The sequence below is a fragment of the Duffyella sp. Ts4 genome (assembly GCF_051851875.1).
GTDB lineage: Bacteria > Pseudomonadota > Gammaproteobacteria > Enterobacterales > Enterobacteriaceae > Duffyella > Duffyella gerundensis.
In genome coordinates this window covers 1-227,290 of sequence record NZ_JBLYPN010000004.1, presented here as the reverse complement: position 1 = coordinate 227,290, position 227,290 = coordinate 1, and the positions used below count along the sequence as shown (strand labels likewise).

The following is a 227,290-nucleotide window of genomic DNA, read 5'->3' as shown; positions in this document are numbered from 1 at the left end:
CGGGAGATGAGGACTTCGGCTGTTTCGGCGTCTACGGGGTCATGAACGAACCAGGATAGCTTCATGGTTCCTCCTTGCGCCAGCTATCATGTTGTTGAACTCGACCAGTGCTGAAGTGGAGCGGCATTGTTCAACGACACCATCCTTTCGCAATGCCACCTCTTCCTCATAGCTCTCACCAAATTTCGGATCAACAGCGGCCAGCTGATACTGATAGCCATTGTTTCCCGGTGCCTTTCTGCGCCGAATCACGCCTGAGCGATATGCTCTGGAAAGCGCCTGCTGCGCTGCTTTCTCTGTCATCCGCTTTCTCGTAAAGCACTTGTGAACCTCACGGGAGGTCATGGAGGGCTGCTTTCTTAAAGCGCGCATCAGTATTTCATCAGAATGCATGGTTAACTCCTGTTCTGTTCGCCCCACCGCTGAGCCCATTCGAGCTCAAGCCGGGACTCATCGCTAAATTTCACGTTTTGTTCTGTACCGAACCAGTAGATTGCCTCGATAACCTCAACCATCTCGCTTACGCGCATCTTGCTTGTCCGTGACCCGAACATGACTACCCCGCCGCCTATTGCCGGTGCGGTGCGCTGTTCCTGCTTTTTGGTTTTTGCTACCAGGGCGGTTATCAAATCCTTCCAGTCTTCCGGGCTGTACTTCTGACCGAACCATTCCACCTGGCGGGAAAGGTCGTGAAGCAAAGGCCAGAGCTTTCGGTTCTGATCGCCTGATCGCTTGCGTTCCTGGATGATTATTTCGAGAGGGCGTTTCGGGTCTGGCTGGAGGGTTTTGATGGCTTCGATACAGTTCTGCTGAATGTTCCTGCTATGCAACAGGTACGTTTGTTTCTCCACTGGCTACCTCCCGGTGGCTGTCTCCGCGATTTTTTCAAGGTGATATTCAGCCTTGGCGATCACTTCGCTGATAACCAGGTGACTGTGGCCGCCCAATGTCAGAACCCGCAACAGCACAAGTGCGTCATGTACCTGCCTGTGGTGATCGGGGCGTTTTAATGGGATTACGTTGTTCATGAATTATCCTGATTGCTGTTTAAAGTTTGATTGGCTAGCTCGTCCATGGTGGCGATCGCTTCCACGGCCAGCATTTGAATAGCGCTCAGACTTTCTGCTGATGCTTCACGCTTTCGGGCAATGTCGATGATTGCCAGCGTCAGATTGCGCGCCTGACGCATTGCGGGCTGCTCAATGACCATCTGAATAACCTGTGTCATACCGCCCCCGATTCCAGACCTGACTGCCAGAAGAAAAACGCGCGGTTCACGACCTCAGAGGCATAACCCAGGTAGGTGCGGGTCATGTCGTGCCGGTCGCCGTACATGCTGCGGTAGAGCCGTTCAAACCGGCTGCGCTGAGCGTCACTCATGATGCCCTCCGTTTCAGGCCGAACCGGCTGCGAATCTCCGCGATTTTATCCAGCCCCTTGTCATTGCTGAGCGGGAGGTGCAGGTGTGGAATCTGCCTGCGCGGAGGAGGAATGACCTCACCTGACTCAATACGGCGCGCCATCTTGCGCAGCTCGTCAGCCAGTCGCTTACGGCATTCGCCATCGGACAGGTTGAACGATCGCATCTGGTTGAATACCGCCGTTACGATGTGAAAACAGGCCGGGCTTTCCCACGGAAATTCCTCGCTGCTGTCGTAGATGCCACGGTCACGGCAGAAAAGCCGGAACATGTCATACAGCGCTTCCTCATCCGGCAAGCCTGCGGCATGGTAATCGCCCTGCCTGCACCACTCGATGAACTGGCCGGGTGATGGCAGAAACGGTGAGCCGTTAGCGCGGGCCTGCTTCATACCGGCTGACAGCTGCTGCTTGTTGCTGATGCCGTTCTCGGCGAAGGCGGCGATCCACTGACGTTTTGCTGCGGCCTCGTCGGCGGGGTTTCGCCATGCGGTGCTGACCGACGCGGGAAATACCTGCTTAAGGTTGGCGAACAGCGCATCAACCAGACGTTCAACGCCCTCATGCACGCCGCGCTCGACAGGCTGCGGGCCTTCGCCTGCGATGCGGGACAGTGCGCCAGCGTCGCGGCTCTGAATTGCTGCTACAAGGTTTCTCATATGAAATCGTTCTCCCATGCTGTGCGGCTGTTCCAGTGCTCAGCGGGCTGCTGAAGCGCTGGCGTTCTGTTGCGGCCCGGCTGGCTCATCTGCGCCTTCAGCGTCTGCCACTTGGCGCGCAGCTTTGCAGGACTGAGGATGTTGGTCTGCCAGAAGTGATCGACATTGGCCCACCTGAAGGTTTCGCAGATTTCCTGATGCGTCACCTCCAGTGAACCTCTCATCAGCCGGATGTCATTTGCCCAGGCGGGCCAGTTAGGTTGCTGAGCTGTTGGAGCGATGCCCTGCACCTTTCCGAAAATCCACTCTGCGGCTTTCAGGTCATCAGCGGTTCCCCACTTGTCGCCTTTCGGTGAGTGGACAGCAGCTTCAGGACGAACAGCAGGAAGTGTCTTCAGGGGTGTGTCGGAGGATTCGCCAGAATTCTCTGACGTAGTGTTTTTATTACTGTTCTTGTTCTTGTATTGGGTGGCTACCGTTTCCGGTAAGAGTTTTTCCGTTTTCGGTAACCTTTTTACCGTTTTCGGTAATTTTCTTACCGTTTCCGGTTTGTCTAAAATCCATGCAGAAAGCTCAGTATTTACGCCGACTAATTTCATCCCACCCTGCTTCTGGCTGAAGATAATTTTTCGTTCGGCGAGAGCTTTAAGGGAGTTGGAAACGTGCGTGTCGTCCAGGCCCGTAAGCTCGGCGATCACCGTATTCGTCACCCTGTCCTGTTTTTTATTCCATCCGTAGGTAAGCCATATCACCGCTTCAAAACACTGCCACTCACGCCCGGATAATCTCAGGCGTGGCTTAAGCTTCTGAATCTCGTTGGCGACCTTGGTGTACCCGTTGGACAGGTCGGCCATGTGACCTCCTGTTTGCTCGGTTTTTTTAGGGAAGCTGATAACGGTGGCGAGACTCATGACTCCTCCACTTCAGCAGATATTCCGGCGCGGTAATCGGCCAGAATGCGGTTGATTTCTGAATCGGTCCCCTCAGTCAGTCGAAGCGTCCCGAAGCCATCCTCATGCAGGTAATCAGCGCCAACCAACAGCTCTGCCAGGCGACGTGCCTTGGCCGCGCTGAACTGCGGTATTGCAGCAGAGCGCGTCAACTTCGTTTTGCCAGCGGCTTTGGCCTTCTCCATCTGAACCTGCGCCACGGCTTCCGCTTTCGGGCCATGCTCACGTGAGAGCGCCACCGCCGTTGTCGGTGCCACCTCTCCAGATTTGACCATTGCGAGCAGGCCGTCGCCGCACTCCAGCAGCTGAAGGTGCTGATCGACATCCGCGGTTGAGCGCTTCACCTTTTTGGCAATCTCAGCGGGCGTCCAGCCCTGATTCAGAAGGCGCTGATAGGCAGCTGCACGCTCCAGAGGAGACAGCGCCTTACCCTGTGAACTGGTGACCATGTAGGCGATGCGATCCGCCTCTGAACCGGCGAAGTCCTTGCACTCAAGGCGGGCGATTTCATGCCCCGCCTCAGATGCCATTTTCGCGCCGTAATAGCGGTGGTGGCCGTCGATAATCTTGATGCCCTGCTCAGTAACCTGAACCGCCAGCGGCGGCACAAACTCACCGGCAATGAACGCATCGCGGAATTCAGCAACGTGCTCCTGGTCGATTTCACGGACGTTGTAGCCCGGCTCGACATACATCTCGGCAAGCGGCACCAGAAAGGTTTTCTTAACCGTTGTTTCCGTGCCGTTTTTCTCTTTAGCCTTGTAAAGCGATAATAAAGAACTCATAATTACTCCTGTGATTTGATCCAGTCATTTCGCATCAGGCCTCGAAGCTGTTGACGCAGCTCGGGGCTTTTTCTTTGATAAGCAGTTGCTCAATGCGCAACAAACTCTTTGCCACCTCTGACTCCGGCGACACCACTTCCAGATATGCCATTGCCAGACTCATCATCTGGAAGAAGCTGTACTTCTGCATTCCTGACGGTCGCTTCATGCGACTCACTGCTGCCTCGTTAAGTCCAAGCACTTCCGCCAGTTGTCCCTGTCCACGTTCAGCCAGTTTGTTCAGTAACTGACTTTCAATCTCTCTCGCTTTTTTGCGATAGCTTGCAATTTCCATGATTTAAAATTCCTGTCGTTGAATAAGTTGCGTGACATTGCGGTGAGCAAGTCACTTGGGTTTTGCCCCGGCATTTCGGCTGGAGCGGCGCATGTTTTTAAAGAGCGGTGTTACTTAAGCAGCTTTATCTTTAGATGGCGGAAACACTTCGTCTAAAGAACATTTGCAGCCCAGTTTCTTTAAACCTTCAATGATGGAGCGGCAGTCATTGAGGCTTGGAGTACGGATGTTCAGCTCATAGTTGGCAATGCGTGATTGACCCCAACCGATAGCTGAAGCAAGAACAGCCTGCGAAACTCCGATTTTCTTTCGCTGCTGAGCAATGTTGTTCATTGCATTCTCCATAGCGTTAAACACAACACCATTACACACAAAATGTGATTAACAGTCAACCTCAATTCGTGTACGGAGTGCAATCACGAACCGTGGTAAATTTGATGGATGAAAACAATGCATGAATTAATAGGGGAAAGGATTAAATCCCTACGTGAAGCAAAAGGACTTAGCCAAGTACAGTTAGCCAAACTTTGTGGTTGGGCGGCTCCATCTCGTCTAGGGAATTATGAGTTAGGAACGCGTAAGGTAAGCGCTGATGACGCGGTAATTCTAGGCGCGGCTTTGGGTGTATCACCATCCAAAATTATGTTTGGTGATGAGTCCGATTCTGTCTTTAAACAATATGATTACCCTCTTTTCGCTCATGTTCAGGCAGGGCCTTTTTCAGAGGTTGGAAGCTATACAGCTACGGATGCTAAGGCATGGATTGCAACTACTAAAAAAGCCAGCGATAAAGCTTTTTGGCTTGAAGTCAAAGGTCACTCAATGACTGCCCCACAAGGTGTGCGCCCGAGCTTTCCGGAGGGGATGCTAATCCTGATTGACCCGGCTGAACCTGTAGAAACTGGAGATTTTTGTGTTGCATCAGCTAATGGCGACACAGAAGCTACATTCAAAAAGTACGAGCTTGATGGTGGAGTTAGCTATCTGGTCCCGCTAAACCCCGCATACAGGATTCTGGATTGCGATCACAGTTGTCGCATCATTGGGAAGGTAGTTAAAGCTCAGTGGCCGGAAGAGACTTTTCTTTAATACCCCACAGGAGTAGCTATGGACGACGCAGATCTTGCTCAGGAACGTGAAGAAGCCGCCATTTCAGAAGCTTTGTCAGCACGTCAGCCAGGACTAAAGAGTCCAAATGGCATGTGCATCTGGTGTAAGGAGGAGCCAGTGGTTCCCGATACGGCATTCTGTTCTGCTGATTGCGGTGAGGACTACTTCAAGCATAAGCGCGAGATGAAGCAGCGCATCAATAGTGAGTAGTGGCCGGAAGAGACTTTTGAGTGATTTGAGTTAGTTAAAGTTTTATCGACAGTTGCCGATGATTTACACACAGCGCCAGCCAAGCTATAGACTTGGTAGCATCCAATTTTATTCAGGGAATAAAGAAGCTAAGGCCTCTGACTAAGGAAAATCAAATGGAAGGTGATAAATCTTTAACGTACAATATCAGTGAGAATCAAGGCAAAGGATCAGATAAATTGGCAAGTCTAATTTCACTTTTTAACCACAAGGGCGGTGTTAGTAAAACAACAACCGTTTTCCATTTAGGTTGGAAAATGGCCAATCTTGGTAAGCGTGTACTTGTGGTTGACGCTGATCCTCAATGTAATCTTACAGGGCTAACATTAGGTTTGGACGACTACGATTCGCTTGTTCGATTCTATGATAGCAAGCAAAATACGGATATATTTAACAGCTTAGCTCCCGAGTTTTCATTAGAAGGCGCAGCTCACTCTCCATTAAGTGCAACTTCAATAACTCCTACTAAAAATGATAACCTTTTTATACTGGCAGGTAATATTCGATTTTCCGAGCTTGATACTCAAATAGCTACAGCTATGACTAGTAGCAATACACTGCCTGTTTTGAGAAAGTTTGTTGGGGCTTTTAATACCCTCATTCGCAAGATGGCCTCAGAACACGATATCGATATTGTACTCATTGATATGAGCCCAAGTGTTTCATCAACAAATCAATGTATTTTGATGAGCTCTGATTATTTTTTAGTTCCAGTATCTCCAGATTTTTATTGCTATCAAGCCATTGATTCCCTTAGTAATGTTTTACCCAAATGGGCGCAAGAGATTACTCCGTTTAAAAAAGGCGGTAATTCTCCCCTACCGTCCTTAAACCCGAAAATGCTTGGGTTTATAACTCAGAACTATAGAATTTACACTACAATAAATCAGAACGCTGTAGAAGAAAAAGATCAACCTAAACAAATGTCAAGAGCATATAGCGATTGGCTGGACAGGATTAAAGAAGTTGCCAATAGAAGGCTAGTTCCTGCGTTAGAGGCATCTTCAATGATGATTAAGAAAGAATACTTTACGGAATCAGTAACCCATGATGCACCTTACCATCTCGGTGGCGTACAAAACTTTAGTGGCCTGATACCTGTATCGCAAAAATTATCCAAACCAATTTTTGCACTTAATAAAGAAGATGGTAATTGGTCGGGTGCTAGATGGATGTGGGAAAAAGATGGTAAAGAAAATGGTATCAAAGTTAATATTGAAGAAGCTGACAGAGTTTATCAAGGGTTAGCCAAGTCAGTGTTGAACATGATTGAGTTGGATAAAAAATAAACTTACCCTTCAACCTAGTCACCGCGCCGGGTTATTGATGTCTATCATACTAATAGCCCGCCTCCGAGCGGGCTTTTTTGTGCCTGCGGGGTACACAGGTAAGCTGGGGTCACTCTAAAGTAAATGCATACGTTGCCGATAGTATTTTATGCCTAGGGAGCATGGGGAACTTAAAAACTGCATAATTGCTCTAATTGATGTTTAGCCTGCGTTAGCAGGCTTTTTTTTGCCTGTAATTCATCGCCTACGCTTGTTGTCTGCGCTACAGCCACTAACTTTAGATGCTACCGGCATGCAAGGTGCTCCTACCATTGAGCTTGCCAGTAGATAGCTAACACCACGCTTTGCCCGCTACCCTCCCCGGATGGCGGGCTTTTTTGTGCCCGCAAATCACTGCAAAAAATAAATCCACATTTAAATCATACACGTATCGTGTGATAGTAATTTTATACACAAAACGTGATTGACCATCAAATCACAATATGTGAATATCATATCCATCAGCAGGACGCACTGACCGGCAGGAAGCCGATGCTCTTTAACATTGATGGGATATGCCTTCGCAGAGATGCGGGGGGCCAAAGTGCAGTTGGCTTTGGGAAATGGTGACCGAGCCTAAAAGTAACGCGGATTGCTTCTCAGAGCATGAGCGAATCGGGATGGCAGTCGGCGCAGCTGAGACCAGAGCCACAATGTCACGTTCATCATTTCACCTAAGCCAATTAACGGAGGTACTTATGAATAAGCAGCAATTCAAAGCGATGCGTAGTGAGTATCGCCAGCGTGCAGGTCTTTATGTTCGCAACGGCCGGCGCGCCCTTTTCGGCGATCTTTTGGAAGAAATGCCCCTGATGGTTAGGTGCCTACCGAGTGACCGGCCTGTATCAGTTGGTGTCTGGCTAAAGCTGCACGACATGCGTCGCGCCAAAGAAGGAGTAGCAGCATGACAATCGTAATGACCATTCTGGCCTCTGATAACGCCAGAAATCGCCGCAGAGCAAAACGTGCAGCAGAACGTGAGCAGGCCGCTGAAGATGTGCGACTGGCTCGCAAGATTGCCACAGCAGCTGCTGGTTGCAGCTTAAACGTAGCCAGAGCAACCAGCGCTCCCTCTCTGCGGGATAAGCATGAGAGCACATCAGTGTGTTTGCCTAAGATTGCATTATTCAACGCGGGTTACCGCAAATCAGAAACAGTTACAGCGAGGTAGTCATGAACAGAAACGCCTATTACGCCAGTGAATGCCGCGCAGCGGTCCTTGAGTACCGCCGGTCAGCGGTTCGTCATCGCGACAGTGAAATCCTGCGTCCTTGCTATTTACAGCTTGCCTGGAAGAACCGGCGACAGGCTCGCGAGTACGCACTGAAGGCTGCCTGATGGCAGCCTTATTAATTGTCAGTGATAAGCCATTGGGTGACACCGCAAGCCGTATTCGCTGAGTGGGGCTGACGGTGCATTCCGCACCAAACTCGCTTTTGCTGTAAGGCAGAAGAGAAACAACGAATGTGAATTGAACCAGTTGCCACCCATTGCGGTGGCTTTTTTTTGACTCAAATAAACCGAATTAAGGATACCCACGATGAACTATGCCATCGCGGGCGGGGCCATCGTGGATTCCGCCCAGTTTGACGAATCACTTCTCGACGTTATCACCCGCCGCCTCCGCACTGGCTGGCGCACCCTTCTCAACTTACTGGAGAGCCAGCCATGAAGATTAGCTATTTCAAACGGGCGCAGCAGCTTTGTCGTGAAGCGCAGCTGTACAGCGATAAAGCGAAGTGGGCCATGGCGATGCAACTGTTGCGGAGGGCATGCCAGTGATGACCTGCAACCCAGCAGATGCTTACCAGCGCCAGCAGCAGGAAGCAGAACGCCAGCGCCGGGAGAAGGAAGAGCGCGATCGCCTGGCGGATAACGATTTCATTCGGGCGCTGTTCGAGATGATTAACGTGGGAGTGAAGAAATGAAACTCAGCATCAGGGACAACAAAGAGATTGAGGCCATCATCGCCAGCCTCTCCGAGGGTGATAAAGAAATCATCGCTGAAGAGGTTGAGCGCCTGGCTGAAATGAAGTGCGCCAATCCGGTTATGGCTGCTGTTAGTGGCTACCAGCCGTCGGAGTTCACTGCACTGGCCTGCGAGTGGCTGGATGAATCAGACGTTGATTATCAGGTGAAGGTGAGCGAGGTGTTGTGGGATTTGCTTACCTTTCGGGTCACGCGTGAATACGCACTCAATATTTTCCGCAGCCGTCACAGCTTTGACGAGGTGGCCTGATGGAACCCGGCGTCTATTTCGATATCAGCAATGAGGCTTATCACTCTGGGCCCGGCATCAGCAAATCACAGCTGGATGATATCGCCATCAACCCGGCCATCTTCCAGTGGCGAAAGCTGGCACCCGAGGACGACGAGAAGAAGGCTGCGCTGGATATGGGAAGCGCCCTGCACTGCGTTCTGCTGGAGCCGCATGAGTTTGATAAGCGGTTCATTGTTGCTCCTGAATTCAACCGGCGCACCACACAAGGAAAGGTGGATGAGAAAGCTTTCATGGACGACTGCGCCGGGTGCGGCATGACGGTGATGGATGCCGAACAGGGACGCAAGCTGAAGCTGATGCGCGCCAGCGCCCTCGCCCACCCCGCCGCACGCTGGCTACTTGAGGCTGAAGGCCACTGCGAAGCCTCAATATTCTGGAACGACGATGAGACGGGCGAGCTGTGCCGCATCCGGCCAGACAAATTCCTCAGCTCTCAGCCTGTAGTTGTGGACGTGAAAAAGGTAGCGGATATGTCCCGCTTTGCCCGCCACGTTGAGGAGTTCCGCTATCACGTGCAGGACGCCTACTACCGCGAGGGATTCAGCCGGCAGTACGGGGAGTATCCCCTTTTCGTTTTTATCGCCGTCAGCGAGTCGATCGACTGCGGCCGCTACCCGGTACGTGTCTTCCAGCTTGGCGAAGATGATGTGCAGGTTGGTTATGACCTGTTCCGGCGCGACCTCAACACCTATCACGAATGTCTGGCTTCGGGTAACTGGGGCGGGATTGAAGAAATTACGCGCCCTGACTGGGCCAAAAGAAAGGACTACTCATGAGCAACGAAATTATGCACCCGCCGGTCAACGAGGCCGATACCAAAGCCGCCATCTTCAGCCCTACCGGCCTGCAGAAGCTTCAGGCGTTTGCCGAGGTTATGGCGCAGGGCAAAGCAACCGTGCCCGCTCACCTTGCCGGTAAGCCTGCCGACTGCCTGGCTATCGCATTGCAGGCCGCGCAGTGGGGAATGAATCCTTACGCCGTGGCGCAGAAAACGCATCTGGTAAACGGTGTGCTGGGCTATGAGGCGCAGCTGGTCAACGCGGTTATTACCAGTTCCACCGCCGTGCAGGGCCGGTTCAAATACGACTACGGCGGCGACTGGGGCAAGTTCAAGCCGGGCGTGGCAAATGCCGCCAATGAAAAAGGCCTGTTTGTTCGCGTCGGGGCCGTGCTGCGCGGTGAAACGGAAATCACCTGGGGCGAACCGCTGTATATGGAGTTCGTCACCACCCGCAACTCGCCGCTGTGGAAAACCGCACCGAAGCAGCAGCTGGCGTATCTGGCCGTTAAATACTGGGCGCGCCTCTACTGCCCGGACGTAATCCTCGGTGTTTACTCACCGGACGAATTTGAGCAGCAGGAGCGCGCAGAACGCGACGTTACTCCGGCCCGCTCCCGACATGACCTGAACAACCTGATCAACAGCAAGCCTGAGCAGAAGGCAGCAGAGCGTGAGCTGAACACCGTGCAGGAAGAGAAGCCACAGCGTACTCCTGATGAGTTACTGACTGACTTTACTGAAGCTGCAGGCAAGGCTGCTGGTCTGGCGGAGTTGGACAGGTTCTATAAGTATGCCGCGCAGAAGCTGGCAAGTGACGGTGACTGTCTTGACCGGGCGACGGATGTTTATCAGATCCGCAAAGTTGAGATCGAAGAAGCAGCGCAGGGCTAACCATCATATGCGGTGTTAATCGCCGCAGATTATCAGACATAAACTACGGCGGTTAAGGAAAGGGATATGAACCACAGCGATATCGAACACATGGCACAGGGATTCCCGCCATCACATATTGGCAAAGATGCAGAGGAAGTTATTACCCATCTGGCAACCGAGTTGCTCAAGTTCCAGGAGCAGCGTGACGCGCTGGCGGCTGAGAATGCAGGCATGGATCGGTTCGTTGATTCATTGCTTTCAATTGCATGGCAGGGTGGATCAGCAGATGGGTCTGACATTCAAGAGTTGGCGTTAAAGCATGGCCTGATTCGCCAAGAATCCTACTGTGCCGATAGTCACGAAAATCTTGTGGAAGATGCGGGAAACTTTGAGGAGGGAGATGAGGTTTATTTCCGTGTTGAAACCCCAGCCACCACCGCCTACCTAAACTCTGTGCGGGCTGATGCAGTACAGGAACTTGCAGATGCGTGGTATGCCATCGCGAATGAAACATCCGATGGTGTGAGTATCGGCGATTCAACACGCCTGAAATATGGCCAGCGAGCAGACGATGCCGCTGACTTCGCCGCCCAACTTCGCGCAGGAGAGTTGGCATGAATAATGTGACAGATCTTTGGAAAGTTGAAGAGAAAGAATGCATGCATAACGCATACCTTATATGTCGTGAGAGCCATGATTTCCTAAAAGTTTCAGAGATAGCCGAAAGAAAAGGGTTCAGGATTGCCGATGGCTTCGATCGCATGAATCTTTCACCAGCTGACCTCTATATTTTTGCTGGCACAGTTTGGGTCAAAATAGATAATAAGGAAATCGCCGAACATCTCCGCGCCTGTAAGGATGGTACCTAATGCTAACCGGCTTTGTGCTGCTTATCACCTCCGCCTTCCCTGTTATCCAGCCAGTTAACGAACGAATTTACCCGACACTCGAAGCCTGTCAGCAGATGAAGGCTCAGATATTAGAGCGCAGGCCATTTGCTGAGCTTGAGTGTGCTGAGGTAAGGAGGTAAAACTAAAGCATCACATGGAGGAGTTCGGCATGACTAAAGAACAAAAGATATTTGCAGCAATCAAAGAGGCGCGAAGCAAAGCACTTGATGGGGAAAAAACAGCGGAGCTTCATCTCCAACTTATAAAATATGCTGACGATTTAAAGCATCTAGATCGGAAGGCTATTTGCGAAGAGCTTGGAATTGAAAAATCTTACGCAGCAGAAATCGGTAAAATGCGTAACATTATTGATCGCCTGAAATCCGCTGGTTTGGACACAGCTAAAATCTGAGTTGCTTATGTCACATAATCTAGCAGCACGCAGCAGAGAAGAACGCGACAAGGTTAACGTGGATTTAGCTGCGTCTGGCGTCGCTTACAAGGAGCGCATGAACCAGCCGGTTATCCCTATGGAAGTGGAGATGCAGCAGCCGGAAGCGCTGAAGGAGTATTTCAGGGAGCGGTTGCAGCACTATCGGCAGTTAAGTCAGCAGTATCCGAAAGGCAATGACCCGGTTTATTTTAAGGAGGAAGGCAAGTGACTAAGTTCATGCAAATTGACCGGGGCATAACTGTTAATGGTAAGCACTACGTAGTTCGTGCTCAGGAGTATCCCGGTAACAAGTGGAGGGTTTTTGATTTAGGGCATGAAATCCATATCTCCGATGTTGATAAAGAGACAGCCTTCGAAAAATGGAAAGAGAAAGCTGAACAAAATTTGAAGTGAAGCAACCAAATCCAATCAACCTCGCCACGGCGGGGTTTTTTATTGTCAAAAACCGGAGTAACCACCATGCATGCAGACGATATTGATAATGCCGCTGAGCTGGAGATGCTCAATATTGCAATAGCACTGGCTAACAGGCCGCGACCAACGATGAAATTTACCGGCATCTGCCAGAACGGAGATTGCGGTGAGAGGCTGGAGAAAGGATTCTTCTGCTGTCCTGAGTGCAAGAATGACTATGAGCGCATTGAACGCGCCAGGGTGATGCGGAGGGTTGCATGAGCACCTTCACTGCCTACATGGAAGAGCTAATCGACAACGGATATGGCGGCACAGACAAAAGGAAAAATGTCTGGTCAATTCCACGGGCAAAGCAGGCGGAGCAAGTCTGGAATGACTGCCTCCAGCGGAACGGAGTGACGGAGAATGCAGCCTCAGATTGAAAACGCAGTCCGTTCGGTGGCGCGCAAATGTCGCGAAGCAATCATCACCGCCATCACAGACAAGCCCCGAGCTGAGCACGACCCCATCATCACCGAAATCCTCAACTTCCACGCCAAACAAATACAGTGCCTGCCGCCCAACACGTTCACGCCTAAATTATGGCTGACTTACTATGTGCGGCTGGTCGATAAGGAGATGCGCAATGACGCAGGATGAAATCAGCCAGTTGCCGAAAGACCGGCTTATCGCCCTGGCTAAGCTCGCAGCTGAATCGGCCGGCGGTGGCGACTATCACGACCGCATTATCCTCGAAGCCTGCGGTGAACCCGGTGACTTCAATCCGCTTAGCAACTGCGCTCACGCGATGATTGTGGCCGCCCGGCTGGAAATGACCATCAGCTTCGGCGATTCAGTGGTTCTGGTTACGGAGCCTGACGGTCTGGAATCACGCACCATCGAATACACCGCTACCGGCCGCATCGCTGCCATGCGCAAAGCTATCACCCTGCTCGCTGCCGACTCCGCACAGTACATCTAACAAAACCCATCAACTTTAACTATCGCGCCCTGCGTGAGGAATAACTATGTTCAGTGAAGTTCAAAGGCTGAAGCTTTTAGATGCTGTGGATGCGGAAAATTGCGTGATTTGGAATCCAGGCCGCAATAGCTACTCCGATCCAAATGAATACCTTTTCTTGCGTAGGTCAATTCGACTTGCCTTCATCATTTTCTATGGGGAGGCTAAAGAAGGCATGGTAATCCGGCAAAGGTGCAAAGAAAAAAAATGTATTAACCCCCACCATTTATATGAAATGGACCCAACTGATCCTAAACAGCGCTTAGACGAGCACAGTGTGCAAGCAGATAACGGTTGCATCAACTGGACGGGAAACAGAACCGCTTTTGGTTATGGCTCTATCCGGATGAACAACCGCACAGTAAGAACTCACAGACTCTCTTATGAGTTAGCAAAAGGCCCAATACCTGAAGGTCTTATCATAAGGCACAAGTGTGATAACCCATCTTGTATTAACCCCGATCACCTTGAAGTGGGTACAACAAAAGACAATGCCAGAGACCGCTGTGAACGTGGGCGCAGCGTAATCGTCAAAGGCGAGGCTACCGGGAGTTGCAAGCTAAAAGAGTGCCAGGTTAGGGACATACTCCTTTCTAAAGCTTCGCATGCTGAGTTAGGTAGAAAGTATGGCGTAGTCCCCGCAACGATTCATGCAATAAGGACTCGACGAACCTGGCGTCACATCCACATTAATACTGACGAGAAAGTCGACTAATACCTCTATTAGTTCATCCTTTTTAAAATCAAATCCCCCATTTTGGTTATCACTGTATTCAGCGGCGGCAGACCGCCCGAGGAGTAGCTATGCGCGAGTTACGCGACGACTCACTTATTGACATGAAGTTTATGGTGGAGGATGCTGGCTTCACTCCGAAGTTCTTCTATTCCCAAATCAAGGCTGGCAAGCTCAAGCCACCAAAAAAGTTCGGCCGTGCTTCCCGCTGGGAGTATTGCGAATACAAGTCATGGAAACAGTCCTACACCCAATCAAACGAACCCACAAATTGAAACTTTGCGGGCATAAGTGCGGGCACAATATTTTCCATCCTGAAAAATACCTTTCTTATTCAGTCTCCTGCTGCACTTTGTCGGTGTTTGCAGGGGACACCATTCCAGAGTTGGCTATCTTCCGTAATTGTTCGCAAAACCCCTTCAGATATAAGCCCACAACCCATTATCCATTCGTAACAGCCCGCAATGATTCGTTAACAGCCGCACTCTTCGGCGAGTAAAAAATGGGTCACTAATTTTACCTATCGGAATTTTATCCATGCTCACTATGAAGCAGGTCGATGCAATCAGGCCGAAAGATAAACCGTACCGCCTGCTTGATAGCAATGGCCTGTACCTCTGGCAGGTGTCAGGCAAAAAAGCCTGGCAGTCAGGATACAAAATGGATGGTAAGGAGAAGGTTTTTTCACAGTGCCGCGAATACCGGCTTCAATCCGATCCGCATGAAGTTGCACTTGCCTGGCAGGCCATGCAGTTCAGCGCCCAGCACAATACAATCCCCTTCCCGGCCTACGCCTCTATTTCAGGAGCACCTGAAATCAGTCAGCAACCGTTTATAAGATTGAGATGAAGTCATCCGCTGAGCTAAAGGGGGAGGGCTTCAGATTAGGCTAAAATTCTATAAACAAGCGTCAGCAAACCCCACTCAGGTAACGACGCGGTTTAACAGAAAGAGGACGGAAAATGAAAATTACTGTGGTTTTTGAGGATACTGGCGTTGAAGAGGAGCATGAGTTTGAATCCAAACCTCGCGCCGGAGATTTCATCACCTTAACACGTGATGGAAAAGGTGAAGATTATATCGTGATCATTGAGCCTGACCCTGACCACACCCATGACAATGGTCGTGATGGCTACCCCAAAAAGGCCAGGGTCCGACCGGCATAATGAACGGTGTAACCGCCTGCAAAGGGCGGTTTCACCGTGCGCACACGTTCAGTCAAATACGCCATTAATCACCGCGGTGACGACAGCGGTGCTCAGTGCAATCAGCACCAGATTATCGCCCACGATTTTCCATTCATGGCCGGGATAGTAAGGCAGTTCATTGAGCATCGACGGCGGTAAGCTGCGTTTAGCGATACCTGGCGGAAGCGGCTTACCGCGCGCGAGGTTTTTGGCGATGCCTGGCGGCAGGGATTTGTAGCCGGTAATGCCATATTCTTCGGCTAAGCCACGGGCAAAAGAATAGCCGATATCACGTTCAGCATCACGCGGGTTACCGCCCTTTTTATGTCCGCCTTTGCTGGCGTTACCCTGCCCTTTCCCTGCATGCGCGCTGTTGCCATGGGCATTACCTTTGCCATTACCGTTGCCGTTGCCATGCCCATTACCGGGATCGGCAAGGACAGTAAAACTGGAAAAGACTATGCATAGCGCCAGCACAGCAGAATGTGATTTAACGTTCTTATTCATGTTTTTATTCCCGCGAGGATAATCAACATCAATCTATCGCTGGTCCTGATAAACCGCAATCAGCAAAAAGATAATCTGCGATATGTCTCCTGCACCCGCGGTTAAAAGCCGAGTTGCAGGCTGAGTACCACAATACCTGGCAATATAAATCCTGACCGGAAACTCACATAGCGGTTAATCTCATATTTCACGCCATGATAAATATAGGGAGCAAAGCCGATGCCGGAGAGTTTTTTCATTTCGCGGTAAGCACCCGCATCGCCGCACTGTGAAAACGACTTGATAAAAAACTCTCCGGCATAAACATATATACCTTCAATCACCAGATTGTGATATTTCCCCCAGCGCTTCTCCATGCCCAGTAGCGCACAGCGGTTGCCTTCACTATTGATCAACGTACCGCCATACAGACTGTAATCGGACGTTTCGTCTATCTGCTTCTCCAGCGCAACCAGTTCATTTTTAAAGTATTGGGTATAATCTTTCGTTGGTGCGTAAGCGTGCCAGACAAAGGAAGCCGTGTGTAAAGAATAAAGGTCTAATTCATTAGCCGCAACATCCGATAATCCTGCACTCGCGATAAGCACAGCGCAGACCCTGCGTTTTACGTTAATGCCCACGTCTATTTCCTGAAAGCGAATCTGCATTCTGGCTGAATAAATACTGATTGCGATAATACTGTGATTATATTCAGCCACCCGGCACTTACGCTTCGCTTAATAATAGCCAAGGCGGATGCCGTAATTAACATAGATCAAGCTCAATTCAGGGACAAATAAATTTTTTTCTTGCACGGGTTATGTGAGCAGAAAGGATAAAGGCAAATTCAGGCGCGCTGCATGTTGACGATTATCAGCAGATACAGATTAGGGTTCGCCTGATTCATCAACTTAGCAGTTTACTGACAATGCGTGCGATCCAGAGATCGCACGCATTGTCAGCGTCATCAAAAACAGGACCAGTGACAGCAAAAATCACGCCTGCTGAGATTGCTCTTTATGCTGCTCTCTTCCACTTTCCTCGGGAAGATCGTCTTCATAAGCGGGAATTTCAGCATCGTCCGGGAGAGGTTCAACATAATCGGGTTGCGAAGACATAAAGAAGATCCTGACTGGAAAAGGTGATCTAAGCGTAGTCGATAGCGACGTTGAGGCTAACAGGAATTGGCTATCCCACGGATCCTGACGATCCTTGACAGATGAAGCCGTGGATAAAAAGTGCTATTGCCGATTGCAATGAAACACAAGCTAACTTGCCTGAAGCTCTTACACTGCCACGGCTGTTATTCAAATACAGAACAGTCTGACGCGCCTCCGATGATAAATTCAGCGGTTTAACGGCGTTATCCTGACCTAATCCTGCAAAATGTTGTAAAAATCCGCAAAAGAAGCATTTTATATACACCTCCGATCAGCCTCTTTAGCCAAATCATAATTGTACAAATCATCGTGTTTTGTATAAGTTTGCCGGGTGATGATTCATCACACATAACGAATGATGCTTTGCATCGCCTCTGGAGGTGTTCGTGGATTTCCACCTGCAGAGGCAATTTTTTCGCCTGCCCTATCCCGCGCAATAAAACACCGCTTCAGCAGTCAACTTTACCCAGAGTAAAACGCATTTTCCCAATCAGATAAACGGCGCGCCGCCGGTTACCGCAATCGTTGCGCCTGAAATATAGCTGGCGTCATCGCTGGCCAACATGACGTAAGAAGAAGCGAGTTCCGCAGGCTGACCGGCACGTTTCATCGGTACCGATTCACCATCATGCTTCACATCTTCTGCGGTCATCGTGGCCGGAATCAGCGGCGTCCAGATCGGACCCGGCGCAACCACGTTGGATCGAATGCCTTTTTCTGCCAGCAGCGCGGCAAAACTGCCGGAAAAGTTAATGATCGCCGCTTTGGTTGCGGAATAGGCAAGTAGCGTCGGCACCGGACGATCGGCATTCACCGAAGCAGTATTGATGATCACGCTGCCTTTTGGCATATGTGTCACCGCAGCCTTGGTGATCCAGAACAGGCTATAGAGATTGGTTTTCATGGTGCGATCGAACTCATCGTCGCTGATCTCTTCCAGCGACTGACGCGTCTGCTGAAAAGCAGCGTTGTTGACCAAAATATCGATTTTGCCAAAAGCATCCACCGCCTGTGATACCAGATGCCGGCAGTGTTCCGCCGAGGTGATATCGCCCGGCACCAGCACGGCTTTTTGACCCGCCTCTTCAATCAAACGCGCGGTGTCCTGCGCATCTTCATGTTCGTTGTAGTAGCTGATCAGCACATCCGCGCCTTCACGCGCATAGGCGATGGCCACCGCACGGCCAATACCAGAATCACCGCCGGTAATCAGCGCCTTTTTGCCCTGCAAACGTCCGCTGCCCTGATAACTCGTTTCGCCATGATCCGGCGTCGGCTGCATATCAGCCGTGGTGCCCGGCCACTCTTGTTGCTGCTCGGGTTGCGGTGGAAAGGGGCGATGGGAAGTCGTCATCATGTTCTCCTCTTAGGCCAACGCGAGGTTGGCAATCAATGGCGCCTGTTCCGCAGAGAGCGGATGCAGCACGACCACGTTTTCGCGAATGGGAGGTAAGCATAGTTCAGGAAAACTACAGTGACGGGATTCTGCCGGAGAGTAAGTGCATTGAAGAAGTTTACAGCGGAAAAGCGGAAACATGCGGCATTACGGGCGGACAGATGCTGTCCGCCCCTTCCTCTATTGGGCCTGTTGCGCCCAGCGGGAAACACCAATGTTGAGCTTATAGGGTTGCGTAATCGCCTTGCGGGCTATCCAGTAGAGTAAAACCCGGTCGTCGTCACGGTCGCGGTCAGCCATCGACAATAGCTTTAAAGAGAGCGTCGATTTGTTAACCGGCTGATGTTCATCGCTAAGCTCAATCACAGCCTGACCGATTAAACAGCAGACCTCGTCCTCACTGGAAGTGGATTCATATGCCCGGTCTTTCATATTTCCTCCTCGTTGGATGAATATAAAGCCTGGCACAGCATTTTTGACCGTGCAAAAACGGCGTACCAGTAGAAACATTATGTAACCCTGATTCCGCTGCCGCGTAATTCACTATAAAAAACTTATCCAGCGCATTGCTAGCAAAAACGCCGTGATATTAACCACTTATCGCTAGCAATCTTTACTGCTCTCCATGAAGCATAGCCATTTTAAGAATTTACTGAAAAAAGCCGTTCATGCCGAAATTACGGCAGTTCATTCCCTGCTGAGGGCGATTCATGGCGTCATTTCTGCCATGCGCGTGCGTGACGGGTAGGCTGAGGGCAATTTAATGATTCCCGCATGGGGGAGATGCAATGAGCACATCAACAGCACCCTTTACGAGCCGCACCCGTTGGCTGACCTTAGCCGGCACGGTGGTCATGCAGTTTGCCCTTGGCTCGGTTTACACCTGGAGCCTGTTCAACGGCAAGCTTTCGGCCAAGCTCGACGAACCGATCAGTCAGGTGGCCTTTTCGTTTGGTCTGCTTAGCCTCGGGCTGGCGATCGCCTCCTCGGTGGCGGGAAAGCTGCAGGAGCGTTTTGGCGTGCGTAACGTCGCCATTGGCGCCGGTATCCTGATGGCGATTGGCTTTTACCTCACCGCGCACGCCAGCAATATCTATCTGTTATGGCTCAGCGCCGGTGTGCTGGTCGGCCTGGCGGATGGCGCCGGTTATCTGATGAGCCTGTCGAACTGCGTGAAATGGTTTCCGGAGCGCAAAGGGGTCATTTCCGCCTGCGCCATTGGCGCCTACGGCCTGGGAAGCCTCGGCTTCAAGTTTATCTGCGGCTATCTGCTCAGCGTTACCAGCCTGGAGAATACCTTTATTATCTGGGGCGCGATGGCAATGACGATGATCATTATTGGCGCGCTGATGATGACCGATGCGCCGGCACAGCAGCCGACGCAAAACGCGCTGGGCACGACGCGCGACTATACGCTGGCCGAATCGATGCGCCTGCCGCAGTACTGGATGCTGGCGTTGATGTTTCTTACCGCCTGCATGAGCGGCCTGTACATTATTGGTGTGGCCAAGGATATCGGCGAAAGCCTGGTGCACTTAACCAGCCAGACGGCGGCCAATGCGGTAACGGTGATTGCTATTGCCAACCTCAGCGGACGTCTGGTGCTGGGCGTGCTCTCGGATAAAATGGCGCGCATTCGCGTGATTTCACTGGCGCAGATTGTTTCACTGGCGGGCATGAGCCTGCTGCTGTTTACCCAGATGAATGAAACCAGCTTCTATCTGTCAGTCGCCTGCGTGGCCTTCAGCTTTGGCGGCACCATCACCGTTTATCCTTCGCTGGTCAGCGACTTTTTCGGCCTGAATAACCTGACCAAAAACTATGGCGTTATCTATCTGGGCTTTGGTATTGGCAGCGTGCTCGGCTCGCTGATCGCCTCGCTGTTCGGTGGCTTTACCGTGATCTTCAGTTTGATCGCCACGTTGCTTACCCTGTCGCTGGCGATGTCGCTGCTGATACGTCAGCCGGCTCGCGAACGTCATGCCCAACCCCTATTGCAGCGCGGATAAAAAAAGGGCGCCGCGGCGCCCTCTTCTCTTCTCGTCGCCTGACGGCGGCGTTATTTTTTCAGCGAGATAAAGCACGGCTCGGCCACACCGGCCACATCAACCCTGACGGCAAACAGATCGCCGGAGAGCGGATAGGTTGCCAGCTCTTCTTCGGTGCGATTTTCACGCGAACTGGTGATATAAAGCGTTTTCAGATCGGGTCCGCCAAACGCCACCATGGTCGGCCAGCGCACCGGCAGCGTGATTTCATCGACGATTTCAGCCGTAGCCGGATCGACCCGCACCACACGCCCACCATCAAATTGCGCCGACCAGTAAAATCCTTCGCTATCGACCGCTGCGCCATCAGGCTGACCGCCCTGTGCATCAAAATGCCGGAACACTTCACGTGGGCCGTGCTCGCCGGTGTCGGGGTCGAGTGGATAACGATAGAGCACGCCATGTGGCGTATCGCTGTGGTACATCCAGCGGCGATCCGGGGAAAATGCCAGCCCGTTGGAGATTTTTACCTCGTCGATGACATGCAATTGGTAATCGCTGTCGACGCGGCAGAGTTTGCCACCGTCGCGATCCTGCGGTTCCCACAGGCTGCCACACCAGAAGCGGCCAAAATGATCGACGCGGCCATCGTTGAAGCGACTTTTGCTCGCCTCGCCGGGATTATCGGCAACCTTACGCAGTGGCCGACACTGCTCATCCAGCAACCAGACGCCGCTGCGCAGTGCCGCAATCAGTCCACCCTCTTCCCGCAGGCCGATGCAGCCTACCTCTTCCGGCAGGGCAAAACTCTCCAGCTCGCCGCTGGCCGGATCGTAGCGATGAATGGCAGGCGCCAGAATATCGACCAGCCAGAGTTTCTGCTCTTTCACCGACCACAGCGGACATTCTCCCAGCTCGGCCTGCAAGGCCAACTCGTGCTCAACCTTATATTCCATGTTTACTCCTCAATATTGGCGTAGCCATTAAATATAGTGCTAAATCAGATGCGAATGATAATCTCTTTTTACTTGCTTTTCGGATTAATCGCTTTATGCTGACAATATATTAAGTGCATTCCTATTCACCTTGCCCTCTTAATAACTCCCCCCTTTATTTTGACATATTTCCACATATCTTATTCGCTATATCTACATTACATACATCTTTTCTCCACTTTTATTGCGTAACGTTACCGGCAGAAGCAAGCAAGAGGACGATGAGATGAACAGAATAGTAAAAATGCTATTTGTCGTTGCGACGGTTAGCACATTAAGCGGATGTATTGTCGATCGGGGTTGGGACCATCATCATGGTGGACATCACCACGGCGGCCATCATCGCGGCTGGTAACGGATAAAACAATAAGGGCTAAAAACCCACGGGCAAAGAGTACACACAGCAATATAAAAATAAAAACATTAAGGCGGGAATTTTTCCCGCCTCTTTTTTTAGCTTTTAATCGCGTAATTACATTGATACCAGGTCTTCTTCAGTCCGGGAATATGGCTGTCCTGCGACGGTAAAGAATCCACTTTATCAAATCCCCGCTCGCTGCAATATTGTGACAAATCTACCTGCATCGCATCATTATTCACCCGCGCTGGATCAAAGCGGTATTGCACCGTATGCGCAGTGGTGTCTTCGTCTATACGTTCAAAAGCGCCTGGCTTGTTGGCGGTACATCCCGCCAGTAATAAAAGCGCAACTGCGCTAATAACTGATTTTTTCATTATTTTATCCTCATTGAATGCGAGGGAGTGTAAATGCGCCACAGGGTGGAAAACATCGGCGTTGTCCGGTTTTTTCCAAGCTTACACCGATTGAATCAATCATTTTAAACGGCTGGTGCTATTGATGAGATCTTGCGAAGATAGCGCCAAGAAGCAAAGAAGAGAGCGCCACACCAGGAATTACCAATAAAAATAAAGCTATACTGACCTTGATGCCCGCGCTGAGCGGGCTTTTTTTATGGCACAGCTTTTTTGTTTACATCAGGCGCGCACATCCACCAGCACCGGGCAGTGCGCCCGCTCAATCACCGCCGCGCTGACTGACCCTTTCAGCAGACGATTGAATGGCGACAGGTGGCGGCGTCCCATAATAATCATGCTGGCCTGATATTTATTGGCCTGGCTGACGATGGTTTCCGCCGCATCTCCGGCAATCACGACGCCGCGCGCCTTAACGCCGTCGCGAAACAGCGCCGCCAGTGCGTGGCGCACCACCATCTCTGCGGTGTTTTGCTCATCCAGCGCCGCGCCAAAGTCACCGGGATCTTCACCGGCATCAATTTCAAACGGCTCATTGCAGGAAGAATAGGTGGGATCGACACAGCACAACACCAGCACGCTGGCCTGCTGCGCCAGCGCCTGTTCGCCTGCCAGACCGGTCACTTTTTTCGCCACCGGACTGTTATCGACGGCCAATATCAGGGTTTTCATCGTCGCAACCTCACTGTTCGCTGATGGTAATTTTGCCAATTTCGCGCATAAGCGCCTCTTTGCAGCGCAATATTTCAACCTGGTAAAGCGCTTCGTTTTTCTGAAAACGCGCGGAAGGCACCAGCAACGAAATGGAAAAACGCCCAAACAGCGTATCCAGCGCCACTGCCATGGTTGAAATGCCTTCCAGCGTTTCACCGCGATCGTAAGAGATGCCGCTTTTACGCACCTCCCCAATCAGGTTTAGCAGCTCAGGCAGGGTTTTTACGGTTTTTTCGGTGAGTTCAGCATAGGCTTCACCCACCATGGTGCGCACATCTTCATCGCGCTCCAGCGCCAGCAGCGCACGGCCACCAGAAGTGCTGTAAAGCGGCAGATTCAGCCCCATGCGCGGTACCACTCGCAGTTCACGCGACGCGACGACATGATGAACGATAGCCAGCTGCGTGCCACTGGGTCGCGCCAGCGACACCGTTTCATTGGTGGCGTGGCAGAGCGCATCCAGCGCCGGGCGGGAGATCTCAATCATGTCGCTGTGCACGTTATTGATCAGGCGCAGCAGCGCCGGGCCGAGACGCACGGCGCCCGCGCCGTAGCTGCGTATCAGCTGTGCCGACTCCAGCGCGGCAACGATTCGCTGCACGGTGGATCGTGGCAGATCAACCGCCTGGGCAATTTCGCCGAGGCTCATGCCGCCAGGCCGATCGCCTACCGCATTCAATATTTTTGCAGCGCGCGCGATCACCTGAATGCCGCCGCCTCTCTCATCATCTCGGGTGGAACCAGTATCCTTCATCGTGTCGTTTCCTTACTTATGAGGCGGCATCACTGTAGCGTTTTTTTTCAGCGTAAGCAGCATGTATCACATTGCAATACACCAGACCACACTGTAAACTCCGGCTGTATCACATAGCAATACACTGCATCAATAAATGACAACATCCCCTGCTGCGCCCACACCGCCTGCGCCGCATCCTTTTACCTTTCGTCTGGCGATGGGCTTGCTTGGTGTGCTGATTGCCGCCCTTACTTCCGGCCTTAACGATCGCGTTAGCGATATGGCGCTGGCGGATCTGCGCGCCGCGACCGGCATCGATTACGCCACCGGCAGCTGGCTGGTCTCCGCCTATCAGGCGGCGGAAGTCGCAGCGATGATGCTGGCACCCTGGTTCGCCGTCACCTTCTCGCTGCGTCGCTTTACGCTCACCGTTTCGCTGGGCTTTGCGCTGATCGGCGCGCTGCTGCCGTTCGCGCCCAACGGCACGCTGCTGATCGCTCTGCGCGCGCTGCAGGGGCTGTTTGGCGGTGCGCTGCCGCCGATGTTGATGACCGTGGCACTGCGCTTTTTGCCGCCGCCGATCAAGCTGTTTGGCCTCAGTGCCTACGCGCTGACCGCCACCTTTGGCCCAAATATGGCCGCCTCGCTGGCGGCGCTGTGGACCGACAGCGTCGGCTGGCAGTTTGTGTTCTGGCAGGTGATCCCGCCGATGCTGATCGCCTGCTTGCTGACCGGCTGGGGCATTCCGCAGGATCCGACGCGCTATGAGCGTTTTCGCCAGATGGATCTGTTTGGCATGGTCACCGGCAGCGCCGGCATCGCTATGCTGATTCTGGCGCTGACGCAGGGCGAGCGGCTCGACTGGTTCGACTCACCGCTCTACAGCGGCCTGTTGCTGGCCTCGCTGGCCTGCCTGACGGTGTTTGCCATCAATGAATGGTTTCACCCGCTGCCGCTGTTTAAGCTGCAGATGTTGTCACGCCGCAATCTCAGCTTCGGCCTGATCGGATTATCGGCGGTGCTGGTGCTGACACTCTCCGGTTCAGCGTTGCCGTCGGGCTACCTGGCGCAGGTCTCTGGTTTTCGCACCGTGCAATTTGCGCCGCTGGCGCTGACTATCGGCCTGCCGCAGCTGCTCGTGGCGCCACTGCTGGCTGCCTTGTTGAATATCCGCTGGATCGACTGCCGCTGGATGCTGATCGCTGGTGCCACGCTGATTGCCGGTTCCTGCCTGCTCGGCACGCAGATCACCAGCGACTGGGCGCGCACCAATTTCTGGCTGATTCAGGCGATGCAGGCGCTGGGCCAGCCGATGATTATTCTGCCGATTCTGATGACCGCGACCAGCGTGGTGGCACCGCCAGAAGGGCCTTTCGCCTCGGCGATGTTTAATACCGTACGGGGTTTCTCCAGCATTGCCGCAGGCACGCTGGTGGAGTGGTTTCTGAGCCATCGTGAGCAGTTTCACTCCAATGTGTTGCTGAACGCGGCGGCGCAAAAGCCCTGGCTGCTCAGCGCTGAAAGCGGCGCCAGCGCCAGCGGTTCGCAGCCTTTTCTGGCCGATGGCAGCGTAAGTTCCGGCGAAAATCTCAGCCAGTTTGCCAGCATGGTGAAACATCAGGCGCTGGTGTTGGGCATTAGCGACAGCTACCTGATGCTGATCGGTTTTGCGGCGCTGCTGATCCTGCTCACCGCCCTGCTGCCGCGCCGCGTCTGGCCGCCACAAACTTTACTTAATTCTTCTACCACGAAAACGAGAATCTGATTATGTCTGCGATGACGACAACACGGCGCAGCGCGCTGCTGCTGGGCCTGCTGATAATTCTGCTGCTGATCGGCTGGGCGATCTGGCACGCCATCAATCAACACGATCGCCGCACCGATGACGCCTGGGTTACCGCGGATTACACACTGGTTGCGCCGAAAGTCTCAGGCTATGTCGCCACGGTAAACGTGCGCGATAACCAGCAGGTCAAGGCGGGCGATATTCTCGCCACGCTGGACGATCGCGATTATCGCGTGGCGCTGGAAACCGCGAGGGCAAATTTACAGGTCAGCGAGGCGCGGCATATTAGCGCACTGGCGCAGCTGGAGCAGCAGCAGGCAAACATCGACGAGGCAAAGGCCGCCCTGCTCGCCAGCCAGGCGACCGCGCAGTACGCCGGGCAGAATGCCGCACGCTATCGCCGACTGTTGCAAAGCGGCACCGCGACCGCGGACGAACAGGAAAAAGCGAGCTCAACCATGCGTTCATCTGCTGCCAGCGTGCAGCAGGCGCAGGCGGCGCTGAGCGCGGCGCAAAAGCAGGTTGGCGTGTTGCAGGCTGCGGTGCGTCAGGCGGAGGCGGACAGCGCGGCCGCCCAGGCGAATGTTGATCAGGCGACGCTGAACCTTTCCTATACGCGCATCGTTGCGCCAATCGATGGCATGGTTGGCCAGCGCGCAGTGCGTCAGGGAGCCTATGTCAGCGCGGGCACACGTCTGTTGGCGGTGGTGCCGCTGCAGGAGACGTGGATCATGGCGAACTATCTGGAAACGCAGCTGCGTGATGTACATCCGGGCCAGCCGGTATCGATTCGCGTGGATGCGCTGCCGGGCAAAACCTTCCACGGCCACGTCGACAGCATTGCGCCCGCCACCGGCGCCACCTTTTCCGCGCTCTCGCCAGACAATGCGACCGGAAACTATACGAAGGTAGTACAACGCCTGCCGGTGAAAATTGTGCTGGATGCTCATCAGCCCGATACGGCGCAGCTGCGGGTGGGCATGTCGGTTGTTCCGTCGATTGACGCGCCCTGATTGCGCTATTTATTTTTCTGACGTCGACGGGTAAATTAGCTGCCGCTCCCGCCCTGAGCAAAACGGGCACATGCGGTTCAGACGAGACTGAGCACGTTAGCGTTTTTTCCGGGAGGTACGTTCGTTTTGGCCGCCATCATTAAGAGGAGTGTGTGATGAAATATGCGCTGATGGGACTCTCTTTCTTCCTGTTGCTGTGGCTCGGCACGTTTCTGCTGATGCTGTGATCATCTGTGATAAAAAAGGCGACCCACGGGTCGCCTTTTTTTGGCTATTCCGCCGCGTCCGTTTTGCCCGGCAAAATACCCTCTGCCCGAAACATCGCCTTGATGCCGCGTACCGCCTGACGAATTCGGTCACTGTTTTCAATCAGCGCAAAGCGAACGTGCGTATCGCCGTAATCGCCGAAGCCGACGCCCGGCGACACGCAAACCTTCGCCTCCTGCAGCAGCAGTTTGGCAAACTCCAGCGAGCCGAGATGCGCATAGTGATCAGGAATTTTTGCCCAGACGTACATTGATGCTTTGGGCATATCTACCATCCAGCCCGCTTCGTGCAGTCCTTTCACCAGTACGTCGCGCCGCCGCTTGTACTGTTCGGCGATATCGCGCACACACTGCTGATCGCCTTCCAGCGCGGCAATCGCTGCCACCTGTAGCGGCGTGAAGGTGCCGTAATCGTGATAGCTTTTGATGCGGGCCAGCGCCGCCACCAGCTCAGGATTACCGACCATAAAGCCGATACGCCAGCCCGCCATATTGTAGCTTTTTGATAGCGTAAAGAACTCTACCGCCACGTCCCGGGCGCCGGGAACCTGCATGATCGACGGCGCTTTCCAGCCGTCGTAAACGATATCGGCATAGGCGAGATCGTGGATCACCAGCACGTTGTACTGTTTCGCCAGCGCTATCACGCGTTCAAAGAAATCGAGCTCGACACACTGCGCGGTAGGATTCGACGGGAAGCCGAGGATCATCATTTTCGGTTTTGGATAGCTTTCCCGGATCGCGCGCTCCAGCTCGTTAAAGAAATCGACGCCTGCCACCAGCGGCACCGAACGGACCTGCGCACCGGCAATTACCGCGCCGTAAATATGAATGGGGTAGCTGGGATTGGGCACCAGCACGGTATCACCGTGATCCAGCGTCGCCAGCATCAGGTGCGCCAGCCCCTCTTTCGAGCCGATAGTGACAATCGCTTCCGTTTCCGGGTCGATCTCCACGTCGTAGCGCTCGCCATACCATTTTGCGATGGCGCGACGCAGACGAGGAATGCCGCGTGAAGTGGAATAGCCGTGGGTATCGTCACGCTGGGCAACCTGACACAGCTTCTCAACGATGTGCGGCGGCGTTGGGCCATCAGGATTGCCCATGGAAAAATCGATGATGTCTTCGCCGCGCCGACGCGCAGCCATTTTCAGTTCAGCGGTAATGTTGAATACGTAAGGGGGCAAGCGTTCAATGCGGGAAAAACGACGAGACGAACTGTTATCAGCCATGATGTCCTCTGGATTACGTTAGCGCCCGGACCGTCCGAGCGACGTGGATCGCCTGAGCGATCGTCAAAACCATAACGTAGTCGCAACAAAATTGTCGAGAGACCGTCACGCTTTTTTTTAAGCCCGTGCGTTGAGTCGCCCAAAAACCCAGTCGTTGACCCATTCGCCACGCAGCAGGTAATTATCGCGCAGCGTGCCCTCCAGCAGAAAACCGTTTTTCTCCAGAATACGCCGCGATGCCCAGTTGCCTTCCACCACTGACGCTTTCAGCTTGTGAAACTCACACTCATTCAGCAGGAAATCGCATACCGCTGCCAGCGCTTCGCTGCCATAGCCCTGTCCGCAGACGTGCGGCAGCAAGGTGTAACCAATTTCCGCCTGAGCATAGGGCTTCCATTCGGCGTTGACGCCCATCATGCCTATCGCTTCGCCGGTGGCTTTCACCGTCAGCACCACGCAGAGCATATGAAAACTGGTTTTGAGCCACGGTGCCAGCCGGCTGGTAAAGCGCTGCTGTAGATCGTCGTCATCAGGCACGTCACCGATCCACTCCATGGTGCGCGGATCCTGATGTAACCGTTGAAACAGCGGCCAGTCGGTATTGTGCAGGCGGTTTATTTTTAGCCGCTTGGTAGTTAAGTACATAGTCTCATCCTGAAAACCGGAAAACAGCGATAGCGTAACCAGCAAGCGTGCCGGATTAACGCACCAGAATTGTCATTACTCTCCAACGCACGCTGGCAGCACCACTGGCGTAAGGTCGGCTAAACAGCGTAGCCCTTTTGTCAGCCGGTTACCGTGATCGCCGCAGTAACTCATCATGCTGATGCTGTGTGGACTGAATGACCGATGCCGATGCCGATGCCGATGCCGATGCTATATTTATGTATGTTGTAATCAAAACAAGTTATTCCACTTAATCCCCTTTTTCTCGCCAGGATTTCCTCTTATTGAAGAGATGAAACCGCCTTCGGATTGATATGGCGCGTGGAAACTGCATTCGCTGCCATTGTGCGCTGGCGCCCGGCGCGTGCATTTTTTATCATGGCCCTTACGCTTCTCTATGCCGGAATCTTTGTGCAAACCCACTTTGAAATGTTATTGGCGGTATTAGACCGCGCCGCGCTGATGCTGATCTGCCTGTTTTTTATGACGCGCACGCGCCAGTTTCGTCAGCTGCTGCAAAAAGAGGGGCATTCGCGCCAGGAAAAAATGGCGGTCACCGCCATTTTCTCGTTGTTTGCGCTGTTCAGCACCTGGTCCGGCATTAACGTTGATGGCTCGCTGCTCAATGTTCGCGTTATCGCCGTCATGTCCGGCGGCATCCTGTTTGGCCCATGGGTCGGCATCACCACCGGCGTCATCGCCGGGCTGCATCGCTATCTGATCGATATCGATGGCGTCACGTCGATTCCCTGCCTGATTACCAGCATTATTGCTGGCCTGGTTTCAGGCTGGATCCACCTTAAAATCCCTAAAAATCAGCGCTGGAGCGTGGGCATTGTCGGCGGCATGCTGTGTGAATCGCTGACCATGCTGCTGATTGTGCTGTGGGCAAAACCACGGTCGCTGGGGCTGGAGATCGTCTCAGACATTGCGCTGCCGATGATCCTTGGCGCTTCCAGTATTGGCCTGATCGTGCTGCTGGTGCAGAGCGTTGAGGGCGAAAAAGAAGCGATTGCCGCCCGTCAGGCCAAGCTGGCGCTGGAGATCGCCAATAAAACGCTGCCGTTGTTTCGGCAGATCAACAGCGAATCGCTGCGTAAAGTGTGTGACATTATTCGTCACGACATCAACGCCGATGCGGTGGCGATCACCAACACGCACCAGATTCTGGCTTACGTCGGCTATGGCGAACAAAACTATCACGATGGCGACGAAGGCATCAGCCCGACCACCGCGCAGGCGATCGGCAGCGGAAAAATCATTATCAAAAACAACGATGAGGCGCACCGCACGCCGGACATTCATTCAATGATTGTGATTCCGCTGTGGGAAAAAGGGGAAGTCACCGGCACGCTGAAAATTTATTATCGTCACGCGCATCGCATTACCTGGACGCTAAAAGAGATGGCGGTAGGGCTGTCGCAGCTGATTTCCACCCAGCTTGAAGTGTCGCGCGCGGAGCAGCTGCGTGAGATGGCGAACAAGGCCGAACTGCGGGCGTTACAGAGCAAAATCAATCCACACTTTCTGTTTAACGCGCTGAATGCGATTTCCGTGTCGGTGCGACTGAATCCCGATACCGCGCGCCAGCTGATCATCAACTTATCGCGTTACCTGCGCTATAACCTTGAATTAAATGATGATGAAAGCATCGATATCAAAAAAGAGCTGTGGCAAATCAAGGATTATATCGCCATTGAGCAGGCGCGATTTGGTGACAAACTCAGCGTGATTTATGACATAGATGAAGAGGTCAGCTGCACCATTCCCAGCCTGTTGATTCAGCCGCTGGTGGAAAATGCCATTGTGCACGGCATTCAGCCCTGCCGCGGCAAAGGCGTGGTGACCATCATGGTGCACGATCTGGGCAATCGCGTGCGCGTTGCGGTGCGTGATACGGGCAACGGCATCAGCGATGATGTGATCGCCCGCGTGGCAAACAATGAGATGCCGGGCAACAAGATTGGCCTGCTCAACGTACATCATCGCGTCAAGCTGCTGTATGGTGCAGGGCTGGAGATCAGTCGTCTGAATCCCGGCACGGAGATCGCCTTTACGCTGTCGAAAAATGGCCAGCTGCTGCCGGAACATAACTTTTTTCTGAATAACTGAAACGGAACCGACGACGTTGAAAGCCATTATTGTTGAAGATGAATTTCTGGCCCAGCAGGAACTAAGCTGGCTGATTGAGCAGCACAGCAATATCGACGTGGTTGCGCGTTTTGACGATGGCATGGAGGTGTTGCGCTATCTGCACCATCATCGCGTGGATGTGATTTTTCTCGATATCAATATTCCGTCGATGGATGGCGTGCTGCTGGCGCAAAGCGTCAACCAGTTTGCGCACAAGCCGTTGATTGTGTTTATCACCGCGTGGAAAGAGCATGCGGTCGAGGCGTTTGAACTGGAGGCGTTTGACTACATCCTGAAGCCTTATCATGAGGCGCGGATTGTCACGATGCTGCATAAACTGGAAGCGAGCTGGCAACAGCAGCAGTCGGGCAGCAACAGCGGAGCGCCTTCGGTGCCGCAAACGGTGAATTTAGCGAAAGATGAGCGGATTATCGTCACCGATATCGACGATATTTACTATATCGAAGCGCACGAGAAGCTGACGTTCGTTTATACCCGCAAAGAGGAATATGTGATGTCGATGAACATCACGGCGTTCTGCAGTAAGCTGCCGGAAAACCATTTTTTCCGCTGCCACCGCTCCTACTGCGTTAATTTAACCAAGATTCGCGAGATCGAACCCTGGTTTAACAATACCTACATTCTGAAGCTGCACGACCTGCCGTTTCAGGTGCCGGTCAGCCGCGGCAAAGTCAAAGCGTTTCGCCAGCTGATGCGGCTGTAGCGCGGGGCGTCGCCGCCCCGCCGTCGATCAGAGAATGCGACCCAGCGTCTGACGCAGATGCGCACCGGCGCCGAGCAGGCCCGGCTGATCGTGGGTGATCATATAAACCGGAATATTGGTTACATAATCCTTGAAGCGCCCTTTGTCTTCAAACGCCGCACGGAAGCCCGACGCTTTGAAGAACTCCAGGAAGCGCGGCACGATGCCACCCGCGATATAGACGCCGCCGAAGGTGCCCAGCGTCAGCGCCAGGTTGCCGCCAAAACGGCCCATGATCACGCAAAACAGCGACAGCGCGCGACGGCAGTCGATGCAGCTGTCATCCAGCGCCCGCGTTGAAACATCTTTCGGCTTCAGATTTTCCGGCTCGCGCTTGTCCGCTTTAACCACTGCGCGATACAGATTAACCAGACCCGCACCGGAGAGCACGCGCTCGGCCGACACATGGCCCATCTCACCGCGCAAAATACGCAGGATCTGATCTTCTTCTTCGCTGTTTGGTGCGAAATCGACATGGCCGCCTTCGCCTGGCAAGCTGACCCAGCGCTTATCTACGTGAACCAGATGGGCCACGCCTAAACCGGTACCGGCACCGTAAACGGCGATAGGTTTGTCCGCAACCGCCGCGTTACCACCAAACTGAATCACATCGCTGTCGGCCAGCATCGGAATCGCCATCGATACGGCGGTGAAATCATTGATGATTTCCAGATGCTCGAAGCCAAGGTTGGCTTTCATTTTGCTGGTAGAAAACGCCCAGTCATGGTTGGTCATCTCAACCCAATCTTCAGTGATTGGGCAGGCAATGGCGATACAGCCATCGATCACATCCTGCTTCTGGCTTTCCAGATAGTAGCGAATGACCGCTTCGAGGCTGGCATAGTCTGATGTTGAAAATGTCTCAATATGGGAAATCGTGCCAGTTTCCACCTCGCACAGGGCAAGGCGCGCATTGGTTCCACCCACATCGCCGACCAGGGCAAATTTTGTCATTCTTCTACTGCTCCGCTTGCGTCAATTCGGTTGAGGGACACTATAAATTTCCCTCCTTAAAACAACAACGCTCACCGGTACGAAAGGTGAGCGCGTCGGATAAAAAAAGCAGCCTACCCTGCCCGGCCTCTGCTCGCCAGCGGCAACTTTCCGAAACTGCACTCAGAATGGCTTCAGAGCAGACTTTTCTTGCGCGAAAACGCGCTTTGCTGTTCGGGTATGGCCGATCAGCCAGGGCGCTATAGCAAGTCTGGCACAGAACCTTAATTTTGGAAGTTGCGATCCGTGCCGAAAAGTGGAGTAGTGTAAACGTATACACTACGCTGTTTTTTTCATTACTGTGCCACTGACGGGAAGCTGCCATGCCTTATCATCCTCATGAATCACGCTATGAAACAATGGAATATCGCCGCTGTGGTCGCAGCGGTCTGAAGCTACCGGCGATCTCGCTCGGCCTGTGGCATAACTTCGGCGACAGCACGCGCGTCGACAACAGCCGGGCGCTGCTGCGTCACGCTTTTGATCGCGGTATCACCCATTTCGATCTGGCCAATAATTACGGCCCACCGCCGGGCTCAGCGGAAGAGAATTTTGGCCGCATCATGCGGGAAGATTTTCACGCCTGGCGCGATGAATTAGTGATCTCAACTAAAGCTGGCTACACCATGTGGGACGGCCCTTATGGCGACTGGGGATCACGTAAATATTTGATTTCCAGTCTCGATCAGAGCCTGAAGCGGATGGGCCTCGAGTACGTGGATATTTTTTATCACCATCGCCCCGATCCGGAAACGCCGCTGGAAGAGACCATGCGCGCACTGGATCACGTGGTGCGCCAGGGCAAAGCGCTCTATGCCGCGATCTCCAACTATCCTGCGGATCGCGCGGCTGAAGCGATCGCTATCCTGCGTGATTTAGGCACGCCGTGCCTGATCCACCAGCCGCGCTATTCACTGTTTGAACGCACGCCGGAACAGGGGCTGCTCAATGTGCTGGGCGAACAGGGTGTGGGCACTATCGCCTTTTCCCCGCTGGCGGGCGGTGTGCTTACCGATCGCTATTTGCAGGGTGTGCCGGATGATTCCCGTGCCGCCAGCGGCAGCCGCTTTTTGAACAGCGATCAGCTCACCGCAGAGAAGATGGCGAAGGTAGAGCGTTTGCAGGCGATTGCCGTCGAGCGTGGGCAAAAGCTGGCGCAAATGGCGCTGGCTTGGGTACTGCGTCATCCGCAGGTGACCTCGGTACTGATTGGCGCCAGCAAGACCGCACAAATTGATGATGCGGTTGATATGCTGACCAATCAGCACTTTAGCGAGGAGGAGCTGCAGCGTATTGAGGAAGCGCTGAAATAAGCGCAGGCTGACGCTATCAGCGGGCAATCGGTCGTGCCAGAATTATCTCAATTCGGACGTTTCAACGCTGTTTCAGACAGACAGCGCTGTGCAAAAACGGATTTCACCATAAAGTGACTTCACGGCGGAGCAATCAGCTGCCGACAAGGAGATAATATGAAACGAGCATTACTTTTTGCCGCTTTGCTGGCAGCGTTATCGCCTTTGGCTATTCACACAGCAGAAGCCAACAGTGCAACCATCGATCTGGCGCCGGGCGTCAGCCTGCGCCTCGGCGACCGTGATAACCGCGGTCATTATTGGGATGGCGGTCGCTGGCGCGACGGTCGGTGGTGGAATGACCGTTATCGTTACGATAACCATCGCTGGTGGCGCCAGGATGAATGGCGTCGTCAACAGGCGTGGGAGCGGGAACATCGCCGACGTGCCTGGGAACGGGATCGTTATGATTTCCGCGGACCGCCGCCGCCAGGCTGGCATCACCGGGGCCGCGATCGCGATCGTGATGGCTGGCGTGACGATGGTCATCGCGGCCGCGATAACTGGCGCGATGATCGCCATCACGATCGCCGTGGGCCATCAGACTGGGATCGCCATCGTTAATTAACCTCACGCCCTGTTTGTCTCTTGTACGTGGCAGACAGGGCACTGCAATAGCCGTTAATACGCCTCTGTTGTTGCTTTTCGTGATTATTCTCTGTCGGCTGCGTTTAAGCGTCATCGCTTTGTCACCGTGTTGCCATAAGGAATACTTATTCTCCCTGCCAGCTGACTTAGCTCAGACATATTATTAAATGTCATACACCAGGAAGTTTCCGACTTTACCTGATAACAGCGGCATTATAAAAAATATCAATACGCCTTATCCGCTAAGGATAATTCCTAAAACTAATATAACAACACGCTCAAAAACCCTGCAGAAAATAGAAATACACCTTTAAAATCAAAAAAATAAACAAATCCACTCTGATGACAAATCCCGCGAATTGATGCAATGAAGCATAAGACATTTTGAATAAGGAGCAGGCTATTTAGCTGCATGTTATATTCCTGCCACGCATATTATTAATATTTTCACAGGAGTTACCGTGGACATTAAATATCGTTCCGATATTGACGGCCTGCGCGCGCTAGCTATCGTGCCCGTTTTGCTTTTTCATGCCGGCTTCACCACCTTTTCCGGTGGTTATGTCGGCGTTGATGTCTTTTTCGTCATCAGTGGTTTTTTGATTACCTCTATTTTGCTGAAAGATATCCGTAACAATACCTACAGCATTCTCGATTTCTACGAACGACGCATTCGCCGAATATTTCCTGCCCTGTTTGCGGTGATTCTGTTTGTGTTGGTGGTGTCGCCGTTTGCCCTGCTACCGGATGATTATAGCTTCCTGCCTAAAGAGATCGCCGGTGCGCTGCTGTTTGTGTCCAATATTGTCAGCTGGCGCAAATCAGGCTATTTCTCCAGCGATGCCGAAGAGCGCCCGTTACTGCATACGTGGTCGCTTGGCGTGGAAGAGCAGTTCTATATTTTCGCGCCTATCCTGCTGTTCTTTATCATCAGTACGCTGAAGAAAAAGCCCGACCTGTTTTTGCTGGCCATTTTTGCCGCTTCTTTTTTGTTAAGTATTTTTCTTACCGAGCCAAAACCGTCAGCGGCTTTTTACCTGTTGCCTTCGCGCACCTGGGAATTAATGGCAGGTTCCCTGCTGGCGCTGAATCGCGTACCTAAAGCGAAAAGCGCTTTGCTGAATGAAGGTATTGCGCTGGCGGGTCTGCTCGCCATCGTTAGCAGCGTGTTTCTGTTCGATGCCAGCACTATTTTTCCAGGCTATGCCGCCGCGCTGCCGGTACTGGGTAGCGTACTGATCATCTACGCCGCGGAGAAAACGCTGGTTGGCAAATTGCTGTCGCTGAAACCCGTGGTCTTTATCGGCCTGATCTCCTATTCGCTTTATCTCTGGCACTGGCCGCTGATCGTCTTCTTCCGCAACTGGAATCTGCTACTTGATGACGGCGGACGTTGGTTAGTGGTTGCCGTATCGCTGGTGATCGCCACGCTGTCATGGCGCTTTATCGAGCGCCCTTTCCGCCATCGTGCCGCGTTCCCGGCGAAACGCCTGTACAAGTTCAGCGCCTGTGGTCTGGCTATCCTGATCGCTGCCAGCGCTGCAACCTGGAGTAAAGGCAGCTGGCCGGAGCGCTTTGATGCGCAAACGCTGAGCTTCATTTCTGCCCATCAGGACATCAGCCCCGCGCGTAGCAGCTGCCATTTTGGTGAAGGCGTGCCGGATACCGCAAAATATTGTCATTTTGGTGCGGCAAAGCCTACCGTCGCCGTCTGGGGTGACAGTCATGGCGTAGAGATCTCACGTGCACTGGGCAACAATAACGTCTCGCTGTATGAGATTACCTATTCTGCCTGCCCACCGGCGTTGGGCTTTCAGCTCGATGTTCGCCCGGATTGTATTGCCCATAATCAGCGTGCGCTCGACTTCCTGAAGGCGGATAAAGCGATCAATGTGGTTGTACTGGCCGCGCGCTATGAAGCCTATCCCACCACGTTTTACGATAATCTCAACCGCACTGCCGAAGCGTTAATTGCCAGCGGCAAGAAGGTGATTATTATGGGGCCGGTGCCAACGCCGGGGGTCGATGTGCCGAGTACGCTGGCGCGGGGTCGCGATCCTGAATTCTCATTCAGTAATCCGGCCTTCGCCAACATCGATAAGTACATTGACGATAACGTGGTGCGCTTTATGCCCTCTTCTGTGCTGTGCAAAGAGGACAAGTGCAGCATGTTAGTGAACGGTAAACCGTTGTTATTTGATAACAACCATCTGAGTATGCAGTCGGCTAACTATGTGGCAGGCTATCTGTCGCAGACCATTGCCAAACAGCAAGGTGTGGCGATCAGCCAGCCGCAGCAGGCGATGGCGCAGAATCGCTCCTCGCTGTAATAAAAAAAGCGGAAGAGCCAGGCTCTTCCGCTTTATTGTCTTACGCAGTGCATCGTCAGAACCCCAACGCTTGCCCCACCAGCAGATAAAGATTCAATGCAATCACCAACACGACAATCAGCCTGCCCGCATTTTGCATCAGCCGGGTATTGGTTAAATCCCCCATCAGCTCACGATTACCGGTAAAAGTCAGCAGCGGGATCAGCGCCAGCGCGATACCAAAACTCAACAGCACCTGGCTCATCACCAGAATGCGCGTCGGATCCCATCCGGCCATAATCACGATGAAAGAAGGCAGCATGGTGACCAGCCTTCTGACCCACAGCGGGATGTGAAAGCGGATAAACCCCTGCATCACCACCTGCCCTGCCAGCGTTCCCACCACCGTCGACGAAAGGCCCGCGGCCACCAGGCTGAGCCCAAACACCGTAGCGGCCATATGACCCAGCAACGGTTCCAGCGTCAAATAAGCCTGATCGAGGTCGGCAATGCCGGTGTGGCCGCTGAAGTGAAAAGCTGCCGCGGCGGTCGCCATCATCGCCAGGTTAACAAAGCCGGCAATGGTCATGGCAATGGCCACATCCAGCTTGGTCGATGAATAACGATCGCTGCGCGAGCCGCCGCGATTCACCTGCGTCAGGGCGGAGTGCAGGTAAATGACGTGCGGCATGATGGTGGCTCCCAGCACGCCCGCCGCGAGGAATACCGCATTGGTACCTGACAGCGTGGGTATCGCCATGCCGATCACCAACTCTTTCATTTTAGGCTGGGAGAAAAACAGCTCGACGATATAGGCGGCGGCAACAAACAGCAGCAGGCCACCGATGACCAGCTCCAGCGGCTTCTGCCCTCGGCTCTGCAACATCAAAATCAGGAAGGTGGCAATACCGGTCAGCACCGCGCCCTGCAACAGCGAAATGCCCAACAGCAGCTTGAAGCCGATGGCGGCGCCGATAAACTCTGCCAGATCGGTGGCCATGGCGATAATTTCCGCCTGCACCCAATAGAACCAGACCGCCGGACGCGGAAAGCGATCGCGAATGTGCTCCGCCAGGTTTTTACCGGTGGCGATGCCGAGCTTGGCCGACATCAGCTGAATCAGCATCGCCATGACGTTAGCCCACACCACGACCCACAGCAGTTGATAGCCATAGGAAGCGCCTGCCTGGATATTGGTAGCGAAATTACCGGGATCGATATAACCGATCGCGGCAATAAAGGCCGGTCCAAGCAGCGCAAGTTTGATTTTTCTGGCCCCACGCGCGGCTCGCTGCGCAGTACGACTTTCCAGCATAGTATTCTGCCCTGTCTTCTTGTGCCCGCATTCAGAATGGGGCGTCGCCATTAAAAGGTCTAAACGGTGGTGCTAATTATTGTGATAGTCATTGCTATGAAGTATAGCCTTGGCTATACCACAGGCCACATTACTGGATCGATTATGGCTGAGCAACCCCCTAAGGGTAGGATATGCTCAAAAAATTAACAATCTTTGTGCGGTTTTTTTGTGCAGACATTCTGTGACCGCTGCGCCTGTTCCGGAAAACAGCAAGATAGGTAATTATTATAATGCGGAGTAGATCTCGTTTTTATGAACGCCGTTACATAGAATACGCAACGAAATATAGCCTGCCTCATATTTGGAGCACATATGTCCCACGTTTTACAATTCCTGTTAGCGCTGGTGGTCGTGACCGTGCTCGCCCTGTTGGTGAGCCACGATCGGAAGAGCATCCGCGTGCGTTACATTATTCAGCTGTTGGTGATTGAAATCTTACTGGCCTGGTTCTTCCTTAACTCGGAAGCGGGTCTTGGCTTTGTGAAAGGCTTTGCCGGGTTGTTTGATCATCTGCTCAAATATGCTGCGCAGGGCACTAACTTTGTGTTTGGCAACATGAGCGATAAAGGCCTCGCATTCTTCTTCCTGAATGTACTCTGCCCTATCGTCTTTATCTCTGCGCTGATCGGCATTCTGCAGCATTTCCGCATCCTGCCCATTGTTATTCGGGCGATCGGTACCGTGCTGTCGAAAGTTAACGGTATGGGCAAGCTGGAGTCGTTTAACGCGGTCAGTTCGCTGATTCTGGGACAGTCAGAAAACTTTATCGCCTATAAAGATATCCTCGGCAAAATGTCGCAGCGTCGTATGTACACCATGGCGGCCACGGCGATGTCGACCGTCTCCATGTCCATCGTTGGCGCCTATATGACCATGCTGCAGCCAAAATATGTCGTGGCCGCGCTGGTGCTGAACATGTTCAGTACCTTTATTGTGCTGTCGCTGATTAACCCTTACCGCATTGAAAATGAAGAAGACCTGCAGCTGAACGATCTGCATAAAGGTCAGAGCTTCTTTGAGATGCTGGGCGAATATATTCTGGCAGGCTTTAAGGTGGCGATCATCGTTGCCGCCATGTTGATCGGCTTTATCGCGCTGATTTCAGCGGTTAACGCGCTGTTTGATACCATTTTTGGTATCAGCTTCCAGGGCGTGCTGGGCTACGTTTTCTACCCGTTTGCCTGGGTGATGGGCGTACCGGCTAACGAAGCGTTGCAGGTTGGCAGTATTATGGCGACCAAACTGGTGTCGAATGAGTTTGTGGCGATGATGGATCTGCAGAAAATTGCGGGTCAGCTGTCGCCGCGCGGTGAAGGTATCCTGTCGGTGTTCCTGGTCTCTTTTGCTAACTTCTCTTCCATCGGTATTGTTGCCGGTGCGATTAAAGGCCTGCATGAAGAACAGGGCAACGTGGTGTCACGCTTTGGCCTGAAACTGCTCTACGGCTCAACGCTGGTGAGCGTGCTCTCTGCGGCCATTGCTGGCCTGGTGCTGGCGTTCTGATTAACACGGGCGAGCTGGTCTCGCCCGTTATTCCTCTGCCCTGCTCTCTTCTGCATTTCCTCACCGTCTCGACTTTCCTCCAGCCAGCACACTGACGCCGCCTCAGCCGTTCTGCGCGCAATAACCGGCAAAACACCATAGCGTAAAGCCGCCGACGCAGGTTAAGCCGCGTAGCGAGAAGCAGTGAACATTTTGGATATCACAAAAGAAAGGTAATCAGAGATGATTGGTGGAGATAAGCGGGATCGAACCGCTGACCTCTTGCATGCCATGCAAGCGCTCTCCCAGCTGAGCTATACCCCCACATCTGGAACCCTTTTTTCAAGCCAAACTTTTGGGAAGAAGTTTGGTGGAGCTAAGCGGGATCGAACCGCTGACCTCCTGCATGCCATGCAGGCGCTCTCCCAGCTGAGCTATAGCCCCGTTTGAAAAACGGTGTCGTATCGACGGACGGCATAATATGAAACGGGCCCCGGAGTGTCAACGCCAAATTCTGTTTCTGCGTTTGATCGCTGAAAAAGGCGGCAATCTGTTGCATAACGATGGTAAACCCGCAGCATCTGGACAGAATTTTCTGCTGAGGCGCCGGGCGAAATAGTGAGAGTGTGTGGATAATTTTATCCAGCGGCCTGTTTCCTTTTTTATCCGTCCCGCTGACGCCCTTTTTATGTTAATTATGGGTTAATAGCGTTATAAGAATTCTCTTGTTTTTGTTAACCTCGCGTGTAAAACTTCGCACGCTAACTATTAGCCCAAGCCGCACCAACGCTGGGCACGCGGGCATTTTGTTCGCGATTTATTTCCTTAAACAACTCCAGAGATATTATGTCCTTGCATACACCAAAAGAGATCGCTGCCCTGGCTATTCAGGCCGGCGTGGCGAAAAGCCGTCTGCCGATTTCCACCCTGCTGATTTTAGGCTTTTTAGCGGGCGCTTTTATTGCTACCGGCTTCCTGCTCGACCTGCACGTCATCAATCAGTTACCGGCTGACTGGGGCTCGTTTGGCGGTTTCCTGGGCGCTGCGGTATTCCCGGTGGGCCTGATCCTGACCGTGCTGGCCGGCGGCGAATTGCTGACCGGTAATATGATGACCATGCCAGTGGCCTGGTTCGCTCGTCAGATCAGCGCGTTCAGCCTGCTGCGCAACTGGTTTTGGGTAACCCTTGCCAACTTCCTCGGCAGTATTGCGATCGCCTGGTTCTTTGGTCATATGTTGGGCATGACCGAAGGGGATTACCTGAAGAAAACCGTGGCCATCGCCAACGCCAAAATTCACGCTGATTTCCTGCACGCCTTTATCTCCGGCATCGGCTGTAACTGGCTGGTCTGTCTGGCGGTCTGGCTGGCGTTCGCCAGTAAAGATGTGGTTGGCAAAATTTTTGGCATGTGGTTCCCGGTCATGGCCTTTGTTGCTATCGGTTTCCAGCACGTGGTGGCCAACATGTTTATCATTCCGGCGGCTATTTTTGCCGGTCAGCTTACCTGGGCTGATTACGTACCGAACTTTATTGCCGTGTTCCTCGGCAATGGCGTTGGCGGTGCGGTATTTGTCGGTCTCGCCTACTTCCTCGCCTATCGTCCGGCGGTGGAAAGCGCCTCGGCTACCCGATAATTGTTAAGTTTGCCTTCTGCATTAGTTGCGGAGGGCAATTAACTGTTCCTGTTACTTTCACCTGTGACAAATTATTGTAATATGGTCTCCTAACAGACCGTGGCAGGGAAAGCAGCATGAAAAAGGATTGGTTAACACCGGAAGAACTTGCGAAAGCAACAGGTTACAGCCGCCAGACCATCAATAAGTGGATCAAGCGCGAAAACTGGACCACCGCACCCAAGCCTGGCGTACAAGGCGGTAAGGCGCGCGTCATATTGATTAACGATCAAGTTAAATCCTTTCTGCGCTCGACTCGCCACGCGGCGGAAACGCCCGGCTCTTATCAGATTACTCAGCACAGCCTGCCAACCCTGTTATTAAATTCGATTCAGCAGATGAGTAATAATGAACAGGCGCAGCTCACGGCGCTGTTGTTACGCGAAGGGGTAAAAGGTGTGTTAGGGCGACTGGGGATTAACGATAGCGAATAATGCGCCCCGGAAGCGACGATGCATTCCGGAGCGCGCGAGCCTTATGCCTGTGCTTCACGCTCGGCGATAAATGCCAGCGCTTTCTCAATACGCGCGATAGCACGCGACTGTCCAATGGCATGAACCGTCACATCCAGCCCCGGCGACTGACCGGCACCTGTTACCGCCACGCGTAACGGCATACCGACTTTACCCATGCCCACTTCCAGCTCATCGGCGGTTGCCTGAATCGCCTGATGCACATTTTCCGCCGTCCAGTCGCTGATGGCCTGCAGCTTATCGCGTACCACTTCCAGCGGCTGGCGCGCTACCGGACGCAGGTGTTTCTTCGCCGCGTCGGCATCGAACTGCTCAAACTCTTCATAGAAGTAGCGGCATGACGCAGCCATCTCTTTCAGCGTTTTACAACGCTCGCCAAGCAGCTGCACCAGCTGAGAAAGCTGCGGACCGGTGCGGGTATCAATATTTTCCTGCTCGATGTGCCATTGCAGATGCGTAGCGACATATTCCGGCGGTAGCGTGGTGATGTAATGGTGGTTAAGCCATTGCAGCTTCTCGGTGTTAAAGGCGCTGGCTGATTTGCTCACCGCCGCGAGGTCAAACAGCTCGGTCATCTCGGCCACGCTGAAGATCTCCTGATCGCCATGAGCCCAGCCCAGACGCACCAGATAGTTGAGCAGCGCTTCCGGCAGATAGCCATCATCGCGATACTGCATTACGCCAACCGCACCATGACGCTTGGAGAGTTTCTTGCCGTCATCGCCTAAAATCATCGACACGTGGGCGTAAACCGGCACCTCGGCGCCAATCGCTTTCAGAATGTTGATCTGACGTGGCGTATTGTTGATGTGATCTTCACCGCGAATCACGTGGGTAATGCCCATATCCCAGTCGTCAACCACTACGCAAAAGTTGTAGGTTGGCGCGCCGTCGGTACGGCGAATGATCAGATCGTCCAGCTCCTGATTGCTGAATTCAATCGGGCCGCGGATTTGGTCATCAAATATCACCGAGCCTTCCTGCGGGTTACGGAAGCGTACAACGCAAGGCTCATCATCGGCATGATGCTCATGGCTGTCGCGGCAGCGCCCGTCGTAGCGCGGCTTTTCATTATTGGCCATTTGCGTTTCACGCAGCGCCTCAAGACGTTCTTTCGAGCAGTAGCATTTATAGGCCGTACCCGCTTCCAGCATCTCATCAATGACGGCGTTGTAACGGTCAAAACGTTTGGTCTGGAAATAGGGACCTTCGTCCCAGTCAAGATTCAGCCAGTTCATGCCATCCATGATGGCGTCGATAGCTGGCTGCGTGGAGCGCTCAAGATCGGTATCTTCAATACGCAGCACAAACTCACCGCCAAGATGACGGGCATAAAGCCAGGAGTAAAGCGCGGTGCGCGCGCCGCCGACATGCAGATAACCGGTCGGGCTGGGTGCGAAACGGGTTTTGATTTTCATTGAGCGTTGCCTTATTGCGCACGGTTTTTGCTTTAAGCAGAAAACAGGGACATGCTGAAAAAAAGAGTGGCGACATTCTATCATCTGTCGTTGATTCCTCAATCGTTCCCCCGAGGATAAGCGTATCGACAGGTCATATTCCGGCTTCACAACAGCAATTTTGACTAAATCAGCAACGGCCTGGCTAATTTTAAGACGAACGAACATTTTCGTTTTAAAAACCGTTGACTCACTTTGAACTATCCCTATAATGCGACTCCACACAGCGGGGGTGATTAGCTCAGTTGGTAGAGCATCTCCTTTACACGGAGGGGGTCGGCGGTTCGAGCCCGTCATCACCCACCATCCTAAAGATGGCCTGCAGTGGATAAAAGAATGAGATTGGGTGATTAGCTCAGTTGGTAGAGCATCTCCTTTACACGGAGGGGGTCGGCGGTTCGAGCCCGTCATCACCCACCATTTCGGGTCGTTAGCTCAGTTGGTAGAGCAGTTGACTTTTAATCAATTGGTCGCAGGTTCGAATCCTGCACGACCCACCAATGTAGAAAGGCGCCCTAAAGGCGCCTTTTTGCTTTTCTGCACGTGCAGGGTTTGAACCTGCAGCAGGTTCGACAACAGGGCCGGGAGCCATGTTGGCTGATGCGTCAGCATCACCCGCAGGGCGAGGCGCACGATGCGCCGAGGCACATCCTGCACGACCCACCAATGTAGAAAGGCGCCCTAAAGGCGCCTTTTTGCTTTTCTGCACGTGCAGGGTTTGAACCTGCAGCAGGTTCGACAACAGGGCCGGGAGCCATGTTGGCTGATGCGTCAGCATCACCCGCAGGGCGAGGCGCACGATGCGCCGAGGCACATCCTGCACGACCCACCAATGTAGAAAGGCGCCCTAAAGGCGCCTTTTTGCTTTTCTGCTCTGCCCTTCCGTTACCACCTCAATCCTGCGCTTCACTGGCCGCCTTGCTGATCGCTCAGGCATCGCTTGCCCATCGGTTTAACCTGAAAACAGTTTATCTGCGCAATATTAACGCCTGTCTGATTAAAGTCATGCGCCCGCAGGCCGATAACCTTTACGCACTTTTGCATGCAAGGAGGATTCTATGTCTGGTATTACATCTGTCAGCAGCATGATCGGCAGCGACACCGGCAACGGCGGCAGCGATGTTACATCGCAAATCAATAGCCTTAACAAACAGATTCAGAAAATTACCCAGCAGCTTAAAGATTTGTCGGGCAATGACGAGCTGAATACACAGCAGAAAGCGGAGCAGCAGCAGCTTCTGGAAGCGCAGGTGCAACTGCTGATGGCCCAAATTCAACAGCTGCAACAGCAGCAGGAGGAAAAGCAGCAGGTCATGCAGGAGAGTTCACCGCTGGCCGAACGTCCGGCGGACGGTATCAATCGTCCAAACGACACTAACTCGCTGGATGTGTATATTTAAAAGGCAGGCGCCAGCATCCTTTGTTGCGAAAGCAGAGTAGCCTGCTGGCGCACTTCCTGCCATATCGCTTCGGCGGCGGGAGACAGCGATCGGTTTTTTCGTCGAATCAGCATCAGCTTGCGGTTAACCTCAGGTGTGATGCGTCTGACCATTAACGGCCGCCCTTCCGGCAACGGCAGCGCCAGCGCGGGCAGAATGCTGATGCCAATACCGGCATCGACCATCGGGTAGAGCGTGACCGGATGGCCAATCTCCTGCACCACGTTGACTGCAATCTGCTGCTGCTGCAGCGCCTCATCAATCAGCACCCGACTGCCGGAGGTGTAATCCTGTAGCACCATGGTACGGCCATGCAACATTGACCAGTTCACCTGCTCTGCCGCCGCCAGCGGATCGTCTTTGCGACACAGCAGCAAAAAAGGCTCTTCCAGAATCGCCTGCTGTTCAAGATCGACCGAACGCAGCGGACCGATCACAATCCCAAAATCGACCTCCGCATTGCGCACGCCTTGCAGAACCCACTGCTGTGGTCGATCGTGCAGCATGATTTTTATATCCGGAAAATGCAGCTGCGCCGCAGCCAGACACTGCGGCATCAGGTGCGCCGAGATGGTTTGACTGGCAGCCACCCGCACGGTGCCACTGCGTTGTTGACCGTAGCTGCGCACTTCCAGCAGCGTGGTGGTTAACTCTTCCAGTAAGCGATCCAGACGGCTGGCGAGCTGCTGGCCTGCATCGGTCAAAATCACTTCGCGAGTAGTGCGATCGAGCAAACGAACGCCCATTTCCGCCTCAAGCTCCTTAATACTGTGACTCACCGCCGACTGACTAAGACCAATGTGCTGCCCCGCCTGGCTAAAACTTCCCTGCTGCGCCACCATCACAAAGACACGCAGTTGCCGTAAGGTATAATTCATCTGTTTTATTCATATATGGATTCAATAAATCAATTTTATTTCTAAACCTGCGCGACGCACAATAGCACCCAACATTTCTTTACAAGGCGTTAACAATGCGAATCTTTCGACTCGATCCCATGATGATCAAACTGATCATCACGGTTTTGCTGGCAACTTTCCTGCCGGCGAAAGGCGGTTTTGTGCCGTTTTTTGAATGGCTGACCACCGCGGCCATCGCCCTGCTCTTTTTCATGCACGGTGCAAAATTGTCACGAGAGAAGATTATCGCTGGCAGCAGCCACTGGCGTTTACACCTGTGGATTCTGTTCAGCACCTTTGTGCTGTTTCCCATTCTTGGCCTGCTGCTGGTTTGGTGGCATCCGGTTAATGTCAGCGCAGAAATCTACACCGGCTTTCTCTACCTGTGCATTCTGCCTGCTACCGTGCAGTCCGCTATCGCCTTTACCTCGATGGCAGGCGGTAACGTCGCGGCGGCGGTGTGCAGCGCCTCGGCGTCGAGCCTGTTAGGCGTCTTTATTTCTCCGCTGCTGGTTAATCTGGTGATGAATATTCACAGCGCTGCCGGTAACAGCGGGCTGGAACAGATCGGCAAAATTATGCTGCAGCTGCTGGTGCCGTTCGTGCTCGGCCATCTGGCGCGGCGCTGGATCGGCGGCTGGGTGGAACGCCACAAGAGCCTGATTGGCAAAACCGATCAAACCTCTATTTTGCTGGTGGTGTACACCGCGTTTAGTGCTGCGGTAGTGAACGGTATCTGGACGCGGGTTGGCGTCGATACGCTGTTGTGGATCGTGGCTGGCAGCCTGCTGCTGCTGTTTGTGGTGCTACTGGTTAACCTGGCAGCGGCGCGCCTGTTTGGCTTTAGTCGCCCGGATGAGATTACCATTCTGTTTTGCGGCTCGAAGAAGAGCCTGGCGAACGGTGTACCGATGGCCAATATTCTGTTTCCCGTCGCAGCAGTCGGTATTATCGTGTTGCCGCTGATGATTTTTCATCAGGTTCAGCTGATGGTCTGCTCGTTCATCGCGCAGCGCTACAAAAAGAAAAATGAGGCCGCTGCTGCAGCGGCTATCAGTAAGCCGGTGAAGTCGACCAAAGCCGCCGGTTAAGCGTAGTGAATAAATAAGAGGCCCGCATTGCGGGCCTTTTTTTTATTTTATTCAAGACAGGTCTTGCCGCTCTTTTTCTCTCCATCGCTATAATCGCCGCAGAAGCCATGGGGAATACGTCAGTGAATATCTCTGAAACAATAAAAAATAAGCAGTTTATCAATTCACTGTGGATGATGTCGGAAAAAATCATTGCCATATTTGGCATGTTATTTGTGACCTCTTACGTCGCCAGATATATCGGCGTTGAGGCATTTGGTCAACTTGCTCTGGCTATTGCGCTTTTTCAGATTGTGCAGGTTATTGCGCAAATGGGCAGCGATAACATTATCTTTAAGCGTTTTACGCAGAATCCCCGCTCCGGCATGCGATTAATTAGCGCAACGCTTATGCAGCGGGTCGTGATCTATCTATTATTATCGCTGCCGATATTGCTGTGGCAGATTTATACCTTCAGGCCGCTAAGCTTCACTTTTTTTACGGCTATCTTTTTCGCCAGCTTATTTAGCACGCTGGATGTCTACAGCATCTATTTTAATGCAACGCTACAATCACGCGTTAATATGCTGGCAAACAGCATTGGATTACTGGCAGGGTTCATTTCACGTTATCTAATTGTCTGGCTGACGCTGTCACCCTACTGGCTGAGCCTCTCCATTATGCTCACCAGCGCGGTTCCTTTGCTGCTCAGACTTTATCGCACGCGTACGCAGCGTGCAGCAGTGCGCATACCGGCCAGGCACCAGAAGCGATATCGCCGCTATCTGTTCAGCACCGGCTTTTCGCTGGTTATCTCCTCGGTTTCCGTAGCCATTTACGGGCGCATTTCTCAGCTGATGTTAGCCATGATGGCAGGCAGCAAAGCTGTCGGCCTGTTCGCTGTCGCCAGCAGCCTGGCGACCAGCTGGACTTTTGTGACCGCCGCGCTGATTACCTCTTCTTTTACCACTATTTTTCAAAGCAAGAGCGAAGCAGCAGCATTACTGGCAACAGCGCGATTACAGCGCATCATTTTTGCCGTCTCGCTGTTTTTTATTCTGCTGCTCAGCCTGTTAAGTTATCCCTTATTAACCCTGCTATATGGTGAAGATTATCTGGATGGCTGGCCAATTATTATTCTTTTGGCGGTAGCCAGCTTTTTCTCGGCGTCTGGTCCAATAGCCTATCGCTATATTATTCGTCTGTCCGGCTACGGTTTTCTTACGCGGAAATCATCTCTTCTGCTGTGCATCAGCATACCGGCATCCGCCATTGCCATCTATTTTTGGGGAATTTATGGCGCGGCCATCAGCACTATTATTATCGAACTTGTCGGGTTAACCCTTTTAAATTACACATTTTCACACGGCATCATCTGGACGATGCATAAAAAATCAATAATCTACAGGAATTCATCAGGTGAAAAAATTCATTAAATCATGCTTATCGTTATTACCCTGGTCAGTGCGCGACCAGATAACCTATTTCAAAACTTTTCGCCGTCGGGCAAATATGCGAAGCCCTGTTTATTTCACTGAAAAAGTATTATGCCGTAAACATTACGACTGTCCTGATAATGCATTCTTCTCGCTGTTGGCAGATAAGTATCGCGTGCGAGAGTATGTAGAGGAAAAAATCGGCAACGATTATCTGATTCCCTTGCAGCACACCGTGGAGAATGTGGGCGACCTGCGTGCGCTGCGCCTGTCGCTGGACGACGTGGTGGTTAAGCCGACCCATGGCGCGGGCATGGTACATTTCTTTGAAACAGTACCGTCGGAAACAGCGCTGGATGAGGCGATGATCAAATTTAGCCGGTGGCTGGCCGCAGATTTTGGTGCGCGATCTTACGAACCGCATTATCAGGCAATTCCACCACGACTGGTAATTGAAAAACGCCTGCACGGCGAAGAGCCTTCGCTACGTGATTATAAAATTCATCTGTTCCGTCAAACTGACGGTTCGCACTGGTTTGTACTGCAAACCATCGATAATCGCTTCCACGGTGACGTGCATCACCGCTTTTATATCAACAGCATGGAGCATGCCGACCTGGTCAGCATCCGAACGCTACTGGAGAAAGCTGTCGAACTGAGCATCAGGCTTGCCGATCGGCTGGATTATGCACGTTATGACTGGTACGTGGCGGCAGGCAAACTGTGGTTTGGCGAGATTACCCTGACGCCAGCGGCAGGGTTTACCGTGTCGCTGGGCGAAGAGCTTGATAAACTGATGGGTAGCCGCTGGCATTATCAAAAACAGCGAATAACGCCAAAGCCGACCGCAGCGCGGCCAGCCTGATTCAGGTCCCTTTTTTCAGGGGCTTCACCAGCCCCTCCAGCCCTTCGATTTTGATCGCCAGCGTCATTTCCATCAGTTCACCCAGATGCCCTGATGGAAATTCGGCTTTGCGCGCAAACCACAACAGGTAAGGTTCGGGCAGATCGATCAGCGTCAACCCTTTGTACTTACCAAACGGCATGGTGGTGTTGGCAATTTCTACCAGAAAGGCTTTATCCATTCTGCTCACCCAGCAGGCGAATCATTTCCGCCTCATCAATGATCTCGATACCGAGCTCTTCCGCTTTGGCGCGTTTAGAGCCAGCGGCTTCACCGGCGATCACCAGATCGGTTTTCTTCGATACGCTGCCGCTGACTTTAGCGCCCAGCGCCGCCAGGCGTGCTTTGGCATCATCACGTGACATGATGGTAAGCGAACCGGTGAGCACCACCGTTTTGCCTGCAAATGGCGAATCGATCTCTTCTGCTTTGACCACAACCACTTCCGGCCAGTGAATACCGATGTCGTTGACCAGCTGATGAATAATCTCGCGGTTGCTCTCTTCATCCATGAAATTACGCAGGTGGCTGGCGACGATTTTGCCGACATCCGGTACGGCAATCAGCTCATCCAGCGTTGCCGCCATCAGCTTCTCCAGCGTGCCAAAATGCGCGGCCAGATTCACCGCTGTCGCCTCACCCACCTCACGAATACCCAACGCATAGAGGAAGCGCGGCAAGGTGGTTGCCTTGGCCGCGTTTAGCGCGTTGACCACATTTTGCGCCGACTTTGGCCCCATGCGATCCAGTCCGGTGAGCACGCCAGCGCTGAGGCGAAACAGGTCGGCAGGCGTTTTGACGTACTCTTTTTCCACCAGCTGGTCGATAATTTTATCGCCCATGCCATCGACATCCATAGCGCGCCGTGACACGAAGTGTTTAAGCGCCTCTTTGCGCTGTGCGCCGCAAATCAGGCCGCCGGTGCAGCGCGTGACCGCTTCGCCCTCGACCCGCTCGACATCTGAACCGCAGACCGGACAGTGGCTGGGAAACACGATTTCACGCGTCTCTTCCGGCCGCTCGCTTTCTACCACGTTGACCACCTGCGGAATGACATCGCCCGCGCGACGAATCACCACGCGATCGCCGATGCGCAGACCGAGGCGGGCAATCTCATCGGCGTTATGCAGCGTCGCGTTGCTTACCAGCACGCCCGCCACCTGCACCGGCTCCAGACGGGCAACTGGCGTGATCGCCCCGGTGCGACCCACCTGGAACTCCACCTCACGCACCACCGTCAGTTGCTCCTGTGCCGGAAACTTAAAGGCGATAGCCCAGCGCGGCGCGCGCGCAACAAAACCGAGCTGCTCCTGCAAATCCTGTGAATCGACTTTGATCACCACGCCGTCGATGTCGAAACCCAGCGCCGGTCGATCCTGCTCAACCTGATGATAAAAGGCGAGGACATCTTCAGCACTGTGACAGAGACGAATGCGATCGCTTACCGGTAAGCCCCAGGCTTTTAGCTGCTGCAGGCGCTGCCAGTGACTGCGCGGCAGTTCGCCGCCTTCCAGCAGGCCAAAGCCGTAACAGAAAAAGGTCAGCGGGCGCTTAGCGGTAATGCGTGGATCGAGCTGGCGCAGCGAACCGGCCGCGGCGTTACGTGGATTAGCAAAGATTTTGCCGCCGTTGCGGCGCGCATCGTCATTGAGCTTCTCGAAGCCTTTTTGCTTCATAAACACTTCACCGCGCACTTCAAGCCGCGCCGGAATGTTGTCGCCTTTCAAACGCAGAGGAATCGCGCCGATGGTGCGCACGTTGGCGGTAATGTTTTCACCGGTAGTGCCGTCTCCGCGCGTGGCGGCGCGGACCAGCAGGCCATCTTCATACAGCAGGCTGACGGCCAGACCGTCCAGCTTCAGTTCGCAGCAAAAGGTAATCTCATCGCTGCTTTTCAGCCGATCCTGCACGCGCTTATTGAACGCGAGATAGGTCGCCTCGTCAAAAGCGTTATCCAGCGACAGCATCGGCACTTCGTGGCGAACCTGCTCAAATGCGCTCAGCGGCGCAGCGCCCACGCGCTGGGTTGGCGAGTCCGGCGTAATCAAATCGGGATGCTGCGCTTCAAGTTCACGAAGTTCGCGCATCAGACGATCATATTCAGCATCCGGCACTTCCGGCGCATCCATCACATGATAGAGATATTCATGATGCCGAAGCGTGGTTCTTAACTCGGTTATTGTGTCCTGTACGGATTTCATAGCGCACCATCAAAGTGAAAAACCCCCGATTAACGGGGGTTTGCGGGCCTAACGAAGAAGAGATAAAGCTTAGCTGTTCGCGTCAATCACATCACGAATGCGGGCTTTATAGGTCTCAAGCTTTTGCGGCGTCATCATGCGGCGTTCATCATCCAGCACCACGCCGCCTACATCATCGGCAATGCGTTGTGCGGATTGCAGCATCAGCTTGAAGTTCTGATGCGCATCGCCGTAGGACGGCACCATCATAAACATGGAAATGCCTGGCGTGGAAAAGTCAGACATTTCGTCAGGATTAAAAGAGCCTGGTTTTACCATGTTCGCAAGGCTGAACAGTACCGGGCCGCTGCCCGCCGGGCTGAGGTGACGATGGAATATATTCATTTCGCCAAACTGGAAGCCCGCCTGCAACACACCCTGCAGTAGCGCTTCGCCGTTCAATACGCCGTTAGCGTGAGCGGCAACGTGCAGCACCAGCACGGTCTCTTTCACTTTTTCAGCAGGCTTAGCAACTGGCGCTGACTGAACCGGCTGCGGCGTAGGCTCAGGTTCCGGCTGGTGTTCAGGCTCCATCTGCAGCAGCGGTTCCTGCTCAATCTGCTCCAGCAACGGATCAAGAAGCTGATCGGCCTGAGCAAGCTGTGGCGGCATCTGTGTCGGTACAACCGACTGCGGACGCGGCGCCGGTGCGGCTTTTGGTTGCGGATGCGCAACGGGATCGGTCTCAAACAGCGGATCGCGTGCCGCATTCTCTTCCCGGCGCGGTGCCGATCGGGCAGGTTCAGGTTGTTTACGCGGCGCGGATTGCACGTTGTCGGTATCGTCCAGCGTGTTAAAAGGCGGTTCTTCGTGCTCGGTATGAGAACGACGCACGCGCACTTCGCCCAGCGCATCATCCTCGACGTCGTCACTATCATCTTCGTTTTGCTGTTTTAAACGCTTGTGCGGGCGATCGCGAAAAACGGATGAGCGCTCTTTACGGCTGGTCCACAAACCGTGAAGAAGAAGCGCTATTATGGCGATCGCGCCAACAACGATTAATATCAGACGCAAATCCTGCATCATTGTATTCTCTGTTGTTCCAATACCTTGCCACCGCGGCAAACTTTATCCTCTAACTGTATTTGCCCTGCTACACAAGTGCAAGTCTGTGCACTATTTTCTAACAAATAAGATAGCCTGGACACGGTTTTTCGCTGTTTTTTCAGCCAATTCGCCGCTGGCCTGCAATAAAAGCTGCGTTATGATGGCGCTGTCTGATGGACAAAGGAGAAAATGCCCATGGCAAATGAGAATCGCGTCGCTGCTTATAACGGCGTGCACTACTTTTCGGCGGGCTGGAAACTGATCCGCCTCCCCGGTATTCGACGTTTCGTTATCATCCCACTGTTAATCAATATTTTGCTATTGGGCGGTGCTTTTGTCTGGCTTTTTCACGAACTGGGAAACTGGATCCCGACAATGATGTCGTGGGTGCCCGGCTGGTTACAGTGGCTGAGCTACATTCTTTGGCCACTGACGGTAATTTCGATCATTTTGGTGTTCAGCTATTTCTTCTCGACGCTGGCCAACTGGGTTGCCGCGCCGTTCTGCGGCATTCTGGCCGAGCAGCTCGAAGGGCGTCTCACCGGTCAGCCATTGCCGGACAGCGGTTGGGCGGCGCTGGTAAAAGACTTCCCGCGCATCATGAAGCGTGAATGGCAGAAGCTGGCCTATTATCTGCCGCGGGCGATTGGCCTGCTGCTGCTCTATTTCATTCCTGGCTTTGGGCAAACCGTCGCGCCGGTGCTGTGGTTTCTGTTCAGCGCCTGGATGCTGGCGATTCAGTATTGCGATTATCCCTTCGACAATCACAAGGTCAGCTTTCAGCGGATGCGCCAGGCGCTGCGTCAGCACCGCTCCGCCAATTTGCAGTTTGGTGCGCTGGTGAGCCTGTTTACGATGATTCCGCTGCTGAATCTGATGATTATGCCGGTGGCGGTATGCGGTGCCACTGCCATGTGGGTTGATCGTTATCGCGCGCAGTCAGGCAGTGGACACCCGCATTAATCTGAGAATCGAGGCGGCTCATGCCGCCTTATGCTTTTATCGCAGGGCTTATTTCAGCTAATAATATACATATACGATTTCCTTCCTTCCTTGCTCAATCGTAAGGGGTATTCTTCTGGGGTTTATAATATTTCACACAGTAAAGGACGGGCTATGAGTAAGATCTATGAAGACAACTCTTTGACCATCGGGCATACGCCGCTGGTTCGGCTGAACCGCATGGGCAATGGCCGCATTCTGGCAAAGGTTGAATCCCGTAACCCAAGCTTCAGCATTAAGTGCCGTATTGGCGCCAGCATGATTTGGGATGCGGAAAAACGCGGTATCCTCAAGCCCGGCATTGAACTGGTTGAACCTACCAGCGGTAACACCGGTATTGCGCTGGCCTATGTTGCCGCCGCCCGCGGTTACAAACTGACGCTGACCATGCCAGAAACCATGTCCACAGAGCGCCGCAAGCTGCTGAAGGCGTTGGGTGCCAATCTGGTGTTGACTGAAGGCGCAAAAGGCATGAAGGGCGCGATTTCCAAAGCTGAAGAGATCGTCGCCAGCAATCCCGATAAGTTTGTGCTGCTGCAGCAGTTCAGTAACCCGGCTAACCCGGCGATTCATGAAAAAACCACCGGCCCGGAGATTTGGGAAGATACCGACGGCGAGATTGATGTGTTTATCGCGGGCGTTGGCACCGGCGGCACCATCACCGGCGTGACCCGTTATCTGAAGAACACCAAAGGCAAAACCGATCTGATCAGCGTCGCGGTTGAGCCGACCGACTCGCCAGTGATCGCCCAGGCGCTGGCAGGCGAAGAGATCAAGCCCGGCCCGCATAAGATTCAGGGCATCGGCGCTGGCTTCATTCCAGGCAACCTCGATTTAAGCTTGGTTGATCGCGTCGTCGCCATCACTAATGACGAATCTATCGCCACCGCACGGCGTTTAATGCAGGAAGAAGGTATTCTGGCCGGGATCTCGTCCGGCGCGGCCGTCGCAGCAGCGCTGAAGCTGCAGGAAGAAGAAGAGTTTGCCAATAAGACCATCGTGGTGATTCTGCCCTCTTCCGGCGAGCGCTATCTGAGTACTGCGCTGTTTGCCGATCTGTTCACGGAAAAAGAGCTACAGCAGTAATCAAACATTTCCTAAAGTTGTGTAAAAGGCACCCAAATGGGTGCTTTTTTGTGGAGCAGATCTCACTTTCGCAACCACACTGATTGATCTCTGCTGCGCGGCTCTGGTATTTAAGCAACCAATTATTTCGATCCGCGAAATTAATCGTAGCTTGCGCCAAATCACGCTGAATCGATTTACTGATTTGGTCACAAGGCAATTCGCGGCATAATGGTTAGGTTGAAAAGAGAGCATCGGCCAGATTTCCGCCGGCTGCCTCCAACCTCGTACCGGCGCATCTTTGCCAGGCATAATCCTGAAGCGCGCACCAATACAGGCTAAAGTCCTGCCGCCAGGCTAAACTTTAGATTCATAACACCAAACCAGATAAAGTTGGGGAAATAGCATGTTCCAGCAAGAAGTTACCATTACCGCACCAAACGGTCTGCACACTCGCCCTGCCGCTCAGTTCGTTAAAGAAGCTAAAGCTTTCCAGTCAGAGATCACCGTGACCTCTAACGGCAAATCTGCCAGTGCCAAGAGCCTGTTCAAACTGCAAACGCTGGGTCTGACTCAGGGTACCGTTGTGACGCTGTCTGCTGAAGGTGAAGATGAGCAGCAGGCGGTAGAACATCTGGTCAAACTGATGGCTGAACTTGAGTAATCTGTCGGTTAGTAAGTAGTTTCTCTCCGGCTTAAGAAGTGCCACTTAATTGATCGCGGACATTACGTCCGCGTTATTGCATCCGTAAAGTACGCTTTCGCATGACACTGGCGCACTTAAGTCATGAGCCATCGAGATAAAAAGGTAGGGTTATGATTTCAGGCATTTTAGCATCACCGGGTATCGCTTTTGGCAAAGCACTTCTGCTGAAAGAAGATGAAATCGTCATCAACCGGAAAAAGATCGCTGCAGAGCAGGTGGATCAGGAAGTGCAGCGTTTCCTCGACGGACGCAGCAAGGCCGCCACGCAGCTCGAAGCCATCAGAATTAAAGCCGGTGAAACGCTTGGTGAAGAGAAAGCAGCGATCTTCGAAGGTCACATCATGCTGCTGGAAGATGAAGAACTGGAACAGGAAATCATCTCTCTGATCAAAGACGACCATGCCTCTGCAGACGCCGCTGCCTTTGCAGTCATCGATGGCCAGGCGAAAGCGCTGGAAGAGCTGGATGATGAATACCTGAAAGAACGTGCGGCTGACGTACGTGACATCGGTAAACGCCTGCTGCAAAACATTCTGGGCCTGCATATTGTTGATTTGAGCGCGATCACTGAAGAAGTGATTCTGGTGGCCAAGGATTTGACGCCGTCAGAAACCGCACAGCTCAACCTGAAAAAAGTGCTGGGCTTTATTACCGATCTGGGTGGCCGCACATCGCACACCTCGATCATGGCGCGTTCGCTGGAAATTCCTGCCATTGTCGGCACCGGCAACGTGACCGCCACCGTGAAAAACGGTGATTACCTGATCATTGATGGCGTTAACAACGCTATCCACGTCAACCCTGAAACCTCGGTTGTCGATGAGCTGAAAGGCGTTCAGGAACAGTATCATTCAGAAAAGAATGAGCTGGCAAAACTAAAAGATCTGCCTGCTATTACGCTGGATGGGCATCAGGTTGAAGTCTGCGCCAACATTGGTACCGTGCGCGACGTCGCCGGTGCCGAGCGCAACGGCGCGGAAGGCGTTGGCCTGTACCGCACTGAATTCCTGTTCATGGACCGTGACTCGTTGCCAAGCGAAGAAGAGCAGTTCCAGGCGTATAAAGCCGTGGCTGAAGCGGTAGGCGCGCAGGCGGTTATCGTTCGCACCATGGACATCGGCGGTGATAAAGATCTGCCGTACATGAACCTGCCAAAAGAAGAGAACCCGTTCCTTGGCTGGCGTGCGATTCGTATTGCCATGGATCGCAAAGAAATTCTGCATGCTCAGCTGCGCGCTATCCTGCGTGCGTCGTCATTCGGCAAGCTGCGCATCATGTTCCCGATGATCATTTCCGTGGAAGAAGTGCGTTTCCTGAAGGCGGAACTGGAGATGCTGAAAGCGCAGCTGCGTGAAGAAGGCAAATCCTTTGATGAGAGCATCGAAGTCGGCATCATGGTCGAAACCCCGGCATCTGCGGTCATCGCGCGTCACCTGGCGAAAGAAGTCGACTTCTTTAGTATTGGGACAAACGACCTGACGCAGTATACTCTGGCGGTCGATCGTGGTAACGATTTGATTTCACATCTCTACAACCCAATGACGCCGTCTGTACTGGGCCTGATCAAGCAAGTCATTGATGCTTCACACGCCGAGGGCAAATGGACCGGCATGTGTGGTGAGCTGGCTGGTGATGAACGTGCTACACTACTTTTATTGGGAATGGGGCTGGACGAATTCAGCATGAGTGCCATTTCTATTCCACGCATCAAGAAAATCATTCGTAACACGAATTTCGAAGATGTGAAGGCATTGGCAGAGCAGGCTCTGACTCAGCCCACCGCGGATGAGTTAATGAACCTGGTCAACAAGTTCATTAAAGAAAAAACACTCTGCTGATCCGCAAGACGCTGGCCCAAAATTACTGCTTAGGAGAAGATCATGGGTTTGTTTTCTAAACTTTTTGGCGACAAAACAGATCACGCATCAGGAACGATTGATATTGTTGCGCCGCTGTCAGGCGAAATAGTGAACATCGAAGATGTACCAGATGTCGTGTTTGCGGAAAAAATTGTTGGCGATGGCATCGCAATCAAGCCAGCGGGCAACAAGATGGTGGCACCGGTTGACGGGACCATCGGCAAAATTTTCGAAACTAACCATGCGTTTTCGATCGAATCAGATACCGGTATCGAGCTGTTTGTACACTTCGGCATTGATACCGTTGAACTGAAAGGCGAAGGTTTTAAACGTATTGCGGAAGAAGGCCAGAAGGTCAAAAAAGGTGATCTGATCATCGAGTTTGATCTGGCACTGCTGGAAGAGAAAGCGAAGTCTACGCTGACGCCAGTTGTGATTTCCAATATGGATGAAATCAAAGAGCTGACCAAACTTACCGGTCAGGTTGTCGTCGGCGAAACGCCTGTGATTCGTATTAAAAAGTAATCTCTGCAGGTCTGAGAAAACGGCACCCTTCGGGGTGCCGTTTTTGTTGCTGCACGAAGCGCGTTCTTCAGCTCAGCTGCCAGTGCGGTAATCGCAGCGTCAGCGTCAGGCCGCCCTGCTCGCCGTTGACCGCCTGCACTTCGCCATGATGCGCCAGCATCACCTTGCGCACAATCGCCAGCCCTAATCCGTAGCCTTTGCCCATCAGCGGTGAATTGACCCGAACAAAGGGGTCAAAGATGCTCGACAGCTTCTCTTCATCCACGCCGGGCCCCTGATCGCTGATGCGTATCGATAACCACTGTGCCTCACGCCACAGCGTCACCTGCACGCGTTGTCCGGCATGTGAAAAGCGCAGCGCGTTACGCAGCACGTTTTCCAGCCCACGCCGGATCAGCTCGGCGTTACCGCGCACGGTATAATCCTGCTGACGATCGATATCCAGCCCAATTTCCACGCCCGGTATTTGTGCCTCGTAGCGCACGTCAGTGACCACCGCCTCGATCAGGCCGGTGAGATCGAAATATTGCTCATCGGGCATCGCGTCGTGCTCGGCGCGAGAGAGCGTCAGCAGTTCGCCGATCATCTTATCCAGGCGCTGCGCTTCCGCATCGATTCGATCCAGCGACGCGCTGACGTTTTCGGGCATCTGCCGGGCCAGGCCGGTAGCCAGCTGCAACCGCGCCAGCGGCGAGCGTAACTCATGTGAAATATCATGCAGCAGCTCTTCCCGCGCCCGCACCAGCACCGACAGCCGCTCCACCATTTCATCAAAGTTTTTTGCCACCTCGGAAAGCTCATCATGACGACGTCGCATGTTGGGAAACAGTCTTACGGAGAGATCGCCGCTGGAGACCCTGGCAAAGCCCAGGCTCAGCTGGCGCATTGGCCGCGTCAGGTTCCACGCCAGCAACAGGCTAAACAGCAGCCCGGCAGCGCCGGCCAGAATAACCATCGGCTCGGGAATGTTGAGGAATTTACGCTGTGAGCCGAGGCGGCTGTCTGCACGCAACGCCTTAACGTCATAACGCAGCGCATACCAGCGATCGTCCGCACCTTTTACCCGCCGCACCATGACATCAGGAAATGGCCCATCAACGGGCTGTGCCGCCAGGTTATCAGGCGCGTCCTGCGGGGTGACGGTAAAGAATTGGCGATCGGCTGACGGCCAGCCCGCCATCATCTCAGCCAGTGCCGCCGGGCCGCCGCTGGACAATACCGAGGCCGCCGAGGCGATTTGCAGTTCGGCGATGCGGCGTACCGCGCGCATTTCAGGCGGTTCATGGCGCTCACCGGAGATCACAAAGCCCAGCCATAGCAGCTGGCTGATCACGATAAACACCAGCCAGAATCCGATCAGGATTTTCCAGAACATCCTGCCGCGATAATGGCGAATCATCGAATACGGTAGCCAATGCTGCGCACGGTTTCGATGGTCACGTGGTCAGCGGTTAACGCAGAGAGTTTTTGCCGGATGTTGCTGATATGCACGTCGACGCTGCGATCGTAGGCTTCACGCGGGCGGCCAAGGCCTTTTTCTGACAGCTCATCTTTGGACACCACGCGATCAGGCGCACGCAGCAGCAGATCGAGCAAGTTAAATTCGGAGGCGGTTAAATCAAAGGGTTTTTGCTGCCATTCGGTCATGCGCGTGGCGGGGTTCAGCGTCAGCTCGCCCCAGCGAATCACCTCTTTGCGATCGGGCACCGGCGCCTGCTCTTCAATGCGTCGCAGCACGGCTCGCAGACGCGCCACCAGCTCACGCGGATAGCAGGGCTTCGGCATGTAATCATCCGCGCCCATTTCCAGGCCAATCACGCGGTCAATATTGTCGCCTTTTGCCGTTAGCATAATCACCGGCAGTCGGCTTTTTTGCCGCACCTGACGCAGCACGTCGATGCCGCTCATATCAGGCAGCATAATATCCAGGATCATGGCGGTGTAATGGCCGGATAACGCGCCAGCCACGCCCGCGCTGCCGGTCAGTACCAGCGTCGCGTCAAAACCTTCGCCGATCAGGTATTCGCTGAGCAGAGTGCCCAGTTCCAGATCGTCATCAACCAACAGAATTTTCATTGTTACGCTCTCACAACAGACTGGCGCTATTTTGACCTGACTGTAAGAAATCCGCAGCCGCTTTTACGTTATTATTACAGTTGCGGGATTCAGCGGAGCACGATGAAAAGATTAGCTACCGTAAACGCCAGTAGAGAGATAACGATCGCCGCGATCGCAGATAATCGCCACCACCACGCTGCCCGGCTGCGCGGCGGCCAGGCGAATCGCGCCCGCGACGGAGCCGCCGGAGCTGACGCCGCAAAAGATACCTTCGCGTTGCGCCAGCGCGCACATGGTCTGTTCCGCGGTGAGCTGATCCATATCGATAATCTGATCGACCAGCGAGGCGTCATAAATGCCCGGCAAATAGTCGGCTGACCAGCGACGAATGCCGGGAATGCTGCTGCCCTCGCAGGGCTGCAGGCCAACAATCTTCACCGCTGAAGATTGCTCTTTAAGATAGCGCCCCACGCCGGTAATGGTGCCGGTGGTGCCCATGCTGGAGACAAAGTGCGTCAGGCGGCCTGCACTCTGCTGCCAGATTTCCGGGCCGGTGGTGCGATAGTGCGCCAGCGGATTATCGGCGTTGTTGAACTGGTCGAGCACCTTGCCTTCGCCCTGCGCTTCCATCTCCAGCGCACAGTCGCGCGCGCCTTCCATGCCCAGCTCACGGCTGACCAGAATCAGTTCGGCGCCATAGGCGCGCATCGCCGCCTGCCGCTCCTGGCTCATGTTCTCAGGCATCAACAGCCGCAGGCGATAGCCTTTCATGGCGGCAATCATCGCCAGCGCGATGCCGGTATTGCCGCTGGTCGCCTCAATCAGCCGATCGCCCGGCTGGATCTCACCGCGCAGTTCAGCCTGATGGATCATGGAATAAGCCGCGCGATCTTTCACCGAGCCCGCCGGATTATTGCCTTCCATCTTCAGCCAGATTTCACTGCCGGCCGGTGCCAGGCGTTGTAATTTGATCAGCGGCGTATTGCCAATAGTCTGTTCTAACGTTGTCACGCGCGATTTCCTGGGTAAGCGCAATCCGCTCTGAGACGCGCTAAAAGGGGCTGTTAACTGCATAAAAAAGGGCGGAAAGAATTCCGCCCCGGAGATAGCATAAAACTATCAGGCACTCTGGGCAAAGGCAACCGGACGCAGCGGCGTATTGCCCTGATACAGCCGCGCCTGTTGCAAGCCGACAAACAGGCGCTCGCCCCGCAGTGGCGCAGTCTGATCGCCATCGAAGACCACGGTAAAGGTTTCTGCCTGCCAGCCCACCGGTGCCACCACCAGCTGCCAGAAGTGTCCACGTGGACTGACTTCCAGCACGTTGACCGGCAGCGGCGTTTCAATGCTGCTCTGCCGCGCAACGTCCACTTCCCACGGACGCAGGAAGAGCTCAACCGCGCCCTGATGAACAGGGGTGTAACCCAGCGGCCAGTGATGTGCATCGACGTGGAACTGCGAGCCGTTAACCTGGCTGTCAAAGCGGTTTACTTCGCCGAGGAATTCCAGCACAAAGCGCGTGGCAGGCTCGCGCCACACGTCATCCGGCGTGCCGACCTGCTCAATGTTACCCTGGCTCATTACTACCACGCGATCGGCAACTTCCATCGCCTCTTCCTGATCGTGCGTAACAAACACGCTGGTGAATTTCAGCTCTTCATGCAGCTGGCGCAACCAGCGACGCAACTCTTTACGGACCTGCGCATCCAGAGCGCCAAACGGCTCATCCAGCAGCAAAATTTGCGGTTCCACCGCCAGCGCACGCGCCAGGGCCACACGCTGTTTCTGTCCACCCGACAACTGTGCCGGATAACGATTTGCCAGGTGACCCAGCTGCACCATCTCCAGCAGCTGCGTCACTTTCTGTTTGATCGCCGCCGTGGAAGGACGATCGCGGCGCGGCAGCACGGTCAGGCCAAAGGCGATGTTGTCAAACACCGTCATATGGCGAAACAGCGCATAGTGCTGAAAGACAAAGCCGACCTGGCGATCGCGGGCATGCGTCTGGCTGACATCTTTACCGTGGAAACGAATCTGCCCGCTGTTGTGATGCTCCAGACCGGCAATAATGCGCAACAGCGTGGTTTTCCCTGAACCGGACGGGCCCAGCAGCGCCACCATCTGTCCGGAAGGAATATCCAGCGAGATGTCATTCAATACCTGGGTGCGGCTAAAGGATTTGTTGATGTGACTGATCTCAATGCTCATGATTTTCCTCCCGTTGCAAACGCTGATGCTGGCGTTCTAACCGCCACTGCACCGCGCTTTTCAAAAACAGCGTAACGATCGCCATCAGGGTCAACAGCGCGGCAGCGGTAAAGGCGCCAACGGTGTTGTAATCCTGATGCAGTAATTCAACCTGCAGCGGTAACGTGTAGGTTTCGCCGCGAATCGATCCCGATACCACCGAGACCGCACCAAATTCGCCAATGGCGCGCGCGTTGGTCAGCACGATGCCGTACAGCAGCGCCCAGCGGATGTTGGGCAAGGTCACGCGACGGAACATCTGCCAGCCCGATGCGCCGAGCAGAATGGCCGCCTCATCTTCATGGCTGCCCTGGCTCAGCATCACCGGCACCAGTTCACGCACCACAAATGGACAGGTCACAAAAATGGTCACCAGCGCCATGCCCGGCCAGGAGAACATCACCTGCAGATGATGCGCATCAAGCCAGCCGCCCGCAGAGCCATTCACTCCCCAGAACAGCAGATACATTAGCCCTGCCACCACCGGCGACACGGCAAACGGAATATCAAACAGGGTGAGCAGGAGCTGCCGTCCCGGAAAGGTAAAACGCGTCACCAGCCAGGCGAGCAAGGTGCCAAACACCAGGTTCACCGGCACGGTAATCAACGCCACCAGCACCGTCAGCCAGATCGCATGCAGCATGTCCGGATCGGCGAGATTTTGCAGAGAAGCGATCAGTCCTTTGCCCAGCGCCTCGTAAAAGATCGAGATCAGCGGCACCACCAGCAGCAGAAAGGTGATCAGCGCGCCGACACCGATCAGCAGCCATTTCGCCCAGTTTACCGGCTGGCGCTCGGCATCATTGCTGTGAGTCATATCAGTCATCAGTGACCTCCCAGACGGCGGCCAAAGCGGCTTTGCAGAGTGTTAATGGCAAACAGCAGCAGCAACGAAGCGGCAAGGATTACCGAGGCGATGGCGCTGGCCGCCGGATAATCAAACTCCTGCAACCGAACAAAAATCAGCAGCGAGGTCACTTCGGTTTTCCAGGCGATGTTACCGGCGATAAAAATCACCGCGCCAAACTCGCCAAGGCTGCGGGTAAACGACAGCGCAGTACCGGCCAGCAGCGCTGGCGCGACCTCGGGCAGCACCACACGACGGAAGCTCTGCCACGGCGTGGCACCCAGCGTCTCTGCCGCCTCTTCATATTCCGGACCTAACTCTTCCAGTACCGGCTGCACCGTGCGCACCACGAAAGGAATGCTGGTGAACGCCATCGCCACCGCGATGCCGATCCAGGTATAAGACACCTTAATATCGAACTGCGCCAGCCACTGACCGTACCAGCCGTTTACCGAGAACAGCCCAGCCAGCGTCAGGCCCGCCACCGCCGTTGGCAGCGCGAACGGCAGATCCATCAGGCCGTCGAGAATGGCGCGGCCTGGAAAGCGATAGCGCGTCAGGATCCACGCCATCAGCATGCCGAAAACCGCATTAAACAGTGAGGCGACGCCCGCTGACAGCAGCGTGACTTTGTAGGCGGCGATCAGCTGAGGATTGGTGATCACATCCCAGTACTGCGCCAGCGTCATCTGCGACAGCTGCATAATCAGCGCGCTCATCGGCAGCAGCAGAATCAGGCAGGTAAACAGCAGGCTGCTGCCTAAGCTGAGCCCAAAGCCGGGCAATACACGTTTATGACTTGCCGCAAACATCAACCACGCCCCGCCGCTAACAATTTATCCAGCTCGCCGCCGCTGGCGAAATGGGTTTTCATCACCTTATCCCAGCTGCCGAACCGATCTTCCACGCGGAACAGCTCGGTGGCAGGAAACTTCGCTTTTTGCGCATCCATTACCGCCGCGTTATTCACGCGATAATAGTATTGGGTAATAATTTGCTGAGCCGCTGGCGTCCAGAGGTAGTTCAGATAGGCTTTTGCGGCCGCTTCGGTGTTGTTCTGCGCCACGTTTTTGTCCACCCAGGCCACCGGAAACTCCGCCAGAATGTTGGTTTTCGGCACAATCACTTCGTAATCATCTTTGCCATACTGGTTGCGGATGTTATTCACTTCCGACTCAAAGCTGATCAACACATCGCCCAGTCCGCGCTCAACAAAGGTGGTGGTTGCCCCGCGACCGCCGGTATCAAACACCTCAACGTTTTGCAAAAATTTGGTCATGAACTGACGCGTTTTCGCCGCATCCTGACCGTCCGCTTTGTCAGCGGCACCCCAGGCGGCGAGATAGGTGTAACGCGCATTGCCAGAGGTTTTAGGATTAGGGAAAATCAGCTTCACGTCATCGCGGGTCAAATCCTGCCACGACTGAATGTGTTTGGGATTGCCCTTGCGTACCAAAAACGCCATGGTCGAATAGAACGGGGAGCTGTTGTTGGGCAGCCGCTGCTGCCAGTCGGCAGGAATCAGCGCGCCTTTATCATGCAAAACCTGTACGTCGGTGACCTGGTTGTAGGTCACCACGTCGGCACGCAAACCCTGCAGAATAGCTAACGCCTGTTTGGACGAACCGGCGTGCGATTGTTTGATGGTCAGTTTGTCACCGGGATGGCTGGCATCCCACTGTTTTTCAAAAGGGGTATTCAGCGCCGCAAATAGCTCGCGCGAGACATCATAAGAACTGTTCAGCAGTTCGGTGGCCTGCGCTGCGCTCGCCAGCAAGAGCGAGACAGCGGCGCCGCTGACGACTTTTTTTATCATTGGAATGGTCATTTCGCACCCTGAGCAGAAAACCGGCGCAACTCCGCCGTGCAATCAGTGTATTTATAACCCTGTGAAAACCAGTAACGGTTTTATATATCGTTTGATGATTTCAAAGTCGAAAACGCTATAAGCTGCGGGGAAAGGATATGCGGAAAAAAGCTTATCGCCAGCAGGGATGCGGGCGGGCCCGGCTGATTATCAGAACAACCTCACCGGGCCAGAAGTGGCGCGCGATGAGGCCGTTTCGCTGGCCGGTTACTTCTGCCAGACGATTTTGCTCAGCGTCCAGCTTTTTAGCGTGTCGTCAGAAGGAATCAACCCTTCCGGACCGTGCCAGTTGCCGTGGTAAACGTAGGCAATGTGCTGGCTTCCCGGCGCCTGACATTCGATATCGCTGCTGTCGATACCGGGCGCTTTCTGGCAGTGACCAAAGGCTTTATCGTAATGCTGACTGAAGGCGTCGCCGATTTTACTGCCGTCGGCGCTGGTAATGTCCTTATCCATCACTTCCACCCGCGTGACGCGACTGTCGCCGTAGATCACCAGTTTGACCTGCTCGCCATCCAGCGCCTGCCAGAAACGGCTGACCGCGCCGCCATCGCCACGCATGCCGGAACGCAGACGGTAATCGCCGCCCAACGCCGCTTCCAGCGCGCTTTGCGTCATCGGTGTGGCACCATTAATAGCGCCTACGCCCTGCTCGCTGACGCTCAGCGAATCGCCAAACCAGTGCGTGGGTGACAGGCTTGACCAGGACCAGGAGAGTGGATTCCACCAGCTGCTGTCGCCAGCGGCAGAAGCAGAAGAAGAGGAAGAACCTGAGCTGGCGCAGCCGGCCAGCATAAGTGCGGCAACTATCGCTACCGGGCGAATCGCTTTCATATCAACTCCTGTGAATCGTGCGCATCGCAAAACTGTGCTGGTTGGAGTGCGCAACAGGCAAAAAGTTTACTCGACGTGGCGATCGGGCCGAAAGCAGTCGGCAAGACGGCGATGGCACAGCAGCCAGCCAGCGGCGAACAGATCGACTAACGCCAGCAGCGACGCGGCCAGCGCCTGATCGTCCTGCCAGGCGAGCCAGCCCTGCTGCACCACGCTGGCCAGCAGGCTAACGATCAATACCCAGCGCCAGCTCTGCCACAGCCGCGGCAGCCGCTGACGATAGCCGGTGAGTAGCAGGCCAAGCGCCGCCGGAATGCCTGATGCAATGCCAATCCAGAACGCCTGTCTGTCGGGGTAAAACAGGGCCAGAAGATCGCTGCCCTGCTGCCGGGACGCGCCCGCCATAATAAACAGCAGCCAGGTGCGCGCCTGCAACAGCAGGATCAGCCAAAAAGCCAGCGGCAAACGCAGCTGGCCTTTGTTGTCATACTCATCGGGCAAATAGTGAGAGGGCATCACGGCGGCAATTAATATTCGCGATCTTCAATCAGGCGCTTGCCCACGCAAATGGCATCCTGCACTTCATAATCGAGCTTTTCATAAAAGCCGAGCACCAGATCGTTCTCTTCCCGCACCATCAGATTAATTTTGGGACAGCCGCGCGCGATCAGCTTTTTCTCCAGACGGTTAAGCAGCGCATTGGCGAAGCCGCGTCCGCGGTAATCAGGATGCACCGCCAGATAATAGACCGAGCCACGATGACCATCGTAGCCACCCATCAGCGAGCCGACAATTTCGCCGCCCACAACCGCCACCAGAAACAGCTCAGGATCGTGATTAAGCTTACGTTCAATATCCATTTCGGGATCGTTCCACGGGCGCAGCAGATCGCAGCGTTCCCACAGGGTAATCACCTCTTCAAAATCTTCCTGGCGAAAAACTCGGATTTCCATCATCTCAGCCCCGATAGCAGCACAATTTGCTGATTATCACGCTTTCTTTTACCGGCGCAACCCTGCACGTCACCATCGGGGCAAAAAAGCGCCGTTTAGCCATCAGGTACGGTGAAATAGTAAGTAAAATGCTGACACACTCGCGTGCTCGAAGTCGCCAGGCCGTTAGGCTATAACACGGGGCTGTTATCTCTTTGCGGAACGCCCATGAAAAAGATCACTGTTCTTAAGCCGTTAACCACGCGTCGCCAGCTGCTGCTTTCCGGCCTGGCGCTGGCGCTGCTGACGCAAAAAAAAACGCAGGCAAAGCAGCCCGCGTCCCCTGCCCTCGCGCGTCCCGCAGCCCGCGCCAGTGCAAAGCGCATTGTCATGATCGATCCCGGTCACGGCGGCATCGATTCAGGTGCCGTGGGTGAAGAGGGCTCTGAAGAGAAGCATGTGGTGCTGGAGATTGCCAATAACATTCGTCGCCTGCTCAGCGAGCATGCGCATATTGAGGTGCGCCTGACGCGCGAAAGTGACCACTTTATTCCGCTGGGCCAGCGTGTTGAAATCGCCCATCAGCACGGCGCCAGCCTGTTTATGTCGATTCATGCCGATGGTTTTACCAGTCCGACCGCAAACGGCGCCTCGGTGTTTGCGCTGTCAAACCGCGGCGCCAGCAGCGCTATGGCGCGCTACCTGTCGAAAAAAGAGAACGCGGCTGATGACGTCGGCGGCGTGCAGGCAAAAGACAAGGATCACTATCTGCAGCAGATCCTGTTTGACCTGGTACAAACCGACACCATTAAAAACAGTCTCAACCTCGGCAAACACGTGCTGAACCAGATCCGTCCGGTGCATCATCTGCACAGCGAGCATACTGAGCAGGCGGCTTTTGCGGTATTGAAATCCCCTTCCATTCCCTCGGTGCTGGTGGAAACTTCCTTTATTACCAATCCTGAAGAGGAGAAGCTGCTGGGCAGTACCGCGTTCCGCCAGAAGATCGCCAGCGCTATTGCTACCGGCATCACCCACTATTTTGATGAATACGATCGCCATTCAGGTCGGGTATGATTGGCACACGCTTTTTAAGGTGAGAAACTTATGAACCATCCTGATATTGACCGTGTGAAGCACTTCCTGCTCGATCTGCAGGACCGAATTTGCCAGCAGCTGTCGCTGGCGGACGGCGGTACGCCCTTTGCCGAAGATGAATGGACGCGCCCCGGCGGCGGCGGCGGACGCACACGCGTGCTGCGTAATGGCGGGCTGTTTGAGCAGGCGGGCGTTAACTTTTCCCACGTTTATGGCGATCAGATGCCCGCGTCCGCCACGGCGCATCGCCCGGAACTGGCAGGACGCAGCTTTCAGGCAATGGGCGTCTCACTGGTGGTGCATCCGGAAAATCCGTACGTGCCGACCAGCCATGCTAACGTCCGCTTTTTTATCGCTGAAAAGCCGGATGCCGATCCGGTATGGTGGTTTGGCGGCGGTTTCGACCTCACGCCCTATTACGGCTTTACGGAAGATGCGGTGCACTGGCATCAGACCGCCGCACACATCTGCCAGCCGTTCGGCGATGATGTCTATCCACGCTATAAAAAATGGTGCGATGACTACTTCTATCTTAAACACCGCGATGAGCAGCGCGGCATCGGCGGGCTGTTCTTTGACGATCTGAATACGCCCGATTTCAACCGCTGCTTCGACTTTATGCAGGCGGTGGGTAACGGCTACCTTGATGCCTACCTGCCGATCGTGGCGCGTCGCCGTGCGCATCCATGGGGCGAACGCGAACGCCAGTTCCAGCTCTATCGTCGCGGGCGCTACGTGGAATTTAATCTGGTCTGGGACCGCGGCACGCTGTTCGGCCTGCAAACCGGTGGCCGTACCGAATCGATCCTGATGTCGATGCCGCCGCTGGTGCGCTGGGAATATGACGCGCAGCCGGAACCGGGCTCGCCGGAAGCGGCGCTTTACAGTGATTTCTTACCGGTAAAAGCCTGGATCTAAGCCCGTCGTAGCAGGGCAATAACGGTTGCCCTGCTGTTCACCTGCCGCGTTTTACGCGCACTTTCTTCTCTCTCTGCTAAGCTTGAAGGTGTGATTTTTCCCGGATGCCGGTTCCAGCACCAGCTGAATCGAGCCGACAGACAACGCTTTTGCAGGTGACTCATCAACCCGAACCATTGCAACAATCAGAGAAAACGCATTTTCATATGTAAACGCCTGATGCAATGTGGTTCACCTACTACGCGCGCCGTGACGCCTGCAAGCGCTATCCTGAACAAACAGAGCGACGTTTCCCCCGTCTGTTCTGCTGCGCTCATGCCAGTCAGCACGGCCAACGGAACGTTGCGTTATAACGAAAGTTATCATCCGATTGCTTATCAAGGAGTTTTGAGATGAACCAGCTAGAAGCATTAAAAAAGTTCACTACCGTTGTGGCAGACAGTGGCGATATTGAATCCATTCGTAACTACAACCCTGAAGATGCCACCACGAATCCCTCTCTGATCCTGAAAGCCTCCGGCCTTGAATCTTATAAGCACCTGATGGATGACGCCGTTGCCTATGCGAAAAAACAGGGCGGCAGCAAAGAGACGCAGATCATCAACGCCAGCGATAAAGTGGCCGTTAACCTTGGTATGGAAATCCTGAAAAGCATACCGGGCCGCGTCTCGACAGAAGTAGACGCTCGCCTCTCTTTCGATCGCGGTATGTGCGTCACCAAAGCCGAAAAGCTGGTGCGCATGTATGAAGATCACGGCATTGACCGTTCGCGCATTCTGATCAAGCTGGCCTCAACCTGGGAAGGCATCCGCGCAGCAGAAGAGCTGGAGAAAAACGGCATCCACTGTAACCTGACGCTGCTGTTCTCCTTTGCCCAGGCGCGCGCCTGTGCTGAAGCGGGCGTGTTCCTGATTTCACCGTTTGTTGGCCGTATTTATGACTGGTACAACAGCCGTGAAAAACTGGAACCGTACGTGGCTGACGAAGATCCAGGCGTGAAATCGGTGAAAGCGATTTACGACTACTACAAACAGCATCGCTATAACACCATCATCATGGGTGCCAGCTTCCGTAAGGTTGAGCAAATTCTGGCACTGGCGGGCTGCGATCGTCTGACCCTGTCGCCAAATCTGCTGGAAGAGCTGCAATCAAGCGATGCGCCGGTTGAACGCAAGCTGACGCCGTCAACTGAAGCGTTCCATCAGCCTGCGCCGCTTTCTGAATCTGAGTTCCGCTGGGAGCACAACAAAGATGCCATGGCAGTAGAAAAACTGTCTGACGGTATCCGCCAGTTCGCGGCTGACCAGGAAAAACTGGAAGCCGTACTCGCCGCACAGCTGTAACCGTAACGCCTCTCAGGCGGGCCGTTGCCCGCCTCGCCATTTCCTCACCTCATAAAGGGAGAAGAACATGTCTTCACATAGAGAACTGGCCAATGCCATTCGTGCATTGAGCATGGACGCCGTACAAAAAGCGAAATCGGGTCATCCGGGCGCACCCATGGGCATGGCCGATATCGCCGAAGTGCTGTGGCGCGACTTTTTGAAACACAATCCGACCAATCCGGCCTGGGCCGATCGCGACCGCTTTATTCTTTCCAACGGCCACGGCTCCATGCTGCTGTATAGCCTGCTGCACCTCAGCGGTTACGACCTGCCGATTGAAGAGCTGAAAAACTTCCGCCAGCTGCATTCGAAAACGCCGGGCCACCCGGAAATCGGTTACACGCCGGGCGTTGAAACCACCACCGGCCCACTGGGCCAGGGCCTGGCGAACGCCGTGGGTCTGGCGATCGCTGAACGCACGCTGGGCGCGCAGTTCAACCGTCCTGACCATGAGATTGTCGACCACTTCACCTACACATTTATGGGTGATGGCTGCCTGATGGAAGGCATTTCCCATGAAGTCTGCTCGCTGGCTGGTACGCTGGGCCTCGGCAAACTGATTGGTTTCTACGATCACAACGGCATCTCGATCGACGGTGAGACCGAAGGCTGGTTTACCGACGACACCGCCAAACGCTTCGAAGCCTATAACTGGCACGTGGTGCACGAAATTGACGGCCATGATGCTGAAGCGGTGGCTAACGCCATCAAAGAAGCACAGAGCGTAACCGATAAGCCATCGCTGATTATCTGCCGCACCGTGATCGGTTTTGGTTCGCCAAATAAAGCGGGCAAAGAAGAGTCGCACGGTGCCGCGCTGGGCGAAGAAGAAGTGGCGCTGACCCGCAAACAGCTGGGCTGGAACTATCCGCCGTTTGAAATTCCACAGGACATTTATAGCCAGTGGGACGCAAAAAGCGCCGGCCAGCAGAAAGAGCAGGCGTGGAACGAGAAGTTTGCTGCCTATAAAGCGGCGTATCCGGAGCTGGCGGCAGAGTACAGCCGTCGTATGGATGGCGGCATGCCCGCTAACTGGGAAGCCGAAACGCAGAAATTTATCGCTGATCTGCAGGCTAACCCGCAGAAAATTGCCAGCCGTAAAGCGTCACAAAACACGCTGGAAGCCTACGGTAAGATGCTGCCAGAATTCCTGGGTGGATCCGCTGACCTTGCGCCAAGCAACCTGACTATCTGGTCTGGCTCTAAGTCGATTAAAGAAGATCAGGCGGGTAACTATATCCACTACGGTGTGCGTGAATTCGGTATGACCGCCATCGCCAACGGTATCGCCCATCACGGCGGCTTTGTGCCCTATACCGCAACTTTCCTGATGTTTGTGGAATATGCGCGTAATGCGGTACGTATGGCGGCGCTGATGAAGGCGCGTCAGATCATGGTTTATACCCACGACTCTATCGGTCTGGGTGAAGATGGCCCGACGCACCAGCCGGTTGAGCAACTTGCCAGCCTGCGCCTGACGCCGAATATGGCGGTCTGGCGTCCGTGCGATCAGGTGGAAACTGCCGTGGCCTGGAAACTGGCGATTGAGCGTCACAATGGCCCAACCGCGCTGATCCTGTCACGCCAGAATCTTCTGCAGCCGGAACGCTCTGCTGCACAGCTGGATAACATCGCGCGCGGTGGTTATGTGCTACAGGATTGCGACGGCACGCCAGAAGTGATCCTGATCGCCACCGGTTCTGAAGTGGAAATCACCCTGGGTGCCGCTGAGAAACTGACCCGCAGCGGTCACAAGGTGCGCGTGGTTTCATTGCCTTCAACGGATATGTTTGATAAGCAGGATGTCGCCTACCGCGAATCCGTTCTGCCTTCAACCGTTACCGCGCGTGTGGCGGTGGAAGCAGGCATCGCCGATTACTGGTACAAATATGTCGGTTTGAACGGTTCAATCGTCGGTATGACCACCTTTGGTGAGTCAGCGCCTGCCGATAAGCTGTTCAACGAGTTTGGCTTTACCGTGGAAAATATCGTCAGCCACGCTGAAGCATTGCTGCAACCGCATTAATCCTCTGGCCCTCTCATCATGAGAGGGCCATTTTTTTCTGCGCCAATCGTAAAAAAACCTCATCTGGCTACTTCCCGTTGCACAGAATCTGATTACTATGTGTTTTTCCCTCCGCAATCAGATTTGGATGTTATTTCGTTGAAAACTTCCGCTCGTGTTTTACTGGCGCTGCTTTCTGTCGCGCTGCCGTTGAAAGGCATGGCGCAAATCGCGCCGGATCCGCTGCTCGCCTCGCAGATTGTCGACCGTTACGCCGAACATATTTTTTATGGCAGCGGCGCAACCGGTATGGCGCTGGTCGCGATTGATGGCAATCAGCAGGTTTTTACCAGCCTCGGTGAAACGCGTCCGGGTAACAACATTCGGCCGCAAAAAGATTCGGTAATCCGCATCGCCTCTCTGAGCAAGCTGATGACCAGCCAGATGATGGTGAAACTGGCAGAGCGCGGCACCCTGCGCCTTGACGACCCGCTCAGCAAATATGCCCCGCCAGGCGCCAGCGTGCCGAACTACAACGGCCAGCCAATTCGGCTGATCAATCTCTCCACCCATACCGCTGGCCTGCCGCGTGAGCAACCGGGCGGCAAGGCGGTGCGACCGGTGTTTGTCTGGCCAACCCGCGCCGATCGCTGGAACTGGCTGACGCGTGCGCCGCTGAAGGTGGCACCAGGCAGCCGCGCCGCCTATTCAAATATCGGTTATGACCTGCTGGCCGATGCGCTGGCGCGGGCGGCCGGTACGCCTTATCCGGCGCTGTTTTCTCAGTTGTTAACCCGCCCACTGGGCATGAAAGACACCACCTTCACGCCTTCGCCCGATCAGTGCGCCCGTTTGATGGTGGCCGAAAAAGGCGCCAGCCCGTGCGTTAATACGCTGGCGGCGATTGGCAGCGGCGGCGTTTACTCAACGCCAGAGGATATGGGCCGCTGGATGCAGCAGTTTTTGAACTCCGATATTCATCGTCGCACCAGCCAGAGCGATCGCCTGCAAACGGTAATTTATCGTCGCGATCAGCTGGTTAAAGTCGACGGCATGGATGTGCCCGGACGGGCAGACGGCATCGGTATGGGCTGGGTCTATATGGCGCCGCGTGACGGGCATCCCGGCATCATCGAGAAAACCGGTGGCGGCGGCGGCTTTATCACTTATATGGCGATGGTGCCGCAGCATAACGTGGGCGTTTTTGTGGTAGTCACGCGCTCGCCGCTGACGCGTTTTACCGCGATGAGCGACGGCGTTAACAACCTGTTGGCCGAGCTGGTCGGCAATCAGAACGGATCGCCAATGCGGATTGACGCCATTAACTAACCTTAAGGCTGGCTGACCCACAGGGTTGGCCAGTCATCGCTGCTGTGCCAGAGATCGCAGCTTGATTCTTCCGCATACTCCGCCAGCACAAACTCTTCCCCGTTGAAGCGCCAGCGGGACGCGATGCCGCAATCTCCCAGTCCACGTCCTTTCGCCCAGGTGTAAAGTTCGCCCTTCGCGGCGTCAAACTGCGCGTTCACCAGCTCCATCGGCTTTTCGCTTTTTCCCGGCGGGGCAAACGGCAGCGTTAGCATCAGGCCACGGGCGGTCCAGGGCTGTCTGCGCGTGACCTCAAAGGCCAAATCGATGACGTTATACGCGCCCATTTCACAGCTGACCAACAGCAACGCTTTGTCATCGGTCAGTGGCGACACGCTAACCTCACGGCGCATCGGATCCAGCGAACAGGATTCGGTGTTAATGCGCCAGGTCGCGTAGTCGATCAGATCGCGGGTTTCATCGGCGGTCAGCGCTGCGGGCGTCGGCGGCGGCGCTAACGTTGGCGCGGCGGGCTCCGGCGGCACTTGCAGGCGTTCGCCGCGTTTCACCCACGCACTTTGGCTGTTTACTCTGCCCTGCACATCATCAATCAGCAGCAGGGCAGCTTTGAGTCCATGCAGGGAAAGCGTGGCCTGCGGCTGGAAGGTCAACTGCAAATTATCTGCGTCCAGCACCTGCGCCAGAAACTCATCGACAGAGATAGTATGCGAAGTGGCAATATGATGTGCTTCCACCGCCCAGTGTTTGAGATCGGGATTAAGGCGGCGCTGGTCGATCAGCAGGTTTTCTTTTAACGAACCACCCGGCAGCGCACCGCTGTAGCGACTGCCGTAATCGATGCGCAGCAGCGGGCGGTCATTTTCGCCAGCGTGGCGAGACAGCGTCATTACCAGGCCATTTTCGCCGGTCATGCTGCGCGCCACGCAAAAATTCAGGTTATTACAGGTGACCTGCCAGTCCGAAAAGGTTTTTTGCAATGGATCTGCATGCGCACTGGCGACAAAAAGAAAAGGCAGTAACAGCAGCGATTTTGTCGAATAAGACATGAAAAAGACAGATCCCGGTTAAGTGAATGATCATAGCGTAGCGCAATCGATTCAATCTGCCTTATCCATAAGCCAGCCTGAAACGCACGGCAAAATGAACGGACATGCTGAACAGAGAGATGATTAATACCACAAAAAGCATCCTCTGCCGCTACGCGGTGCTCAATCAGATTGTTCGGACTGTGCACGAACTGGCGCTTCAGGGCTGAAGCCAACCCGCCAGTTGCGCATGCTGCAACAGCATGATGGTTTTGCCATCGCGAATATCGCCACTTTTTATCATCGCTAACGCCTGCGGAAAAGCGATTTCAAGCACCTCAATATCTTCATCTTCCACGCCGCCGCCCGCGTTGTTTCGCTGGCTGTCATCATATTCCGCAGCAAAAAAATGGACGATTTCCGTTACGCCGCCCGGCGACATATAGGCAGAAAACAGCGTTTCAACCTCGCCCACTGCATAGCCGGTCTCTTCCACCGCCTCTTTACGGATGCAATCTTCCGGCGAATCGTTGTCCAGTAAACCGGCGCACGCCTCAATCAGCATGCCGTTGTGATTACCGTTCACCCAGGTAGCGATGCGGAACTGACGAATGAGCACTACGCTGTTTTTCTTGCGGTTGTAGAGCAATATGGTGGCGCCGTTACCGCGGTCATAAACCTCGCGCTTATGGCGTAACGGCTCACCCTGCTGGCGAACCAGCTCGTAGGTGTAATTACGCAGGGTAAACCAGTTATCTGAAAGCAGTTTATCTTTAATGACGTTGATTTTAATGCTCATTTCTTTTCCTGCCTGACGCCTTTCTGGCCGATCATCTTAAAACGCTCGGCGGCTTAACGCCATCCGAAAACCGGCAAAAAAAAGGCGGAATGCCATGAGCATTCCGCCTGTTAAGCCTTAACGCAATTAGCGCGGCGTGGTATCCGCCGATTGATTGGGTTCCGTGGCCGCAACGGCTTTTACCCGCTTACGTACGCCAAACCATCCCAACACCAGGATCACCGCAATCAGCGGCACTGATGCGATGGTGTAGGTGCCGTTTGGATAGTCAAAGGCCATCAGCACCAGTACGCTGGCCAGGAACAGCAGGGTCAACCAGGAAGTGAATGGCGCGCCAGGTAGCTTGAAGCTGATGTCGTCCGCCTTGCCCTCTTTGATCGCCTTACGCAGGCGCAGCTGGCAGACCACGATAAAGCCCCAGGAAGAGATAATGCCCAGCGAAGCGATGTTGAGTACGATCTCAAACACCTGCGACGGCACGTAATAGTTGAGCACCACGCCAAACACATAGACCACGCAGGTCACGAGAATACCGGCATAGGGCACCTGATGGCTGTTCATCTTCGACATGAACTTCGGCGCGGAGCCGCCCATCGACATTGAGCGCAGAATACGGCCGGTTGAGTAGAGGCCGGAGTTAAGGCTGGAGAGCGCCGCACTCAGCACCACGATGTTCATGATGCTACCAATGTAAGGCACGCCCAGTTTGGAGAAAAAGGTCACAAACGGGCTTTGGCCCGCCTGATAGGCGTTCCACGGCAGCAGCATCACCAGCAGCACCACCGAGCCAACGTAAAACAAGCCGATACGCCAGATGACGCTGTTGATCGCTTTCGGCAGCATGGTCTGCGGATCTTTACACTCGCCTGCCGCCGTGCCCACCAGCTCAATCGAGGCAAAGGCAAACACCACGCCCTGTACCAGCACTAAGGCAGGCAACAGGCCGTGCGGGAACATGCCGCCATTATCGGTAATCAAATGGAAACCGGTAGCATTGCCGTCCAGCGGTTTGCCGCTGCCCAGAAACACCACGCCCACAATCAGGAAGATAGCGATAGCCAGCACTTTAATCAGTGCGAACCAGAACTCCATTTCGGCGAACCATTTCACGCCGATCATGTTCATGGTACCGACAATCGCCAACGCGCCCAGCGCAAACACCCATTGCGGCACATCGCCGAAAGCACCCCAGTAATGCATATAGAGCGCCACGGCGGTGATATCGACAATGCCGGTCATCGCCCAGTTGACGAAATACATCCAGCCTGCGACATAAGAGGCTTTTTCACCTAAAAACTCACGGGCATAAGAGACGAAACTGCCGCTGGAAGGCCGGTGTAACACCAGTTCGCCCAGCGCGCGCAGAATGAAAAACGAGAAAATACCGCAAACCAGATAGATTAACGCCAGCGCCGGGCCAGCAGCCTGCAATCGGGCGCCTGCGCCAAGAAACAAGCCGGTACCGATGGCGCCACCGATAGCAATCATCTGCACATGACGATTGCCCATCGCTTTGTGATAACCGCTGTCGTGGGAGTTTAGCCAGCGGCGTTTTGCAGCGCGTTGTTCCGCTGCGTTTTTTGTAGATGCTTTCATACCTGTCCTGTTTATCCTGTCCAACCTGACTCACGCCAGATTAAGCAACCAAACGATTGCGCTGGTTGGGCTAAAGTGACGCGATTAACGCCACCACTCGCTAGTTATAATGTTGTGGTATAGGCAAAATTACGGCGATGAATCCTAACCGTTCTCTTGAACTGAAGCAAAATATCCAGGGCGGGAATAACTATACAAATTGTAATTTTGTGGTGCAGATGTGAGAAAACCGATCAACGGGGTTGACCGGTTGTAATATCAGGGGTTCAGGAAAGAAAGCGGGCTGTCTTAGCGATAGATTTCTGCGGTACCGCTCCAGCGGCTGGAGTCGCCAGGGCTGTCCAGGCCGATGATACGATAGTGATCGGCGCCCTGTGCTTTCGCTTTATTCGCCAGCTGGCGCGCGGCATCATCCAGCGAGCCACCTACTGATGAAACGGATACGGTGCCCATCGCCTGCAGGCCCTGCGCCTCATCAGCATCCACCGCTGACGCAGCGAGTGCAGAGAATGAACTGGTAGCCAGCAAAGCGACCGCAGCAATAGCAGCAAGTTGTTTTTTCATCGTATATTCCTTCATTATTCGTGGGCGGCGATTCAGAGCCGCAATCAATTATTTCGATGCTAATTATCTTCCATGCAATGAAAAGCAATCTCACAGGCCGGTAAAATCTCGCAAGGTTTGCGTCGCTTATGCGGATAAAGTTAGAGAAATGTCAATTAAGTAGGGCAAGCGGTATGAAAAGGTTATAAATGAACGTGGTCTGTTTTCACCTTATCGCGGTTGCCGCCTTTATCAGGATGTAACCTGCATTCTTTTTATACGCAGCGACAATATTGCCGGCTCTTTTTTACATTTTCTCCTTAATTCCTCCACGGTTCTGGCCGTTTTGGCGCGTAGAGTAACGGAGTTACGGAAAAGCTAGAGATTCCTAACCCACTGACAGGAAAGTAAAAATCCTTAGTGATGTTCAACGGGCATTTCAACTGAGATAAGGAGTGTGGTGTCGATGGCGAACTTTTTCATCGATCGTCCAATTTTCGCCTGGGTACTGGCGATATTGATGTGTCTGATCGGTGCGCTGGCGATCGTCTCCCTGCCCGTTGAACAGTACCCCGATCTTGCACCGCCTAACGTGCGTATTACCGCTAACTATCCTGGCGCTTCAGCGCAAACCCTGGAAAACACCGTTACCCAGGTTATCGAACAGAACATGACCGGCATCGATAACCTGATGTATATGTCTTCGCAAAGCAGCAATACCGGTCAGGCGACCATTACCCTCACCTTTACCGCCGGCACCAATCCCGACGAAGCGCGCCAGCAGGTACAAAATCAGCTGCAGTCGGCGCTGCGTAAGCTGCCGCAGGCGGTGCAGTCGCAGGGCGTAACGGTGAATAAAACCGGCGACAGCAATATCCTGATGGTGGCGTTTGTGTCTACTGATGGCAGCATGGACAAGCAGGATATTGCCGATTATGTGGCCAGCAATCTGCAGGATCCGCTCAGCCGCGTCACCGGCGTTGGTCAGGTTGACGCCTACGGTACGCAGTACGCCATGCGCATCTGGCTCGATCCCACCAAACTGATCGACTATGCGCTGACCACCTCTGACGTGGTTAGCGCCATCGCGTCACAAAACAGCCAGGTGGCCGTAGGCCAGGTAGGCGGCCTGCCGTCGGTGGATAAGCAGGCATTGAACGCCACGGTAAATGCGCAATCGATGCTGCAAACGCCGGAACAATTCAAAGCGATCACGCTGAAAACACAGCAAAACGGTGCCGTCGTCACGCTGGGCGATGTTGCCACGGTTGCGCTCGGCGCGGAAAAATATGACTACATCAGTCGCTATAACGGCCAGCCCGCTTCCGGTCTCGGCATCAAGCTCGCTTCGGGTGCCAATGAAATGGAGACCGATCGGCTGGTTCGTGCGCGTATTGATGAACTGGCGCACTATTTTCCGCACGGGCTGGAGGCGAAAGTCGCCTACGAAACCACGCCTTTTGTGAAGGCATCGATTGAAGATGTGGTTAAGACGCTGCTGGAAGCGATCGTGCTGGTGTTCCTGGTGATGTATCTGTTTATGCAGAACATCCGCGCCACGTTGATTCCTACGCTGGCGGTTCCGGTGGTGCTGCTCGGCACCTTCGCCGTGCTCTATGCCTGCGGCTTCAGCATCAATACGCTGACCATGTTTGCCATGGTGCTGGCGATCGGTCTGCTGGTGGACGATGCCATCGTGGTGGTGGAAAACGTTGAACGCATCATGCGCGAAGAGGGCCTGTCACCGCGTGCGGCAACGCGTAAGTCGATGGGCCAGATTCAGGGCGCGCTGGTCGGCATCGCGCTGGTGTTATCCGCCGTGTTCGTGCCGATGGCGTTTTTTGGCGGCACGGTGGGTGCCATTTATCGGCAGTTCTCCATTACCATCGTTTCCGCTATGGTGCTGTCGGTGCTGGTGGCGATGATCCTGACGCCAGCGCTCTGCGCCACGCTGCTGAAGCCGGTAACCGCCGATCACCATCAGCCACGTCGCGGGTTTTTCGGCTGGTTTAATCGGCAGTTCAATCACAATGCCGATCGCTATGCACGTGGCGTGCAGCACATTCTGCACCGCAGTGGCCGCTGGCTGTTCATTTACATGGCAATCATTGGCGTAATGGCCTTTCTGTTTTTGCGCCTGCCGACCTCATTTCTGCCGCTGGAAGATCGCGGCGTCTTTATGACGCAGGTACAGCTGCCGCCAGGCGCAACGCAGCAGCAGACCTCACAGGTAGTGGCAAAAATTGAAAACTATTATCTGACGCAGGAAAAAGAGAACGTGCTGTCGGTATTTTCTACCATCGGCTCAGGACCGGGTGGCAACGGCCAGAACGTGGCGCGCCTGTTTATTCGCCTGAAAGGTTGGGATCAGCGTGACGCGGCCGATCGCACCTCGTTTGCCATCATTGCACGCGCAACCAAAGCCTTTCAGAAAATCAACGAGGCACGCGTGATCGCCAGCAGCCCACCGGCGATCACCGGCATGGGCAGTTCATCCGGCTTCGACATGGAACTGCAGGATCACGGCGGGCTGGGCCATACGCAGCTGATGGCGATGCGCGACCGTTTACTGGAAATGGCGGATAAAGACCCGGCGCTTTCCCGCGTGCGCCACAACGGGCTGGACGACAGCCCGCAGCTGCAGATCGACGTCGATCAACGCAAGGCGCAGGCGTTGGGCGTGGATCTGGATGAGATCAACGACACGCTGACCACCGGCTGGGGCTCCACCTACGTCAATGACTTTATCGATCGCGGCCGGGTTAAAAAGGTCTACGTACAGGCTGCCGCGCCGTATCGCATGCTGCCTGATGACATCAACAAATGGTTTGTACGCAATAAGAGCGGCGGCATGGTGCCCTTCTCTGCGTTTGCCACCCGCCGCTGGGAAACCGGCTCACCCCGGCTCGAGCGCTATAACGGCTATTCGTCGCTGGAGATCGTCGGCGAAGCGGCCGATGGCGTCAGCAGCGGAACGGCGATGGATGCGATGGAAAAATTGGTGTCACAACTGCCGCTCAGCGTCGGGCTGGAATGGACCGGTGCCTCGTATCAGGAGCGGCTGTCAGGCTCTCAGGCACCTGCGCTCTATGCGATATCGCTGCTGGTGATTTTCCTCTGTCTTGCCGCGCTCTATGAAAGCTGGTCAATTCCTTTTTCGGTCATGCTGGTGGTGCCGCTCGGCGTGGTCGGCGCGCTGCTGGCCACCTGGCTGCGTGGACTGGAAAACGACGTCTATTTTCAGGTTGGCCTGCTGACCGTGATTGGCCTGTCGGCGAAGAACGCCATTCTGATTGTGGAGTTCGCCAATGAGGTCAATACGCGGGGCAAAGATGTGGTGTCCGCTACGCTGGAAGCGGCACGCCAGCGACTGCGGCCAATTCTGATGACCTCGCTGGCCTTTGTGTTTGGCGTGCTGCCAATGGCGATCAGCAGCGGCGCGGGTTCCGGCAGCCAACACGCGGTGGGCACCGGCGTCATCGGCGGCATGATTTCTGCCACCGTGCTGGCGGTTTTCTTTGTGCCGCTGTTCTTTGTGCTGGTGCGTAAGCGCTTCCCGTTAAAAGAGAAACCGCGCGATTAAATAAAAAAGGCAGTCACCTTAGTGACTGCCTTTTAATGTGTGTAATCAGAATTAATAGCAGGCTAATACACGCCTTCTGAATACGATATTACTTGCGTAACATCGACTCAATAAATTCTTTCCAGGTTGCTACTTCAACTTCAATCATATGATCCTCTCTTATAATGCTAATGACTTTACCCTGACACTGGCGAAAAGTGGTTATGTTTAAACTTATTACTGGTATCGGCTAATTTAGGAATTATCTTAAAACTATTTTCTCTTTTACGCTACGATTTTTTTTCGCTGCCTGATGAGTTTTTTGATACCACGCTACATGGATACTGACAAACTCCGGTTTAACAGCGCTATGGTTGCGTTCTTATGCAAAGGCTTTGTCACCTCATGCTGACAATCGAGTTATGCAAAATCAGTGCCAGATGAAAAGTGATAAACCGCGGAAATATAACAACACCTATTATTTCCCCCCGTATCATTAACGGCTAACGGGGTTATTTCGCCAGCACGTTGATTACCGGCTTTAATTATTTCCTGTGAAAGGCATTCTCCTTATTACCGGCGGCAATACCATTGAGACATGTCTTGTTTTTGGATTAATTCACTCTTCTCTGGCCGCTACGCTTGTTTTTTGTGATGGTGGTCTAAAACGTGGCGTTATGAATAGTTATGCGGCATGATCCTGTGACGTGTTTTTGATTATCCCAGGAATATACCGATGACTGACATCCGCCAGCAGCCGTTCACTCTCTACGGCATCAAAAATTGCGACACCGTCAAGAAAGCGCGGCGTTATCTGGACCAGCAACAGATTGACTATCGTTTCTATGACTATCGCGTTGAAGGCCTGCCCGCCGCACTGCTTCAGCAGTTCATCGATCGCCTGGGTTACGAAGCGTTGCTGAATACGCGCGGCACCACATGGCGCAAGCTGCCGCAGGAGACGCGCGACGCCATTACCGATGCCGCCAGTGCGAAAGCGCTGATGTTGGAACAGCCTGCTATGATTAAACGCCCGTTGCTCCATGCCGCAGACGGTTCTATGCTGCTGGGCTTTGATGAGTCGCGTTACCCTACCTTTCTCCAGGAGACGTTATAATGTTCTGCCCGGTTATCGAATTAGCTCAACAGCTTATCCGTCGGCCTTCGCTTAGCCCGGACGATGCCGGCTGCCAGGCGCTGCTGATCGCCCGTCTGCAGGCGATCGGGTTCACCGTCGAACCCATGCCGATGGGCGACACGCTCAATTTCTGGGCATGGCGTGGCGAAGGGGAAACGCTGGCGTTTGCCGGCCACACCGATATTGTGCCCGCCGGTGATGCTAACCGCTGGATCAACCCGCCGTTTGAACCCACCATTCGTGATGGCATGTTATTTGGCCGTGGTGCCGCCGATATGAAGGGATCGCTGGCCGCAATGGTGGTGGCCGCAGAACGCTTTGTCGCCGCTCATCCGAAGCACCGCGGTCGCCTGGCTTTTCTCATCACTTCTGATGAAGAGGCCAGCGCAGCCAACGGCACAGTTAAGGTGGTGGAACGGTTAATGGCCCGCAACGAGCGGCTCGATTATTGTCTGGTCGGTGAACCCTCCAGCACGGAAATCGTTGGCGACGTGGTTAAAAATGGTCGCCGTGGATCGATCACCGCCAACCTGACGGTGCACGGTGTGCAGGGCCATGTTGCCTATCCGCATCTGGCGGACAATCCGGTGCATCGCGCGCTGCCCGCGCTGAACGAGTTGGTGGCCACAGAATGGGATCGCGGCAATGAATTTTTCCCGCCCACCAGCATGCAGATTGCCAACGTGCAGGCCGGAACCGGCAGCAATAATGTTATCCCCGGCGAGTTCGAGGTGCAGTTCAACTTTCGTTTCAGCACGGAATCTACCGATGAGTCGATTAAAACGCGCGTACAGGCGCTGCTCGATCGCCATCAGTTACGCTATACCATTGAGTGGAAACTCTCCGGCCAGCCTTTTTTAACCGCCCGCGGCAAGCTGGTGGATGCGGTGGTCAGGGCGGTTGCGCACTATAATGAAATTAAACCCCAGCTGTTAACCACCGGCGGGACTTCCGATGGTCGGTTTATTGCCCGAATGGGCGCGCAGGTGGTTGAACTGGGTCCGGTAAACGCCACGATTCACAAGATCAATGAGTGTGTGAAAGCGTCCGATTTGCAGCTGCTTAGCCGCATGTATCAGCGCATCATGGAACAACTGGTCGCCTGAGTATTCTGAAGGAGAGAGCAAATGGAATGGCTGAAAGAGTATTGGTGGATTTTCGTTATTGTGCTGATGGTCGGCGTGTTGATGAACGTTTATAAAGATCTGAAGCGTATCGATCATAAAAAATATATGGATAACCGCCCGGAACTGCCGCCCCATCGTGATTTTAACGATAAGTGGGACGACGAAGATGACTGGCCTAAAAAGAAATAATGCTTTTACGTCCCTCGCCCGAGGGACGTCGCTTTACATCAATACGATCACATCGTCATCGCCTGGAGACGCCCCGCTCAACGCCTCATCAAAATAGCGCCGCGGCACGGTATAACGCAGATGATGTAGCGCCAGTCCCATGCTGCGCTGATCGATGGCGTGAGCCAGATCCTCCACAACGTCCAGCGTTACGTCGCCGCCTAACGCGGTCAGCCGTTCACTGGCCTGCTCCATGGCGCTGACCGGCACGCGATCGTCATACTCGCCGTGAATAAGATGAATGGTCGCCCGGTTTGATGCCCGCTGCGGGGTCTGTACATAGCTGCCGCTGAAGATCACGGCGCGACCCGCCAGGCCCGGTTCGGCGTTAAGCGCTTCCAGCACCATGGTGCCGCCCTGCGAAAAGCCCACCAGCGCCGTGGCCGCTGGAGCAATGCCGCTACTCTGCTGCCAGCTGCGTACCGATGCCAGAAACTCAGGCAGGATGGCGGCCACTCGCGTGCGGGCTTCCTCAGCCGACGTCGTCGCCTCAAACCACTGGCTGCCGTTTCCGTTTCCGCTGGCGACTGGCCCGCCGATGCAGACCACGCAGGCGGCCGGAAACGCGTCGGCAAACCAGCGCCCCAGCTGGCTCAGCGCATGCGGATTATCGCCGACGCCGTGATAAAGCAGAAAGAGCTGTTCAGCGGGCTGAGTCGGCTGTTGTACAACAACATAGTCAGGTTTCATCATTTTCTCCTGAAGCAGTTCCGGTAAAGACGCCCGGACATAGAAGCCCGTTATGTTACGCCGCGTATTGCATCAGCATAGCGGGAAAAACTGAACAACAGGGTCGATTTATTGCAATGCTTCCAGCCGCCGCTGCCACGCTTCCGCCCGTGCAGCATCGCACTGATAAAGCGCGCTGGCCGTTTCCTGTCGCCAGGCGCGGATTGCCCCTTTTGCACCCGCCAGACCGAGCGCTGCCACGATATCGTTAACCGATCGACGCTGAGTAATCCGTGCACGCAGCGCGGGCAGCGTCATCGACGACTGCGCCAGCAGACGAGTTAGCGCGGGCAGGCTGACCTCAAACGGGCGCAGCGCAAAAGCAAATCCCGCCGCTTCACGCCAGTCAGCTTCGCTGAATTCCGGCTCGTTTACCCTGGTCATTTCCAGTTCGATGTTGATCTCCGCACGCAACAGTGGCCAGTCGCGCCGCAGACGCTGGCTGGCCCGCTGCGTCATCTCGACAGCACAGGGTGTGAGCGGCAGCAACGCCATTGCGGTATAGCAGCCGCTGCTGGCTTCAAGGTGCGAGCCGATACGCACCAGCTCAAAGCCATTTTGCTGCCAGAAGCGCCACAGCGCGGGGGTAAAGCCAAAGCTCACCGACAGAAAGTCCCTACCGTTAGTAGCCTGCCGTGCGGCGTCGAGCAGACGGCTGCCCAGCCCCTGCTGGCGCAGGCTGGCTTCCACCGCAATACGGCTGATGCGCAGCGAGCGCAGCGTTGCCGCCTGAGGGCTGTCGCCGTGCGCAGCCAGCGACTGCGCCACCAGATTACCGCGAGGACGGCGCCTGCCCGCCCAAATCTGTGCCGCCAGTTCCGCATCCAGCCCGCCTTCTTCGATCAACCACAGCGCGCCTGCCACCTGATGCTGATGGCGCAGCGCGATAAAACGCATGCCTGGCGCATCCATCATGCGACGCAAATCAAGCGGCGAGGTGCGGTAATGTGCACTGGTCAGCAGCTGATAGAGCGAGATCATTAAGGCGGGCTGGCGCTGCCAGTCATGGCGATCGAGCGGCACGCACTGCCAGTCAGCCTGCGCCACAAGCGGCAAGGGTTCGCTGAACAGCAGACTGCTGTTCAGCAGTGCTTCCAGCGGATCGTGGCGTGCCCAGCGTAACGGCTCGTCGAGGGTGAAATAGTGGACATGCGGCAGGCTGGCACAAAACTTCAGCATAAAACCGTGCCCGGTGCCTTCATAGCCCTGCACGGTGGTGACTAACAGCACATGAGGAAAACGGCTAACCAGCTGCGCCAGCAGCGGCGCCGGAATGGCTGCCGCCTCATCAACGATCAGCCAGTCGGCCGTCACCGCTTCCGCCGCCAGCAGCGCATCCGGCGCCATAAACCGGAACGCCTCACCGGCAAAGCTGGCCAGCACGTCGGTTGCCACTTTGGCCGGCGCGGTAATCATACAGCGGCGCTGCTGTGCCAGCATGCCGGCCAGCGCCGACTTGCCGCGCCCGCGTGGTGCCGTCAACACCGCCACCGCAGGCGGTAGCGCCAGCAGCTGCGACAATATGGCCTGCTGCTGCTGGGGTGCCTGGCAATGCCACTCTGGACGTGACGGCCATGCTGGCTGCGGCCACGGGCGATCCTGCCGATGCAATAAACACTCATGGCAGCTCAGCGATCGCTGAAGATGATGGATAAAATGCGGTGTGGGGATGGCGGCGGGCTGTTCGCTCCAGCGCAGGCTGTCACTGTCGGGCCGTTCAGGCCAGTGCTGCCACGGCGGCACGATGAGCTGTAGCCAGCCACCGGCACGCAGCGTACCGGCCAGTGCAGCAAACGCCTCGGCGTGAAAACCGCGGTGCGCATCAAAAACCGCGTGCTGAAACTCGCGGCCCAGCAGATTTCGTGCGGCGGCTGGTGTGCATGTTACTGAGGCACCTTGCGGTGCCTCATCGCTGACCCAAATCCACTCGCCTGCCAGCTGCTGCTGCCAGCGCTGCGCCTGCTCAAGGCACCAGGCCACATCGCCGCTGATTACACGTACGCGACGAATGCCCTGCTGCTGCATTAACCGCGTTAGCGCGGCAACCTCCATTGCTTACTGACCGAAGGTATCGCACTGGCCTGGGTTGCCGCTGTCAAAACCGCGCTTGAACCAGGTGTAGCGCTGTTCCGACGTGCCGTGCGTAAAGCTGTCCGGCACCACGCGCCCCTGACTCTGCTGTTGAAGGCGATCGTCGCCAATCGCCTCGGCGGCATTCAGCGCTTCCTGCAAATCGCCCGCCTCCAGAATTTGCTGTTGCTGCATGTAATGGCCCCAGACACCGGCAAAGCAGTCAGCCTGCAGTTCCATCTTCACCGACAGCTGATTAGCCTGCGTTTTGCTGCCGTTCTGCTGCATCTGGCGAATTTTTGGCTCAATGCCCAACAGTTTTTGCACATGATGTCCAACCTCATGCGCAATCACATAGCCCTGAGCAAAGTCACCATCGGCGCCCAGCTTGTTCTTCATTTCATCATAAAAGGAGAGATCGATATAAACGGTTTGATCGCTCGGGCAGTAGAACGGCCCCATCACCGATTGCCCGGTGCCGCAGCCGGTCGAGGTCGCGCCGCGATACATCACCAGCTTCGGCGGCTGGTAGGTTTTGTTCATCTGCTGGAATATCTTGCCCCAGGTATCTTCTGTGGTTGCCAGAATAACCGAGGTGAATTTTGCCGCCTCGTCATCTTTCGGACTGACCGCCTGATGCTGCTGAGTGGCCGGCTGTCCGCCGGTAAGCAGCGGCGATAAATCATAGCCGTAGTAGCCTGCTACCACGATAACCACCAGCACCACGATGCCCGCTTTGCCACGCGGTAACGGTATTCTTCCGCCGCCGAGGCCAGACGATGAACGTTGGTCGCGACGATCTTCCACATTGTCGCTTTCGCGACGCCCTTGCCAACGCATAGCGTTCTCCTGAACTTTCCACTGTCGATGACGCAGATTCTAGTTGCGGAAGGCGGTAATAACCAGCGGGGAGCGTGCAGGAATCGCAAACGGAGCGACGGGCGTCGCTCCGCTGGAACAATTAGTCGAGTTTTACACCCAGGCGGTGCGCCACTTCTTCATAGGCTTCAACCACGCCGCCGAGGCTTTGGCGGAAGCGATCTTTATCCATTTTGTTCATGGTTTCTTTATCCCACAGGCGCGCGCCATCCGGGGAAAACTCATCGCCGAGCACCACTTCGCCGTTGAACAGGCCAAATTCCAGTTTGAAATCGACGAGGATCAGACCCGCGTCGCTGAACAGCTTGCTCAGCACCTCATTGGCTTTGTAGGTCAGCTCCTGCATGCGTGCCAGGTTAGCTTTGCTTACCCAGCCAAAGGTTTCGCAATAGGATTCGTTGACCATGGGGTCATGTTTTTCATCGTCTTTGAGGAAGAGATCAAACAGCGGTGGATCCAGCACAATGCCCTCTTCCACACCCAGGCGTTTGACCAGCGAACCTGCGGCGCGATTGCGGATCACACACTCCACCGGCACCATATCCAGCTTTTTCACCAGCGCTTCGTTATCGGAAAGCAACGCTTCCATCTGCGTCGGAATGCCCGCTTCCTGAAGTTTGGTCATAATAAAATGGTTGAACTTATTGTTGACCATGCCTTTTCGATCGAACTGTTCGATACGCGCACCGTCTCCTGCTGACGTATCGTTGCGGAATTCGAGTATCAGCAGATCCGGGTTCTCGGTGCTGTATACGGTTTTCGCTTTGCCGCGATACAACTCAGCTTGCTTTTGCATCTTAATTCACTCCAAACATGACGAAATGGTGGTAAGCGGCGAGCGACTGCGCGACGCAATCGTTTACCTTGCTGGGCGCTATTATGCCAAACTCGAAACAAAAAGGCCGGAGAATCTCCGGCCAGACAGGATTTATTTGCTTAGCGCCGCCTGGAACACGGCCACCAGCGCATCATTTTGCGACTGGGTCAACACATGACCTTTGGGATCGATAAATTGCAGACTGCTGCGGTTGTCGAGATCGCCGACCTGCAGTTTGTAATCGCCGTTTGGCAACTGAGGATCTTTCGCACCCAATGCGTCCCAGTCACTTTCGCCTGGCGCGCTGTAGCTGACGTTCAGGCTACCCTGCGAACGATTGCTGTCGCTGACTTCCATGCCGACACGTTTTAACGCCTCTGGCAGACGCTGCCAGACGGTGTTGAACGGTGCGCGCAGGATCAGCGTTGGCAAACCGGTGTCGTCCGCGCCGCTCTGCACATCGATCTGCGCTGAGCTGCGGCTGGCCGCGGCGTTTTGCTGCGCGGAATCCATTTTATCCATGCCGGTGCTGATGTCGTTCAGCATCTGCGCGGTATAACGCTGGATCTGCACCGGCGAGTTCACGTCGTTGCCCTGCTGCTGTAGCTGCAGCAGACGCACGGTCAGCGCCTGCTGATAACCTTGCTTCTGGACGCTGATTTGATAACGGCCGCGGTACTGGTTGTCCTCATCGGCACGGTTCCAGTTTACCCAGTCGGTAGTCAACTGTTGGCTGCTATCCTGACGTGAGGCGATCGGGAACTTGTAGGACTGCACTACGTTGACCACCTGTGGCCATACCGCGGCGCTGCCTGAACCGTCCATCATCAGCACACCGGTATTACCGGTAAACTGCGCGCGCGTGCCGTTCATCAGCGCCAGCGCCTGAGCGGGTGGGCGGATATCGAGCTGTTTGCCAACCGGACCGTTGCTGGCACTGCGCGGCGTTTCAAAATCGCCGTTTTGCAGCGGCAGTACGGTACCTGGGGCAGCGTTAAGATCTTTCAGCTCGCTGGCCTGAAGATAAGACTCATCGCCGCTGACCTGACGCTTGTAGCGCTGATCGTTGGAACATGCTGCCAGCAGCATAATGGTAGATAGCCCAACTACTTTGACTACCGTGGATTTCGTTACTGAGTAAGCCATTAAATCTCCCTAAATTACAGCAGGCCTGCGTGTTTCAGAGCCTGCTCCACGAACGGACGCGCCGCGCTGGTGATTGGCGTCATTGGTAGACGCAGCGTGTCCGTAGCGATTAATCCCAGCTGTTTTGCAGCCCATTTCACCGGAATAGGATTGGGTTCAACAAAGAGTTTTTGATGCAGCGGCATCAGGCGCTGGTTAAGGCGACGCGCTTCGGCAAAGTTGCCCTGCTGAGCCAGCTGGCACAGCGCAGCCATTTCACGTGCAGCCACGTTAGCGGTGACTGAAATTACGCCGTGTCCGCCGAGCTGCATGAAGTCCAGCGAGGTCGCATCATCACCGCTGACCAGGATAAAGCTATCGTCAACCAGCTCTTGGATCTGGCTAACCCGCGATAAGTTCCCGGTTGCCTCTTTAATACCGATAATATTTTTGATTTCGGCCAGGCGGGCAACGGTTTCCGGCAGCATATCGCAGCCGGTACGTGAAGGGACGTTATAGAGCATTTGTGGCAGGTCGGTGCTGTCGGCAATCGCTTTGAAGTGCTGGAACAGACCTTCCTGCGTTGGGCGATTGTAATAAGGCGTCACGGTCAGACAGCCGACAACGCCGGAATCCGTAAAGCGTTTGGTCAGTGAGATGCCTTCCGCGGTGGCATTTGCGCCGGTACCCGCGATAACCGGAATGCGGCCATCGGCCAGCTCCAGGGTCATCAATACCACCTCGCCATGTTCATCATGGCTCAGGGTCGCCGATTCACCGGTGGTTCCTACGGAAACGATCGCCGAAGTGCCGCTGGCGACGTGATAATCAATCAGTTTTTTCAGGCTGGTGCGGCAAACATTTCCTTTATCATCCAAAGGCGTAATGAGCGCAACAATACTTCCGGTGAACATTGGCTAATCCCTCCACAAACAAGTGCTTCATGGTACGTTTGACGGGCAGGGAAAAGCAAGCAACGGCGTCGCCAGGGCGCTTGGCACAGGGTATTTTTTATGTTTACCTTATCCATATCACTTATGCTTATCACTCTGACGGACAGGAAGCACCATTTTGCCCCAGTCACAGCCACATCATCTGGTTATTACCGCACTGGGCGTTGACCGTCCGGGTATTGTCAACGCCATTACGCGCCACGTCAGCAGCTGTGGATGCAATATCGAAGACAGCCGGCTGGCGATGCTTGGCGACGAGTTCACCTTTATTATGCTGCTTTCCGGTTCGTGGAATGCCATTACGCTGATTGAATCCACGCTGCCGCTGAAAGGCGCGGATATGGAGCTGCTGATTGTAATGAAGCGCACCAACGCGCGCGCGCAGCCGCCGATGCCCGCCACGGTATGGGTGCAGGTGGAAGTCACCGATTCACCGCACATTATTGAACGCTTCACCGATCTGTTCGACTCAAACCAGATGAATATCGCCGAGCTGGTCTCGCGCACGCAGCCTGCGCAGGACGCCCTGCCACCCCAGCTGTTTATTCAGATTACTGCGCACAGCCCAGCCAGCCGTGACGCCTCGTCTATTGAACCTGCTTTTCATCAGCTATGTACAGAATTGCAGGCGCAAGGCACTATCAATGTCGTTAATGTCGTCCATTCCCCACAGCATGAAGAAAAAATCGGAGAATCGTAATGAATCCACTGAAGGCCGGTGATCCCGCACCGAAATTTAGCTTGCCCGATCAGGATGGCGAGCAGGTAAATTTGACCGACTTCCAGGGACAACGCGTGTTGGTCTATTTCTATCCCAAAGCGATGACGCCTGGCTGTACCGTTCAGGCCTGTGGCCTGCGCGATAACATGGATGAGTTCAAACGGGCTGGCGTGGAAGTGCTGGGTATCAGCACCGACAAACCGGAGAAATTGTCCCGCTTTATTGAGAAAGAGCTGCTCAACTTTACGCTGCTGTCTGATGAGAATCATGAGGTTAGCGAGCAGTTCGGCGTCTGGGGCGAGAAGAGCTTCATGGGGAAAACCTATGATGGCATTCATCGCATCAGCTTTCTGATTGACGCCAAAGGCAAGGTGGAGAAAGTGTTCGACGATTTCAAAACCAGTAACCACTACGACATCGTGATGGATTATCTGAAGTCAGCGTAATTTACTCAGCCGGGCCCGCATTTATGGGCCCGGCTGATTTCCGCTACAGCGTGTACCACACCTCTTCATCGACTACCGGCAACGGCGCTATGTTCTGCTCCACACCGTGCTGACTTTCCAGCCGCATGTCCGCTTCTTCCAACACCAGCGACGCAAACGGCGTTGCGCTGGCCACGTCGTCAAGCAATGAGGCACTTTCCTCAACCAGCAAATCGGCCAGACGCAGGGCGGGTGCAGCCTCGACCATAAATTCAATTGGCTGGGTAAAGGCTTTGCCGTTGGTGGCAAACAGCCGGTGCTGACCGGGGCGTAAATCGTCCTCCGGCGCGACGTGCCAGGCGCCGTTCTCAGCGGCCTGGCTGCTGCCGATCACCGTCGCGCCATCCAGCAGATAGATCAGCGAAGCCTGACCCGCATTGCCCATCATCGTCGGCCGCAGATCTGAGGTGACCTCGCCGCCGAGAAGCGGCACCGAAGCGCCGTTGTCCGTGGTAAACATATTAAAAGGCATTGTTTCAATGCGTCTGTTCATGGAGCCTCCCTGCAAAAAGTGCGCTCTACGATGCCACGCATCAGGGAAACGCGACTGGAGACCTGTCTGGAAATCGCCTTATGGCTCCACGGAATGCTCATTGGCGTGCAGCGTGTCGGGCCAGGCATGCACCACCGCTTTCACCAGCGTGGCAAGCGGGATAGCAAAGAAGACGCCCCAGAATCCCCACAGGCCGCCGAAAATCACCACTGACAGGATAATCACCAGCGGATGCAGGTTCACCGCTTCGGAGAACAGTACCGGCACCAGCAGATTGCCGTCCAGCGCCTGGACAATCAGGTAAACCACGATCATGGTCCAGAAATCACTACCCAGCCCCCACTGAAACAGGCCGACGCCAATCACCGGCACCGTCACCACCAGCGCGCCGATATAGGGGATCAGCACCGACAACCCTACCAGCACCGCCAGCAGCAGCGCGTAGTTCAGGCCCATCAGCACAAAGGCGATCCAGGTCACCACGCCGACCACCACCATTTCCACCACTTTGCCACGAATGTAATTGGTGATCTGCTGATTCATCTCCAGCCAGACCTGCCCGGCGAGACCGCGATTGCGCGGCAGCACACGCCGCACCGCATTCAGCATCTGCTCTTTATCCTTAAGCAGGAAGAACACCATCAGCGGCACCACCACCAGATAAATTGCCAGCGTCATTAATCCCATCAGCGAGGCGAGGGAATATTTCACCACGGATTCGCCCAGCCCGGTGACGCGCGCCCGCAGGTTTTCCACAATCACATCCACGATGCCAGCATCGACCAGCGCGGGGAAACGCCGCGGCAGACCGGCCGCATAGACATAGAGCTTGTTGAGCATATTGGGCAAATCGCGCATCAGATTGATGCCCTGCTGCCAGGCAACCGGCGCGACAATCAGCATCATCACCAGCAGCAGACCGGCAAAAATAACCAGCACGATGCTGGTTGCGGCGGTACGGGAACAGCCCAGCCGCTGAAGCCGCACGGTGGGCCACTCCAGCAGATAAGCCAGCACTATCGCCACCAGCAACAGCGCCAGCAATCCGCTAAAAAAGAAGAGAATTAAGAACGCCGCCAGTAAAATAATCAGCAGCGCGATCGCCTCCGGGTCGCTAAAGCGACGGCGATACCATTGGAATAACAGAGCCAGCACAGGCTTTCCTTTCCTGAAAAAAAGAGGCCCGATTCTACGCGAAGCGGGCGGGGTTAGCAGTAAGCGGTGTTTGCAGCAGCTCGCGCCGTTAAAGCAACGGCTCGGCGACGGTACCGGCGATCACCACACGGTTGCGGCCCGCATGCTTGGCCTGATAAAGCGCATCGTCCGCCTGTTTAAAAAATGGGCCAAACGGCCCGTCGCCCGGCTGCCAGAATGAGACGCCAATCGAGATAGAGATTTGACCCACCTGTTCAATGGACGACTGGAAAATGCTTTGCCGTACCCGCTCGGCGATGGTGCGGGCGATTTCCGGCTGTGCACCCGGCAGGATCATCAAAAACTCCTCGCCGCCGTTGCGACAGACCACGTCAGTCTGACGTGAGGCGTTGTTCAGCTCGATAGCCACCTGCTGAATCACCCGATCGCCAACGTCGTGGCCCCAGTTATCGTTGATGCGCTTAAAGTGATCGATATCCATCGCCAGAATGGCAAACGGCTGCTGGGTAGCAAGCAGGTAATCGAGCACCGAATTCAGCCCGCGGCGATTCAGCAGCCCGGTGAGCGGATCGCTCTGCACCTCTGAGCGCAGGCGGCCAATTTTATCCTGCATGCTCAAAATGCCGGTGCGCATCGCCCGCTTGATCTGCGCCGCTTCAAAGTACCAGCTGCGAATCGCGCCAATCTCTTCTGATACGCCCGGCTCCTCCATCTGCCCCGCTCGCCGCGCCAGTTGCCACAGCGGTGAGGCAATCAGCCGCGCCAGCACCATCGACGCCAGCAGCGTCAGCAGCACAAACGGCACCGAATGGCGTAGCACGTTAAACAGCAAGCCGGTCAGCGGTTGCAGCGTGGTCAACGTAGGTTTCAGCGCTACCACCAGCCAGCCAGCGGTTGGCACCGTGGCATAGCCTGCCAGCATCGATGCATTGTCGAGATGGTCAATTTCCAGCGCGCCATTTTTATTGGCGTCGAGGGTTTTATCATCCACCAAAGGCGCGATGGTTTGCCCGACGCGCTTGCCGTTCTGGTGATAAAGCACCTGATTGTCGCTGTCGACCACATAGAGCGAGGTGTCGTCACGATAATACTGTTCGCCCAGCAGCGAATTAAGAATGCTTTTCTTCTTCAGATAGAGCGTACCGCCCACATAGCCAAGATAGCGGCCATCCCGCGTCCAGATGGGCGAGGAGATAAATACAATCAGATTATTAGCGGCCGAAATGCTGGGTTTGCCGATCATCGGCGCACGGGCGGTCAGCGCAGCGTGCGAGCTGTCGCTGTCAAGATGCATGCCTTTCAGGGTCAGGGATTCCGGTGAAATCGCGCGCACAAAGCCATTTGCGTCGATTACCGCCACCGAGTTAAAGCTGCTGGTCTGTTCCCGCAGACGATCCACTTCGCTCTGCAACAGCGCATCATCGTCAAAGTTTTTGCCGATCGTGTTGGCGCTGAAGCGCAGCTGTGACTGAGCCAGCTGAAAAAAGAGTTCGGTGGTTGATGCCAGCTTGGCGGCATAGACGCGGTTATTTTCCAGCGTATTTTCAATCAGCTCGGCACGCTGTACGCGCCAGGTGGCATAAAGCGCATTGGCCAGAGTGATGACGATACTGGCAACCGCCAGCAGGGTGATCAGCGTACGCAGATCGGTGCGGGGGCGAAGCCGCCCTATCACTGGCAAACTCGCAGGCAGATAAGTTTCATTATTCAGCGCCTTTTAACGTGCGTTTTTTTGGTATTGGCAAACAAGAATCACCCTGAAAATCAGGCGCAATTGTACACCTGACGGAAAAATTAGGAATATCTTGAGGGCCTGACGCTGAATTTATTTTAGTTAAGTCTGGTATTGAAGCGGCGGGATAGCGACGGTTGTGCCTCCGCCCGCATGACATAGCGTGCGGGCGGAGAACAGCAAACCGGCTTGCCGGAGGCGGGAAACGCGTTACAGCATCAGGAAGGCGTAGCCTTCATTTTGCAGCGTAGCCACCGTGGTGCCGCTGGAGATGGTGTGGGTAACCGAGGTGTCGATCCACTCACGCTCAAGCTGATGAAACGCCACCGACTGATCGCAAATCGTCACCTTGACGCCCGCTTTTTCCAGTTCGGAAATCACCTTCAGATTCGGGTTATCGATACCGTACGCTTTTTTGAAATGGTCATTATCCAGCGCCGCAGAAACCGCATCGCCATTGATAGAAACCACAAAATCCAGCTTATTCAACGGCACGCCAGCGGCGTAATAGAGGTTAGTCACGCGCGCAACACGCTCCAGACCGAGGTTGGTCTGCTTGATGTCTCCCTCGTTACGGTTGATCTGAAACACAATCTTATTGCTCAGACCGGCAACGGTGCCAGGTTTGTAAGCCGGGGTATCGACATAGTGAATTTTGCCGTAACCGTCGATAGCAGGTGTTGACCAGAAATCAGCCGGTTCGCTTTTTTTATCGCTAAAGTGATCGCTCACTTTGTCGAACAACGCCGGTGCCTGCAGCACATTGCCGCCAATAAAACCGGCAACCGCCGCGATAACAATGTATGACGCTGGACGCATAGAAGACTCCCTGAAAAAAGTTAAAAATTACATTTGTAACCAGGCGTAGCCCTGGTTTTCTAAAGTCGATACCGTGGTCGGACTGGACAACGCATGCACCACCGATTTATCGATCCAGTTGTTGGGGTAGTGATGGAAGGCCACCGACTGATCGCAGACCGACACCACCACGCCCATAGCGTTAAGCTCCTGAATCAGCTTCAGGTTGGGATTGTTAACACCATAGAGCTTGTGAAAATGATCGTCGGTCAGTAGCGCTGGCGTGGCATCACCGGTCACCGAGACCACAAATTTCAGCTGTTCCTTCGGCACGCCCGCGGCAATGTAGAGATTGACCACGCGCGCCACGCGCTCCAGCCCCAGATTCGGATCGGTCATGGCACCGTCGCTGCGGGTAATCTGGAAGACAATTTTATTGCTCAGGCCCGGCGCCGGTTTATAGGCGGCATCATTTTCATAATGAATTTTGCCGTATCCCGGCACCGCAGGCGTGGTCCAGAAGCCTTCCGGATCGCTCGGCGGTGAAGAGAGATGGGTGGCAATCTTGTCGTAGATATCACCGCTTTTAGTAATACCGGCGCCCACTGCGCCGCCGATAATGGCGATGAGGGCATAAGAGACAACAGCTCGCATGAGAAAAGCGCTCCAGAATGTCCGGTCTTGGCCGGATGCAAAAAGTAAAGTGCGACATCTATATCACAGCGCTGATTTGAGATGAGTGTCTAAATTCGCCGCTAAAATGGCAGGCAACAGACGAAAGATAATTAACGCCTGTTATCATCAAAGGTTGTTGATTAAGGCGGTGGAATTTTCACAGGAACAGGCGGTACGTAAAAGTGCAGCATCACCGGAATGAAAAGCGTATTGCTCGCCTGTTAAGGGGAAGGGTATCCACTAAATGCAATTTCCAGCGCGAAAATCGATCCAGATATAACTATTAACCTATAAAAACAATAAACATTACAATTAAAATAACTAATTGAAGTGCGAAACCTAATGTGCCCTGATACGGCTATTTTTCAGAGTATACCTGGATAACATGACAATTACTTTCAGTAAATTTGAATGTGTTTACATAACTTTAAGAAACGGCCATTTTTACGGACGATTTTTTTAATCGATATTTCGTCCCAATTGCGGCTTGCGCAGGCAGTATCCAGCGCGGTAAAGCGTTTGCCTTGAGGCTCGCTGTCGCTGACACCGCCGCGTTGCTCCTGCAGAGAGATATTCAATTTTTTACGGCAATTTTGATGCCAGCTCGCGATTTTCGTCTCTCAGCACGTTGTTTCATTCTTTTATCTCACTCGTTAAGATAACTTACGTTCAGCGCGACATCGCTAACGGCGTGTCACAGATCCATCCTCTTTTCCATTCCGGGACCGCTGCATGATGATTGATTTGAAAAAAACGGTGCTTGCCACTCTGCTCTGCTGCCAGTTTGCCGCAGCAATGCCCGCACGGGCGGACATGCCAGATAATTTACCGGATATTGGCACCACGGCGGGCGCCACGCTGTCGATCAATCAGGAACTGCAGATGGGCGACTTTTATGTGCGCCAGCTGCGGGCCAGCGCGCCGCTGATCAATGATCCGCTGCTTAATGACTATATCAATCAGCTGGGCCAGCGGCTGGTGTCGCATGCCCAGTCGGTCAGAACGCCCTTTCATTTCTTCCTTATTCGTAATGATGAGCTGAACGCCTTCGCCTTTTTTGGCGGCAACGTGGTGCTGCATTCGGCGCTGTTTCGCTATGCGGATAATGAAAGCCAGCTCGCCTCGGTAATGGCGCATGAGATTTCGCACGTGACTCAGCGCCATCTGGCGCGTGCGATGGAAGAGCAGCAGCGCAATGCGCCGCTGACCTGGGTGGGCGTGCTCGGCTCTATCCTGCTGGCGATGGCTAATCCGCAGGGCGGCATGGCGGCGCTGACCGGCACGCTGGCGGGTACGCAGCAGGGCGTCATCTCCTTTACGCAGAATAATGAACAGGAAGCGGATCGCATCGGCATTCAGGTGTTGCAGCGCGCGGGCTTCGATCCGCAGGCGATGCCCAACTTTTTGCAAAAGCTCGCCGATCAGTCACGCTTCTCCTCCCGGCCACCGGAAATTTTGTTGACCCACCCGCTGCCCGAAAGCCGCCTTTCTGACGCGCGCAACCGCGCCAATCAGATGAAGCCGATGGTAGTGCAATCTTCCCAGGATTTTTACATGGCGAAAGTGCGGGCGCTGGGTATGTACGCCACCGGGCAGAATCAGCTGGGTGACGATCTGCTGAATGAGTGGATGAAAGGCAACAGCCGTGAGCAAGCCGCAGCACAGTACGGCAAAGCGGTGCAATTTTTACAGGCCAAAAGCTTTGATAATGCGAAGCGTATCATTGCGCCACTGCTGGCCAAACAACCGACCAACGTCTGGTATCTCGATATCATGAGTGACATTGAGATTGGCCTGAATCAGCCGCAGCAGGCGGTTGCGCTGTTGAGCAGTGTGAAGAGCAACAGCCCGGTGGTGCAGCTCAACCTGGCGAATGCCCTGCTGGAAGCGAAGCAGCCTGCCAACGCCAGCCGCATTCTGAATCGTTATACCTGGGCGCATCCTGATGACAGCAACGGCTGGGATCTGCTTGCACAGGCGTCGGCAGCGCAAAACCTGCGTGACGAAGAGCTGTCGGCACGTGCTGAAGGACTGGCTTTAGGCGGGCAGCTGGATCAGGCGATCACGACCCTCAGCAGCGCCAGCGCCCAGGTGCCGTTGGGCAGCCTGAAGCAGGCGCGGTATGATGCGCGTATCGATCAGCTACGTCAGTTGCAACAGCGTTTCCGCCGTTATCAGAAGGGATAACTCGCCTACAGCGCGAGGATATCTTTCACGAAGGGAATAGTGAGCTTGCGCTGGGCGCTGATCGACGCGCGATCGAGACGATCCAGCGTAACGAACAGCGTGCGCATTTCGCGGTCGAGCCGCTTTAGCAGAAAGCGGCCCACATCATCCGGCAGCTCAAAACCGCGCAGGTTGGCGCGTAGCTTAAGCGCCTGCAGTTTATCTTCATCCGACAGCGGTTGCAGACGGTAGATCTGGCCCCAGTCGAGCCGCGAGGCGAGATCGGGCAGCTGCAAATTGAGCTGCCGCGGCGGCCGATCGCCAGTGATCAACAGCCGGGTTTTACCGGTTTCCAGAATGCGGTTGTAGAGATCGAAGATCGCCATTTCCCAGGCGTCGTCACCGGCGATGCATTCGATGTTATCGATGCAGACCAGCGCCATCTGTTCCATCCCGTCTAACACTTCCGGCACAAACCAGGTGCGCTTATCCAGCGGCACATAACCGACCGCTTCGCCACGTGCTGACATCTGTGCGCAGGCGGCATGCAGCAAATGACTACGTCCACCGCCTTCCCGTGACCAGAAATAGAGGTAGCTGCCATGTTCCTGTTGCAGTGCGCCGGTCAGCGCGGCAAGCAGCGACGGGTTTTCCCCCGGCCAGAAACTGGCGAAGGTTTCGTCATCGGGCAGATAGAGTGGCAATGAAAGTTGTGCCGGCGTGTTCAGAATTACCTCGGTCAGGGCGGGCAAAAAATCGCGGGAAGTTTATCACAACTTTGCGGCAGAGACGAAACGGGCAGCCGGGCTGCCCGGGCGATCGTCATCGTGGCGCGTTGTCGTCAGCTTCCAGCACCACTTCTTCCGGGCGCAGCAGGCTGATCGCTTTGAAGATCAGGCTAAGACCGACGCCAACGATGGTTGCCAGCGCCATGCCCTTCAGCTCGGCGGCGCCGATATGAATTTTGGCACCGCTAACGCCAATGATCAGGATGACTGAGGTCAGGATCAGATTCTGTGCCTTGTTGTAATCGACCTTAGATTCGATCAACACGCGAATACCGGAGGCGCCAATCACGCCATAGAGCAGCAGCGAAACGCCGCCCATTACCGGCACCGGAATGGCCTGAATGGCTGCCGCCAGCTTGCCGACGCAGGAGAGCAGAATCGCCAGAATGGCTGCGCCACCGATGACCCAGGTGCTGTATACCCGCGTGATCGCCATCACGCCGATATTTTCCCCGTAGGTGGTGTTGGGCGTTGAGCCAAACAGGCCGGAGAAGATAGTTGAAACGCCGTTAGCAAACATCGAGCGATGCAGGCCCGGGTCGCGCAGCAGATCCTTTTTGACGATGTTAGCGGTCACCACCAGATGACCGATATGCTCGGCGATCACCACCAGCGCAGCGGGCAGAATGGTCAGCATCGCCGCCCACTCAAAGCGCGGCGTATAGAAGGTCGGCAAAGCAAACCACGGCGCATTGTAAACCGGCGTCCAGTCCACGATGCCCATCGCAAACGACAGCGCATAGCCGACCACCACGCCGATCAGAATCGGGATAATCGCCAGAAAACCGCGAAACAGCACCGAGCCGAAGATGGTCACCGCCAGCGTAACCAGTGAAATGGTCACCGCGGTGCTGTCTGCTGCGCTGCCTTCAGCCGGTAACAGCCCGGCCATGTTCGCCGCTACGCCCGCCAGTTCCAGACCAATGACCGCCACAATCGCGCCCATCGCCGCTGGAGGAAACATCACGTCCAGCCAGCCGGTGCCCGCTTTTTTCACGATCAGCGCCACCACACAAAACAGCACGCCGCAGAGGATAAAGCCGCCCAGCGCCACTTCATATCCCAGCGGCAGTAATAGCAGTACCGGAGAAATAAAGGCAAAGCTTGAACCGAGATAAGCAGGGATTTTTCCCTTACAGATAAACAGATAGAGCAAAGTACCGAGGCCATTAAACAGCAGCACGGTGGCCGGATTAATATGGAACAGAATAGGCACCAGCACCGTCGCGCCAAACATGGCAAACAGATGCTGAAAGCTGAGCGGAATGGTCTGCAACAGCGGTGGGCGTTCACTAACGCCGATGGCGCGACGAGTCATTATTTATCCTCTTCTGGCGGCTAAAAAAACCAAAAAAAAGCCGACCCTCTGGTCGGCTGTTCGAACAAGACTTTCTGCAAACATTGCGGCGGGCATCACTGGCCTGCCGCCCGCAATGCTCACCAAACTGAATCGGTAACGGCTCCAGCCCCGACCAGGATTCCGACCGCTGAACCTGCCATTGACCTTGACCTTGCCGTTGACCCGCCAGTTGACCTTGCTGAAGCACGGGCGTTATTGTCGCCGCCAATTTACAGACGCTCAGCACACAGCAACCGGAACGTACTGAAGTACGTGAGGATTGCGCGCACTGCGCGGAGGTAAAGTGGCAAGTAAAATAGCCCGCAAGGAACATCATTTAGTGCCAAAGATCTTATCGCCGGCATCCCCAAGTCCGGGGATGATATACCCTTTCTCGTTGAGGCCCTGATCCACCGACGCGGTATACAACTCAACGTCCGGGTGCGCCTTCTCCAGCGCCTTGATCCCTTCCGGCGCAGCCACCAGTACCAGCACCTTAATGCTGGTGCAGCCCGCTTTTTTCAGCAGGTCGATGGTGGCGATCATTGAGCCGCCGGTTGCCAGCATCGGGTCAACCACCAGCGCCATGCGCTCTTCGATATTTGATACCAGCTTCTGAAAGTAAGGTACTGGCTCCAGCGTCTCTTCATCACGATAGACGCCCACCACGCTGATACGCGCACTCGGCACGTGCTCAAGCACCCCTTCCATCATACCCAGACCGGCGCGCAGAATCGGCACCACGGTAATCTTCTTGCCTTTGATCTGATCGATCTCAACCGGGCCATTCCAGCCCTCAATCGTAACGCGCTCGGTTTCCAGATCGGCAGTGGCTTCGTAGGTCAACAGGCTACCCACTTCTGATGCCAGCTCGCGGAAACGCTTGGTGCTTACATCATGCTCACGCATCAGACCCAGTTTATGTTTGACCAGCGGGTGTTTGACTTCCACGATCTTCATTGTTGTTCTCCGGCATTGAGTTGAGCGAAAAAAAAATCGCGGGATTATACCGCCTTTTGTTTTCAACGCCATATGACTTATGGCAATTAAACGCCAAAGCGGAGCTTTCGCAAGGATCGGACATTTTGTCAGGTAACGCAATCTGCCGCGGATAAGGCACTCGCAAACGTTTGCTTGCGCTGTTAGAATTGCCGCGCTTTTTTCAAACCACCAACCGCAAACCGCGTGGGGATTTCGCAGTGACCGACAAAACCTCTCTCAGCTATAAAGACGCCGGCGTTGATATCGATGCAGGCAACGCGTTAGTCGATCGTATCAAAGGCGTAGTGAAAAAAACCCGCCGTCCCGAAGTGATGGGCGGATTGGGCGGCTTTGGTGCCCTTTGCGCGCTGCCGCAAAAATACCGTGAGCCGGTGCTGGTTTCCGGCACCGACGGCGTTGGCACCAAACTGCGTCTGGCCATGGATTTGAAACGTCACGACAGCATCGGTATCGATCTGGTCGCCATGTGCGTGAATGATTTGGTGGTACAGGGCGCCGAGCCGCTGTTCTTCCTCGATTACTACGCCACCGGCAAGCTGGATGTGGATACCGCCGCCGCGGTCATTGAAGGCATTGCCGAAGGCTGCCTGCAGTCGGGCTGTGCGCTGGTTGGCGGCGAAACCGCAGAAATGCCAGGCATGTATCACGGCGAAGATTACGACGTGGCCGGCTTCTGCGTTGGCGTGGTGGAAAAATCAGAGATCATTGACGGCAGCAAGGTCACCGACGGTGATGTGCTGATCGCGCTCGGCTCCAGCGGCCCGCACTCCAACGGCTACTCACTGGTGCGCAAAATCCTGCAGGTAAGTCAGACCGATCCGGCAACCCACCAGCTGGAAGGCAAACCGCTGGCCGATCACCTGCTGGCGCCGACCCGCATCTACGTTAAAAATATTCTCAGCCTGATTGAACAGGTTGATGTGCACGCGATTGCGCACCTCACCGGCGGCGGTTTCTGGGAAAACATTCCGCGCGTTCTGCCGGATAACACTCAGGCGGTGCTGGAAGAGTCGAGCTGGCAGTGGCCAGCGGTATTTGACTGGATGCAGCACGCGGGCAACGTCAGCCGTCACGAAATGTATCGCACCTTTAACTGTGGCGTGGGCATGCTGATCGTGTTGAGCCCGGAAGAAGCGGACAAAGCGGTGCAGCTGATGAACGATGCCGGCGAGCAGGCGTGGAAGATTGGCGTGATCAAAGCATCTGATGCCGCTGAGCGTGTGGTTATCAATTCATGAAACGCATCGTCGTGCTGGTGTCCGGCAGTGGAAGCAACCTTCAGGCAATCCTGGATGCCTGCCAGCAGGACCGCATCAACGGCAGCGTGGTGGCCGTGTTCAGTAATAAAGCCAGCGCGTTTGGTCTGGAACGTGCGCGCAACGCTGCAATCCCGGCGTTTGCATTGTCAGCCAGCGCGTTTGCCGATCGTGAAGCTTTTGATCGCCAGCTGATCGAAGAGATCGATCGCTGGCAGCCCGATCTGCTGGTGCTCGCGGGCTATATGCGCATTCTCAGCCCGCAATTCGTGGCGCACTACCACGATCGTCTGCTGAACATCCACCCTTCCCTGCTGCCGAAATACCCTGGCCTGCACACGCATCGTCAGGCGCTGGACAACGGCGACACGGAACACGGCACCTCGGTGCATTTTGTCACCGACAAGCTGGATGGCGGGCCGGTGATTCTACAGGCCAGGGTGCCGGTATTTGCCGAAGACAGCGAAGCCGAAGTTATCGCGCGCGTTCAGCATCAGGAGCACGCGATCTATCCGCTGGTGGTGAGCTGGTTTACCGCTGGCAGGCTGGAAATGCGCGACAATGCGGCCTGGCTGGATGGCGTTCGTCTGCCGCCCCAGGGTTACGCCGAAGAGTAAAACAGCCGGTTTCCCGCCCGGGAAACCGTTTTTTAATCAGCCAAATCGACCGGTAATGTACTCTTCCGTGCGGCGCACTTTCGGCGCGGTGAAGATGGTATCGGTATCCGCAAACTCAACCAGCGCACCATGATGCATAAACGCGGTGTAATCTGATACGCGCGCCGCTTGCTGCATATTGTGTGTCACCAGTACCAGCGTGAAATGCTGCTTAAGCGTGCTCATCAGCTCTTCCACCACCAGCGTGGAGATCGGATCGAGCGCCGAGGTCGGTTCATCCAGCAGGAGCACTTCCGGTTCGATCGCAATAGCGCGGGCGATCACCAGCCGTTGCTGTTGCCCGCTGGAGAGTTGCAGCGCATTTTGCCCCAGATTATCTTTCACTTCCGGCCACAGCGCCGCAGCACGCAGTGCCCGCTCGGTCGCTTCATTGAGCACGCGTCGATCGCGCACGCCCTGCAGGCGAAGCCCGTAGACCACGTTCTCATAGATCGATTTAGGAAACGGATTGGGCCGCTGGAAAACCATGCCTACCCGCCGCCGTAACGCCGAGAGATCGTCGCCTGATTGCAGGATAGAGCGATCCTCCAGGCGAATATCGCCTTCGATACGGCAGTCGTCGATCAGATCGTTCATACGATTAAAACAGCGCAGCAGCGTCGATTTACCGCAGCCGGACGGGCCAATCAGCGCGGTGATACGATTCCTGGGAATGTTCAGCGAAATAGTATTCAGCGCCTGCTTGCTGCCATACCACAACGATAAATTTTCCACTGCCAGTGCGACTTCAACATCGGCCATAACGGGTTCCAGGTTATTGAGTCAGGGCGCGATAGCGCTCGCGCAGACGATGACGCAGCGCCATCGCCAGTAAATTAAGGCTGATAATGATGGTGACCAGCAACAGTGCGCTGGCGTAAACCAGCGGGCGATCCGCTTCGGCATTAGGACTCTGAAAGGCGAGATCGTAGATCTGAAAACCCAGATGCATAAACTTGCGGTCAAGATGCAGATAGGGAAATACCGCGTCAACCGGCAGCTCCGGCACCATTTTCACCACGCCCACCAGCATCAGCGGCGCGGTTTCACCGGCCGCACGGGCCACGGCGAGGATCAGGCCGGTCAGCATCGCCGGAACCGCCATCGGCAGGGTAATTTGCCACAGCGTTTCAGCGCGCGTCGCGCCCAGCGCCAGCGCCCCCTGACGCAGGCTGGCCGGAATGCGCGACAGCCCCTCTTCGGTGGCCACAATCACCACCGGCAAGGTCAGCAGCGCCAGCGTTAGTGACGCCCAGAGCAGGCCCGGCGTGCCAAACGTCGGGTTCGGTAAATTGTGCGCAAAGAAGAGCTGATCCAGCGTGCCGCCCACCAGCCAGACAAAAAAGCCGAGACCAAACACGCCGTAAACGATCGATGGCACGCCCGCCAGATTGACCACCGCAATGCGCACCAGCTGGGTGATCAGATTTTTTCCGGCATATTCATGCAGCCAGATCGCCGCCACTACGCCGAGCGGCATCACCACGATCGACATCATCAACACCATTAAAATGGTGCCGAAGATCGCCGGAAACACGCCGCCTTCGCTCTGACTGGCGCCAGCACTGTCGCTGAGAAAGTGCCACAGCTGCTGGAAAAAATGGCTCAGCTGCTGCGATAAAGTCATGCTGTTGGGATACCAGGCGTGCACAATCTGCGACAGCGGAATGCGGTGCTCAATCCCCTGCGCGTCACGCAGAATCAGCGCATCGCGCTCGCTGTCGTTCAACAGCGACGCAAGCCGTTCCGCCTGAAGGGTAAACTGCCGTTGCAGCGCCAGCTGATCGGCTGCGTAAATTGACTGCTGTTCGGCATTGAAGCGACCTGCGCGCCGCTGCTGCCCGGCATCATCATCCAGCGCTTCCAGCTGGGCGTTGATCTTCGCCATCTCCACCTGACGAATATTCTCCGCCTGACGACGCTGCAACCGCACCTGCTGTAGCCGCTGTTGCAGCATCGCCTGCGAATTTTGCGCCGTCAGCGGCTGATCGCCTTCGCGCAGCTCAACAAACCAGCCGTAGGCGTTACCGCCGCTGCGCCGCTGCAGCACCATAATTGCTGCGGGCCGCTGCTGGCGCACGATCTCACCGTCGAGCAGGCTATGAAAATCGGCATCGGAAAAGTCGCGATTACCGGTTTTGATAACGTAGCGCGTAACCGGATGTGCCCCGTCGGCTGACAGCCCACGCAGCAACTGCTGCTGGCGATCGTAGTGTTCGCGACTGACCACCTCTCCCAACAGCTGACCCGGCGCGCTGTGCAGGGTAAACAGCGTTACCGGCTGCGGCCAGAAGGCGCGAAAACCTTGCCAGGCGAGCAGCACGATCAGCGTGGCAAACGCCAGCAGGCTCACCGCCACCGCGCCCGCCGTCAGCCAGCGCCAGCGATCGTTTTGTTTAGCGATGTTCATCCCTGTCCCTCATGCTGACCGTAGCGGCGGCGCAGGCGCTGACGCACCATCTCCGCCAGCGTATTAACGACCAGCGTAAAGGCGAGCAGCACCAGCGCGCTAAGAAAGAGGATGCGATAGTGCGCGCTGCCCGCCGCCGCTTCCGGCATCTCAATGGCGATGTTGGCGGAGAGCGCACGCGCGCCGTTGAACAGGCCGCCGGAGGTTTGCGGCGTATTGCCGGTGGCCATCAGCACAATCATCGTTTCACCGACCGCACGGCCAAAGCCAATCATCAGGGCGGCAAAAATGCCCGCCGATGCGCCCGGCAACACAATGCGCGTCAGGGTTTGCCACGGCGTCGCGCCAAGCGCCAGCGATCCTTGCCCCAGCGCCGCGGGCACGCTGAACAGCGCATCTTCGGCAAGGGTGAAAATCAGCGGCACCAGCGCAAACCCCATCGCGACACCCGCGATGAGCAAGTTGCGCTGTTGATAGCTGTGCTGCAAGCGGCCCGCCAGCGAATCACCCAGCAACTGCTGCTCGACGGCGGGCAGCAGCCAGAGCGTCAGCAGCGTGATCAACAGCAGCCAGGGTAGCAGCAACGCCACTTCACGCCCGGCGGGCTGGCGCCAGCGACCGGTGAATTTATTGCAGGCCCAGCCAAACAGCAGAATTGCCGCCGCGAGGATAAACGGCAGCAGCAGCACCGCCAGCAGATGATCGGCGACCTTCGGCGCCAGCCACAGTCCGGCAATCAGGCCAATCACCACGCTCGGCAGCGCGCCCATCATCTCAATCGCCGGTTTTACCCAGCGTCGCAGCGCCGGAGACATAAACCAGGCGGTATACATCGCCGCCGCCAGCGCCAGCGGCGTGGCAAACAGCAGCGCCAGCAGTGCGGCTTTCAGGGTGCCGCTGACCATCGGCACCAGGCTGAACTTCGCCTGATAATCGTCGTTGGCGGCGGTGGATTGCCATACCCAGTCGGGCGCCGGATAATTTTCATACCAGACTTTTTGCCACAGGCTGCGCCAGCTGACATCCGGCCACGGGTTATCGAGCAGCCATGTTTGCAGCTGGCCAGCGCGTTCGGTCAGCAGCTGATTTCCCTGCGGCGAAATGGCGATATGGTTTGTTCCGGCGGCAAACTGATGAGTGAATATCGGACCTGCCTGCTTGCTGGCAAAAAACTGGAGTTTGCCCTCTGCAGAAAGGGTGGCAAAGGCGCGGCGATGCACCTCGGCGATCACCTGTCCGCGGCCATCCGCTTCAGCAAACTCACGGCTGCGCGTCAGCTGCGCGCCCTGCGCCTGCATCACAGAGAACCACTGGCTGATGCCGTTATCATCAATCACCAGCAGTGAGCGACCGCCGCTGAGCAGACGTAATCCTTTGACCGGCAGCGGCAGCAATAACGTTTGTTGTAGCGTCGGCTGTTCACCGCGCAGGCTCCACAGCTGAAGTTGACGCCCCAGCGCGGCGTAGAGCTGATGACCATCCGGTGAGATCGCCAGCGACGTCGCGCCGGAAGAGAGCGTTTGCCAGACCGGCGGCCGATCCGCCTGCAGCTCAGCCACGCTGATCTGCTGTGCGTCAGCCACCGCCAGACGCCAGCGGTTATCTGCCAGCTGCGCCAGCGCGGCAGTGTCAATATTCTGCGCCGGCAGCGCCAGCGGTGTATCACCCAGCGGAAAACGCCACGCTATATCGGCGACAATCGCAGCCGGTTGCAGCAGCATAAAACGATGCTGTGGCTGGATCAGCGCCAGAGTTTGGTTATCGGCGCTGCTGACCACGCGTTCGGGTGGCTGGCTGAGCTGTAGCGCAGGCTGCGTCGGCTGACCGTTAAGGCCGATAAAACGCGCCGCACCGCGCGCGTCAATGCGCCAGGCCCATTTATCCTGCAGGCCCAGTGCCAGCGTCGGCTGGGGATCGGTCAGTCCAATCGTCTGTCCGGGTTTGAGGCTGGCGGGAGCAAACAGCGGCACCACCACCACAATCAGCCAGAAAAACAGCAGCAGCATAACCAGCAGCACGCCCACGCCGCAGGCCGTCACGGCACGTCGAACCAGACGGTCGATGTTGCGACGACGACGATCGCTGAAATGGACAGGAATACGGTTTTCAATCATGCCTGAAACTGACCCGAAGAGTGGAAAGCGCTATGTTGCCCGTAGCTGCTTGATATGACAACCGTTGCCGTTGGACATTACTGCCATACTCTCGCCATAATGATCGTGGACACTTTGCCGTGCCCTCATTTTATTGAACGGAGTAACAATGGGTCAGGAAAAGCTGTACATCGAAAAAGAACTAAGCTGGTTGGCTTTTAACGAACGCGTATTACAGGAAGCCGCCGATAAAATTAACCCTTTAATTGAGCGTATGCGCTTTTTAGGGATTTACTCCAACAATCTTGATGAATTTTATAAGGTGCGCTTTGCCGATCTGAAGCGGCGCATTTTAATCGGCGAAGAGCAGGGTTCCGCCAGTTCACATCGCCATTTGATCAAAAAAATTCAGCAGCGCGTGATCAAAGCGGACCTTGAGTTTGACAGCCTGTATAACGATCTGCTGCTGGAGATGGCGCGTAATCAGATCTTCCTGATCAACGAGCGTCAACTTTCGCCCAATCAGCAGAGCTGGTTGCGCCACTATTTTAAGCACGAACTGCGTCAGCACGTGACGCCCATTCTGGTTAATCGCGAAACCGAACTGACTGAATTCCTTAAGGACGATTACACCTATCTGGCAGTGGAAATTATCCGCGGCGACGATATTCAGTATGCGCTGCTGGAGATTCCTTCCGATAAGGTGCCGCGCTTTGTTAACCTGCCTGCGGAATCGCCGCGCCGCCGCAAGCCAATGATTCTGCTGGATAACATCCTGCGTTATTGCCTCGATGATATCTTCAAAGGCTTTTTCGATTATGACGCGCTGAACGCCTATTCAATGAAAATGACGCGTGATGCGGAATATGATCTGGTCACCGAAATGGAATCGAGCCTGCTGGAGCTGATGTCATCCAGCCTGAAGCAGCGCCTGACCGCCGAACCGGTACGTTTTGTTTACCAGCGCGATATGCCCAACGTGATGGTTGAGATGCTGCGCGAAAAATTCAGCATCTCCAATTACGATTCGGTGATTCCCGGCGGCCGTTACCACAACTTTAAAGACTTCATCAGCTTCCCCAACGTCGGCAAAAGCAATTTGGTTAACAAGCCGCTGCCGCAGATTCGCCATATCGGCTTTGATGGCTTCCGTAACGGCTTTGATGCGATCCGTAATCGCGACATCCTGCTCTATTACCCTTATCACACCTTTGAGCACGTGCTGGAGCTGTTGCGCCAGGCCTCGTTTGATCCCAGCGTACTGGCGATCAAAATCAATATTTATCGCGTAGCGAAGAACTCGCGCATCATCGACGCGATGATCCACGCGGCCTATAACGGCAAAAAAGTCACCGTGGTGGTAGAGCTGCAGGCGCGTTTTGATGAGGAAGCGAACATTCACTGGGCGAAGCGCCTGACCGAAGCGGGCGTACACGTCATCTTCTCGGCGCCGGGGCTGAAAATTCACGCCAAGCTGTTTCTGGTATCGCGCCGCGAAGGCGATGAGGTGGTGCGCTATGCCCATATCGGCACCGGCAACTTTAATGAAAAAACCGCCCGTATCTATACCGACTATTCGCTGTTGACCGCCGATGCGCGTATCACTAACGAAGTCCGCCGGGTGTTTAACTTTATCGAAAACCCTTATCGGCCGGTGACCTTTGATCATCTGATGGTGTCGCCGCAGAACTCGCGTCGCATGCTTTATCAGCTGATCGATCAGGAAATTGCCAACGCGCAGAACAAAATCCCGGCTGGCATTACGCTGAAAATTAACAATCTGGTGGACAAGGGATTGGTCGACCGGCTCTACACCGCATCCAGCGTTGGCGTGAGGGTGAACCTGCTGGTGCGCGGCATGTGTTCGCTGATTCCGGATCTTGAAGGGATCAGCGAAAACATCCGTGTTATCAGTATCGTTGACCGCTATCTGGAGCATGACCGTGTCTATATTTTTGAAAACGGCGGCGATAAAAAAGTGTTCCTGTCATCGGCAGACTGGATGACGCGCAACATCGATCACCGTATCGAAGTGGCGGTGGCCATCCTTGACCCTGTTCTGAAACAGCGCATACAGGATATTATTGCCATCCTGTTCAGTGATACCGTAAAGGCACGCATCGTCGATAAAGAACTGAGTAATCGGCATGTGCAGCGCGGCAACCGCCGTAAAGTGCGCTCACAGTTGGCCATTTACGATTACATCAAAACTCTGGAACAACCTGAATAGACCCTATGCCAATTTCTCAGAAGAGCACGCCCCGACCACAAGAATTCGCGGCTATCGATCTCGGATCCAACAGTTTCCATATGGTCATTGCCCGGGTAGTCGACGGCGCCATGCAGGTGCTGGGTCGCCTGAAGCAGCGGGTGCATCTCGCCGATGGGCTGGGCGCAGATAACGTCCTGAGCGAAGAGGCGATGGAGCGCGGACTGAGCTGCCTGGCGCTGTTTGCCGAGCGGTTGCAGGGTTTCAGCGCCGCCAACGTCACTATCGTGGGTACGCACACGCTGCGTCAGGCGAGCAACGCCGAAGCATTTTTACAGCGTGCCGCCGAAGTGATTCCCTATCCGATCGAGGTGATCTCCGGCCACGAAGAGGCTCGGCTGATCTTTATGGGCGTTGAGCACACGCAGCCAGAAAAAGGCCGTAAGCTGGTGATCGATATCGGCGGCGGCTCCACCGAACTGGTGATCGGCGAAGATTTTGAGCCAAAGCTGGTCGAAAGCCGCCGTATGGGCTGCGTCAGTTTCGCGCAGCTCTATTTCCCGCGCGGTGAGATCAGCAAAGAGAACTTCCGTCGTGCCCGCCTTGCGGCAACACAAAAGCTTGAAACGCTGGCGTGGCAGTATCGCCTGCTTGGCTGGCAGTATGCGCTTGGCGCCTCCGGCACCATTAAGGCAGCGTGTGAAGTGCTGCTGGCAATGGGTGAAAAAGACAAGCTGATTACCGTAGAACGGCTACAGATGCTGTATGACGAAGTGATCAAATATAAATCTTTTGATGCGCTGAGCCTGCCGGGTCTGTCTGAAGAGCGCAAAGGGGTATTTGTGCCCGGTCTGGCGATTCTGTGTGGCGTGTTTGACGCGCTGGCGATTCGCGAGCTGCGACTCTCTGACGGCGCGCTGCGTGAAGGCGTGCTGTATGAGATGGAAGGCCGTTTTCGTCATCAGGATATTCGCAGCCGCACCGCGCAAAGCCTGGCTAACCACTACGCTATCGACAGCGATCAGGCGCGACGCGTGCTGGAAACCACCGAGCAGCTCTATTTGCAGTGGAAAGATCAGAACAGCAAGCTGGCCAATCCACAGCTGGCAGCGCTGCTGAAATGGGCCGCCATGCTGCACGAAGTGGGGCTGACCATTAACCACAGCGGCCTGCAGCGGCATTCGGCCTATATCCTTCAGCACTCCAACATGCCAGGCTTTAACCAGGATCAACAGCTGCTGCTGGCGTCGCTGGTACGCTATCATCGCAAAGCGGTGAAGCTGGAAGAGATGCCACGCTTTACGCTGTTTAAGAAGAAGCAGTTTCTGCCGCTGATCTTTCTGCTGCGCCTCGGCACGCTGTTGAATAACCAGCGCCAGGCTACCTCAAAGCCGGAATCGCTGTTGCTGACCACCGATGATGGGCACTGGACGCTGACCTTTCCGGCGGGCTATCTCAGCCAGAATAATCTGGTGCAGCTCGACCTGGAACGTGAGCAGGCGTACTGGCAGGATGTCACCGGCTGGAAGCTGATGTTGCAGGAAGAAAACGCGTGATTTAACCGGCGGTGATGCGTCACCGCCGCATGAAAAGATAAGGTCATCATGCTCAAGACTTACCCTGAACACTATTTTAGCGAGAAATATCAGCTCACCCCGCCCCACTCCGAAGTGATCGCCGCGCTGCCAAGGCTGCGCGTGGGCAAGGTGCTGGATATTGGTTGTGGTCGCGGCCGTAATACGCTGCTGCTCAACAGCAAAGGCTTCAACGTTACCGCCTGGGATAATAATCCTGACAGCCTGGTGCAGCTGCGCGCAATAATTGCCGAAGAACAGCTGCAGGGCATTACGGTGGAAGAGCAGGATCTGAACGTGATACGTTTTAACGGCGCCTATGATTTTGTCTTTTCCACCGTGGTCATGATGTTTCTGCAGCCTGCCGCAGTACCGCAGCTGATTGCCGATATGCAGGCCAGCACGGTGAAATATGGCTACAACCTGATCGTTGCAGCCATGGACACCGCTGATTATCCCAGTGCCGATCTCTTCCCGTTTGCCTTCAAATCGGGTGAACTCAGCGACTATTACCGCAACTGGCATATCGAAAAATATAACGAGCACGTCGGTGAACTGCACCGGGTGGATGAACACGGCAACCGGCTCAAGCTGCGTTTTGCCACCCTGCTGGCGCAAAAAGCTTCTTATTGATTTTTGGCCGCCTCATTGTGCGGGCGGCCGCTAAAATTTTTATCCGTTAGCACGCTCACTTATTGACCTGCTCACCGCGATATGTCTAAATATCTCAGCCCACTATCGGGTCTTAAACAGGACACCCTGCGTGAACAACGCCCTACCTCTGCGAAGACGTCAGAAAACCAGTACCATGACCCGTATCGTGTTACTGATCAGCTTTCTTATCCTTTTTGGTCGCCTGATTTTCCTTATTCCTGCCGCCCTTGAGCATTATCAGCAACAGCAAACGCTGCCTGCAACATCTGGTATAACGACGCCGCTTAACCAATAACTTATCCCGCACTTTATGTGGTAGCCTTCCGTGTGACTTTTTGGTCAACACGCGGTTTTCTCTGCCTTTTTGCAGCCAGCCGCTACACTTCGACCTTGCCTCCAGACACAAGGAATGCGTTATGTCTGTTTCCCACGCGCAACAGCTCAGTGAAATTCGTGGCCGTATTCTGACGCTGCTGCTTAATCAGCACGATTTTGTCGATGCGCTGCTCGACAAGCCCTATGACAAAAAAAGCGGGCAGCAGCAGCAACATGAAAAATATCGTCAGCAGTTACAGCAAAGCATCAACCTGCTGCACGCGGCGGATCTCGCCGATATCCTCGAGGCGTTACCGGAAGAGGAGCGTCAGGCACTCTGGCGACTGATCCCGGCTAATCGCCGCGGCCGCGTGCTGGTCGAAGCGTCAGAAACCGTCTGGGAGAGCCTTACCGAAGAGATGAGCGACAAAGATATCCTGCTGGCAATTGAGCCGCTGGATATTGACGATCAGGCTTATCTGGCGCGCTATCTGCCGCGCGATCTCACCGGCCGTCTGCTCACCACTATGGAGCCGTCGCAGCGCGCGCACGTGCTCAACGTGGTGCATTTTGATCGCGACCGCGTCGGCCGCATCATGGATTTCAACTTTATCACCGTGCGCGCCGATGTGACGCTGGCGACCGTACAGCGCTTTCTGCGGCAGAAAAAAAGCATTCCTGACGGCACTGATAAGCTGTTCGTCACCGATCGCAATAATCAGCTTCTGGGCGAGCTGCCGCTGACTGATATTCTGTTAAATCGTCCGGAAATGCCGGTTTATGAGGTGATGAACGATCTGCCGACCACCTTTCGCCTCAACGATAAAGCGGAAGATGCCGCGGGCGCCTTTGAACGTTATAACCTGATTTCTGCGGCAGTGATTGACGATGCCGGCAAGCTGATTGGTCGTGTGACCATTGAAGACGTGGTGGATTTGGTCAACGAAGAGAGCGAAAGCAACATCCGTAAAATGGGCGGGATCAGCCAGGAAGAGGATGTGTTTGCGCCGGTGCGTAAAGCGGTAAAAACGCGCTGGGCGTGGCTGGCGGTGAATCTTTGTACCGCCTTTGTCGCCTCGCGGGTGATTGGCATGTTTGAGAGCACCATTTCGCAGCTGGTTGCGCTGGCGGCGCTGATGCCGATTGTTGCCGGTATCGGTGGCAACACCGGCAATCAAACCATCACCATGATTGTGCGCGCGCTGGCGCTGCGGCAGGTTGAACCAGGCAATTTCTCCTTTCTCATTGTGCGCGAATTAGGCGTGGCCCTGATCAACGGCATTTTCTGGGGCGGGATTATGGGCAGCGTCACCTGGCTGATGTATGACAACCCGGCGCTGGGCGGCGTGATGATGCTGGCGATGGTGCTTAACCTGCTGCTGGCGGCGCTAATGGGCGTGCTGATTCCGCTGCTGATGACCAAATTTGGCCGCGATCCGGCGGTGGGCTCCAGCGTGCTGATCACCGCGCTGACCGATACCGGCGGCTTCTTTATTTTTCTCAGCCTCGCCACGCTGTTTCTGCTGCATTAATTCTCTGGCTGGCTCCGCACGGAGCCAGCGCGACGCTACGGCTTATCTTTCTGCAGATTGTCTCCGCCGATGCCGCCAACAAACGGCAAGCGCAGCCGCAACGGCGTAAAGTCGATGCCCATGTTTAATCCCAGCACGTTCAGTTCAAAGCCCTCTTCCGCGCCAACCGTTACGCCCAGCACACCCAGCAGCGACACCTGCAGACCGCGCCCTGACGGCGGCAGGCCAATCGGATGCAGCAGTGAGCGATAATCTTTACCCAACGCATTAGCGGGCAGATCCAGCTTCAGCTCGGGCACTTCACGGCCAATGTGGGCGATAAAGGTGTTGCTGTTGGGACCCGGCCATGCGCGATAGGTGTTGGGCCACGGATAGGACTGGATCGCCGCCATGATGTGCGGGATCATCGCCTCCGCCTCTGCGCCGCGATGCTCCACCAGCAGTCGCGGTTTTGCACCATACCAGTAACCATCCGGTTCATTGCTGTTCAGACGGACCTTGTCACCGCTGCCCCAGCTGATGACCTCAAAACGACGATAGCGCGTCTCTCCGGCACGTTTGAAGATAATCCACGGATGCACTGCCACCCGGCCTTTCCAGCCGTAGGTCGGCGCCGCGTACACCTGCACGATCGCTTCCGCCGCGTTCTGCCGCGGGTCAGGCGCCAGTCCAGCAGAATCACGGCGGGCTGACCACCAGCCACCACCGCTGTTGCCGTCGGCATCGCGATTCGCCTGCGCCAGGCTGGCACCCAGCGACAGCAGCAAAATGCAAAGAAAAGTGAGCGCGCACACTTTGAGTGAAAACATACAGGGGTCCTGATGAATAAAAAGAAAAATCGCCAGTTAACCTAACGAGTTAACTGGCGATAGCAGCAGGCAGAGCGAATCAGCCCTTACGGGCAGTGAGTTATTCCCACTCGATCGTGGCTGGCGGTTTGCCTGAAATATCGTATACCACGCGGGAGATGCCGTTCACTTCATTGATGATGCGGTTTGACACACGGCCGAGAAAATCATACGGCAGATGCGCCCAGTGCGCGGTCATGAAGTCGATGGTTTCCACCGCTCGCAGCGAGACCACCCAGTCATATTTACGGCCATCGCCCATTACGCCGACCGAACGCACCGGCAGGAACACGGTAAAGGCCTGACTGACTTTGTTATAGAGATCGGCTTTGCGCAGCTCTTCAATGAAAATGTGATCGGCGCGACGCAGCAGATCGCAATACTCTTTCTTCACCTCGCCCAGCACGCGCACACCCAGACCCGGACCCGGGAAAGGATGGCGATAAAGCATGTCGTAAGGCAGACCGAGCTCAAGACCAATTTTACGCACTTCATCTTTAAACAGCTCTTTCAGCGGCTCAACCAGGCCCAGCTTCATCTCTTTCGGCAGGCCACCGACGTTGTGGTGTGACTTGATCACGTGCGCTTTACCGGTGGCAGAAGCGGCGGATTCAATCACATCAGGATAGATGGTGCCCTGCGCCAGCCACTTCACGTCGGTGATGCTGGTCGCTTGCTGATCAAAGACTTCGATAAAGACGCGGCCAATGGTTTTACGCTTGGCTTCCGGCTCATCAATGCCTGCCAGCGCATCAAGGAAGCGCGCTTCTGCTGGTACATGAACGATGTTCAGACCGAAATGATCGCCAAACATCTCCAGCACCTGCTCCGCTTCGTTCAGACGCAGCAGGCCGTTATCCACGAACACGCAGGTCAGGCGATCGCCGATGGCGCGATGCAGCAGCATGGCGGTGACCGAGGAATCCACGCCGCCAGACAGACCCAGGATCACCTTGTCATTGCCAATCTGCTCACGCAGACGCTCAACCGCATCTTCGATGATTTTCGCTGGCGTCCACAACGCTTCGCACTGACAGATATCCAGCACAAACCGCTCCAGCATACGCAGGCCCTGACGGGTATGCGTCACTTCCGGGTGAAACTGCACGCCGTAAAAACGCTTCTCTTCGTTGGCCATAATGGCAAACGGACAGGTTTCAGTGCTGGCAACGGTCACGAAATCATCGGGAATGGCGGTGACTTTATCGCCGTGGCTCATCCAGACATCCAGCAGCGGCTTGCCGTTGACGCTGATGGCGTCTTCGATACCGCGTACCAGTGCGCTTTCGGTGGTGACTTCAACCTGAGCATAACCAAATTCACGCTCGCTGGAGCCCTGAACGTGTCCACCCAGCTGAATAGCCATGGTTTGCATGCCGTAGCACACACCCAGCACCGGTACGCCGGCGGTAAACACGTAATCCGGTGCGCGTGGGCTGTCCAGCTCGGTGGTGCTTTCCGGGCCACCGGACAAAATGATGCCGTTCGGATTGAACTGGCGGATCTGCTCTTCGGTGACATCCCATGCCCACAGCTCACAGTAGACGCCCAGCTCGCGCACGCGGCGCGCAACCAGCTGCGTATACTGCGAACCAAAATCAAGGATCAGTATGCGATGTTTATGAATATTTTCCGTCGTCATTAAGGCGTTTCCAGGCGATAGATTACACAGTACAAAAGTGAAAAGCCCGGCCTGAGCCGGGCGTAACCATGAGGATTAGGATCCCATGCGGTAGTTCGGAGATTCTTTGGTGATGGTCACGTCGTGAACGTGGCTTTCAGAGATTCCGGCTCCGCTGATGCGGACGAATTCCGCTTTGGTACGCAGTTCATCAATCGTACCACAGCCGGTCAGGCCCATACAGGAACGCAATCCGCCCATCTGCTGATGCACGATCTCTTTCAGACGGCCTTTGTAGGCCACACGGCCTTCAATGCCTTCCGGCACCAGCTTGTCTGCGGCGTTATCGGTCTGGAAGTAGCGATCGGATGAGCCTTTGGACATCGCGCCCAGGGAACCCATGCCGCGATAGGATTTGAATGAACGGCCCTGATAGAGCTCAATTTCACCTGGCGATTCTTCGGTACCTGCCAGCATGGAGCCTACCATTACGCAGGCCGCGCCCGCTGCAATCGCTTTGGCGATATCACCTGAGAATCGAATGCCGCCATCGGCGATAACCGGAATGCCGGTGCCTTCCAGCGCGGCAACCGCATCCGATACCGCGGTAATCTGCGGAACGCCCACGCCGGTCACGATGCGGGTGGTACAGATGGAACCCGGACCGATACCCACTTTCACCGCGCTCACGCCCGCTTCAACCAACGCCAGTGCGCCCGCGCCGGTGGCCACGTTGCCGCCAACGATTTCGAGATCGGGATATTTAGCACGGGTTTCACGGATGCGAGTCAGTACGCCTTCAGAATGGCCGTGTGAGGAGTCGATCAGCAGCACATCAACGCCTGCCGCAACCAGCGCGTCCACACGCTCTTCGTTGCCCGCTCCGGCACCGACTGCCGCGCCGACGCGTAAACGACCGTGCGCATCTTTACAGGCGTTAGGCTTGCGTTCCGCTTTCTGGAAGTCTTTTACGGTGATCATGCCGAGCAGATGGAAACTTTCGTCAACCACCAGCGCTTTTTCCACGCGCTTTTCGTGCATTTTGTGCAGCACCACTTCGCGTGCTTCACCCTCTTTCACCGTGACCAGACGCTCTTTTGGCGTCATCACGGCGGAAACCGGCAGAGACTGATCGGTCACGAAGCGCACATCACGACCCGTGATAATGCCCACCAGTTCGTTGTTGCCGTTGACCACCGGATAACCGGCAAAGCCGTTGCGATCGGTGAGCAGCTGAACTTCTGCCAGCGTGGTAGTTGGCAGCACGGTTTGTGGATCGGTGACCACACCGCTTTCATGTTTCTTCACCTTGCGAACTTCGTCCGCCTGGCGCTCAATCGACATATTTTTGTGAATAAAGCCCAGCCCACCCTCTTGCGCCAGCGCAATAGCCAGACCCGCTTCGGTCACGGTGTCCATTGCAGCAGAAAGCATAGGGATGTTGAGACGAATATTTTTCGTCAGTTGGGTACTGAGATCGGCTGTGTTTGGCAGCACGGTAGAGTGGGCAGGAACGAGCAGAACGTCGTCGAATGTTAGGGCTTCTTTAGCGATTCGTAGCATGGCAATATCTCGACCTGAAGGTGAATGAGAACAGATAAAATATTGCCGCGGCATTATACAGGCCGAAAACGATTGCCTCCAGTACTTTTTCCGAAAAACCCTTGATCCCAACTTACAGCCATGTAGTATCAATGGATTAACCCGCTGATTTAAAATTTGATCTCTGTCACATGCCGCCACTGCCGAACGCCAATATTTTTACCGTTAGCCGCCTGAATACCACGGTGCGAAAACTGCTGGAAATGGAAATGGGACAGATCTGGCTGAGCGCTGAGATCTCCAACTTTTCACAACCCTCTTCCGGCCACTGGTATTTCACCCTTAAGGATGACGGCGCACAGGTGCGTTGTGCGATGTTCCGCAACAGCAACCGCCGCGTCACCTTTCGGCCGCAAAATGGTCAGCAGGTGTTGGTGCGCGCCACCATCACTCTGTATGAGCCACGCGGCGATTATCAGCTGATTGCCGAGAGCATGCAGCCCGCCGGTGACGGTTTGCTGCAGCAGCAGTTTGAGCAGCTAAAAATGCGTCTGGCGGCGGAAGGCTTGTTTGAGCAAATGCATAAACAGCCGCTGCCCGACCCGGCGCAGCAGGTTGGCGTGATTACCTCATCAACCGGTGCGGCGCTGCACGACGTGCTGCGTGTGCTGCATCGTCGTGATCCCTCATTGCCGGTAGTTATCTATCCCACGCCGGTGCAGGGTCAGGATGCGCCAGCGGCCATTGTGCGCGCCATTGAAATCGCGAACCAGCGAGCGGAATGCGACGTGCTGATTGTTGGCCGTGGCGGCGGTTCGCTGGAAGATTTGTGGAGCTTCAACGATGAGCGGGTTGCGCGGGCTATTTTTGCCAGCCGTATTCCTATCGTTAGCGCAGTCGGCCATGAAACCGACGTCACGATCGCTGATTTTGTTGCCGATTTACGCGCGCCTACGCCTTCCGCCGCCGCCGAGCTGGTCAGCCGTAATCAGATTGAACTGCTGCGGCAGCTGCAATCCCAGCAGCAGCGCATGGAAATGGCAATGGACTATTATCTGGCACAGCAGCAGCGCGCCTGGTCACGCCTGCATCATCGTCTGCAGCAGCAGCATCCCCAGTTACGGCTGGCCCGTCAGCAAACCACGCTGTTTCGCTTACAGCGCCGCCTGGACGATGCGATACAGCTGCAGCTGCGCCAGGCAACGCGCACTCAGGATCGGCTTACCCAGCGCCTGGCACAGCAGCAGCCTGAAGCGCGTTTGCACCGTGCGCAGCAGCAACTGCAACAGTGGCATTATCGCTTGCAGCAGGCGGTATTTCAGCAGCTTAACCGCGACAAACAGCGCTTTGGCGTGCGTGCCGCCCAGCTGGAAGCGGTCAGTCCGCTGGCAACGCTGGCGCGTGGCTTCAGCGTGACAACGGCAGCAGACGGCAACGTGGTGAAAAAAACCAGCCAGCTACAGCGCGGCGAGACGCTCAAAACCCGGCTGGATGATGGCTGGATTGAAAGCCAGATCACCGACATTCATGCGGATAAATCCTGAGCAACGAATCGGCAAACCCGGCCAGCGCACACTATACTTTTTGGACACTCTTAATGAACCAGGAAGCATGGTATGCCTTATGCAGTGATCCCCCCTTACATTCTGCGCAAAATCATCGATAACGGTTCCGGCCCGCAAAAAGATTATGCGCGCCGAACCCTGACCCATGTGCAGCATCTGATGGCCGAAACCTGGCAAAAACCTTCGGCACCACACACGGCGACCGCTGGCCACGTTGAGCGTGAAATCTATGATGCGCAAAACAGCAATAATCTGCCTGGCACGCTGGTGCGCAAAGAGGGCCAGCCCGGTAACAATGATGTTGCCGCAGAAGAGGCCTGGAACTATCTCGGCGTCACCTACGATTTCTTCTGGCGCACCTACAAGCGCAACTCGCTGGATAATCAGGGGCTGGCGCTGCTGGGTACGGTTCATTACGAGAAGGATTATCAAAACGCCTTCTGGAACGGTCAGCAGATGGTTTTTGGTGATGGCGACGGTGAAATCTTTAACCGTTTTACCATTGCGATCGACGTTGTGGCTCACGAGCTGGCGCATGGCGTCACCGAAACCGAAGCGGGGCTGATTTACTTTGAGCAGGCGGGCGCGCTTAATGAGTCGCTCTCTGACGTCTTCGGCTCGCTGGTAAAACAGTTTCATCTGCAACAGACAGCCGATCAGGCCGACTGGCTGATCGGCGAAGGGCTGTTAGCCGAAGGCATTAACGGACGCGGACTGCGCTCAATGTCAGAGCCCGGTACCGCCTATGACGATCCGATGCTGGGCAAAGATCCGCAGCCCGCCCATATGCGCGATTATATCCAGACGCGCGACGACAACGGTGGCGTTCATCTCAATTCAGGCATTCCTAATCGCGCCTTTTATCTCGCGGCGACCGCGCTGGGCGGCTACGCATGGGAACTGGCGGGTTACGCCTGGTACGATACGGTGTGCGATAAATCGCTGCCGCAAAACGCTGACTTTAAAACCTTTGCACAGCTGACCATTCAGCACGGGCAAAAACGCTTTAATAAATCGGTGGCGGATGCGATTGAAAAAGCGTGGCAGGATGTGGGTGTCTTATCATGAAAGAGCTGCCGGAACTGACGGAGGATGCGGTGATCGATTTGGCGCGCGAAGGTGGCGTCGCCTGGATTCCGAAACTGGCGGGCGAACGCCGTTTTGCCCTGGCGCAGTTACCCGCTCCCCGTCGGGAACAGGTCTGCGACATTCTGAAAAAGGCGATGCCGCTGGGCGCACCGCCGGGCGAGAATAATCCGGCAGGCCGTGGCGATCAGCGCTATTTTCGCATTCAGATCAGCTATGAAACCGATCGGCAGAGCGGCGATATTGTGATTCTGATACCGGAACAGCTGGCACCGCCGGAGCTGGAACATCTCTGGCGAGAAGGCGAGTGTTGACGCTGCGTGCTGCGCGCAGCACGCATTTTCCGTCAACAGTAAGGTAGTTTGTGTAATCCATGGCTGTTTTTAATATTTCCCTCTCCGATTGACAATGTCCGATGATATTTATTCTTTTCATTCTCAATATTTCTGGCACAGAAAACCTCATCAGCCCTTACTGTAAATAACCAGGAAAAAATAATTTTATTTATAGATGTTAAGTTTCTTTTTTTTTAGTCGCTTTGTATAAGTGCGTTTAAAAAAACCACCAAATTTCTTATTTTTTATTGCGCAGGAAAAACAATGGCATAGGAAAGCAGCCCCAAGATTCTCTCTATTACCTCCCCTACTGAAATCATAAAAAACAGAAAAATTAATTAATCTAAAAGGTCATTGATCATGAAGCTGGGTTTCATAAAAAACGTCTTTTTATTATCAAATGTATTTTTTCCATTCATCGTTAAAGCTATTGTCATGCCACCTCAGGATCAAACTATAAATAGCGTACAGAATTTTGACAGATCAAATTTGCCCACCACGCCAATACACCTCTGGCAACGTCAGACATCAGGCTACGATACACAAAATGCAACGCGTTATGGCGATAACTATTGGGTATGCCAGTCTACGACAAGTTACAACAGCGGAGCATGTTCGACTACAATTTATCGTGGGCGAATCGAAGGTCACAAACCAATACAGCTTAATTTTTTTGAAAAAAAAAGCAATCGCGTTGTCATGCTCAATGTTATGGCATATCGGGAAAGCAAGTTTATTCCAGCCACTGAAAAATGTGGTGAGTATTCTGCCTATGGCGTTGGCGACATTCGGCAAAGTACAACGCGCTGGTGTGAAACAGCTCCAAGAGTGTATGCACCGGAGGTGGTAATGAGCGCTTATATTAGCCCCTCAGAATTAGCAAAAATCCCCACCGGCGGCATTTGGGAGGGAAATTTACTTCTTAACTCAATGCAGTATAATCCAAATCAAAAAATTGCCACATGGAGAGCAAATATTATATTGAAAGTGTCTGATATCAACAATATTACTGCTTATTTTCCGGAATTTCACTCTGCCACGCCAACAGTTGATCTTGCTCTGCAAGTAAAGCCTACGGACAGAGGTCAGATGCTTTCAGGCGAGGCAAATCTGGATATGTGTTTATATGATGGTTTTAATGCGCAAAGTCGTTCTTATGAGATTACCCTTACTGATGAAATGCGTTTCAATGGCAGGAAAAATGGTCACTTTTCCATTGTTAAATCAGGCGTCCCTACTACTTCCGGCAATATGAGAATCGATTACCGTGCCCAGCTAACCTATAATGGAAACTCTATCACACTAAATAATAATGAAACCGTAGAGCTTCATGGTATAGATGGCAGCAATAGCAGAGAAGTCTTCTTACCAAATATTCCACAATCTGTATATTGTACGCCAACACCCTTAAAAATAATAACCGACCAGATATTTACCATTGAAAAAAATCCCGGTTTGTATCGTGGTAATTTGAAGATTACCTTCACGCCATCCATATAATAACTATCATCAACAGTTCACTTCATATTTTATATTAACATCCATACCACTCTCATACTGAGGATATTTAGCCAATCTACGACTATCGCTAAAAGTTTACTTTTTAGTAAATCCTCTACGTGTGAATATAATACGTTAAATTTATATTCCTGGAAGTCGGCACTCGCCGCTTGAATCCCGTAATATCATGCTTTTCTGCTGATCTTTCATACCCTGAGATCTCCTATCCTGCCTGAGAATTTTATTGTTCGATTGCCGCATTTCCGTAACACATATCCTTGTTCAAAACTGTTCATCTTTTATATATTGAAAAGCCGTCCGCTCTTGCAGAGCGCCAGTTAACATGGGAATTGAGTGCGTGGGGAGAAAGATCTCAACCAGATATAGATGAGCGAGTTCAATGTTCAATGTTCAATGTTAATACCTTGCCATCCTGTATATTGAAACCAGGAAAATGAAGGTTGCAACCTTCGACCTTTGTTTACCTGTTAAAATCCTGCAGTACTACTTCGGCGCACACAACAGATGGTATATGCAATGCCCAAACAGAGGTAAGGAGCTGCAGTTACTGTTCATGCGGGGATTTTTTCTTATTCATGGAACATCAGCGGGAGTATTCTGACGCAGGCTCCCTTTGCGCTTTGCTTTACGCTTACAGGACACTGACTTTCTCTTGTTACAGCAGACCATAAAAAAGGGGTTCCTTTGCGAAACCCCTTTATCGTCATCACTGCTGAGCGCGTTAGTTATCCAGCGCGTAAGCAATCACGTAATCACCACGATCCGGCGACTGGCGTGCGCCACCCGCAGAGATCAGGATGTACTGCTTGCCGGTGGTTGGCGAAACGTAGCTCATTGGGCCGCCCTGGCTGCCCACCGGCAGGCGTGCTTTCCACACCTCTTTACCGGTTGAGCTGTCGAAGGCGCGCAGATAGTAATCTTGCGTACCGGCGATAAACACCAGGCCGCCCTGCGTGGCCAGCGTACCGCCCAGCGTTGGCATGCCTACCGGCATCTGTGCGTGCATTTTAATACCGAAAGGACCGGTATCCTGCACGGTACCGACCGGCACCTGCCATACCACTTTCTGCGTTTTCAGGTCTACCGCAGTCAGCGTGCCGAACGGCGGCGTCTGGCAAGGAATGCCCAGCGGCGACATAAAACGGTTTTTATTGACCGCGTATGGCGTGCCTTTTAACGGCACCGCGCCCATACCGGTGTTAATCGCTTCACCGCCGTTGCTGCCACGAGAGATAGCTTCCGTTTTCGCCGGAATCATCTGCACCCACAGGCCGAGACGCATATCGTTAACAAAGATGTAGTGATTGTTGGGATCGGTTGACAGGCTGCCCCAGTTCATTCCGCCCAGCGAGCCCGGGAAGCTCAGTGATTTGTCGGTGCCTGGCGGCGTGTATAAACCGTCATAGCGCATGCCTTTAAAAGCGATACGGCAGGCGAGCTGATCAAACGGCGTCGCTCCCCACATATCGGACTCTTTCAGGGTTTGTGCACCAATCTGCGGCATACCCACCGATTTCGGCTGCGTATCCGGATAGTGTTCGCCTGGGATATTGCCTTTTTTAACCGGGACTTCTTTCACTTCCGTCAACGGCTGGCCGGTGTGGCGATCCAGCACAAAGATCTGACCGGCTTTGGTGCCAAACACCACCGCTGGCGTGCTGCCGCCCTCTTTGTTAGGGAAGTCGATCAGCGTTGGCTGCATGGGAATATCAAAGTCCCACAGATCGTTATGCACGGTCTGATATACCCACTTTTCCTTACCGGTAGTCGCATCCAGCGCAAGGATCGAGGCGCCATATTTGTGATCCAGCGGCGTGCGGTTCGCGCCCCATAAATCCACTGACGAACTGCCCATCGGCAGGAACACCGTATTGGTGGCCGGATCGTAAGACATCGGCGCCCACGAGTTTGGCGTGCTGCGAGCATAGTGCTGGCCCGCTTCCAGCGCGGCATTCGGGTTCTGATTGCCTGGGTCAAATGCCCAACGCATCTGGCCGGTAATGACATCAAAACCACGCAGTACGCCGCCAGGCATATCGGTCTGCACGTTATCCGCCACGCGGCCGCCTACCACTACGGTGGTGCCTGCCAGCGTGGGTGCTGAGGTCAGCTGATATTTCGGATCGGCGGCTTCACCCAGACCCGCTTTCAGATCAACGATGCCTTTGTTGCCAAACGATTCACAAAACTCGCCGTTGTCGGCGTTGACCGCAATCAGACGTGCATCGATGGTGTTCATCAACAGGCGACGCTGACAGCTGTCACCGGCCGCCAGCGTGGCCGCAGGTACCGGCGTTGAGCCAGGCTCAGAAGGCTGCTGAACGGGTTTGTGCGCATCAAAGTAGGCTAAACCACGGCAGCGTGGCCAGACTTCAGCTTTGGCGTTGATTTCGCGTTTCCAGATCTCTTTACCGCTGTCAGCATCCACTGCGATGATGTTGTTATGCGGGGTGCAAAGGTAGATGCGATTACCTACCTGCAATGGCGTCTGCTGATCTTCTGCGCCGTTGCCGGTTGGACTTTCAGGTATGTCGCCGGTACGGAAGGTCCAGGCCACTTTCAAATCTTTGACGTTGTCGCGGGTAATCTGATCAAGCGCCACGAAGCGACTGCCACCTGCCGTATTGCCGTAGTGATCCCAGTCTTTCTGCTCTGCGCCCTTCTCTACCGGCACCAGCGGCAACGCTTTGCCCTCAAAGGCGACAGTTGGATGCGGCTGGAACATCTGCACCAGCGTGGTTAGCATGCCGAGCAGAATCACTGCGCTCAGGCCCCAGGCGATACCCGCCCTGCCTGTTTTGCCTTCACGCTTACGCAGCGCAGGCCAGGTTAGCAGCGCCAGCATAAACAGGCCAGCCGGCACCATCAGGCGAGAAACCAGCGCCCAAAAATCGATGCCCACTTCCTGCAGCGCCCAGATCAGCGTGCCAATAAAGACCAGGCCATACAGCAGCACCGCAGACGATCTGATGCGGAAGAATTGAATGGCCGACAGCACGGTGACGATGCCAGCCAGCAGGAAGTACCAGCTGCCTCCCAGCGAGACCAGCTTGCCGCCGCCGATCGCAAAATAGAGCCCGGTCGCAAGCAGCACGAGCCCCAGTAAAACAGACCATATCGCCAGGCCTTTCGACGACCGGGCTTTTGTTTCAGCCATAACAACATTCTCCGTGAAAATAGTGCGTCCGAACGCTGCCATCCTGGAGGGAAGGCACGCGGGCATTTTCAGTAGTTAACCAAAGGTATAATCAGATTTTGTGCCGACACGGAATAACACAGCATAGGCGCTATCCGCCCGACATCAATATTGTACCATTTGGTTCATACTAGGGTGAATCGATAACTTCGTTATTACGTGGCAATAGCATTTTGGCTACAAAATAAAGCCAGGCTTTTAGTGGAGTCAGCTGAGTAAGGCGGATGAGCGAGGGGATTAATTAAGCAGCAGATAAAAAAACAGGGCCCCGCGGGACCCTGATTGTTACTTTTTGTTCTTTTTCAGATGCGACAGCAGACGCTTACGTTTACGCTGCTGCGTTGGCGTCAGCAGGTTACGTTTACCCGCAAACGGGTTTTCGCCTTCTTTGAACTGAATACGAATCGGCGTACCCATTACGTTCAGCGAGCGGCGGAAATAGTTCATCAGGTAACGCTTGTAGGAATCGGGCAGATCCTTCACCTGATTGCCATGGATAACCACGATAGGCGGATTGTAGCCACCGGCATGGGCATATTTCAGCTTCACGCGACGTCCACGCACCAGCGGGGGCTGATGATCTTCTTCCGCCATGGTCATGATGCGCGTCAACATGGAGGTGTTGATACGTTTGGTGGAGCAATCGTAGGCTTCGGTTACCGACTCAAACAGATTGCCCACGCCGCTGCCGTGCAGGGCAGAGATAAAGTGAATGCGGGCAAAATCGATAAAGCCCAGACGATGATCCAGCGTCTCTTTCACTTCATCGCGGATTTCCTGGCTCAGGCCATCCCATTTGTTGACCACAATCACCAGCGAGCGACCGCTGTTGAGAATAAAGCCCAGTAACGAGAGATCCTGATCGGAGATGCCTTCACGCGCATCGATCACCAACAGCACGACGTTAGCGTCTTCGATCGCCTGCAGCGTTTTGATTACCGAGAACTTTTCGACGGTATCGGTGATCTTGCCGCGCTTGCGCACGCCCGCGGTATCGATAAGGATATACTCGCGGCCGTCACGTTCCATCGGAATATAGATGCTGTCACGCGTGGTGCCCGGCATGTCATAGACCACAACGCGATCTTCACCCAGAATACGGTTAGTGAGCGTTGATTTACCGACGTTAGGACGCCCAACGATAGCCAGCTTGATTGGCAAACCGGTTGGATCGAACGCTTCCTCTTCTTCTTCCGCTCTGGCAACCGCTTCGATCTCTTTCTCTTCCAGATCGGCCCAGTAGGCGGCGTTCTCTTCCTCTTCGGTCAGCTCTTTCGGTTCAACCTTGTCGATCCACGGCAGCAGCACGGTTTCCATCAGGCTGGTAACGCCTCGACCATGTGATGCGGCGATCGAATGGATATCACCCAGACCCAGCGAATAGAAATCGAGAATAGCGGCGTCCGCATCCAAACCATCAGTTTTGTTGGCGACCACCAGGGTTGCCTTCTGACGGGAACGCAGGTGTTTGGCGATCGCTTTGTCCGCAGGCATCAGGCCCGCGCGCGCATCAACCATAAACAACACCACATCAGCTTCTTCAATCGCCAATAGCGACTGCTCCGCCATACGGGTTTCCACGCCCTCTTCGTTGCCGTCAAGACCCCCGGTATCGATCACGATATAGTCGCGCCCTTCAACTTCAGCACGTCCATATTTGCGATCGCGTGTCAGACCAGGAAAATCCGCTACCAGCGCATCTCGCGTATGCGTAAGACGGTTAAACAGGGTGGATTTTCCCACGTTGGGACGCCCAACCAGCGCGACCACAGGTACCATAACAATGCCTCATTACTTAAAATTTAATTGCCTGAATGCGGTAATTATACCTTTTCGTGCCTGTGTTGCAGGCCATCTGGCACTGATAAACGCAAGCATCGGCAGGAATAATGCCCCTGAAAGGGGTTTGGTTCAGGCTGAAGGCGCTAAGGATAACACGCCGGATGAAAAACGAAACGGCCCCTGATAATCAGGAGCCGTTAACAAAGCCAAACCGTGTCGGACGTTAGCGCGTAATCGCGTAAACTTCGCCGTCTTTTGACTGAATAACCAGTTTGTCGCTGGCTACTACTGGCTCGCTCTGGAAGCCGGAGCTGTCAACCTTCTGCTGAGCCACAAAACGGCCATCAGTGGTATTCAGCCAGTGCAGGTAACCTTCGCTGTCGCCGACCACCAGATAACCGTTAAACAGTACAGGTGAGGTCAGGTTACGGTGCAGCAGATCGCTTTGACGCCAGATAGCTACGCCACCATCCGCATTCAGGGCGATCACGCGATCGTCCTGATCGATCAGGTAAATGCGGCCTGCATCAACGATCAAATCTTTAACGCCGCCGATCTCACGCTTCCACAGAATCTGGCCGGAACGCAGATCCAGCGCCGTCAGGTTACCGTTATAGGCCAGCGCGTAAACCACGCCATTAACGATTACTGGCGTAGTATCCACGTCGCTCAGGCGATCAATTTCTGTCGCGCCGCTCGGCTGGGAAATACGCTGCTGCCAAATCAGCTGGCCCTGGTTAAGAATAACCGCGCTAACGCGACCGTTATCTCCACCCACGATGGCGCCACCAAAGGCCACGGCTGGTGCTGATTCACCGCGCAGTGAAAGCGCAGGCATATCAAGGTTAACCGACCATTTCACCGCACCGCTGTTCTGATCCAGACCCTGCAGCATGCCATTGCTGGTATGCACCAGCACCAGGCCATCACTGACTACCGGGCGGGACAGTGCTTCGCCCGCCACGTTGGTTTGCCAGTTGATTGAACCATCCGCGCTGTTCAGGGCATAAATCACGCCGCGCTCACTGCCAATGTAGAGCAGTGAACCTGCTGCGGTGATTCCACCAGACAGTAAGGCAGAATGATTTTTCGAGAAGAAGCCGGTTTTCTCAGAGAGATCGACCTTCCACTTCTCTTCGCCATTGCTGGCATCAAGCGCCTTTACCACGCCAAAACGATCGGCAGCATAAACGGTGCCATCCTGCCAGGCGGGATGCAGATTTGAGTAGAAATCGCCGATGCCATCACCAACGGATGTGCTCCACGCTTCCTGCGGATTAAACTGGTTTTCTACTGTTGGCAACGGGGCCATTTTTACTACATCTTCTTCGCCGCTAAACAGCGAACAGCCGCTGAGTAAGGTGACTGAAATCAGTCCGGGCAGCAGGTATTTACGTAATTCCATGCGCTCTCTCTTGAATGGCTTAACCTAAGTTATTCATTTTCATCTGCATCATTTGCTTCAACGCCGGAGACGCATCCGATGCAATGCCCTTGCTCCAGGCGTCACGCGCGCCCTGCTTGTCGCCTTTGCTCAGCAGCGCTTCACCACGAATATCTGCAATGATTGCACTCCAGCCTTCGCCTTTGACCGCATCAAGGGTCTTCAGCGCTGCCTCAGCCTGTTTCTGCTGTAGTTGCACGCGGGCCAGACGTAAATTCAGCACCGCCTGCAGATTCTCATCTTTTGTCGCTTTCAGGCCGGTTTGTAACTGGGTAGCTGCCTGATCAAGCTGCTGCTGATCGACATACTGTTTTGCCAGATCCAGCGCCGCCAGAGCACCATAAGTGTTGTTATTCTCGCTGGCAAACTTCGCCACCGCTTCCAGCGTCTGCGGGCGGTCGCCCTGCATAGCCTGCGTCACTTTCTGGTAGTTTGCTGAAATCTCTGCGCTGTTGCTGACCTGATGGCCTGTCCAGTAGCGCCATCCTGCCAGCGCGCCAATGCCAATAATCACGCCAACCGCCAACGCTTTACCGTTGTTGGCAAAAAAACGACGCAGCGCATCAACCTGTTCGTTTTCGTTGTTATAGACTTCCACGCAATCCTTCTCCTTACACTGAGTGATGGTGCCGCGCTGTGCTTAGGCCAGTAAGGCCTGCAGCGTCGTGGCCAACTCGCTTTGCGCCAGCGTTTGCTGCTCGCCGTTGCGCAGATCCTTCACCACAACCTGATTGGCTGCCACTTCATCTTCGCCCAGCACCAGGGCCACACGCGCGCCCCACTTATCGGCACGAGCAAACTGTTTTTTGAAATTGCCGCCGCCGAAGTTAGTCATCAGCTTTAACTGAGGCGCTGCATCACGCAGTTTTTCAGCCAGCTGCATGGCGGCTGACTGCACGCCCTGCCCTGAAGCGATAACATAGACATCAACAATGCGGGTCGGTTCAAATTCCGGATTCACCGCCTGAACCAACAGCACCAGACGTTCCATACCCATCGCAAAACCAACGGCTGGCGTCGCCCGCCCGCCAAGCTGTTCAACCAGGCCATCATAGCGGCCACCGCCACACACGGTGCCTTGTGAACCCAGGCTGGTAGTCACCCATTCAAACACGGTGCGATTGTAGTAATCGAGCCCACGCACCAGGCGCTGGTTAATGGTGTAAGCGATACCGGCATCGTCAAGCAAGGCGCACAGGCCTTGGAAATGCGTACGCGAGTCGTCATCAAGATGATCGGCCAGCGTCGGCGCATCGTTAAGCAGCGTTTGCACATCAGGATTTTTGCTGTCGAGCACGCGTAAAGGGTTGCTGTACATGCGGCGCTTACAGTCGTCATCAAGCACATCTTTATGTTGCTCAAGGAAGGCGACCAGCGCATCACGATAGGCTGCTCGCGCCTCAAGTGAGCCGATAGAGTTGAGTTCGAGAGAGACGTGATCGGCGATGCCCAACGCTTTCCACCAGCGGGCGGTCATCATGATCAGTTCGGCATCAATATCTGGCCCTTGCAGGCCGAAAACCTCAACGCCCATCTGATGAAACTGACGATAGCGGCCTTTTTGCGGGCGCTCGTAACGGAACATCGGCCCCATGTACCACAGGCGCTGCTCCTGATTATAAAGCAGGCCGTGTTCCACACCGGCACGCACACAGCCAGCGGTGCCTTCCGGGCGCAGGGTCAGGCTTTCGCCATTACGATCGTCAAAGGTATACATCTCTTTTTCAACGACATCGGTGACTTCGCCGATAGCGCGCTTGAAAAGCGGCGTCTGTTCCACCAGAGGTAACCGGATTTCGCTGTAACCATAACTGGCCAGCACCTGTTTCAGGATACCTTCGATGCGCTGCCATACCACGGTATCGGCAGGCAGATAATCGTTCATGCCGCGAATGGCCTGAATATTCTTCGCCACGGGTTCTCTCTCAAATTATTGTGCAGGCGGAGTGCCTGCTGATTAACGCGCAAACGCGGTTAAACAGGAAATAAAAAACCCGGGCATCTTACCTTAATCACGGCGTTGACGCCCAGGTTGATCGTGGAAGCAGGCTTACTTTTCCAGCAGCTGCACATCAATGCGACGATTCTCATCAAGCATTGCGGCTTTGGCGCGAATACGTGCTTCCAGCTGATCGATCATATCGAGGTTATCAAGACGCTCGCGCTGGCGAACGCCATCTTCATAAAAACCGCTTTTCTTATTGCTGCCGGTGACGCCCAGCGTGGAAATCAGCGCTTCGCCCGGTCCGTTCACCACACAACCGATGATCGAGACATCCATCGGCGTGATGATATCTTCCAGCCGCTGTTCCAGCGCGTTGACCGTGCCGATGACATCAAACTCCTGACGTGAGCAGGTTGGGCAGGCAATAAAGTTGATGCCGCGTGAACGGATGCGCAGTGATTTAAGAATATCAAAGCCTACCTTCACCTCCTCCACCGGATCGGCAGCCAGCGAGATGCGCAGCGTATCGCCGATGCCTTCAGCCAGCAGCAGACCCAGACCGATCGCTGATTTGACCGATCCCGCACGCGCGCCGCCCGCTTCGGTAATGCCGAGATGCAGCGGTTGCTCAATTTGCTTCGCCAGCAGGCGATAGGATTCTACGGCGAGGAAGACATCAGAAGCTTTGACGCTGACCTTGAACTGATCGAAATTAAGACGATCAAGGTGATCAACGTGGCGCATGGCCGATTCCAGCAGGGCCTGTGGCGTAGGCTCGCCATACTTTTCCTGCAGATCTTTTTCCAGCGATCCGGCGTTGACGCCGATGCGAATAGGAATGTTGTAATGACGCGCGCAGTCAACCACCTGACGAATACGCTCGTTGTTACCAATGTTGCCTGGGTTAATGCGCAGGCAGTCGACGCCATATTCCGCGACTTTCAGGGCGATACGATAGTCAAAATGAATATCGGCCACCAGCGGGACATCGACCTGCTGTTTGATGAGTTTAAACGCTTCGGCGGCATCCATAGTTGGAACAGAGATGCGGACGATATCAACGCCAACGCGTTCCAGCGCTTTGATCTGCGCTACCGTGGCGGCAACATCAGTTGTGCGGGTGTTGGTCATGGACTGAACGGCAATCGGCGCGCCGTCGCCCACCGGCACCTTGCCGACGTAAATACGTTTTGATTTGCGACGGATAATGGGTGCTTCGTTATGCATTGTCTCTCTCTCCACAATTGCCCGGGGACGCAGAGATGGCGTTATTGTGCGCCAATCGTCAGGCGGGCAACCTGGTTATTACGGATAAAACGGCTCAAATCTACGGGTTGACCCTGATATTGAATCTGTACGGCACTCGGCGCGCCGATTTTTACACGGTAAGGCGCGGTGCCGGCAAGGCTGAGTTTACCACCACTACGTTGCATTCCGCTGAACAGTTTTTTACCCGCAGAGTCGGTCACTTCCAGCCAGCAGTCGGCGGAAAAGTTCAGCACCATTGCGTTGGGATCAACCGCTGGCGAACTTACGCCAGCGGTGTTGGTAGGCAGTGCGCCATTTTCAGGTGCGGAAGGACTCACCGCAGCCTGATTGGATGGCGCTGTTGCGCTGCTGTTGTTCAACGGTACGCTGGTTGCTGGCGCAGCGTTGGTCGCCGCATCAGTAGCCGTGCCAGCCGCAGCATTGGCGCCGGTTTGCGCGGCACCTTCGCTGTTTTCATCAGGTGGCGTTGGTGCCGGTGTCTCTTCACTGCTGCTCTCATCGGTCAGCGGAATTGACTGACTGTTATCACCTGATGCGCTGTTTTGATCGGACAAAGAGACCAGATCGTCCTGAGCAGCTTTGTGATTCTGCCACCACCAGGCGCCGGTCAATCCGACCACCACAAACAGGACCAGCCAGGTGAAAATCATCAACCAGCCGTCGCGTTTTTTCCGCCTTTTGCCCAGCGAAAAGCTCTGCATTGGCTCAACTTTGGCAGCGCGAATTGGCGTCTGCTTCGCCATCATTGGCAAAAGCTCTTCCTCTGGGACATGAACCAGACGCGCATAAGAGCGGATGTAGCCACGTAAAAACGTGGAGGCCAGATCGGGCGGAGATTTGTCTTCCTCAATATCACGCACGGTGATGAGTTTCAGACAAAGGCGTTCAGCAACATTCTGCTGGCTCAGGCCCATATGTTCACGGGCGAGGCGCAGGCGCTCACCGGTGGAATTTACTGCTGATTTTTCTTGAGTGGCTTCAGTATTCATTAGCTAAAAAATGCTGGTGCTGTATCGATTGTGGAAAATTTCGCGCCAGCTGGTCACCATAACGTGTCACGTTAAGGATGTCGCCATGCAGCGCGGCGAAACGAATCTCTAACCACAGGCTTTCTGCAGAAGCAGGCAGGCTGCGTTGATATATATCTAACAAAAGCCGGGTTTTACCCCACTCTCGCTTTCCAAATCGCCTTTCGGCTTCGGCCAGCATCGGTACGCTTTTTTGCCTGTCGGCATCAAGCGCTGCGGTTAACTGCTGTTTTGCCTGGTCCAGCTTGTCCCTTTGCAGATCGCAAAAACCCGCCAAAGCCAGACTGTCAGCGTTTATGCCTGGCTGATTGAGCTTCCGTGCCCGAATAAACTGTTGATGCGCTTCATCATACTGCCCTAAACCGCAGAGAAACGCACCGTAATTGTTAAGCACGTGACCTTCGTTTGGCGCAACGTTACGCGCCTGCTGATAATGATGACGCGCCTGTGCAAGGTCGCCTTGCGCCTGCCGTAAACGGGCCAGTGCCAACTGGACACGGAAATCAGCCGGTGATGCCGCCTGTGCCCGCAACAGGTTGCGTTCGGCAGCAGCATAATCAGCCATTTCCAGCCACGCCAGTCCCAGTTGCAGCCGAGCCTGTGCGGCATCCCGATGCTGATTCTGGACACAGCCGCTTACAACTAAGCATAGCCACAACAAAAAGAGTAATCGTCCTTTATGCATAACGCCTCCCTGATCATGAAGGCGTTATGCTAGCGTCGGTCCAATAAAAGCTATAGCAAACCACTGGGCATCGGCGGCTTAAAAAATGGTTTTCAGAGGGCCTTCACAGATATCGCTTCACCGGCCATCTTGCGACGCAGGGTGCGTTTCGTCCGATCGATCACCTCGCCTGCTAACTGACCGCATGCAGCATCGATATCGTCGCCACGCGTTTTACGCACAATAGTAGTGAAACCGTAATCCATCAGCACTTTGGAAAAACGATCGATACGGCTGTTCGAGCTACGGCCATAAGGCGCGCCCGGGAAGGGGTTCCATGGAATCAGGTTGATTTTGCACGGTGTGTTTTTCAGCAGCTCCGCCAGCTGATGCGCATCATCAGTGCTGTCATTTACATGATCCAGCATGACGTATTCGATGGTCACACGCCCCTGATTGGCGTTGGATTTAGCGATATAACGTTCTACCGCCGCAAGGAAAGTGGCGATATTGTACTTTTTGTTGATCGGCACAATGTCATCGCGAATGGCATCGTTTGGTGCATGAAGAGAGATCGCCAGCGCGACATCGATCATATCGCCCAGCTTGTCCAGCGCTGGCACAACACCAGACGTTGACAAGGTAACGCGACGTTTCGACAGGCCAAAGCCAAAGTCATCCAGCATGATTTCCATCGCTGGAACAACGTTATTCAGGTTAAGCAGCGGTTCGCCCATGCCCATCATCACCACGTTGGTGATAGGACGCTGGCCAGTGATTTTTGCCGCACCAATGATTTTTGCCGCACGCCACACCTGGCCGATGATTTCGGATACGCGCAGGTTACGGTTAAAACCCTGCTGCGCCGTTGAGCAAAACTTACACTCCAGCGCACAACCTACCTGTGAGGAAACGCACAGGGTCGCGCGATCGGCTTCGGGGATATACACCGTTTCAACCAGCTGATCGCCGACGCGAATTGCCCATTTGATTGTGCCATCCGTCGACCGCCACTCTTCCGCCACTTCAGGCGCACGGATTTCGGTGAGATCCTTCAGTTTGCCGCGCAGCACTTTGTTGATATCGGTCATCTGATCGATATCGTCGCAGCAATAGTGATAGATCCATTTCATCACCTGATCGGCACGGAACGGTTTCTCTCCCAGAGAAAGGAAAAACTCGCGCATCTGCTGACGGTTTAAATCGAGCAGGTTAATTTTTTCGCGTTTAGGAGAAACAACCACGGGGGAAGCGGACGCAGGCGTCACAATGTGTTCAGACATAATATTCTCTGGCCTCGTTATTACACGTTATGGCTCGGTATGTGAAAGGAAAAAAAGCGCCTCCGGCGAGGCATACTCACCGGAGGCGCATGATTGTACAAACATCTTTACTGCTATGCCACGTCAGCCGACGCTTTAGCGTTAATTAATTTGTAAACGTCGCTTAACGTTATCCGCAGAATTAACGGGTACGTGGGCAGATTTCGCCTTCGCCGAAGAAATAGGCGATTTCGCGGGCTGCAGACTCAGCAGAGTCTGAACCGTGAGTCGCGTTTTCAGTGAAGCTATCAGCGTAATCAGCACGCAGAGTACCTGCCAGCGCGTTAGCTGGGTTGGTTGCGCCCATCAGATCACGATGACGCTGAACGGCATTTTCGCCTTCCAGCACAGAAACCACTACCGGGCCTGAGGTCATGAATTCAACCAGACCGTCAAAGAAGGGTTTGCCCTGATGTTCCGCATAAAAACCTTCCGCCTGCTCTTTGCTCAGGTGCAGCATTTTGCTGCCAACGATTTTGAAGCCAGCGCTTTCAAAACGATTGAAAATGGCACCGATAACGTTTTTAGCAACCGCGTTAGGCTTAATAATAGAAAAAGTACGTTCTGTAGTCATGTTGACCTCTGTCTGATCTTGCGGGTTGAGCCGGTTAAAAGGGCGTGTCCGGCCGAAAATGGCGCCGATTATAGGGGCGTTAACCGCCGATGCCTACCGTAATTCCTGAATTAATTCAAAAAAGTCGATCACCGTAGCGCCATGCTGGCTGACAAACTCTACAGCATGGGCTGCGCAGGGAGAAGTGGGGCGAAATCTGAAAGCCGCCTTATCCAGCCTGGGTCGCCCCGCTGGTTGGCACGCACGAATTTCAGTTGAGCAACGCGGTAGAATCGCCGACACTCTTTTCACACCCGACTGACAATGAGGCCGCAATGAGTTCCTCTTTTTTCGTAACAGCTGACTGGCTGGCAGAACATCAACACAATGGCGACGTGCAGATCCTTGACGCCCGCATGCTGCCGCCGGGGCTGGAAAAAACGCGCGACGTGAACGCTGAATACCTGGCTGAGCATCTGCCAGATGCACCCTTTTTCAACGTTGAAGCGCTTTCCGATCATACCAGTCCCTATCCGCACATGATGCCGCGCGCTGAGAGCTTTGCCGTTGCCATGCGTGAACTCGGCATCAGCAGCGACCGCCATTTAGTGGTGTACGATGAGGGCAACCTCTTTTCTGCACCGCGCGCCTGGTGGATGCTGCGCTGTTTTGGCGTGGCGCAGGTCTCTATCCTCGCCGGCGGTTTACAGGCGTGGAAAAAAGCGGGTCTGCCGTTGGTCAGTGGACCAGTGACCTTACCGGAAGCGGAATTTACTGCCAGCTGGCTACAGGATCCGGTGAAGCGTGTCACCGACGTGCTGTTGATCAGTCATGAAGGTAGCGCACAGTTAGTCGATGCCCGCGCTGCAAATCGCTTTCATGCCGAAGTGGATGAACCGCGGCCCGGACTGCATCGCGGACACATTCCCGGCAGCCTTAACGTACCGTGGAATTCGCTGGTGAGTGAAGGCGAGCTGAAAGCAGAACATGAGCTGCGTGCCCTGTTTGCCGAGGCTGGGGTTGATTTGACGCGTCCGATAGTCGCCAGCTGCGGATCCGGCGTCACCGCGGTGGTGGTCATTCTCGCGTTGCAAACTCTGGGCGTGAAAGATGTCACGTTGTATGACGGTTCATGGGGCGAATGGGGAAGCCGCGACGATCTGCCGATCGCCACCGATTGATGATAAAAAGGGAAGCGCAGTGCTTCCCTTTTTTTACAGAATACGCTCACTGCCTTTAAAATCACGCAGGAAACTGCCCCAGCGCCGCTCGTAGAAAGGGGTGATGTGCGCGTTAAAAAAGTGGCTAACGCCCCGCTCACCCTCTTTCACTTCACAAATGTCTACCGGTTCATCTTCCAGCAGCGTATCGGTTGCGACACTGCCTGCTGCCTGAATGATATTATCAATATCGCTTTCCGCTTCAATACCGATCAGCAAGTTCGCTGGCTGGTTAGCCTCTTCTTTGATCTGCGCCAGCCAGGCACGGCGTACCGGTTTATGCTTGCTGAACAACTGGGTCAGCGAGTCAATCATCTGCGCCGGCGGCTCTGCAATCTCAGACAGCAACAGAGAAACGCCCCCTTCCAGCACCGTCTGCTGACTCAGCGCACTGCCCTCTTTATCCAACAGATGGGTAATTTCCCGTGGCGAAAACTCTTTGCCGGTAGGCAGTTTCGGATTGAGAAACAGCGTTTCACCCTGCGTGATTTCAAACAGCGTGCGCACTGGCATTCTTACCCAAGCCTGTTCACCGCTAATGGCCTGCTGCATCGCCTGCTCAGAGGTAAAAAAGGGCACCACCAGCGTGCCATCTTCTTTTTCCCACTTTTGTAAATCAACCGGCGTATCTGCGCTCATCTCTGCCTGAGTACTTTCACCCGGCAGCCAGGCATCCGCCGCCAGCAGCAGCTGGAAAAACTCCGGCCGATGAGCCGGTTCCGTTGCTGCCAGCGCTAAGACCTCTTCCAGACGATTGGTGCTTTGCGTCATAGTGATATCCAATAATAAAGCGGCCGCAGCCGCCTGAAAGTTACTTCAACAGCAGGTTAGCAATGGTGCGCACGCCAAGGCCGGTTGCGCCAGCTGCCCACTGATCCACCGCGCCTTTGCGGTAGGTTGCCGAGCAGTCGATATGCAGCCAGCCCTGCTGATAATTCTCAACAAAGTAAGAGAGAAATGCTGCTGCGCTACTCGCTCCTGCCGCATGCGCCGGACTGGCGATGTTGTTCAGATCGGCAAAATTCGAAGGCAAATGGCTGCGATGAAACTCTGCCAGCGGCAGACGCCAGAAAGGCTCGTTTTCACTGGCCGCGCTGCCCATGACCGACTGTGCCAGCACGTCGTCGAAGGTAAACAGTGCATGATAATCATTGCCCAGCGCCGTTTTAGCCGCACCGGTTAACGTTGCCGCATCGATCAGCAGCTGTGGATGCTGTTCGCTGGCGTCGATCAGGCCATCAGCCAGCACCAGGCGTCCTTCCGCATCGGTGTTCATCACTTCGACGCTTTTGCCGTTGCGATAGCGAATAATGTCGCCCAGCTTGAAGGCGTTGCCGCTGACCATGTTGTCCGCACAGCACAGATAGAGCTTCACGCGCTTATCCAGACCACGCGAAATCGCCAGCGCTAGTGCACCGGTGACCGTGGCTGCTCCGCCCATATCCGATTTCATGGAATCCATGAATGCGCTCTGCTTCAGGCTGTAACCGCCGGTATCAAAGGTGATGCCTTTGCCGACCAGACAGGCGTAAACCGGTTCGTCGTCGTTGCCAGTTGGATTGTAATCCACCGCCAGCAGCACCGGCTGGCGGGAAGATCCACGGCCTACGGTGTGCAGGCCCATATAGCCCTGCGTACGCAGATCGTCGCCTTTGGTAATCCGGTAGCTTACCGCATCGCCGCCCTGTTCGCGGATTACGTCAACCGCACGCTGCGCCAGCTGCTCCGGCCCCAGCTCTTCTGCCGGCAGGTTAATGGTGTTGCGTACCCAGTCAATGATGGTTAACCGACGGCTGAACTCCGCCTGATCCTGCTCGTTGAAGGTTGGCCAGTTAACCTGACGCTCCCCTTTCGCACCGCGATAGCCCTGCCAGAATGACCAGCATTTTTCCATATCCCACTCATCGCCACTCAGGGTGACATGGCGGATACCCTGACCATCAAGACGGCGCGCGGCGCGCTGAATGGTCGCCGCAGCATCGTGGCCGCTAATATGGATGGTCATTCCCTGATCGTTACTGCTGAGAATGGCTTTTTCGCCCCAGCGTGCATCTGCCGCCGCTGTTGACAGCGTTACAGGCATTGTTGTTGTCATCGCATGACTCCTTGTTGCATGGATATTTTTTACTGCGCTATGTTGCGCCTGCACAGCCTAATTATCCAGATTAACACAAACCATTAACCTCTGGTTTTCCTGACGGCGATCAAAAAAGCCAGCGTTCCGTAAAGAACCGCTGGCTTTTAAGCACACCGAAAAATGACTTAACGCGTGACGATCTCACCTGCCTTCCACGCCTGCCACTGCGGTGAGTGCGCACGCAGACGCGTCAGTGATTTCGCAATCAGCGCAATCGCGTAATCGATCTCTTCTTCACTGCTGTAACGACCCAGAGAAAAACGGATTGAGCTGTGCGCCAGCTCCTCATTCAGCCCCATCGCACGCAGCACATAAGAGGGTTCAAGGCTGGCCGAGGTGCAGGCTGAGCCAGACGACACCGCCAGATCTTTCAGCGCCATGATCAGCGATTCACCGTCAACATAACCAAAACTGACGTTAAGCACCGTGGCAGCGCTGTGCTGCAGATCGCCATTAAGCGTTACCGCTTCCAGCTGGCTCAGCCCCTGCCACAGCCTGTCGCGCAGTGTACGCAGCCGTGCCATCTCTTCCGGCATTGTCTCTCTGGCGATGCGATATGCTTCACCCATGCCAACGATCTGATGCACCGGCAGCGTGCCGGAACGCATACCGCGCTCATGGCCACCGCCGTGAATCTGGGCGTCGAGGCGAATACGCGGCTGGCGACGCACATAAAGCGCGCCAATACCTTTCGGACCGTAGACTTTGTGAGCGGAAAAGGACATCAAATCTACCGGCAGCGCAGTGAGGTCGATCGGCAATTTCCCCACGCTCTGCGTGGCGTCAACATGATAAAGCACGCCGCGCGCTCGACACATTTCGCCTATTGCGGCGATGTCCTGAATCACACCGCTTTCATTGTTAACGTGCATGATCGAGACCAGCACCGTGTCGTCGCGGAAGGCAGCGGCCAACTGTTGCAGATCGATCAACCCATTGGGCTGCGGCGTCAGCCAGGTTACGCTGAAACCTTCACGCTCCAGCTGTTCACAGGTATCCAGCACCGCTTTATGCTCGGTCAGGCTGGTAATAATATGCCGGCCCTTGCTTTGATAAAAGCTGGCTGCGCCTTTGATCGCCAGATTATTGGCTTCGGTCGCCCCTGAGGTGAACACGATTTCGCGCGGGTCTGCTCCGATAAGATCGGCCACCTGATTGCGGGCGACATCAACCGCCTCTTCTGCCTGCCAGCCATAACGATGCGAGCGAGACGCGGGATTACCAAAGGTTCCGTCAAGCGTCAGGCACTGCATCATTTTTTCAGCAACACGAGGATCGACCGGCGTAGTCGCCGCGTAATCGAAATAGATGGGTAGTTTCATTGCTCCTGAACTCCGTCAAGCACGCATAAGGTGCTTCATATTATTCCTCCCTGCGCAAACGGCAGAGAGGAAGAGGGTCAGGGTGAATCAGGCGCGCAGGTTGACGTTGATCGTCTCCTGAACACGGCTGTTCTGGAAGCGGCGGTTTTCATGATCCTGACGATCGGCAACGTCGAGGATCTCCTTGTTATTCACCAACTCAGCGAGATTGATGTTATTAAGGAAATCACTGATGCGTTCGCTCAAATCGCGCCACAGGACGTGCGTTAAGCAGCGCTCACCGCCCTGACATCCTTCTTTACCCTGACATTTGGTGGCATCAACCGACTCATCGACAGCGGTAATCACTTCACCCACTGAGATAGCTGCGGCTTCTTTGCCCAACAGATAACCGCCACCCGGTCCCCGTACGCTGGCCACCAGGCCGTTTTTACGCAGGCGCGAAAACAGCTGCTCGAGATACGACAGCGAAATGCCCTGCCGTTCTGAAATGTCCGCTAACGGCACAGGGCCATCGTTGGAATGCAGGGCGACATCGAGCATAGCGGTAACAGCGTAGCGGCCTTTGGAAGTCAGTCTCATGGCTTAGCAACCTCAGTCATCTTCCGGATATCAGAAGGGTAACAGTTAACAGATGGTCGCAAGTCTGACATTCCCGAGTGTTTTGGTCAACTATTTACCCTGGTAAAACACTCAACTATTTAACCTGGTAAAACAGTCAACTATTATGCGCGTTTTTTCGCCTTATTTATCGCCGGTTTTTTTCTCAAATGAGGCCAGCATGCCGCGCAGAATATTCAGTTCATCACGTTCAGGACGCGCACGCGTAAACAGACGACGCAGCTTGCTCATCACCTGTCCAGGATTGCCTTCGCGAATAAAACCGCTGGTCAGCATCATTTTTTCCATGTGCTGATAGAAGCGCTCCAGATCGTCCACTAATGGATACGGTGATTCGCCATACTGCGGACGCTCCTGCTGCTGCGATTGCAGCCACGCCATGCGCACTTCGTAGGCGATAATCTGTACGGCCATCGCCAGGTTCAGCGAGCTATATTCCGGATTAGCCTGAATCGCGACATGATAATGACACTTTTGCAGTTCATCATTGGTCAGGCCAACGCGCTCGCGACCAAATACCAGCGCCACCGGCGCCTGTTCGCCCTCTTCAACGCTTTTCACGCCGCATTCACGGGCATCCAGCATTGGCCACGGCAGCGAGCGCGAACGCGCACTGGTGCCGACCACCAGGCTACAGCCCGCGATCGCTTCATCCAGCGTGTCGACAATTTTTGCATCGCCAATGACATCGCTGGCGCCCGCCGCCAGAGAGATCGCCTGTGAGTCAGGCTTGACCAGCGGATTAACCAGATAAAGGTTCGTCAGCCCCATGGTTTTCATTGCGCGGGCAACGGAACCCATGTTGCCGGTGTGAGAAGTTTCAACCAGTACAATACGTATATTTTGCAGCATAGCAGTCACGGTCAGGAATATAATTGCTCAATGCTAACATAAAAGCAGGACTTTGCCCGAACTCGCTGCTATACTTCGCGCCGTTTTCCCGTTCTTTAACATCCAGTGAGAGATACCGATGCATCCGATGCTCAACATCGCCGTGCGCGCTGCGCGCAAGGCCGGCAATTTAATCGCCAAGAATTACGAAACTCCGGACGCTGTCGAAGCCAGCCAAAAAGGCAGTAATGACTTCGTCACCAATGTTGACCGCGACGCTGAACGCCTGATTATTGAGGTGATTCGTAAATCTTATCCGCAGCACACCATCATCACCGAAGAAAGCGGTGAGTTGCCAGGCGAAGATCAGGATGTTCAATGGGTTATCGATCCACTGGATGGCACCACTAACTTCATCAAACGTCTGCCCCACTTCTCTGTTTCTATCGCTGTGCGCATCAAAGGCCGCACCGAAGTCGCTGTGGTTTATGACCCAATGCGCAATGAACTCTTTACCTCTTCACGCGGCCAGGGCGCTCAGCTCAACGGCTACCGTTTGCGTGGCAGCACCGCTCGCGATCTGGATGGCACCATCCTGGCGACCGGCTTCCCGTTCAAGAGCAAACAGCACGCCACGCCGTTCATCAATATCGTTGGCAAGCTATTTACCCAATGTGCTGACTTCCGTCGCACCGGCTCTGCCGCACTCGATTTAGCCTACGTTGCCGCTGGCCGCGTTGATGGCTATTTTGAGATTGGTCTGAAGCCATGGGATTTTGCGGCAGGTGAACTGCTGGTGCGTGAAGCTGGCGGTCTGGTCACTGACTTTGTTGGCGGCCACGGTTATCTTGCGTCCGGTAACATCGTTGCCGGTAACCCGCGCGTCGTAAAAGCGCTGCTGGCAAATATGCGCGATGAACTGAGTGAAGCGCTGAAGCGCTAAGATCTCTGGCATCATAAAAAAGGCGGAGCATAATGCTCCGCCTTTTTTTATCGCTGAAACAACGGCCTCAGGCCTCCGGATAGCGCCGGTTCTGCACTGAACCAGAGCAGGCAACCCGCCAGTACCAACAGCAGGCCACCGCTCAGGGCGAGCAGCGGCAGGCCGATGCCGGCAAGTCGCGCAGGCTGACGATTGATCTTCACTGCCAGCGCGCGGGCGCTCTGTACCAGCAGCGCCATCGCCGTGACGGTCAGCGCCGTGCCTGCTGCCATCACCAGCGCGGACAACACCCCCCAGTAATAGACGCCCATCACCTTAGCGAACAGTAACATCATCAGTGCCCCGGAACAGGGACGAAATCCCATCGATAACACCAGCAGCAGTTCGGTTTTCCAGCCAACCACCGATGCCAGCTTCTGACTGTCGGGCACGTGCTGATGGCCGCAACCACAGTTGGCATGATGAGCGTGATCGATGGCATGCAGCTGCAAAATACGTGGCCGTGGCTTTAACACACGCCAAAGGGTTTTGCCGTTGCGCCAGCAGAGCCAGACGCCCAGCAACGCCACGAGTAAAAAGCTGCTTTTTTCCAGCCAGTAACTGCTGAGATGCAGCTGCCGCGACGACAGTTGCAGCACCACTAACAGCAACGTCACCAGCGCAATCGCCATCAATCCCTGCATCAATGCAGCCAGCAAGGTCAGCCGAATGCTGGTTTTTAACTGCGTCGGATGGGTTGCCAGAAAAGTCGCAATCACTACTTTGCCGTGCCCCGGCCCGGCTGCATGTAGCACGCCGTAAATAAAACTGAATCCAAGCAGCGCACCGCCCGCCTGCGAGGGATGCGCCGCAGCTTGTTGCAGCAAGGCGGTCATCTGCTGATGCAGCTGCTTTTGCCAGATTACGCTTTGCAACAGCAGCTGTGGCCAGTAATGCCAGCAGAGCAGCGCCAGGCCAATAAAACCCGCGGCAAACATCAGCCACGGCCAGCGCACACGCGACGGTGCGGGATGGGAAATCAATGACATGTCAGGGTTACCGTTTGCGCAAACTGTCGGCCTAAGTCCATCTCCTGCGGGGGTGCATCTGCTTTATCCAGTGACAACGCGTAAGCCTGCATCGAAGCATCTGGCTTTGGTGTGTGCAGGCTGAGCTGGCACTGCGCTTTCAACGATTCTGGCAGGGTCAGCGCCTGAGCATTGTCGTAGAACATATCGACAAAGTAGGTGGGATCGAAGGTCAGAATGCGATAGGTCGCCTTACGCAGCGGCTGTGGATGCGCCAGCGGCAGGACAAATTCCAACACCGCTTTCGGTCCGGCGCGGGAAAGATGATATTCAGGCGGCAAATTTTTAAATTTAACCGCCTGCTTTTGCTGCCAAAATTCGGTGAAATAGTGCTGACCGAGCACGTTGGCCATTACCTCAGCCGCCAGCTTTTTCCACACTTCGGAACCGGGTTTGGCCTTGCCGGCATCATAAAGCAGATCGGCAGAGGTAATTTCATCCATGGTCCAGATCATTTTTAAGCCGGTGAGCGAATCGCCTTCGGTCACCAGACTGGTTTTTATCGAGATAAAGCTGTGCGGATGCGACCACGCAGAAGGTGAGAGCAGTGCCAGCAGACAAAAGAAGTATTTATGCATAGTAACGTTACAATATAACAATCCATTTTTTATGTATCTATTCTTCAGTAAATATCTGTGACATCACCCGAAGCTCTGAATAAAAGCGGCACAATCTCTCGGTCTTTACAGGCAGTTTGTCTACGCTTAATGCTGTTATGGCTGGCTGGAATCACACATTATGAGTGCTGCTTCATCGCTTTTCACCAGTTCACAACGCCGTTGTCATCTGCTGTTGTTGCTTTATCTGCCGACTTCCTCGTTGCGTATTGAGCGTCTTGCCGAGCTCAACGCTGTCACCGTGGAAACGGTAAAGCAGGATATTGCTGAGGTGGAAGAGGAGATCCGGCGTTATCACCAGCTCGATCTTCACTGGCCTACAGCTGAAAGCATTGAGTTGCGTGGCGCTGAACTGAACCGACGTCTCTGTTTGCTGCATACGCTGCGGCGCGGCCTGCGCGTGTCGCCCGATTTTGTGCAGCAACACTTTGCGCCCGTGCTGCGACAGACGCTGGGCAAAAAGCGCGTCGATAAAGCGCTATATGATGAAAAGAATTTGCAGGCGCTGATTATGCACTGCGCCCATCGTCTACAGCGCACCTTCGCGCCACGTGACTGCCTGTTTCTGCAGATTTATATGCAGTTTATCCTTGGTCAGGCGACAGCCAGCGAATTCAATGCCACACAGCTGCAATGGCTGGCGGATAAGCCAGAGCGCGAGGCCGCCAGCGAGCTGATCGGTTACTGGCAAAAGCGTTGTTATCCGGTGCCGGTGGAAACTGAAGTCGCCTTCTGGACGCTGCTGTTTTGTCAACTACATACGCCCGCACTACAGCACGACAGCCATCCCTCACAGCAGAAACTGCAACGGTCAATTGATGCGCTGATTGCGCGTTTTGAACAACAAGCGGGCACGCCGTTTCGCGACCGAACCGGGCTCGGGACTCAGCTCTATTGCCACATGGCACAGGCGCTGGAGCGCTGCCATTTTGACGTCGGCATTGATAATACGTTAACCGAAGAGATTACCCGTCTGTATCCGCGGCTGCTACGAACCACTGCCGTCGTACTGCAACCCTTTGCTGATGAATATTGCATTCGCTTGTCGGAAGAGGAAGTTGGGCTTATTGCGGTGATATTCGGTGCCTGGCTGATGCAGGAAAATATGCTGCAGGAGAAACAGGTGCTGCTGCTAACCGATGACGATCGTCTGCTTGAGCAGGAAATTGAACAGCAACTGCGCGAAATGACGCTGCTGCCGCTTAATATCAGCTATCAGTCAACGGCGGCGTTTCAGCAACAGGGTGCGCCCAAGGCGGTTTCGCTGGTGATTTCACCTTATGCCATCACCCTGCCGCTCTATTCGCCGCCGCTGGTGCACGCTGAGCTACCGATTAGCGTGCATCAACAGCAGCGCATCCGCTTACTGCTTGAGTCCTGATGAGGTTGCGCGCGGCCGCAGGAACAGCGCCGGTAGCGTGACCAACGCCATTACCCAGAATACCTCGCCATGAATATGCTGAAACAGCACGCCGCAGATCATAGTCATCACCGCTATGCCACCGCCCATCGCCAGTGCGGAATAGGCGGACTGCAGGCGAATCACCTCGGCGCCCTGCCGTGAGGCGATAAAGCGCATCGCCGCCAGATGACACACTGTAAAGCTGCCACAGTGCAGAATCTGCGCCACAATCAGCCAGGGCAGCGTGGTAGTAGCGCCCAATAATCCCCAGCGTACCAGCGCACAGACGGCGGAAAGCAGCAGCAAATCGCGCGCCTGCCAGCGGCCGAACAACCGTCCACTTAGCGCGAATACCACCACTTCAGCCACCACGCCCAGCGACCACAGATAGCCGACCACGCTGGCGGAATAACCTGCCTCCTGCCAGTAGATCGCGCTGAAACCGTAATAGGCGGCGTGCGCGCCCTGCATCAGCGTTACGCAGAGCAGGAAACGCCAAACGCTGTTATCGCACAACATCTGTTTCCACGCCTGCCAGCCGCCCTGCTGCTGGGTTCGCAACGATCCTTGCGGCATTGAATGCGGTTTCAGCAGCATGCCAACCAGCAGCGCGGTCAGACCAATGGTCAGCAGCAACAAGATCGCCTGTGCTGACCAGGCGCTGACCAGCATGCCGGTGAGCGCGGAGCTGATCACAAATGCCAGCGATCCCCACAGACGCACCGGGCCATAAACCAGACCAATCTGCTGCGTCCAGGTCGCGGCCAGCGCATCGCTGAGCGGGACCAGCGGTGAAAAGAACAGGTTAAAACCCACCATGATCAGCAGCAACCAGAGCCAGCTCTGACTGAGCCAGAATCCCACGGCAAACAGCCCGGTCAGCAGCGCCAGCAGACGAAGCGCGGTAACCAGCTGCGCCGGGTTTCTCACCTGCGAGGCGATAAACAGGCTGCCGACAAAGCGGGCAATCATGCCTGCGCCCAGCAGCAGACCGATTTTTTCGGGCTCAAGGCCGGTGGCTTTTAACCAGACAGCCCAGAAAGGCAGATAAATACCGTAGGAAAAAAAGTAGGTGAAGTAGGCCAGACCGAGCCAGCGGGCAGAACGAATTGTCATCTTTTCTCCGACAAACAGGGTGCAGCAGCAGCAGCAGACCCAACGCCCAATCCTGTTCAGGCGCATAAAAAAGGACAGCCTGAGCTGTCCTTTAGGAAAACGTTCACTGATTGATCAGGCGTAAACCGGGAAGCGCGCGCAGAGATCTAACACTTTCTGCTTGATGCGTTCACTGGTCGCTTCATCATTGATGTTATCGAGGATGTCGGCAATCCAGCCAGCCAGTTCACGCACTTCGGCTTCTTTAAAGCCGCGACGCGTTACCGCTGGCGAACCGATACGGATACCGGAAGTCACAAACGGACTTTTTGGATCGTTCGGCACGCTGTTTTTGTTTACGGTGATATTGGCACGACCCAGCGCGGCGTCTGCTTCTTTACCGGTGAGGTTTTTGCTGACCAGGTCAATCAGGAACAGGTGGTTATAGGTGCCGCCAGAGACGATATCGTAGCCGCGCTCAATCAGCACTTCCACCATCGCCTTGGCGTTTTTGGCAACCTGCTGCTGATACGTTTTGAATTCCGGTTCCATCGCTTCTTTAAACGCGACCGCTTTACCGGCAATGACGTGCATCAACGGGCCGCCCTGGCCGCCCGGGAACACGGCGGAGTTCAGTTTCTTATACAGCTCTTCGTCGCCACCTTTAGCCAGAATCAGGCCACCGCGCGGACCGGCCAGCGTTTTGTGCGTGGTGGTGGTGACGATATGCGCGTGCGGCACCGGATTTGGATACACATCGGCGGCGATCAGGCCGGCAACGTGTGCCATATCCACAAACAGCCATGCGCCGATGCTGTCGGCGATTTCACGCATTTTTGCCCAGTCACAAATACCGGAATAGGCGGAGAAACCACCGATGATCATTTTCGGCTTGTGCTTCTGCGCCTGCGCGGCGAGATCGTCGTAATCGATTTTGCCGGTTTCATCGATGCCGTAAGGCACAACGTTATAGAGCTTGCCGGAAAGGTTAACCGGAGAGCCATGCGTCAGGTGGCCACCATGTGCCAGGTTCATGCCCAGAATGGTGTCGCCAGGCTGCAGCAGCGCAGTGTACACGGCGAAGTTTGCCTGTGAGCCAGAGTGTGGCTGAACGTTGGCGAAATCGGCACCAAACAACTCTTTCGCACGGTCAATTGCCAGTTGCTCAACGATATCGACATATTCACAGCCGCCGTAATAGCGTTTGCCCGGATAACCTTCAGCGTATTTGTTAGTGAGCTGAGAACCCTGCGCCTGCATAACGCGCGGGCTGGTGTAGTTTTCAGACGCAATCAGTTCGATGTGCTCTTCCTGACGCACCTTTTCTTGCTCCATCGCCTGCCATAATTCGGCATCGTAATCGGCAATGTTCATTTCACGCTTTAACATCCGCATCTCCTGACTCAGCTAACAAAAACGGCATTGATTGCCCCTTTCCGGGGCGAAGGGCCACAGTGTAAACGGTTTTCCCAGGCGACGGTAGCCGCAGCCTTTATTTTTACGCAATCGATTGGCATGCTGATTGTCAGCGAACTTTTACGCTTTTTATTGCCGCAGGTGAGAGAGAAAAATTTTGCGCCGGTGGCGATAATTCCGTGCGCATCACAATTTTTGCACCTCATCAGTGCGGCTTTTGCTCGTCAATCACGGCGTGTGCCAGAGAACAAAAAGGGCGGCAGCACCCAGTGCTCCGCCCTTTCCGTTACTGCCCATGATCGGCGTTTAAATCGCCTCTTCGTCCTCTTCGCCGGTACGAATACGCACCACGCGAGAAACATCAAATACAAAGATTTTGCCGTCGCCGATTTTACCCGTCTGCGCCGTCTTCATAATGGTGTCGACGCAGGTGTCGACGATATCGTCAGCCACCACGATTTCGATTTTCACCTTCGGCAAAAAGTCGACCATGTATTCTGCGCCACGGTAGAGTTCCGTGTGGCCTTTTTGTCGACCGAAGCCTTTCACTTCCGTGACGGTCATGCCGGTAATGCCCACTTCGGCCAGCGCCTCGCGCACATCGTCGAGTTTGAATGGTTTGATAATCGCGTCAATTTTTTTCATAGCAACCCCTTTTTCCCCTCCGTGGTCGGACAGGTGATGTTCAGTATATCTGCTGTGGCGAACTTCCGACATGCGGATGGCCGTTTTCGCCGGCTACGCTACCACATCTGCCCGGCATGCAGGCAACTACTCTTTGAAATCCGCCGCATCCAGTGCATGTCGCGCCAGCAGCTTGTAAAATTCAGTGCGGTTACGACCGGCGAGGCGCGAAGCGTTGGTCACGTTGCCTTTGGTCATCTGCAACAGCTTACGCAGATAGTTGAGCTCGAACTGATTACGCGCATCGGCAAAGGTAGGCAGTGCGCTGTTTTCGCCTGCCAGCGCCTGCTCCACCAGCGCTTCACTGATGACTGGCGATGAGGTCAGCGCCACGCACTGCTCAATAACATTCACCAGCTGGCGCACGTTGCCCGGCCAGTTGGCACCCATTAATCGTTTCATCGCATCGGTGGAAAAGCTGCGCACAAACGGCTTATGCCGCTCAGCAGACTGACGCAGCAAATGGTTCGCCAGCAGGGGAATATCTTCCGCTCGCTCGTGCAACGCAGGCAGACGCAGACTGACCACGTTGAGGCGATAATAGAGATCTTCGCGAAACTCTTTTTTCTCCATCGCCTTGGGTAAATCGCGGTGCGTGGCGGAGAGAATCCTGACGTTAATATCCAGATCGCGATTACTGCCCAGCGGCCTCACTTTGCGTTCCTGCAGAACGCGCAGCAATTTTACCTGTAGCGCCTGGGGCATATCGCCAATTTCATCGAGAAACAGCGTGCCGCCTTCGGCCGCCTGAAACAGCCCTTCCCGCGCGCTGATAGCACCGGTAAACGCCCCTTTGGCATGGCCAAACAGCTCGGATTCCAGCAGCTGCTCTGGCAGTGCGCCGCAGTTAATGGCGATAAATGCGTTGCCCGCGCGCGGACTGGCGGCATGAATAGCCTGCGCGAGGATCTCTTTGCCGGTGCCGCTTTGGCCGTTGATCAGTACGCTAACATCGGACTGTGCCACCATTTGCGCCTGCTCCAACAGACGTAACATCTGCGGGCTACGCGTGACGATCGCCTCTCGCCAGCGGTCATCGCTGACCGGCACGCTCTGCGCCAGCGCCTGATCGATCGCCTTATACAGCGCATCGCGATCCACCGGCTTGGTCAGAAAGCTGAAAATGCCGCTTTGGGTGGCGGCGACCGCTTCCGGGATGGAGCCGTGAGCGGTCAGAATGATCACCGGCAGACCGGGAAAGCGCTTTTGAATTTCACTGAACAGCGTCAGGCCATCCATCTCGTCCATGCGCAGATCGCTGATCACCAGCTCGACCTTCTCTTTATCGAGCTGGCGCAGCGCTTCCGGGCCGCTGGCGGCGGTCGTGACCTGAAACCCTTCGCTGGTTAGTCGCATGCCCAGCAAGGTTAGCAGGCCAGGATCGTCATCCACCAACAGCAGCCGCGCGGTATGCTTTGCCATTATTTTTGCGCCTCTTGTTGGTCAGCGTGCGTGTCCGTCTCGTTCTCATCTACCGCCATCATCTCCGCCGATCGCACGCTGCTGTGATCGGAAATATCGGCTGATTTGCGCGTTGAGAGCTGCCGCTCAATATCGGTCAGCCGTTCAAGCTTGTGGCGCGTTTCCGTCAGTTGTTGATACAACGTGCGCTGCTGCTGACGCATCTGATCGAGCTGCGTATCGCTGGTTTGTTGCAGATGGTGATAGCGGGTACGCGATTCAGAGAGATCGAGCTGGGCCGCCTGCTGGGTACGCCATAGCTGCAGCAGTGGCCGGGCCGCGCCAGGGTAATCTGCGCTGAAGGCGTCAAGCTGTTCAACATAAGCGCGTCGTTCCGGCGGCGTAACGTTGCCGTTATCCAGTAATATGCCCTGCTTAAAGGCGTTGTCCCAGCTCTCAGCGGGCCAGCGACGCGCTTCCGCACGCGCGGCGGCGGGCGATAATCGCTCGGCGCAGTCAATAGCACGCAGCCAGTACAGCGGATTTTCCATCGCTGAACGGCCCACGATCGCCCAAATGGCGTCGCAATTCACCGCCAGATAATCAGCCACTTTGCTGCTGGGCTCGGGCAGCGGCTTTACCGGCAGCATGGATGGCGCGGTGCGCTGACAGCCGGTCAGCGCTAACAGACTTAGCAGCATCAACACGGACTTTTTCATACTTTTGCATTCCCGGGAATGGCCAGCAGTTCAAGTCGAAAACAGACCTCATCCGCGTGTGATTTCACCAGATAAATCTCTCCCTGCATGCTTCTGATGCACTCTTTTGCGATGCTCAGGCCTAAACCACTGCCTTTCACCGCGCCTTTGCGCTGCAGGCTTCCCTGAAAAAATGGCTCAAATATCATCGCCTGTTCCTGCTCCGGAATGGGGGGACCGCTGTTAGCCACCTCAACGATAAGATGGCTATCTTTGCGGTAACTGCGTAGCGAGATGTTACCGGATTCGCTGCCGTAGTGCACCGCGTTGGAATAGAGATTATCCAGCACGCGCATCAGCAATGTCGGTTCTGCAAGGCAGAGGTTTTCCTGCAGATCGAGGGTTGTCTGCAGGTGCTTGGCGCGCGCCGGTAACGTATGCGCACTGACCACGCTGTCGATGATTTTATCCAGCGCGACCGGCTCCAGCGGCGGCGGCCCGTCAGCCAGCTTACGGTTATATTCCAATAGCTGTTCAATCAGGGTTTGTAGATGTTTGCTGCTGTCATCAAGGATGGTTACCACCTCTTTCTGATCGGCAGTTAACGGCCCGACAACCTCATCCGCCAGCAGTTCTGTGCCCTCACGCATACTCGCCAGCGGCGTTTTCAATTCGTGGGAAAGGTGCCGTAAAAACGCGTGTCGCTGTGATTCCAGCCAGGCGAGCCGCTCACTGAGCCAGATGATGCGTTGCACCAGCGAGCGAATTTCGCGAGGCCCCTTGAAAGAGACGCTGCGCCCAAGCGCGCGACCTTCGCCAAGACGATTGATCATCCGCTCGACCGCCTTGACCGGGCCGATAATCATGCGGGTAAACAGCAGCACCATCAGCAGGCTAATCAGAAAAAGAATCAGGGTTTGCCAGCCGAAAATCTGGCCGCGTTCGGCAATGTCGTGCTGCAACTGCAATCCGCGGCTAAATACCGCCTCACGCGTCGCCTGCACCATACGGGCGTTGGTGTCTGAAAAGCCTTCCAGCGCATTCGCGGCTATCGGCACCGGATTGCCATTATCACACTGCACGGTTTTTAGCGCCGCCAGCGAAGCCCGCAGCGTCGGCCACATGCGCAGTTGCGGCAGCATCCCGGCATGCATTTCCAGCATCTGTTCATAGCGAATACGCTGCGTCTGATAGAGCCGCGCCAGCACGGCATCATCCAGCACGCAATACTGACGGTAGCTGCGTTCCAGCTCAAGCGCGGTGCGCGCCATCGCTTCGCTGCGACGCACATCAGTGAGCGTGTTGCGATTGGTATCGGCCGCCTGCTCGCTGAGCGTGGACAGGCTTTCCCAGGCTTGCCATGCCAGCACCAGCAGCGGCAACAGCACCAGTAAAAACGCCATTAGCACCAGCTGGCGCAACGATCGGGGAAACAGACGCCATTTTTTCACGCGGAAATTCCTGAGCTCATCACTGAGGTGATGCTAACCGAGTCATGAACAGGTTGAAAGCGGTGTCGGCGGGATCGAAAACGGCAGACCGAAGTCTGCCGTTCCAGGCCATAGAAGGCCGAATAAGGTGGTGCCTAACTCAACGTTACGCCCGGAATGTGATAATGCTGCAAACGCGCAGACAATAATCGGTTCAGTGGACGACAGGCACCGTTTTTGTGCGTCATTCGAATTTTATGAGCATCTTGACCGCTTGCGCAGGGCATTCATAATCGGGTGAATGAGCAACTGCGATGATTATAGCAACTATCATGCCAACTTCAATTATTATTTATTAATCAGAAAGTTAACTGGCATTCTCTATCCGCAAGTCTGTTGTTAGCGTGCCCATATCACTCAAAATGTCACCCTGAAGCGACACCATTAACGCCAAAAATAAAAGGTTAATTAATTCAAAGAATTAGATGTCACCTTTTGGCGACACCACCACTGCGCTATTGTCGTTATTCGGATACAGGTTCAATTTCCAGCATGCAGGGAACAGTAACGACCTCGGATGTCGTGTCACCGTTCAGCCTGGCCAGCAGCAACGTTGCTGCCGTATGGCCCGCTTCGCTGAATCCGGGGTTAACCGGCAGGATATCGGGAAAAAGAAAGGTTAGCAGTGGCGTATGGCCGATGCTACACACCTGCACATCGGGCTGCGGATGCTGCTGCAAATATTTGATCACGCCAGGCGCAATGGTATCGGACGCACAGATCACCGCCTGCGTCTCTTCAAGAATGGCCTGCTGCGCCAGTGAATAGCCTTTGTGATAGCTGAGATCGCCGAGTGCCGCAACAGGCGCAATGGCATGACGCTGACACACATCGAGATAAGCCTGATAACGCAACCGGCCGGTGGTTTCATCACTGAGTTCAACGCCGATAAAGCTGATACGCTGGCAATTGTGCGCCAGCAGATAATCCATCAGCATGTTCACGGCACCGGCATCGTCGTAGCGCACTGTGGTAATGCCAGGATAAGGATGAACCATCAGCACCATCTTCTGCTGCCACGCCGCCAGAAGCTGCGGATCAAGCCTGACAAAGCTAAACAGAATCACCCCTTCACATAGCGCTGCTGCAAAATGTTTAAATGGTCGGCCACCAGCGATGGTTGCAGCAGGCTCTCCATGATCAACACATCAAATCCCTGCGCGTAGAGCAGCGGCAGGATGGCGCGCACCGCCTGATTTTCAGAAGGCGAATCGAGCCGCGACAGCACAATGCCGATAATTTTATCGCTCTGCGCCCGCATCGCCTGCGCTGATTTTAACGGCATGAAGCCATACTGATTAATCACCGCGGCCACTCGCTCACGCGTACGCTGGCTGACGTTATCCTCATTATTCAACACTCGCTAAACGGTAGACTTGCCAACGCCGCTTAATCGCGCGATGTCTTTAATGGTCAGACGTTGATTAGCCATTACCGTAACGATTTCCTGTTAAAAAATAGAGAGTAAGGCAGTCTATCACCGAACCTTACCAACGTGACTGGCGGCACAAAATAAGCGCAGCGGCAGCGCAAAAGTGTGAGCCATGCCAAAAACGGGAACGTTCCCACTATGATGTCGTCACCTTGAGTTATATTTTCTGCCCGCAATTTAATTCCCTTATACTTTGGCAGGTTATTATGACAAAAAGTAACGTACAGGATGTCGATCGGCTGATTGCGCTGGTGGGTGGCCGGGAGAACATCGCCACGGTTAGCCACTGTATTACCCGCCTGCGTTTCGTGCTGCATGCGCCAGAACTGGCCGATCCGCGCGCGATCGATGAATTGCCCATGGTAAAGGGCAGCTTTACTACTGCCGGGCAGTTTCAGGTGGTGATTGGCACCGACGTTGACAGCTGGTTTGCCCTGCTCACGCAGCAACTGCCAGCGGGCGATAACAACCGCGATGAGGTTCGCCGCGCCGCGCGGGAAAATATGCGCTGGCATGAGGCGATCATTTCGCATTTTGCCGAGATCTTCTTCCCGCTGTTGCCTGCCCTGATCAGCGGCGGCCTGATTCTCGGCTTCCGTAATCTGATCGGCGATGTGCCGCTGTTTGGCGACGCGCCGCTGATTGAAGGTCATCCGTTCTGGAAAAACGCCTATGACTTTTTATGGCTGATTGGTGAAGCGATCTTCTTTTATCTGCCGGTGGGCATCTGCTGGTCAACGATGAAAAAAATGGGCGGCACGCCGGTGCTGGGTATTGTGCTCGGCATTACGCTGGTGTCGCCACAGTTGATGAACGCCTATTTGCTGGGCCAGCAACTGCCAGAAGCCTGGAACTTTGGCCTGTTTAGCGTGGAAAAAGTGGGTTATCAGGCGCAGGTGATTCCGTCACTGCTGGCCGCCATGACGCTGGCGTGGATCGAGCTTCGCCTGAAGCGGCTGATTCCTGACTATCTGTATCTTGTGCTGGTGCCGGTTACCTCACTCATCCTTGCGGTATTCCTTGCACACAGTTTGATTGGCCCTTTTGGCCGCATGCTGGGCGATGGCGTGGCGTGGGTGGTTAAGATGCTGATGACCGGCAGCTTTGCCCCGCTCGGCGCGGCGCTGTTTGGCTTTTTCTATGCGCCGTTGGTGATTACCGGCGTGCATCAAACCACGCTGGCGATCGACCTGCAGCTCATTCAAAATCTTGGCGGCACACCGGTGTGGCCGATTATCGCCCTCTCCAATATTGCGCAGGGTTCTGCGGTGCTGGGCATCATTCTTATTGGCCGTAAAAACAAAGAGCGTGATGTTGCAATCCCAGCCGCCCTTTCCGCTTTTCTGGGCGTCACCGAACCGGCAATGTACGGCATCAACATGAAATACCGTTATCCCATGCTGTGCGCCATGGTAGGTGCTGCCTGCGGCGGGCTGATTTGTGGCAGCTTCGGCGTGCTGGCCAACAGCATTGGCGTCGGCGGACTGCCGGGCATCCTCTCCATTCAACCCGCATTCTGGCAGATTTTCAGCCTGGCCATGCTGGTCTCGATTGTGGTTCCTCTGCTGTTAACCTCCATGATCTACCGACGCCAGGCGCGTCTGCAGACTGACAACGCAATTTAACAAGGATGTTTTATGCTTGAGCACATTCACTGGTGGCAAAACGGCGTCATCTATCAAATCTATCCACGCAGCTTTCAGGACAGCACCGGCAGTGGCACCGGCGATATTCAGGGGATTATTCAGCGGCTTGATTACCTGCAATGGCTGGGCGTAAGCGCCCTGTGGCTGACGCCCATTTATCGCTCGCCGCAGGTAGATAATGGCTATGACGTCGCGGATTACCGCGCTATCGATCCAAACTTTGGCACCATGGCCGATTTTGAGCAGCTGGCGGCGGAGGCGCACGTACGGGATATGCGTATCGTTATGGACATGGTGTTTAATCACACCTCAACCGCGCACCCCTGGTTTCAGGCGGCACAGGATCGCAGCAGCCCATGGCGCGACTTTTATATCTGGCGAGACGGCGTGGCGGGCAATCCCCCCAATAACTGGCACTCTAAATTTGGTGGTTCCGCCTGGCAATGGCATGAGGCCAGCGCGCAATATTATCTGCACTCATTTGCGGCTGAGCAGGCGGATCTCAACTGGGAAAACCCGCTGGTTCGCGAGGAGCTCAAGGAAATTTGTCATTTCTGGGCGGATAAAGGCGTTGATGGCCTGCGGCTTGACGTGATCAATCTGGTTTCCAAACACCCCGACTTTCCTGACGATCACGAAGGTGATGGCCGCCGCTATTACACCGATGGGCCGGCCATTCATCAGTTTTTGCAGGAGATGAGCCGTGATGTTTTCCAGCCGCGCGGGCTGATGACCGTGGGTGAAATGTCCTCCACTTCGCTTGCTCATTGCCAGCGTTATGCCCAACTCGATGGTCAGGAGCTGTCGATGACCTTTAACTTTCATCACCTGAAAATCGATTATCCGGCAGGCAACAAATGGGCACGCGGTACGCCTGATATCGTTGGACTGAAGCGGCTATTCAGTGAATGGCAGCAGGGCATGCACAATCAGGCATGGAACGCGCTGTTCTGGTGTAACCACGATCAGCCGCGCATCGTCTCCCGGCTTGGCGATGAACAGACCGCCTCAGCAAAAATGCTGGCGATGGTGCTGCACGGCATGCAGGGCACGCCTTACCTCTATCAGGGTGAGGAGATCGGCATGACCAATCCACACTTCACTGCGATTGAAGATTATCGCGATGTGGAGAGTCTGAACGCCTGGCGCGAGCTGCGTGAACGTGGCGTCAGCGAAGCGGACGCGCTGGCTATCCTGGCGCAGAAATCGCGCGATAATGGCCGTACGCCGATGCAATGGCACAGCGGACCACAGGCCGGTTTTACCCGCGGTGAGAGCTGGATAGGCGTTGCCGATAATTTTTCACGTATCAACGTCGCACAGGCCATTGCCGATAATGATGCCGTGCTGCACCGCTATCGCGAACTGATCAAGCTGCGCAAAACGCTGCCGGTGCTGACCTTTGGTGATTATACCGACCTGGCACCGGAAGACGCTGCGCTCTGGTGTTATGAACGCCGCTGGCATCAGCAACGGCTGCGAGTCATCGCCAATCTGTCTGCCGAGCCCGTGTCGGTGGCCGCCGCGCTGGTGCCCGATCTGGCCGACTGGCAGCCGATGTTCGACAGCGATCAGAGCCGCGATTTCTGCAACTGCGGCGAGCTGATGCCGTGGCAGGCTTGCTGGTTCCTGAAAAATTAGGCAAAAAAAAGCCCCGCAGGTTATCTGCGGGGCGATCGGCAGTTGCTCGTTAGCCGAGTTGCTTGCGGGCATTACGGAACATACGCATCCATGGGCTATCTTCGCCCCACTCCTTCGGATGCCATGAGTTGCTCACCGTGCGGAATACGCGCTCCGGATGCGGCATCATAATGGTGACGCGACCGCTTTCATTGGTCACCGCCGTAATGCCGTTCGGTGAGCCGTTCGGATTCGCCGGATAGTGTTGCGTCACCTTGCCGTGATTATCGACAAAACGCAGCGCCACCAGGCCAGCAGATTCCAGCGTGGCCAGATGCTGGCTGTCGCGAACCTCAACAAAGCCTTCGCCATGCGATACCGCAATCGGCATTCGCGATCCGACCATGCCATCCAGCAGCAACGACGGGCTGGCCGCCACTTCAACCAGGCTGAAGCGCGCTTCAAAACGTTCTGACTGGTTGCGTACAAAACGCGGCCAGCTATCACTGCCGGGAATCAGCTCGCGCAGATTTGACATCATCTGGCAGCCGTTGCACACGCCCAGCGCCAGCGTTTGCGGGCGGTGGAAGAAGGTTTCAAACTCATCGCGCACACGATTGTTGAACAGGATCGATTTGGCCCAGCCCTCGCCTGCGCCCAGCACGTCGCCATAAGAGAATCCGCCACAGGCGACCAACGCCTGCACATCATCCAGACCGCGACGGCCCGCCAGCAGATCGCTCATGTGCACGTCAACGGCTTCAAAGCCCGCGCGGTGAAACGCTGCGGCCATTTCGACATGAGAGTTAACGCCCTGCTCGCGCAGCACTGCCACTTTTGGCCGTGCACCCTTAGCGATATAGGGCGCGGCAACATCCTCTTGTGGACGGAAGGTCAGCGCAACGTTAAGCCCTGGATCCTGATCGCCCTGCTTCGCCTCATGCTCCTGATCGGCGCAAAGCGGATTGTCACGTAAGCGCTGCATCTGCCAGGTGGTTTCTGCCCACCAGACGCGCAGGGTAGTACGGCTTTCGCTGTACACCGGCTTATCACCAGCGGCGATCACAAAGCGATCGCCCTGCGTCGCCTGACCGATAACGTGCACACAATCCGCCAGACCGTGCTGCATGAAGCACGCTTGCACTGCCGCGAGATCGGCGTGAGCGATCTGAATCACCGCGCCCAGTTCTTCGTTGAACAGCGCGGCCAGCGCATCATTGCCCAGCGCGGCAATATCGACCTCAACGCCGCAATGGCCGGCAAAGGCCATCTCAGCCAGCGTGACCAGCAGGCCACCATCAGAACGATCGTGATAGGCCAGCAGTTTGTCGTCGGCCACCAGCGACTGGATGGCATTAAAGAAGCCCGCCAGCTGCGTGGCATCGCGCACGTCAGCCGGTTTATCGCCCAGCTGACGATAGACCTGAGCCAGCGCAGTGGCGCCAAGCGCGTTGTGGCCTTTACCCAGATCGATTAACAGCAGTGCGTTGTCATGCTGCGGATGCAGCTGAGGCGTGACGGTGCGGCGCACATCTTCCACTCGTGCAAAGGCAGTGATCACCAGCGACAGCGGCGAGGTCATTTCGCGCTGTTCGGTGCCCTGCTGCCAGCGGGTTTTCATCGACATCGAATCTTTACCCACCGGAATAGTGATGCCCAGCGCCGGACAAAGCTCTTCGCCCACCGCTTTCACCGCAGCATAGAGCCCGGCATCCTCGCCCGGATGACCAGCCGCGGCCATCCAGTTAGCTGAGAGCTTCACGCGTTTCAGCGAGCCGATCTGCGTGGCGGCGATGTTGGTCAGGGCTTCGCCTACGGCCAGACGGCCTGAGGCGGCAAAATCGAGCAATGCCACCGGGGCGCGCTCGCCCAGCGAGAAGGCTTCACCGTGATAGCTGTCGAGGCTGGCGGTGGTCACCGCGCAGTTCGCTACCGGAATCTGCCACGGGCCGACCATCTGATCGCGCGCCACCATGCCGGTCACGCTGCGGTCGCCAATGGTGATCAAAAAGGTTTTTTCCGCCACGGTCGGCAGATGCAGCACGCGCTTAACCGCCTCTTCCAGCGTGATGGCGTCGCGTTGCAGCGCTTCACCCGCAGCCTGCAGACTCTCGACGTCGCGCGTCATTTTTGGCGTTTTGCCCAGCAGCACATCCAGCGGCATGTCGATTGGCGTGTTGCCGAAATGAGCATCCTCCAGCGTGAGGTGCAGCGCTTCAGTGGCTTCACCAATCACCGCATAAGGCGCACGCTCGCGCTGGCAGAGCTGGTCAAAAAGCGCCAGTTTGTCCGGATCCACCGCCAGCACATAACGCTCCTGCGATTCATTACACCAGACTTCCAGCGGACTCATGCCCGGCTCGTCGTTGAGGATATCGCGCAGGTTAAAGCGGCCGCCACGCTCGCCATCGCTGACCAGTTCCGGCATGGCATTAGAGAGTCCGCCCGCGCCAACGTCGTGGATGAACAGAATTGGGTTGGCTTCGCCCAGCTGCCAGCAGCGATCGATCACTTCCTGACAGCGGCGTTCCATTTCCGGGTTATCACGCTGAACCGACGCAAAATCGAGATCGGCATCGGACTGACCGGACGCCATAGAAGAGGCAGCGCCGCCGCCCAGCCCGATGTTCATCGCCGGGCCACCAAGCACGATCAGTTTCGCGCCGATGGTGATTTCGCCTTTTTGCACATGATCGGCACGAATATTACCAATGCCGCCCGCCAGCATGATCGGCTTGTGATAGCCACGCAGCTCCGTGCCATTATGGCTGTTCACGCGCTCTTCATAGGTGCGGAAATAGCCGGTCAGCGCCGGACGACCAAATTCGTTGTTAAACGCGGCGCCGCCCAGCGGCCCGTCGGTCATGATATCCAGCGCGGTAACGATGCGATCCGGCTTGCCAAAATCTTCTTCCCACGGCTGTTCAAAACCGGGAATACGCAGGTTGGAAACGGAAAAACCCGCCAGCCCCGCTTTTGGTTTAGCACCGCGGCCGGTGGCGCCTTCATCGCGAATTTCACCGCCGGAACCGGTCGCTGCGCCTGGCCACGGAGAAATGGCCGTTGGGTGGTTGTGGGTTTCCACTTTCATCAGGATATGCGCCTCTTCCTGATGAAAGTCGTACACGCCTTTTTCCGCATCGGCATAAAAACGGCCTACCGCCGAGCCTTCCATTACCGCGGCGTTGTCTTTATAGGCCGACAGCACGTAATCCGGGGTTTTCTCGAAGGTGTTTTTGATCATTTTAAACAGCGATTTAGGCTGCTTTTCACCGTCAATGATCCAGTCGGCGTTAAAAATCTTGTGGCGGCAGTGCTCAGAGTTAGCCTGCGCAAACATGTAGAGTTCGATGTCGTTCGGGTTGCGCCCCAGCCGTTCAAACGCGGTTAGCAGATAGTCGATCTCATCATCAGCCAGCGCCAGGCCCAGCTTGCGGTTCGCCTCTTCCAGCGCAACGCGACCTGCGCCCAGCACATCAACGCTTTGCAGCGGCTGCGGCTCATGGTGTGCGAACAGCTGTTCAGCCTCGGCGAAATCGGTGAATACGGTTTCCATCATTCGATCGTGCAGCAGTGCAGCCAGCTGCTGCCACTGCGTCTCGGTCAGGCTGGTCGCCTGAAGATAAAAAGCCATACCGCGCTCAAGCCGTTTAACCTGGGGCAAATCGCAGTTGTGCGCAATATCAGTGGCTTTTGATGACCACGGAGAAATGGTTCCCGGACGCGGCGTAACCAGCAGCAAACGCCCCTGTGGCGCATGCTCAGCAAGAGAAGGACCATATTTTAGAAGACGTTGCAGACGGGCTTTTTCTTCCGCATTCAGCGCGGTGCTGACATCGGCGAAATGGACGTACTCGGCGTAAATATCACTCACTGGCAGGTGAGCATCCTGAAAGAGCGACAGCAGTTTGGTAATACGAAATGCCGACAGAGCGGGCGAACCACGCAGAATTTCCATCATAAAGATCTCTCGTCTCGAAGCGCCGGATGACGACGCTTCTGTGGGCGCAACAGGGGAAAACGGGCGGTATTATAGAGAATCGACCCGCGTTACGAAACCGTTTGCGCATTATTTCTCGCATGCGGGATTTGGCTGAATTTTGCGCAAAACATGCTTTATAAGTTGCTCTGGTCCGGTGAGTTGCGCAAAATGCTCCACGCTCTGGGAATCAGCACATTAAAAAAACTGCCTAAAAAGACAGAGGCCTTTGAGCCGCCGAGAGATAAACATTTGAAACGCCTAAAATTTAATTACCTGCTGATCGGTCTGATCACCGTGCTGCTTGCTGTAGCGCTGTGGCCTGCGATTCCCTGGTATGGGAGTGCGCAAGACAAGATTGCAGAGATAAAATCGCGGGGAGTGCTGCGTATCAGTACCATCAATTCCCCGTTGACTTACTACACCATTAATAATGCACCTGCGGGAATGGACTATGAACTGGCAAAACGTTTTGCGGATTATTTAGGCGTCAAGCTACAGGTAACGGTTCATCAGAACCTCAACGAGCTGTTTGACGACCTTGACGATGGCAAAGCCGATCTGCTGGCAGCAGGTCTGATTTACAACAGTGAACGACTGGCGCGCTTTCGCACCGGTCCCAGCTACTATTCGGTTTCGCAACAGCTGGTTTACCGAATCGGTAAGCCGCGCCCGAAAAACATCGGCGATCTACAAGGTCGGCTAACGGTGGCGTCTGGCTCTGCCTATTTGTCCACGCTGCGCAGCGTTAAAGAGCAGGAATATCCTGATCTCGACTGGGCGATCTCAACCGATCAAAGCCCCAAAATGCTGCTGGAAGCAGTTGCGGATGGCAAGCTTGATTACACCATTGGCGATTCGGTGACGGTGGGCATGCTGCAACGCATTCATCCGCAGCTGGCGGTCGCCTTCGATATTACTGATGAAGAGCCAGTCACCTGGTATATGCAGCGCGAGCAGGATGACAGCCTGAATGCCGCCATGCTCGACTTTTTCAGTCAGATGGGCGAAGAAGGCGCGATGGCGCGACTGGAAGAGAAATATCTCGGCCACGTCGGCACCTTCGATTACGTCGATACGCGCACTTTCCTGCGCGCCATCGATAACACGCTTCCTGATATCAAACCGCTGTTTGAAAAGTATGCCAGCGCCATCGACTGGCGACTGCTGGCGGCAATCTCTTATCAGGAATCGCACTGGAATCCGCAGGCGACGTCGCCAACCGGCGTGCGCGGTATGATGATGTTGACGCGCAATACCGCCGACAGCCTGCAGGTTGCCGATCGGCTGGACGCAGAACAGAGCATTCGCGGCGGCAGTGAGTATTTACGCCGGATGATGGAGAAAGTGCCAGAAACCGTGCCGGAAGATGAACGCATCTGGTTTGCCCTCGCCGCGTATAACATGGGCTATGCGCATATGCTGGATGTGCGCAAACTCACCGCGAAGCAAGGCGGCAATCCCGACAGCTGGGCCGACGTTAAGCTGCGCTTGCCTATGCTGAGCCAGAAACGCTATTACACGCAAACCACCTATGGCTACGCGCGCGGGCATGAAGCCTACGCCTATGTGGAGAATATCCGTAAGTATCAGATCAGTCTGGTGGGATATCTGCAGGATCAGGACAGGAAGCTGGCGCAGCGCGCTGCAACCGAAGCGGAGCTGGGCAAAGGTTATCCGGCCGTGCAGCCGGACATTGCGATGAATTAATTCGTTTTACTGGCGAGGCGTAGCGCGCGCTTCTGTTCACGGCGCATACGAAAGAAGTCACTTAGCATTGCGGCGCACTCGCTGGCCAGCACGCCGTGCTCGATAGTCACCTGATGGTTCATGCCAGGATGGCGCATTACATCAAGCAGCGATCCCGCCGCGCCGGTTTTCTCATCGCGGGCGCCAAACACCAGCCGCGTGATGCGGCTGTGGATCATCGCTCCGGCGCACATAACGCACGGCTCGAGCGTGACATACAGCGTGGTGTCCAGCAGCCGATAGTTCTCCAGCACCTTGCCGCCCTGGCGCAGCGCCATCATCTCGGCATGCGCGGTGGGATCGTGCTGGCCAATAGGCCGGTTCCAGCCTTCACCAATCACGCGTTCGCCCTGCACCAGCACCGCACCAACTGGCACTTCGCCCTGCTCCCAGGCGCGCTGGGCCAGACCGAGCGCATGGCGCATCCAGTGTTCGTCATTCAACTCGCTCACCCTGCTCTCTGGCACCATAAAGCGCGGCATTATAACGGCATTACCAGCAAATTCCAGCCGCCTTACTCCAGCTGCTGCAGCTCACCCTGCGGCGTGACCCGCCAGCGGTGCTGGCAGAAAAACAGCAGCGGATTATCCTGTTTACTGTCGCTGTAACCGCTGTACAGCTGGAGCGGCGTGCCGATTTGCTCCTCCAGCTGAGCCACTTTTTCATGGCCCAGACAGCGCATGGCGAGCACGCGTCCACCTGCCCCACGACGCATCTGGCTGGCGATAAGTTTGACCCGTGGCAAAAAGGCGGAATCGAAATAGACTTTCTCCACCAGCGGCTGCGGGGAGCCGGTGATCAGCCAGACATCCGCGTCTTCGCTGCTGAGGTAATCGGTCAGACGCTGCTGTACCACCGGAAATGCGGTAACACGCTGGCGAAACCAGACGGCGAACGCCTCCTCGCGCACCAGCAGCTGCCGCTCACTATGGCCAAAGGTAATCGCCCATAACAGCAGGCTCATCGGCCAGCGTGCCGCGCGGCCTTTAATCAACAGGCCCAATCCGATTACCGGCAGCAGCGGCACCACCAGCAACAGATTCAGCGGCTGACGCCAGAGAAGGTAGCGCATAAAGGTGCCGAACATATCCTGCTGATGCAGCGTGCCGTCCAAATCGAAAAATACTACCCGTCGTTGCGTACCTTTTGTCAAACCGCTCTCCTTTGGGTTTACCTGTTTATTGCAGCTACAAGTGTAGCCCTCAACCGCCGTCGGGGAATAATTGATGATTCACCCCGCCGACCGCTTTTAATTCTCGTGATGAAGGCCGTTAACGAATAGATTATTCGTTCAGTGCCTTTGTGGCGTCGCATTATCAGAAACAGCCGGTCTACACTTACCGATAGTCCGCTGTTTGTCTTCGATAAAGGAAAGAGTATGAGTTGTTTGCTGCGAATCCGTCAGCTTTATCCGCGTCTGGCGATCAATGAGCGGCGTCTGGCTGATTTTCTGCTGTCGCAGCCGGAACAGGCGCGCCATCTCAGCTCGCAGCAGGTCGCGGAAGAAGCGGGCGTCAGTCAGTCGAGCGTAGTGAAATTTGCGCAAAAGCTGGGCTATCGTGGCTTTACCGCGCTGAAGGTCGCACTGAGTGAGTCGCTGGCTGATAAAGCCGCCATCACCGTCTATAACCAGATCCTGAGCGATGATTCGCTAAAGGTGGTAGGTGAAAAGCTGTTAACTGAAAAAACGGCGGCTATTCGCGCCACGCTTGATATCAACAGCGAAGAGAGGTTGCAGGAGATGTTGCAACTGCTGAAGCAGGCGCATCGCATTGTGCTGGTGGGCATTGGCGCATCCGGCCTGGTGGCCAAAGATTTTTCATGGAAGCTGATGAAAATTGGTCTGAATGCAGTGGCTGAACAGGATATGCATGCGCTGCTGGCTAGCGTGCAGGCATTGCAGCCGGACGATGTGCTGTTAGCGATCTCTTACAGCGGTGAGCGGCGCGAGATTAATCTGGCGGCTCAGGAAGCGCAGCGCGCCGGTGCGCACGTGCTGGCCTTTACCGGCTTTACGCCGAACACGTTGCAGCAGCTGGCATCGCACTGTCTTTATACGGTGGCGGAAGAGCAAAACTCACGTAGTGCCGCTATCTCATCAACCAGTGCGCAGCTGGCGTTGACCGATCTGCTGTTTATGGCGCTGATCCAGCACGATCCCGAACGCGCCTCCAGCCATATCAGGCAGAGCGAAGCGCTGGTAAAAAAGCTGGTTTGAACCGGATCAGCACGTATAATAACCGCGCTTTTTGTCCTGTTATTGATTGAGTGAAAAATGGCGCTGCTGATTACCGAAAAATGCATTAACTGTGACATGTGCGAACCTGAATGCCCTAATCAGGCGATCGCCATGGGTGCGGCGATCTACCAGATCGATCCGGCGCGCTGCACGGAATGCGTGGGCCATTACGATGAACCTACCTGCCAGAGCGTCTGCCCGATTAACCAGACGATTATCAGCGATCCGCTATGGCAGGAGAGCAACAACGCGCTGTGGGATAAATTTGTTCAGCTTCATCCCTGATTAGCTTTCGATAATCACCGTTGCGCAGGCGTAGTTGCGCTCATCGGCCAGCGTGACGTGCACATGCTGAACGCCGAGTTTCTCCGCCACCACCGCGGCCTGCAGAAAAAAGCGCAGGCCCGGCTTGCCCAGTTCATCGTTGTAAACTTCAAACTGATTAAAAGCCAGACCACCACGAATGCCGGTGCCAAATGCTTTGGCGGCAGCTTCTTTCACCGCAAAGCGCTTGGCCAAAAAGCGCACCGGCTGCTGATGCGCCTGATACTGCTGCCATTCGTGATCGCTGAGCACGCGCCGGGCTAGCCGATCGCCGGAACGTGAAATCACGCCTTCGATACGGGTGATTTCAACAATGTCAGTGCCCAATCCTAAAATGGCCATTACCGACGCGCTTCCCGCATCAGCTGTTTCATTTCGCGCACCGCTTCCGCCAGACCGCTAAACAGGGCACGACCAATAATGGCGTGACCAATGTTCAGCTCGTGCATTTCCGGCAACGCTGCAATCGGCTGTACATTATGATAGGTCAGGCCGTGGCCCGCATTGACCTTGATGCCTTTGGCTGCGGCATAGGTTGCGGCACTGGCAATGCGCGCCAGCTCTGCGTCACGGGCGCTGCCCTCAGCAGCCTCGGCATAGGCACCGGTATGAATTTCGATGTAAGGCGCGCCAGCAGCAGCGGCGGCATCAATTTGCTGATGATCGGCATCGATAAACAGGGATACCAGAATGCCAGCATCGGAAAGGCGCTTAACGGCATGGGTAATTTTTTCCTGCTGTCCGGCTACATCCAGCCCACCTTCGGTGGTAACTTCCTGACGTTTTTCCGGCACCAGGCAACAGAAATGCGGTTTAACATGGCAGGCGATGTTAACCATCTCATCGGTGACTGCCATTTCCAGATTCATACGCGTCTGGATGGTTTCCCGCAGGATACGCACGTCGCGATCGGTGATGTGGCGGCGATCTTCACGCAGATGCACGGTAATACCGTCTGCACCCGCCTGTTCAGAAACAAAGGCGGCCTGCACCGGATCGGGATAGTGGGTGCCGCGCGCGTTACGCACGGTAGCGATGTGATCGATATTGATACCTAATAACAGCTCAGACATGACCATCCTCATTCGTTTTCACGATCCAATACGGTGTAAACCAGGCGGTTTCACCGTGACGTTATTCCTGCGGCGGTGGCGTCACCGCGCGCTTTTTGGGCACAAACTGGCGGAACAGCTCATGGCTCTTCAGCGGCTTACCACCAAGATAGGGTTTTAACGCGATGCGGGTAAAGCGTTTAGCGGCACGCAGTGTGTCAGCATCGGGAAACTCACGCTGGCACAATGCCATCAGCTGACGGCCGGTGAAACTGCGGTTATTGACCACCAGGCTGGCAATAAAGCCCTTCTCTTCGCGATAGCTGTAGGTCATCTCATCGCTGACCTCTTCGCCGCTGCCAGCGCAGTGCAGAAAATCAACGCCATAACCAAGATGGCCCAGCAGCGCCAGCTCGAAACGGCGCAGCGCAGGTTCAGGGGAACCTTCGCCAGCGGCCAGCTGTTGCAGACAGTGAAGATAATCAAAGAAGAGTTCGGAAAACGGCGTTTCCGATTCCAGTACGCGGGCCACCAGCTCATTGACGTAGAGGCCGCAGTAAAGGGTAATGCCCTGCAAAGGCAGTGCCAGCGATACCGCTTCGGCGTTACGCAGCGTTTTCATTTCGCCACGACCGCCCCAGCGTACCAGCAGAGGAGTAAAAGGTTGCAGAGCGCCTTTCAGATTTGAACGCCGGGAACGCGCGCCTTTTGCCAGCACGCGGACCCGACCCTGACCTTCAGTGAACAGGTCAAGGAGCAGACTGGTTTCACTGTAAGGGCGACTGTGCAGAACGAATGCGCGTTGCCAGCCTTCCATTCAGCTCAACTCTCAGAGATCGTCGACGTAGCCCAGGCTGCGCAACGCACGTTCGTCGTCCGCCCAACCAGATTTCACCTTCACCCACAGCTCAAGGTGAACCTTCGCTTCAAACATCTCTTCCATATCTTTACGCGCTTCAATACCGATGGTTTTGATTTTTGAGCCTTTATTACCGATGACCATTTTTTTCTGGCCTTCGCGCTCAACCAAAATCAGACCGTTGATATCGTAACCACCGCGCTCATTGGTAATGAAACGTTCGATCTCAACCGTTACCGAATAAGGCAATTCAGCACCGAGGAAACGCATCAACTTTTCACGGATGATCTCGGACGCCATAAAGCGCTGTGAACGGTCGGTGATGTAATCTTCCGGGAAATGATGGTCGGCAACGCGCAGACGTTTACGAACGATTTGCGCAATGGTATCGACGTTCTTGCCGCTTTCAGCGGAGATCGGCACCATATCCATAAAGTCCATCTGCTGGCTGAGAAACTGCATATGCGGCAGCAGAATCGACTTATCAGTAATATTGTCGACCTTATTGATCGCCAGCAGCACCGGCACTTTGTTATCTTTCAGCTTGTTCAACACCATCTCGTCGTCGGCGGTCCAGCGCGTGCCTTCTACGACAAAAATCACCAGTTCAACGTCACCGATAGAACTGCTGGCCGCGCGGTTCATCAACCGGTTGATGGCGCGTTTTTCTTCCATGTGCAGGCCGGGCGTATCCACGTAGATCGCCTGATAGACGCCTTCGGTATGGATGCCCATGATGCGGTGACGGGTGGTCTGCGGTTTGCGCGAGGTGATCGATACCTTCTGCCCAAGCAGCTGGTTTAACAGCGTCGATTTACCGACGTTGGGGCGGCCGACTATCGCAATAAAACCGCAGTAATTCTCTTGTTCGCTCATTCGAGTCCTAACTTAATCAGCGCCTGTTCGGCCGCTGCCTGTTCAGCTTTACGACGGCTGGAGCCTGTGCCAACCACAGGGTCCGCCATGCCGCTCACCTGACAGTGAATGGTAAATTCCTGATCGTGCGCTTCGCCTCTGACCTGCACCACCAAATACGATGGCAGCGGTAAGTGGCGTCCCTGCAAAAATTCCTGCAGGCGCGTTTTGGGATCTTTTTGTTTGTCACCCGGGCTGATTTCATCCAGCCGTGACTGATACCAGCTGAGGATTAGCCGCTCGACATTCTGAATATCGCTGTCGAGAAAAATGCCGCCAATCAGCGCTTCTACGGTATCGGCGAGAATAGATTCGCGACGGAAACCGCCGCTCTTTAACTCACCAGGCCCGAGGCGAAGACATTCGCCGAGGTCAAACTCTCGTGCCATCTCCGCCAGCGTATTGCCGCGCACCAGCGTGGCGCGCATACGGCTCATATCACCTTCATCCACACGGGGAAAACGGTGATAAAGCGCGTTAGCGATAACGTAGCTGAGAATAGAGTCGCCTAAAAATTCAAGACGCTCATTGTGTTTGCTGCTGGCACTGCGGTGCGTGAGTGCCTGCTGCAACAGATCCTGATGAATAAAAGTGTAGCCCAGTTTACGCTGGAGCTTAGTGATTACGATGGGGTTCATGCGATACCAATTTCTGTCATGCGACTATCTACTCTGCATACGGAACAGGGCTGAAAATCCAACACTAGCAGTTTCGTGTGCAGTGGTTCCCCGAAGGGAACCAACCTTGTTTCTGGCCGTTCAGCACGGACGCAGAATTAATGGATGCCACCGATGCGGCTGAGGCGAACGCCAGTTGGCCATTCTCCCTCTTGCTTCTCGAAACTCATCCAGATTGCGGTGGCTTTACCCACCAGATTTCTTTCCGGTACAAAACCCCAGTAACGGCTGTCCGCGCTGTTATCACGGTTGTCACCCATCATGAAGTAATGTCCCTGCGGCACAATCCACGTCGCCTGCGGCTGACCCGGCTGCTGATAATACATGCTTGCCTGGCTTTGTGCCTGAGTGACCATAAGAATATTGTGCGTCACGTCGCCCAGCGTCTCTTTGCGCGTGGCCAGACGCAGTCCGCCCGGCATGGTTTTATCCTGTGGCATCTGATAAAAACCGTTGCCCGCTTCGTTGCCGCCGTAACCACTGAAGGTCTGGATGAAATCACTTGGCTGAACGTCAGAGTAAGTTACCGCCAGCGCCCGTGTACAGCCGCTGCCCTTGCTGCAATCCGGCGTGATAGTGACCGTTTTGCTGTCGGGATCGTAACTCACTTTGTCACCCGGTAAGCCCACTACGCGTTTGATGTAATCCACGCTCGGATCTTTAGGGTATTTAAATACCGCGACATCGCCACGCTTTGGATGACCAGTGGGAATCAGCGTCGTTTGCGTAATCGGATCTTTAATACCGTAGGCAAACTTCTCTACCAGGATAAAATCACCGATCAGCAGCGTCGGCATCATAGAGCCAGAAGGAATCTGAAACGGCTCATAGATAAACGAACGCACGATAAACACCACGGCCAGCACCGGAAACACCGATGCTGTAGTTTCCACCCAGCCCGGCTGTTTCGCTACGCTGCGCAGCGTTTTATCATTCAGCGCATCACCAGTCTGAGCCTGTGCTAACGCCTGTTTCGCCCGACGTTCTGGTGCCCACTTGAAACGATCGATACACCATACAATGCCGGTGACGAGCGTTGCGATAAACAGAATCAGGGCGAACATGTTTGCCATGGAATTTCCTTATTTGCTGTCTTTACCGACATGCAGAACGGCAAGGAACGCTTCCTGTGGCAACTCAACGTTACCCACCTGCTTCATGCGCTTCTTACCATCTTTCTGCTTCTGCAACAGTTTCTTCTTACGGCTAACGTCGCCACCATAGCATTTGGCAATAACGTTTTTACGCAGCTGTTTCACCGTTGAGCGGGCAATGACGTGGTTGCCAATTGCGGCCTGAATAGCGATATCAAACTGCTGGCGAGGGATCAGATCTTTCATCTTTTCCACCAGCTCGCGACCACGATATTGCGAATTGTCGCGGTGAGTAATCAGCGCCAGCGCATCGACACGCTCGCCGTTAATCAGCACGTCAACACGCACCATGTCAGAGGTTTGAAAACGTTTGAAGTTATAATCGAGCGATGCATAGCCGCGCGATGTTGATTTCAGACGGTCGAAGAAGTCGAGAACCACTTCCGCCATCGGAATCTCATAGGTCAGCGCAACCTGCTTACCGTGATAAACCATGTTGGTCTGCACGCCGCGTTTTTCGATACACAGCGTGATCACGTTGCCGAGGAATTCCTGCGGCATCAACATGTGACACTCCGCAATCGGCTCACGCAGTTCCGCGACGTTGTTAAGCGGCGGCAGCTTGGATGGGCTATCCACATAAACCGTTTCACCCGCGGTGGTTTCAACTTCATAAACCACGGTAGGTGCGGTGGTGATCAGCTCAAGATCGTATTCACGCTCAAGACGTTCCTGAATGATCTCCATGTGCAGCAGACCAAGGAAGCCACAACGGAAACCAAAGCCCAGCGCAGTTGAACTCTCTGGCTCATAGAACAGCGACGCATCGTTCAGGCTTAACTTGCCCAATGCATCACGAAAAGCTTCGTAATCATCTGAGCTAATTGGGAAAAGCCCGGCGTAAACCTGTGGCTTAACCTTTTTAAAGCCCGGCAGCGCTTTGTCTGCAGGATTACGCGATTGCGTTAAGGTATCACCGACGGGGGCGCCCAAAATGTCTTTGATAGCGCAAACCAGCCAGCCAACTTCTCCGCACTTGAGCTCGTTGGTATCGACACGCTTTGGCGTAAAGATGCCCAGACGATCGGCGTTGTAAACCTGGCCGGTGCTCATGACTTTAATTTTGTCGCCTTTGCGCATGGTGCCGTTTTTAATACGCACCAGCGATACCACGCCAAGGTAGTTATCAAACCAGGAGTCGATAATCAGCGCCTGTAGCGGGCCATCTGCATCACCCTGCGGCGGTGGAATATCGCGCACCAAACGTTCCAGCACTTCCGGTACGCCAACGCCGGTTTTAGCCGAGCAGCGCACCGCATCGGTGGCATCGATGCCAACGATATCTTCAATCTCTTCTGCTACGCGCTCAGGGTCGGCTGCTGGCAGGTCGATTTTATTTAAAACCGGCACCACTTCCAGGTCCATTTCCATTGCGGTATAGCAGTTAGCCAGCGTCTGCGCCTCAACGCCCTGCCCGGCATCCACTACCAGCAATGCGCCTTCACACGCCGCCAGTGAGCGGGACACTTCATAAGAGAAGTCGACGTGGCCAGGCGTATCGATGAAGTTGAGCTGATAAACCTGTCCGTCTAACGCTTTATAATCCAGCGTGACGCTTTGCGCTTTAATAGTAATGCCACGCTCGCGCTCCAGATCCATAGAATCCAGAACCTGAGAGGCCATTTCACGTTCGGTCAAACCACCGCAAATTTGAATCAGGCGATCGGAAAGTGTGGATTTGCCGTGATCGATATGGGCGATGATGGAAAAATTTCTTATATGCTTCATTTATATGAATATCTTCGCGTATAAAATCAGTTGAGCATCTGAGCCAGACGCATCTGCGGAGAATGTATATCTCCCGCTATCCTGTCAGCCTCGTTAATGACGACGCATATTACACTGTTAGCGTCCGTCACGAAAGAAAGGAACTTGTCTGTGTACAAGAGATTACGGCAGGTAAGATGAAAAAAGGCTGTTCGACAGCCAGTCTGGCAAGGGAATCGCTAAAGATCACACTTTGCTTTCCACGCGCAGCGCATCCGGCGGCAACGCTATGGACAGAATAACGGGTTGAAACGCCTCGCGGTGTCCCAACCGTAATGACAACCCTTTGGCAACGATAAAGCCCGCCACGCCGCCAAGCAGCGCACCGGTTGCGGCCGCCAGATCGCTGCCAAACAGCATCTGGAACAAGCCCGCCACGGCAAAAAGGCCGACCAGCGGCGTCATATAGACCAGCAGTGCCGAACTCAACAAGCTGCTTTCCCGAATGCCAATCTCAATCCGTTGGCCAGGTGAAAGTGGCTTTTCACTGTTAATTTGCATCACGTGCGCGTTTTTTGGCCCTAACTTATTCAGCATGGCGCTGCCGCAGCCTTTACGCGCTGAGCAGCTGTTGCAGGTTGTTTTGGCTTCGGTGTGCAGCGTGGCGATGCCGTCATGCCAGGCGACAACGGTGGCCCATTCTCTCATCATTGTGGCGTACCTAAGTTGATGCTGTCAGCAATACGTTTTGCCGTCGTCGGCGGAAGCTCGCCTACGACCATAATTTCCTCATTATCGCGTATTTCAATTTGAACGGTACGACGTCCAGTGCGCAATAGCTGCGCAGAACTGCCTTTATCTGCCGGGCTGACGTTTACCGAGAAGCTAAACAGGCCATCTGAATAGAGCCGCGACTCGACTGGCTTGTTAAGCGCCGGCAAGGTACGTCGATTTTGCGACACTTCGCGCATGCCCGCCGGTACCCAGCCAGGCTGCCAGCTGAGCTTCACCGGACCGCTATCCGGCACTGAAAGTGACGGCGGCAAATTAGCCTTTTGTAAGCCCTGCATCAGACCGCGAACGCCCTCATCGACGGCAAAACTTACGACGCGATATTGCTCAAGCGTTTCGCCGTCACGATCGAGCAAATCGATCCGCAGCGGCAGCCGGGTTTCGCTGTCCAGCCAGACAATATAGCTGTAACGCGTGCCGTCCCGGGCAACAATGCGTACCACTTCGCACAGCTGATCGGCGATGCGCGTGCGACCGACCGGCACAAAATCGTAATAGCTGGCCAGCTGTTGGAAATCGGCATAGATCAGCGACGGCAAAGCATCAATAATGTGTTTACCGGGCAGGGAAAAAGGCTCAAGGCCTGGCTCAAAATAGCTAATGTCGTTACCACGTTGGATGATTTCACGACGTGGACCATCCATCTGCAGTAGCTGGGCATAAATTTTATTATCCAGCACGGCATGGCGATAACGCAGTGATTCGATGCCAAGGCGCGAAACGTTGATAAAGGCGAGTTCGTAATTGAGAGACTGGCTGGCCTGTTCCATCTGTTGTAACAACGCCCCGGAAGCAGAAGTTTGCGCCGGGGCGATGGATGGATACAGCAGGCAGCCGGTCAGCAAGCTAACGGCGTACCAGATGTGCTTCATTACTGCTGCTGAATTCCTAATGACTGATTGCCGGGAACCTGCGCCTGAGCCTGCTGTGGCGCATTCTGCTCAAGCTGGAACTGGTTAGAATGCAGACGACGCTGCAACTCATAATCCTGCAGCATCGCATTTACGCGACGACGCTGATCCTGAACCTGCTGATTAGCACTGTTGGTGTCGAATGCATCCGAGGGAACCCCCAGGCTTACCGGCGACGCTTTGCCCATCATCGGCAGCGTGTTAAACACCGGCGCGTCAGAGGCGGAAGCGGCATTATCAGGTTGGTTGTAGTGCTGCACACCAACGATAACTGCCAGCGACACACAAGCTGCAAGGCCGACCTGCGTAATCTGCGCGGCCCATGGGCGCATGCGCTGCAGGAAGGACATCTTCTGCCAGTGGGCAGGTTCTGGCTGCGCTTCAGGGATGATGTGGCTCACCTTATTGACAGGTTCGTCAGCAATTGCTGCCGCTACACGCGCAGAAATGTCGAAATGAAGGACATCACTAACATCACCGCGCATTGTGTCGCGGATCAGATGATAGCTTTCCCAACTTTTTTGCAGTGTAGTGTCTTTAGACAAGGCGGATAAAACTTCGTTATCCAAAGTTTCACCATCCATCAGAGCGGAAAGTTTTTCTTTCTGCATGTCTCAGTACCCTTCCTGTAGCCGTTATCGTTAACGTTGGATAAGCGGTTGAACTTTATTATCGATGGCCTCTCGCGCACGGAAAATACGTGAACGGACCGTTCCTACCGGGCACTCCATGATGACGGCGATCTCTTCATAGCTGAGGCCGTCGAGCTCGCGAAGCGTGATTGCCATACGCAAATCTTCCGGTAGTGACTCAATGGTGCGAAAGACGATCTGTCTCAATTCGTCAGACAACATTAAGTTCTCAGGGTTCGAAATTTCTTTCAGTGCGCCTGCACTTTCAAAGTTTTCCGCTTCAATAGCATCCACATCGCTGGAAGGTGGACGGCGTCCCTGAGCAACCAGATAATTTTTTGCTGTATTGACCGCAATGCGGTAAAGCCAGGTATAAAAAGCGCTGTCGCCACGAAATGATTCTAGCGCACGATAGGCTTTAATGAATGATTCCTGTACCACATCTGGCACATCGCCTGAGGGAACGTAGCGTGAAACCAGGCTCGCCACTTTATGCTGGTATCGGATAACCAGTAAATTGAATGACTTCTGATCTCCCTTCTGCACACGCTCGACGAGAATTTGATCCGTTAATTGCTCGCTCATCCGAGGTAACATCTCCCCAAATTTTTTTCCACGCGCTGGTACCCACCTGTCATTTGATTTTTTGAGCAAGCCTGCGATTAGAGCCAGGTTTAGCGTGTAAGTTCATTTTTGCCACCGTTAATCGTCGCTCACAAGCGTGACATCGTCTGGCGATGCCCGTGCGGCCGAAAATACGTTTAGCCGATTGCTGCGCAGAGTAGCGCATAGAGACCACTTTTTCATCTGTAAATCGCTTATATTGCCTGACATCGCTAGCGCTGACGGTTGTTTACACAACGTAAGCGCGGCACGATGCGCTTGTTTACTCCCTTGACGATGAAAATTGCTTTTTTCCAAAAGCAATTCGACATATGCTCAGCAAACAACCTGTTTAGTAAATTAAACAAAATGACTGATTCTCATCAATACAGCTGTGATGTCCTGATTATTGGCAGCGGTGCGGCTGGCCTTTCCCTGGCGCTAAGAGTTGCAGAAAAACATAAGGTTATCGTGCTTAGCAAAGGTCCGGTTAACGAAGGATCGACGCTGTATGCACAAGGCGGCATCGCCGCAGTGTTTGATGAAAATGACAGTATCGATGCGCACATCGCTGATACGCTGGTTGCCGGTGATGGCATTTGTGATTCTGAAGCCGCCGCGTTCGTGGCGCACAACGCGCGGCATTGCGTGCAATGGCTCATCGATCACGGCGTCATGTTTGATAAAGAGATGCCACTTAACGGCGAAGAGCGTTTTCATCTGACGCGCGAAGGGGGCCATAGCCACCGTCGAATCTTGCACAGCGCGGATGCCACTGGCCATGCAGTGGAAACCACGCTGGTCTCACTGGCGTTAAATCATCCCAATATCCGTCTGCTGGAACGCTTTAATGCCGTTGATTTAATTCTTTCCGACAAGCTGGGCTTGCCGGGTGCCCGACGCGTTACCGGCGCATGGGTCTGGAATCGGGATAGTGAACGCGTTGAAACGTGCAGCGCCCGCGCAGTGATTCTGGCGACTGGCGGCGCAGCAAAAGTTTATCAATATACAACGAATCCCGATGTCGCTTCCGGCGACGGCATCGCGATGGCCTGGCGGGCAGGCTGTCGAATTGCCAACCTGGAATTTAATCAGTTTCACCCAACCTGCCTGTTCCATCCAGAGGCACGCAATTTTTTACTCACCGAAGCACTGCGCGGAGAAGGCGCCTTACTGAAGCGTCCTGATGGCAGCCGTTTCATGCCTGATTTTGATCCGCGTGCAGAGCTGGCGCCACGTGATGTGGTGGCTCGCGCAATCGATCACGAGATGAAACGCCTGGGCGCTGACTGTATGTACCTCGATATCAGCCATCAGCCCGCCGATTTTATTCGCGCGCATTTCCCGATGATTTGTGAAAAATTGCAGACGCTGGGCTTTGATCTGGCGCGCGATGCTATTCCAGTGGTGCCAGCAGCGCACTACACCTGCGGCGGCGTGATGGTTGATCAGCACGGCAGAACCGACGTTGATCAGCTCTATGCCATAGGTGAAGTGAGCTACACCGGTCTGCATGGTGCGAATCGCATGGCCTCGAATTCCCTGCTGGAATGCCTGGTTTATGGCTGGTCAGCCGCAGAAGAGATTGCCCGTAGCCTGCCACCCGCAGAAATCGCCGTCACGCTGCCGGCCTGGGATGAGAGCCGGGTGGATGATTCCGATGAGCGTGTGGTGATTCAGCATAACTGGCATGAGCTACGGTTGTTCATGTGGGATTATGTCGGCATTGTGCGCACTACCAAACGTTTACAGCGGGCGCAGCGGCGCATTGCCATGCTGCAGCAGGAAATCGAGGAATATTATTCACACTTCCGTATCTCCAACAATCTGCTGGAGTTGCGTAATCTGGTTCAGGTGGCTGAACTCATGGTGCGCTGCGCGCTGGAGCGAAAAGAGAGCCGCGGACTGCATTATACGCTGGATTATCCGCTACAGCTGGCGCAAAGCGGTCCAACCATCATCGCGCCAGCGACCTACATAAACAGATAATAATCGCGCGTCAGGCTGCAATACTCTTCTGAATAGCGCTGATCGGGGCCACGAATCACCATGCGCTCCAGCAGCTGTTCGCCTGGCTGTGGTGAAATCGCCAGCATAATGCGATGCGGCAGGCGCTGCGCATTGTCGGCAATATCATTACGAAAACGTAAATGCCAGCCACGCGCTTCTGCCATCAGAACAAAAGCTTCGCCCGCCTGCGCCGGCAGAATCACACAGAAAAACCCCTCTTCTTCAATGAGATTTTCAGCGCAGGTCAGCAGCGTGTGATGATCGAGCGTATCGGTATAACGTGCCGCGGCGCGCTGCGGCGAAGCGCACTCGGTGCCGGGCGCAAAAAAAGGCGGGTTGCTGACAATCAGCGAGTAGCGCTTGTCGCAGCTGGCGGCCCAGTCAACGACGTTACGGTGATAAACCGTCATACGTGCGGCCCACTGCGACTGAGCGACATTGTCGCTGGCCTGCTGTGCCGCCTGCTCGTCCAGTTCAACCGCATCAATGTGGCACTCTTCGCCGGTGCGCTGTGCCAGCATCAGGGCGATCAGTCCGCTGCCGCAGCCGATATCCAGTGCATTTTTGACATTGCTGACCGGCACCCACGCGCCCAGTAATACGGCATCGGTGCCCACTTTCATCGCGCAACGATCGTGAGCGACAAAAAACTGCTTAAAGGTAAAACCATCACGACGTAACTGCGATTTTTGCTGAGACATGTACACTACCTGAAACGGAAACGGCGCTAGCATAGGACAAAGAATCGCAGGTGAAAAGCGATCTGTTATGCACAAACAGATGAAGATCCTGCGCAAAGTGTCTATAATCGGCGCCCCAAACTGAGGTAGACCATGACTGTAACCACTTTTTCCGAACTCGAACTTGATGATAGCCTGCTGGAAGCACTGCAGGACAAAGGCTTTTCGCGCCCTACCGCCATTCAGGCTGCGGCCATTCCACCCGCACTGGAAGGTCGTGACGTTATGGGCTCGGCGCCAACCGGTACCGGAAAAACGGCTGCTTACCTGCTGCCCGTGTTACAGCACCTGATCGACTTCCCGCGTAAAAAATCGGGCCCGCCGCGCGTACTCATTTTGACCCCAACGCGCGAACTGGCGATGCAGGTTGCCGATCAGGCACGCGAACTGGCCAAACACACCCATCTTGATGTCGCCACCATTACCGGCGGCGTGGCTTACATGAACCATGCTGAAGTGTTCAGTGAGAATCAGGATATCGTGGTTGCCACCACCGGCCGCCTGCTGCAATACATTAAAGAAGAGAACTTCGACTGCCGCGCCGTTGAGACACTGATCCTTGATGAAGCCGATCGCATGGTGGATATGGGCTTTGCCAACGATGTCGAAACCATCGCGGGAGAAACTCGCTGGCGTAAGCAAACGCTGCTGTTCTCTGCCACGCTGGAAGGCGAAGCGATTCAGAATTTTGCAGAACGCCTGCTCAACGAGCCGGTGGAAATTGAAGCCGATCCTACCCGCCGCGAACGTAAGAAAATCCAGCAGTGGTATTACCGCGCGGATGACGTTGAGCATAAAACCAAGCTGCTGATTCACCTGCTCAAACAGCCAGACGTCACGCGCTGCATCGTGTTTGTGCGCAAACGCGAACGCCTGCATGAACTGGTTACCTGGCTTCATCAGGCGGGCATCTCCAGTTGTTATCTGGAGGGCGAAATGGTGCAGGCAAAACGTAACGAAGCGATCAAGCGTCTGAGCGAAGGCCGTGCCAACGTGTTAGTAGCAACCGATGTTGCTGCGCGCGGTATCGATATCGAAGAGATCAGCCACGTCTTTAACTTTGATCTGCCACGTACCGCGGATATCTATCTGCACCGTATTGGCCGTACCGGTCGCGCGGGCCGCAAAGGCATTGCGATTTCACTGGTTGAGGCGCATGACAACGTGCTGCTCGGCAAAATCAGCCGTTATGTGCAGGAGCCGTTAAAATCTCGCACAATTGATGAACTGCGGCCTTCAACGCGCCCGCCGAGCGAAAAGCTGAAGGGCAAGCCGTCGAAGAAAGTGCTGGCCAAGCGCAAAGATAAAAAAGAGAAAGAGAAAGAGACCGATAAGCCGCGTGTCAAACTGCGCCATCGCGCCGTGAAGAATATCGGCAAACGCCGCAAACCCAGCGGTAGCGAAACGGCAGAAAAAGGCGAATAATTCATCGCGCCTACAAAAAAACCGCCCTTTCAGGCGGTTTTTTTATTGCTTAAGTCAAGATTATCAGCATCAGCCAGCTGAACAGAAAGCAAAACCTAAAAAGCCTCGTTCTTCAGCAGCATCTCTTGCACCTGGAATAAAAAAACAGCATTTATTCAATGCGATAAAAACAACGTTAGCTGCTTACTTTTCCATCCGCTGCTACATTTTTACAAACTTTCAGTAAAGGTACGCGCAATCACATCGCGCTGCTGTTCAGGCGTTAAAGCATTAAAACGCACCGCATAACCAGAGACACGAATGGTCAACTGTGGGTATTTTTCTGGATGTTTTACGGCATCCTCCAGCGTTTCGCGACGCAACACATTGACGTTTAGATGCTGTCCACCTTCCACCAAAACCTGCGGACGCTGCTCAAGTGGTACTTCCCGGTATTCGATGTTCCCCAGTTCACTGAGTGGCACCAGCTGGTCTTCGCTGTAATCCGCTTTTGCGCAGACACAGCGCGCCTGTTGTGTCTCGTCATCCAACAACCAAAAAGAGTGCAGCAATGCATCATTGCTGGCTTTAGTAATCTGAATTCCACTGATCATACTTGCCTCCAGGCATCAGGCACGGCCAATAACACCGTGCGATAACATCATTAAGACTGCCTGGTATAGCAACATGGGCGGTTGCTATCATTGATGTAAATCAACGCGTAATGAACATGCAGAGGCAGAAGGCATTAAGTCGCTGTTTTTAGTAAAGTCAGGCTATGCTTTTTTACAATCGGTTTTGGCATTGAACACACATGATAAGCTGATTCACTATCTGACTGGAGAGATGTTATGAGTGAACTGACCTGGCACGACGTGCTGGCAGAAGAGAAAGAGCAACCCTACTTTAAAGAGACGCTGGCGCTGGTTGCACAGGAACGGGCAGCAGGAAAAACGGTTTATCCGCCACAGCAGGATGTTTTCAACGCGTTTCGGCTGACCGAACTGGGCCAGGTCAACGTAGTTATTCTGGGGCAGGATCCTTATCATGGTCCGAATCAGGCGCATGGGCTTGCCTTCTCGGTGCGTCCCGGCGTGGCGGTGCCCCCTTCGCTGGTCAACATCTACAAAGAGCTGCAGAGCGAATTCAGCGACTTTGAGCGGCCACAGCACGGTTTTTTAGAAAGCTGGGCAAAACAAGGTGTGCTGCTGTTAAATACGGTACTCACCGTAGAAGCCGGTAAAGCCCATTCGCATGCGCGATTCGGTTGGGAAACCTTTACGGATAATGTAATTGCGGCGATAAACCAGCATCGCGAAGGGGTCGTATTTCTGCTGTGGGGTTCGCATGCTCAGAAAAAAGGCGCGATTATCGATCGGGATCGCCATCATGTGTTGCAGGCTCCCCACCCTTCGCCGCTGTCGGCACATCGCGGCTTTTTAGGCTGTGGTCACTTTGCAACCGCCAACGATATTCTGGCTAAAGCAGGTAAGAAAGCCATCGACTGGCAACCGCAGTTGCCAGCCTGATCGGCTTGCCTTCCTACGCGCGTATTGCGCGTAGGAAGCAAAAGGCGCGTTACGCTTTTGCTTTGGCAACCGCAACCATCGCCGGACGCAGCAGACGGCCATTCAGCGTATAACCACGCTGCATCACCATCATTACGTGGTTAGGTGCTACTTCTTCCGATTCCATCATCGACATCGCCTGGTGGATATCAGGATTGAACGGTACGTTGGTTTCACCCACCACTTCAACGCCATATTTACGAACGGCGTCTAACAGTGATTTCAGCGTCAGCTCAATACCTTCAACCATCGACGTCAGCTCAGGATTGGCTTTATCAGCCACTTCCAGCGCACGTTCAAGGCTGTCGATAACCGGCAACAGCTCGTTGGCAAACTTTTCCAGCGCAAATTTATGGGCTTTCTCAACATCCAGTTCCGTACGACGGCGAACGTTTTCGATTTCTGCCTGCGCACGCAACTGGGCATCCCTTACGCCGTTCTGTAACTGAGCAAGCTCAGCTTCCAGTTGCGCAATGCGCTCGTCGCGCGGATCCGCTTCTGCCGCATTTTCAGTGGCATCATTCTGCTGCTGTTCAAGCTCAACGTCTGTTGCAGCCTGCTCGTTTGGGGTGTTCTGTTCTTTAGTCATGGAAATCTCCGCGTTTTTTCACAATCACTCGCTGGTTGGCTTATTATGGGGATCAGAATTGTGGTTTCAAGAGAAGCCATCACATTGTCTGGCCACTTTGGCCTGAGAGGACACCAGCATAATGAACGCCCATTTCAAATGCATTGGCATTGTCGGACATCCACGCCATCCCACTGCGTTAACCACGCATGAAATGCTTTACCGCTGGCTGACGGATAAAGGCTACGAAGTCATCATTGAGCAGCAGATTGCGCGTGAACTCTCACTGGAAAATGTAGAAACCGGCTCGCTGTCGGATATTGGCCAACGCGCCGATCTGGCGGTAGTCGTCGGCGGTGACGGCAATATGCTGGGCGCTGCCCGGGTGCTGGCGCGCTATGACATCAAGGTCATTGGCATCAATCGCGGTAATCTCGGTTTTCTGACCGATCTCGATCCCGATAATGCGCAGCAACAGCTGGCGGACGTGCTGGAAGGCCATTACATCGTTGAAAGCCGCTTTCTGCTTGAAGCGCAGGTCTGCCGTGATGCTTGCTCACCGCGCATCGGTACCGCGATCAATGAGGTGGTTCTGCATCCGGGTAAAGTGGCGCATATGATTGAATTCGAAGTCTATATTGATGAGAACTTCGCTTTCTCCCAGCGTTCCGATGGCCTGATTATTTCTACGCCGACCGGCTCAACTGCCTATTCGCTTTCTGCTGGCGGTCCTATTTTAACGCCGTCGCTGGACGCCATCGCCATTGTGCCGATGTTTCCGCACACGCTCTCTGCCCGACCGCTGGTGATTAACAGCTCCAGTACCATCCGCCTGCGCTTTTCTTCGTTACGTAGCGACCTGGAGATCAGCTGCGACAGCCAAATTGCCCTGCCTATTCAGGAAGGCGAAGATGTGCTGATCCGGCGGAGCGATTACCACCTCAATTTGATTCATCCTAAAAACTACAGCTATTTCAACACGCTAAGTTCAAAACTCGGCTGGTCAAAAAAATTGTTCTAAAAAAGCGATCCAGCTATTTACTGGTTAAAAAACCAGTTTATACTGTATGAAAAACCATATCTGTTTTTCTATACAGGAAGGCATTATGCTGGCACAGCTTACCATCAGTAACTTCGCTATCGTTCGCGAACTGGAAATAGATTTTCAACGCGGTATGACAGCGATTACCGGAGAAACCGGCGCCGGAAAATCGATCGCTATCGATGCACTTGGTTTATGCCTTGGCGGCCGTGCTGAAGCGGATATGGTTCGACAAAATGCGCCGCGTGCCGATTTGTGCGCGCGCTTTGCGTTAAAAGATACGCCAGCGGCCCAACGCTGGCTGGAAGAAAACCAGCTCGATAACGGCAGTGAATGTTTGCTGCGTCGCGTCATCAGCGCCGATGGCCGCTCACGCGGTTTTATCAACGGCACGGCGGTTCCGCTTTCGCAGCTGCGCGATCTGGGTCAGTTACTCATTCAAATCCATGGTCAGCATGCGCATCAGCTTTTGCTCAAAGCCGATCACCAAAAAAATCTGCTGGATGGCTATGCCGATCAGCCAGTATTGCTGCAGGAAATGGCGGCACGCTACCGTTTATGGCACCAGAGCTGCCGCGCGCTGGCGCAGCATCAGCAGGCCGCGCAGGAACGCGAATCCCGTCGTGAACTGCTGCAATATCAGCTTAAAGAACTCAACGAATTTGCGCCCGTTGCCGGTGAATTTGAAGCGATTGACGAAGAGTACAAACGCCTGGCAAACAGCGGGCAGCTGCTCACAATCAGTCAGCAAACGCTGCAAATGCTGGCCGATGGCGATGACAGCAACCTGCAAAGCCAGCTCTACAGTGCTCGCCAGATGCTGACTGAACTGGTCAGTCTTGATGCTTCGCTGGGCAGCGTGCTGAGCATGCTCGAAGAAGCGGCTATTCAGATGAGTGAAGCGAGCGATGAGCTGCGCCATTACTGCGATCGTCTCGATCTCGATCCCAACCGCATGTATGAACTTGAGCAACGCCTGTCGCGCCAAATCGCGCTGGCCCGCAAGCATCACGTTTCACCTGAAGAACTGCCTGTTTTTCATCAGCAGCTGTTATCGGAAGAAGAACTGCTTTCTCAGCATGAAAGCGATCAGGGTTTGCTTGCCCAACAGGTTGTTGAGCATCATCGGGCGGCGCAGGAAACCGCACAGGCGCTGCATGAGAGTCGCCTGCACTTTGCGCAGGAGCTTGAGCAGCTGATTGCCGAAAGCATGAAAACGCTCTCCATGCCGCACGGCAAATTCATTATCGATGTTCAGTTTAATGGCGATCAGCTTACCGCTGAAGGCGCCGATCGCATTGACTTCAAGGTCAGCACCAACCCCGGTCAGCCGGTACAGGCGCTTTCTAAAGTGGCGTCGGGCGGTGAACTGTCACGTATTGCGCTCGCCATTCAGGTAATTACTGCCCGTAAAATGGAAACTCCAGCGCTGATTTTCGATGAGGTCGATGTGGGTATCAGCGGTCCAACCGCTGCGGTGGTGGGGAAAATGCTGCGCCAACTCGGCGAGTCCACGCAGGTAATGTGCGTGACTCACCTTCCGCAGGTCGCTGGCTGTGGTCATCAGCATTTCTATGTCAGCAAAGAAACTGACGGCAACATGACCGAAACCCACATGCAGCCGCTGGACAAACGCGCGCGCCTGCAGGAATTGGCGCGTTTGCTGGGCGGCAGCGAAGTTACTCGCAATACGCTGGCCAACGCCAAAGAACTTTTGGCCGCGTAACGTCGCACTTTTTTTTATCCCTGGGGTCATATGCTTGCTCTGTAGAGGTTCCCATCAACTGAAAGGTCTATTATCATCGGCAGCTTGTCGCCTGAGTTAAACCTGGATACCGTAGACAGAGTTCAGAATTTGATGGCATACGAAATGGCCTCGACACCGCTCCTGAGCGACAGACAGCTGAAGAATACAGGCATGAAGAACATCTGCTGCATCCCTTTTAAAGGCGATTGAGTAAGCAATGATGCCTGTGCAGACGGCGCTTCAGGTGGTGATCAAGAAGGCGGTTGGCCCTATAAAAGGAATGATAAATGCGCTGTAAAACGCTGACTGCTGCTGCAGTGGTACTCTTAATGATAACGGCTGGTTGTTCGACGCTGGAACGAGTGGTTTACCGTCCGGATATCAACCAGGGGAATTATCTGGCTGCTAACGACGTTGCGAAGATTCATCAGGGCATGACGCAGCAGCAGGTTGCCTATACGCTCGGCACGCCAATGATGCGCGACCCGTTTGGCAGCAACACCTGGTATTATGTGTTCCGTCAGGAACCGGGTCATGAGAAAGTAAAACAGCAGACGTTGACGCTGACTTTTGACAGCAAAGGCGTGTTGACCAACATCAACAACAAGCCTGCGTTAACTGACCACAAAGGTTAACCTAACGCCAGCACAAAAAAAGGCGCCTTTGCGCCTTATTTTTTTGCCGATTTTTCAGCGCGTTGCCGACGTAACTCTTTCGGATCGGCAATCAGCGGACGGTAGATTTCGATACGATCGCCATCCTGAAGCTCATCAGTCAGCTTCACTGGGCGACTGTAAATACCGACTTTGTTTTTCGCCAGATCAATATCCGTCCGAACAGACAAGATGCCGGATGCCTGAATCCCCTGCTCAACCGTGCTGCCTGCGGGCAGCGCTATGCGATAAAGATACTGCTTTTGCGGCAGCGCATAGGTCACTTCAACGGCGATATCAGGCACTGTAAACCTCTTTTGCACGGTGAGTAAAAGCCTGCACCATGTTGTTCGCCAGTTCTTTGAAAATGCGACCGAAGGCTAGTTCCACCAACATGTTGGTGAACTCAAAATCGAGGCTCAGCTCAACTTTGCAGGCATCTTCGCTTAACGAAATAAAGCGCCAGCCGCCGGTCAATTTACGGAACGGGCCATCAACCAGTTGCATTTGGATGCTCTGGTTATCCTGCAAGGTATTACGCGTGGTAAACGTTTTACTGATACCTGCTTTAGACACATCCACTGACGCAGTCATCTGATTGTCTTTCGCGTCAAGAACGCGACTTCCCGTGCAGCCTGGCAAAAACTGTGGATAGGCATCCACATCATTAACAAGTCGATACATCTGCTCAGCGCTGTAAGGCACGAGTGCAGAACGGCTAATCTGGGCCATAACAGTTCCTGTTCATCACAAAACACACTAATAATAACATTCTCAGCAATCAAACAAAAATTCCTTGCCGATTTTGCCATGCTACAATACCGCTTTTATCTCGTGCATATTGGTCACGGGATGCCATTCATTGCGATCTGATATAAACTACGTGGCACTATGACAAAGAAAAAAGCTCAAAAACCCGGTTCTGCTACCATTGCCCTTAACAAACGCGCCCGCCATGAATACTTCATCGAAGAAGAGTTTGAAGCTGGATTGTCGCTACAAGGATGGGAAGTCAAATCTCTTCGTGCAGGCAAGGCCAACATCAGCGACAGCTATATCCTGCTGCGCGATGGTGAAGCCTTCCTGTTTGGTTCAACCTTTCAGCCGCTTTTGGTTGCCTCCACTCACGTGGTTTGCGATCCGACGCGCAGCCGTAAACTGCTGCTTAATCAGCGTGAGTTGGATTCGCTGTATGGCCGCGTAAATCGCGAAGGTTATACCATCGTGGCTCTCTCGCTTTACTGGAAAAACGCCTGGATCAAACTCAAAATCGGCGTGGCTCGCGGTAAGAAAGAGCATGACAAGCGCGATGACATCAAAGAACGTGAATGGAAGCTCGATAAAGCACGTATTATGAAAAAAGCACAACGCTAACCCACTGGTAACGGTAGATGTTTTTCTGCTATACTGCGTAACAGTACTTGGGGCTGATTCTGGATTCGACGGGATTTGCGAAGCCCTAGGAGCATGCCGAGGGGCGGTTTGCCTCGTAAAAAGCCGCAAAAAAATAGTCGCAAACGACGAAAACTACGCCCTAGCAGCTTAATAACCTGCTAAGAGCCTTCTCTCCCTAGCTTCCGCTCTTAAGACGGGGATCAAGAGAAGTCAAAACCAAAAGAGATCGCGTGAATACCTTGCCTGGGGTTGCAGCGTTAAATCTAATCAGGCTAGTTTGTTAGTGGCGTGTCCATCCGCAGCTGACAGGCGAATGTAAAGATTGGACTAAGCATGTAGTGCCGACGGTGTAGTAATTTCGGACGCGGGTTCAAATCCCGCCAGCTCCACCAAATTCTTGGTTGATGGCCACCAGAACCATTCAACGAAGTCCTGAAAGCCCGCAAGGCGTAAGCCCTGCGGGCTTTTTTGTTTTCTGTATCTTCCAAGGCACAACGTCTATCTTTCATCGAAAGGGCTGCACGGTACGCAGGCGCTTACGCTTTCTGATGCGCTGCGCTGTGGTGGTGTCAGCTTTGCCACCGGGGATGTGCTCATCCCGCTGACAGGCGAAGACGGCACGGCCGTTAACGTGCAGCTCATCAGCGCTACAGGCGACAAACGCACCCTGCCCGGCGGACAGGTCAAAGGCGCTTATCACCTTGCGGGCGAGCCTGAGGGCAAAACGCTGTGGCTCAGTGAGGGTTACGCAACCGGCCTGACAGTGCAGCGCCTGACAGGGCAACCGGCTTACGTGGCGCTCAGCGCGAATAACCTGCCAGCACTAGCCATGCAGCTACGCAAAGCCAATCCTGATGCGCGATTGCCTCCGATCGCGATGAAAACGGCACAGGCCAGTTAAAGGCAGAAGAAGCCGCGAAAGCCTGCAAAGGTAAAGCCGCTTTGCCGCCAGAAACCGGCGACTGGAACGACGTCTGGCAGGCGCAGGGCGACATCACGACACAGGCGCTTCTCATCGCCTTCACTCAGCCACACAAGCCAAGCCCGTTTGAGCCCGTGAGCGAAGCCGACCTTAAAGCCATGAGCGCCAGCGAAAAGGCCGAGCTGTTGGTCGATCACTACGGGGAGGCGCTGGCCGTGCCGCCGGTCGGAGAGGAAATATGCCGCTATGAGAACGGCGCATGGCAGGTGATGGAGGCGAAGACGCTGCGCCGGGAAATCGCCGCGCTGTTTCAGAAGGTGCGCGCACCGTTCTCGGCCGCCGGTATCGGCAGCGTGCTGGACACGCTCAAGCTGATGGTGCCGCAGATGGGTGAACCGTCCCGCCGCCTGATTGGTTTCCGTAACGGCGTGTATGACACCACAACAGGCACCTTCAGTCCGCACCGCCGCGAGCACTGGCTGCGCACCGTCAACAGTGTGGACTACACCGCGCCACGTCCTGGTGAAAATCTCGCAGACCACGCCCCTGCTTTCTGGCGCTGGTTAACGCGGGCCGCCGGGCATAATCACGACAAGCAGGAGCGCATTCTCGCGGCGTTATTTATGGTGCTGGCAAACCGCTATGACTGGCAGATGTTTCTCGAAGTCACCGGCCCCGGCGGCAGCGGTAAAAGTGTCATGGCCTCGATAGCCACTCTGCTGGCCGGAAAAGACAACACCACGTCCGCAACCATCGACATGCTGGAATCTTCCCGCGAGCGCGCCAGCGTGGTGGGCTTCTCGCTGGTTATCCTGCCAGACCAGGAGAAATGGAGCGGCGACGGCGCGGGCATCAAGGCGATAACCGGCGGCGATGCGGTTGCCATCGATCCGAAATACCGCGATGCCTATTCAACCCATATCCCGGCCGTCATTCTGGCGGTGAACAACAATCCGATGCGCTTCAGCGACCGCAGCGGCGGTGTTTCGCGCCGCCGGGTTATCCTGACGTTCCCGGAAGTGATACCGGCAAAAGAGCGTGACCCGCAATTGCTGGACAAAATCAGCACCGAGCTGGCCATGATTGTTCGTCACCTGATGCAGCGCTTCAGCAGGCCGGAAGATGCGCAAGAATTGCTACAGGTGCAGCAGACGTCCGGCGAAGCACTGGAGATTAAACGACAGGCTGACCCGCTGGTTGATTTCTGTGGCTACCTGATGCCGCTGAGCACACCAAACGGGCTGTTTATTGGTAACGCCAATATCCGCCCGCTGAATCCGAAGCGCTATCTTTACCATGCCTACCTATCGTTTATGGAATCGCGTGGGCATCAGCATCCGCTGAGCCTGACCGCCTTCGGCCAAGCGGTGCCGGAGACGCTGAAAGAGTACGAGCGCGTATTGCTTAAGCGCCGAACGAATAACGGCATTCAAACTAATCTGACGCTGCATGAGGACAGCGAGACAGATTGGTTGCCAGCATGTAGCGTCTGATAATATCATTCCACATAAACCGGCTTCGGCCGGTTTATGTATTTCGCCCAATTACTAATTTCAACCCTAATAATTTATGAACAAGCAGCGTACTCTGGCTAACTATGCTTTTTATATTTTTCGTGAACCTCAGCAGAAAAATGAGCAATCCATTCTTCATAACTGCTGAGATGTGTAACTAACCCACGAATGTCTGCCACATCGAAAATAGCATAAGCAGCCATATCAGCTTCAATTTTTTCCCCAAAAATTTTTTTATAATCCGAATCGTCACTTGCAAAAAAAATCATTCCATCTTCATTAGGAATTCTTTTTGCAGCCCAATGTGCAAATATATTCCTATAATCTCTGCGAAATTTAATTTCTTTTAGCTTACCGATGGTTTCATCAACTTTTGAGGATTCAACGAGGTTATCACCTACTAGTTCGATTAACTTATCTAAAATGCATGCAATACTCGCCCTACCCTTTAATTTTATTTCAAAGAGTTCCGCCGATACAATTGAATTAAACAGCCTATGTATATTTAGCTCGATGAAGCAATACATCTGTATATATTTACCCAAAATCATGAAATCCTCGTTGGTTAGATTCCACAACTCACTCACTTGATATTTACTTGCTTCTTGCTCTAAATATTCCGCTCTTGCATTTCTGTATTCAATCGGTAATGCCATAACAATTCCCTCTTTAATCCTAGATTACTTAGGTAAGAATATAACACTCCAAAATAGCCTAAAATTTCTCTGTGCTTAACGCGCTTGCACAAGTTGTGTACGGCAATACAAATTACAGTTGCTGATCATCAGTTTCATAATAAGTGATTTTAAGCCTGCTTCTGACACAGAGCTAGCAATTACCTGCATGTATCACTTGATGATGTCATATCATGCATACTGACATCAGTCGCATCTTTCTTATTTTAGCTAAAGTAATCACCCTTGGTGCACACTAGTGTACATCCCACCTCAAATCTCTCACAATCTAATTCATTGAATTTAATTAATAAAAATACAAAGTGAACAGTGTGAACACTTTTCTCTTGAATTATTTTATTTTGGATTTAGCACCAGGCATTCGTTATCCTTGTCCTGCCATTTCGAGCTATGAGATCCAATAATTGGTACACGTTTAGGTACACGGAACAAAGTTGAATTTGGCAAAGTACCTATTTTACATTAGGTTGCGAAACCTATTCAGATTCCGCCAGCCCAAAATTCTCCATCGGTGATTACCAGAGTCATCCGATGAAGTACTAAGAGCCCGCAAAGCGTAAGCCCTGCGGGCTTTTTGGTTTCCTGCCATTACCGTTCTTTCTGCTCATTCACCCTCAGGTTTCAATGCCAGGGACGAACGCCTCAAACGTCGCACCGCCCGAGTGTCGTACGTTCAATCGCCTACAGCAGCCAGCCCCCGCGCGAAGTGGTTAAGATGCTCTGGTAGCATGAGTAATCGTGCGAGTTTCCGCATCAATCGCGACGCTGCCAGACCTCAATCAACCCTCATCAATAAGCGCAGCTTTTATCAATATAGTGAGTGCTGTAGCCCGTTATTTATCCTGTCAGCCAAATATCTCCCCTTCCCTTTCTGCGTCACGCATCGCCAGTAATACCCGAACGCACCGCGCAGCCATTCACCACAGCATTCCTGGGAAAGTGGCAGGCAAAACAACCCTTACTATGCAGGAAGTCCAACCTGAACGGCTTTCTTCATCAATAAGGAAAATAACGATGACACCTCTCCGCCTTGCTTACGCCGCATTATCCCCGGATGCCTATAAAGGGCTGCTGGCCACCAAAAAGGCGCTCGAAACCAGCTCACTAGGCAAGAACCTGATTGAGCTTGTTTACCTGCGCATATCACAGATTAACGGCTGCTCATTCTGTCTGGAGATGCATAGCCAGTCCCTGCGTGCCGGAGGTGAAAGTGTGGCTAAACTTGATGCGCTGGCAGGCTGGCATGTCAGTGCGCATTTCAGTGAACGCGAGCGCGCAGCCCTTCAGTGGAGCGAATCCCTGGTTCACGTCGCTGATACCCATGCGCCAGATTGTGATTACGATAATCTCAGGCCGCATTTTACCGATCGTGAAATCGCCGATCTCACCTTTGCCGTGGCCTTAATGAGCGCCTTTAACCGGCTGGCAATTGGCATGCGCCAGTAAGCGCAGAACACGCAGGCAACGCCGTCAGTGAACCACCGCAACGCGCGTTATTGCGCGGTACAGGTAACAGGCGGAGAAGCGCTCCCCCGCAAGTCTCTCTCACGCGTTACAACCTTCCTGCCTGGCGTGATCGCTGTGGTCGCGCCAGGTTTTGTACTCCGGTTTGCCATAGCCGCTCTTTCAACCGGCTTATGCCAGTGCGCAACTGGCTGTCGACAGCGGTTGGCAAATTCATGCATAACCAGGAAATCGTTAATGAACAGCGCCGGAATCCAGCCAAAGCGCGCTTTTTCCTTTAGAATGACTCTCTCAACTGAGAATGTGCCCATTTTTTTCCAGTATCGCCATCTGGTTATTGATACGAAAAGTGGCTGAAATGAGGTATAAAGCCGCATGAAAATCCCAAACAGAATCCAACCGCTGGTCGATGATGGCCTAATCGACGACGTCATCCAACGCCTGAAAAGCGGCAAAGAAGCAGACGTCTACACCGTGTTATGCGGTGACAAAATTCAGTGCGCCAAAGTCTATAAAGAAGCGACTCAGCGTAGCTTTAAGCAGGCCGTGCAGTATCAGGAAGGGCGTAAGGTGCGTAACTCGCGCAACAGTCGCGCCATGCAGAAAGGCTCTAAATTCGGCCGCAAGCAGCAGGAAGAGTCCTGGCAGATGGCGGAAGTGGAGGCCCTGTTTCGTCTGGCCGATGCGGGCGTGCGCGTACCGCAGCCCTACATGTGTATTGATGGCGTTTTGCTAATGGAGTTAGTCACCGATGCGGAAGGCGGCGTTGCACCTCGTCTGAGCGACGTGACCCTGAGTGAAGAGACCGCCCTTGCCGACTTCGACACCATGATCCGTAACATCGTGCGCATGCTGTGTGCCGGCCTGGTGCACGGCGATCTGTCGGAGTTCAACGTGTTACTCGATGCGCAGGGGCCGGTCATTATCGACCTGCCGCAGGCCGTGGATGCCGCGGCCAACAATCACGCTCAGTCGATGTTTGAACGCGATGTGAATAATATCACCGCCTACTACGGTCAGTTCGCGCCGCAACTACTGTCGACGCGCTATGCCAAAGAGATTTGGCTGCTGTATGAAGATGGCAAGTTGACCCCGGAAACCGTGCTCACCGGCACGTTTACTGAGCAGGAACATACGGTGGATATGGATTCGCTGATGGATGAAATCATCACTGCGGAAGATGAATATTATGAACGTCAGCGGGCTAACCGGGAGCGCGACGAGCAGTAATCCGCCGCTGTGCCCTGCCCGATAAATAAAGCCCGCCCGGCATCAGCCGGGCGGGCTTTATTATTGCTGACGACCACGTTGCTCACACAGCGTTTATCGCCAGTTCACCTTCTCCGCGGCCTGTTCTGCCAGCGGAAGCAGAATGCCCTGGTTATGCACGGCAAAAGTCACCAGCTGAGCCATCTCCTCGCCCTGCTGCTGCGCCAGCGCGCTGGAAAATGCCTGATAGTGCGGGCTGGAGGTCAGTACGCTCTCTTTGCCGGCAATGCTGTGATACAGCATGAATCCCGCAATCAGCGTCACGCCCAGCGATATGAGGCGAGTGGCGCGTTCCTGACGCGGCAGCAACGCAGCAACAATACGCCCGGCCAGCAGAATCAGCGCCAGCGCGTTGAGCAGGATCAATATGCCGCCTATCACGATAGTCAGTCCGGCGCTGTAGATCACTATCATCATCAGCGTTCTCATTTCCGGATCGGTTTTTAACGGCCTGGCTTTCAGCGGCGTCAGCACGCCACTCGCCAGCTGCAAACTTTTTAACGCCATCAGCTCACCTGGCTCGGCTGCGTCAGGTCGCACGCCAAACAGCGTTGCCAGCTGCGGCAGTTTTTTATCCACCAGCTGCTTGTTCAGCCCCAGCACACTGTTTTTTTGCGCCGTGGGCATTGCAGTGACCGCGTCAGCAACGGCAGTCAGGACCCAGCTTTTTGACGCCCAGACCCCGCCTGCCGCCAGCGTAAGCATCAGCAGCACCACTGCGAGACTGTTCGCCCGAATGCGTTTTAACAGGGGTTCAAGCACCAGCACCGCCAGTAACAGCGCGGTGCCAACGCTGACCACCAGCCAGAAAAGCAAGGGCGTATCGCGGAAAGCAGAGATTTCCTTCGCAGCCCACAGCACGCAGAGAGAGAAAAGCAGATAACAGCCGGTCGCCAGTAACAGCGCCAGATTAAGCGACAGCGCGGTATAAGAGCGCGTAACGGGCGGCGAGGCAATTTGCTCACCAAGCGGAGAAAGTGTGGTCATGTGAATTCCATTTACGGCGTATAAAAAAAGAAGCCTGAGCGATTAAATTGGCGGCGTGCCCAGTGAGCCAAGCAGCTGCTCAGCGTCACTGATGCTGTATTGCGCATTGTGTATCGACATCGTGGCGCGTTCAGCAAAATCGGTGGCGCGCTGCTGAAGCAGCAGTGATTCACCGGTGACTTCCTCCAGTGAATGCATGCGCATGCGCGCCTGCGTCAAATGCTCATCACCGATTCTGATCGCCTGCTGCACGGTGTGCAGATGGAGCCGCGCCCGTTTGAGAATATCGGTGGCCTGATAAGAGACCTCGTTCAGGCCAGACTGATGCGTTTTTTGAAACTCCACCGATCGGGCGTCGTCCCAGCGGCGCAGCATCGCCTGGGTTTCATCGTGATAATGATTGATCTGATGAGCAAACAGCAGCGTCTGCTCTTCAACCAGGTTATAAATCGCCTGTATTTGCAGGGGTGCGTCCATTACAGGCCCTCTTTGCTGTTGATCTGGCGCAGGGCTTCAAAAGCGTCACCCAACTCTTCACGCGCCTGCCACTGGCGACGTTGATACTCTTCCAGTGCCCTGGCAAACGCCGCGTGATCCTGCAACGCATCCGCGACATCTTCCTCGGCCAGCGCAGTCTGCTGGCTGGCGATGTTATGCTGGCTCTGCATGTCCTGCGCCAGTCGAACGCCGCTTTCAGCCTGCTGCCACGCTTCGTCGGCCCACTGTCTGGCTTCGCTGGCGCTGTTGCTCGCCTGGCTGGCACGATCGCGCGCCTGCTGCGCATACACCAACGCCTCTTCGGTTTTCGCGACGCCATTTTCACAACTTTGCTGTTTAATGAACGCGGCGTTGAGCTGATCGATCGCCTGCTGCAGTTCAAATTCACACTGATTGAGATGACGGCGTGCAGAGTCGAGATGATGCCGCGCATTGGTGACGCGCGACGCATCAGAACTGCAGTTGGGTCGCTGGCGCTCGCCTTTGGAATTGGTGGTCCACGAGTTCATACAGCTGTTATAGGCGTTTTGCGCATGGGCCAAATCATTAGCGGCCTGCTGAGCGCGGGTTTGCGCCGAAGAGACCTCGCTGGCGGCCTGCAGTTTCGCCGCCTGACAACGATTAACCAGCTGCACGGCACGTTGCAGTGCATCGCGCCACTCTGCGGCGGCATTCAGGCTACGTTGATAAACCTTCGCCGCGTGCTGATGGGCGCGGTTAGCCTGATCCTGCGTGTCGGCAGCCAGTTCGCACATGGCCTGGCTTTTCTCGCGCACCCGGTTCAGATGATCGGTGGCATCGTCGATCTGGCTGCTGACCAGCGCCACCACCTCTCTGAAATCGGCGACCACGTTATCAGCGCGTTGAAACTGCGCGTTGTTTTCCTGATGCACCACATTGAAATTGCGGCTCCAGTCCATTAATTCCTGTTCAATCTGGTCGATCAGGAACTGGGCTTCACGCGGGGTTTGTGTCATTCAGTTAGCCCTCTGAGTTGAAGTGAGCACGCAGATTTTCCAGCGCGACGTCAAGCTGCGGCAACATCCGCTGTAGCCGCTCAGCCTGGCTGTCAAACCGCCCCAGGGCACGATGAAACGCCTGATGAAAAGCATCGGCGCCCTCGCCTTGCCAGTTCTCACGCAGCCGATACCATGAAGCGGTCAGGCTCGCGCGCCGGCTTTCAACCTCCTGTAGCTGGCGGGCAATATCGTCACGATAACGCTGTAAATGTTCAGCAAGCGGCAATGACATTAGCCGTTACCTCGCAGATAGTGCGCCAGCTGCTGCAGCTTGCGGGCAATGTGATCTTCAAATACCGGCGCATCGGTTTTCAGGTAGGCATCGTTCTCCGCCATCACCGTTTCCAGCATCACCGCTATGGCCTGATGATCGGCATCGCGCCACAGCGCATCCAGCAGCACGTAGCCCTCTTTCAGGCTGCGCTGCTGGATCGACAGCGCCTGATGAAACCCTTCCAGCTCACGCTGGAAGTGGCGCATCAAGGGGTAGCTCTCATTCAGTGACAACGGTAGCTTCTCCAAACGCGGTGGCCAGCAGCACTTGCAGCTGCTCGCGAGTCTGTTCACGGCTGATGTCGTGATCGAAGGCATAGCTGCTGAACAGGTTGCGCGCGCGCTCCCCTTTCACCAGGTCAACGTACATCGCCGCCAGTGGGTGCTCAGTCATCTCTTCAATTTGCGTGGCCGCTAATGATGAGAACAGCGTCATGGAATCATCGGCGCTAAGCTGCTGCACAACGCGATGAATAAAGTCACGACCGTCGCGCGAAGGATTCATAAAGCTTTGCAGCGCAGTGACCGATTCCGCTGAGACGATCACGTGCCGCGACCGATCGCTGCCGCGACGAACCAGATCGCGCCAGGTGGCCCACAGGCCGCTTTCCGGTGCGCCATAAGGATCGTAGCCGTCAACCAGCGCATCGATGCGATCGGGCTCACAGAGAATTAACAGCCCCTGGCGGCTGTGCGCGGCGTCAGCAAACGCGGTCAGCGCCGCTTCGGCCTGCGAGGCATCGGCCAGCGTCACCTGCGCGCCGAGGCCACGCAGATATTCTGCCGCCGTGTTGACGATACCGCCGCCCGGCAGGTAGGGATCCAGCGCATCGATCACCGTCAGATCCAGCTCCTGCGGCGCAACGGTAGCGGGCAAGCCCACCAGCATATTTGCCAGCATGGTCGCGCGCAGCTCGGTGCGCGAACCCACCATCAGCATGTTTTGTCCGCGGCCGCGGCGCAGCGTGCACAGCGCATGTGAACGCACGTCGAAGTTACGTCCCAGCCAGAGCCCGATCGGCTTGCCGGATGGCGTCCACATCCGCTCCTCAAAACCGCCATCACGCAGCGGCAGCGCGGCGATGCGCTGCAACTCCTCGGCTGACGGTGGCGCAACGCGGTGCTGCATCACAAAAGCGTTATCGGCCAGCGTACTGGCCATCGTGCCATCCAGCATGATCGGACCTGACGCCTGCGGACCCACGTGGCTGACAATGCTCTCAATCACGCTCTCCAGCGTCGGCTGATCGCCGTTTGCGCCCGCATAATCATCGCGACGCGCCAGCCGCGCCACGGCACCACGGTGGTTATCACCATCGCGGCCTGACTGCGCGTTGATCACCAGTTCGCCCGAGGCGGCCAAATCGCGAATCAGGCGCTTGCCTTCGGTACCAAAGGCGGAAATCGTCTGGATATAATCCTGCGCCAGCGACAGCGAGGCGCGCAGGTGTATCTCATTGAAGTTGCTGCTGCGCATGCCTTCAACATCAAAGCGTTGCGCGCAAAGCAGCAGGTGCGTGCCCGCCGCTCGGCCCATGCGCAAAATCGGTCCCAGTTCATCCATACCGGCGGCGGCATCGCCTTCAAAGATCAGCTGATACTCATCAATAATCAGCAGCATGCGCGGCAACACCTTACCGGTTTTACTGCGCCAGGCGGCCAAATTGTTGACGTTCTCATCTTTGAACAGTTCATAGCGCCGTTTCATCTCGGCATGGAAATCAGCGAGGATCTTACGGGCAATCGCCGGACGCGTACGCAACGACACCACTTCAGCGTGCGGCAGATCTTTATAAACTTTAAACTCTACGCCGTGCTTGGCATCGAGCAGATAGAGCTTCAACTCCTCAGGCGAATAACGGCTGGTGAGGCCGGAGATAATCACGTGCAGCAGATGCGATTTGCCCGAGCCGACCTGCCCGGCAATCACGCCGTGCGCCACTTCACCCGATGAATGGTGTTTACCAAACAGAATATTCAGCCGCTCGCCAACCGGCGTTTCAATACGCTCGGCTGAGCTGGCGCTCATCATTTTTTCAAGCGGCGCCAGCGCGTTAAAGCTGTTGCTGCTTTGCAGACGCTGATGGGTTTCAGCCTGATCCAGCAGCCGCTCAATCACCTCATGCGTGGCAAAATCCGCAATCTGCAGGCCCTTTTCGGCACGGCAATCGATCACCACGGCGTTCTCAAACGCTTTCATGTCGAAATCGCGCGGCAACGGCGACGACGTATTGTATTCGAGGATCAAATGACGCCCGGCTCGCGGGCCCGATACGCCAATGCGCGTCAGCAATTCCAGCGCACGCGGTTCACGCTCGTAAGCGGAAGGGAAATCCACCACCGCGATGATTTCAAACGATTCACCGGAACGCGCCTCTTTAGTGAGATCCAGAAAACGCCCCGCGCCGCCAACAACGCGCTGATTAATGCGCTGAATATCCTGCGTAATGGTGGTCAGCGTCTCGCCGATGCTGCTGCCCGCTTTGCGCGTGCGCGGCAGGTTGGCTTCGAACGGAAAAGTGGCGCCCAAACCTTTGGGATCGAACAGCGTAAAGGTGCTGCTGCCGGGCAGCAGCGTGGCGGTACGCAGCACAATGTCACGCTGCAACGCACGCGAGCGATCCAGACTGCTGTCGTCGGTCAGCAGAATAATGGCGCCCTCGGCGCGCAATAAAGGCTGATAAACGGGACGACATGCCGTGCGCCGATCCGGCATGGGAATCGGCAACTGACCAAACAGATAATATTCCAGCGGCGTCGGATCGCCATCGGCCTCAAAGCTCTGCCAGAAATCACTCTGCCATGGCGCGCGCAGCGGCGCCGGAATGAGAGCATAAAGTGCGTTAACGCGCGCTTCTTCAGCAGTAAAGCGCTGCTGCAACTCAGCGGGCAACAGCGGCACCGCGCCCTGCAAATAGCCAAGCTGCTGACGAATAGTCTCTTCAAGGGTATGAACGGTCTGCGTGGTTTTAGTGAGTTCCGCGCGAAGCGTGGCGGAAGCGGGCGTTGAGTTCATCAGTTTTTCCCAATCAGAAGAGGACGTATAAAATCCACAGAGCGATCACGGCGAGCACGATCATTTTAGTTTTCTTATGACGCTCAGCTTTTTCAGCTTTTGCCACGTTATCGACCAGCTGATGATAGCGATCCTGTTCGACACGCAGCTGTTTACCCAGCTGATCCAGCGTATCAATCGAGCGGGAAATTGCCGTGAAATCGAGCTGTTCAACCGGTTGTGCTGGCGCACCCGCCCGGAATTTATCGAACTCTTTGGTCAGTCGCTCGGTAGCCTGTGTCGCGTGCTGATACGCTGCTTGTGTCGCCAGCTCATCGTGCCAGGCCTCACTAAATTCTTTAACCAGTTGCGCTTGTTGCATTGCTTATATCCCTGTTCTGCAAAGAGAAAATATCCACTTTCTGATAACGCGATTGTGCCCGCCGGTGAGGCGTTACGACGCAGAGATACCGATGAAACAGCAGGAACAAAGCCGCAACAGGCTGTATGTCTGAAACGTAAGGAACTGTTAAATTTTGCGAATTACTGTCAGTAGCGTCAAGACATTATTATCACTTATGCGACTGTATCGCGAGGGCATGACAGAATAACGCCCGCGCACAGCCCTGCCAGACATGTCTCAACGTCGCGGCTGCATGCCGTTGTTCTCCCAGGGTTAGCAAGCCATCCTTTTCATCTCATCAGGAGCCACCATGACCGATAACGCTACGCCACGCCCGCCGCTGCCGCCGTTTAACCGCCAGAGTGCGGCAGAAAAAGTTCGCCTGGCCGAAGATGGCTGGAACTCCCGCGATGCGGGCAAGGTCGCGCTGGCCTACAGCCTGGATACCCGCTGGCGCAATCGCGCCGAGTTTGTCACCAGCCGCGATGAAGCAGAAGCCTTCCTGACGCGCAAATGGCATAAAGAGCTCGATTACCGGCTCATCAAAGAGCTGTGGGCGTTTGACAGCCACCGTATCGCGGTGCGCTATGCCTATGAATGGCGTGACGATGCGGGGAACTGGTTTCGGTCCTACGGCAATGAGAACTGGGAATTCAACGACGAGGGTCTGATGACGCATCGCTATGCCAGCATCAACGACCTGCCGATCCGCGAACAGGATCGCCTGTTCCACTGGCCGCAGGGCCGTCGCCCGGACGATCATCCGACGCTGAGCGAGCTGGGGCTGTAACGTTGGCGCGCCTGGCGTTATCGGGATCGATGGCGGTATAATGCGCAGATGACTGATAATAAGGAGCGAAACATGTCAGTGAATTTACGGCCGCTGGAGCGGGAAGATTTGCATTTTGTCCATCAACTCGATAACAACGCCAGCGTGATGCGCTATTGGTTTGAAGAGCCTTACGAGGCGTTCGTTGAACTCTCCGACCTCTATAACAAGCATATTCACGATCAGAGCGAACGCCGTTTTGTGGTGGAGCATGATGGCTTTAAGGTTGGGCTGGTCGAGCTGGTGGAAATCAACCACATTCACCGCCGCGCGGAATTTCAGATCATCATCGATCCTGCGCATCAGGGCAAAGGGCTGGCCAGCAAGGCGGCGAAGCTGGCGTTGGAGTACGGTTTTTCAGTGCTTAATCTGTATAAGCTTTACCTGATTGTCGATCAGGAGAATGAAAAAGCGATCCACATCTATACCAAGCTGGGATTTGAGATCGAAGGCGTGTTGAAGCATGAGTTTTTTATCAACGGCGAATACCGCAACACCATTCGCATGTGCATTTTTCAGCAGCAGTACCTGAAGAAGCACAAAATGCCCGGCGCGATGGTGAAACCCACCGCGCAATAACGGGCTTAGCTACGCGCACCAATCTGGTTCATGTACGGCAGCGGCTGCAACGGCTCGATGTCGTACATGCCGCCATAGAAAGGATCCACCAACAACCAGCCAATAAAGCCGCCAAGCGGAATATTGCCGAGCAAATACCACAGGTTGGCTTTTTCACGCAGCGGCACGGTGACCGGCACATATCCCACGCCTTCCAGCATCACCTGATACTGTTTTTTGCCAAAGTAACGGCCGGTGGATTTCGCCAGCATGATAGTTTGCGGCGTGAAGCCTTCTGCCACCGCGCGGCCAGTTTCATCCTGCACGGTAAAACGCGCGCCTTGCGGCACCGAATCAATGCGCACGGCCTGGCTTTCCGATCCCACGATGGTGGCACAACCACTGAGCAGCGTTAGCGCCACCAGCGCGATAAAAAGCGATTTCATAACGGCGTTCCGGTAAAAGTGCAGATCACCAGTTTAGCCCGCCTGCCCTTGCTTTTCATCCGCTAAACCGCGTTTCAATCGCGCGATCATCGCAGGGAATCAGGCTGTTATCGAGGTTGACAAGCGTGCGCAATAGCCGCGATGTCGGCGGGCGTGGTACGGCAGCAGCCGCCGATCAGCCGCGCACCCGCCTGCTGCCACTCCGCCAGCTTGTCATGTAGCGTGCAGCCCGATGGCGCCTCGCTCCAGGTTTTGCTGCTGGCATCGTAATGCTCACCAGAATTGGGGTAGACCGCCAACGGCTTATCGGTCAGTGAGTGCAGATGACGCAGCGCCGGCGTCACGCTCTCCAGCGCAATGCAGTTAATGCCCAGCGCCACCACCTGCGGATGTTTAGCCAGCAAGGCGGCGACCTCGCTCAACGGCGTGCCGTCGCTGATCTGTTGCGCATTGCGCAGCGTAAAGGTGAACCAGGCGCGCGCGTCAGGGAATTCTGCCAGCAGGGCCAGCAGCGCCTGCGCTTCGGCAAACGACGGCAGCGTTTCACAGGCCAGCAGATCGACTCCGGCTTCCAGCAGCGCCGTCACACGCGGCCGGTGAAACGCCATCATCTCATCCTGCGGCAGTTGATAATCGCCACGATACTCCGAACCATCAGCCAGATAAGCACCGTAAGGCCCAACCGAACCGGCGACCAGCAGCGGCGAGGCGTGTGGCGCGACCGCCAGATAATCACGGCGTGCCCGCTGCGCCAGCTCAACGCTACGACCAATCAGCGTTAGCGACTGCGCGTCGTCCAGCCCGCGAGCAGCAAAGCCCTGCGGCGTCGCCTGATAGCTGGCGGTGATAGCGCACTGCGCACCGGCGCAAAAGTAATCGTAATGCACCTGATAAATTAATTCCGGGTTCTCCATCAGCACCTTTGCCGACCAGAGGCGATCCGCAAGGTTGCACCCGCGCGCTTCCAGTTCGGTGGCCAATGCGCCATCAAGGATCAGCGTGCTGTTTTGCGCCAGGCGCTGGGTCAGATTGTCAGGCTGCATCTTTTTTTCCTTCTGCTGAATGACTTTTTTTGACGCGTTCCGTCAGATAGTACGCCGCGTAGCAACAGGCGACGAACGGCAGACCACACCATAACGCAATGCGCTGCGCCGGGTCGAATGCCAGACCGATGCAGGCCAGCAGGCAGAGCACAAAGCCGAGTATCGGCGTAAGCGGGAACCAGGGCGCACGAAACACCAGGCTTTCCAGTTTTTTGCCGCTGCGCAGATGGTGACGACGAAAGGCGTAGTGCGACGCACAAATGCTCAGCCAGATCGCCACCACGGCAAAGCCGGAAATGGCAGACAGCGCGACAAACACCGTATCGGGCGCAATCACCGCGCTGGCCAGCGCCAGCAGTCCGCCCAGCATGCTGATGCAGATGGCAAACAGCGGAATGCCGCGCGTCGTCAGGCGGGCAAACCGGCGTGGCAGCGTGCCGCTGTTGCCCAGTGACCAGAGCATACGGCCCGATGCGTACAGCCCGGAGTTTGCCGCCGAGAGAATGGCGGTAAGAATCACGAAGTTGATGATATCAGCGGCGTACGGCAGGCCAATCTTTTCAAATACCAGCACAAATGGGCTTTTCACAATGCCAGCCTGATCCATCGGAATCAGCGCCGCCAGCACAAATACCGTGCCGACAAAAAACAGGATCAGTCGAATCACGGTGGTGCGAATCGCCAGCGGCAGCACCTTTTGCGGATCTTCCGTTTCGCCCGCCGCGATGCCGATCAGTTCGGTGCCGGAAAACGCGAAGTTTACCGCGACCATGGTCATCAGAATCGGCAGCGTGCCGTGCGGCAGCCAGCCGTGCGCGGTGAGATTATGCAGGCCCGGAGCGGGACTGCCATCCTGCATCGGAATGAAGCCAAACATCGCCGCGCCGCCGAGCACAATAAAGGCCAGAATGGTCAGCACTTTTACCAGCGAAAACCAGAACTCGCCTTCGGCAAAAAAGCGAGAAGAGACAACGTTGAGCAGAAAAATGGTCAGGCAGAAAATCAGGCACCAGACCCACACCGGCGACTGCGGAAACCAGTACTGCATACAGAAACCGGCGGCGGTCAGGCTGGAACCCAGCGCCACGGTCCAGGTCAGCCAGTAGAGCCAGGCTACGGTATAACCGGTAGCCGGACTGAGATAGCGCGCGGCATAAACGTGAAAAGCGCCGGTTTCCGGCATCGCCACCGAAAGTTCGCCGAGGCTCAGCATCACCAGCCAGACCACCAGCGCGCCAATCAGGTACGCCAGCAGCGTGCCCGCCGCGCCAGTAGTAGAAATGATGTAGCCGGTATTGAAAAACAGGCCGGTGCCAATGACGCCGCCCAGCGAGAGCATCACCAGATGTCGCGCTTTCATGGTGCGTTTAAATTCGCCGGGAGCGGAAGAAGAGTCTTGCTGCATGCTATTTACCCATATGGACGTCTAAACATCTGTATGGACATGCGTTATACAGCCGCCGGGGGCAGAATGCAACGCGATAAACAGCAGGGTTACTTCAGAGCAGCGGGAAAGAAGCCGCTTTCCCGATGCGCAGAAAAATCAGTCGAATACTTTTTCGAGATAGCGCTCAAGCGCGGCGCGGGAGCTAAATCCGTGCGGAATACCGTAGTGATCGCGGTTGTCGCCGACCAGGTACATAGGAAAATGGGTATAGTGATCGCAGGTCTTAATATCGGAAGCGGGATAAGCGAAATGCTGGCTTTTCTCTTTCAGCGTGGGATGGATCACCAGCGCCGTGCGTCCCATACGCGCTTCACGGTTAACGTACACGTAGTTGTCGCCACGGCGATAGCCGTAGGCCTTTTGCGTTACTGCATCCACCTCAAAACCGGCTTTCTCCAGTACTTTTGCCACCTCATCAGGTCGTAAATACATGCTTAATCCTCACAGTCTTCTAAAGCCTCGCAACCTTACAACAGCGCGATGGTAAACCGCTTTCGGAATTATCCTCAAAGCCGGAATACGTGACCGGCAAAGCGTAGCCGCTGTTGTCGCCCGATCGTACCGTAAAGTGCATCGCCATCAGATGATGTACTCAACGTTGGCGGACACCCTAAAGTCTATACGTTTTCTGGCACTCTGTGTGGCGTAAAGGCGAAGCGGATTCAGACAGGAGGAAATAATGGGCGGGAAAAAGCGACGAAGCAGCAGGATGCGCTGCTTCGTCAGTGAGGTTATGCCGACTGACGCAAAGGCTGCGCGTCGAGGTGAAACTGCTCAACCGTCTGCGCCAGCTGTTCCGCCTGGGATTCCATGGCGCTGGCGGAAGCGGTCATCTGCTGCACCAGCACGGCGTTTTGCTGCGTCACGCTGTCCATCTCATTGACCGCAATGGTCACCTGGCTGATGCCGCGCGCCTGTTCATCCGAGGCGTTAGCAATTTCGCGGATAATGCTCTGCACCGAACTCACGGCGTGCGTCATCTCCAGCATGGTTTTACCGGCGTCGTTAACCAGCAGCACACCATTTTCCACCCGCTGGCTGGACTCTTCGATCAATAGCGCGATCTCTTTAACCGCGTTGGCGCTGCGCTGTGCCAGATTGCGCACTTCGGTTGCCACCACCGCAAACCCACGCCCCTGTTCGCCGGCGCGCGCGGCTTCCACCGCGGCGTTGAGCGCCAGAATGTTGGTCTGGAAGGCGATGCCATTGATCAGGCTGGTGATGTCGCCGATTTTCTTCGCGCTGCTGTCGATCTGCGCCATGGTCTGTACCACCTGACCCACCAGTGCTTCGCCGCGGCAGGCGATCTGCGTGGCGTTCTCGGTCAGCGCGGTGGCCTGATGCGCATTGGCGGCGTTGTGCTTCACCGTGGCGGTGATCTGCTCCATGCTGGCGGCGGTCTGCTCCAGCGCGGCGGCCTGCTGCTCGGTACGTGCGGCGAGGTCAATATTGCCTGAAGCGATGTCGCCTGCGCCTTGCCGCACCGCGTGACCCGCGGCTTTGATTTGGCCGACAATGTCGCGCAGCTGGGCCTGCATGGTGTGAAGGGCAAAGAACAGGCTGCTGCGATCGCCCTCTTTGACCGGAATCTGGTTATCGAGGTGACCTTTGGCAACCGCCAGCGCAATGGTGGCTGCGTGCAACGGTTCCCCGCCGATCGGCTTCAGCACCTTACGACTGAAGACGATGCCCAACAGCGCACTGACCAGCAGAATACTGATGACCATCATAATCAGGGCGTTGTACAGCTGGCGGTCGGCGGCAGCCATCACCTGACTGACCGGCGCCACGACGCCAAGATACCAGGGCCGATCGCTGTTACCAATCATCACCGGCTGCCAGGCGACCAGCGCATCTTCGCCCAGCTGCGCATCAAACCGTTGCAGAATCGCCGCGCCGTGATTGTCGGCCGGACCCTGCCAGGCTTTGCCCGCCAGCGCTTTATCAGGATAGGCCACCACTTTGTTGCCGTTTGACAGCAGCATCGCATAGCCGCTGCCCTGCCACGGCCGAATCTTCATCACCTTATCCTGCAGTGAGGCAAGCGAGATATCCGAAGTCACCACGCCCCAGAGTTTCCCCTGATTTACCACCGGCGTGGCCACCGACGTCAGCAGCGTAGGCACACCGTTATAGTCGTAGCTGTAGGGTTCAATCAGCGTATCTTTCTGGCTTTTTTGTGGCAGCAGATAATAATCGCCCTGCCCCGGCGTCAGATAGGAGAGCAGCGGATGCAGCTTATAGTTACCCGCGCCATCATGATCAACAAACCAGGCGTAGCGGCCGTTGGGCGCCTGACCCGGCTTCTGTGCAAACTCGGCGTCACGGCCATCAAAAACGTTCTCTTCAAAAATCACAGAAATCGAGAGGTAATCGGGATTTTCGCGCAGCGCATATTCCAACAGCTTATCCGCCGCGCCGCGATCGGTGATGCCCGCGGCGGGTAAGGCGATCAGGCTTTGACCGAGATTACGCGCCACGTCTCGTGCATAGGCCAGCTGCTGCTGGATGCGCAGCGCTTCGCTCTGAGCAATCTGCTGCAAATAGCTTCTGGCCAGCGATTTCTGTTCATGGCTGGATTGCCAGCTCAGTACGCCAATCGTCACGGCAAATCCCAACGCAATGGTCAGGCCGCCGGTCAGTAACACCTGCATACGGGTGCTCATCGTTTTTTTTACTGCATTGGCCATAATGGCCTCCCCTGGAAGTCGTCGTCAAAGTCACCCACATCCTGCGCAATCGATTTCCTGTACAAAGATTATCGGCCTGCGCGGCGCCAGCTTGATGGCTAAATAACGATCGATAGCGCAATCTGTTCTTTTTTTGTTACTGATTTGTGGAAACGCGGCACGGCCTGTGGGCAAGGGGTTTGCGCAGTTACTCGCCTGGATAAGCGGCTATTTTCTCCAGGCGGGGCCGTCACCGTTTCGATTGATGGTCTACACTAAATAACAAGTGAAACGCTAAAAGGAGAAAATAATGGCTAATCAATCAACGAAAAACGAAGACATTGATATCAATCAGGATGTGAGCTTACTGGCCGACACGCTGGATGATTTACTGAAATCCTACGGCAGCAAAACCCAGGAAGAAATTGACAGCGCGCGCAGCAAAGCTGAGTCACTGTTGAAAGAGACCCGTGCCAGGCTGAACGGCGGCGGCAACCGCGTGACGCGCGCCGCTCGTGACGCATCACTGCAGGTTGATGAGTATGTGCACGACAAACCCTGGCATGGCGTAGGTATTGGCGCCGCAGTGGGTATCGTTATCGGTGCACTGCTGGCTTCACGCCGCTAAAATTCTTTTTCCAGACAAAATCCCTGCCCTTACGGCGGGGATTTTTTTTTGCTTTTTTTCACTCGTGCACCAAACCAGTGACGGCGCGGCTTGCGGCATATGTTCGCCTGATTCACCACCAATACACTACATATAGTATGGTTGATAAAATTAAACGCTACATCTAGTATTCAGCTTATCAACTCGTCACTATCTGGCAGCAGACTTCTGCTGAGCAATACGCTGCTGCCCCTGAGAATAAGGTGAATACGAATCATGCGCATTATTATTTACACAAAAGATGCCTGCGTACAGTGTGACGCCACCAAAAACGCCATGGCGCGCAGCGGCCTCGACTACCAGCTGGTGAATCTGGATCAGAATGTTGAGGCCATTGAGCACCTGCGCGCCCTTGGCTATCGCCAGGTGCCGGTGGTCATCGCCGGTGAAACCCACTGGAGCGGTTTTCGCCCCGATAAGATCGCGGCGCTGCGCTCGCTCGCCGCCGCAGGCGCCTGACGCTATGCCCCCGCTGGTCTATTTTTCCAGCCAGTCGGAAAACACCCACCGCTTTGTGCTGCGCCTGGCGTTGCCCGCAATACGCATTCCGCTACGCGGCACGTTACGGGTCGATGAGCCTTTTATTCTGGTGGTGCCGAGCTACGGTGGCGGCGGCTCGAAGGGCGCAGTGCCGATACAGGTCAAAAAATTTCTCAATGATGCCGCTAACCGCCAGTGGATCCGCGGTGTGATTGCCGCAGGCAACCGGAATTTTGGCGAAGGATTCTGCCTCGCGGGCACGATCATTGCGCAGAAATGCCAGGTGCCGTATCTCTATCGGTTTGAGCTAATGGGCACCGCCGACGATATTCAGAATGTGCATGCAGGAGTAACCCAATTTTGGCAACAACAGACACCACGCTAACCTCACCTACGCTCGATTATCATGCGCTGAACGCCATGCTTAATCTTTACGACGCCGAAGGCAAGATTCAGTTTGCGCAGGATCAGCAGGCGACCCGCCAGTTCTTTCTGCAGCATGTCATTCCCAACACGCAGCGCTTTGCCAGCATCGCTGAGCGGCTGCAATATCTGGTGGCTGAAGGTTATTACGAAGCGCAGGTGCTGAATCAGTACGCTTTTAGCTTTGTCACCGCGCTGTTCAAACAGGCGTATCAACGCGATTTTCGCTTTAAAACTTTTCTCGGCGCGTGGAAGTTCTACACCAGCTACACGCTGAAGAGCTTCGATGGCAAACGCTATCTGGAAAGCTTTCCCGATCGCGTCTGCATGGTGGCGTTAACCCTGGCGCAGGGCGATGAGGCGCTGGCGCAGCAGCTGCTGGAAGAGATGATCAGCGGACGCTTTCAGCCCGCCACGCCGACCTTTCTCAACTGCGGTAAGCAGCAGCGCGGCGAACTGGTCTCCTGTTTTCTGTTGCGCATCGAAGACAACATGGAATCGATTGGCCGCGCGGTTAATTCGGCGTTGCAGCTCTCCAAACGCGGCGGCGGCGTGGCGTTTCTGCTCTCCAACCTGCGGGAAGCGGGCGCGCCGATCAAGCGCATCGAAAACCAGTCTTCTGGCGTAATTCCGGTGATGAAGATGCTGGAAGACGCCTTCTCCTATGCCAACCAGCTGGGTGCGCGTCAGGGTGCCGGTGCCGTCTGGCTGCAGGCGCACCATCCCGATATTCTGCGCTTCCTTGATACCCGACGGGAAAACGCCGATGAAAAAATCCGCATCAAAACGCTCTCGCTGGGCGTGGTGATCCCTGATGTCACTTTTCGTCTGGCCAAAACCCATCAGCCAATGGCGCTGTTTTCACCCTACGACGTCGAGCGCATTTACGGTCTGCCGTTTGCTGATATCAGCGTGACCGAAAAATATGATGAGATGCTGGCGGACGATCGCATCCGTAAAACCTTTATTGACGCGCGTGAGTTTTTCCAGACGCTGGCAGAGATCCAGTTTGAATCGGGCTATCCCTACATCATGTATGAGGACAGCGTGAACCGTGACAATCCGATTCAGGGGCGCATCAATATGAGCAACCTCTGTTCGGAGATCCTGCAGGTCAACACGCCAAGCCACTATGAGGACGATCTCAGCTATCGTCAGGTGGGCAAAGATATCTCCTGTAATTTGGGCTCGCTGAACATCGCGCATGCCATGGATTCCACTGATTTCCCGCGCACCATTGAGATGGCGATTCGCGGCCTGACCGCCGTATCGGACATGAGTCATATCGGTTCGGTGCCATCGGTGGCGGCAGGCAATGCGCAGTCACATGCTATCGGTCTCGGCCAGATGAATCTGCATGGCTATCTGGCACGCGAAGGCATTATGTATGGCTCAGAGGAGGCGCTGGATTTCACCAATCTCTACTTTTACTGCGTCACTTTCCACGCGCTGCGCAGTTCCAACGCTATCGCCCGTGAGCGCCAGCAGCGCTTTGCCGGTTTTGAGCAATCGCGCTACGCCAGCGGTGAATACTTCGACAAATATCTCGCCAACGCCTGGCTGCCGCGCACGGAAAAAGTGGCCGCACTGTTTGCCAATGCCGGTATCACGCTTCCCGATCGCGACGACTGGCTGCAACTGCGTGACGCGGTGATGCGCGACGGCCTCTATAACCAGAATTTACAGGCGATTCCGCCAACCGGATCGATCTCCTATATCAACCACGCCACTTCCAGCATTCATCCGGTGGTGTCACGTATTGAGATCCGCAAAGAGGGTAAAACCGGTCGCGCCTATTATCCCGCGCCCTTCCTGACCAATGACAATCTGCATCTCTATCAGGATGCCTATCAGATTGGCCCGCAGGCGATTATCGATACCTATGCCGAAGCGACGCAGCATGTCGATCAGGGCCTGTCGCTGACGCTGTTTTTCCGTGATGGCGTCAGCACCCGCGATATCAATAAGGCGCAAATTTATGCCTGGAAAAAAGGCATCAAAACGCTCTATTACATCCGCCTGCGCCAGATGGCGTTGCAGGGCACCGAAGTTGAAGGCTGTGTTTCCTGCGCGCTGTAAGCCCCCCTACTCTATGAAAAGACGATGATTATGCCGCGATTAGCTCCTGTTAAAGCGATCAACTGGAACCAGATCGACGATGAGAAAGATCTCGAGGTCTGGAACCGTCTGACCACCAACTTCTGGCTGCCGGAAAAGGTGCCGTTATCCAACGACATCAGCGCCTGGAACAGCCTCGACCGTACACAGCAGCAGCTTACCATCCGGGTGTTTACCGGCTTAACGCTGCTCGATACTATCCAGAATGTGATCGGCGCGCCGGGCCTGATGCCCGATGCGCAAACGCCGCACGAAGAAGCCGTGCTCTCCAACATCAGCTTTATGGAAGCGGTGCATGCGCGATCTTACAGCTCGATTTTTTCAACGCTGTGCCACACCAGCGACGTTGACGCCGCCTATCGCTGGAGCGAAGAGAACGTGGCGCTGCAAAACAAAGCGCGGATTATCCTTGCGCACTATCAGGAAAACGATCCGCTGAAGAAGAAGATCGCCAGCGTGTTTCTGGAGTCGTTTCTGTTTTACTCCGGCTTCTGGCTGCCGATGTACTTTTCCAGCCGCGGCAAGCTCACTAACACCGCCGATTTGATTCGTCTGATCATCCGCGATGAAGCGGTGCACGGCTACTATATTGGCTACAAGTTTCAGCGCGCGCTGCGCCAGGAACCCCCGGAGCGCCGTGAGGCATTACAGCGGTTCGCCTGTGATCTGCTGCTGGAGCTGTATGAAAATGAGCTGGCTTATACCGAGGACCTTTACGTCGGTACCGGCTGGGCGGAAGAGGTCAAAACCTTCCTGCACTACAATGCCAATAAGGCGTTAATGAATCTGGGCTATGAGGCACTCTTTCCGGCAGAATTAACGGCGGTTAATCCGGCAATATTATCGGCACTGTCGCCGAATGCTGACGAAAATCACGACTTCTTTTCTGGCTCAGGTTCATCCTATGTTATCGGTAAAGCCGTTGAGACCGAAGATGATGACTGGGACTTTTAATCACTGAAATAATGGGGCCATGAGTGCCCCCTTATTTACGACCACTAAGTATTTCCCTGCGTGACTATTTTTAACGAAAACACCTTTTCATCGTATTATTAATTTATCTTATACTTCCTGCCGTCTTCAAATTATTTCCCCTCCTGCCATTCCGACAGCGCCATTTATTTCCCCCGAAACAGTCGAAATAACGATTTTTTCACTTTTAATTATTTCCCGCAGAGCCAGGCTATCCCTGCCCTCAGCGTCTTTTTGTCATACCACCCGCGATGGAAAGCCGCCGCATCAGGGTTGTCAGCGGGTCTTGTTGTGATAGGGTATAGGCCGAAAATAGAACAGCACATTGCGGGAAGCCGATTATAAATTAACTCTTTCACCAGGAACGTTAACCTTGAATGGCAATTAAACTCGAAGTAAAGAATTTATATAAAGTCTTTGGTGAACATCCGCAGCGCGCATTTAAATATATCGAAAAAGGTATTTCCAAAGATGCGCTTCTGGAAAAAACCGGTCTGTCGCTTGGCGTGAAAAATGCCAGTCTGGCCATTGAAGAAGGCGAGATATTTGTGATCATGGGATTATCCGGCTCCGGTAAATCCACTATGGTTCGCCTTCTCAATCGTCTGATCGAACCGACGCGTGGCCAGGTGATTATTGATGGTGTTGATATCGCCAAAATATCGGACAGTGAATTGCGTCAGGTACGGCGAAATAAGATCAGCATGGTGTTTCAATCTTTCGCCTTAATGCCGCATATGACCGTGCTCGATAATGCCGCCTTTGGCATGGAGCTGGCGGGCGTGGCGGTGCAGGAGCGGCGTGAAAAAGCGCTGGATGCACTGCGTCAGGTGGGCCTTGAAAATTATGCCCATGCCTGGCCCGATGAGCTGTCTGGCGGCATGCGCCAGCGCGTCGGCCTGGCACGGGCGCTGGCGATCAATCCCGATATTCTGCTGATGGACGAAGCCTTCTCCGCGCTCGATCCACTGATCCGCACCGAGATGCAGGATGAACTGGTTAAGCTGCAGGCCCGGCACCAGCGCACCATCGTCTTCATCTCGCACGATCTCGATGAGGCAATGCGCATCGGCGATCGCATCGCCATCATGCAGGGCGGCGAAGTGGTGCAGGTCGGCACGCCCGATGAAATCCTTAACAATCCCGCGAACGACTATGTGCGCACCTTTTTCCGCGGTGTCGATATCAGTCATGTCTTCAGCGCCAAAGATATCGCACGCCGCAGCGCTGGCGCGCTGATCCGTAAATCGCCGGGCTTTGGCCCGCGCTCCGCGATCAAGCTGTTGCAGGATGAAGATCGTGAATTTGGCTACGTGCTGGAGAAGCAGAAGTTTCTTGGCGTGGTCTCGATCGATTCGCTCAAGGCGGCGCTGGCCGCCGGGGAAAATCTGGATGGCGCCCTGCTCGCATCTCCCACCGCAGTTGCCGCCGACACCTCGTTAAGCGATTTATTGTCCCATGTGGCGCAGGCGCCCTGCGCCGTGCCGGTGGTCGGTGATGAGCAGCAGTATGTCGGCTTAATATCCAAAGGCACGCTGTTACAGGCATTAGATCGTGAAGGAGCCAGCCATGAGTAAAGAGACCGCCAATCCGTGGCAAACCGTACCGCAAGCCGCCGCCGCGCCCGATGCACCGGCGGCTGACGCATGGGGCACGCCTGATGGCGCCGCCTCCGGTCACGATGCTGCCGCCAGCGGCAGCGACTGGCTCAACAGCGCACCCGTGCCGCAGGAAAACCATTTTTCCCTGCTCGATCCCTTTCATAACACGCTGATTCCGCTCGACAGCTGGGTGACGCACGGCATCGACTGGGTCGTGCTGCACTTTCGTCCGCTGTTTCAGGGCATTCGCGTGCCGGTGGATTATATCCTTAGCGGCTTTCAACACCTGTTGATGGGCATGCCGGCACCGGTGGCGATCCTGATTTTCGCCCTGATTGCGTGGCAAATCTCCAGCGCCGGGATGGGCGTGGCAACGCTGATATCGCTGATCCTGATCGGCGCGATCGGCGCCTGGTCACAGGCGATGGTGACGCTGGCTTTGGTGCTCACCGCCCTGCTGTTCTGCATGCTGATTGGCCTGCCGCTCGGCATCTGGCTGGCGCGCAGCGACGGTGCGGCGCGCATTGTCAGACCGCTGCTTGATGCCATGCAAACCACGCCGGCATTTGTTTATCTGGTGCCCATCGTCATGCTGTTTGGCATCGGTAACGTGCCGGGCGTCGTGGTGACCATCATCTTTGCCCTGCCGCCGATTGTGCGCCTGACCATTCTCGGCATTAAGCAGGTGCCCGCCGATCTCATCGAAGCGAGCGAATCCTTTGGCGCCAGCCCGCGACAGCTGCTGTTCAAAGTGCAGTTGCCGCTGGCGATGCCGACGATTATGGCCGGCGTTAACCAGACGCTGATGCTGGCGCTGTCGATGGTGGTCATCGCGTCGATGATCGCCGTGGGCGGGCTCGGCCAGATGGTGCTGCGCGGTATTGGTCGGCTCGATATGGGCCTCGCCAGCATCGGCGGCGTCGGCATCGTGATCCTTGCCATTATTCTTGATCGCCTGACGCAATCTTTTGGCCGCGATAGCCGCAGCCGTGGCAGCCGCCACTGGTATGCCTACGGCCCGTTGGGTCTGCTGACACGTCCTTTCATAAAAAAATAACGTTAAGGCGGTTCGCCGCCTGTTTCGCTCTTCCCTCATCTACAAGGAATGATTATGCGCAAGAATCTTTTACTGGCGGCGATGTTATCCACGCTGGCCACCAGCCAGAGCTTTGCCGCCGATCTGCCGGGCAAAGGCGTTGACGTGAAACCATTACAGAGCAGTATCGCTGAAGAGACGTTTCAGACGCTGCTGGTCAGCCGCGCGCTGGAGAAACTGGGCTATCAGGTTGAGAAACCGGACGAGGTCGATTACAACGTCGCTTACACCTCAATTGCCTCTGGCGATGCCACTTTTACCGCCGTGAACTGGCAGCCGCTGCATGATGATATGTATGCCGCCGCGGGTGGAGATAAAAAGTTTTATCGCGAGGGTAATTACGTCACCGGTGCCGCGCAGGGTTATCTGATCGACAAGAAAACCGCGGAGAAATACCACATCACCAATATCGCTCAGCTTAAAGATCCGAAGCTGGCTAAGCTATTTGACAGCAATGGCGACGGCAAAGCTGACATGACCGGTTGTACGCCGGGTTGGGGTTGCGAAGCGGTAATCAATCATCAGAACAGCGCTTTTGGCCTGAGTGAAACCGTGCAGGCAAACATGGGCAACTATTCAGCGATGGTGGCTGATACGCTGGCGCGCTACAAACAGGGCAAGCCGATTCTTTATTATACCTGGACGCCTTACTGGCTCAGCGATGTGCTGGTGCCGAGCAAAGATGTGGTGTGGTTGCAGGTGCCGTTCTCGTCACTGCCGGGCGCGCAGAAAGGCGTGGAGACGAAATTAGCTAACGGAGCCAATTATGGCTTCCCGGTAAACAGTATGCACATCGTCGCTAATAAAGCCTGGGCGGAGAAAAACCCGGCCGCGGCCCGACTGTTTGCCGAAATGAAACTGCCGATTGCCGATATCAACGCGCAGAATGCCCGCATGCATCAGGGCGAATCATCTGAGGTGGACGTTAATCGCCATGTTGATGGCTGGATCAAGGCGCATCAGGCGCAGTTCGATAAGTGGGTCGCGGATGCCCAGGCCGCCAGCAAGTAATTTGCAGCAGGGCGACATAAGTCGCCCTTTTCTTTCGCCTGCGCCATCTGGTTTGGCCTGTTAATTAAACCAACATCGAAATAGTTTTTTGAGTTATTATTATCTGCATATGAATATGCAGCCGTTATTTTCCTGATGCACACCGCACACCCGCCCCTCCGCCCGGCACTGGTTATCCTGATGTCCGTGGCTACCGGTCTGGCGGTGGCCTGTAACTATTATGTACAGCCACTGCTGGCAACCATTGCAACGACTTTTCAGCTCTCAATCAATCAGGCCGGCTTTATTGTCACTACCGCCCAGCTCGGCTACGCCGCCGGATTACTGCTGCTGGTGCCGCTTGGCGATATGCTGGAGCGCCGCAGCCTGATTGTGATCATGACGCTGTTAGCGGCGGGCGGCCTGGTGATTACTGCACTCTCCCCTTCGCTCTCTTTCATGTTGCTTGGCACGGTGCTGACCGGGTTGTTCTCGGTGGTGGCACAAATTCTGGTGCCGCTGGCGGCTACCCTGGCAGCACCCGAGCAGCGGGGAAAAATCGTTGGCACAGTAATGAGCGGGCTGCTGTTAGGTATTTTATTGGCGCGCACCATTGCCGGTGCGCTGGCGGAGTTTGGCGGCTGGCGCAGCGTTTACTGGACCGCCAGCGGGCTGATGGTCTTGATGGCGCTGGCCCTGTGGCGCGGATTACCGCGTTACCAACCCAGCGTCTCGCTTAACTATCCGCAGCTGCTGATGTCGATTTTCAGCCTCTATAAACAGAACCGGGTGATCCGCACGCGCGCCATGATTGGCTGTCTCGCCTTCGCGAATTTCAGCGTGCTCTGGACCTCGATGGCTTTTCTGCTTTCTGCTGCGCCCTGGCACTACTCCGAAGGCCAGATCGGTCTGCTCGGGCTGGTTGGCGCAGCGGGTGCGCTGGCTGCGCGTCAGGCGGGCACGCTGGCCGACAAAGGCAAGGCGCGCCTGACCACCAGCATTGGGCTGCTGATTATGCTCGCTTCGTGGGGCGCCACCGCGCTCGGTGCCCATTCGCTACTGGCACTGATCGTGGGCATCCTGTTGCTGGATTTAGCCGTTCAGGGTGTGCACATCACCAACCAGAGCGTGATCTATCGCCATAAGCCTGATGCACGCAACCGGTTAACTGCTGGCTATATGACCAGCTATTTTATCGGCGGCGCACTCGGCTCGCTGATCTCCGCCAGCGCCTTTCATCTGGCGGGATGGCCAGGTGTTTGCGGCGCTGGCGCGGTTATGACGCTGTTAAATCTGCTGGTCTGGCTGCGCGGCTGGCGGGCTGAGAAGTCCGGCGAATAATAAAGAATTTTCTGATCTATCAGGCCCGGCAGGGTGTAAAGGCTATGCTCAGTCTGGTATGGTGGATTAATACAATATTCAGCCAGGTGATTTTTTCACAGGTGATTAATTAGTGGCTGCAAAGGTTTCTGTCTGTACGGACAGATGCCTTGATACGTTAGCCCACTCGCGCAGCGCTTTCGCTGCTTTTTGACTCCGGATCAGGGATCGATCCGGATACTACGGATGGTGATGTAGTGATTTTCCGACAATCACAGCAGTATGGATTGAGACGGCCAATCAGTTACCTTCGTTATTATACCAGTTGCAACTAGTGAGGTTTTTTTAAATGGACAGTTCTTTTACGCCCATTGAACAGATGTTAAATGTCCGTGCTAATCGCCATAAGGATTTCCCACTGCAGGAGATCATGTTGACGCGCTTGTGCATGCACATGCAGGGGAAGCTGCTGGATAACCGCAACAAGATGCTGAAAGAACAGGGCATCAATGAAACGCTGTTTATGGCGCTGATTACCCTTGATGCCCAGGAAGATCAGAGCATCCAGCCTTCTGAACTCAGCTCGGCTCTCGGCTCATCGCGCACCAATGCCACGCGCATTGCTGATGAGCTGGAGAAGCGTGGCTGGATCGAGCGTCGCGAAAGCGAGCACGATCGTCGTTGTCTGCATCTGCATCTGACGGAAAAAGGCAATGAGTTCCTGCGCCAGGTGCTGCCACCGCAGCATCAGAGCCTGCAGTTTCTCTGGTCTTCGCTGGATAAGCAGGAGCAGAATCAGCTGGAAGGCCTGACGCGTAAGCTGTTGAATCGTCTTGATCAAATGGACGAAAACAAACCTACCGCCGCCTGGAATCGATAATAGCAACAACTGCGACACAATCACGCGTCTAAATCGCTATCTTATCTCCCCTTTATCCATGCCAGCGCTCAACACGCTGGCATTTTTGAGCGCGGGATCCTGTCAGCACGGATGGCGGCAACCCGATAACAGTGGAAAACGTGGAGAACCTCATGAGTGCTTCGGCGGATGTATCCAATCCGAAACAGCCTGCTAATAAAAAGAAAAAGCGCAAAGTTGCGCTGCTTTTACTGGCTGCGATCGTATTGGTTGTGGGTATTGCCTGGCTGGTTTACTGGTTTTTAGTGCTGCGTCATTTTCAGGAAACCGATGACGCCTACGTTGCCGGCAATCAGGTGCAGGTAATGGCTCAGGTATCGGGCAGCGTCAATAAAGTCTGGTTTGAAGATACCGACTATGTGAAGAAAGGCGACGTACTGGTGACGCTGGATCAAACCGATGCGCAGCAGGCGTTTGAAAAAGCACAGACGGCCCTCGCTACCAGCGTGCGACAAACGCACCAGATGATGATCAACAGCAAGCAGTATCAGGCAACCATCGAACTGCAAAAAACGGCGTTGGCTCAGGCGCAGGCTGATCTACAGCGTCGCGTGCCGTTGGGCGCGTCGAACCTGATTGGCCGGGAAGAGCTGCAGCATTCGCGTGATGCCGTTGCCACCGCTAAAGCACAGCTTGATGTTGCCGAGCAGCAGTACAATGCGAATCAGGCGATGATTCTGAATACCTCGCTGGCCGAGCAACCGGCGGTGAAACAGAACGCTGCCGCGCTGCGTGATGCCTGGCTGGCGCTGCAACGTACGCAGATCCGTAGCCCGATGGACGGCTATGTTTCCCGTCGTAGCGTGCAGGTTGGCTCGCAAATCAGCACCACGACGCCGCTGCTGGCGGTGGTTCCCGCGAAAAATCTGTGGGTGGACGCTAACTTCAAAGAGACTCAGCTGGCAGGCGTACGCATTGGCCAGCCGGCCACCGTGGTCAGCGACATCTATGGCGATGACGTGGTCTATCAAGGCAAAGTTGTGGGTCTGGATATGGGCACCGGCAGCGCCTTCTCACTGCTGCCTGCGCAGAACGCCACCGGCAACTGGATCAAAGTGGTCCAGCGTTTACCGGTGCGTATCGAACTGGATGCGCAGCAGCTGGCGCAACATCCGCTGCGCATTGGTCTGTCGACGCTGGTTAAGGTTGATACCACGCAGCAGGATGGCGGCGTGTTAGCCACCAGCGTGCGTAACAATCCCGCTTATGAAAGTAACGCGCTGGCTATCGATCTGGCACCGGCCGATCGGCTGATTGCTGAGATTATCCATGCCAACGCAGGCTAACCTGGCGGGAGTGTATCGTGGCACAAAAACCGCTTGAGGGTACCCAGCTTGTCCTGATGACCATCGCGCTGTCGTTAGCGACGTTTATGCAGGTACTCGACTCAACCATTGCTAACGTAGCGATTCCCACCATCGCCGGTAACCTGGGGGCATCCAACTCCCAGGGAACCTGGGTTATTACCTCGTTTGGGGTGGCAAACGCCATCTCCATTCCGCTAACCGGCTGGCTGGCAAAGCGCGTTGGCGAGGTCAAACTGTTCCTGTGGTCAACCATCGCGTTTGCGGTGGCCTCCTGGCTGTGCGGCATGTCCGAAAGCCTGACCACGCTGATCTTCTTTCGTATTATTCAGGGCGTGGTGGCCGGACCGCTGATTCCGCTGTCGCAAAGCCTGCTGCTGAATAACTACCCGCCAGCGAAACGCAGCGTTGCGCTGTCGCTGTGGGCGATGACGGTGATTGTGGCGCCGATCTGCGGCCCGATTCTTGGCGGCTGGATCAGCGATAACTATCACTGGGGCTGGATCTTCTTCATCAACGTGCCGATTGGCGTGCTGGTGGTGGTGCTGGCGTTGCAAACGCTGCGCGGGCGCGAGACGAAAACGGAGATCAGACGCATCGATATGGTGGGTCTGGTGCTGCTGGTGGCTGGGATCGGCTGTCTACAGGTGATGCTCGATCGCGGCAAGGAGCTGGACTGGTTTAACTCCACGGAAATCATCGTGCTGACGGTGGTTGCAGTGCTTGCGCTGGTGGCGCTACTGATATGGGAGTTAACTGATGATCATCCGATCGTCGATTTAACCTTGTTCAAGTCCCGCAACTTCACTATTGGCTGCCTGTCGATCAGCCTGGCTTACATGCTCTACTTCGGTTCGATCGTGCTGCTGCCGCAGTTATTGCAGGAAGTTTATGGCTATACCGCAACCTGGGCGGGACTGGCATCGGCGCCGGTGGGCATTATTCCGGTGATTCTGTCACCGATTATTGGCCGCTTTGCCCATCGCCTGGATATGCGCAAGCTGGTGACCTTCAGCTTTATCATGTATGCCGTCTGCTTTTACTGGCGTGCCTATACGTTTGAGCCGGGGATGGATTTTGCCGCATCGGCGCTGCCGCAGTTTATTCAGGGCTTTGCCGTGGCCTGCTTCTTTATGCCGCTGACCACGATTACGCTGTCGGGCCTGCCGCCGGAGCGCATGGCTGCCGCATCGAGCCTGTCTAACTTTGTGCGTACGCTGGCCGGGTCGATTGGCACCTCGATCACCACCACCATGTGGACCAACCGTGAATCGTTGCATCACAGCCAACTGAGCGAGTCGATTACGCCTTATAACGTCAACGCGCAGCAGACCTACGATCAGCTGATGCAGCTTGGCATGACGCAGCAGCAGGCTTCGGCGTGGATTGCCCAGCAGATCACCAATCAGGGGCTGATCATCTCAGCTAACGAGATCTTCTGGGCGTCCGCAGGGGTCTTCCTGTTGTTGTTGGTGATGATCTGGTTCGCCCGTCCGCCGTTTGGTTCTGGTGGCGGCGGTGGCGCGCACTGACGATTTGCCATAAAAAAAGGGCCTGTTTCCAGGCCCTTTTTTACGTCTGTCGCGAATAACGCTTAGCGATTCTGACGCCACCATTCAGCCAACAACACGCCGGTTGCGACCGAGACGTTCAGGCTTTCTACTTTGCCCGTGCCGCCAATGGAGACGCTGAGATCGCCCTGCTGCCAGGCGCTTTCCGACAGGCCATCACGCTCCTGCCCCAACACCAGCACCATTTTCGCGGGCAGCGTCGCTTCTGCCAGCGGCGTACCTTTGTGACTGGATGTCGTCACAATGGTGTAGCCTGCACGACGAAACGCTTCCAGACCCGCTTCGAAGCTCTCATCGCTGATCGCGGTAACGTGCTCGGCGCCGCCTTCAGCAGTACGCACCGCGGCGCCCGACTCCAGCAGAGACGCATCGTTCACCAGCACGCCACGCGCGCCGAAGTGCGCACAGCTGCGCATGATGCCGCCGAGGTTATGTGGGTTACCGATATCTTCCAGCGCCAGCACGCAATCGCGCGCTTCTGCCTGGGCCAGCCAGGTTTTTACCGGCATGCCGGTGCGCTTTTTAATCAGAAAGCACACGCCACCGTGATGCTCAGTGCCCGCCGCTTTGGCCAGCTCTTCATCATCAACCACATGATAAGCTTTGCGGTTGGCGGCCAGCCAGCGCAGGGTTTCCCGAAAACGCGGCGTTACGCTCTGCACAAACCAGGCGCGTACGATGCTTTCCGGACGGCTCTGGAACAGTGCGTGACAGGCATTTTCGCCATAGACACGGCTCTCTTCCTGGCGCTGACGACGCAGCTGAACCGGATCGATAAAGCTTTTGCCGCTGATACCGCTGTGCGCCGGTTGGCTGGTTTCATCATCAACCGGAGGCCGGCTGACGGTGCGCCATGGCGACCCTTCACGACCCTGATCGCGCGCGATACCGCGTTCTTCGCCGCGATCGCGACCACGCGCATCCGCCGGACGGGAAGGACGACGGTCTCTCTCCTGGCCAGCTGCATCCGAACGGCCACCTTTGCCGGTACGGGGATTCTGTCCGCGTGGTTTACTCTCTTCATCGCCGCGAACATACATCACTTTGACTTTGCCGCTTTTGCCTTTAAATTCGTCGTTCATTTTTCCTCCACCATGGCTGAGCGCGAAGCGCGCAGATTACCTGATGTCGTGCCGGTTAGCCATTAACTCCCGCCAAAAGCTATTAACTATTATACCTATTGAGCGATCCACATTGAGCAAGAAAAACCCATAACGCATAATAACAGCAGGCTATTTATATCAACTTTAACGATTTGAGGTCTCTATGAACACGGTTTGTGCATCCTGTCAGGCAACGAATCGCGTCCCTGAAGAGCGTATTGCTGACGGCGCGAAATGCGGCCGTTGTGGCAATGAGCTGTTTACCGGCGAGGTAGTCAACGCCACCGCAGGTACGCTGGACAAATACCTTGCTGACGATATGCCGGTGCTGATCGACTTCTGGGCACCCTGGTGCGGCCCATGCGTCAACTTTGCACCCATCTTCGCCGATGTGGCGAACGAGCGCCGGGAACAGGTGCGATTTGTGAAAATCAACACCGAAGCGGAACCAGAGCTGAGCGCGCGTTTCCGTATTCGCAGTATTCCTACCATTATGATGTTCAAAAAAGGCGAAATGGTCGACATGCTGAGCGGCGCAATGCCAAAAGCGCCGTTTAATGAATGGATCGACGAAGTCGTATAATGAACAGGCAGCCAGCAGCCATGCTGGCCACCCTACGTTTTATGCTGCGCTTCCGCTAGAATGGCGTTTTTACCGCTTCAGGGTGTATGACTATTAACGCCGTTCTGCAATTACGCGCCCAGCGCCTGGCGCGCGCCACCCGCCCTTTCCTTGCCCGCGGCAACCGCGTGATCCGTTGTCAGGGTTGTCTGCTGCCTAAAAAACTCTGCCTGTGTGCCAGCATCGTGCCGCAACCGGCGCGCAGCCGTTTCTGCCTGGTGATGTTTGATACCGAGCCGATGAAGCCGAGCAATACTGGCCGACTGATCGCCGATATTCTGCCCGATACCCAGGCTTTTGGCTGGTCGCGCACCGAGCCCGATAGCGCGCTGCTGGCCGCCGTGCAAAACGCCGACTATCAGCCGGTGGTGGTGTTTCCTGAATCCTATGCCGATCCGGGCCGACCCGTGCTGCGCTCGCCACCACGCGAAGGCAAGCCGCTGCTGTTCATTATGCTGGATGGTACCTGGACAGAAGCGCGCAAGATGTTCCGCAAAAGCCCGTGGCTGGATGCGCTGCCGGTCATGTCGCTGTCGTTTACGACGCCCTCCAATTATCAGCTGCGCGAAGCACATGGTGAAGGACAGCACTGCACTGCTGAAGTGGCGGCTGAGCTACTGGCACAGGCGGGCGATCTGGCGGCCGCGCAGGCGCTGAGTGCGCACTTCACGCTGTTCCGTCAGCACTATCTGGCAGGCAAACCGCACCATCCTTTGCATCAACAGGCGATCGCGGACAAATAAACCGTCACTGCCGGTTGCATCGTGACAGAGGTGATTTAAAGTCAGTCTGACTTTTATCTTCTCTCAGTGTTGAACCGGCCAGGAGGCTGTTATGAGCCAGCGAGGATTGGAAGCGTTACTCAGGCCTAAGTCGATTGCCGTGATTGGTGCCTCGACTAAACCACAGCGCGCCGGCTATTTAATGATGCGCAATTTGCTTTCCGGCGGCTTCAGCGGCGCGGTTCTGCCGGTGACGCCGCAGTATAAAGCCGTGTGCGGCGTGATGGCCTGGCCCGATGTCGCCAGCCTGCCACTTTCCCCCGATCTCGCCATTATTTGCACCCATGCCAAAAGAAACCTGCTGCTGCTTGAGGCGCTGGGGAAAAAAGGCTGCAAGGCGTGCATTATTTTGTCTGCGCCGGAAAGCCAGCGTGAAGCGCTGTTAGCCTGCGCCAGCCAGTGGCAAATTCGCCTGCTAGGCCCGAACAGCCTGGGATTGCTGGCCCCGTGGCAGGGACTGAACGCCAGCTTTTCACCGGTGCCGATTCAAAAAGGCAAGCTGGCTTTTGTGTCGCAGTCAGCCGCTGTCTCTAATACGATTCTCGACTGGGCGCAGCAGCGTCAGCTCGGCTTCTCGTGGTTTATTGCGCTGGGCGACAGCCTGGATATTGATATCGACGACCTGCTCGACTTCCTCGCCCGTGACGGCAAAACCAGCGCGATCCTGCTCTATCTGGAACACCTCAGCGATGCCCGCCGCTTTGTCTCCGCCGCGCGTAGCGCCTCGCGTAACAAACCGATTCTGGTGATTAAAAGTGGCCGCAGCGCCCAGGCGCAGGCGCTGCTGAAAAGCCATGCCGGACTCGATGCCGCATGGGATGCCGCCATCCAGCGTGCCGGTTTGCTGCGAGTGACCGATACGCATGAGCTGTTCTCTGCGGTTGAAACGCTGAGCCATATGCGCCCGCTGCGTGGTGAACGGCTAATGATTGTCAGTAACGGCGCTGCGCCTGCCGCGCTGGCGCTGGATGCGCTGGATGCGCGTGGTGGTAAGCTGGCGCAGTTGAATGACGACACGGTTGACGCGCTGAATACGCTGCTGCCGGATGAGATAACCGCGGGCAATCCACTGGATTTAAAAGATGATGCCACCGTTGATCGTTATCTGGACTGTATTGAGATCCTGCTCAACAGCCACGACCTTGATGCGCTGATGATCATTCATTCACCCAGCGCGGTCGCACCGGCAACACAAACCGCGCAGCGTCTGATTGCCCTGATTCAACAGCATCCACGCGGCAAGCAGGTTACCCTGCTCACTAACTGGTGTGGGGAATTTTCTTCGCTTGAGGCGCGCCGCGCATTTAACGACGCGGGCCTGCCAACCTATCGCACGCCGGAGGGCACGGTTACGGCGTTTATGCATATGGTTGAGTACCGCCGTAACCAGAAGCAGCTGCGTGAAACGCCTGCCCTGCCGGTCAACCTGCCACAGGCGAGTGCAGTTGCGCATCAGCTTATTCAACAGGCGCTGGCACAGGGTATTATCACGCTGGATACGCATGAAGTACGCGCGATTCTGCAGGCCTACGGTTTGACTACGCTGCCGACATGGATTGCCGCCGACAGCGTCGAAGCCGTGACCATCGCGAATCAGGTTGGCTATCCGGTGGCGCTTAAGCTGCGATCGCCGGATATCGCGCACAAATCTGATGTGCAGGGCGTCATGCTGTCGCTGCGCTCCGCCAGCGAGGTACAGCAGGCGGCAAATGCCATTATCGATCGCGTTAAGCAAACGCTGCCGCAAGCGCGCATTGATGGCCTGCTAGTTCAGAGCATGGCCAGCCGCCTTGGCGCACAGGAATTGCGTGTGGTGGTGGAGCAGGATCCGCTGTTTGGGCCAGTGATCCTGCTGGGGGAAGGCGGCGTTGACTGGCAGCCCGATAAGCAGGCCGCCGTCGCCCTGCCACCGCTGAATATGGCGCTGGCTCGCTACTTTATTATTCAGGCGATCAAAGGCGGTAAGATACGTGGTCGCAGCAATGCGCAGCAGCTCGACATTACCGGGCTGAGCCAGCTGCTGGTGCAGGTTTCCAACCTGATCGTTGACTGCCCTGAAATTCAGCGTCTTGATATTCATCCCCTGCTGGCAGCAGGCAGCGATTTCAGCCTGCTGGATGTTACCTTATCGCTGGCGCCTTTCGACGGCGACAACGAGGCACGACTGGCCATTCGTCCTTATCCGCACCGGCTTGAAGAGCAGGTGACGTTAAAAAATGGCCAGCACTGTCTGTTTCGTCCCATTCTGCCGGAAGATGAGCCGCTGCTGCGTGAGTTTATTGCGCAGGTCACAAAAGAAGATCTCTACTATCGTTATTTCAGTGAGATCAATGAGTTTACCCATGATGATTTAGCCAATATGACGCAGATCGACTACGATCGAGAAATGGCGATCGTCGCCGTGCGAGAAATTAACGATCGTACTGAGATCGTTGGCGTCACGCGGGCGATCTCTGATGCGGATAATATTGACGCTGAGTTTTCGGTTCTGGTGCGTTCTGACCTGAAAGGATTAGGACTGGGGCGACGCCTGCTGGAAAAAATGATCGGTTATACCCGGGAACATGGCCTGCAACAGCTAAACGGCATTACCATGCCTGGTAATCGCGGCATGATCACACTAGCGCGCAAGCTGAATTTCAATGTGGATATTCAGCTGGAGGATGGCATTGTTAGCCTTAACTTACCGCTGAATAAACAGGTCGATTAACCTTGTAGATAAAGGTAAAAAAGACGCTATCCGGGCGGGTTAATGATAATATTCATCGTTAGGGTCATGATTTAATGGCAAATCGCCATTCATTGCATAGAGAAGAAGCGCACTGTGATGTTGTCTAAATTTAAGCGCAATAAACACCAACAACACCTTGCACAGCTGCCAAAACTGTCACAATCTGCTGCTGACATTCGTACGCTGTTTTCACCCGCTGAATTTCGCCAGACGCTGCTGGAAAAAATAGCTGGCGCGACGCGACGCATCTGCATCGTTGCGCTTTATCTGGAGAACGATGATGGCGGTCGGGCCATTCTGAATGCGCTTTACGACGCAAAACGGGCGCGCCCGGAGATGGATGTTTCTATCTGCGTGGACTGGCATCGTGCACAGCGCGGCAGAATTGGTGCAGCGGCGGCGGCGACCAATGCCGACTGGTATTGCCAGCTGGCAACCGACAATCCGCAGATCGCCATTCCGGTTTATGGCATTCCGGTAAATACCCGCGAAGCGCTGGGCGTGCTGCACCTGAAAGGCTTTGTAATCGACGACGCGGTGCTGTACAGCGGTGCCAGCCTGAACGATGTGTATCTTCATCAACACGATAAATACCGTTACGATCGTTATCAGTGGATTCAGAACGGCGCGTTGGCTGAGACCTTTTTTAATTGGGTAAAAACCAATTTGCAGGCGGCAGAAGCGGTTAACCGGCTGGATAAATCGGAGCGGCCAAGCAGCCCGGAAATCAAAAACGAGACGCGTCAGTTCCGTCAGGATCTGCGTGGCTTTGATTATCAGTTCACGCCTAACGCCGGCAATGAAGAGCTGGCGGTAACACCGTTGGTAGGGCTCGGCAAACGCAGCTTGTTGAATAAAACCATCTATCATCTGATGCCCTGCGCCGAGAAAAAGCTGACGCTGTGCACGCCCTACTTCAATATGCCCGCTATTTTGGTCAGGAATATTATCGGCCTGTTGCGTGCCGGCAAAGAGGTGGAAATTATTGTAGGGGATAAAACTGCTAACGATTTCTACATTCCGGAAGATCAGCCGTTTAAAATCATTGGTGCTCTGCCCTATCTGTACGAAATTAACCTGCGCCGTTTCCTCAGCCGCTTGCAATATTATGTGAGTAACGGCCAGCTGACCGTGCGTCTGTGGAAAGAAGGCGAAAACAGTTATCACCTGAAAGGCATCTGGGTGGATGACGAATGGATGATGGTCACCGGTAATAATCTCAATCCGCGCGCCTGGCGTCTGGATCTGGAAAACGCCATTCTCATTCACGACCCGTTGCAGGAATTAACTGAGCAGCGTGATAAAGAGTTGGCGCTAATCCATACGCACACCACCGTAGTAAACCACTTCCGTGAGCTTGAAAGTATTGCTGACTATCCGGCGAAGGTGCGCAAATTGATTCGACGACTGCGTCGTATCCGCATCGACAAACTGATTAGCCGGATTCTCTGACTCCATGCGCCTGTTGCTGCCGCTGCTAATAGTGATGTGCAGCGGCTGCACGCATTTCGCACAGGATAGCTGGACCGGAAAAGATAAAGCACAGCACTTTGTAGGCTCCGCTTTATTAACCATAGCCGGTAGTGAATACGGTGCGGCTCAGCACTGGAGTCGGGCGCAGAGTCGACAATTTGGTTTGATGTTTGCCTTTACCTTAGGCGCTGGCAAAGAGCTGTATGACAGTCGACGAGCCGGTTCAGGCTGGAGCTGGAAGGATTTAAGCTGGGATATAGCCGGTGCTGCCACCGGCTACAGCCTATGGAATGCGGCGCATCACTGATTACAGTGAAATACCCTTGCCACGCCGATGCAGCATCAGCGAGACCAGAAAAGCCAGCGCGCCCATCGCTGAAACATACCAAAAGAAGCTGGTTTCAATGCCCTGGTGCTTCAGTGTTAGAGCAACAAACTCAGCTGACCCGCCAAATATGGCATTCGCAATCGCATAAGATAATCCTACGCCTAATGCCCTGACTTCGGGTGGAAACATCTCCGCTTTGAGGATGCCGCTGATCGAGGTATAGAAACTGGTGATCAACAGCGCGAGCATAACCAGCGAAATGGCGGCCCATTCGCTCTCGACGTTCTGTAGCGCGGTCAGAATCGGCACGGTACAGATAGCGGCACCCGCGCCAAAAATCATCATTGAACTACGGCGGCCAATCTTATCTGACAAAGCACCAATTATCGGTTGAATTAACATAAATACAAACAGTGCGCCGGTCATCAATGCACTGGCTGTCTTCGCATCCATGCCCGACGTGTTAACCAGATACTTTTGCATGTAGGTGGTGAAAGTATAAAAACTCAGCGAGCCGCCAGCGGTAAAACCCAGCACCATTAAAAAAGCACGCCTGTGGTTCTTCAGTAATCCCATCAGGCTGCCGGCATCCCGATGCTCACGGGTATTTTTGTCGCTGGTTTCGTTTAATGAACGGCGCAGCCACAGCGCAACTACCGCAAGCACAGCACCCAGCGCAAACGGAATACGCCATCCCCAGCTCTTCAACTCCGCATCGGTCATCAACTGTTGTAAAACAACCACGGTAAGTACCGCCAGCAGCTGACCACCGATTAGGGTCACGTACTGAAAAGAAGCATAGAAACCTTTACGCCCTTCCAGTGCCACTTCGCTCATATAGGTTGCACTGGTGCCATATTCGCCTCCCACTGATAATCCCTGAAACATACGCGCCAGTAATAAGATAATCGGCGCGGCAATGCCGATGCTATCAAACCCAGGCAAGCAGGCAATGACCAGTGAGCCGAAACACATCATGCAGACGGAGATCAGCATGGATTTCTTGCGGCCATGCTTATCCGCAATGTAGCCGAACATCCAGCCACCAATCGGACGCATCAGAAAACCTACGGCAAATACGCCAGCGGTTTGTAAAAGTTGAGTGGTGCTGTCTCCCTGCGGGAAGAAAATATGGGCAAAGTAGAGTGAAAAAAATGAGTAGACGTAGAAGTCAAACCACTCAACCAGATTGCCTGATGAAGCACCGACAATCGCCCAGATTCTCTTTTTTGAATCCGATGCCGATGTCAGCGCATTGCTTCCATTCTTAATATTATCTGCCATGTTCACCTTGTTCCTTGCTAAAAGGTCATCTCAAAGGGTTGAGTAAAGCAGGAGTACCAGCAAGGAGACAACTTTGAATGGTGGAAAATGCAGTTTTGTGATGTCAGCAGGATTTTAACTGGGTTGAATTTAGGTTGGTGTGGGAGATTACGGCTGTTATCAGGTTTGTCGATGCTCAAGCGTAAGAGGTTTAACGTGCGTAGTGGCATGGTGGCATGTTGGCATGTTGGCATGGTGATAATTTTGATCTTAACGGCCGATAATGATGGCGTTGATGTGTGTTCTGCAGTTAATCCTGACAATGCTGACGAAAAAGCCTTTTTTAATTCATGGCTTAGCTGATGAAATACGCTCGAAATCAATATAAGCATCTATCAACGTGCACATTGCGTGGCAGCCATTTTGCTGAGACTGGGCGCCCTGAACAGTAACCGCACCCTATATGTTACAGCCGGATAATGAAAATCAAATCAGAAACAAGGTTGCCAGTGAAGGGAGCGGATACATAATTCGGGTGTTTAACATGCAATGCAGGCAATCGGAAACGGATGGCAGACGGTGGTGGAAGAAGAGAGCATCTTTAATTAAATCAGGGCCCCGCGAGGGGCTTGCTGCTGCTGGCATTTGCGGCGCAGTGGCACGGAGAGGCTAATGCCAGCAGCACCACAGGCTGCCCTGCACGAAGTATGCCTCCCACCGCCTCAATAATTTGGGAGATACCTTATTTTTTCCATGAGAAAAGGCCCCGCGCTTTCGCGCGGGGCCCTTCTGGTTTGATGCCTGGCAGTTCCCTACT

223 protein-coding genes, 5 tRNA genes, 3 other RNA genes and 2 pseudogenes (1 of these 233 cut by a window edge) are annotated in these 227,290 nt (G+C 54.8%); 110 read left to right on the top strand and 123 right to left on the bottom strand.

Going from position 1 to position 227,290, the window contains the following annotated elements:
* From ACJY2L_RS08870 to ACJY2L_RS08820, 11 genes are all read right to left on the bottom strand, one after another.
* Positions 1-65, bottom strand: partial view of a hypothetical protein gene (locus ACJY2L_RS08870; protein ID WP_439212516.1) — the 5' portion only. It extends 136 nt beyond the left edge of the window; 65 of the gene's 201 nt are visible here — the first part of the coding sequence; its start codon is at positions 63-65; its stop codon lies beyond the left edge, outside the window.
* A complete protein-coding gene (locus ACJY2L_RS08865) occupies positions 40-393 on the bottom strand; it encodes a hypothetical protein (RefSeq protein ID WP_439212517.1) in 354 nt (117 codons plus the stop codon). The genes ACJY2L_RS08870 and ACJY2L_RS08865 overlap by 26 nt, the downstream gene beginning before the upstream one ends.
* A gap of 2 nt (positions 394-395) precedes the next feature.
* Complete coding sequence (locus ACJY2L_RS08860; RefSeq protein ID WP_439212518.1) at positions 396-851, bottom strand: recombination protein NinB; 456 nt, start codon at positions 849-851, stop codon at positions 396-398.
* Positions 852-854: 3 nt separating this feature from the next.
* Positions 855-1,028, bottom strand: a complete 174-nt coding sequence (locus ACJY2L_RS08855) for a hypothetical protein (protein WP_439212519.1) — start codon at positions 1,026-1,028, stop codon at positions 855-857.
* Positions 1,025-1,228 (bottom strand): hypothetical protein, encoded by a 204-nt coding sequence (locus ACJY2L_RS08850; protein ID WP_439212520.1) that lies wholly within the window; start codon positions 1,226-1,228, stop codon positions 1,025-1,027. The genes ACJY2L_RS08855 and ACJY2L_RS08850 overlap by 4 nt, the downstream gene beginning before the upstream one ends.
* A complete protein-coding gene (locus tag ACJY2L_RS08845) occupies positions 1,225-1,380 on the bottom strand; it encodes a hypothetical protein (RefSeq protein ID WP_439212521.1) in 156 nt (51 codons plus the stop codon). Before ACJY2L_RS08845 ends, ACJY2L_RS08850 begins: the two co-directional genes overlap by 4 nt.
* Positions 1,377-2,078 carry a replication protein P gene (locus ACJY2L_RS08840; RefSeq protein ID WP_439212522.1) on the bottom strand — a complete coding sequence of 234 codons (702 nt, stop codon included), beginning with the start codon at positions 2,076-2,078 and terminating at the stop codon, positions 1,377-1,379. Before ACJY2L_RS08840 ends, ACJY2L_RS08845 begins: the two co-directional genes overlap by 4 nt.
* A complete protein-coding gene (locus tag ACJY2L_RS08835) occupies positions 2,075-2,989 on the bottom strand; it encodes a replication protein (RefSeq protein WP_439212523.1) in 915 nt (304 codons plus the stop codon). The genes ACJY2L_RS08840 and ACJY2L_RS08835 overlap by 4 nt, the downstream gene beginning before the upstream one ends.
* A complete protein-coding gene (locus ACJY2L_RS08830) occupies positions 2,986-3,813 on the bottom strand; it encodes a ParB/RepB/Spo0J family partition protein (RefSeq protein ID WP_439212524.1) in 828 nt (275 codons plus the stop codon). The genes ACJY2L_RS08835 and ACJY2L_RS08830 overlap by 4 nt, the downstream gene beginning before the upstream one ends.
* 34 nt (positions 3,814-3,847) lie before the next feature.
* Positions 3,848-4,147, bottom strand: coding sequence for a CII family transcriptional regulator (locus tag ACJY2L_RS08825; protein ID WP_439212525.1), 300 nt, complete (start codon positions 4,145-4,147; stop codon positions 3,848-3,850).
* Between the two features lie 114 nt (positions 4,148-4,261).
* Complete coding sequence (locus ACJY2L_RS08820) at positions 4,262-4,480, bottom strand: helix-turn-helix transcriptional regulator (RefSeq protein WP_439212526.1); 219 nt, start codon at positions 4,478-4,480, stop codon at positions 4,262-4,264.
* 108 nt (positions 4,481-4,588) lie between these two features.
* On the opposite strand from ACJY2L_RS08820, the gene ACJY2L_RS08815 reads away from it, so the two are divergent.
* The 22 genes from ACJY2L_RS08815 to ACJY2L_RS08710 all read left to right on the top strand — a co-directional run bounded on the left by ACJY2L_RS08815 (position 4,589) and on the right by ACJY2L_RS08710 (position 15,426).
* Positions 4,589-5,236 (top strand): LexA family protein, encoded by a 648-nt coding sequence (locus ACJY2L_RS08815; protein WP_439212527.1) that lies wholly within the window; start codon positions 4,589-4,591, stop codon positions 5,234-5,236.
* A gap of 18 nt (positions 5,237-5,254) precedes the next feature.
* Positions 5,255-5,467, top strand: coding sequence for a hypothetical protein (locus ACJY2L_RS08810; RefSeq protein ID WP_439212528.1), 213 nt, complete (start codon positions 5,255-5,257; stop codon positions 5,465-5,467).
* A gap of 155 nt (positions 5,468-5,622) precedes the next feature.
* Positions 5,623-6,795: a ParA family protein gene (locus ACJY2L_RS08805; protein ID WP_439212529.1), complete on the top strand. Its 1,173-nt coding sequence runs from the start codon at positions 5,623-5,625 to the stop codon at positions 6,793-6,795.
* A gap of 737 nt (positions 6,796-7,532) precedes the next feature.
* On the top strand, positions 7,533-7,742 hold the full coding sequence (locus ACJY2L_RS08800) for a hypothetical protein (RefSeq protein WP_439212530.1): 210 nt from the start codon (positions 7,533-7,535) through the stop codon (positions 7,740-7,742).
* Positions 7,739-8,005 carry a hypothetical protein gene (locus ACJY2L_RS08795; RefSeq protein WP_439212531.1) on the top strand — a complete coding sequence of 89 codons (267 nt, stop codon included), beginning with the start codon at positions 7,739-7,741 and terminating at the stop codon, positions 8,003-8,005. The genes ACJY2L_RS08800 and ACJY2L_RS08795 overlap by 4 nt, the downstream gene beginning before the upstream one ends.
* 369 nt (positions 8,006-8,374) lie before the next feature.
* A complete protein-coding gene (locus ACJY2L_RS08790; protein WP_439212532.1) occupies positions 8,375-8,506 on the top strand; it encodes a protease FtsH-inhibitory lysogeny factor CIII in 132 nt (43 codons plus the stop codon).
* 106 nt (positions 8,507-8,612) lie between these two features.
* Complete coding sequence (locus ACJY2L_RS08785) at positions 8,613-8,762, top strand: hypothetical protein (RefSeq protein WP_439351292.1); 150 nt, start codon at positions 8,613-8,615, stop codon at positions 8,760-8,762.
* Entirely contained in the window at positions 8,759-9,073 is a 315-nt protein-coding gene (locus ACJY2L_RS08780; protein ID WP_439212534.1) for a hypothetical protein, read from the top strand. The genes ACJY2L_RS08785 and ACJY2L_RS08780 overlap by 4 nt, the downstream gene beginning before the upstream one ends.
* The gene (locus ACJY2L_RS08775; protein WP_439212535.1) at positions 9,073-9,891 is read left to right on the top strand and encodes a PD-(D/E)XK nuclease-like domain-containing protein; all 819 of its coding nucleotides are present in this window, start codon (positions 9,073-9,075) and stop codon (positions 9,889-9,891) included. Before ACJY2L_RS08780 ends, ACJY2L_RS08775 begins: the two co-directional genes overlap by 1 nt.
* Positions 9,888-10,787: a RecT family recombinase gene (locus ACJY2L_RS08770; RefSeq protein ID WP_439212536.1), complete on the top strand. Its 900-nt coding sequence runs from the start codon at positions 9,888-9,890 to the stop codon at positions 10,785-10,787. Before ACJY2L_RS08775 ends, ACJY2L_RS08770 begins: the two co-directional genes overlap by 4 nt.
* A 66-nt stretch (positions 10,788-10,853) precedes the next feature.
* A complete protein-coding gene (locus ACJY2L_RS08765) occupies positions 10,854-11,387 on the top strand; it encodes a hypothetical protein (protein ID WP_439212537.1) in 534 nt (177 codons plus the stop codon).
* Positions 11,384-11,638: a hypothetical protein gene (locus ACJY2L_RS08760; protein ID WP_439212538.1), complete on the top strand. Its 255-nt coding sequence runs from the start codon at positions 11,384-11,386 to the stop codon at positions 11,636-11,638. The genes ACJY2L_RS08765 and ACJY2L_RS08760 overlap by 4 nt, the downstream gene beginning before the upstream one ends.
* 190 nt (positions 11,639-11,828) lie before the next feature.
* The gene (locus ACJY2L_RS08755; RefSeq protein ID WP_439212539.1) at positions 11,829-12,071 is read left to right on the top strand and encodes an HTH-like domain-containing protein; all 243 of its coding nucleotides are present in this window, start codon (positions 11,829-11,831) and stop codon (positions 12,069-12,071) included.
* 7 nt (positions 12,072-12,078) lie between these two features.
* Positions 12,079-12,321, top strand: coding sequence for a DNA polymerase III subunit theta (locus tag ACJY2L_RS08750; protein WP_439212540.1), 243 nt, complete (start codon positions 12,079-12,081; stop codon positions 12,319-12,321).
* Positions 12,318-12,506, top strand: coding sequence for a hypothetical protein (locus ACJY2L_RS08745; RefSeq protein WP_439212541.1), 189 nt, complete (start codon positions 12,318-12,320; stop codon positions 12,504-12,506). Before ACJY2L_RS08750 ends, ACJY2L_RS08745 begins: the two co-directional genes overlap by 4 nt.
* A gap of 66 nt (positions 12,507-12,572) precedes the next feature.
* Positions 12,573-12,788, top strand: a complete 216-nt coding sequence (locus tag ACJY2L_RS08740) for a hypothetical protein (RefSeq protein WP_439212542.1) — start codon at positions 12,573-12,575, stop codon at positions 12,786-12,788.
* 144 nt (positions 12,789-12,932) lie between these two features.
* Positions 12,933-13,166 (top strand): hypothetical protein, encoded by a 234-nt coding sequence (locus ACJY2L_RS08735; RefSeq protein WP_439212543.1) that lies wholly within the window; start codon positions 12,933-12,935, stop codon positions 13,164-13,166.
* Complete coding sequence (locus tag ACJY2L_RS08730; protein WP_439212544.1) at positions 13,153-13,488, top strand: hypothetical protein; 336 nt, start codon at positions 13,153-13,155, stop codon at positions 13,486-13,488. The genes ACJY2L_RS08735 and ACJY2L_RS08730 overlap by 14 nt, the downstream gene beginning before the upstream one ends.
* Positions 13,489-13,534: 46 nt before the next feature.
* Positions 13,535-14,242 (top strand): HNH endonuclease signature motif containing protein, encoded by a 708-nt coding sequence (locus ACJY2L_RS08725; RefSeq protein ID WP_439212545.1) that lies wholly within the window; start codon positions 13,535-13,537, stop codon positions 14,240-14,242.
* A gap of 89 nt (positions 14,243-14,331) precedes the next feature.
* Entirely contained in the window at positions 14,332-14,535 is a 204-nt protein-coding gene (locus tag ACJY2L_RS08720) for a hypothetical protein (protein WP_439212546.1), read from the top strand.
* Positions 14,536-14,806: 271 nt separating this feature from the next.
* The gene (locus ACJY2L_RS08715) at positions 14,807-15,109 is read left to right on the top strand and encodes an Arm DNA-binding domain-containing protein (protein WP_439212547.1); all 303 of its coding nucleotides are present in this window, start codon (positions 14,807-14,809) and stop codon (positions 15,107-15,109) included.
* 113 nt (positions 15,110-15,222) lie between these two features.
* Positions 15,223-15,426 carry a hypothetical protein gene (locus tag ACJY2L_RS08710; RefSeq protein ID WP_439212548.1) on the top strand — a complete coding sequence of 68 codons (204 nt, stop codon included), beginning with the start codon at positions 15,223-15,225 and terminating at the stop codon, positions 15,424-15,426.
* Between the two features lie 48 nt (positions 15,427-15,474).
* Here the strand turns inward: ACJY2L_RS08710 and ACJY2L_RS08705 are convergent, their stop codons facing one another.
* The 5 genes from ACJY2L_RS08705 to ACJY2L_RS08685 all read right to left on the bottom strand — a co-directional run bounded on the left by ACJY2L_RS08705 (position 15,475) and on the right by ACJY2L_RS08685 (position 18,921).
* A complete protein-coding gene (locus ACJY2L_RS08705) occupies positions 15,475-15,954 on the bottom strand; it encodes an anti-virulence regulator CigR family protein (protein ID WP_439212549.1) in 480 nt (159 codons plus the stop codon).
* Between the two features lie 101 nt (positions 15,955-16,055).
* Positions 16,056-16,574: a hypothetical protein gene (locus ACJY2L_RS08700; protein ID WP_439212550.1), complete on the bottom strand. Its 519-nt coding sequence runs from the start codon at positions 16,572-16,574 to the stop codon at positions 16,056-16,058.
* A gap of 354 nt (positions 16,575-16,928) precedes the next feature.
* A complete protein-coding gene (locus ACJY2L_RS08695; RefSeq protein WP_439212551.1) occupies positions 16,929-17,051 on the bottom strand; it encodes a hypothetical protein in 123 nt (40 codons plus the stop codon).
* 532 nt (positions 17,052-17,583) lie between these two features.
* Entirely contained in the window at positions 17,584-18,447 is an 864-nt protein-coding gene (locus tag ACJY2L_RS08690) for a glucose 1-dehydrogenase (protein WP_439212676.1), read from the bottom strand.
* Positions 18,448-18,669: 222 nt separating this feature from the next.
* Positions 18,670-18,921: a hypothetical protein gene (locus tag ACJY2L_RS08685; protein WP_439212552.1), complete on the bottom strand. Its 252-nt coding sequence runs from the start codon at positions 18,919-18,921 to the stop codon at positions 18,670-18,672.
* A 356-nt stretch (positions 18,922-19,277) separates the two neighbouring features.
* On the opposite strand from ACJY2L_RS08685, the gene ACJY2L_RS08680 reads away from it, so the two are divergent.
* Positions 19,278-20,498 (top strand): MFS transporter, encoded by a 1,221-nt coding sequence (locus ACJY2L_RS08680; RefSeq protein WP_439212553.1) that lies wholly within the window; start codon positions 19,278-19,280, stop codon positions 20,496-20,498.
* Between the two features lie 50 nt (positions 20,499-20,548).
* Here the strand turns inward: ACJY2L_RS08680 and ACJY2L_RS08675 are convergent, their stop codons facing one another.
* From ACJY2L_RS08675 to ACJY2L_RS08660, 4 genes are all read right to left on the bottom strand, one after another.
* Positions 20,549-21,433: an SMP-30/gluconolactonase/LRE family protein gene (locus ACJY2L_RS08675; RefSeq protein ID WP_439212554.1), complete on the bottom strand. Its 885-nt coding sequence runs from the start codon at positions 21,431-21,433 to the stop codon at positions 20,549-20,551.
* Positions 21,434-21,925: 492 nt separating this feature from the next.
* Positions 21,926-22,207 carry a membrane lipoprotein lipid attachment site-containing protein gene (locus ACJY2L_RS08670; protein WP_187485615.1) on the bottom strand — a complete coding sequence of 94 codons (282 nt, stop codon included), beginning with the start codon at positions 22,205-22,207 and terminating at the stop codon, positions 21,926-21,928.
* 261 nt (positions 22,208-22,468) lie between these two features.
* Positions 22,469-22,918: a universal stress protein gene (locus tag ACJY2L_RS08665; RefSeq protein WP_439212555.1), complete on the bottom strand. Its 450-nt coding sequence runs from the start codon at positions 22,916-22,918 to the stop codon at positions 22,469-22,471.
* Between the two features lie 10 nt (positions 22,919-22,928).
* Complete coding sequence (locus ACJY2L_RS08660; RefSeq protein WP_187487397.1) at positions 22,929-23,714, bottom strand: IclR family transcriptional regulator; 786 nt, start codon at positions 23,712-23,714, stop codon at positions 22,929-22,931.
* Between the two features lie 136 nt (positions 23,715-23,850).
* Between ACJY2L_RS08660 and ACJY2L_RS08655 the strand changes: the two genes are divergently transcribed.
* From ACJY2L_RS08655 to ypdK, 3 genes are all read left to right on the top strand, one after another.
* A complete protein-coding gene (locus ACJY2L_RS08655; protein ID WP_439212556.1) occupies positions 23,851-25,461 on the top strand; it encodes an MFS transporter in 1,611 nt (536 codons plus the stop codon).
* A gap of 11 nt (positions 25,462-25,472) precedes the next feature.
* Positions 25,473-26,495, top strand: coding sequence for an efflux RND transporter periplasmic adaptor subunit (locus ACJY2L_RS08650; protein WP_419190154.1), 1,023 nt, complete (start codon positions 25,473-25,475; stop codon positions 26,493-26,495).
* A 155-nt stretch (positions 26,496-26,650) separates the two neighbouring features.
* Positions 26,651-26,722 (top strand): membrane protein YpdK, encoded by a 72-nt coding sequence (gene ypdK / locus ACJY2L_RS08645; protein ID WP_157883924.1) that lies wholly within the window; start codon positions 26,651-26,653, stop codon positions 26,720-26,722.
* A gap of 44 nt (positions 26,723-26,766) precedes the next feature.
* Here the strand turns inward: ypdK and alaC are convergent, their stop codons facing one another.
* Complete coding sequence (gene alaC / locus ACJY2L_RS08640) at positions 26,767-27,993, bottom strand: alanine transaminase (protein ID WP_439212557.1); 1,227 nt, start codon at positions 27,991-27,993, stop codon at positions 26,767-26,769.
* Positions 27,994-28,110: 117 nt separating this feature from the next.
* Positions 28,111-28,638: a GNAT family N-acetyltransferase gene (locus ACJY2L_RS08635; protein WP_439212558.1), complete on the bottom strand. Its 528-nt coding sequence runs from the start codon at positions 28,636-28,638 to the stop codon at positions 28,111-28,113.
* A gap of 450 nt (positions 28,639-29,088) precedes the next feature.
* On the opposite strand from ACJY2L_RS08635, the gene ACJY2L_RS08630 reads away from it, so the two are divergent.
* Together ACJY2L_RS08630 and ACJY2L_RS08625 are read left to right on the top strand one after the other, a co-directional pair.
* Positions 29,089-30,771: a sensor histidine kinase gene (locus tag ACJY2L_RS08630; RefSeq protein WP_272875004.1), complete on the top strand. Its 1,683-nt coding sequence runs from the start codon at positions 29,089-29,091 to the stop codon at positions 30,769-30,771.
* A gap of 16 nt (positions 30,772-30,787) precedes the next feature.
* The gene (locus ACJY2L_RS08625; protein ID WP_225701450.1) at positions 30,788-31,516 is read left to right on the top strand and encodes a LytR/AlgR family response regulator transcription factor; all 729 of its coding nucleotides are present in this window, start codon (positions 30,788-30,790) and stop codon (positions 31,514-31,516) included.
* Positions 31,517-31,543: 27 nt separating this feature from the next.
* Here ACJY2L_RS08625 and glk read toward each other — a convergent pair whose 3' ends face one another.
* Complete coding sequence (gene glk, locus ACJY2L_RS08620) at positions 31,544-32,509, bottom strand: glucokinase (RefSeq protein ID WP_067432659.1); 966 nt, start codon at positions 32,507-32,509, stop codon at positions 31,544-31,546.
* Positions 32,510-32,871: 362 nt separating this feature from the next.
* Between glk and ACJY2L_RS08615 the strand changes: the two genes are divergently transcribed.
* From ACJY2L_RS08615 to ACJY2L_RS08605, 3 genes are all read left to right on the top strand, one after another.
* The gene (locus tag ACJY2L_RS08615; protein ID WP_439212559.1) at positions 32,872-33,861 is read left to right on the top strand and encodes an aldo/keto reductase; all 990 of its coding nucleotides are present in this window, start codon (positions 32,872-32,874) and stop codon (positions 33,859-33,861) included.
* Between the two features lie 156 nt (positions 33,862-34,017).
* Entirely contained in the window at positions 34,018-34,464 is a 447-nt protein-coding gene (locus tag ACJY2L_RS08610) for a DUF2502 domain-containing protein (RefSeq protein WP_439212560.1), read from the top strand.
* Positions 34,465-34,949: 485 nt separating this feature from the next.
* Positions 34,950-36,818 carry an acyltransferase family protein gene (locus ACJY2L_RS08605; protein WP_439212561.1) on the top strand — a complete coding sequence of 623 codons (1,869 nt, stop codon included), beginning with the start codon at positions 34,950-34,952 and terminating at the stop codon, positions 36,816-36,818.
* 55 nt (positions 36,819-36,873) lie between these two features.
* On the opposite strand, the gene ACJY2L_RS08600 is transcribed toward ACJY2L_RS08605, so the two are convergent.
* The gene (locus ACJY2L_RS08600) at positions 36,874-38,163 is read right to left on the bottom strand and encodes an Nramp family divalent metal transporter (protein ID WP_187487391.1); all 1,290 of its coding nucleotides are present in this window, start codon (positions 38,161-38,163) and stop codon (positions 36,874-36,876) included.
* 303 nt (positions 38,164-38,466) lie between these two features.
* Between ACJY2L_RS08600 and ACJY2L_RS08595 the strand changes: the two genes are divergently transcribed.
* On the top strand, positions 38,467-39,657 hold the full coding sequence (locus tag ACJY2L_RS08595; protein WP_067432672.1) for a NupC/NupG family nucleoside CNT transporter: 1,191 nt from the start codon (positions 38,467-38,469) through the stop codon (positions 39,655-39,657).
* A 227-nt stretch (positions 39,658-39,884) separates the two neighbouring features.
* Here ACJY2L_RS08595 and ACJY2L_RS08590 read toward each other — a convergent pair.
* Together ACJY2L_RS08590 and ACJY2L_RS08585 are read right to left on the bottom strand one after the other, a co-directional pair.
* A tRNA-Ala gene (locus tag ACJY2L_RS08590) sits at positions 39,885-39,960 on the bottom strand.
* A gap of 44 nt (positions 39,961-40,004) precedes the next feature.
* A tRNA-Ala gene (locus tag ACJY2L_RS08585) sits at positions 40,005-40,080 on the bottom strand.
* A gap of 402 nt (positions 40,081-40,482) precedes the next feature.
* On the opposite strand from ACJY2L_RS08585, the gene ACJY2L_RS08580 reads away from it, so the two are divergent.
* Entirely contained in the window at positions 40,483-41,271 is a 789-nt protein-coding gene (locus tag ACJY2L_RS08580) for a formate/nitrite transporter family protein (protein WP_067432676.1), read from the top strand.
* 116 nt (positions 41,272-41,387) lie between these two features.
* Entirely contained in the window at positions 41,388-41,744 is a 357-nt protein-coding gene (locus ACJY2L_RS08575; protein ID WP_439212562.1) for a YfeC-like transcriptional regulator, read from the top strand.
* 41 nt (positions 41,745-41,785) lie between these two features.
* Here the strand turns inward: ACJY2L_RS08575 and gltX are convergent, their stop codons facing one another.
* Complete coding sequence (gene gltX, locus ACJY2L_RS08570; RefSeq protein WP_187485604.1) at positions 41,786-43,201, bottom strand: glutamate--tRNA ligase; 1,416 nt, start codon at positions 43,199-43,201, stop codon at positions 41,786-41,788.
* Positions 43,202-43,470: 269 nt separating this feature from the next.
* Here gltX and ACJY2L_RS08565 point away from each other — a divergent pair.
* The 6 genes from ACJY2L_RS08565 (at position 43,471) to ACJY2L_RS08540 (ending at position 44,640) form a co-directional block, all read left to right on the top strand.
* Positions 43,471-43,546: transfer RNA gene (locus ACJY2L_RS08565), tRNA-Val, on the top strand.
* A gap of 38 nt (positions 43,547-43,584) precedes the next feature.
* Positions 43,585-43,660 (top strand) — tRNA-Val (locus tag ACJY2L_RS08560).
* A 4-nt stretch (positions 43,661-43,664) separates the two neighbouring features.
* Positions 43,665-43,740: transfer RNA gene (locus ACJY2L_RS08555), tRNA-Lys, on the top strand.
* A gap of 29 nt (positions 43,741-43,769) precedes the next feature.
* A non-coding RNA gene (locus ACJY2L_RS08550) (RtT sRNA) lies at positions 43,770-43,906 on the top strand.
* 29 nt (positions 43,907-43,935) lie between these two features.
* Positions 43,936-44,072, top strand: a non-coding RNA gene (locus tag ACJY2L_RS08545) — RtT sRNA.
* A gap of 226 nt (positions 44,073-44,298) precedes the next feature.
* Complete coding sequence (locus tag ACJY2L_RS08540; RefSeq protein WP_439212563.1) at positions 44,299-44,640, top strand: FlxA-like family protein; 342 nt, start codon at positions 44,299-44,301, stop codon at positions 44,638-44,640.
* Here ACJY2L_RS08540 and ACJY2L_RS08535 read toward each other — a convergent pair.
* Entirely contained in the window at positions 44,637-45,557 is a 921-nt protein-coding gene (locus ACJY2L_RS08535) for a LysR family transcriptional regulator (RefSeq protein WP_439212564.1), read from the bottom strand. The two genes, ACJY2L_RS08540 and ACJY2L_RS08535, sit on opposite strands and share 4 nt — an antisense overlap.
* Before the next feature lie 95 nt (positions 45,558-45,652).
* Here ACJY2L_RS08535 and ACJY2L_RS08530 point away from each other — a divergent pair, with 95 nt between their 5' ends.
* The 3 genes from ACJY2L_RS08530 (at position 45,653) to ACJY2L_RS08520 (ending at position 48,949) form a co-directional block, all read left to right on the top strand.
* Positions 45,653-46,669, top strand: a complete 1,017-nt coding sequence (locus tag ACJY2L_RS08530; protein ID WP_067432691.1) for a bile acid:sodium symporter family protein — start codon at positions 45,653-45,655, stop codon at positions 46,667-46,669.
* A gap of 122 nt (positions 46,670-46,791) precedes the next feature.
* On the top strand, positions 46,792-48,084 hold the full coding sequence (locus ACJY2L_RS08525; protein WP_439212565.1) for an oligosaccharide flippase family protein: 1,293 nt from the start codon (positions 46,792-46,794) through the stop codon (positions 48,082-48,084).
* 76 nt (positions 48,085-48,160) lie between these two features.
* The gene (locus ACJY2L_RS08520; protein ID WP_439212566.1) at positions 48,161-48,949 is read left to right on the top strand and encodes an ATP-grasp fold amidoligase family protein; all 789 of its coding nucleotides are present in this window, start codon (positions 48,161-48,163) and stop codon (positions 48,947-48,949) included.
* A gap of 1 nt (position 48,950) precedes the next feature.
* On the opposite strand, the gene ACJY2L_RS08515 is transcribed toward ACJY2L_RS08520, so the two are convergent.
* The 3 genes from ACJY2L_RS08515 to zipA all read right to left on the bottom strand — a co-directional run bounded on the left by ACJY2L_RS08515 (position 48,951) and on the right by zipA (position 52,254).
* Entirely contained in the window at positions 48,951-49,169 is a 219-nt protein-coding gene (locus tag ACJY2L_RS08515; RefSeq protein ID WP_067432694.1) for a DUF3820 family protein, read from the bottom strand.
* Entirely contained in the window at positions 49,162-51,189 is a 2,028-nt protein-coding gene (ligA, locus tag ACJY2L_RS08510) for an NAD-dependent DNA ligase LigA (protein ID WP_439212567.1), read from the bottom strand. Before ligA ends, ACJY2L_RS08515 begins: the two co-directional genes overlap by 8 nt.
* A 69-nt stretch (positions 51,190-51,258) precedes the next feature.
* Positions 51,259-52,254 (bottom strand): cell division protein ZipA, encoded by a 996-nt coding sequence (gene zipA, locus ACJY2L_RS08505; RefSeq protein WP_439212568.1) that lies wholly within the window; start codon positions 52,252-52,254, stop codon positions 51,259-51,261.
* 216 nt (positions 52,255-52,470) lie between these two features.
* On the opposite strand from zipA, the gene cysZ reads away from it, so the two are divergent.
* From cysZ to crr, 5 genes are all read left to right on the top strand, one after another.
* Entirely contained in the window at positions 52,471-53,238 is a 768-nt protein-coding gene (gene cysZ / locus ACJY2L_RS08500; RefSeq protein ID WP_067432703.1) for a sulfate transporter CysZ, read from the top strand.
* Positions 53,239-53,391: 153 nt separating this feature from the next.
* Complete coding sequence (gene cysK, locus ACJY2L_RS08495; RefSeq protein ID WP_067432706.1) at positions 53,392-54,363, top strand: cysteine synthase A; 972 nt, start codon at positions 53,392-53,394, stop codon at positions 54,361-54,363.
* Between the two features lie 385 nt (positions 54,364-54,748).
* A complete protein-coding gene (gene ptsH, locus ACJY2L_RS08490; RefSeq protein ID WP_007889063.1) occupies positions 54,749-55,006 on the top strand; it encodes a phosphocarrier protein Hpr in 258 nt (85 codons plus the stop codon).
* 152 nt (positions 55,007-55,158) lie between these two features.
* On the top strand, positions 55,159-56,886 hold the full coding sequence (gene ptsI / locus ACJY2L_RS08485) for a phosphoenolpyruvate-protein phosphotransferase PtsI (RefSeq protein WP_067432710.1): 1,728 nt from the start codon (positions 55,159-55,161) through the stop codon (positions 56,884-56,886).
* A 42-nt stretch (positions 56,887-56,928) separates the two neighbouring features.
* Positions 56,929-57,432: a PTS glucose transporter subunit IIA gene (crr, locus tag ACJY2L_RS08480; protein WP_067432713.1), complete on the top strand. Its 504-nt coding sequence runs from the start codon at positions 56,929-56,931 to the stop codon at positions 57,430-57,432.
* A 67-nt stretch (positions 57,433-57,499) separates the two neighbouring features.
* Here crr and ACJY2L_RS08475 read toward each other — a convergent pair whose 3' ends face one another.
* The 10 genes from ACJY2L_RS08475 to ACJY2L_RS08430 form a co-directional block, all read right to left on the bottom strand.
* A complete protein-coding gene (locus ACJY2L_RS08475; protein WP_209501576.1) occupies positions 57,500-58,831 on the bottom strand; it encodes an ATP-binding protein in 1,332 nt (443 codons plus the stop codon).
* Positions 58,828-59,508, bottom strand: a complete 681-nt coding sequence (locus tag ACJY2L_RS08470; RefSeq protein ID WP_067432719.1) for a response regulator transcription factor — start codon at positions 59,506-59,508, stop codon at positions 58,828-58,830. The genes ACJY2L_RS08475 and ACJY2L_RS08470 overlap by 4 nt, the downstream gene beginning before the upstream one ends.
* 111 nt (positions 59,509-59,619) lie before the next feature.
* Positions 59,620-60,501 carry a cysteine synthase CysM gene (cysM, locus tag ACJY2L_RS08465; protein ID WP_439212569.1) on the bottom strand — a complete coding sequence of 294 codons (882 nt, stop codon included), beginning with the start codon at positions 60,499-60,501 and terminating at the stop codon, positions 59,620-59,622.
* Between the two features lie 108 nt (positions 60,502-60,609).
* Entirely contained in the window at positions 60,610-61,698 is a 1,089-nt protein-coding gene (cysA, locus tag ACJY2L_RS08460; RefSeq protein WP_439212570.1) for a sulfate/thiosulfate ABC transporter ATP-binding protein CysA, read from the bottom strand.
* Positions 61,688-62,563: a sulfate/thiosulfate ABC transporter permease CysW gene (gene cysW, locus ACJY2L_RS08455; protein WP_067432727.1), complete on the bottom strand. Its 876-nt coding sequence runs from the start codon at positions 62,561-62,563 to the stop codon at positions 61,688-61,690. Before cysW ends, cysA begins: the two co-directional genes overlap by 11 nt.
* Entirely contained in the window at positions 62,563-63,396 is an 834-nt protein-coding gene (cysT, locus tag ACJY2L_RS08450; RefSeq protein WP_067432730.1) for a sulfate/thiosulfate ABC transporter permease CysT, read from the bottom strand. The genes cysW and cysT overlap by 1 nt, the downstream gene beginning before the upstream one ends.
* On the bottom strand, positions 63,396-64,412 hold the full coding sequence (locus ACJY2L_RS08445; RefSeq protein ID WP_067432733.1) for a sulfate ABC transporter substrate-binding protein: 1,017 nt from the start codon (positions 64,410-64,412) through the stop codon (positions 63,396-63,398). The genes cysT and ACJY2L_RS08445 overlap by 1 nt, the downstream gene beginning before the upstream one ends.
* Before the next feature lie 246 nt (positions 64,413-64,658).
* Positions 64,659-65,285, bottom strand: a complete 627-nt coding sequence (locus ACJY2L_RS08440; protein ID WP_439212571.1) for an RpoE-regulated lipoprotein — start codon at positions 65,283-65,285, stop codon at positions 64,659-64,661.
* 66 nt (positions 65,286-65,351) lie between these two features.
* Positions 65,352-65,801 carry a DUF2919 domain-containing protein gene (locus ACJY2L_RS08435; protein WP_067432738.1) on the bottom strand — a complete coding sequence of 150 codons (450 nt, stop codon included), beginning with the start codon at positions 65,799-65,801 and terminating at the stop codon, positions 65,352-65,354.
* 11 nt (positions 65,802-65,812) lie between these two features.
* Entirely contained in the window at positions 65,813-66,238 is a 426-nt protein-coding gene (locus tag ACJY2L_RS08430) for a GNAT family acetyltransferase (protein WP_067435455.1), read from the bottom strand.
* Positions 66,239-66,445: 207 nt separating this feature from the next.
* On the opposite strand from ACJY2L_RS08430, the gene amiA reads away from it, so the two are divergent.
* The 5 genes from amiA to ampH all read left to right on the top strand — a co-directional run bounded on the left by amiA (position 66,446) and on the right by ampH (position 72,952).
* Complete coding sequence (amiA, locus tag ACJY2L_RS08425; protein ID WP_439212572.1) at positions 66,446-67,294, top strand: N-acetylmuramoyl-L-alanine amidase AmiA; 849 nt, start codon at positions 66,446-66,448, stop codon at positions 67,292-67,294.
* A 30-nt stretch (positions 67,295-67,324) separates the two neighbouring features.
* Positions 67,325-68,233, top strand: a complete 909-nt coding sequence (hemF, locus tag ACJY2L_RS08420; protein WP_264290247.1) for an oxygen-dependent coproporphyrinogen oxidase — start codon at positions 67,325-67,327, stop codon at positions 68,231-68,233.
* 392 nt (positions 68,234-68,625) lie between these two features.
* Entirely contained in the window at positions 68,626-69,576 is a 951-nt protein-coding gene (gene tal, locus ACJY2L_RS08415) for a transaldolase (protein ID WP_439212573.1), read from the top strand.
* A gap of 67 nt (positions 69,577-69,643) precedes the next feature.
* Positions 69,644-71,644, top strand: a complete 2,001-nt coding sequence (tkt, locus tag ACJY2L_RS08410; RefSeq protein ID WP_439212574.1) for a transketolase — start codon at positions 69,644-69,646, stop codon at positions 71,642-71,644.
* A 138-nt stretch (positions 71,645-71,782) separates the two neighbouring features.
* Positions 71,783-72,952: a D-alanyl-D-alanine-carboxypeptidase/endopeptidase AmpH gene (gene ampH, locus ACJY2L_RS08405; protein WP_071852561.1), complete on the top strand. Its 1,170-nt coding sequence runs from the start codon at positions 71,783-71,785 to the stop codon at positions 72,950-72,952.
* 2 nt (positions 72,953-72,954) lie between these two features.
* Here ampH and ACJY2L_RS08400 read toward each other — a convergent pair whose 3' ends face one another.
* The 4 genes from ACJY2L_RS08400 to ACJY2L_RS08385 form a co-directional block, all read right to left on the bottom strand.
* Positions 72,955-73,998, bottom strand: a complete 1,044-nt coding sequence (locus tag ACJY2L_RS08400) for a DUF1176 domain-containing protein (protein WP_067432753.1) — start codon at positions 73,996-73,998, stop codon at positions 72,955-72,957.
* 199 nt (positions 73,999-74,197) lie between these two features.
* Entirely contained in the window at positions 74,198-74,776 is a 579-nt protein-coding gene (nudK, locus tag ACJY2L_RS08395; RefSeq protein WP_067432756.1) for a GDP-mannose pyrophosphatase NudK, read from the bottom strand.
* 126 nt (positions 74,777-74,902) lie between these two features.
* Positions 74,903-76,372 carry an L-asparagine permease gene (gene ansP, locus ACJY2L_RS08390; protein WP_225701438.1) on the bottom strand — a complete coding sequence of 490 codons (1,470 nt, stop codon included), beginning with the start codon at positions 76,370-76,372 and terminating at the stop codon, positions 74,903-74,905.
* A gap of 288 nt (positions 76,373-76,660) precedes the next feature.
* On the bottom strand, positions 76,661-76,936 hold the full coding sequence (locus ACJY2L_RS08385) for a DUF1471 domain-containing protein (RefSeq protein ID WP_067432762.1): 276 nt from the start codon (positions 76,934-76,936) through the stop codon (positions 76,661-76,663).
* 445 nt (positions 76,937-77,381) lie between these two features.
* On the opposite strand from ACJY2L_RS08385, the gene acrD reads away from it, so the two are divergent.
* From acrD to ACJY2L_RS08365, 4 genes are all read left to right on the top strand, one after another.
* On the top strand, positions 77,382-80,498 hold the full coding sequence (gene acrD, locus ACJY2L_RS08380; protein ID WP_439212575.1) for a multidrug efflux RND transporter permease AcrD: 3,117 nt from the start codon (positions 77,382-77,384) through the stop codon (positions 80,496-80,498).
* Positions 80,499-81,213: 715 nt separating this feature from the next.
* Entirely contained in the window at positions 81,214-81,594 is a 381-nt protein-coding gene (locus ACJY2L_RS08375) for an ArsC family reductase (protein ID WP_067432768.1), read from the top strand.
* Positions 81,594-82,721 (top strand): succinyl-diaminopimelate desuccinylase, encoded by a 1,128-nt coding sequence (dapE, locus tag ACJY2L_RS08370; protein WP_439212576.1) that lies wholly within the window; start codon positions 81,594-81,596, stop codon positions 82,719-82,721. The genes ACJY2L_RS08375 and dapE overlap by 1 nt, the downstream gene beginning before the upstream one ends.
* Before the next feature lie 21 nt (positions 82,722-82,742).
* Complete coding sequence (locus ACJY2L_RS08365) at positions 82,743-82,931, top strand: YpfN family protein (RefSeq protein ID WP_067432774.1); 189 nt, start codon at positions 82,743-82,745, stop codon at positions 82,929-82,931.
* A gap of 33 nt (positions 82,932-82,964) precedes the next feature.
* Here ACJY2L_RS08365 and ypfH read toward each other — a convergent pair whose 3' ends face one another.
* From ypfH to dapA, 6 genes are all read right to left on the bottom strand, one after another.
* Complete coding sequence (gene ypfH, locus ACJY2L_RS08360) at positions 82,965-83,660, bottom strand: esterase (RefSeq protein WP_439212677.1); 696 nt, start codon at positions 83,658-83,660, stop codon at positions 82,965-82,967.
* Between the two features lie 108 nt (positions 83,661-83,768).
* Positions 83,769-85,751, bottom strand: coding sequence for a tRNA(Met) cytidine acetyltransferase TmcA (locus ACJY2L_RS08355; protein ID WP_439212577.1), 1,983 nt, complete (start codon positions 85,749-85,751; stop codon positions 83,769-83,771).
* Positions 85,752-85,754: 3 nt separating this feature from the next.
* Entirely contained in the window at positions 85,755-86,609 is an 855-nt protein-coding gene (ypfJ, locus tag ACJY2L_RS08350) for a KPN_02809 family neutral zinc metallopeptidase (RefSeq protein ID WP_067432783.1), read from the bottom strand.
* 121 nt (positions 86,610-86,730) lie between these two features.
* A complete protein-coding gene (gene purC / locus ACJY2L_RS08345) occupies positions 86,731-87,444 on the bottom strand; it encodes a phosphoribosylaminoimidazolesuccinocarboxamide synthase (protein ID WP_187487380.1) in 714 nt (237 codons plus the stop codon).
* Between the two features lie 132 nt (positions 87,445-87,576).
* Positions 87,577-88,611 carry an outer membrane protein assembly factor BamC gene (gene bamC, locus ACJY2L_RS08340; RefSeq protein WP_067432789.1) on the bottom strand — a complete coding sequence of 345 codons (1,035 nt, stop codon included), beginning with the start codon at positions 88,609-88,611 and terminating at the stop codon, positions 87,577-87,579.
* Between the two features lie 14 nt (positions 88,612-88,625).
* On the bottom strand, positions 88,626-89,504 hold the full coding sequence (gene dapA, locus ACJY2L_RS08335) for a 4-hydroxy-tetrahydrodipicolinate synthase (RefSeq protein ID WP_067432792.1): 879 nt from the start codon (positions 89,502-89,504) through the stop codon (positions 88,626-88,628).
* A 157-nt stretch (positions 89,505-89,661) separates the two neighbouring features.
* Here dapA and ACJY2L_RS08330 point away from each other — a divergent pair, with 157 nt between their 5' ends.
* Together ACJY2L_RS08330 and bcp are read left to right on the top strand one after the other, a co-directional pair.
* Positions 89,662-90,243: a glycine cleavage system transcriptional repressor gene (locus tag ACJY2L_RS08330; protein WP_067432794.1), complete on the top strand. Its 582-nt coding sequence runs from the start codon at positions 89,662-89,664 to the stop codon at positions 90,241-90,243.
* Positions 90,243-90,710: a thioredoxin-dependent thiol peroxidase gene (gene bcp / locus ACJY2L_RS08325; protein ID WP_067432795.1), complete on the top strand. Its 468-nt coding sequence runs from the start codon at positions 90,243-90,245 to the stop codon at positions 90,708-90,710. Before ACJY2L_RS08330 ends, bcp begins: the two co-directional genes overlap by 1 nt.
* Before the next feature lie 43 nt (positions 90,711-90,753).
* Here bcp and ACJY2L_RS08320 read toward each other — a convergent pair whose 3' ends face one another.
* The 5 genes from ACJY2L_RS08320 to ACJY2L_RS08300 form a co-directional block, all read right to left on the bottom strand.
* Positions 90,754-91,242 (bottom strand): hypothetical protein, encoded by a 489-nt coding sequence (locus tag ACJY2L_RS08320; protein WP_439212578.1) that lies wholly within the window; start codon positions 91,240-91,242, stop codon positions 90,754-90,756.
* Positions 91,243-91,320: 78 nt separating this feature from the next.
* Positions 91,321-92,397 (bottom strand): AI-2E family transporter, encoded by a 1,077-nt coding sequence (locus ACJY2L_RS08315; protein ID WP_439212579.1) that lies wholly within the window; start codon positions 92,395-92,397, stop codon positions 91,321-91,323.
* Positions 92,398-92,485: 88 nt separating this feature from the next.
* Positions 92,486-94,072: a sensor domain-containing diguanylate cyclase gene (locus ACJY2L_RS08310; protein ID WP_439212580.1), complete on the bottom strand. Its 1,587-nt coding sequence runs from the start codon at positions 94,070-94,072 to the stop codon at positions 92,486-92,488.
* A 267-nt stretch (positions 94,073-94,339) separates the two neighbouring features.
* Complete coding sequence (locus tag ACJY2L_RS08305; protein WP_187487378.1) at positions 94,340-94,948, bottom strand: DsrE family protein; 609 nt, start codon at positions 94,946-94,948, stop codon at positions 94,340-94,342.
* A 27-nt stretch (positions 94,949-94,975) separates the two neighbouring features.
* On the bottom strand, positions 94,976-95,581 hold the full coding sequence (locus ACJY2L_RS08300) for a DsrE family protein (protein WP_067432801.1): 606 nt from the start codon (positions 95,579-95,581) through the stop codon (positions 94,976-94,978).
* A 753-nt stretch (positions 95,582-96,334) separates the two neighbouring features.
* Here ACJY2L_RS08300 and ACJY2L_RS08295 point away from each other — a divergent pair.
* Positions 96,335-97,789: a beta-barrel assembly-enhancing protease gene (locus ACJY2L_RS08295; protein WP_439212581.1), complete on the top strand. Its 1,455-nt coding sequence runs from the start codon at positions 96,335-96,337 to the stop codon at positions 97,787-97,789.
* 5 nt (positions 97,790-97,794) lie between these two features.
* On the opposite strand, the gene hda is transcribed toward ACJY2L_RS08295, so the two are convergent.
* The 3 genes from hda to upp form a co-directional block, all read right to left on the bottom strand.
* Positions 97,795-98,496, bottom strand: coding sequence for a DnaA inactivator Hda (hda, locus tag ACJY2L_RS08290; protein WP_222938449.1), 702 nt, complete (start codon positions 98,494-98,496; stop codon positions 97,795-97,797).
* Between the two features lie 94 nt (positions 98,497-98,590).
* Complete coding sequence (gene uraA / locus ACJY2L_RS08285; RefSeq protein WP_067432808.1) at positions 98,591-99,874, bottom strand: uracil permease; 1,284 nt, start codon at positions 99,872-99,874, stop codon at positions 98,591-98,593.
* A 354-nt stretch (positions 99,875-100,228) separates the two neighbouring features.
* On the bottom strand, positions 100,229-100,855 hold the full coding sequence (gene upp / locus ACJY2L_RS08280) for a uracil phosphoribosyltransferase (protein ID WP_067432809.1): 627 nt from the start codon (positions 100,853-100,855) through the stop codon (positions 100,229-100,231).
* 239 nt (positions 100,856-101,094) lie between these two features.
* Between upp and purM the strand changes: the two genes are divergently transcribed.
* A complete protein-coding gene (gene purM / locus ACJY2L_RS08275; RefSeq protein ID WP_067435465.1) occupies positions 101,095-102,135 on the top strand; it encodes a phosphoribosylformylglycinamidine cyclo-ligase in 1,041 nt (346 codons plus the stop codon).
* Positions 102,132-102,770: a phosphoribosylglycinamide formyltransferase gene (gene purN / locus ACJY2L_RS08270; protein WP_439212582.1), complete on the top strand. Its 639-nt coding sequence runs from the start codon at positions 102,132-102,134 to the stop codon at positions 102,768-102,770. The genes purM and purN overlap by 4 nt, the downstream gene beginning before the upstream one ends.
* Positions 102,771-102,806: 36 nt before the next feature.
* Here purN and pstB read toward each other — a convergent pair whose 3' ends face one another.
* Genes pstB through ACJY2L_RS08255 form a run of 3 tightly spaced genes read right to left on the bottom strand, consistent with a single transcriptional unit; the run spans position 102,807 to position 107,333 of the window.
* Complete coding sequence (gene pstB / locus ACJY2L_RS08265; protein ID WP_067432815.1) at positions 102,807-103,571, bottom strand: phosphate ABC transporter ATP-binding protein PstB; 765 nt, start codon at positions 103,569-103,571, stop codon at positions 102,807-102,809.
* Between the two features lie 13 nt (positions 103,572-103,584).
* Entirely contained in the window at positions 103,585-105,219 is a 1,635-nt protein-coding gene (gene pstA, locus ACJY2L_RS08260) for a phosphate ABC transporter permease PstA (protein ID WP_439212583.1), read from the bottom strand.
* A complete protein-coding gene (locus ACJY2L_RS08255) occupies positions 105,216-107,333 on the bottom strand; it encodes an ABC transporter permease subunit (protein WP_439212584.1) in 2,118 nt (705 codons plus the stop codon). The genes pstA and ACJY2L_RS08255 overlap by 4 nt, the downstream gene beginning before the upstream one ends.
* Before the next feature lie 148 nt (positions 107,334-107,481).
* Here ACJY2L_RS08255 and ppk1 point away from each other — a divergent pair, with 148 nt between their 5' ends.
* The 5 genes from ppk1 to mgtE all read left to right on the top strand — a co-directional run bounded on the left by ppk1 (position 107,482) and on the right by mgtE (position 113,596).
* Positions 107,482-109,542 carry a polyphosphate kinase 1 gene (gene ppk1, locus ACJY2L_RS08250; protein WP_067432825.1) on the top strand — a complete coding sequence of 687 codons (2,061 nt, stop codon included), beginning with the start codon at positions 107,482-107,484 and terminating at the stop codon, positions 109,540-109,542.
* Positions 109,543-109,547: 5 nt separating this feature from the next.
* Positions 109,548-111,077 carry an exopolyphosphatase gene (gene ppx / locus ACJY2L_RS08245; RefSeq protein ID WP_439212585.1) on the top strand — a complete coding sequence of 510 codons (1,530 nt, stop codon included), beginning with the start codon at positions 109,548-109,550 and terminating at the stop codon, positions 111,075-111,077.
* A gap of 48 nt (positions 111,078-111,125) precedes the next feature.
* On the top strand, positions 111,126-111,728 hold the full coding sequence (gene tehB, locus ACJY2L_RS08240) for a tellurite resistance methyltransferase TehB (protein ID WP_439212586.1): 603 nt from the start codon (positions 111,126-111,128) through the stop codon (positions 111,726-111,728).
* A gap of 130 nt (positions 111,729-111,858) precedes the next feature.
* Positions 111,859-112,044 (top strand): YfgG family protein, encoded by a 186-nt coding sequence (locus tag ACJY2L_RS08235; RefSeq protein ID WP_439212587.1) that lies wholly within the window; start codon positions 111,859-111,861, stop codon positions 112,042-112,044.
* Positions 112,045-112,165: 121 nt separating this feature from the next.
* Complete coding sequence (mgtE, locus tag ACJY2L_RS08230) at positions 112,166-113,596, top strand: magnesium transporter (RefSeq protein ID WP_439212588.1); 1,431 nt, start codon at positions 112,166-112,168, stop codon at positions 113,594-113,596.
* Between the two features lie 35 nt (positions 113,597-113,631).
* Here mgtE and ACJY2L_RS08225 read toward each other — a convergent pair whose 3' ends face one another.
* The 3 genes from ACJY2L_RS08225 to guaB all read right to left on the bottom strand — a co-directional run bounded on the left by ACJY2L_RS08225 (position 113,632) and on the right by guaB (position 117,628).
* Entirely contained in the window at positions 113,632-114,405 is a 774-nt protein-coding gene (locus ACJY2L_RS08225) for a DUF3750 domain-containing protein (RefSeq protein WP_439212589.1), read from the bottom strand.
* A 100-nt stretch (positions 114,406-114,505) separates the two neighbouring features.
* Positions 114,506-116,086 (bottom strand): glutamine-hydrolyzing GMP synthase, encoded by a 1,581-nt coding sequence (guaA, locus tag ACJY2L_RS08220; protein ID WP_439212590.1) that lies wholly within the window; start codon positions 116,084-116,086, stop codon positions 114,506-114,508.
* Between the two features lie 75 nt (positions 116,087-116,161).
* Complete coding sequence (guaB, locus tag ACJY2L_RS08215; protein ID WP_067435468.1) at positions 116,162-117,628, bottom strand: IMP dehydrogenase; 1,467 nt, start codon at positions 117,626-117,628, stop codon at positions 116,162-116,164.
* A 170-nt stretch (positions 117,629-117,798) separates the two neighbouring features.
* Here guaB and xseA point away from each other — a divergent pair, with 170 nt between their 5' ends.
* From xseA to ACJY2L_RS08195, 4 genes are all read left to right on the top strand, one after another.
* Entirely contained in the window at positions 117,799-119,151 is a 1,353-nt protein-coding gene (gene xseA, locus ACJY2L_RS08210; protein WP_439212591.1) for an exodeoxyribonuclease VII large subunit, read from the top strand.
* 72 nt (positions 119,152-119,223) lie between these two features.
* A complete protein-coding gene (locus ACJY2L_RS08205; RefSeq protein WP_439212592.1) occupies positions 119,224-120,240 on the top strand; it encodes a M4 family metallopeptidase in 1,017 nt (338 codons plus the stop codon).
* A complete protein-coding gene (locus ACJY2L_RS08200) occupies positions 120,237-120,572 on the top strand; it encodes a protealysin inhibitor emfourin (protein WP_439212593.1) in 336 nt (111 codons plus the stop codon). The genes ACJY2L_RS08205 and ACJY2L_RS08200 overlap by 4 nt, the downstream gene beginning before the upstream one ends.
* A 381-nt stretch (positions 120,573-120,953) precedes the next feature.
* Positions 120,954-122,093: a CfaE/CblD family pilus tip adhesin gene (locus ACJY2L_RS08195; protein ID WP_439212594.1), complete on the top strand. Its 1,140-nt coding sequence runs from the start codon at positions 120,954-120,956 to the stop codon at positions 122,091-122,093.
* Positions 122,094-122,835: 742 nt separating this feature from the next.
* Here the strand turns inward: ACJY2L_RS08195 and ACJY2L_RS08190 are convergent.
* From ACJY2L_RS08190 to ndk, 10 genes are all read right to left on the bottom strand, one after another.
* Positions 122,836-125,271 (bottom strand): glucose/quinate/shikimate family membrane-bound PQQ-dependent dehydrogenase, encoded by a 2,436-nt coding sequence (locus ACJY2L_RS08190; RefSeq protein ID WP_439212595.1) that lies wholly within the window; start codon positions 125,269-125,271, stop codon positions 122,836-122,838.
* Positions 125,272-125,595: 324 nt separating this feature from the next.
* Positions 125,596-127,089, bottom strand: coding sequence for a ribosome biogenesis GTPase Der (gene der, locus ACJY2L_RS08185; RefSeq protein ID WP_439212596.1), 1,494 nt, complete (start codon positions 127,087-127,089; stop codon positions 125,596-125,598).
* Positions 127,090-127,315: 226 nt separating this feature from the next.
* On the bottom strand, positions 127,316-128,497 hold the full coding sequence (gene bamB, locus ACJY2L_RS08180) for an outer membrane protein assembly factor BamB (protein ID WP_067432861.1): 1,182 nt from the start codon (positions 128,495-128,497) through the stop codon (positions 127,316-127,318).
* Between the two features lie 19 nt (positions 128,498-128,516).
* Complete coding sequence (locus ACJY2L_RS08175) at positions 128,517-129,134, bottom strand: YfgM family protein (RefSeq protein ID WP_067432863.1); 618 nt, start codon at positions 129,132-129,134, stop codon at positions 128,517-128,519.
* 42 nt (positions 129,135-129,176) lie between these two features.
* On the bottom strand, positions 129,177-130,451 hold the full coding sequence (hisS, locus tag ACJY2L_RS08170; protein WP_187485581.1) for a histidine--tRNA ligase: 1,275 nt from the start codon (positions 130,449-130,451) through the stop codon (positions 129,177-129,179).
* Positions 130,452-130,586: 135 nt separating this feature from the next.
* Positions 130,587-131,708, bottom strand: coding sequence for a flavodoxin-dependent (E)-4-hydroxy-3-methylbut-2-enyl-diphosphate synthase (gene ispG / locus ACJY2L_RS08165; RefSeq protein ID WP_067432869.1), 1,122 nt, complete (start codon positions 131,706-131,708; stop codon positions 130,587-130,589).
* Between the two features lie 41 nt (positions 131,709-131,749).
* A complete protein-coding gene (rodZ, locus tag ACJY2L_RS08160; RefSeq protein WP_439212597.1) occupies positions 131,750-132,739 on the bottom strand; it encodes a cytoskeleton protein RodZ in 990 nt (329 codons plus the stop codon).
* Positions 132,729-133,463 (bottom strand): type IV pilus biogenesis/stability protein PilW, encoded by a 735-nt coding sequence (gene pilW / locus ACJY2L_RS08155; RefSeq protein WP_439212598.1) that lies wholly within the window; start codon positions 133,461-133,463, stop codon positions 132,729-132,731. The genes rodZ and pilW overlap by 11 nt, the downstream gene beginning before the upstream one ends.
* Positions 133,464-133,555: 92 nt before the next feature.
* Positions 133,556-134,725: a bifunctional tRNA (adenosine(37)-C2)-methyltransferase TrmG/ribosomal RNA large subunit methyltransferase RlmN gene (locus ACJY2L_RS08150; protein ID WP_439212599.1), complete on the bottom strand. Its 1,170-nt coding sequence runs from the start codon at positions 134,723-134,725 to the stop codon at positions 133,556-133,558.
* Between the two features lie 181 nt (positions 134,726-134,906).
* Positions 134,907-135,338 (bottom strand): nucleoside-diphosphate kinase, encoded by a 432-nt coding sequence (gene ndk, locus ACJY2L_RS08145; protein WP_067432881.1) that lies wholly within the window; start codon positions 135,336-135,338, stop codon positions 134,907-134,909.
* Positions 135,339-135,652: 314 nt separating this feature from the next.
* Between ndk and sseA the strand changes: the two genes are divergently transcribed.
* Positions 135,653-136,498: a 3-mercaptopyruvate sulfurtransferase gene (gene sseA / locus ACJY2L_RS08140; RefSeq protein ID WP_067432884.1), complete on the top strand. Its 846-nt coding sequence runs from the start codon at positions 135,653-135,655 to the stop codon at positions 136,496-136,498.
* 33 nt (positions 136,499-136,531) lie between these two features.
* On the opposite strand, the gene sseB is transcribed toward sseA, so the two are convergent.
* The 5 genes from sseB to trmJ all read right to left on the bottom strand — a co-directional run bounded on the left by sseB (position 136,532) and on the right by trmJ (position 141,469).
* A complete protein-coding gene (sseB, locus tag ACJY2L_RS08135; protein WP_209501553.1) occupies positions 136,532-137,308 on the bottom strand; it encodes an enhanced serine sensitivity protein SseB in 777 nt (258 codons plus the stop codon).
* A gap of 40 nt (positions 137,309-137,348) precedes the next feature.
* On the bottom strand, positions 137,349-138,632 hold the full coding sequence (gene pepB, locus ACJY2L_RS08130) for an aminopeptidase PepB (RefSeq protein ID WP_067432890.1): 1,284 nt from the start codon (positions 138,630-138,632) through the stop codon (positions 137,349-137,351).
* Positions 138,633-138,799: 167 nt separating this feature from the next.
* Positions 138,800-139,996, bottom strand: coding sequence for an IscS subfamily cysteine desulfurase (locus ACJY2L_RS08125; RefSeq protein ID WP_439212600.1), 1,197 nt, complete (start codon positions 139,994-139,996; stop codon positions 138,800-138,802).
* 87 nt (positions 139,997-140,083) lie between these two features.
* Positions 140,084-140,578 (bottom strand): Fe-S cluster assembly transcriptional regulator IscR, encoded by a 495-nt coding sequence (iscR, locus tag ACJY2L_RS08120; RefSeq protein WP_067432902.1) that lies wholly within the window; start codon positions 140,576-140,578, stop codon positions 140,084-140,086.
* Between the two features lie 162 nt (positions 140,579-140,740).
* Positions 140,741-141,469, bottom strand: coding sequence for a tRNA (cytosine(32)/uridine(32)-2'-O)-methyltransferase TrmJ (gene trmJ / locus ACJY2L_RS08115; RefSeq protein WP_067432905.1), 729 nt, complete (start codon positions 141,467-141,469; stop codon positions 140,741-140,743).
* A 118-nt stretch (positions 141,470-141,587) separates the two neighbouring features.
* Between trmJ and suhB the strand changes: the two genes are divergently transcribed.
* Positions 141,588-142,391 carry an inositol-1-monophosphatase gene (gene suhB / locus ACJY2L_RS08110; RefSeq protein ID WP_067432908.1) on the top strand — a complete coding sequence of 268 codons (804 nt, stop codon included), beginning with the start codon at positions 141,588-141,590 and terminating at the stop codon, positions 142,389-142,391.
* 47 nt (positions 142,392-142,438) lie between these two features.
* Here the strand turns inward: suhB and ACJY2L_RS08105 are convergent, their stop codons facing one another.
* A complete protein-coding gene (locus ACJY2L_RS08105) occupies positions 142,439-143,419 on the bottom strand; it encodes a nickel/cobalt transporter (RefSeq protein ID WP_439212601.1) in 981 nt (326 codons plus the stop codon).
* Complete coding sequence (locus ACJY2L_RS08100) at positions 143,410-144,036, bottom strand: DUF1007 family protein (protein ID WP_067432913.1); 627 nt, start codon at positions 144,034-144,036, stop codon at positions 143,410-143,412. Before ACJY2L_RS08100 ends, ACJY2L_RS08105 begins: the two co-directional genes overlap by 10 nt.
* 160 nt (positions 144,037-144,196) lie before the next feature.
* On the opposite strand from ACJY2L_RS08100, the gene csiE reads away from it, so the two are divergent.
* On the top strand, positions 144,197-145,456 hold the full coding sequence (gene csiE / locus ACJY2L_RS08095; RefSeq protein WP_439212602.1) for a stationary phase inducible protein CsiE: 1,260 nt from the start codon (positions 144,197-144,199) through the stop codon (positions 145,454-145,456).
* Here csiE and ACJY2L_RS08090 read toward each other — a convergent pair.
* The 7 genes and pseudogenes from ACJY2L_RS08090 to treR form a co-directional block, all read right to left on the bottom strand.
* Positions 145,439-146,593, bottom strand: a complete 1,155-nt coding sequence (locus ACJY2L_RS08090) for a 3-phenylpropionate MFS transporter (RefSeq protein WP_439212603.1) — start codon at positions 146,591-146,593, stop codon at positions 145,439-145,441. The two genes, csiE and ACJY2L_RS08090, sit on opposite strands and share 18 nt — an antisense overlap.
* Before the next feature lie 114 nt (positions 146,594-146,707).
* Positions 146,708-147,961: a serine hydroxymethyltransferase gene (gene glyA, locus ACJY2L_RS08085; protein ID WP_187485573.1), complete on the bottom strand. Its 1,254-nt coding sequence runs from the start codon at positions 147,959-147,961 to the stop codon at positions 146,708-146,710.
* 333 nt (positions 147,962-148,294) lie between these two features.
* Positions 148,295-148,633 (bottom strand): nitrogen regulatory protein P-II, encoded by a 339-nt coding sequence (glnB, locus tag ACJY2L_RS08080; RefSeq protein ID WP_067432919.1) that lies wholly within the window; start codon positions 148,631-148,633, stop codon positions 148,295-148,297.
* Positions 148,634-148,759: 126 nt separating this feature from the next.
* Positions 148,760-150,094: a two-component system response regulator GlrR gene (gene glrR, locus ACJY2L_RS08075; RefSeq protein WP_439212604.1), complete on the bottom strand. Its 1,335-nt coding sequence runs from the start codon at positions 150,092-150,094 to the stop codon at positions 148,760-148,762.
* Positions 150,094-150,792: a two-component system QseEF-associated lipoprotein QseG gene (gene qseG / locus ACJY2L_RS08070; RefSeq protein ID WP_439212605.1), complete on the bottom strand. Its 699-nt coding sequence runs from the start codon at positions 150,790-150,792 to the stop codon at positions 150,094-150,096. Before qseG ends, glrR begins: the two co-directional genes overlap by 1 nt.
* A complete protein-coding gene (locus ACJY2L_RS08065) occupies positions 150,789-152,222 on the bottom strand; it encodes a HAMP domain-containing sensor histidine kinase (RefSeq protein WP_439212606.1) in 1,434 nt (477 codons plus the stop codon). The genes qseG and ACJY2L_RS08065 overlap by 4 nt, the downstream gene beginning before the upstream one ends.
* A 503-nt stretch (positions 152,223-152,725) precedes the next feature.
* Positions 152,726-153,693, bottom strand: a pseudogene (gene treR / locus ACJY2L_RS08060) (trehalose operon repressor TreR).
* A gap of 206 nt (positions 153,694-153,899) precedes the next feature.
* Between treR and treB the strand changes: the two are divergent.
* Complete coding sequence (treB, locus tag ACJY2L_RS08055) at positions 153,900-155,318, top strand: PTS trehalose transporter subunit IIBC (RefSeq protein ID WP_439212607.1); 1,419 nt, start codon at positions 153,900-153,902, stop codon at positions 155,316-155,318.
* Positions 155,319-155,330: 12 nt separating this feature from the next.
* Entirely contained in the window at positions 155,331-156,980 is a 1,650-nt protein-coding gene (locus ACJY2L_RS08050) for an alpha,alpha-phosphotrehalase (protein ID WP_439212608.1), read from the top strand.
* Positions 156,981-157,029: 49 nt separating this feature from the next.
* Here ACJY2L_RS08050 and purL read toward each other — a convergent pair whose 3' ends face one another.
* Entirely contained in the window at positions 157,030-160,920 is a 3,891-nt protein-coding gene (gene purL / locus ACJY2L_RS08045) for a phosphoribosylformylglycinamidine synthase (protein WP_439212609.1), read from the bottom strand.
* 270 nt (positions 160,921-161,190) lie between these two features.
* Between purL and mltF the strand changes: the two genes are divergently transcribed.
* Positions 161,191-162,648: a membrane-bound lytic murein transglycosylase MltF gene (gene mltF, locus ACJY2L_RS08040; protein ID WP_187485568.1), complete on the top strand. Its 1,458-nt coding sequence runs from the start codon at positions 161,191-161,193 to the stop codon at positions 162,646-162,648.
* On the opposite strand, the gene tadA is transcribed toward mltF, so the two are convergent.
* Positions 162,645-163,139 (bottom strand): tRNA adenosine(34) deaminase TadA, encoded by a 495-nt coding sequence (tadA, locus tag ACJY2L_RS08035; protein ID WP_067435484.1) that lies wholly within the window; start codon positions 163,137-163,139, stop codon positions 162,645-162,647. The genes mltF and tadA overlap by 4 nt on opposite strands.
* Positions 163,140-163,201: 62 nt before the next feature.
* Positions 163,202-163,840, bottom strand: a complete 639-nt coding sequence (gene yfhb, locus ACJY2L_RS08030) for a phosphatidylglycerophosphatase C (protein WP_439212610.1) — start codon at positions 163,838-163,840, stop codon at positions 163,202-163,204.
* A gap of 225 nt (positions 163,841-164,065) precedes the next feature.
* Here yfhb and ACJY2L_RS08025 point away from each other — a divergent pair, with 225 nt between their 5' ends.
* Both ACJY2L_RS08025 and ACJY2L_RS08020 read left to right on the top strand, forming a co-directional pair.
* Positions 164,066-164,905: a MurR/RpiR family transcriptional regulator gene (locus ACJY2L_RS08025; protein ID WP_067432945.1), complete on the top strand. Its 840-nt coding sequence runs from the start codon at positions 164,066-164,068 to the stop codon at positions 164,903-164,905.
* 57 nt (positions 164,906-164,962) lie between these two features.
* Positions 164,963-165,211 carry a YfhL family 4Fe-4S dicluster ferredoxin gene (locus ACJY2L_RS08020; protein ID WP_439212611.1) on the top strand — a complete coding sequence of 83 codons (249 nt, stop codon included), beginning with the start codon at positions 164,963-164,965 and terminating at the stop codon, positions 165,209-165,211.
* On the opposite strand, the gene acpS is transcribed toward ACJY2L_RS08020, so the two are convergent.
* The 11 genes from acpS to rpoE all read right to left on the bottom strand — a co-directional run bounded on the left by acpS (position 165,212) and on the right by rpoE (position 174,534).
* Entirely contained in the window at positions 165,212-165,592 is a 381-nt protein-coding gene (acpS, locus tag ACJY2L_RS08015) for a holo-ACP synthase (protein ID WP_067432950.1), read from the bottom strand. It lies immediately after the preceding gene.
* Positions 165,592-166,323 carry a pyridoxine 5'-phosphate synthase gene (gene pdxJ, locus ACJY2L_RS08010; protein ID WP_067432953.1) on the bottom strand — a complete coding sequence of 244 codons (732 nt, stop codon included), beginning with the start codon at positions 166,321-166,323 and terminating at the stop codon, positions 165,592-165,594. Before pdxJ ends, acpS begins: the two co-directional genes overlap by 1 nt.
* Before the next feature lie 61 nt (positions 166,324-166,384).
* Entirely contained in the window at positions 166,385-167,119 is a 735-nt protein-coding gene (recO, locus tag ACJY2L_RS08005; RefSeq protein ID WP_067432955.1) for a DNA repair protein RecO, read from the bottom strand.
* Between the two features lie 12 nt (positions 167,120-167,131).
* A complete protein-coding gene (gene era / locus ACJY2L_RS08000; RefSeq protein WP_067432958.1) occupies positions 167,132-168,037 on the bottom strand; it encodes a GTPase Era in 906 nt (301 codons plus the stop codon).
* Entirely contained in the window at positions 168,034-168,714 is a 681-nt protein-coding gene (gene rnc / locus ACJY2L_RS07995) for a ribonuclease III (RefSeq protein WP_067432961.1), read from the bottom strand. The genes era and rnc overlap by 4 nt, the downstream gene beginning before the upstream one ends.
* 137 nt (positions 168,715-168,851) lie before the next feature.
* The gene (lepB, locus tag ACJY2L_RS07990; RefSeq protein WP_439212612.1) at positions 168,852-169,826 is read right to left on the bottom strand and encodes a signal peptidase I; all 975 of its coding nucleotides are present in this window, start codon (positions 169,824-169,826) and stop codon (positions 168,852-168,854) included.
* 9 nt (positions 169,827-169,835) lie between these two features.
* Positions 169,836-171,635, bottom strand: coding sequence for a translation elongation factor 4 (lepA, locus tag ACJY2L_RS07985; RefSeq protein WP_067432967.1), 1,800 nt, complete (start codon positions 171,633-171,635; stop codon positions 169,836-169,838).
* Between the two features lie 225 nt (positions 171,636-171,860).
* A complete protein-coding gene (gene rseC, locus ACJY2L_RS07980; RefSeq protein ID WP_067432970.1) occupies positions 171,861-172,325 on the bottom strand; it encodes a SoxR-reducing system protein RseC in 465 nt (154 codons plus the stop codon).
* Positions 172,322-173,278, bottom strand: coding sequence for a sigma-E factor regulatory protein RseB (gene rseB, locus ACJY2L_RS07975; RefSeq protein ID WP_439212613.1), 957 nt, complete (start codon positions 173,276-173,278; stop codon positions 172,322-172,324). Before rseB ends, rseC begins: the two co-directional genes overlap by 4 nt.
* Positions 173,278-173,928, bottom strand: coding sequence for an anti-sigma-E factor RseA (gene rseA / locus ACJY2L_RS07970; RefSeq protein WP_067432976.1), 651 nt, complete (start codon positions 173,926-173,928; stop codon positions 173,278-173,280). Before rseA ends, rseB begins: the two co-directional genes overlap by 1 nt.
* A 30-nt stretch (positions 173,929-173,958) precedes the next feature.
* Positions 173,959-174,534 carry an RNA polymerase sigma factor RpoE gene (gene rpoE / locus ACJY2L_RS07965; RefSeq protein ID WP_067432979.1) on the bottom strand — a complete coding sequence of 192 codons (576 nt, stop codon included), beginning with the start codon at positions 174,532-174,534 and terminating at the stop codon, positions 173,959-173,961.
* Positions 174,535-174,921: 387 nt separating this feature from the next.
* Between rpoE and nadB the strand changes: the two genes are divergently transcribed.
* Positions 174,922-176,541 (top strand): L-aspartate oxidase, encoded by a 1,620-nt coding sequence (nadB, locus tag ACJY2L_RS07960; RefSeq protein WP_439212614.1) that lies wholly within the window; start codon positions 174,922-174,924, stop codon positions 176,539-176,541.
* Here the strand turns inward: nadB and trmN are convergent.
* Complete coding sequence (trmN, locus tag ACJY2L_RS07955) at positions 176,526-177,263, bottom strand: tRNA(1)(Val) (adenine(37)-N(6))-methyltransferase TrmN (RefSeq protein WP_439212615.1); 738 nt, start codon at positions 177,261-177,263, stop codon at positions 176,526-176,528. The two genes, nadB and trmN, sit on opposite strands and share 16 nt — an antisense overlap.
* A gap of 132 nt (positions 177,264-177,395) precedes the next feature.
* Here trmN and srmB point away from each other — a divergent pair, with 132 nt between their 5' ends.
* Entirely contained in the window at positions 177,396-178,727 is a 1,332-nt protein-coding gene (srmB, locus tag ACJY2L_RS07950) for an ATP-dependent RNA helicase SrmB (RefSeq protein ID WP_067432987.1), read from the top strand.
* A gap of 209 nt (positions 178,728-178,936) precedes the next feature.
* Here the strand turns inward: srmB and grcA are convergent, their stop codons facing one another.
* Entirely contained in the window at positions 178,937-179,320 is a 384-nt protein-coding gene (gene grcA, locus ACJY2L_RS07945) for an autonomous glycyl radical cofactor GrcA (RefSeq protein ID WP_067432989.1), read from the bottom strand.
* Positions 179,321-179,557: 237 nt separating this feature from the next.
* On the opposite strand from grcA, the gene ung reads away from it, so the two are divergent.
* A complete protein-coding gene (gene ung / locus ACJY2L_RS07940) occupies positions 179,558-180,235 on the top strand; it encodes a uracil-DNA glycosylase (RefSeq protein ID WP_067432991.1) in 678 nt (225 codons plus the stop codon).
* 49 nt (positions 180,236-180,284) lie between these two features.
* Here ung and grpE read toward each other — a convergent pair whose 3' ends face one another.
* Complete coding sequence (grpE, locus tag ACJY2L_RS07935) at positions 180,285-180,863, bottom strand: nucleotide exchange factor GrpE (protein ID WP_067432995.1); 579 nt, start codon at positions 180,861-180,863, stop codon at positions 180,285-180,287.
* 121 nt (positions 180,864-180,984) lie between these two features.
* Here grpE and nadK point away from each other — a divergent pair, with 121 nt between their 5' ends.
* The 3 genes from nadK to bamE all read left to right on the top strand — a co-directional run bounded on the left by nadK (position 180,985) and on the right by bamE (position 184,266).
* Positions 180,985-181,863: an NAD(+) kinase gene (nadK, locus tag ACJY2L_RS07930; protein WP_067432998.1), complete on the top strand. Its 879-nt coding sequence runs from the start codon at positions 180,985-180,987 to the stop codon at positions 181,861-181,863.
* A gap of 85 nt (positions 181,864-181,948) precedes the next feature.
* On the top strand, positions 181,949-183,610 hold the full coding sequence (gene recN / locus ACJY2L_RS07925; protein WP_439212616.1) for a DNA repair protein RecN: 1,662 nt from the start codon (positions 181,949-181,951) through the stop codon (positions 183,608-183,610).
* A gap of 308 nt (positions 183,611-183,918) precedes the next feature.
* Positions 183,919-184,266, top strand: a complete 348-nt coding sequence (gene bamE / locus ACJY2L_RS07920; protein WP_439212617.1) for an outer membrane protein assembly factor BamE — start codon at positions 183,919-183,921, stop codon at positions 184,264-184,266.
* Between the two features lie 35 nt (positions 184,267-184,301).
* Here the strand turns inward: bamE and ACJY2L_RS07915 are convergent, their stop codons facing one another.
* Together ACJY2L_RS07915 and ACJY2L_RS07910 are read right to left on the bottom strand one after the other, a co-directional pair.
* Positions 184,302-184,589 carry an RnfH family protein gene (locus tag ACJY2L_RS07915; RefSeq protein ID WP_439212618.1) on the bottom strand — a complete coding sequence of 96 codons (288 nt, stop codon included), beginning with the start codon at positions 184,587-184,589 and terminating at the stop codon, positions 184,302-184,304.
* Positions 184,582-185,016, bottom strand: a complete 435-nt coding sequence (locus ACJY2L_RS07910; RefSeq protein ID WP_439212619.1) for a type II toxin-antitoxin system RatA family toxin — start codon at positions 185,014-185,016, stop codon at positions 184,582-184,584. Before ACJY2L_RS07910 ends, ACJY2L_RS07915 begins: the two co-directional genes overlap by 8 nt.
* Positions 185,017-185,175: 159 nt before the next feature.
* Between ACJY2L_RS07910 and smpB the strand changes: the two genes are divergently transcribed.
* From smpB to ACJY2L_RS07895, 3 genes and pseudogenes are all read left to right on the top strand, one after another.
* The gene (gene smpB, locus ACJY2L_RS07905) at positions 185,176-185,658 is read left to right on the top strand and encodes an SsrA-binding protein SmpB (protein WP_067433011.1); all 483 of its coding nucleotides are present in this window, start codon (positions 185,176-185,178) and stop codon (positions 185,656-185,658) included.
* 49 nt (positions 185,659-185,707) lie between these two features.
* Positions 185,708-186,071: a transfer-messenger RNA gene (gene ssrA, locus ACJY2L_RS07900) on the top strand.
* 101 nt (positions 186,072-186,172) lie between these two features.
* A pseudogene (locus tag ACJY2L_RS07895) lies at positions 186,173-188,094 on the top strand (primase-like DNA-binding domain-containing protein); the annotation flags it as partial.
* A gap of 98 nt (positions 188,095-188,192) precedes the next feature.
* On the opposite strand, the gene ACJY2L_RS07890 reads toward ACJY2L_RS07895, so the two are convergent.
* Positions 188,193-188,771 (bottom strand): hypothetical protein, encoded by a 579-nt coding sequence (locus ACJY2L_RS07890; protein WP_439212620.1) that lies wholly within the window; start codon positions 188,769-188,771, stop codon positions 188,193-188,195.
* Between the two features lie 1,053 nt (positions 188,772-189,824).
* Between ACJY2L_RS07890 and ACJY2L_RS07885 the strand changes: the two genes are divergently transcribed.
* Positions 189,825-190,256 (top strand): carboxymuconolactone decarboxylase family protein, encoded by a 432-nt coding sequence (locus tag ACJY2L_RS07885; RefSeq protein WP_439212678.1) that lies wholly within the window; start codon positions 189,825-189,827, stop codon positions 190,254-190,256.
* A 393-nt stretch (positions 190,257-190,649) separates the two neighbouring features.
* A complete protein-coding gene (locus ACJY2L_RS07880) occupies positions 190,650-191,504 on the top strand; it encodes a PA4780 family RIO1-like protein kinase (protein WP_439212621.1) in 855 nt (284 codons plus the stop codon).
* A 93-nt stretch (positions 191,505-191,597) separates the two neighbouring features.
* On the opposite strand, the gene ACJY2L_RS07875 is transcribed toward ACJY2L_RS07880, so the two are convergent.
* The 7 genes from ACJY2L_RS07875 to ACJY2L_RS07845 are packed head-to-tail and all read right to left on the bottom strand — an operon-like array spanning position 191,598 to position 197,697.
* Positions 191,598-192,530: a hypothetical protein gene (locus ACJY2L_RS07875; RefSeq protein ID WP_439212622.1), complete on the bottom strand. Its 933-nt coding sequence runs from the start codon at positions 192,528-192,530 to the stop codon at positions 191,598-191,600.
* 42 nt (positions 192,531-192,572) lie between these two features.
* Positions 192,573-193,007: a hypothetical protein gene (locus tag ACJY2L_RS07870; RefSeq protein WP_067433021.1), complete on the bottom strand. Its 435-nt coding sequence runs from the start codon at positions 193,005-193,007 to the stop codon at positions 192,573-192,575.
* The gene (locus ACJY2L_RS07865) at positions 193,007-194,005 is read right to left on the bottom strand and encodes a hypothetical protein (protein WP_439212623.1); all 999 of its coding nucleotides are present in this window, start codon (positions 194,003-194,005) and stop codon (positions 193,007-193,009) included. The genes ACJY2L_RS07870 and ACJY2L_RS07865 overlap by 1 nt, the downstream gene beginning before the upstream one ends.
* 4 nt (positions 194,006-194,009) lie before the next feature.
* A complete protein-coding gene (locus tag ACJY2L_RS07860) occupies positions 194,010-194,279 on the bottom strand; it encodes a hypothetical protein (protein ID WP_439212624.1) in 270 nt (89 codons plus the stop codon).
* Positions 194,279-194,554 carry a hypothetical protein gene (locus ACJY2L_RS07855; protein WP_439212625.1) on the bottom strand — a complete coding sequence of 92 codons (276 nt, stop codon included), beginning with the start codon at positions 194,552-194,554 and terminating at the stop codon, positions 194,279-194,281. The genes ACJY2L_RS07860 and ACJY2L_RS07855 overlap by 1 nt, the downstream gene beginning before the upstream one ends.
* Positions 194,541-197,336, bottom strand: coding sequence for an FtsK/SpoIIIE domain-containing protein (locus ACJY2L_RS07850; RefSeq protein WP_439212626.1), 2,796 nt, complete (start codon positions 197,334-197,336; stop codon positions 194,541-194,543). Before ACJY2L_RS07850 ends, ACJY2L_RS07855 begins: the two co-directional genes overlap by 14 nt.
* A gap of 13 nt (positions 197,337-197,349) precedes the next feature.
* Entirely contained in the window at positions 197,350-197,697 is a 348-nt protein-coding gene (locus tag ACJY2L_RS07845) for a hypothetical protein (RefSeq protein ID WP_439212627.1), read from the bottom strand.
* A gap of 331 nt (positions 197,698-198,028) precedes the next feature.
* Here ACJY2L_RS07845 and ACJY2L_RS07840 point away from each other — a divergent pair, with 331 nt between their 5' ends.
* Complete coding sequence (locus ACJY2L_RS07840; RefSeq protein ID WP_439212628.1) at positions 198,029-198,508, top strand: DUF1348 family protein; 480 nt, start codon at positions 198,029-198,031, stop codon at positions 198,506-198,508.
* A 72-nt stretch (positions 198,509-198,580) separates the two neighbouring features.
* Positions 198,581-199,126, top strand: a complete 546-nt coding sequence (gene speG, locus ACJY2L_RS07835; RefSeq protein ID WP_439212629.1) for a spermidine N1-acetyltransferase — start codon at positions 198,581-198,583, stop codon at positions 199,124-199,126.
* A gap of 5 nt (positions 199,127-199,131) precedes the next feature.
* Here speG and ACJY2L_RS07830 read toward each other — a convergent pair whose 3' ends face one another.
* The 5 genes from ACJY2L_RS07830 to ACJY2L_RS07810 all read right to left on the bottom strand — a co-directional run bounded on the left by ACJY2L_RS07830 (position 199,132) and on the right by ACJY2L_RS07810 (position 204,731).
* Positions 199,132-199,551: a hypothetical protein gene (locus tag ACJY2L_RS07830; protein WP_067433043.1), complete on the bottom strand. Its 420-nt coding sequence runs from the start codon at positions 199,549-199,551 to the stop codon at positions 199,132-199,134.
* Positions 199,552-199,658: 107 nt separating this feature from the next.
* Positions 199,659-200,594: a homocysteine S-methyltransferase gene (mmuM, locus tag ACJY2L_RS07825; RefSeq protein ID WP_439212630.1), complete on the bottom strand. Its 936-nt coding sequence runs from the start codon at positions 200,592-200,594 to the stop codon at positions 199,659-199,661.
* The gene (mmuP, locus tag ACJY2L_RS07820; protein ID WP_439212631.1) at positions 200,584-201,999 is read right to left on the bottom strand and encodes an S-methylmethionine permease; all 1,416 of its coding nucleotides are present in this window, start codon (positions 201,997-201,999) and stop codon (positions 200,584-200,586) included. Before mmuP ends, mmuM begins: the two co-directional genes overlap by 11 nt.
* A 138-nt stretch (positions 202,000-202,137) precedes the next feature.
* Positions 202,138-202,473: a DUF2002 family protein gene (locus ACJY2L_RS07815; RefSeq protein ID WP_439212632.1), complete on the bottom strand. Its 336-nt coding sequence runs from the start codon at positions 202,471-202,473 to the stop codon at positions 202,138-202,140.
* Positions 202,474-202,772: 299 nt separating this feature from the next.
* Positions 202,773-204,731, bottom strand: coding sequence for a methyl-accepting chemotaxis protein (locus ACJY2L_RS07810; RefSeq protein WP_067433054.1), 1,959 nt, complete (start codon positions 204,729-204,731; stop codon positions 202,773-202,775).
* Positions 204,732-205,020: 289 nt separating this feature from the next.
* Between ACJY2L_RS07810 and ACJY2L_RS07805 the strand changes: the two genes are divergently transcribed.
* The 12 genes from ACJY2L_RS07805 (at position 205,021) to emrB (ending at position 218,132) form a co-directional block, all read left to right on the top strand.
* Positions 205,021-205,338: a DUF883 family protein gene (locus tag ACJY2L_RS07805; protein ID WP_439212633.1), complete on the top strand. Its 318-nt coding sequence runs from the start codon at positions 205,021-205,023 to the stop codon at positions 205,336-205,338.
* A 255-nt stretch (positions 205,339-205,593) separates the two neighbouring features.
* Complete coding sequence (gene nrdH, locus ACJY2L_RS07800; RefSeq protein WP_067433059.1) at positions 205,594-205,836, top strand: glutaredoxin-like protein NrdH; 243 nt, start codon at positions 205,594-205,596, stop codon at positions 205,834-205,836.
* A gap of 4 nt (positions 205,837-205,840) precedes the next feature.
* Positions 205,841-206,242, top strand: a complete 402-nt coding sequence (nrdI, locus tag ACJY2L_RS07795) for a class Ib ribonucleoside-diphosphate reductase assembly flavoprotein NrdI (protein WP_439212634.1) — start codon at positions 205,841-205,843, stop codon at positions 206,240-206,242.
* A complete protein-coding gene (gene nrdE / locus ACJY2L_RS07790; RefSeq protein ID WP_439212635.1) occupies positions 206,218-208,359 on the top strand; it encodes a class 1b ribonucleoside-diphosphate reductase subunit alpha in 2,142 nt (713 codons plus the stop codon). The genes nrdI and nrdE overlap by 25 nt, the downstream gene beginning before the upstream one ends.
* A 30-nt stretch (positions 208,360-208,389) precedes the next feature.
* A complete protein-coding gene (nrdF, locus tag ACJY2L_RS07785; protein ID WP_439212636.1) occupies positions 208,390-209,352 on the top strand; it encodes a class 1b ribonucleoside-diphosphate reductase subunit beta in 963 nt (320 codons plus the stop codon).
* A gap of 395 nt (positions 209,353-209,747) precedes the next feature.
* Positions 209,748-210,947 carry a glycine betaine/L-proline ABC transporter ATP-binding protein ProV gene (proV, locus tag ACJY2L_RS07780; RefSeq protein ID WP_067433064.1) on the top strand — a complete coding sequence of 400 codons (1,200 nt, stop codon included), beginning with the start codon at positions 209,748-209,750 and terminating at the stop codon, positions 210,945-210,947.
* A complete protein-coding gene (gene proW, locus ACJY2L_RS07775) occupies positions 210,940-212,028 on the top strand; it encodes a glycine betaine/L-proline ABC transporter permease ProW (protein WP_439212637.1) in 1,089 nt (362 codons plus the stop codon). Before proV ends, proW begins: the two co-directional genes overlap by 8 nt.
* Positions 212,029-212,082: 54 nt before the next feature.
* Entirely contained in the window at positions 212,083-213,078 is a 996-nt protein-coding gene (gene proX / locus ACJY2L_RS07770; RefSeq protein WP_439212638.1) for a glycine betaine/L-proline ABC transporter substrate-binding protein ProX, read from the top strand.
* Positions 213,079-213,213: 135 nt separating this feature from the next.
* Positions 213,214-214,398, top strand: coding sequence for an MFS transporter (locus ACJY2L_RS07765; RefSeq protein ID WP_439212639.1), 1,185 nt, complete (start codon positions 213,214-213,216; stop codon positions 214,396-214,398).
* 328 nt (positions 214,399-214,726) lie between these two features.
* On the top strand, positions 214,727-215,257 hold the full coding sequence (gene mprA, locus ACJY2L_RS07760) for a transcriptional repressor MprA (RefSeq protein WP_067433074.1): 531 nt from the start codon (positions 214,727-214,729) through the stop codon (positions 215,255-215,257).
* A 152-nt stretch (positions 215,258-215,409) separates the two neighbouring features.
* A complete protein-coding gene (emrA, locus tag ACJY2L_RS07755) occupies positions 215,410-216,582 on the top strand; it encodes a multidrug efflux MFS transporter periplasmic adaptor subunit EmrA (RefSeq protein ID WP_067433077.1) in 1,173 nt (390 codons plus the stop codon).
* A gap of 14 nt (positions 216,583-216,596) precedes the next feature.
* Positions 216,597-218,132 carry a multidrug efflux MFS transporter permease subunit EmrB gene (gene emrB / locus ACJY2L_RS07750; protein WP_157883925.1) on the top strand — a complete coding sequence of 512 codons (1,536 nt, stop codon included), beginning with the start codon at positions 216,597-216,599 and terminating at the stop codon, positions 218,130-218,132.
* Between the two features lie 62 nt (positions 218,133-218,194).
* Here emrB and ACJY2L_RS07745 read toward each other — a convergent pair whose 3' ends face one another.
* Positions 218,195-219,253 carry a tRNA/rRNA methyltransferase gene (locus tag ACJY2L_RS07745; RefSeq protein WP_439212640.1) on the bottom strand — a complete coding sequence of 353 codons (1,059 nt, stop codon included), beginning with the start codon at positions 219,251-219,253 and terminating at the stop codon, positions 218,195-218,197.
* Between the two features lie 184 nt (positions 219,254-219,437).
* Here ACJY2L_RS07745 and trxC point away from each other — a divergent pair, with 184 nt between their 5' ends.
* The 5 genes from trxC to ACJY2L_RS07720 all read left to right on the top strand — a co-directional run bounded on the left by trxC (position 219,438) and on the right by ACJY2L_RS07720 (position 225,189).
* A complete protein-coding gene (gene trxC, locus ACJY2L_RS07740) occupies positions 219,438-219,857 on the top strand; it encodes a thioredoxin TrxC (RefSeq protein WP_067433086.1) in 420 nt (139 codons plus the stop codon).
* A gap of 86 nt (positions 219,858-219,943) precedes the next feature.
* Positions 219,944-220,639: a tRNA-uridine aminocarboxypropyltransferase gene (locus ACJY2L_RS07735; protein ID WP_067433089.1), complete on the top strand. Its 696-nt coding sequence runs from the start codon at positions 219,944-219,946 to the stop codon at positions 220,637-220,639.
* 91 nt (positions 220,640-220,730) lie between these two features.
* Positions 220,731-223,388: a bifunctional acetate--CoA ligase family protein/GNAT family N-acetyltransferase gene (locus ACJY2L_RS07730; protein ID WP_439212641.1), complete on the top strand. Its 2,658-nt coding sequence runs from the start codon at positions 220,731-220,733 to the stop codon at positions 223,386-223,388.
* A gap of 117 nt (positions 223,389-223,505) precedes the next feature.
* Positions 223,506-224,861, top strand: a complete 1,356-nt coding sequence (gene pssA, locus ACJY2L_RS07725) for a CDP-diacylglycerol--serine O-phosphatidyltransferase (protein ID WP_439212679.1) — start codon at positions 223,506-223,508, stop codon at positions 224,859-224,861.
* Between the two features lie 4 nt (positions 224,862-224,865).
* A complete protein-coding gene (locus tag ACJY2L_RS07720) occupies positions 224,866-225,189 on the top strand; it encodes a YfiM family lipoprotein (RefSeq protein WP_264273422.1) in 324 nt (107 codons plus the stop codon).
* Here the strand turns inward: ACJY2L_RS07720 and ACJY2L_RS07715 are convergent, their stop codons facing one another.
* Complete coding sequence (locus tag ACJY2L_RS07715) at positions 225,190-226,494, bottom strand: MFS family transporter (protein ID WP_439212642.1); 1,305 nt, start codon at positions 226,492-226,494, stop codon at positions 225,190-225,192. It lies immediately after the preceding gene.
* A 171-nt stretch (positions 226,495-226,665) separates the two neighbouring features.
* Between ACJY2L_RS07715 and ACJY2L_RS07710 the strand changes: the two genes are divergently transcribed.
* Complete coding sequence (locus ACJY2L_RS07710) at positions 226,666-226,836, top strand: hypothetical protein (protein ID WP_439212643.1); 171 nt, start codon at positions 226,666-226,668, stop codon at positions 226,834-226,836.
* Positions 226,837-227,290: the final 454 nt, after the last annotated feature.

Excerpts from the sequence above, each read along its gene's own strand:
- ACJY2L_RS08195 (WP_439212594.1), top strand. The coding sequence starts at position 120,954 with ATGAAGCTGGGTTTCATAAAAAACGTCTTTTTATTATCAAATGTATTT.
- ACJY2L_RS07745 (WP_439212640.1), bottom strand. The coding sequence starts at position 219,253 with ATGAACGACGAATTTAAAGGCAAAAGCGGCAAAGTCAAAGTGATGTAT.
- ACJY2L_RS08530 (WP_067432691.1), top strand. The coding sequence starts at position 45,653 with ATGCGAATCTTTCGACTCGATCCCATGATGATCAAACTGATCATCACG.
- ACJY2L_RS08800 (WP_439212530.1), top strand. The coding sequence starts at position 7,533 with ATGAATAAGCAGCAATTCAAAGCGATGCGTAGTGAGTATCGCCAGCGT.
- ACJY2L_RS08840 (WP_439212522.1), bottom strand. The coding sequence starts at position 2,078 with ATGAGAAACCTTGTAGCAGCAATTCAGAGCCGCGACGCTGGCGCACTG.
- grpE (WP_067432995.1), bottom strand. The coding sequence starts at position 180,863 with ATGACTAAAGAACAGAACACCCCAAACGAGCAGGCTGCAACAGACGTT.
- nudK (WP_067432756.1), bottom strand. The coding sequence starts at position 74,776 with ATGAGCATTAAAATCAACGTCATTAAAGATAAACTGCTTTCAGATAAC.
- recO (WP_067432955.1), bottom strand. The coding sequence starts at position 167,119 with ATGGAAGGCTGGCAACGCGCATTCGTTCTGCACAGTCGCCCTTACAGT.
- acpS (WP_067432950.1), bottom strand. The coding sequence starts at position 165,592 with ATGGCCATTTTAGGATTGGGCACTGACATTGTTGAAATCACCCGTATC.
- ACJY2L_RS08850 (WP_439212520.1), bottom strand. The coding sequence starts at position 1,228 with ATGACACAGGTTATTCAGATGGTCATTGAGCAGCCCGCAATGCGTCAG.
- ACJY2L_RS08610 (WP_439212560.1), top strand. The coding sequence starts at position 34,018 with ATGAAACGAGCATTACTTTTTGCCGCTTTGCTGGCAGCGTTATCGCCT.
- ACJY2L_RS08770 (WP_439212536.1), top strand. The coding sequence starts at position 9,888 with ATGAGCAACGAAATTATGCACCCGCCGGTCAACGAGGCCGATACCAAA.
- ACJY2L_RS07830 (WP_067433043.1), bottom strand. The coding sequence starts at position 199,551 with ATGAAATCGCTTTTTATCGCGCTGGTGGCGCTAACGCTGCTCAGTGGT.
- ACJY2L_RS08295 (WP_439212581.1), top strand. The coding sequence starts at position 96,335 with ATGATGATTGATTTGAAAAAAACGGTGCTTGCCACTCTGCTCTGCTGC.
- grcA (WP_067432989.1), bottom strand. The coding sequence starts at position 179,320 with ATGATCAGTGGAATTCAGATTACTAAAGCCAGCAATGATGCATTGCTG.
- cysK (WP_067432706.1), top strand. The coding sequence starts at position 53,392 with ATGAGTAAGATCTATGAAGACAACTCTTTGACCATCGGGCATACGCCG.
- ACJY2L_RS08750 (WP_439212540.1), top strand. The coding sequence starts at position 12,079 with ATGTCACATAATCTAGCAGCACGCAGCAGAGAAGAACGCGACAAGGTT.
- glyA (WP_187485573.1), bottom strand. The coding sequence starts at position 147,961 with ATGTTAAAGCGTGAAATGAACATTGCCGATTACGATGCCGAATTATGG.
- ACJY2L_RS08385 (WP_067432762.1), bottom strand. The coding sequence starts at position 76,936 with ATGAAAAAACAACTTGCTGCTATTGCTGCGGTCGCTTTGCTGGCTACC.
- cysZ (WP_067432703.1), top strand. The coding sequence starts at position 52,471 with ATGGCAAATGAGAATCGCGTCGCTGCTTATAACGGCGTGCACTACTTT.
- ndk (WP_067432881.1), bottom strand. The coding sequence starts at position 135,338 with ATGACTACAGAACGTACTTTTTCTATTATTAAGCCTAACGCGGTTGCT.
- nrdI (WP_439212634.1), top strand. The coding sequence starts at position 205,841 with ATGCCCCCGCTGGTCTATTTTTCCAGCCAGTCGGAAAACACCCACCGC.
- ACJY2L_RS08615 (WP_439212559.1), top strand. The coding sequence starts at position 32,872 with ATGCCTTATCATCCTCATGAATCACGCTATGAAACAATGGAATATCGC.
- ACJY2L_RS08865 (WP_439212517.1), bottom strand. The coding sequence starts at position 393 with ATGCATTCTGATGAAATACTGATGCGCGCTTTAAGAAAGCAGCCCTCC.
- lepB (WP_439212612.1), bottom strand. The coding sequence starts at position 169,826 with ATGGCAAACATGTTCGCCCTGATTCTGTTTATCGCAACGCTCGTCACC.
- ACJY2L_RS08400 (WP_067432753.1), bottom strand. The coding sequence starts at position 73,998 with ATGTCTTATTCGACAAAATCGCTGCTGTTACTGCCTTTTCTTTTTGTC.
- ACJY2L_RS08100 (WP_067432913.1), bottom strand. The coding sequence starts at position 144,036 with ATGCATAAATACTTCTTTTGTCTGCTGGCACTGCTCTCACCTTCTGCG.
- ACJY2L_RS07885 (WP_439212678.1), top strand. The coding sequence starts at position 189,825 with ATGACACCTCTCCGCCTTGCTTACGCCGCATTATCCCCGGATGCCTAT.
- ACJY2L_RS07840 (WP_439212628.1), top strand. The coding sequence starts at position 198,029 with ATGACCGATAACGCTACGCCACGCCCGCCGCTGCCGCCGTTTAACCGC.
- xseA (WP_439212591.1), top strand. The coding sequence starts at position 117,799 with ATGCCGCCACTGCCGAACGCCAATATTTTTACCGTTAGCCGCCTGAAT.
- ACJY2L_RS07805 (WP_439212633.1), top strand. The coding sequence starts at position 205,021 with ATGGCTAATCAATCAACGAAAAACGAAGACATTGATATCAATCAGGAT.
- ppk1 (WP_067432825.1), top strand. The coding sequence starts at position 107,482 with ATGGGTCAGGAAAAGCTGTACATCGAAAAAGAACTAAGCTGGTTGGCT.
- rseB (WP_439212613.1), bottom strand. The coding sequence starts at position 173,278 with ATGAAGCACATCTGGTACGCCGTTAGCTTGCTGACCGGCTGCCTGCTG.
- ACJY2L_RS08305 (WP_187487378.1), bottom strand. The coding sequence starts at position 94,948 with ATGCGTCCAGCGTCATACATTGTTATCGCGGCGGTTGCCGGTTTTATT.
- ACJY2L_RS08580 (WP_067432676.1), top strand. The coding sequence starts at position 40,483 with ATGTCCTTGCATACACCAAAAGAGATCGCTGCCCTGGCTATTCAGGCC.
- suhB (WP_067432908.1), top strand. The coding sequence starts at position 141,588 with ATGCATCCGATGCTCAACATCGCCGTGCGCGCTGCGCGCAAGGCCGGC.
- glnB (WP_067432919.1), bottom strand. The coding sequence starts at position 148,633 with ATGAAAAAAATTGACGCGATTATCAAACCATTCAAACTCGACGATGTG.
- ACJY2L_RS07715 (WP_439212642.1), bottom strand. The coding sequence starts at position 226,494 with ATGGCAGATAATATTAAGAATGGAAGCAATGCGCTGACATCGGCATCG.
- rseC (WP_067432970.1), bottom strand. The coding sequence starts at position 172,325 with ATGATGAGAGAATGGGCCACCGTTGTCGCCTGGCATGACGGCATCGCC.
- dapE (WP_439212576.1), top strand. The coding sequence starts at position 81,594 with ATGTTCTGCCCGGTTATCGAATTAGCTCAACAGCTTATCCGTCGGCCT.
- tkt (WP_439212574.1), top strand. The coding sequence starts at position 69,644 with ATGTCTTCACATAGAGAACTGGCCAATGCCATTCGTGCATTGAGCATG.
- ACJY2L_RS08520 (WP_439212566.1), top strand. The coding sequence starts at position 48,161 with ATGCGAAGCCCTGTTTATTTCACTGAAAAAGTATTATGCCGTAAACAT.
- guaA (WP_439212590.1), bottom strand. The coding sequence starts at position 116,086 with ATGACGACGGAAAATATTCATAAACATCGCATACTGATCCTTGATTTT.
- ACJY2L_RS07865 (WP_439212623.1), bottom strand. The coding sequence starts at position 194,005 with ATGACACAAACCCCGCGTGAAGCCCAGTTCCTGATCGACCAGATTGAA.
- ACJY2L_RS08705 (WP_439212549.1), bottom strand. The coding sequence starts at position 15,954 with ATGAATAAGAACGTTAAATCACATTCTGCTGTGCTGGCGCTATGCATA.
- ACJY2L_RS08730 (WP_439212544.1), top strand. The coding sequence starts at position 13,153 with ATGACGCAGGATGAAATCAGCCAGTTGCCGAAAGACCGGCTTATCGCC.
- ACJY2L_RS08630 (WP_272875004.1), top strand. The coding sequence starts at position 29,089 with ATGTTATTGGCGGTATTAGACCGCGCCGCGCTGATGCTGATCTGCCTG.
- purN (WP_439212582.1), top strand. The coding sequence starts at position 102,132 with ATGAAACGCATCGTCGTGCTGGTGTCCGGCAGTGGAAGCAACCTTCAG.
- sseA (WP_067432884.1), top strand. The coding sequence starts at position 135,653 with ATGAGTTCCTCTTTTTTCGTAACAGCTGACTGGCTGGCAGAACATCAA.
- ACJY2L_RS08855 (WP_439212519.1), bottom strand. The coding sequence starts at position 1,028 with ATGAACAACGTAATCCCATTAAAACGCCCCGATCACCACAGGCAGGTA.
- csiE (WP_439212602.1), top strand. The coding sequence starts at position 144,197 with ATGAGTGCTGCTTCATCGCTTTTCACCAGTTCACAACGCCGTTGTCAT.
- ACJY2L_RS07845 (WP_439212627.1), bottom strand. The coding sequence starts at position 197,697 with ATGCAACAAGCGCAACTGGTTAAAGAATTTAGTGAGGCCTGGCACGAT.
- ACJY2L_RS08810 (WP_439212528.1), top strand. The coding sequence starts at position 5,255 with ATGGACGACGCAGATCTTGCTCAGGAACGTGAAGAAGCCGCCATTTCA.
- ACJY2L_RS07730 (WP_439212641.1), top strand. The coding sequence starts at position 220,731 with ATGAGCCAGCGAGGATTGGAAGCGTTACTCAGGCCTAAGTCGATTGCC.
- iscR (WP_067432902.1), bottom strand. The coding sequence starts at position 140,578 with ATGAGACTGACTTCCAAAGGCCGCTACGCTGTTACCGCTATGCTCGAT.
- ACJY2L_RS08830 (WP_439212524.1), bottom strand. The coding sequence starts at position 3,813 with ATGAGTTCTTTATTATCGCTTTACAAGGCTAAAGAGAAAAACGGCACG.
- ACJY2L_RS08020 (WP_439212611.1), top strand. The coding sequence starts at position 164,963 with ATGGCGCTGCTGATTACCGAAAAATGCATTAACTGTGACATGTGCGAA.
- pstA (WP_439212583.1), bottom strand. The coding sequence starts at position 105,219 with ATGAACATCGCTAAACAAAACGATCGCTGGCGCTGGCTGACGGCGGGC.
- mmuM (WP_439212630.1), bottom strand. The coding sequence starts at position 200,594 with ATGCAGCCTGACAATCTGACCCAGCGCCTGGCGCAAAACAGCACGCTG.
- ACJY2L_RS08835 (WP_439212523.1), bottom strand. The coding sequence starts at position 2,989 with ATGAGTCTCGCCACCGTTATCAGCTTCCCTAAAAAAACCGAGCAAACA.
- ACJY2L_RS08735 (WP_439212543.1), top strand. The coding sequence starts at position 12,933 with ATGCAGCCTCAGATTGAAAACGCAGTCCGTTCGGTGGCGCGCAAATGT.
- bamE (WP_439212617.1), top strand. The coding sequence starts at position 183,919 with ATGCGCTGTAAAACGCTGACTGCTGCTGCAGTGGTACTCTTAATGATA.
- ACJY2L_RS08090 (WP_439212603.1), bottom strand. The coding sequence starts at position 146,593 with ATGACAATTCGTTCTGCCCGCTGGCTCGGTCTGGCCTACTTCACCTAC.
- cysA (WP_439212570.1), bottom strand. The coding sequence starts at position 61,698 with ATGAGCATTGAGATCAGTCACATCAACAAATCCTTTAGCCGCACCCAG.
- rseA (WP_067432976.1), bottom strand. The coding sequence starts at position 173,928 with ATGCAGAAAGAAAAACTTTCCGCTCTGATGGATGGTGAAACTTTGGAT.
- ACJY2L_RS07710 (WP_439212643.1), top strand. The coding sequence starts at position 226,666 with ATGCTCAAGCGTAAGAGGTTTAACGTGCGTAGTGGCATGGTGGCATGT.
- ACJY2L_RS08150 (WP_439212599.1), bottom strand. The coding sequence starts at position 134,725 with ATGTCTGAACACATTGTGACGCCTGCGTCCGCTTCCCCCGTGGTTGTT.
- proW (WP_439212637.1), top strand. The coding sequence starts at position 210,940 with ATGAGTAAAGAGACCGCCAATCCGTGGCAAACCGTACCGCAAGCCGCC.
- lepA (WP_067432967.1), bottom strand. The coding sequence starts at position 171,635 with ATGAAGCATATAAGAAATTTTTCCATCATCGCCCATATCGATCACGGC.
- trxC (WP_067433086.1), top strand. The coding sequence starts at position 219,438 with ATGAACACGGTTTGTGCATCCTGTCAGGCAACGAATCGCGTCCCTGAA.
- ACJY2L_RS08595 (WP_067432672.1), top strand. The coding sequence starts at position 38,467 with ATGTCCCACGTTTTACAATTCCTGTTAGCGCTGGTGGTCGTGACCGTG.
- alaC (WP_439212557.1), bottom strand. The coding sequence starts at position 27,993 with ATGGCTGATAACAGTTCGTCTCGTCGTTTTTCCCGCATTGAACGCTTG.
- srmB (WP_067432987.1), top strand. The coding sequence starts at position 177,396 with ATGACTGTAACCACTTTTTCCGAACTCGAACTTGATGATAGCCTGCTG.
- ACJY2L_RS08475 (WP_209501576.1), bottom strand. The coding sequence starts at position 58,831 with ATGATTCGCCATTATCGCGGCAGGATGTTCTGGAAAATCCTGATCGGA.
- pdxJ (WP_067432953.1), bottom strand. The coding sequence starts at position 166,323 with ATGTCTGAGCTGTTATTAGGTATCAATATCGATCACATCGCTACCGTG.
- tehB (WP_439212586.1), top strand. The coding sequence starts at position 111,126 with ATGCTCAAGACTTACCCTGAACACTATTTTAGCGAGAAATATCAGCTC.
- ACJY2L_RS08320 (WP_439212578.1), bottom strand. The coding sequence starts at position 91,242 with ATGAACAGACGCATTGAAACAATGCCTTTTAATATGTTTACCACGGAC.
- uraA (WP_067432808.1), bottom strand. The coding sequence starts at position 99,874 with ATGACTCGTCGCGCCATCGGCGTTAGTGAACGCCCACCGCTGTTGCAG.
- recN (WP_439212616.1), top strand. The coding sequence starts at position 181,949 with ATGCTGGCACAGCTTACCATCAGTAACTTCGCTATCGTTCGCGAACTG.
- ACJY2L_RS08845 (WP_439212521.1), bottom strand. The coding sequence starts at position 1,380 with ATGAGTGACGCTCAGCGCAGCCGGTTTGAACGGCTCTACCGCAGCATG.
- ACJY2L_RS07890 (WP_439212620.1), bottom strand. The coding sequence starts at position 188,771 with ATGGCATTACCGATTGAATACAGAAATGCAAGAGCGGAATATTTAGAG.
- ypfJ (WP_067432783.1), bottom strand. The coding sequence starts at position 86,609 with ATGCGTTGGCAAGGGCGTCGCGAAAGCGACAATGTGGAAGATCGTCGC.
- hemF (WP_264290247.1), top strand. The coding sequence starts at position 67,325 with ATGAACCATCCTGATATTGACCGTGTGAAGCACTTCCTGCTCGATCTG.
- nadK (WP_067432998.1), top strand. The coding sequence starts at position 180,985 with ATGAACGCCCATTTCAAATGCATTGGCATTGTCGGACATCCACGCCAT.
- ACJY2L_RS08355 (WP_439212577.1), bottom strand. The coding sequence starts at position 85,751 with ATGGAGGTTGCCGCGCTAACGCGGTTAATGCAGCAGCAGGGCATTCGT.
- smpB (WP_067433011.1), top strand. The coding sequence starts at position 185,176 with ATGACAAAGAAAAAAGCTCAAAAACCCGGTTCTGCTACCATTGCCCTT.
- cysW (WP_067432727.1), bottom strand. The coding sequence starts at position 62,563 with ATGACTGATATGACTCACAGCAATGATGCCGAGCGCCAGCCGGTAAAC.
- der (WP_439212596.1), bottom strand. The coding sequence starts at position 127,089 with ATGGTACCTGTGGTCGCGCTGGTTGGGCGTCCCAACGTGGGAAAATCC.
- ACJY2L_RS08695 (WP_439212551.1), bottom strand. The coding sequence starts at position 17,051 with ATGTCTTCGCAACCCGATTATGTTGAACCTCTCCCGGACGATGCTGAA.
- emrA (WP_067433077.1), top strand. The coding sequence starts at position 215,410 with ATGAGTGCTTCGGCGGATGTATCCAATCCGAAACAGCCTGCTAATAAA.
- ACJY2L_RS08190 (WP_439212595.1), bottom strand. The coding sequence starts at position 125,271 with ATGGCTGAAACAAAAGCCCGGTCGTCGAAAGGCCTGGCGATATGGTCT.
- ACJY2L_RS08365 (WP_067432774.1), top strand. The coding sequence starts at position 82,743 with ATGGAATGGCTGAAAGAGTATTGGTGGATTTTCGTTATTGTGCTGATG.
- ACJY2L_RS08125 (WP_439212600.1), bottom strand. The coding sequence starts at position 139,996 with ATGAAACTACCCATCTATTTCGATTACGCGGCGACTACGCCGGTCGAT.
- nrdH (WP_067433059.1), top strand. The coding sequence starts at position 205,594 with ATGCGCATTATTATTTACACAAAAGATGCCTGCGTACAGTGTGACGCC.
- ACJY2L_RS08720 (WP_439212546.1), top strand. The coding sequence starts at position 14,332 with ATGCGCGAGTTACGCGACGACTCACTTATTGACATGAAGTTTATGGTG.
- cysT (WP_067432730.1), bottom strand. The coding sequence starts at position 63,396 with ATGTTTGCGGCAAGTCATAAACGTGTATTGCCCGGCTTTGGGCTCAGC.
- qseG (WP_439212605.1), bottom strand. The coding sequence starts at position 150,792 with ATGAAAAAGTCCGTGTTGATGCTGCTAAGTCTGTTAGCGCTGACCGGC.
- ACJY2L_RS07735 (WP_067433089.1), top strand. The coding sequence starts at position 219,944 with ATGACTATTAACGCCGTTCTGCAATTACGCGCCCAGCGCCTGGCGCGC.
- trmN (WP_439212615.1), bottom strand. The coding sequence starts at position 177,263 with ATGTCTCAGCAAAAATCGCAGTTACGTCGTGATGGTTTTACCTTTAAG.
- ansP (WP_225701438.1), bottom strand. The coding sequence starts at position 76,372 with ATGAAAGCATCTACAAAAAACGCAGCGGAACAACGCGCTGCAAAACGC.
- mmuP (WP_439212631.1), bottom strand. The coding sequence starts at position 201,999 with ATGCAGCAAGACTCTTCTTCCGCTCCCGGCGAATTTAAACGCACCATG.
- glrR (WP_439212604.1), bottom strand. The coding sequence starts at position 150,094 with ATGGCAAAGCATACCGCGCGGCTGCTGTTGGTGGATGACGATCCTGGC.
- ACJY2L_RS07860 (WP_439212624.1), bottom strand. The coding sequence starts at position 194,279 with ATGTCATTGCCGCTTGCTGAACATTTACAGCGTTATCGTGACGATATT.
- trmJ (WP_067432905.1), bottom strand. The coding sequence starts at position 141,469 with ATGCTGCAAAATATACGTATTGTACTGGTTGAAACTTCTCACACCGGC.
- ptsI (WP_067432710.1), top strand. The coding sequence starts at position 55,159 with ATGATTTCAGGCATTTTAGCATCACCGGGTATCGCTTTTGGCAAAGCA.
- pilW (WP_439212598.1), bottom strand. The coding sequence starts at position 133,463 with ATGCATAAAGGACGATTACTCTTTTTGTTGTGGCTATGCTTAGTTGTA.
- ACJY2L_RS08805 (WP_439212529.1), top strand. The coding sequence starts at position 5,623 with ATGGAAGGTGATAAATCTTTAACGTACAATATCAGTGAGAATCAAGGC.
- ptsH (WP_007889063.1), top strand. The coding sequence starts at position 54,749 with ATGTTCCAGCAAGAAGTTACCATTACCGCACCAAACGGTCTGCACACT.
- zipA (WP_439212568.1), bottom strand. The coding sequence starts at position 52,254 with ATGATGCAGGATTTGCGTCTGATATTAATCGTTGTTGGCGCGATCGCC.
- nadB (WP_439212614.1), top strand. The coding sequence starts at position 174,922 with ATGACTGATTCTCATCAATACAGCTGTGATGTCCTGATTATTGGCAGC.
- ACJY2L_RS07815 (WP_439212632.1), bottom strand. The coding sequence starts at position 202,473 with ATGTATTTACGACCTGATGAGGTGGCAAAAGTACTGGAGAAAGCCGGT.
- ACJY2L_RS07765 (WP_439212639.1), top strand. The coding sequence starts at position 213,214 with ATGCACACCGCACACCCGCCCCTCCGCCCGGCACTGGTTATCCTGATG.
- ACJY2L_RS08685 (WP_439212552.1), bottom strand. The coding sequence starts at position 18,921 with ATGAAAGACCGGGCATATGAATCCACTTCCAGTGAGGACGAGGTCTGC.
- ACJY2L_RS08795 (WP_439212531.1), top strand. The coding sequence starts at position 7,739 with ATGACAATCGTAATGACCATTCTGGCCTCTGATAACGCCAGAAATCGC.
- ACJY2L_RS08790 (WP_439212532.1), top strand. The coding sequence starts at position 8,375 with ATGAACTATGCCATCGCGGGCGGGGCCATCGTGGATTCCGCCCAGTTT.
- ACJY2L_RS08440 (WP_439212571.1), bottom strand. The coding sequence starts at position 65,285 with ATGAAAGCGATTCGCCCGGTAGCGATAGTTGCCGCACTTATGCTGGCC.
- ACJY2L_RS08025 (WP_067432945.1), top strand. The coding sequence starts at position 164,066 with ATGAGTTGTTTGCTGCGAATCCGTCAGCTTTATCCGCGTCTGGCGATC.
- ACJY2L_RS08105 (WP_439212601.1), bottom strand. The coding sequence starts at position 143,419 with ATGTCATTGATTTCCCATCCCGCACCGTCGCGTGTGCGCTGGCCGTGG.
- bamB (WP_067432861.1), bottom strand. The coding sequence starts at position 128,497 with ATGGAATTACGTAAATACCTGCTGCCCGGACTGATTTCAGTCACCTTA.
- glk (WP_067432659.1), bottom strand. The coding sequence starts at position 32,509 with ATGACAAAATTTGCCCTGGTCGGCGATGTGGGTGGAACCAATGCGCGC.
- ACJY2L_RS08430 (WP_067435455.1), bottom strand. The coding sequence starts at position 66,238 with ATGGAAATCCGAGTTTTTCGCCAGGAAGATTTTGAAGAGGTGATTACC.
- ACJY2L_RS08050 (WP_439212608.1), top strand. The coding sequence starts at position 155,331 with ATGCTTGAGCACATTCACTGGTGGCAAAACGGCGTCATCTATCAAATC.
- ACJY2L_RS08725 (WP_439212545.1), top strand. The coding sequence starts at position 13,535 with ATGTTCAGTGAAGTTCAAAGGCTGAAGCTTTTAGATGCTGTGGATGCG.
- bcp (WP_067432795.1), top strand. The coding sequence starts at position 90,243 with ATGAATCCACTGAAGGCCGGTGATCCCGCACCGAAATTTAGCTTGCCC.
- ACJY2L_RS07720 (WP_264273422.1), top strand. The coding sequence starts at position 224,866 with ATGCGCCTGTTGCTGCCGCTGCTAATAGTGATGTGCAGCGGCTGCACG.
- upp (WP_067432809.1), bottom strand. The coding sequence starts at position 100,855 with ATGAAGATCGTGGAAGTCAAACACCCGCTGGTCAAACATAAACTGGGT.
- tal (WP_439212573.1), top strand. The coding sequence starts at position 68,626 with ATGAACCAGCTAGAAGCATTAAAAAAGTTCACTACCGTTGTGGCAGAC.
- bamC (WP_067432789.1), bottom strand. The coding sequence starts at position 88,611 with ATGGCTTACTCAGTAACGAAATCCACGGTAGTCAAAGTAGTTGGGCTA.
- pssA (WP_439212679.1), top strand. The coding sequence starts at position 223,506 with ATGTTGTCTAAATTTAAGCGCAATAAACACCAACAACACCTTGCACAG.
- rodZ (WP_439212597.1), bottom strand. The coding sequence starts at position 132,739 with ATGAATACTGAAGCCACTCAAGAAAAATCAGCAGTAAATTCCACCGGT.
- ACJY2L_RS08780 (WP_439212534.1), top strand. The coding sequence starts at position 8,759 with ATGAAACTCAGCATCAGGGACAACAAAGAGATTGAGGCCATCATCGCC.
- ACJY2L_RS08775 (WP_439212535.1), top strand. The coding sequence starts at position 9,073 with ATGGAACCCGGCGTCTATTTCGATATCAGCAATGAGGCTTATCACTCT.
- ACJY2L_RS08710 (WP_439212548.1), top strand. The coding sequence starts at position 15,223 with ATGAAAATTACTGTGGTTTTTGAGGATACTGGCGTTGAAGAGGAGCAT.
- ACJY2L_RS08470 (WP_067432719.1), bottom strand. The coding sequence starts at position 59,508 with ATGAAAATTCTGTTGGTTGATGACGATCTGGAACTGGGCACTCTGCTC.
- ACJY2L_RS08200 (WP_439212593.1), top strand. The coding sequence starts at position 120,237 with ATGAAAGAGCTGCCGGAACTGACGGAGGATGCGGTGATCGATTTGGCG.
- ypfH (WP_439212677.1), bottom strand. The coding sequence starts at position 83,660 with ATGAAACCTGACTATGTTGTTGTACAACAGCCGACTCAGCCCGCTGAA.
- ACJY2L_RS08655 (WP_439212556.1), top strand. The coding sequence starts at position 23,851 with ATGACAACATCCCCTGCTGCGCCCACACCGCCTGCGCCGCATCCTTTT.
- ung (WP_067432991.1), top strand. The coding sequence starts at position 179,558 with ATGAGTGAACTGACCTGGCACGACGTGCTGGCAGAAGAGAAAGAGCAA.
- ACJY2L_RS08535 (WP_439212564.1), bottom strand. The coding sequence starts at position 45,557 with ATGAATTATACCTTACGGCAACTGCGTGTCTTTGTGATGGTGGCGCAG.
- proX (WP_439212638.1), top strand. The coding sequence starts at position 212,083 with ATGCGCAAGAATCTTTTACTGGCGGCGATGTTATCCACGCTGGCCACC.
- ACJY2L_RS08760 (WP_439212538.1), top strand. The coding sequence starts at position 11,384 with ATGAATAATGTGACAGATCTTTGGAAAGTTGAAGAGAAAGAATGCATG.
- ACJY2L_RS08755 (WP_439212539.1), top strand. The coding sequence starts at position 11,829 with ATGACTAAAGAACAAAAGATATTTGCAGCAATCAAAGAGGCGCGAAGC.
- ACJY2L_RS08255 (WP_439212584.1), bottom strand. The coding sequence starts at position 107,333 with ATGATTGAAAACCGTATTCCTGTCCATTTCAGCGATCGTCGTCGTCGC.
- nrdF (WP_439212636.1), top strand. The coding sequence starts at position 208,390 with ATGCCGCGATTAGCTCCTGTTAAAGCGATCAACTGGAACCAGATCGAC.
- ACJY2L_RS08540 (WP_439212563.1), top strand. The coding sequence starts at position 44,299 with ATGTCTGGTATTACATCTGTCAGCAGCATGATCGGCAGCGACACCGGC.
- mprA (WP_067433074.1), top strand. The coding sequence starts at position 214,727 with ATGGACAGTTCTTTTACGCCCATTGAACAGATGTTAAATGTCCGTGCT.
- ACJY2L_RS07875 (WP_439212622.1), bottom strand. The coding sequence starts at position 192,530 with ATGACCACACTTTCTCCGCTTGGTGAGCAAATTGCCTCGCCGCCCGTT.
- crr (WP_067432713.1), top strand. The coding sequence starts at position 56,929 with ATGGGTTTGTTTTCTAAACTTTTTGGCGACAAAACAGATCACGCATCA.
- ACJY2L_RS08575 (WP_439212562.1), top strand. The coding sequence starts at position 41,388 with ATGAAAAAGGATTGGTTAACACCGGAAGAACTTGCGAAAGCAACAGGT.
- ACJY2L_RS08765 (WP_439212537.1), top strand. The coding sequence starts at position 10,854 with ATGAACCACAGCGATATCGAACACATGGCACAGGGATTCCCGCCATCA.
- amiA (WP_439212572.1), top strand. The coding sequence starts at position 66,446 with ATGAAAAAGATCACTGTTCTTAAGCCGTTAACCACGCGTCGCCAGCTG.
- ACJY2L_RS08635 (WP_439212558.1), bottom strand. The coding sequence starts at position 28,638 with ATGTACTTAACTACCAAGCGGCTAAAAATAAACCGCCTGCACAATACC.
- ACJY2L_RS08675 (WP_439212554.1), bottom strand. The coding sequence starts at position 21,433 with ATGGAATATAAGGTTGAGCACGAGTTGGCCTTGCAGGCCGAGCTGGGA.
- ACJY2L_RS08670 (WP_187485615.1), bottom strand. The coding sequence starts at position 22,207 with ATGAAAAAATCAGTTATTAGCGCAGTTGCGCTTTTATTACTGGCGGGA.
- mgtE (WP_439212588.1), top strand. The coding sequence starts at position 112,166 with ATGTCTGTTTCCCACGCGCAACAGCTCAGTGAAATTCGTGGCCGTATT.
- purL (WP_439212609.1), bottom strand. The coding sequence starts at position 160,920 with ATGATGGAAATTCTGCGTGGTTCGCCCGCTCTGTCGGCATTTCGTATT.
- ACJY2L_RS07850 (WP_439212626.1), bottom strand. The coding sequence starts at position 197,336 with ATGAACTCAACGCCCGCTTCCGCCACGCTTCGCGCGGAACTCACTAAA.
- pepB (WP_067432890.1), bottom strand. The coding sequence starts at position 138,632 with ATGACAACAACAATGCCTGTAACGCTGTCAACAGCGGCGGCAGATGCA.
- ACJY2L_RS07810 (WP_067433054.1), bottom strand. The coding sequence starts at position 204,731 with ATGGCCAATGCAGTAAAAAAAACGATGAGCACCCGTATGCAGGTGTTA.
- rnc (WP_067432961.1), bottom strand. The coding sequence starts at position 168,714 with ATGAACCCCATCGTAATCACTAAGCTCCAGCGTAAACTGGGCTACACT.
- ACJY2L_RS08660 (WP_187487397.1), bottom strand. The coding sequence starts at position 23,714 with ATGAAGGATACTGGTTCCACCCGAGATGATGAGAGAGGCGGCGGCATT.
- ACJY2L_RS08300 (WP_067432801.1), bottom strand. The coding sequence starts at position 95,581 with ATGCGAGCTGTTGTCTCTTATGCCCTCATCGCCATTATCGGCGGCGCA.
- ACJY2L_RS08825 (WP_439212525.1), bottom strand. The coding sequence starts at position 4,147 with ATGGAAATTGCAAGCTATCGCAAAAAAGCGAGAGAGATTGAAAGTCAG.
- speG (WP_439212629.1), top strand. The coding sequence starts at position 198,581 with ATGTCAGTGAATTTACGGCCGCTGGAGCGGGAAGATTTGCATTTTGTC.
- ACJY2L_RS08375 (WP_067432768.1), top strand. The coding sequence starts at position 81,214 with ATGACTGACATCCGCCAGCAGCCGTTCACTCTCTACGGCATCAAAAAT.
- ligA (WP_439212567.1), bottom strand. The coding sequence starts at position 51,189 with ATGAAATCCGTACAGGACACAATAACCGAGTTAAGAACCACGCTTCGG.
- ispG (WP_067432869.1), bottom strand. The coding sequence starts at position 131,708 with ATGCATAACGAAGCACCCATTATCCGTCGCAAATCAAAACGTATTTAC.
- ppx (WP_439212585.1), top strand. The coding sequence starts at position 109,548 with ATGCCAATTTCTCAGAAGAGCACGCCCCGACCACAAGAATTCGCGGCT.
- ACJY2L_RS08715 (WP_439212547.1), top strand. The coding sequence starts at position 14,807 with ATGAAGCAGGTCGATGCAATCAGGCCGAAAGATAAACCGTACCGCCTG.
- ACJY2L_RS08740 (WP_439212542.1), top strand. The coding sequence starts at position 12,573 with ATGCATGCAGACGATATTGATAATGCCGCTGAGCTGGAGATGCTCAAT.
- ACJY2L_RS08445 (WP_067432733.1), bottom strand. The coding sequence starts at position 64,412 with ATGACCATTCCAATGATAAAAAAAGTCGTCAGCGGCGCCGCTGTCTCG.
- ACJY2L_RS08225 (WP_439212589.1), bottom strand. The coding sequence starts at position 114,405 with ATGTTTTCACTCAAAGTGTGCGCGCTCACTTTTCTTTGCATTTTGCTG.
- treB (WP_439212607.1), top strand. The coding sequence starts at position 153,900 with ATGACAAAAAGTAACGTACAGGATGTCGATCGGCTGATTGCGCTGGTG.
- pstB (WP_067432815.1), bottom strand. The coding sequence starts at position 103,571 with ATGGCCGATGTTGAAGTCGCACTGGCAGTGGAAAATTTATCGTTGTGG.
- ACJY2L_RS08650 (WP_419190154.1), top strand. The coding sequence starts at position 25,473 with ATGACGACAACACGGCGCAGCGCGCTGCTGCTGGGCCTGCTGATAATT.
- ACJY2L_RS08515 (WP_067432694.1), bottom strand. The coding sequence starts at position 49,169 with ATGGATAAAGCCTTTCTGGTAGAAATTGCCAACACCACCATGCCGTTT.
- ACJY2L_RS08680 (WP_439212553.1), top strand. The coding sequence starts at position 19,278 with ATGAGCACATCAACAGCACCCTTTACGAGCCGCACCCGTTGGCTGACC.
- ACJY2L_RS08820 (WP_439212526.1), bottom strand. The coding sequence starts at position 4,480 with ATGAACAACATTGCTCAGCAGCGAAAGAAAATCGGAGTTTCGCAGGCT.
- gltX (WP_187485604.1), bottom strand. The coding sequence starts at position 43,201 with ATGAAAATCAAAACCCGTTTCGCACCCAGCCCGACCGGTTATCTGCAT.
- ACJY2L_RS07880 (WP_439212621.1), top strand. The coding sequence starts at position 190,650 with ATGAAAATCCCAAACAGAATCCAACCGCTGGTCGATGATGGCCTAATC.
- ACJY2L_RS08690 (WP_439212676.1), bottom strand. The coding sequence starts at position 18,447 with ATGACGACTTCCCATCGCCCCTTTCCACCGCAACCCGAGCAGCAACAA.
- ACJY2L_RS07870 (WP_067433021.1), bottom strand. The coding sequence starts at position 193,007 with ATGGACGCACCCCTGCAAATACAGGCGATTTATAACCTGGTTGAAGAG.
- guaB (WP_067435468.1), bottom strand. The coding sequence starts at position 117,628 with ATGCTACGAATCGCTAAAGAAGCCCTAACATTCGACGACGTTCTGCTC.
- dapA (WP_067432792.1), bottom strand. The coding sequence starts at position 89,504 with ATGTTCACCGGAAGTATTGTTGCGCTCATTACGCCTTTGGATGATAAA.
- ACJY2L_RS08815 (WP_439212527.1), top strand. The coding sequence starts at position 4,589 with ATGAAAACAATGCATGAATTAATAGGGGAAAGGATTAAATCCCTACGT.
- ACJY2L_RS08205 (WP_439212592.1), top strand. The coding sequence starts at position 119,224 with ATGCCTTATGCAGTGATCCCCCCTTACATTCTGCGCAAAATCATCGAT.
- ACJY2L_RS08600 (WP_187487391.1), bottom strand. The coding sequence starts at position 38,163 with ATGGCGACGCCCCATTCTGAATGCGGGCACAAGAAGACAGGGCAGAAT.
- rpoE (WP_067432979.1), bottom strand. The coding sequence starts at position 174,534 with ATGAGCGAGCAATTAACGGATCAAATTCTCGTCGAGCGTGTGCAGAAG.
- acrD (WP_439212575.1), top strand. The coding sequence starts at position 77,382 with ATGGCGAACTTTTTCATCGATCGTCCAATTTTCGCCTGGGTACTGGCG.
- era (WP_067432958.1), bottom strand. The coding sequence starts at position 168,037 with ATGAGCGAACAAGAGAATTACTGCGGTTTTATTGCGATAGTCGGCCGC.
- ACJY2L_RS08435 (WP_067432738.1), bottom strand. The coding sequence starts at position 65,801 with ATGCCCTCTCACTATTTGCCCGATGAGTATGACAACAAAGGCCAGCTG.
- ACJY2L_RS08665 (WP_439212555.1), bottom strand. The coding sequence starts at position 22,918 with ATGAAAACCCTGATATTGGCCGTCGATAACAGTCCGGTGGCGAAAAAA.
- proV (WP_067433064.1), top strand. The coding sequence starts at position 209,748 with ATGGCAATTAAACTCGAAGTAAAGAATTTATATAAAGTCTTTGGTGAA.
- purC (WP_187487380.1), bottom strand. The coding sequence starts at position 87,444 with ATGCAAAAGCAAGCTGAGTTGTATCGCGGCAAAGCGAAAACCGTATAC.
- ACJY2L_RS07910 (WP_439212619.1), bottom strand. The coding sequence starts at position 185,016 with ATGGCCCAGATTAGCCGTTCTGCACTCGTGCCTTACAGCGCTGAGCAG.
- sseB (WP_209501553.1), bottom strand. The coding sequence starts at position 137,308 with ATGACGCAAAGCACCAATCGTCTGGAAGAGGTCTTAGCGCTGGCAGCA.